Here is a 230686-nt window from a genome sequence, read left to right on the forward strand (position 1 = left end):
TTTTCAAAAACATCCGGGCGATGGACAGACGCTGCTTTTGCCCGCCCGACAGCTTGACGCCACGTTCTCCGATCAGCGTGTCCAACCCTTCCGGCTGGGACAAAATAATGCTTTCCAGTTGAGCCCGCCGGGCTGCGTCCCATATCTCCTCTTCCGTCGCGCCAAGCTTGCCGTAAGCGATATTTTCCCGGATCGTCCCGTCGAACAGGAAGACGTCCTGCTGGACGATGCCGATCTGGCTGCGCAGCGACTCGAGCGTCATCTTGCGAATATCGATGCCGTCTATCGTTATCGAGCCTTCGTCGGAGTCGTAAAATCTCGGCAGCATGCTGCACACCGTCGTCTTCCCCGCGCCAGACGGGCCGACGAGCGCTACGGTTTCCCCCGCGCGAATTGACAAATCGATATTGCGGAGCACCTTTTCCTTGTTCTCGTAGCCGAACGACACGTTGTTGAAGCGAATATCTCCGCGAAGCTGCTTGACCGGAACCGCATTCGGCGCGTCGGCCACATCGGGAGCCGTCTCCAGCAAATCGAGGTAACGGCGGAAGCCGGCAATTCCTTTCGGATACGTCTCAATGACCGAATTGATTTGCTTGATCGGCCCGAGGAAGACGTTGGACAGCATAACGAAGGCGATAAATTCGCCGTAGGTCATCCGGTTCTGGATGACGAACCACGTTCCGCACATCAGCACGAATAGCGAAATCAGGCGCATCAGAATAAAGCTGATCGAGGAGTTCCAGGCCATGATCCGGTAGGCGATCAGCTTTGTTTGGCGGAAGCGTCCGTTATTGACGGCAAATTGGGCGATTTCATGATTTTCGTTGGAGAACGCCTGAACGACGCGGATGCCGCTTACGTTGTTTTCCACGCGGGCGTTGAAATCGGCGATGTCAGCGAACATCCGCTTGAACGCCTTCGACATTTTGCGGCTGAAATAAAGCGACAAATAGATCATCACCGGGATGATGATAAATGTCAGAACGGCCAGATGCCAGTTGATGCCAAGCATAATCGCAAACGCCCCGACCAGCGTCATGATCGCAATAAACAAATCTTCCGGACCGTGGTGGGCAATTTCCCCGATGTCCATCAAATCGTTTGTCATGCGGGAGACGAGATGTCCTGTTTTGGTATTGTCGAAAAAACGGAATGACAGCTTCTGCACATGATCGAACAGCTTCTTGCGCATATCCGTCTCGATATTGATCCCGAGCTTGTGACCCCAATACGTAACGACATAGTTCAGCCCGGCGCTGATCAGATATATGCCGAGCAAGCCAAGACACGCCCAGACGATCCAGATCCAGTTGCCGCTCGGCAGCAAATCGTCCACCACCCGATTGACGGCGAGCGGGAAGGCCAGCTCGAGCAGAGCGGCAATGACCGCACAGGAGAAGTCCAGTACGAACAGCCTCTTGTACGGCTTATAATAAGAAAAAAAACGACGAAGCATTCGAAACCTCCCCAATGATGTTCATTCAGGGCCATACCATGAATGATGATAGTGATTCTCATTTTCATATTAGGCCAGTCGCCGCTTTTTTTCAATGGACAAAAACGATTGTTTTTTTGCACAAATGCCACTATCGTCCATTATCCTGCAAAAGCGCACAAGAAACAACTCCGGCTTGGATACCAAACCGGAGAACGTCCGCAGCGGATTCCTATAAAGTTCCGTACCTTTTCCGGACAAGGAAACTATCCATTCCTTTCTTCAGGACGGCATTCCGCTCTTGCGGTCGGTCGCAGGCAAAGGCGATGTCGAACCGTCCTGCTCCAGCGTTTTTTTCGCCCGATGCTCGAAATAAGGCACGGCTAGCAGACAGGCCAGCGAAATACCTATCAGCGCGTTAAACAAGCCTCCCCGAATATCGTCGAGAGACAGTACGATCAGGAGCATGCCGATCCGCGTGACGCAGATCAGCGTCTCCCTCCAGATCAGCAGCTTTGCCTGGTCGGGTATCGCATAAGGCTTCACCCATTTGATCTGCATCGTGTTCCATGCCGCCGCAAAGCAAAACAAACCTACGGCGGTCAGCACGTTGGAGACGATCAGCAGCGGTTTGGCGGGAACGAGCACGATCAAAAAGCCGGCGGCCACCAGCGTGCAGCCGATCATCAAGAGCGTACTGTCCTTCCAGCTGTATTTGCGATACAGGAACAGCCCGGCCAGCGTCGCGATCGTGTACAAGGCGTTAAGTCCGGCTATCCAAAATTTATTTTCGGTTACGCTAAACGTAAAGACGAGCAGAAACAGCTGCTGAAATTGCAAAAATACGCCCGCGGCCAAGTTGGACGCGCTGAACCAGCGCAGCCCCGGCTTGCGCCGCAACTGTGTCCACAGCCAGGCGAACAGGGGCGTCCTGTCTCCGGCCGCGTGCTGATCCCGGCTGGATATTTTCGGCATGGCGAACGAGTATACGAGCATACAGACGAGAAAGACGAACATCAGCGCGAACGAGCCGAGATAACCGGTATAAAAAATCAAAACAGCGGACAGCAGCGGTATGGCGAGGTTGAGGATTTGCTGAATGCTTCCCGTCACCGAGAAAAAACGGCCGAGCTCGGCGTTCGTGCCGCTCATCGAGACGCTCAGATTTTGCGCTGCGGCATAAAATCCGTACATGATGCCTACCGGTACCGCGATCATGGCGATCCACAGCAGCCGGTTGTCCACTTCGACGAACGACAACACGATAAAGGCGCTCGCTCCCGCGAAAGCGGATACGGCCAGCAGCGGCCGGACCGTCGTCCGGGCAAGCCAGCGCGCCGCGGCGGCGAAAGCGAACGCCCAAGTCAGGTAGACGAGCAGGTTGTACCAAGCCACTTCCGGAATGAGCCGGTTTTTCTCCCAAATAAACAGGTTAATAAAAATGCCGACATACACAAAAATCGTATTGCTCATCAAGTTCATCATCAGCCATCTTCTCAGCGCTTCCGACATGCCGCTTCCTCTTTCCGCCTGTTCTACAGCTTGCCCCGGTAACCCTTCCGCCGGAGCCCCAACTAAGTATACTACCGTTTCGGCGGATTGACTCGGCGCGGCATCGAAAAAAAGCAAGTAAGCGCAAAAAAGATCAACTCGAAACGAAGCCCCGTGCCCATGCCAAAAAAGGGCTGTCCGGCGGCCGTATTTTCGGCCAGCGGAACAACCCTTCGTCGCAGCGTCTATTGGCTTGCCGCCGACATGGGCGGCGTCACCGCGCAGGCGACGTATTCTCGATCACAACCGCCACGCCCTGCCCGCCTCCGACGCATAAGGCGGCCAGTCCGTAGCGCTTGCTCCGCCTGCGCAGCTCGTAAGCCAAGGTCAGCAAAATACGCGCCCCGCTTGCGCCGACGGGGTGGCCGATGGCAATAGCTCCGCCATTGACGTTCATTCGTTCTCTATCCAGCCCCAGCTCCCGCTCGACGGCCAAAACCTGCACCGCGAACGCCTCATTGATCTCCGTCAGGTCCATATCCGCCACGGACAAGCCGCTGCGCGCAAGCGCGATGCGGGCGGCGGGAACCGGACCGAGCCCCATCACGTCCGGCTCCACGCCCGCAATTCCCCACGAGACGATGCGCGCAAGCGGCGTTCGTCCGTCCAGCTGGCTTTCGCCGGCCAGAACGAGAGAAGCGGCGCCGTCGTTAATGCCGCTTGCGTTGCCCGCGGTCACCGTGCCGCCTTCGCGGAGGAAAGCCGGACGCAGCTTGGCCAACTGGTCCGTCGACGTATCGCGCCGGATCAGCTCATCGTGCCGCACCTCGGTCGTCGACCCTCCGCGTCCGGCAACGTTCACGGCGACGATCTCCTCCGGCAGAGCCCCCGAATCAGTCGCTTCCACGGCACGCCGGTGACTGATGACAGTGTATTCGTCCTGAACTTCGCGGCCGATCGCGTAACGGGAAGCGATATTCTCCGCCGTCATCCCCATGCCGCAGCCGATGTAGGAATCGGTCAGCGTATTCAGCAGCATATCCTCGAGCTGCACATGGCCCAGCTTCATGCCGAACCGGCTGGCAAAGTCGGCATGTGGCGCCTGCGACATATTCTCTGCACCGCCGGCCAGACAAAGGCCCGCCTCCCCGAGCATGATGCTCTGGGCTGCGGAGATGACCGCCTGCATGCCGGAGCCGCACAGCCGGTTGACCGTCATTGCCGGCGTCTGCACCGGAATGCCGGCTCGCAAAGCGATATGCCGCGCCAAATACGAGGCGTCCTTGCTGGAATGAATGACATTGCCGTAGAAGACCTGCTCGATCCGCTCCGGCTCGACCGCCGCGCGACGCAACGCTTCCTTGGCGCTGATCAGCCCTAGTTCGGCGGCTCCCGTCTGCTTGAACGACTGGCCGAATGCCCCGAACGGGGTCCGCGCCCCTTCCAATATATAAACTTGCTCCGTCATGGACGACTCATCTCCTTTTTGTTGGCGATCAACGTCCGCAGCGTCCGCTCGCGTCCCGCAGCAGCCTGCTCCCGTGCCTCCGTATCGCCATAGTTGTAAAATCCGGCGCCGCTCTTCGTCCCGACACGTCCTTCGCGCACCCGGCCGCTCAGCTCCTGCGGGACGTCCGGCGCCGCGGAAAGCTGCGGGAACAAATTGTCCGCCACGCGCTCCCATATGTCGAGACCGCCCAGATCGGATATGGCGAACGGCCCGTTCAAAGCCCAGCGCAAGCCGGGTCCTTCCGTCATGGCCCGGTCGATCTGTTCCGCGTCCGCTATTCCTTCTGCGAGCAGATGGCACGCTTCGCGCAGCACGGCGGCCTGCAGCCGGTTGGCGATAAAGCCGGGGCAATCTTTGCGCAGCACGACCGGCGACTTGCCGCATTGCGCCAGCCATTCCGCGACTTGCCCGACAACGCCCGGGCGGGTATCCGGCAGTCCGACGATCTCGACCAGCGGGATAATGGCCGCGGGATGAAAAAAATGCGCGATAACGAACCGGTCGGCATACGGCAGTCCGTCCGCAAGCGACCGGAGCGGCAGCGATGACGTATTGGAAGCGACAATAGCGTCCGCTCCCAATGCCGGAATTAAAGCAGCGTACAGCTCTCGTTTGATCGGCAAAAGCTCCGGTCCTGCCTCCAGCACAAAATCCGCCGGACGCACCGCCGCCTCCAAATGGCCGGTCGTTCGCAGGGTCCCCCGGTGCCTGGGGGACGGATCGGAGACGTTTCGCTCTTCCGCATGGCAAACTGCGCTATTCGAATCGCCGCTTCCGTCGGGCTCCGCGAAATGCCCAGTCGTTCGCAGCGTGTCCGAGCTGCGGGGCGAGGTCCGATTCATCTCGCCGCCTTCGTCAGGCTCCGCTTGATCGCCGGACACGCTTTGTCCGAGTAGGGCGCTGGGACCGCTCCTCTCACCGCAATTCAAGTCTGCCGCAGACAGCCTCGTCCGCACCTTGGCCAGCGCGGCCGGATCGGGGTCGTACAGCGAGACGTCGAAGCCGTGCTTCACGAACAGCTCCGCCAAGCCGCCGCCCATCGTACCCGCGCCGAGAACGGCAATATACGGTTTCCTTGCAGCGCCAATACGCGTTTTCATGGTAACACTCCTTTCGCGGGGCGCCAGTCGCGGACACCGCCGCGTCATTGGGCCGTGTAGCCGCCGTCGATCACGATCGCCTGCCCGGTCACGCCTCCGGCCTTGCCGCTCGCCAAGTACACCGCATAGTCGGCGACTTCGTCCACGGAGAGCAGTCTGCGCTGCGGCACGAGCGGGTAAATGATCTCCTGGAGCACGCTATCCGGATCGGTTCCCCGGCTGCGAGCCAAGTCGGCAAGCTGGTTGCGCACCAGCGGCGTATCCACATAACCTGGACATAGCGCATTGACCGTAATGCCATGCTGCGCCCCCTCCAGGGCGGCCACCTTCGTCAGGCCGATCAAGCCGTGTTTCGCGCTGTTGTAGGCCGCCTTGCCGGCAAAGCCGACCAGTCCGTTTATGGAAGCGATATTGATGATCCGCCCGTACCCGCGCCGTTTCATCTCCGGGAAGACGTGCCGGATCGCAATAAACGGCGCAGTCAGCATAATCCGCAGCATCCGCTCGAACTTGTCGACCGGAAACTGCTCCAGCATGGCGACATGCTGCATCCCGGCGTTGTTGATCAGCACGTCCACCCGGCCATAAAGAGCGGCAGCTTCATCCAAAGCCTCGGTTAGCTGCCGCTCGTCGGCTACGTCGCAGCGGATGCCGGCACAACGGTAGCCGGCCTCGCTCAAGCGTGCAGCCGCAGCCAGCGCCTGCTCCCCATCCAGGTCGCTCAGCACGACCGACGCGCCTTGCTCCGCGCACGCTTCGCCGATCCGGTAGCCGATTCCCCCGGCAGCGCCGGTAATAAACACCACTTTCTCGTTCAGCATGTGCGCCGCCCCTCCTTGTTCTCGGTATCCGCCTGTTCAGTAAGCATCTCTTATCAGTACCGCCTCGTCCACAAGCAGCTCCGGCTCGACCGTATCGCGCACCTGGTCGACCGTGCAGCCGACCGCCAGCTCGCGCAGCAGGAGCCCGTTTGCCGTCACGTCCAGCACCGCTTTTTCGGTAATGATCCGATGAACGACACCTTTGCCCGTGAGCGGCAAGCCGCAGCGGCTGACGATTTTGGGCGAGCCGTTTTTGGCCGTATGCTCCATGATCACGACAACCCGCTTCGCGCCATGCACCAGATCCATCGCGCCGCCCATCCCTTTCACCATCTTGCCGGGCACCATCCAATTCGCCAGATCCCCTTCGCCCGATACCTCCATCGCCCCCAAAATAGCCAGGTCGATATGACCGCCGCGAATCATCGCGAACGACTCGCTGCTGTCGAAGAAAGCCGCCCCGGTCTGCGCGGTCACCGTTTCCTTGCCGGCATTGATCAGGTCGGGATCGACCTCTGCTTCGCCCGGGTAAGGCCCGATGCCGAGCAGTCCGTTCTCGGACTGGAGCATCACCTGCACGCCGCCCGGTATATAATTGGCGACAAGCGTAGGCATGCCGATGCCCAAATTGACATAATCACCGTCGCTCAGCTCGCGGGAAGCCCGTCTGGCGATCTTCTCCCGCAGCGCTTGCATCGCGTCCGCGCCGTTTGCCGTCATTGCGCCGTCGCCTCCCTTGTCGTCCGTTTCTCGATCCGCTTCTGCTGCTCGCCGACGACGAGCCTCTGGACGTAGACGCCGGGCGTATGGATCGAATCCGGCTCCAGCGCCCCGACCGGCACCAAGTGCTCGACTTCGGCGATAGTAACGGCGGCAGCGGCAGCCATGACCGGGTTAAAATTGCGAGCCGTTTTGCGGTAAACGATATTCCCCGCGCCGTCGCCCTTCCAGCCGCGGATCAGACTGAAATCCGCCTTCAGCGCCGTTTCCAGCAAATAATCGCGCTCCCCGAATCGCCGCACCTCGCGTCCTTCGCCAACCGGCGTGCCGACTCCGGCCGGGGTATAAAAAGCCGGGATGCCGGCGCCCCCGGCGCGAATCCGCTCCGCCAGCGTTCCTTGCGGCACCAACTCGACTTCCAGTTCGCCGGACAGCATCTGCCGCTCGAACTCTTTGTTCTCCCCGACATACGAGCCGACGATTTTCCGAATCTGCTTTCGTCTCAGCAGCAGTCCCAGTCCCCAGTCGTCAACGCCGCAATTGTTGGAAATGACCGTCAGCTCCTTAACCTCCGACTCCGCCAACGCGACAATCAGGTTTTCCGGAATGCCGACCAGCCCGAAGCCTCCCACCATCACCGTCGCCCCGTCGCGGATGTCCGATACCGCGTCGCGAAAGACGGTATATACCGGCTTGCCCATACGAATCGCTCCTTTTCCTGTACATTTTCGCCAAATCGTTCCCTTTGCTTCATCCGCTTGGATGCAGCCTGAAGCGGAGCGCCGGGTCCATCGGACCGGCTTTGATTACGCACCACTCTTATATGTAGCAATAATCGTGCCAATCAAGCTCGGCTAACCTTGATATATTGATTTTCAGCCAGGAGCTTTACGGGCCGGTTAGCGGAAGACAGCGTAGTTGAGCATTGAGGGCAGATCCAGCCAGCGGCCCGGGCAGCGGACTTGGCGAAGGGCGGCATCCAGTAAGCGGGTTAAGCAGCGCAATTGGGCAATGAAGCCAGATCCAGTCAGCGGGTCAAGCGGCGCAATTGGGCAATGGGCCAGATCCGTTCAGCGGGTGGACATCGCTTTGGCACCGGTTTGGCATGCACCACGCATCGAGGAAATTCCTGAATTCCGGAAAATGACCAAGACCATTCCGTTATATCGGAAACAAAAAAAGCAAGCTCTCATGACCGCGTTTCCCGTCATGGCTTGCCCTTCCTGGCTTGCCCTTCCTTGCATCCTTCGCTTACTCCAGAAGCGACTTCACAGTTTCCGGCGTTAGCCCCTCGCCGTCACCGGAGACGAGCGGCGGTATTTCGATATCGCGCTCCGCCAGAAGCTGCGGGTCCGCGCCCGCTCTCAGCAACCAGGCGCGATGCTGGTCGAGCAATAGTCGGCGGGCCGTGGCCGGACTGTCCGTCCCCTCCTTGTTTTTGACCGGAGCGAACTCCTCCTCCCGGCGTATGCTCCATACGGTCATCCGTTCCGCCAACGGAAACAAATCGAAAATAAACCGTTCGAATTTGTAACCGTTCGGTTGTTCCGGCACAATTGCGTTTCCCCGCTCGTCGACCGTGCGGATTTTTTTGTGTGCGGCATGGTAAGCGAGCCCGGCATCCGCATGCGCTTCGATAAAATCCAGCCGGAACAGGTGGATCGACAAATTGCCCAGACCGTACTTCAGCCGCCCGCTGTCGTCGGTCTCGTACTGAAGAGACTGCGGCACCTCCGTGTATTCGACCACGGCCGGACGCCCGTCCCGCAGGCATAATATGCCTACCTTCTCTTCCGGGTACGCCTTCTGCGCCACCTTCGTCGCAATCGGGTTGCCGAAATGAGCGGCAGCCCCGACGAACAGCGGTTCGGCGATCCGGATCAGCGCGTTATCGACGTTGTAATAAAAGACCCACTCGATGCCTCTTCGCCGCATGTCGGCCAAACCGCCGGACTGCTTCAGCGAGGCGAAGGCGTCGCCGTTACCGCTGGCCGCGAGTCCGATCTCGCCGGGGGCCGACAGCATGATGCGGCCCGCTTCGTCCAGCGAGGGCATCGAATGCTGGCGGAAAAAGAACAGTTGGTCCGGCTCATAGCCGAAATTGCCGTTGACCGCAAAAAAACGTACCGTTTCGTCGTGGTTATCCCCGCTCGTCATGATATACCACGGTATGGTCTTTCCCACCGATTGCGACAAGCGCAGAAGCCGCTCGGCCTGCAATTGAAACAAGGTTTTGCCCGACGGCAGCCCGATGTCGTACGTGCCCTTCGGTCCCTCGTGCCCAAGCCGGCTGCCCTGCCCTCCCGCCACGACGAATGCCGCCACCTTGCCGGCGCCAAGCAGTTCCAGCCCTCTTTGCGTCAGCCGTTCGCGTTCCCGTTCCTCCAACGCCTCCGCCTCGCAAGACTCGATCGGGGTAATCGTGCCAGCATCGCTTGCTCCGGCATGCGCTTGTTGCGCCAGTCCGGCAATAGCCGGCAAATCCAGCCGCTCGATCTGCTCGAGCAGCCTGCTCCGGTCCGGAGCGGACAACGTATCGTAAAATTGCAGCAAATGCTCCTGCCCGCAGGCGGATAGTTTATGTGCCAATTGCTCGTACCGGTGATTCACGCAAGCCTCCCTCCGGCGCAGCCAAAATGTCCTGGCACCTGGTTGCCCAATGACCCGCTGCGCCTCATTTTACGGTTTATGCGTCATTCCATAGATTTGTCTCATGACTCGGTTTCGTCTCGCCGCCTCAGGGTCCGGCTTCCGACCGTTAATCGGAAATGCCGTACTGCTCCACCTTCTGATAAAGGCTGGACTTGCTCATACCGAGCAGAGCCGCCGCCTTCTGCTTGTCGCCTGCCGTCTGCGCAATCGCTTCGCGAAGCAAGCGCTCCTCATAGTCAGCCATACGCGCTTTCCATGTTCGGCCGAGACTGCCGGCCTGCTCCCGTTTCCCATCGTCTTCGTCCAGAACCGTGCCGCCGGCCTCCTCTACCCGTTCCCTATCCGGGTCCTCTTGGACAAACAGACCGGCCAAAAACTCCTCCGGCAAAGCCGCGCGGTCGAGCCAATCGCCTTCCATCCGGTATAGCGCATGCTCCGCCACGTTGCGCAGCTCCCGCACATTGCCCGGCCAATCGTAACGGATGAGCAGCCGCTCGCATTCGGAATCAACTCCCTTGACGGCAATTCCCGTTTCTTCGGCCAACTGCTCCAGAAGCGACTTCACGATAACGGGGATATCTTCCCTGCGTTCGCGCAGCGGCGGCATATGCAGCGGCACGACGTGCAGCCGGTAATACAGGTCAGAGCGGAAGCGGCCTTCGCGCACGAGCTGTCGCAAATCCCGGTTCGTGGCCGCGATGACGCGGGCGTCGATCGGCTCCGGCTTGTCCGAGCCGACCGGCTCGATCTCCTTCTCCTGCAGCACGCGCAGCAGCTTCACCTGGCCGGACAGCGACAGCTCGCCGATCTCGTCGAGAAAAATCGTGCCTCTGTTCGCCTGCGCGAACTTGCCGTTCCTTCCCGTGCGTCTCGCTCCGGTGAACGATCCTTCCTTGTAGCCGAACAGCTCGGATTCGAGCAGCGTCTCCGGTATGGCCGCGCAGTTGACCGCGACGAACGGACCGTAACGGCGCCGGCTTTCGCGGTGAATGCCGTGGGCGAGCAGCTCCTTGCCCGTGCCGCTTTCTCCGGTAATGAGCACGGCGCTGTCGGCTTTGGCCACCTTGACGGCCATCGTCTTCACCTTTCTCATCGGCTCGCTGCCGCCGAGAAGATGCTCCAGCCCGTATTTCGCTCCGGTCGCATCTCTGGCCTTCGCTTCGCCGTAATGCAGATGCGCCTTGATTTCGCGGTATTTGGCATTCATTTCGAACAATCGGTCGATATCCTTGAACATGATTTTGCCGACGACCGCGATCAGCTCGCCGCGGCTTTTGATCGGAATCCGGCTGGCGATCATCCAATGACCGCGGATTTGCTGCAGATCGGCGATTTCCGCCTTGCCGGTTTCCGCTACGATATGCAGCCGCGTATTCGGAATGACCTCCGTCACGTGCTTGCCGATCATATCCGCAAGCTCCACCTGTATAAATGACGCATACGTCTGGCTCGCCGTCAGCACGATGCCCTTCGCATCGGCGATCACGATGCCTTCGTACGCGTTTTCCAAGGCAAATTTGTAAAGCGCCAAATCCTGTCCGACTTGTCTCTCCCGGGCCGCGCCCTCCCGGATCAGCCGGTGCACCCAGCCGTTGCTGCCAAATCGCATCGCCGCTCCCCCCACTCAGACGGTTCGTGCTTTATGGATTCGCCAACCGCTGCGCAATACCCTCTTCGCCGCAAGCGGCGGCTGCCCTGAAAGCTTCTCCTGTCGGCTGCGGAACTGCGCGGGCACACAAAGAAGCCCGGGACCGTATGTCGGTCCCGGACTTTTTGCATCGGCAGTGGCCAGTCTTAATGAAGCTTCCCGCCGCTTTCCGTTACGATTTTGTCGGCAAAGCTCTTAATCGTCGAGCAGCCGAGCAGCGGCGGCTTGGATACGCAGTTCAACACGAGCAGTCCGGTTTTGCCGTCCCACGCGTATTGAAAGCCGACCTGCCAGCCGACCACTTGAATCGAGAAGCCCCCCGACGGAGTTCCCGGTATGTCGATCCCTTTCTTCTTAGCCAACGTCTGCAGCGCGCGAAAGACGTTGGGCGTTACGTTCTTGTACTTCAACGCCGGACATACGGCCATCCTGCATCGTCCCTTCTTCATGGTGTCTTCTTGTATGTATATGAGGGGCCGCTTGGCCAACGTGCCGGAATTCGTTTGCGGACCGGACCGCATGCCGATTGCAGACCAAAAGGCGGCACGGCTTGCCGCCGTCCGCTCTTTCGGTACTTGCTCTTTCGGTACTTGTTGTTCGTTCTGTCGCTTATGCGTCCGGTTCGGCAGGCGCCAAAGGCTCGTAACCGGCGGCGTTGTAGATCATCTCCGTCAGCCGAACGACTTTCAGCGCATAGTCGCCGGGGACGAGCACTTCATGCCGGCCGCGGATGGCGTCGATGAAGCTTTTGTCCTGATTGGTCGCGCGGGCCGGAAGCTCGGGGACGAACGGCTCCTGACGGTGGCGGCGGACGGTGACGCGACCGTTGTCGAAGCGGATGGCGCCGTGTTCCCCGCAAAACATATACGACTCCTGCCAGCCCTGGGCAAAGCCGACGATGCTCAAACTGGCGATCGGTCCCTCGGCGAAACGGATGGCCGTGAACGAGTCGATCTCGACGGGAGAGCCGTGCCGGTGCAGCAGCGGCTTCACCTCGACGGGGGTAAGCCCTGTCGTCCAGAGCAGGGCGTCGACCACATGACTCCCTGAATCCATCAGCATTCCGCCCCCGGACAGCTCGGGCTGCACCCGCCACGTCCCCTCCGTCAGCTGCTTCCAATCCTGATACAGAGCGGCCGTCACCGAAGTGAGCGGACCGATCACTCCGTCCTGAATCGCCTGCCGTATGTACTGGAAATCCGGCTGGCAATGACGCTGGTACGACACCTGGAGCAGCTTGCCCGTCTCCGACGCCGTATCGAGCAGCCGCTCGGCCTCTGCGGAGGAACAAGTCATCGGCTTCTCCACCAGCACATGACAGCCTGCCTGCAGCGAATCGGTCACATGCTGGAAATGCAGCGTATGCGGGGAACAGACGACGACGGCGTCAAGCCGATCGGTATCAAGCATGGTTCGGTGATCGTCGTGGACGGCAATCCCGTCCAGACCGAACTTGTTGATAAACCGTTCCCGGCTATCCGCACTCGGATCGGCAAGAGCCGCCAATTCGGCCTCATCGGCCAGCTCCAGCAGTTGGGATGCGTGCCAATGCGAGATGCCGCCGGTGCCGATTATCCCGAAACGCAACTTTTTCATCATCGCTCACTCCTTCGACCTGTCTTGTCCGGCAAGTCAAGCCATCGTCTCTCTACTATCCATATTGCGGACAGGACAAGGATATGCGCACGGGAACATACGACTGCGGCTGGCCTGACCTCTACATCGCACTGTAGCGGGGCTGGAAATGCAGCTCGCCGTTCATATGCCCGTCACCCGTCCCCGCAACCCGGATCGAGTTGAAGCCGACTACCGTGAAAGCGATCGTATCTCCAGGATGTAACGAAAGCGACTGAACGACGGATTGGTTGAATAAAAATCGCAGCTCTGCCTTCCCCGAGGAGCCGGGATTCGACGTCACGCTCCCCGACCCGTATACGATCTCGCTGGAAACGTACAGCAGCCCCCCTTCCTCTCCGTTCTTCCCTTCTACAAACCACGAGCAATCCACGCAATCGACGTTCGGCGGGTCCGTCGGAAATAGGCACGATTCTTGCGGGCCACTTGGCATGGCGTCAGACTCCTTCCCGTTCGTAAGCCGGCTCGGGCTGCATGTGCGGCCGGTTGATGTCGTACAGCAGTGTATTGAAAAAAAGGGCGATGCTCCACCCGGCAAATACCCATTTTGCCTAAAAATGAGCAAATGTCTAGGGCGTTTATCCCCTACCGCCATATGCTTTCTACAAGACATTCCGCACAGGAACGGGGGGAGTTCAGGTGAAGTCAAACAGCGTGTGCCGCAAGCGTAAAACGACGCGTTCGAATTACGTGCCGGCGAAGCGCGCGCTTAAGCCCGTACGCAAAGCTCGCGGTTGCGCGATCCGGGCCCGCCGCGCGCCAAAACGCGCCTTTGCGCGCCGATGCTGCCGCGCGCGGCGCCGTTTCCGCTGCGGCAAGCATCGGCGGTCGGCCCGGCTGCGGCGCTTGCTCCGGCTGCGGCGCCGACAATGTCGGCTTTCCCGGCATTGCCCGAGACGCCGCAAGCGGAGCGGCTGCCGCCCGCGTAAACGGGGCGGATGGCGGCTTCATGCGGGGCCGCTGACGATGCCGTTTCCGCCTGCCTGGACTCCTCCCCCGTCAGCGCCCACACCTCCGGCCGTACTTCCTGTCGAGCCGGGGCGGTGCTGCAAGGAAGATCCTTCTCCGCCTTCGGCATGGTCAAGCGTGTGCGACCAAGTAACCGGACGGATTTTCCAGACGGCCGACGGCGGGCCGAAAACGTATTTCACCACATCGGTCGACTACGCGTCGGCAATCGTTCGCGTAGATAACGATACGGCGACGCCGATGAGCGTCACGATCGGTCTTCGCGACGGCCAGATGGCCGGGGGCCTGGTGGAGCAAGGGCAGCAAGTCTCGTTCGACGTCCCGGGCATCCGTACGCTATCCGTCGGTGGCACAGGCGGGAACGGCATTTGCAAAGGGTTTTATCATATTCGCCTGCGGACCAATATCGCAGAATAGAGGGGATCGCATGAATACGCAACAGACGCGCGAAGCCCGGGAACGGCTGATCGTCCAGTTGGAGCGATGGTATGCGTGGCTATGCGCAAGCCCGGCGATACTCGCCGGCGCCTCCGACCGCGATCGGATGATCGATCCTGTCGTCAGGCTGCGGCGGACGCACGAATGGCTGAGCTCCAGCTCCATCGCCAAGACGGAGTGGTTTCTGGACGAAGGCTTTCAGCTATGTATGGCCCGCCTAGAGAAAGGGGACTACGACGCATATGAATGAGCCGCTTCGCGACTTCGTGGCCTGCATCGGGCAAGGCTGCGACGCCTGGAGACGGGGGGATGACGACAAGGGGCTGGAGCTTTTTCAGCAAGCCTGCCTGATCTGGCTCGACGAGCTCACTTACGAAACGGATGACGAGACGGAACGCCGGGCCATTCTGTACGGGCGGCTGGCCGGCTGGCTGCCGCGCATGCTCGAGCTGCTCGAAGGCGGAGATATTATCGCGGCGACGGATGCGCTGGAATACGGGCTGCTGCCCGAGCTGGCCGAGCTGCGGGCCGCGATGACGGCGGAGAGGGGCTGAGACCAGATGGCCGAGTCGATCTACGCAAACAACTGGGCCTCCTTGCCCGATCATTTGAAGGAGCTCGTCCCTCCGCCGGAGGACGGCGCCGCGTTCGCTCATCCGGGTGTAAGGATCGTTTCCGGGCCGAACGGCCATTCCGTCGCCGTTATCGGGGACGGGGCGGAACAGCGGCATACGAATAGTCCCGTCGATCCTTGGAGCGAAGCGGCGCGGTGGGCCGATTCCCTCGCTTATAAGGATATGCGGGTCGCTTTCCTATACGGCTGCGGGTTCGGCTACCCTTTGTTGGAATACGCCAAACGCAAAAAAACTTACACGGAAACAGTCGTATTCGAGCAAAGCATTCCGCTCTTTACCGCCATGTTGGCCGGCATAGACGTCCGAACTCTGCTGAACGATCCGACCGTCCGCTTTGTCGTCGGCGACCGGGCGCAGATGACGGCCCAGTTGAGCTTGTTCCTCAGCGGGGAATTTTTGCTGCGCTGCACGATGCTGTCGTTCGCCTTTACGTGGATGGCCCACCGGCACGACAAGCAGATTTATTTGGAGCTGCACGAATGGATCTGGGGTTTGCTCGATCTATGCGCCATGAGCATCGGCAACACGGTGCACGATTCGTTGACCGGCCTGTACAATACGCTGGACAACGCCGAACGAATCGCGAACGGCGCCCCTCTCAGCGCTTTGCGCAACCTATACGCCGGCAAGCCGGCATTTATAATCGCCAACGGGCCGTCGCTCGATAAAAATGCCGATTGTTTGCGCGACGCGGTCGGCAAATCGCTGATCCTGGCCGCGGAGTCCGCGCTCCGTCCATGCCTGGAGCGGAACATCGTGCCGGATGCGATCTGCGTGACCGAGCGCAATCCGATCGTCTACCACGTCCATTTTGCCGGACAGGCGCTGCCGGAGCATCTGGTGATGGCCGGTCTCACGGTCGTCGACCCGCGTATTCCCGCCGAGTTCGCCGGCCCTTGGTTGCCGATCTTCCGCAAGCACGAGCACTCCGCCCATTGGGTACGGGACGCGATCGCCGATGACGACGCCGCTTTGCTCGGCGGTACGTCTTCGGCGCATCTGGCCTTCGAGCTCGCTCTGTGGGCAGGAGCCGATCCGATCGTATTCGTCGGCCAGGATCTTGCCTTCGGCCCGGACAAAATGACCCACAGCCGGCTGTCGGCATATTCCGGCGAACGCCTTGCGGGACATGTCCGAACGCTGCAGGAGCAGGAAGCGTTCGCCGTTCCGGGCGTCGACGGGAAGCCGGTGCTGACGACGAAAAGCTGGAATGACTTCCGGCTGTGGTTCGAGCATCAGATCGGCCTGTTTCCGGACCGCACGTTCGTGGATGCGACCGAAGGCGGCGCCGCCATACGCGGAACCGCGATCATGAAGCTGCGGGACGTGATAAACGCCTATTGCCGCGCCCCGGTCGGACGCCACCTGTACGACCATGTACGAACCGTCGAGCGCGCCAGAGAAGGCCGAAGCCAGCCGGGCGAAAAGCTCGCGGCCGTCCTCGTCCGGTGCGAAGAGCTGCGTGATCGGCTGCGGCAGTGGGAGGCTTCGGCAGCCGAGGATTTGCTCGACTGTCGGCTCGTGGACACGATGTGCAGGCTGCACGCCCGGCAGCCGGACGCGCCTCTGCCCGCTTTTGCCGAATCGCTGCTCGACCGCACCAGCCGCGCTTACTGGAAATATACGAGGGATGCCGACCTGTCGGTCTATATCCAGCACATCGTCTTCGCTTTTCATCAACAAATCAACGAGTTGGGCGAAATCGACACGCTTGCTCGGATCAGCGAGCTGAACGGGCTGAACGGAAGGCTGCTGCATACGCTCCGGCGGCTGTTCGCGACGATTGGGGAGCAGTTTGAAGCCGCAGCGAATCGGTTGCGGCCACGGGCAGCTGTCCCGCAATCGGAGGACGATGGATAAGCGCCGACAGGCGCGCGAAAGAAAGCGGTGACGCCTATTTGTGCCGACAGGGGGCAGTCGTACCGCGCATCATTACTCCCGACTCATACTCTGTACTATCCCGCTTAAGGAGGAATCCGCTTCATGAGTTGTTCCGACTCGACAGCATCATGCTGTCAAAAACCGATATTGAGCGTTTGCCTGCCGCAACAAAATTTTACCGTCACGACAGGCGCGACGCTGTTCGGTCCGAACCCTAGCCCGGTAGCCGCGTCCGGCGTTATCAGCAACGATTCCGCGGCAACCGCGTCCCTCACGGTCACGTTCCGCCGCGGCAACTCGGTAGTCGCCACATTCGGTCCGATTGCGGCCGGGCAAGCGAGAGCTTTTGCCGTCGGCAGCTTTACGAGCATCAGCGCCACCAGCACCTCGGCAGGCGTGGCCACACTGTGCATGACCGAATTTTTCCGCCCGAATTTCTGAGACGAGGACGCCCTTGCCCGGATTTCCGATCCGGGCAAGAATCGTCTGCGGGCGGGATGCGGACGGACTTTCGACAAGGAGCGTGCCGCTTGAAACTTTATTCGGACGTAAATGCGCTTGTCGTCGGATACGGCTCGGCGGGCAGACGACACTGTCGGCTTCTGCGCGAGCTCGGCTGCCGGGTATCGGCGGTAACCCGTCAGCACGTTCCGGACGCGGACATCCGCCCGTTCCGGACGATAGCCGAAGCCTGCCTTACCGACACATTCGATTACGCTGTCATTGCCAACCGGACCGACGAGCACCATGCCACGCTGCTTGCATTGCGCGAAGCGGGCTACACCGGAGACATTCTCGTGGAGAAGCCGCTGTTCGCCGATGCCGATGCCTCCCTTCCGTCGTCCGAATATGCTGACCGGGTTTATACCGCCTACAACCTCAGGTACCATCCTGTGCTGCAACGGCTAAAGGAGATCGTGCGCGGCGAGCAGACATTTTCCGTGATGGTGTATACCGGACAGTATCTTCCCTCCTGGCGCAACCGGGATTACCGCCAGTGCTATTCCGCCAGACGACACGAAGGCGGCGGCGTGCTGCGGGACTTGAGCCATGAGCTGGACTACGTCCAGTGGCTGTTCGGGCCCTGGAGGCGCGCGGCGGCAATCGGCGGGCGGTTCAGCCCGCTCGAGATCGATAGCGACGATACGTTCGCGCTGCTGCTCGCGACCGAGCGCTGCCCGGTTGTGACGATCCAGATTAACTATGTCGACCGGATCGGTCAGCGGAAGCTGATCGTCAACGGCACCAACCATACTTATTCGGCCGAGCTGTTCGGCCGGACGCTGCAAACCGACGGACGGACGGAAGCGTTCGAGTGCGACGCCGATTACACGTACCACAAGCAGCACCTCGATATGCTGAGCGGAACCAAGGATACCGTCTGCACGCTCGGGCAAGCACTCGATACGATGCGGCTGATCGGTGAAGCCGAGCGGGCCGCCCTACTGGAAAGGTGGATGCATCATGAGAAGGCTGTGCACGATTTGCGCGCGCGGGGGCTCGACGGGGGTGGTCAATAAAAATATCCGGCTGCTGCACGGTTTGCCGCTGATCGCCCATTCGATTAGGCAAGCGCAGCAATCCGGGCTGTTCGACCATATTGCGGTAAGCAGCGATTCCAGCGATATTTTGGCTGCCGCCAAAGCCTACGGCGTCCGCTATCTGGTCGAACGACCGGCGCCTATGGCGACGAACGAAGCCCCCAAGCTTCCGGCCATTCGGCATTGCGCGCTGGAAGCGGAGCGGATGACCGGAATCGAGTTCGATACGGTGGTCGACCTGGACGCCACAGCGCCGCTGCGCACGTCCGGCGATATTGCCGGAGCGGTTGCACTGCTGGAGCAGTCCGGCGCCCCCAACGTCATTACCGGCACTCCTTCTCGCCGGTCGCCCTACTTCAACATGGTCGAGCTGACCGCGCGTGGAACGGCGGTTCTCGCCAAGCCTCCCTCCTCCCCGATCGCTAGGCGACAGGATGCTCCGGCCACCTACGATCTGAACGCCGCGGTATACGTCTGGCAGCGGGATTGGCTCGTTACGTGCACGGAGCTTTTCAACGAGCGGACGCGGTTGTTTGTCATGGCCGAGGACCGGGCGACGGATATCGATACGGAAGCCGATTTCGCTTACGTCGATTACTTGCTCGCCCGCAAAAAGGAGCACCTATGACCAACGCACTCACCTATGGACGGCAATTTCGTCTCGACGGAAAAAACGCGCTCGTCACCGGCGCGCTCGGCATTCTCGGACGGCGGTTTTGCTCCGGTCTGGCGGAGTTCGGAGCCAATGTGGCGGTTATCGATCTGGACGAAGCGGAAGCCGGACGCTTCGCCGAGCAGTTGTCCGCACAGTACGGGACCCGTTGTATCGGGATCGCCTGCGACGTCTCCGACCCGGATTCCGTCATGCATATGACGGACGTTTTCGCGGAACAGCTCGGGGATATCCACATCTCCCTGAACAACGCTGCGAGCAAATCGGGCGACCTGAGCGCGTTTTTTGCCCCGTTCGAACAGTATTCGCTAGCCGAGTGGAGAAGCGTCATGTCGGTCAACATCGACGGCATGTTTCTGGTCGCTCAAGCCGTCGGACGCCGTATGATCGAGCAGAAGACCGGCGGAGCCATCGTACAGACTTCTTCGATTTACGGGCTGCTGGGTCCCGACGAGCGTATTTATGAAGGGTCACGTTACCTCGATATGGCGATCAATACTCCTGCGGTATACGCAGCCTCCAAAGCGGCCGTCATCGGCTTGACCCAATACCTCGCCACCCGTTGGGCCAAGCACGGAATTCGCGTGAACACGCTGACGCCGGGCGGTGTTCAGAGCGGGCAGAACGAAACGTTTATCGGCAAGTATGCGAACCGGGTCCCTATGGGACGGATGGGAGAGCCGGATGAATTGGTCGGCGCGGTGCTTTATTTGGTCTCCGACGCCTCGCGATACGTTACCGGACATAATCTGGTGGTGGACGGAGGGCTGCACGCCTGGTAACTGGGGCGCGGGCCTCCGGCTTGCGCCTTTTGTATGTCCAAGCAGGCGAAAGTACGGTCCAAAGCGGCTACCGTTTCATTACATAATCATAACGGCTGCCAAAACGGCGGAATGCAGCGTACGGGGCGCGGCGGTCCGCGACACCAGCCGTGTGAGCGTTTTGCCGATCTCGTTCAAAAAGACCGTTTGCCCGCCTTGCCGGTCTTTTGGAACGTTCGTTTTTTGCGCCCGCGCGGTTTGGCGATAGTCAGCCTGCATACCAGCGGTCAGGCAGGTGAGCGACAATGACCATCATCTATGGAAACTGCAATTGCGGCGTTAACCAGGGCGTGATCCACGGTTGCTGCCCCTGTCCGAAAGGAGCCACCGGGCCAACAGGACCGACTGGGGAGACAGGCGCTACCGGAGAAACGGGGGCTACAGGAGCAACAGGACCGACAGGACCAACCGGGGCTACGGGGACCACCGGTGCTACAGGCGCTACAGGGCCGACGGGACCAACTGGGGCTACAGGCTTTACCGGAGCTACGGGGCTGACGGGGCCGACTGGTGCTACGGGCACCACCGGAGTCACTGGCACCACGGGTGCAACAGGTACTACGGGGAGCACCGGACCCACAGGACCGACCGGACCAACTGGCGCTACAGGCACCACTGGCACTACGGGGACCACCGGATTTACGGGAAGCACCGGACCCACAGGGCCGACTGGAGCTACAGGCACTACAGGCACTACAGGCACTACAGGCACTACAGGCACTACAGGCACTACAGGCACTACAGGCACTACAGGCACCACAGGTACTACGGGGACCACCGGATTTACGGGGAGCACCGGACCCACAGGGCCGACCGGACCGACTGGTGCTACGGGCACCAACGGAGTCACTGGCACCACGGGTACAACAGGTGCAACAGGTACTACAGGCATCACAGGCATCACAGGCATCACAGGCATCACAGGCACAACCGGCACCACGGGTACTACTGGTACCACCGGAACTACGGGGAATATCGGACCCACAGGGCCGACCGGACCGACTGGCGCTACGGGTACCAGCGGAGTCACTGGCACCACGGGGGAAACAGGCAGAACAGGCACCACAGGCACCACTGGCACCACAGGCACCACTGGCGCAACGGGCGCTACAGGTGCAACGGGCACGGTCATCACGTCGGGATCAGCCGCTAACACGGGGGGAGCGACCCTGCTGTTGACCCTTTTGAATCCAACAGCCAATATTCCTTTTCCTAATGCCCAAAACTTGTCGGCCGATATTACGGTAAACAATCCGACCGCAGACACGTTTACGTTGAATACGGCAGGTAGGTATTTGATTACTTACTCCGTCTATCCGACGCTGACGCTGCTGACCACTTTTCAATTAACCCGCAACGGAACCGGGGTACCCGGCACCAACATCAATGCGGCGATCGGCATAGGGATTGTCTATAACCAGGTCATTATCAATATTAACGCGGGCGATCTGATTCGCGTGCAAATCAGCGCCACCCTCGCCGCTACCATCACGCTCGCGTCCGGCACCACCGCCGCCACCATTTCCCTCGTGCGGGTCGGATAATGAATAACCGCCCCTTCTTTTCCTTGTCTGCCATCCGGGGGCAACCGAAGGCCGTCTGACAGTCAACGGATACAAACTCTTCTCCACAGTAGCGGAATAGGAAAAACGGCAGTCCGAGCCCCATGCAGGGTTCGGACTGCCGTCGCGTTGTCGGGCTCCACTCAAGAGACACCCGTCTCCTCGAACAACCGGCTATGCATTTTGATGACCATCCGACGCACGGCTGCATCCTCGGCGACGCTGCAGCAAGGTCGGTGAATGTCGGTCGGGAAAAATACGGCATACATGCCAGGCTTTTGATGAAGCTCGATTTCACCGTGAACGGGCTCATAAAAAGCGACGTCCCTGGCATCTAGGTCATCTCGGACTACAGTTTGGACAGGAGACCACGGAGCGACGCCGATCTTCTCTTCGCCCCTGATCACGTATTGAATATCCACATAGGTCCGATGCGTCTCCGCTTTCTGCAGCCACCTCTCGCGGGTCGTCGTTTCTTTGATGGAGACGGTTACGAGACCGCCCTCCAGTTCGTACTTCCCGTCCGGAATCCGGTCGAAATCGAGCGACCGTATATGATCCATCGCGTTTTGAATCGCTATCGGGTAATAGCACTTCTCCTGTTCCCAATTATCGATATGTCCCCAAAACAAAGTCTTCCCCTCCTCGCCGCTGCCGATGGACCGGTACAACACCATCGCTTGTGCCTGTATGGTTGAAGGTCCGGTCCGGGAATGCGTTATTGCCGACTTACGAATCCAACCGCACTTCCTTGCCTTGCTTGGCGGACTCGTAAATGGCGCTCAAAATGCGGATCATATCGACGCCCTGGTCCGGTTTGAAGATCGGCTCCGCCCGTCCGAGCACGACGTCGACGAAATGGTGAATGTTGTCTCCATGCCCGTTGCCTTTTTTGGCGATCTGCGGCTGCACATTGCACAGCATCCCTTCAATTTCCGTAAACAGCTTCAAGTCCTCGTTGGTCAAGCTAAAGCCCGACTTCGTACCGCGCAGCTCGACGAACCGGGTCTCTTGCTCGATGTTGGATGCCCAACTGCACTCGATTTGCAGCGTGGCCCCATTATCAAAGCGGATAAAGCCTGCGGCCAAATCTTCCACGTCGAACACGCCCGCTGCGCTCTTCGATCCGAATGCGCTGTGCTCGGAATCGCTCAATTCCGTTTCGGCAAACTTCGTATACGTCGAGCCGCTTACAGCGACAGGCTTGGGATTGCCCATGATCCACAGCGCCAGATCGATCATATGGACGCCGAGATCGATGAGCGGGCCGCCGCCGGAAAGCTCCTTGGTCGTGAACCAGCCGCCCTTGCCCGGGATACCCCGCCGGCGAATCCAGCCGCAACGTCCCGTATAGATGTCGCCCATATGGCCGTTTTGCGCATACGCCTTCAAAAATTGCGATACCGAACGAAACCGGTTGTTGCGCATTACCATAAGCACTTTGCCGCTCTCCTTGGCCGCTTCGGCCATACGGAACGCTTCCTGCGGGCTGACGGCGTCCGGCTTCTCGCAGAAGACGTGCTTGCCGGCCTTTAAAGCAGCCACCGATACTTCCGAGTGGAACACATTCGGCGTGCACACGTTCACGATATCCAAATCCTCGCGGGCCAGCATCTCTTTGTAATCCGAATAGACGGACGCGATGCCGTGCTCGTCGGCGATCGCTTGCGCCGCCTCTTTATTCGAGTCGCACAAGGCGACCAATTCCGTATCCGGATTTGCCAGCCACGCGGTCAAATGCGCTCCGCGGAACATGCCGCCCGTTCCAACCGCTCCTACTTTCAATGCCGCCATTTGGGTTCACTGTCCTCTCGTTAATGGAGTTACGCCTACTTACGCCTTCTTCTCGTTCGGCACCGGCTCCAGCGCGGGGGCGGGACTCGGCCATTCGCCGAAAGACCGGAGCTCCGGCTCGGGAGCCGCCCACCGAACTCCGTTTGCAATAACGCGCAGCACATTGGCGTCGTGAAAAGTCGGATACGTCTCGTGGCCGGGTCGGAAATAAAAGATTTTGCCGCGTCCCCGCCGGAACGTACAGCCGCTGCGGAACACTTCGCCGCCCTGAAACCAGCTCAGAAAGATCAGCTCCTCCGGCTCCGGAATATCGAAAAACTCGCCGTACATTTCTTCCTGCTCCAGCTCGAAGAAGCGGCCGACTCCCTGAACGATAGGATGGGACGGATTGACGACCCATAGCCTTTCCTTCTCGTCCGCTACCCGCCAGATCAGCGAGCATGACGTGCCCATCAACTTGCGGAACACTTTGGAATAGTGACTGGAATGAAGCGCGATGAAGCCCATGCCGTCCAGTACTCGGGTGCAAACTTTATCCACGATCGCATCGTCCACTTCCTCGTGCGCCCGATGCCCCCACCAGATCAGCACGTCGGTATCGTTCAGCACTTCGTCCGACAGCCCATGCTCCGGCTCGTTCAAGGTTGCCGTGCGGATGTAGAAAGCTCCGTTCGCAATGCCTTCGGCGATAGCGCCGTGTATCCCGTTCGGGTAAATGGCCGCTACCTTTTCCTTGCGCCGCTCGTGGCTGTATTCGTTCCAGATCGTTACGCGTATCATCGAAATCGCACATCCTTTCTTCGCGGCTTCTTCCGTTACTGGACAGTCAGCTTCCAGTACGCGATCCGCTCTCTTCGCCATGTGTACGTAAGATGAAGATCTTTGCCGTCGTTAATGATCGCCGGATACGAGTATTCGCCCGGCCCGTCTTCGAGCACGAATTTGTCGCCCCAGCTATGGCCGTTATCCGTCGAAAACAAGACGACAAGCGGCGTTCGTTCTGTCGGGACCGGATTGCACACGAGCGCCAGCCGTCCGTCCGGCAGTTTCGTTAAATCGATGCCACTGTTGTTGTTCCACAGTTCCGTGGCGTACGCTTCGCACCAGGTCCGGCCTCCGTCCACGGAATCGCTGCGAAATATATACCGTTCGGTGCTGCGCAGCAGCATGTGCACGTGCCCGGGTGCGGACTCCCATAAAGTCGGCTGGATGACGCCTTTCCCTGCGACGGTGCCGGGATCGGGCACCGAACCGTCCGCCGGCGCTTCAATACGGCGCAGCGGCACGAGATCGGTCCGGCTCCAGCTAGCTCCCTTATCGGACGACAAGTCGACAAAAGCGTCCCAGCGCGTTTTAGTTTCGACCGACGCCGGTGCCGCCAGGATGCCGTCAACGAGGCGGATCGGCTTGTTTTTGACGGGGCCTCTCCCGCCCTCGTCTCCCTCCACCAGCTCTTTGGCCTGCGACCAGACCATACCATCGGGGGAGGAAGCGACGAGCGTCCGCCAGCTCCGGATTTTATGGCCGGCTTTGTAGTACAGATCGATGAGGTCGTCTTCGCGCCGGTAGAGCACCGGATTCCAGAGCGGCTCCTCCGCATGGGAAGCGGCGTGCCGTGGCGCGCTCCAGACGCCGCGGACGCGGGTGGACGTCCATATATCGACATCCCGCTCGCCTTCGGCCGTCCCGCCGAACCAAGCGGCGAGCACATCCCCGTTGTCCAGCCCGATCAATGTGGAAGCATGACAAGAAAGAAAAGGGCGGTCTTCCTCAAAAACAAACTCCTTGCAAGCCGATACGACGGTCACGGCGATCCCATCCTTTGCTTCTGATTGGTAAGGCTCTCCGACTCCGGAATGAGCCAGATTTCCGCGACGTTCAACCGTTTGAAGCCGCGAAGCCGGACGATTGTCAATGTCAGCTTGCCGTCCCGGACGGCCTCGGACGGAACCTCGCATTCCCGGATCGTTACCGTCCCGGCCCGGATCGGCACTTCCTCGTCCAGCGTCAGACCTTCGTTCGCCGTCAGACGGGCCCAGCAATCTCTCGGCGTATTGCCCTTCGTCTCTCCGATGTATACCGCTTTAAAGGTGTAGCGGGCGTCCGGGTCCAGATTGTCGTAACGAATGACGATCGGCGTGTCCAACATCGCGTTCGCATGCGCGATCCACGCGAGCGGAATGCCGCCCAGTTCGATCTGACGCTCTTCCGGCAGCGATAGCACATGCATCGCATGCCCGATCCGGGGCGATGCCAAGTAGCCCGGGTCGGCTTCCCACCCTGCCCCCGGATCGACGCGGCGAAAACCGGAGGACGAGCCGAGATGATCGTAAAATCCTCCCGGTCCGGGGTTCGTGCGGTCCAGCACTTGCTCGATCCGGGCGAGCCGCACGCTCTCTTCCTCCGCTTGCCGGATTCGGGCGAACTGCACCCGCAACCAGCGCACGTCGTTAAGCGGCGCGTCGATCGCGTCGATGAAGGCGCCCCTTCCTTGCGATCGGGCGAAATGCCGGGCAACCGTAAGCTGGTAACCGATACGAGCGAACAGCTCGTCGGCGAGCTCGTTGCAGCGCTGCCGGAAGTCGGCCGAGACCGGTACCGTCCGCGCTTGCTCCAGCATACGCTCGGCCGCATCGACTGCCGCGAGGCTGCCGGTTTGCGGAGCCGCCCGCAGCGCCTCTTTGGCCGCATATTCGAGCTCCTTCTCGTAATGCAGTCTCCTTTTCGTATAGGCATCGAAATAAGCCCGCAGCACGTGCATCTGAAATCGGTAGTTGTTCAGCACGCCGAGGGGCGCTTCCTGCTCCATCCGCTGCCATTGGCGCAAAGTTACTTCGACGTCCGCATTGGCGGCCAGCGGGCCGACCCAGTTCCGTTCCAGGGCGAGCAGTCCTTGGGCAAAAGCATCCGCACGCTCCGGGTCGACGAACAGGCGGGCATAGTCGCGGAGCGTATCGATAACCGGCGTGCGGGGGTCCCAATCCTGATCGGACCATATAAACTTGTTTACATCGTCGTTGATGCCTTCCGAGTAACAAATCGTGCCGACCGCGTGTTGTGCCAGCACGTTGTGAATATGCTTCTGCGCAAGGGGGCGCGGATTGCAGCTTTCCCGTCCCAAGGTAAGCGCATAGGCGACATCCCAGTCGACCACCGGATATTGACAGTGGAAGTTGTGGGTAATGTCCTCGTAGCGGCGGATCGGATACCGTTCCGGAATGAGCCGTCTCAGCTCCGGCAGCGGCACATCGACGTGCGGGCCGAACACGACGCCGCCCAGCCAGTCCGGCTCCCGTCTCACCTGCCGGCAGAAAGCTTCCGTCCATTCGGCCGAATGGTAGGTCATGATTTGCGGCGACAGCCATATTTTCGCTTGCGGGTGATATCGCTCGAGCAGCTGCGCGATTTGCTCCGTCCAGGCGAACAGCGGATCGGGCTCCATTTTGCCCGGATCGCTGCCTGGAATGAACAGAGCGGTGATGCGCGGCAGCTTGCTGAAAATCTCTTCGCGTTCTGCAAGCTCCGCTTGGATCGTGTCCGGATCGGAATAATCTTCACCCATATTCGGATACCAAATCCATGTGTCGAGGCCATAGCTTTCGATAACCTCCGCCAGACGGACCATCATGGCCAATGGCTCCATCTTCATCAGCGGCCCGCTCGGCCGGTCATCGGTCCGTGGAGGCAACAGCTCGATGCTGTTCGCGCCGAACAAAGCAAGCTCGCGAATATATTGATCGAACTGCTCTACGGTCCAAGCGTCGAAGGCGTTGTTCTTCGGCCGGTAGCCGAGCTGGTGTCCGCGCAGCTTCGAATAAGGAGACGTCGTTATCCGGAGCGGCTTGGTCAGCTCTACGAATCCTTCGCCCCAGCGCAAGGCGCGCAGCAGCTTGCCGACTCCGTACAACACGCCGCGCGCATCGGCTCCCGCTACCCAGACGACGGGCCGCTCCCGCTCGCCGTCCGACCGCAGCATATAGCCCTCGGACTGCAGCTCCGGCATATCCTCCGGCCATTCCGATCCGAATCCTTCGGGCAGCCGCTCCACTATTCCCACGACGATGATTGGGGCGGTGCCCGCACCGGCAGTCTCGTGAAACCGTTTCCAGACAATGCCCGTCCTTTTGGCGATTTCTTCGATCAGCACGTCTACAGCTTTCGCTTCCACCCCGGACGCCGTCGAAGAATGAACGATGACGGCCTGCGTCAAATCGATGCTGACCTTCAATTTTGGTCCAATCCCAGCCATTCCCGCCACTCCTCCCGGTTCGAGAAGTCTCCCGCAATATGCTGCGCCCCCGCCGCAAGCAGCCGGTCGCGCTTCACCGGATTGACTCCCTCGCGCCGGTTCTCGTCGCTTGCGATGCCGAGCGCGAGCGCGCCCCTTTCGCGCGCCAGCCGGATTTCCACCTTGCCGTCGCCGATAACCGCCAGTTCCTCGCCGCGAAACCCTCTTTGCTCCAGCAGATCGCCGATCACCTTCTCCTTCGAGCAGTCGGCTCGCCCGACCGGCGCTCCGGCGATCTCTTCGAAATAGCGGTGCACGCCAAGCACCTCCGCCTCGTTCACCACATCGGGATGATCGGTGCCGCTTGCGACAAACATCTCGATGCCGTTCTCGCGAAGAAGTTCGAGGAAAGATATCGATCCTTTCATCAGAAAGTCCGACGGATCTAGACGTCCCCCGCGCAAATCGGCGATGCGGGCGTTCACGCTTTGCAGCAGACGCCGATTGTATTCCGCCTTGTACTCCCATTCTCCGAGTACGCGGGGGTTCCAGCCTTTCCCAGCCACTTGTTCGGCCAGCCACTTCATTTGAAATATCGTTTGGATTCCGGTGGACTGGTCGATATAAGCGGCAATTTCCCGATCGAGCTCCGCCGCTTGCTCTGCCGACAACTCGCGGCTCCCGGCTATCGCTTCTTTCATCATCGGTGTCATCGTTTCTTCCCATCCCGCTCGGAGCGTCGACAGCGTACCGTCAAAGTCGAACAGCACCGCCTTGATCTTCGTGTTTGTCTGCGATTTGCTGGATGTCATCCCCATGAAGCCTCCTTGGCCATTATGCGTTACGGTTATTGTACAGACAGCGGGATGCCGAGCTTCTCTCCGATCGCCCGCCATCGCTCCACCTGGTTTTCATGGACCAGATACGGTTTGTAGCCCAGCTTCCAATACGATTTGATCGCCGGTATGCGGAAGTCGTCGGTGCGCAGCACCGCCCGGGTCCGCCCTTCCCGCTTCATCTGGTGCATAGCGGCCAGGCTGACGATCGAGCCTATCCCTTTGCCCGCGTGGGACGATAAGATTCCTACCATATGGAGGCAGCCCGTATCGGCGCCCCACTCCCCGCTATACCAGGCGGAGGCGGTTGCGACCGGTTCCCCGTGGCAGCAAATGAACCGGACTCGCTCCGGACGATACTCCGGGTCCCGCCTCATATGGCTGTCGAACTTGCGCTCGCCGCCAAACGAATCTTGAATGATGCGCTCCCAAGCGGCCTCGTCCCCGTCCTGAAAACCGCGGACCGAGTAGCCTTCCGGAAGGTTCAGCTCCGGCAATGATTCGAGCTCCTCTCGCAGCATCGCGAGCTGCGGTTTGAACGTGTCCATTCGGTCAACACCTCTCCTCTGACGAAATGAGTGATACGGCGTTTCAAGGCTCTGTAGGGCTGCTCTGTTTGGTGCTCTGTTGGGTTGCTCTGCTGGATTGCTTTGTTGGGTTGCTTTGTTGGGTTGCTTTGTTGGGTTGCTCTGTTGGTTTTTTCTGTCTGAGCTTGCAAGGGCTCTGTCCGAGCTTTGTCCGGTCATACCCATTATACAAGTCCTCTGTGCCCTCGGAAGCGTATCCACAGAAAGTCGCTAAAACCAGTAGAGCGCTCCACCTATCGTTAACAACGCTCGGCCGTTCCTCACATCCACATAACTGTCAGGCTCTACTTAACCCTTGCCCGGGAGAACCCTCAGAGCAGCATTTTTCTGCAGGGTGAGAGGTGGAGACGCTTAGGTCGTTTTCCCGCGGGATGGTTCGTGCTTATGCTCGAAAGAGCACTATTTCCAAAAACAGGGCCATTCAGCCGAGGGTAAGTGCTCGAAAGAGCATTTCCCCGGGCAGAAGGCGCTGAGCAGCCGTTTTTCCCACACGATAGCCCACGCTTATGCCCAAAAGAACACTATTTCCGCGGCCGGGCCCCTTCTGGCGAGGGTTAGTGCTCGAAAGAGCATTATCCTCGGGCAAAAGGTGCTGAGCAGCCGTTTTTTCTGAAGGATAGCCCGCGCTTATGCTCAAAAGAGCACTATTTCCGCAGCCGAGGCCCTTCTGGCGAGGTTTAGTGCTCGTAAGAGCACTATCCCCGGGCGAAGTCGCTCTGAGCGGCCGTTGTTCCGCAGGCTGGCTCGCGTTTATGCTCGAAAGAGCACTATTTCCGCAGCCGAGGCCCTTCTGGCGAGGTTTAGTGCTCGTAAGAGCACTATCCCCGGGCACAGTCGCTCTGAGCGGCCGTTTTCCCGCAGGCTGGCTCGCGCTAATGCTCTAAAGAGCACTACTTCCGCGGCGGGAGCCTTTCTGGGGAGGCTTAGTGTTCGAAAGAGCACTATCCCCGGGCGAAGTCGAGCGCCGAGCAGCCTTTGACTCGGCATCGGCGCTACAGCCGCAGCCGCGCCATATCCTTTCCACACAAGCTGGGTCTACGACATGCCGGACTTGGCGTTTCCGAGCAAAGCCTGCCAGATGGCCGGTATCGTTTCCTCATGAAGACCTTCGAAATGATATCCTTTCCCTCCGAGACTCGTCGGTCGGTGCACGATGTTTTTGCGCGGACGGTAGTAATAGTCCCAGTCTTCATAGCCGACTTTTTTATGATAGTCGCCCAGTCGTACGATATCGAAATTGGCAGTCGTAATATGGTGCACCGGATACTGGAGATTGCGCGAAATCGACAATGCCTTCAAGAACACCTCCGGCCCGGTAACGGTAGAGCCGAAGTTTAGAAACATTCCGCCTTCCAAATTCGCTACCGTATGGCAATACGATTGAAAATCCAAGCCGCTCGCGCCGCCCTGAATGCCGAAATCCGCTTGCGGATGCAGCTGAATATCGTCCGTGCCGATCGTAATATGGCACGTGTACGGGATACTCGCGCGCATGCAAGCGCCGAGCAGGCTATCCGCGAGATGCGGAAATCGCTTGGGATGTCTGCGGGCGTAATCCGCCAAACTTTCGCCGTACCCGAAGTCGTTCACGCAGCCGTCCGCCAGAGCCTGATGCACGATATCACCGGTTTCCTGCCACATCGCCAATGTCCCCGACGCTAACGTTCCTTCCTCCAGCGCTTCCGTGTAGCCAAACGCCGCCAGCTCGATGTCTTGAAAAGCCGTGGCACCGGTCATCGCAAGATGGGAAACATAACCTTCGCGAATCCATTCGATCAAGTAGCGGTGCGCCCCGGAACCGATCACGTGGCTCCCCAGCGATACGAGTATCCGGCTACCGTTTTGTTTCGCCTCGCGCATTCTCTTGATGAAATCATCGAACTGCGGCGCGCTCCACCCGGCCGGACTTTCCCCCGAGCCCGGAACGGCTGCCACACGGAAGGCGTCGGCGGCCACAGTAACGACGTTCCCCAAACTAACAGCATCCTCCAAAACAGAGCTGTCCCCCGGAACGGCAGTGTTCCCCAAACCAGCGGCCTCTTCCAAACCAGAGCTGTCCTCTGGAACGGCGGTGTTCCCTAAACCAGCGGCCTCTTCCAAACCAGAGTAGTCCCCCGGAACAGAAGTGTTCTCCAAACCGGCCGCATCCTCCAAGCCAAGGGTGTTCCCCGGAGCGGAGCTGCTCTGCGAACCAACGGCTCTTTTTGGAGCGGAAGCGCTAGTTAATCCAATGGGATTAATCGAACCGGAGAAGGTTCCGGTGCTCAACGTGCCCCCCGACCCGGATAGAGCCGGCTGCGTCAAATAAAGCCCGTTCCGCCTCGAGCCAACCGGATACAGCTTCGCCGGATAAAGAGGGAAAGACGCGGCTCCGGTCATGCCGGGTACCTGATCGTTGGCGACTGCCCCGGTCATGCCGGGCTCCCGATCGTTCGCAACTGCCCCGGTCATGCCGGGCTCCCGATCGTTCGCGACTGCCCCGGTCATGCCGAGCTCTCGATCGTTCGCAACTGCCCCGGTCATGCCGGGCTCTCGATCGTTCGCGACTGCCCCACCCATGCCGGGCTCTCGATCGTTCGCAACTGCCCCGGTCATGCCGGGCTCTCGATCGTTCGCGACTGCCCCACCCATGCCGGGCTCCCGATCGTTCGCAACTGCCCCGGTCATGCCGGGCTCCCGATCATTCCTGCCAGCCCCAACCATGCCGGGCTCCCGATCATTCCTGCCAGCCCCGGCCATGCCGGGTTCCGTATTATTCGCGGCGGCTGCGCCCTGAAACTGCGCGCCGAGCTCTTCTTTCCGCTGCAGCAGACGGTGGAAGAGAGCGGGAATCGTCTGCTGGTGCAGACCGTGGAACAAATGCGCCTCGCCCCCAATCTCGCTCAGCCGGTCCACGAGCACCCGGCGCGGCCGGTAATGGTAGTCGGGATCGGTTGCCGGCGGCTTGAAGGCGGCTTGCGTAGGCACGATGTCGAAGTTGGCGGCGACGATGCCTTCCATCGGCAATCCCCGGTTGCGCGAGAGAGCCAGCGACCGCAGAAACAGCTCGGGCCCCGATATCGCGGAACCAAAATTCAGAAACACGCCTCCGTCCCGCATGGCGGCCACGGACCGGCACATCGTCCGGAAATCTTCGCCGGACGCCGCCCCTAGCGCTTCGAAATCGACGATCGGATGCTGATGGATAATATCGGTGCCGATCGAGATATGGCACGTGTAAGGCACCCCGTAGCGCTGACATTGCACGAACACGCAGTCGTCGTAATGCGGAAACTTCTCCGGATGCGCCGACAAATACCGGTACAAGCTCGGTCCGTAGCCCAAGCCGAGCGCCGCCCCCTGCTGAATGGCCTCGTTCATGTAGCGTCCCGTCTCTTCCCACATGCCAAACGAGCCGTCCTCGATCGACCGGGCCACATCCTCCGACGTTTCGCCGAGAAAAGCGAGCTCGAAATCGTGGATGCTGGTCGCCCCGTTGCCGGACACGTGGGTAAGAAAGCCGTGTCTCACCATCTCGATGACATAGCGGGACATCCCGTTTTTGATGACATGCGCCCCCATCGACCAAATCACCGGCTTGCCTTCTAGCCGCGCCGCGACGATCGAATCGATCAGCCGGCCGAACGGCTCGCTGTCCGCCCCGCACCACGCTTCGGCTCCCGCTTCATACGGACGGGCCATATTGCGGATAGTGACCAGATTCGTCCGTTCGTAGACGGTATTCGTTTTGATTCCGGCAAAAGACAACCGTTCCCCGTTCACCACAGCATTAGCCCTCCTCCAGTAAAATGCCTGCTCTGCATGACCCGTCGCCGGCTCTCCGCCCGCCCCGGCGACTCAATCCGCCTGCGGCCGGCACGCTTCGAATTCCAGCCAGGACGAAACGGTTCCGTTCGGCGGAACGACGAGAGCGAGCCCCCGCTCCGCCGCTTCCCCTAGCGTCAGCTTGGGAGGAACATTGAACATTTCCAGCCCGATGTTGTAATCGCAGCCGAAGAACGGAGCGTTCATCTCGGCCCGGAAGTTTTGCCAATACCACAAGTAAGGCCACACGGAGCCGTCCCAGCGGACTTCCAGCGACACGTCCCGGGCCGGACTCGTTAGTCGGTACTTGCAGTCGGTCGTGGCGATATACAATAAATCGCGCTCCGTCCCGTCCGCCGGCATGACGGACAAATCCGTCTCCGTCCCGCCCTTTCGCATGACGGGCCAATCCCAGCTCTCTCCCGTGACCGGATGGCAAATCTTCGCCCCTTCCGTAAACGAAATGTACGAATCCTCGCCGAGGAAAGGCGGCCCGTAAGCCAGATGATGACCCCAGTTGGCCTCAAGCGCCGTGGACGGCGACAGGTTGCGCACCGTCTCCTCGATTCGCACCGTTTCGCTGCCGGAGGTTAGAATAAACAGCTTCTCGATCCGGAATGGCAGCGAGCGAATCTGGTTGATGAGCAAAACGCGGATTTCTTCGGGATCGTCGCGAATAATGCGGTAATCCCACGGCGTAATCGCCGCCTCCCCGCGGTGTACCGCCCCCCCTCGGTATTCGGACGTATAGCTGACCTCCGGAAACATCTCCTGCCAGCCGCCGATATAGCTGACCTGATAATCGTCGTATAATGAATGCGGAACCCCCAGACCGTTATGCCAAATCCAGATAAAATCGGTATCCGTCGGCTTGTGCAGCCAGCGAATCGGCTCGCTCCCTTTGTCGAGCAGCAGATGGATCAGCAGCTTTTCGTTTTCCAGCACCAGCGAACGGTAGCCTTTGAACGTCAGATCGTCCCAGATGCGGCAGCCCGAATGGCGCAGCGGACGATACATTTCCCCCATAATCCGGCTCTCCTTCCATTTTGCAAACTCGACCATTTACTTAATCTTTAAGTTTATTTGACGCAAAAAGGCAGCACTTGCACCGCCTCGCAATGACTCCTCGGTTCGGCCCGGCGAACCGAACCGGACCAGTCTTCTCTTTATTTCCGTCGCACTCTACGCTTCGGTCAACGCCAGTAGCCTTACCGGCTCCGACAACAAAAATCCGAGCACCAAAGCGGCTGCCCCGACGGCGCTCTGGGATGTGCCGAACGTCGACGGCTCGATGCGCAATCGATCCTTCGCAAAGGCATACAGCCGCGAACGCAGATGGTTTTGCACCGGGAGCAAGTAATCCGCCAAATACGGATACAACCGCCCGCCGAGCACGACCAGCTCCGGATCGTACATGTTATAGACGTTGATCAGCGCCGTTTCCAAATAGTTGAGCGTATCCTCCATGCATTGCAGCGCCTCGGAATCTCCGGTCCGGATCGCCTCGGTCAACTGCTCCATCGTATTCCCGCCGGACCACCGGCTCAAAATCCCCGGAATCGATCCTACGGTTTCCCAGCAGCCCCGGTTGCCGCAATCGCATATTTTGCCGTCGAGCACGATCGTCATATGTCCGACCTGGCCGCATAAGCCGTTCGTGCCGCGCACGATTTTGCCTTCGTTGACCACACCGCCGCCGATACCGATCCCCATCGTAATGAACACGAGATCCTGAATGCTGCGGCCCAGCCCGTACCAGCGCTCGGCCATGGCGGATGTGCGGGCGTCGTCCTCGATCAGGGTCGTCAGGCCGAACTTTTGCTCCAATACGCTTTGCAGCGGATAGTTTCTCCATCCCGGGAAATTGGGGGGATCAAGCAGCGTTCCCGCTCCGTAATCCATCGGCCCCGGCACGCCTACGCCCAAGCCTAGAATCGTAAGCCCGGAAGCTTCTATTTCTTGTTTAACTTCGGTCAGAAGCGGGTCGATGACGCCAAAATATTCGTCGGGTCCCTTGCGGTCGCTCATATCGCGCTCGATCGTCCGGATGATTTTACCGTTCAAATCGACGACGACGATTTCCGCCGTGGCCCGTCCGATGTCGAGTCCGATAATCCGGTATTGGCTCGTGTCGAAGCCGAGCATGACTCGTCTGCGGCCGACGTTTCCGGAAACGGCCTCGAACTCGCGTATTACTTTCAGCTCGATAAGCTCGTGAGTCAAATTGGTAATCGTTCCGGAGGTCAGCCCCGTATGCTCGACCAGCTCTACCCGGGATATTTGCTGATGCTGCCAAATTTTCTCCAGCACTTCCGACATGTTGCTTTGCTTCACCTGCTTCAGGTAGGCAATCTTGTTCGGTTGGATGACGTTTTCCCTCCTCCGCTCCTTTTTCTGCTGAATGTCATTTCCCATTCCCGAAAAACGCATCCTCGAGCATGATGCAAAGCGCGTGATAGATCGGCAAATGCCGTTCCTGAATGTCCGGCGTCACGTCGTACGGAACCCGGATCGTCACGTCGCACAGCTCCTTCATCGCCCCGCCGCCGCGGCCGGTCAAGCCGATCGTGCGCAAGTCCTGCGCCCGCGCCACCTGCAGCGCACGCACGACGTTGGCGGAGTTGCCCGATGTGGAGAGGCCGATCAGCACGTCCCCGGGCTTGCCGTAGCCAAACACCTGCTGGGCGAATACCATATCCGCCGCCACGTCGTTGGCGTACGCGGTCGCGAGCGCCGTATGGCTCACAAGAGAGATCGCCGGCAGCGCCCCCTGCAGCCGGTCGGCCAAATAGTCGCCTTCGGCGTCGCCGAATTGGCGCAGCTTCCGTCTCATCGAGTCGTGCACCGGTCTTCTGGACATAAAGCCCTTCATCAGCTCGCCGACGATATGCTCGCAATCCGAGGCGCTTCCTCCGTTGCCGGCGAGCAGCACCTTGCCGCCTGCGCTGTAGCTGTCCCTCATCGTTTCAAAAGCGCGTTCGATATCCGGTACGCATTCGGATAGCTCCGGGTATTTCGCGATACAAGTTTCCAAAGCCGCATGCATAGTTATAATCCTCCGTCTGCCTAAGCGTTCGTTTGGTAAAAAGAAGGCTAATCGCAGCTGCCCGACGTCATGTCTCCATCGACGCCAAATCGACTACCGCCTTCACGGCAATGCCGGTAAAATCGAGACCGGGCACCTGCTCCATCGTCAGCCGATCGGTAAGCAGGGCGGTTAGCATGCCGGGGAACTGCGCCTCGATCGTTTGCAGCCGGCCGATGCCGGTTTCGAAATCGGCTCGTGAAGCGTTTACCGAGCCGACGATGCATTTATTGTTCAATACGATCTCCTGATTGAGCGCATCGCTGGGAATGTTCAGCCGGGTATCGCCCGAGGCGACCCCGAGAATGGCCAGCACGCCGTTCGGAGCGAGCAGCTTCATCGATTCGAAAGCGAGCGGCGTATGCCCGCTGCATTCCCAGATCATATCGGGGCGAATCCCCTGTTCCACGGCAAAGGCGTTCAGCCCGCCGGCAAACGGTTCAACCTCTCCGGGCTGCGCGCTCTCCCTCGCTTCATGATAAAATGCGCCGCATCGACGAATCAACCTGGCATTCGCGCTGTCCCGTCCAGATTTGGACCAAACGTGCGTCTCGAGCCCCATGCTTCGGCACGTCAGCGCGGTCAATATACCGAGCGGGCCCGAGCCGGTGATGAGCACCGTCCCCGGCTCCCAGGCGACCCGGCGCTGGATGCAGGCGATCTGGCTCCACGCCTTCTCGACGATGCTTTGCGGTTCGACGAGAACGCCGTAGGACGCGCACGCTTGCGGGATCGGCACGACGTATTGGGCGAGTTCGGAGACGTATTCGCATAAAAAGCCGTCAGCGGCCCGGATTCCCCGCTCGGTGTACAGCCCTGTCCGGCAATAATCCTGCTGTCCGTGCCTGCACGGAAGACAAGCAGAGCTGCCGCACGGCCTTCGGACCAGTACCGTGACAAACTGTCCGGCCTCAAAGCCCGAAGCCGCCCCTGCCTGCTCAACTGTGCCGAGCAGCTCGTGTCCGATGACCATCTGCTCCGCCTTTTCCGGCAAAACGCCGTAACGGTCCATCACGATTTCCCGGTCCGTACCGTCCAGCCCGACGCTAAGCACGCGGATCATCACCTCTTCGGGGCCAATCGGACCGGGCTTCGGGATATCGGTTACCGTCACGTATTGCCGGTCTGTGCCATTTCTTATAACGACCGCTTTCATGAAAGTCTCCTTTCCCGACACGTCCCTTTCGGCCCCGATGCGGGTCGCGCTTCGTGTCCGGAAGACGTCTTTCCCAATCGAATGACGTCGATAATCGGTTTTCTTAATTTGTTCCGGGTAATTTACTTAATCATTAATTAAAGCTATTATAAGGGGAGAACGGGACGATTGTAAACAACCCGGAGCGCATTTTTTTCATCCGTAAACGAAGCTTTCGCGCATGCGGCCGTCGGTACAAGCCCCGGTCCACGGATGCCTGACAAGCTTTCTAGGAGGATCATCCGAATGAACTCGAACCATGCAAGCAAACGAGAGCGTTTCGTCCCGGTGCCGCTTACGACGGCTTATAACCGGACCATTGCCGAGCTGAAGCCGGAAGACTGCTCGGACGCCGTCATCGCTGGCAAGCGATTTCTGCTTACCGGACCGCAGGAGCTGTGGGGCGTGCCGTTCGAGCTTGGCCCGGACGGTGCGGACAACGTCATTCTGCTCAAGGACCGCGAAGTCGAGCTGGCTTTTGCACAGCCGCTTCACGACCGGCAGCTGCTTTTTTTGCATGCCGCCGATTTTAAAGAAAGCGATACGGCACCCGACGGCATCGTCAGCCCGATGATGGGCAGTCCCCGGCTCGGCGAAACCGTGTGCGAATACGTGCTGCATTACGCGGACGGCACCCGGTGCGCGTTCCCGATGCGGCGACGTTACCAAATCAGCGAATTTCAAGTCAAGTGGGGCGAAAACAGCTTCGAGGCGGTCAAGCACGTGAAGCCCCGAACGATGGCGACGAATACCGATCTGCTGCACAAGGAAGCGCCAACCATCCCGTGGGGCCAAAGCCAGCTGCGCACGACGTTCCCGGGCTTCGGCAGCGCGATGCACCACTGGCTGTACGCCTTGCCCAACCCGCATCCGGACAAGGAGCTGATCCGGCTGACGATGATTCCGGCGGACGGAACCTCCTTTGTGTTCGGCATAACCCGCACCGATGCGGAAACGAATCCGTTTCGCTGGGAAGCCCGCCGCAGCGTGCGTTATGTCAGCGCGCCCGGCTTCGTGCCGCAGCCGTTCGGGGATCGTGCCAACATCCGCATCGATCTGGGCGAAGTGATCGCCGTCCGGCCGGTGCTGGAATACGACCATGCCTCTTGGCTGGATAACGCCAATCCGCGTCTGCCGTCTCCGAAGCCGGACGAATGGATCGTGGAATATACCGCCCATCCCGACGCCCATTTGACGATTGACGGCCAGCCCGGGCTGACGATCCCGCTGCGCGAGCTGGAGGAGCACACCGCCTGGACGCTGACGGAGAACGTCCTTCGCAAAGTGAAGGTCCGGATAACCGAAGGGACGAGCGGACGCCGAATCGCCGCCAAAATCCACGTGCACGGCAAGCTCGGCGACTACATCGCCCCCGTCAACGGACACCGGTTTCCGAATGCGCATTGGTTCGAGGACTACGGAGCGGAGTATGTGCAGGACTTTCATTACAGCGCTTACATCGACGGCGAAGCGGAATACAAGCTGCCTCTCGGCGACGTGTACATCGAGGTGACGAAAGGGTTCGAAATCCGTCCTGTGCGCAAGCGGTTTCTCGTCACAGAGCAAACCGATGCGATCGCGATCGAGCTGGATCACGTTCTTCCGTGGAGGCAGAAAGGCTGGGTTACGGCCGATACGCACGTTCATTTCCTCTCTCCGCAAACCGCCCTTCTCGAAGGGGACGCCGAAGGGGTGAACGTCGTCAACCTGCTGACCAGCCAATGGGGCGAAATGTTCAGCAACCTGGGCGATTTCGACGGCAAAACGACGATCGGCAGCAAAGAAAACGGCGGTTCCGGCGAATATTTGGTCCGGGTCGGGACGGAGAACCGTCAGCACATTCTCGGTCATATCTCGTTGCTCGGCTACGAAGGGAGCATGATTTTGCCGTTGTGCACAGGGGGGCCGGACGAGTCCGGGCTCGGCGATCCACTGGAAGCGACGATCACCGAATGGGCCAAGCGGTGCAGGGAGCAGAACGGCATCGTCGTTATGCCCCATCTGCCCAACCCGCGCGCGGAGGGCGCCGCGGCGCTCGTGCTCGGCGAAGTCGACGCGGTGGAAATGTGCTCTTTCGAAAATGTCGGCATCAATCCGTATTCGCTGTCCGATTGGTACCGCTACTTGAATTGCGGCTACAAGGCTCCCGCCGTCGGCGGCACCGATAAAATGTCGCAATCGACTGCCGTCGGCACCATACGCACGTATTCGCTCATACGCGGCGAGCCGTTCACGTACGACGCCTGGATGAACGCCGTGCGCCGGGGGCATACGTTCGCCACGCTCGGACCGCTGCTCGACCTGCGCGTCGGCGACTGCGAGATGGGACAGTCAATGCAGCTTCCGTCTTCCGGCGGAACGCTCGATATCGACTGGCAGGTCAGCTCGGTTACGGTTCCGGTCACCCAAATCGAGCTGGTCGTAAACGGCGAGCTGCGCGAGATGAAAGCCGTCGATCCCGAGATCGGGCACTATGCGGGACATTGGTCGGTTTCGGTCAAGGAGAGCGGCTGGATCGCCCTGCGCGTCCGCGGCAAGTATCATGACCAGTCGGAAATGATCGCGGCCCATTCCAGCGCGGTATCCGTCGTCGTGGACGGCAAGCCGTGCTTCCGCGCCGAGGACGCGGTCACGATTCTCGAGCAGATCGAAGGCTCGACCGCCTACATCAAATCGCTAGCCACCAAAAGCGACGAGCAGACGTTCAAACGACTGCTCATGACGCTTACGAGTGCGCACCGGGCGCTGCATAACCGGATGCATCAGAACGGCGTCATGCACCAGCATGCGGCTCCGGATCGGCACGACCATCGTCATCACGACCATGAACACGGTTCTTCCACGCACCGCCATGACGGCCACCACGGTCATAATGGCGGTTCGCACGGCCATCATCATTAACGGTATGCTCGGCAAGGACGAGAACGGGAGGCAGCTCCCCTTCTCGTCCTTTCTTTTCCATAACGCGGCCGCTTGACACGAAACCTTAAGGTGTCGTAACATAATAATGCGAAACCAAATGGTTTCATAAAAGCTTGCACGGAGGTACACGGATGGACCACGAGGCGCTATTGAAAAAGTTGCGTTACAAATCCGGGCCGGCGTCCGTTCTGAACGCGCCCGTTGGGTATTCGCTCGGCATCGGCACCGAAGCGGATAGCCCGCTTGTTTTTTTGCTTCTGTACGTTCATAACGCGGAGGAAGCGAACGAATGGCTGCCTCGCACGGTTCCGGCGCTCGCCGAGGATGCGGTGTTCTGGATCGCCTATCCGAAGCAAAGCTCGAAGGTGAAGACGGACTTGAACCGGGATAGTTTGTGGCTTTTGGTACAAAATAGAACATCATACCGGGCTGTCAGCAACGTAGCGATCGACGAGACATGGTCGGCCGTCCGCTTCCGCCACGCGGATAAAGTTCAGTCCAAGTAGGCTGCGGCCGCACCGACCCGACAATTCGCCATTATAGGAGGACTATGTATGAATCATTCGAATGAAGCATTGCCCGATATTCGCCAAACGCTGGTCTTGAACGCCCCGATCCGCAAAGTATGGGACGCCGTCGCCACCGCGGAAGGCATCGCCGCCTGGTTTATGCCCAATACGTTCGAGCCCCGGCTCGGCTATGAATTTATTTTGAAGGCCGGACCGTTCGGCGACTCGCCTTGCCAAGTAACCGAGCTCGACCCGCCGCGACGGCTTTCGTTCACTTGGGGCAAAGACTGGACGCTTACGTTCGAGCTGGCCGAACTGGACGGCAAAACGGAATTTACGCTCATCCACGGCGGTTGGGACCCGGACAAAGTAACGGAGTTCGGCGAAACGCACGCGCTTGTGCGCGACCGCATGGCTCAAGGCTGGGGCGGGCTGCAAAAATCGCTCGCCGCTTATGTCGAGGGCTGACATGGCTGACGGCGGCGCTTTGCCGAAGCATGACGTCTTCCAGGCTATCGCAGATCCTACCCGCCGCAAGCTGCTGCTTCTGCTCGACGAGCGGGAGATGCCGGTCACTGCGATCAGCAGCCATTTTCCGATGAGTCGAACGGCCGTGTCCAAACATTTGCGCATTCTGTCCGACGCCGGGCTCGTGAAAGAACGGAAGGTCGGCCGCGAAACGCGCTACCGGATGGAACCCGAACCGCTCCTCGAGCTAAAGCGGTGGCTCGCTTACTTCGAGAGGTATTGGGAGAACAAGATGGCCGCGCTCAAACGGTTCGTCGAAGCTGACGATGCGGACGGGAGCGACGGAGCTCCAGACTTGACGGTCATCAACCAAGACCGGGACAAGCCTCGCTCGGAGCCATAGCGCCCAAGCTTGCCTAATCGTATATCTCCGGAACTTGCGCAAAAAGGACCGGCGGACGAAAATCGTCTGCCCGGTCCTTTCCGTTTGGCCGCTGGAAGTCGCCGCTTGTTAAGGCACGATATGATCGAACATCCGCGGAACGGCCGGCCCTACATAGCGGATCGATACGCGGCTTGCGTTGAATCCGAGCCACCAAATGCTGCAATTGTCGCCGTACGGACGCAGGCTGCTGGAATAATCCAGCCCAAGCGCGTTCAGCATCAGCCTGCGGTTTAAAGCGCCATGGGCGACGAGCGCCACGCGCTCGTCCCCGGGAAACTCGCCGCGCAGCCTCTCAAGCAAGCGCCGGGCCCGCAAGTAGCCGGTCTCGGACGTTTCCCCTCCGGGACAATGCCAGCCGAGCGGATCGCATGCGGTGTCTTCGGCGAACCGAACCTCCGGATACATCTCGGCAAGCTTCTCCGTCGTCGGTCCCCGGTATCCTTCCCCCGTCCACACTTCATGCGCATCCAGCCATACTTCGATCGGAAGCCCTGCGAGGCGCGCGAGCGGCTGAGCCGTCTCCACGGCCCGCATGAGCGGGCTGGAAAACAGACGGGTCACCCCGGCCGCCGCCATGCATGCCGCCATCGCGGCCGCTTGCGCTTGACCGCGCTCCGTCAGCCCCCCATCGGCCAGCAGCGTCTTGGACGTATTCGTGACCGATTCGCCGTGGCGGATAATAAACAATTCCATGCATATCATCTCCTGCTGCGCTCTTGTATAGCAAGGCAAGGCGTAATCTTCTTTATTTGTTCGCGAATAAGGCCGGTTTCAAAGTCCAGGTTTGCAGCTTGGACATGCGAACGACGTTCGGCGCCCGAAAATCTTCGGGAAATATTCGCCATCTACGTCCCCACAAGTCGTCGTCGCCCGCACACTGCCGAGTGACAAGCACGCCCCGGACAAGCTCGACGCTATCTTCGCCCCGCAATCCGAGGGTAATCACGCGGGCCAGCGTGCACGTCAAATCGAGCGCACTTATTTTCCGCCCGGCGACCTCGTAGAAATCCGGCAGTTGGCGGAAGCCGAGCACTTCAGGCTCGACGGCCGCGCCAAGGACTTCCATTAGATCCGCCACGCGCAGCGGTCCGCCGTCGTCGCTCCGGAACTCCCGCTCCGGACCGTAGGCGAAGTCCGCCTTCAGCTCGCGCCCGAGCAGCAAACTGCCGAACAAAGCATGGAGCTCCGATGCCGAATAGGCTTTACCGTCCAGCACCCGGAAGCCGAGCTCTTCCCCGACCGTTGCCGCCAGCGCGCGCACATCGCCCTCCGTCACCGCCTCCGCACGCGAGCATTCCAGCTCCAGCGCTTGCCCGGCCGTGATATATTCGATCGACTTTGATAGCGTATGGTCGAGGAACTCGCCGAACTTGCCGAGCCAGTGCTCCATTTCCCCGGCAGGCTTGAGCGGCGCCGGCCGCCATTCCGCGCGCGGCGTCTCCTTGCCTCGGGCGAAATTGCCCACATCCCAGTAGCCGTCGCATACAAAATCGCATTCGTGGCAGTACATGCTGATAAAACCGACTTCGTCTCCGCTCAGCCGTTCGGAAAATTCCTCGTACAGCCGGTCGAATTCGAGCCGCGCCTGCTCCAGCCGGTCTCCCTTGAACGACAGTTTCAGTATCCCGGCCATATTCGTGAAGTTCAGCAAGCCTCCGTACCAGAAAGGCTGCCCGTTTAGCGAAATTTGGTCGTGGTCGTCCAGATAGACGGGAATTCCCCATTTATGCAAAGCGGCGAACGTCTGAGGAGCCCACGAATAGCCGGCTTGGCCGTAGGAAACGACCGGGGAGCCGGTAATCCGGAGCAAGTCCTCGAATCCCTTTCGCTCCTTCGCTACGAACAGGTCCGCGCCTTCCCGGAAGCCGAGATGCTCCAAATATTCGGTGCTGACCGGATGCTGACTGTGCAGATCGCTATGGTAGCCGATTTCGTGGCGCGCCAGCCCCGATAAAATGTCTGTCCGGTTTTGCTCCTGCGTCAGCCGGGCCTTTTCCCCGACGATCTTGAAAATGCCGGTTACGTTCCGCTTGTTCAGCTCTTGCAGCAACCCGGCCCACGCATCCTGGCTCTCCGGGGTTATATAATCCTCCACATCGAACCACAACAGCACTTTGACGTTGGCCATAACTATCTCCTTCCCGACCCGGCCCGGTGCGGAACGCGGGTCATTCACTGACGGATTACAACACCGCCTGCGCGAGTACCGGGTAATGGTCGGAAGGGTACAGTCCGTTCACCCGGTCGCGGATGATCCTAACGCCGGTCCACGCCACATCCGGACTCGCAAACACGTAATCGATCGGCCGCCCTTCCTCGCCGCCCCGGAAGCAATGGAACGAAAGCCCGGGCTCGCCGGGGAGGGTCAAGTAAGCGTCCGTCAGCGTACTGCGCGCCCCGTCGGCCTCCAACTGCCCGCGCAAAAACGCGATCGCCGGATTGTCCGGCTCGGCGTTCATATCCCCGGTCAGCAGCACCGGCAGCCGCACACGGCTGCGATGCGCCTCAAGTCTTTCCCATAGCAGCCGGCTCCCCTTCTCCCGGGCCAACTGGCTGCTGTGGTCGAGGTGCGTATTATAATGAAGAAACTGCCGTTCCGGGTCCGCCTTAAACCGAAACTGCGCCCATGTGCTGATGCGGTAATGCGTCGCGCCCCAGCTTTTCTCGAGCGGTCCGGCCGGCTGCTCGGACAGCCAGAATTGTCCCCAGTCGACAAGCTGGACCTCGTCCTTGCGGTAAAAGATCGCGTTATGCTCGCATTCGCTGCCGCCTTTGCGCCCTTCGCCGACCCAGGCGTACTCGGGCAGACGCTGCTGCAAATCGTCCAGCATGCCGGACAAACCTTCCTGAGTGCCTGCGACGGTCGGCCGGTAGCGGGCGAAAATGTCCGCGACGCCGTCCTTGCGGTACGTCCAGCAATTTCCTTCGTCCGTCTCCGTATGGAACCGGAGGTTGAACGTCATGATGCTGACTTCCATCGATGTGCTCCTTTCTGCCTTCATGTTTCGCCAACCGGCAGGTCGTCCGGCCTCTCTTGTCGTCTGACGCTGAACGGCGGGTCCGGTACGACGACCTTGAACGGCGGAGGAACTCGACCGGTCGGCTCGTGCTCGGGCTGATCGATGACGGCGGAGCCATCCGCCAAACGCAGCCACGTTTCGAATCCCCGCTCGCCTTCCTTCAGCCGGATGACCCGGGCCCCGCGCTCGAACGGCTCTTCCCCGACCGTGTTGGGGCCGCCGGTCCGGCCGTAGCATAGCCAGATGCCGTACAGATCGCCGCAATAATCGTTCGTATGGTCATGACCGGCGAACGTCCCCATCACATCGCCCCGCTGCTTCATCGCCGCGAACATGCCGGTATTCAGCCGGGAACAGCCTACGGTTTCGTTTTTCACGCCATAGCTGACGTGCATATCCCACACGTCGTTGTATTCCGGCAGCGGGATATGGAAAAAGGCGAGCGCCGGGAGCGGTGCGCCTCCGTTATTCGCCTGGAAAGCCTCCGATTGCCGGATATACCAGTCGATCTGATCCCGTTCCAGCCAAGCATACGTTTTAATAATCGATTTCGGCGCGCTGCAGCCGGTGTCGAAAAAATACAGGACCGCTTTCGGCCCTTCGCCTCCGTCAGCGCCGGCTACCGTCAAGACGTAGTTGCCGACGCCCGTCACGTCCGCAGGCCCGGCCTCGGCAAGGCATCGCTCTCGCCGCTCCATCGCCGCCATCATCTCTTCCCGAGTGCAGCAGTCGTGCTCGGAATCGTGATTGCCAAAGACGAACGCGTACGGAATGCCGAGCCTTTCCGGGATATTCAGCACCTCCATCAGCCGCTCCAGCTGATGGTCGCAGCTGTTGCCTTTCACCGCATCTCCGGTAAACACGACCAGATCCGGCCGTTCTTCAACCAGTACCGCTTCCATAACGGCCAATGTCGTTTCGTCTTCCGGGGCTCCTCCCGCATAGTGCAGATCGGCGATCTGGACGATCGTGAAGGTGCCGTCGCTCCGGAAGCTAAGATTGATGTTGGATGCCATTGCGGCTTTCCCTCCTATGTCACCTTTTCGCAAATCGTTGCGCAAGTCCGTATAAGTTCCACGGTTGTCCATGTCCGCGTCCGATTATAAGGTTACCGCTGCGAAGCATGCTCCGGCAGACTTGCCGCGACCGATCCGTCGGCTTGGCGAATCCACGTATCGAAACCGCGCCGTCCTTCGCGCAGCCGGATAATCCGGACGCCTCTTTGCATGTCTCCGCCAACATCTCCGTTGAACCCGGTCACCCTCCCGTAGCATAGGCGGATGCCGCCCAGCTCGCCGCAATAATCGTTGGAATGGTCATGCCCGACGAACGTCCCCATCACGTCGCCCCTCTCGATCATCGCGGCGAACAGGCCGACGTTCAGCTCCGGGCAGCGTACTTTGGCGAAGCGGTTGCCGCTGCAAGCGCCGGTGCGCCATACATCCTCATACTCCGGCAGCGGGATGTGGAAGAAGGCGAGCGACGGCAGCGGGCTGCCGTTCCTAAGCGTAAAGGCGGCAGACTCGCCGACGTACCAGACCACTTTATCCCGGTCGATCCATTCGCCTTTTCCGCCGCTGTCCGGGGAGACGGCCCACTGCGGGGCATTGCACTCGCTGTCGAACAAATAAAGCATGGCCGCCGTTCGCCCGTCGTGCGACCCGCCTATCTCGAGCGTGTAATTGCCGACGCCGCTGACATCCCCGGGTCCGGCCCGCGACAAGCAGTACGGCTTGCCCGCCTCCAGCTCCATCAGCTCGCTCCGGGTTGCGTCCCGGCGCGAATCGTGGTTGCCGAAGACGAAAGCATACGGAATCCCCGCCTCCGCCGCCGTGGAGGTCACCCGGGCGAACTGGGCCCGGGCGTCGGGCCCTCTGCGGATCAAGTCTCCCGTAAATACGGCCAGATCGGGCCGGTCGGCGGCAAACGCCGATTCGATCAGAGTGAGGGACAGCTCATCTTCGCGAATGCCGCCGCCGTAATGGACGTCGGTCAATTGCGCGATCGTAAACGTGCCGTCCCCGCGGAATTTCAAGCATCCGGCGGCGTTCGCCGGTTCAAGGTTTTGTCCGTTCGATCCGGCTGCCACCGGCGTATCCTCCTTTGCTTAGACCCCGAAGGCAATCAATTTGCCCTCCCCCGGGTCCAAATGCAGCGCAAACTCGCCTTGGTCCAGGCGGAGAGCGGTTTTTTGCCCATCCTCCCAGACGGCTGCCGCCTGCGCGGAATCGTCCAGGCCGATGCGCACCGAGCCGGGCTGCGTGAAGCTTTCGTTCACGACAAGCGCATAAGGCTGGCCTTCGCGGTCGCGGAAGCAGCCGATTACGGCCGCATCCCCTTCGATTCGCCCGATCGGGGCAAAGGACTTCAATGCGCCCTCGAGCGGCGGGGAAATGCTTCCGTGGGCCAGCACTCCGAACGGCTCCAACTGGGCGAGAACGCCGCCGATAAGAGAAATGTCCCGGTTGATTCGCTGTACCTCACCGTAATGCCGCGTCTTGCCGCCGGCCCGGTCGATCATCGCGTCGCCGAACGTTTCCCCTCCGTCGTCCGGCGTCCAATACGTGAAATATTGAATGCCCTTCGCGCCGTAAGCCAGGCTCGTATACACTTGCCAGCGGATCTCCGCTTCGAGCGGATCGCGGTTCGACCGGTTGAACGCCAGCGTCTGGATAAACAGCCAGAAGGGGATGTTCCGCGCCCTGGCGGCTTCACTGACAATCCGCAGATTCGTATAGTAATCTTGCGTAATCGTATGCGTACGGCCGGGCTTCGGCGTGAGAAACGGATAATGGTCGTACGATAAAACGGCGGGCTCGAACTGCTCGAGAAACCCGGATACGTACTGCTCGTGATCACCGCCCCGCTGCCGGTCGGACGCGTAAGTCGGAAATAAATTGACGTAGGCTAGCCCGTGCGGGGCCGCTTTGCCGTAAGCCGCTTTAAGCGCCCGGAGCTTGGGAAATAGGGACATATCCGGCTCGTCGATAAACAGGTGACCGGCATAAGCGGGATGACCGGCAAATTCCGCGACATAAGGCTCGACAAGGCTTAATTCGTCATCGGCCAGCTCGGTCAACCGGGGATCGCGGACCAGGTACAGCAGCCCGTTGGCATGAGCCGCATCCAACGCTTTGCGAATAAAAGCGGTAGTGCCGTCGTATTCGCTCAGGCCGAGAACGAACGTAAACCCGGCCTCTTTGACTTCCTTGTACCTGTCCTCCGTCAGCTCCCGATTCGGTGGGGGAACCCACAGTCCGATCGGAATACCGCTCCCTTGTTCCCGTAACAGCTTGTTTGCCGGATCGATCATAACCAGCACCTCCGTGTGCTCTTCGTCGCCCATGCGGGCGTTTTGCCAAACCAAACCGATGACCGCATTCGGAAACGCCCCGTCAATCGCCCTACGTCCGGCTTTTTCCGGTAGATGCGGTGCGGCGCAAAGCCGCTTCTCGTCTTTACGGCCACGGGTCCTGGCCGAGCAGCTTCCGTCCCAGCTCGGTAAGCCGGGCCGGCTCCGTTCCCGGACCGCGCTCCCAGCCGCGCGGATCTTCCGGCGCGAACGATGGTCCGGTGCGGTTCCGCCAGCCTTCCACCATATCGTCGCGGCAAACGCCCGGCACCGCAGGGAACATGGAAATATATTGGGCGAACCGCGGCTTCGACGTATAATTTTGTCCATTGCCGTGCGCCAGCAAAACGTCCCAAATGAGCAAATCCCCGGCCTCGCCCGGAATCGGGACGATGTCGTGGCCGGTAATGTCGGGCAGCGTCGGATGGCGGTCGTCCGGCTGCGCGGCGATCCAGCTTTCGAAGTCGCGGTACAGGCTCGGCACGCATTGAAACCCGCCTTGGTCGGCTGCCGTATCGGCCAAATACAAAACCCCCTGCACGCGGGGCGGCCGCGGCAGCGGAAAGGTCAGCTTCGAGGTGTCCGTATCCCAATGAATGAAGCCCGTGTTAAACTGGGTGAAGTCTTCGCGGCGGGGAGGCTTCATATTGACCCGGTCGATGCTGACCCACAGCCTCTCCTCCTCCAGCAGTTCGGCGAACGCCCGATACAGCCGCGGATGCTGCCGATTGTCCCACATCGTCTGATGGTGGAACAGAGGCAGCATCCCTTCCCGCTGATGCTTCCAGAACGTATCCATCCCGGAAGCGGGCTGATACCAGCTCTCCGGGTCGTCCGGACGCTGGCCGGTAAAAGCCCATATCGTCTCGATCACGCTGTCGCAATTTTGCTTGGGCACAACGCCTTTCACCAGTATGTAACCGTTCGCATGGAAAAAATCGCGCATCTCCGCGCTGATCACCTGTTCCATCGTCCCACATCCTTTACCGGATTCGGCAAACCTCTCCGTGCTTATTGCGCGCCGACCGATCGTCCCGTTTGCGGTGAGACGGCCGGTCCGCCGTCACCTGTCGACGTTTATGTCCCGCTTGCCCGCTCGTCGATCAACCGCCAATACCGGGCGAGCCAATACGGGTGCAAATAAACGGTTCCGTCCTCCAGCAGATGCCCGTCTCCGCTGTCGCATAAATACGGCGTTTTGTCCCAGCGGTGCATCGGTCTTTCCTCGTAGGGCAGCGGCTCGGCGAGCAGCCGGTACCCGTGCTTCGCCAGCTCGGGATGAAAGCGGATATCCGCGCGGTGGCTGTTCTCGACTTTCCAATGGATCATGTCGAGCGGCATCTCGGCCAGCGTCTGAATGGCGGCCTCCACGTCGCACGCTCTTCCTGTCAGCGCCCCGTAGACGGCGTTCCATAACGGCGAGCGTTCCCGCCGCTCGAATTGCCAGTGATGCTCCAGGCTCATCATGTACAACGCGCGCAAATCCGGGTCCGTTTCGTACAGCAGCAGCGGAACGTACGCATGGAATGCAAGGTTGTCGTCGATGCTGCTGGCCTCTCCGAGAAACGTCCTTTTCTGCTCCAGCGTATTCATGGCGTAATGAAACTGCGTGACGAGCTCCCGGTACGCGCGCTCGTACTTCTCCTCGCCGGTAAGTTGCGCCGCGGTTTTCAGAAACGATAGCAGCTGCAGCGAATTGATGCCGCGCTGATCGAGCCATTTGGCCTCCCCGTTCAGCTTCGCGGGCGTCCATACCGCCCAAGTGGTCGGCAAGCCATCCACGTCCGTAAGGCAATAATCGTGACGGAGGATGTGATCCATAATGGCACGTACGCATTCCTGCATCAGCGTCTTGTCTTCCTCGTCGGCAGCCAGATCGTAGTAGACGGAATAGGCATAAAAATGACCAGTCAGCTCATCGCTGGACGTATCGCCCTTCCATTCCCATTCCCCGTCCGGAGATAGCCGCCATTCGGGATTGACTTCGTTTTTGCCAAACTGCGGCTCGCTGTTATGACAGATCGAGCGGGCGAAAAATCCCGGCCGGCCGGTCACCTCGAGCAGCCGCATGACCGCATGCATCGAGCGCTTCGCCTTCTCCTTCGCCCGCTCGTCGCCGGTCACCGCGTACCGGTAGCTTTGCGCGGCCACATAATCGGACGTCCACAGCCCGTCGTTGTCGGAGATGCGCACGCTTCCGCTGTCGATATTGCCTTCCTCGGTCAAGCCGCGCCGCGTGACGTAATGGAAGCGGGTTTCGTACTGTTCTACCCTATGATCGATACGGTCCGCTTTTTCCTCCAGCGTCATCGGCACCGCGCAGATCCGGCTGACGCCGCCGTCCGTGCCGATCCATACGCTGCCGTCCGGCGCGACCGCAATCGCCCTGACGCTGTCGTGCGGCAGCCAGCGCTTGGAGGCGAAATATCTCGTCTGGCCGTCCCGCAGACGAATCGCCCCGCGCGAGGTGCCGAACCAGCGGCTGCCGTCCGCTCCGAAAGCGACGGTCCGCACGTCCTCGCAGGCGATGCCGCGCTCCCCGTTCAGCAGGAAAGAGCTGTTCGTATGGTCATGAAGAAACACGCCTTTATCGGTGCCGATCCATAGATGCCCCCAGCGGTCCGCCGCCATGCCGCGCAGGTCGTCGCTCGGAAGGCCGTGCCCGTTCGAGCGCATCTGGAACCAGTGCGGACGTTTGCCCGACAAGGCGAGCAGCCCCGAATTCGTCGATGCATACACTTGGCCCGAGCCAAAGGCGGCGATATCGCGCACCTCGGCTTTCCCGAACGAAGCGACGCGCTCCCAGCTCTCGCCGCCCGCCTTGCGGCGATGCAGCGCGTCGGCGGAGGCGGCCCAGAGCGTTCCGTCGCCGTCCTCCGCAAGCGCGATGGCCGCGGCTCCGAACGGGTCCTTGCGCCATTCGCCGCGCTCGCGGACGTATAGCCCGCCGCCTGCGGACACCCACAGGCAGCCGCGCCGGTCCGCGTACAGCAGCTCGATTGCGGCAGCCGGAGGCGGAGAATTCGGGGCTTCCCCATCCGGGTCGGCTTCCCAGCGTTCCCTGTTCATTCGCGCCAGCCCTGCCGCCGTGCCCGCCCATACCGTGCCGTCCGCTACGGCCAGCTTGACCGCTTCGTCCGACGGCAATCCGTGCGCCTTCGTATAGAAGGTTCTTTCCAGCTGCGGGAAGGTCCCCAGCAGCAGCGTCGATCCGGTCGTTTTCAAAACCGCTTTCGCCTCCCTCTGGCCACGATCGATGTCCGCTTTAGAAAATGGGCCGAAAATCGCCGATGTAGCGCACATCGACGCCCTCTTCGCCGAAACGGAGCCAAAACATCGTGCCGTTGCTCTGCAAAAACCGCACGCCGCTCCGGTGATCCAGACCGAGCGCCGCCAGCAGCAGCCGGCGGTTAAAGCCGCTGTGCGAGAACAGCGCCACGCGCTCGTCGCCCGGGAATTCCCGGCGCAGCCGTTCGATCGTGCGCTGCGCGCGGCCGTGCGCCTTCTCCTCATCCTCGTCCCCCGAGCAGTACCAGCCTTCCGCCTCCACCTCGTCCTCGAAGCGGATCTCCGGATACGTAAGCGTCATCGCTTCGACGGAAGGACCGCGATAAGCGCCTTTATTGCGCACCTCGAACGTTTCGACCCAGACGCGGATCGGCAGGCCGGTCGCGCGTGCGAGCGGCTGTGCCGTCTCGATCGCCCGCATAAGCGGACTGGAGACGATATGCGTCACGTTCGCTCCCTTCATCCCTTCCAGCACTTGCTCCGCCTGACTGCGCCCGAGCTCGGTCAATTCTCCGTCGGCCATATCGTACGATACCGTATTGCCGATCGATTGCCCATGGCGAATGATGAATAAATCCATGACAGCCTCCTTCATAAGATGGAAATACCGCAGCTTCCCGTAACGGGAAAGCATAGGGAAGCCGCGGTTCAACGGGACGATGCGGCTTCTACCCGAACAGCGGGCGCGGAGCTCCGGCATACTCCACGACGGTCTTCTCTTCCCCGAACTTGACCCAATAGATGCTGCCGTTTACTTCCGAGAAACGGACCGGGCTGCGGTGATCCAGACCGATCGCGGCGCGCAGCAGGCACGTGTTGAAGCCGCCGTGGGCGAACAGCGCCACGCGCTCGCCGCCGGGAAATTCGCGGCGCAGCCGCTCCAGCACGCGCAGCGCCCGGGCATGCCCGGTCTCCGGCGTTTCGTCGCCTGCGTACAGCCAGCCCTCCGGCTCCATGTCGTCCTCGAGCCGGATGCCGGCGAAGTTCCGCTCCAAAGCTTCGCGGGTCAGTCCGCGGTGCGGCCCGCGATCGCGCACCTCGTGCGCCTCCATCCAGACGCGGACCGGCAATCCGGTCTGCCGCGCCAACGGCCGGGCCGTCTCGATCGCCCGGATAAGCGGGCTGGACACGATATGCGTCAACCCGGCTCCCTCCATGCATCGGGCGACGTATTCGGCCTGGCTGCGGCCCAGCGCGGTCAGCTCGCAATCCGGCATATCCTCCTTGACGGTGTTGCCGACCGACTGCCCGTGGCGGATGATGAACAGCTCCATTACCGCTTCACCGCTTCCTCGCGTCGGCGATCGATGAGCTCCAAGCGATCCGCCCGCTCTTGGTAATGGTGAATCCGTTTGGCCAAGTAGACCCGCTCCTCTCCCGTTCTATTTGCCGATCGCCTTCTTCAGCTTTTCCTTGTCCGGGGCTACCGCCTTCTCCGTCTCGTCCGCCATGTCCTTGAGCACGGCGCGGGAGTCCTGATTTTTGGTGAGCGCTTCGGCAAGCTTCTTGCTCCAGATTTCCTTCGCCTTCGCATCCAGCGGGATATTCGACTGATACGGAATCCGGTCTTGAATCGAAAAGCCGAGCTGCAGCAGCTTCTGCCCGCCGATTGCCGGCTCCCCGTAGTCTTTGACCGCAGGCAGGTTCCGGTGCGGAAGGTAAGGCGACAGCTCCGCATAGTTCATATACACTTTCTGCGCTTCCGGAGACATCGTCGCAAACTTGATATACTCCCAGGCGATGTCCTTGTTCTTGCTCTGCGACGGGATGATGAACGTGCCGTACACCAGACCCGGCGCTTGGCCGAACGGCAGCGTCGTCACGCGCCACTTGCCCTGATTTTGCGACAGCGTTCCTCCCGGCAGGAAGCTGCTGATCCGGGAAGTGCCTCCGAAATAGGTGACGAGTCCGCCGTTATTGACGGCTCGGTCCGTCTCTTCCTTGCTCTTCTCGTAGATCAGATCGAGCTGGGCGGCGCGCTTGGCGTAATCGATCGCCTTGGCGAAAGCGTCCGTATTCCGCGAGAAGTTCAGTTCCTTGTCGAAATAACCGAGATTCGGCGAGGCGATATCGGTCACCTCGGCCGTTTTGCGGAAGAAGTAATGCCCGCGGCTGCGCAGCTTCTGGGCCATTTCAAAAAATCGGTCGGGATCGGCGACCAACTTGCCAACCTCGGCGGGGTCGGTCGGAAACCCGTTCTCCTCGAAAATATCCGCCCGGTAAAACATCACGTAGGGCGTCAGCTGAAACGGCAAGCCATACAGCCGCTTGCCGTCCAGCGACAAAGACATGTCCCAGGCCGCCTTCAGAAAATCGTTTTGCAGCAGTCCGGCGTTGTAGGGGGCGTCCAGCAGATTTTCCAGACCGTCAGTCGCCTTCACTTTCCAGTAATGCGCCTCGTGAAGATGCACGACGTCGGGAGCTCCGGTTCCGGCCGCCAGGGCGGTAACGAATTTGTCTTCGGCGTCCGAAGGGGTCGTGTTGTTCACTTTCACGTTCGGGTATTTTTTCATGAACAGCTCGTCGACTTCCTTGTAGCCTCTCCAGACCGTAATCTCGCCTTTGAAATCTTCCGGATTTTTCGTTGCCGTCACGGCAGCGGCCCCCGGTTTGGCCGGTTCTTTCCCATCGGCTTCGGGCTTGACGCCCGATTCGCCGCAGCCGCTTAGGACGGAGGCGAGCAAGCCCGTCGCGGTTATCCAGGAGAGTGAATGCATTTTGATCATGATCAAGCTCCTTCACTTTTCTTGGTTAGCCGAAAATCTGCAGTCCCGTTTTCCTCTGCACCGGCGCAAGCCCCCGAAAGGGCGGCCTTTGCTTCTTACTTGCCCAACGTTTTCTTCAGCGCTTCTTTTTCCACCGATACCGCCTTTTCCGTCTCGTCCATAATCGTCTTGAGCACGGCTCGGGAATCCTGGTTTTTCGTCAGACCTTCCGACAGCTTCGTTTTCCAGATGCCCGACGCTTTCTCGTCGAGCGGATTGCCGCTCTGGTACAACATTTTGTCCATCAGGCTGAAGCCGAATTGCAGCACCTTCTGACCGCCCATCGCCGGCTCCGCTTTTTCCTTGACCGTCTTCAAATCCCGGACCGGTTTGTAAGGGCTCAAGTCGGCGGTTTTCAGGAAAATTTCTTGGGCTTCCGGATTCGTGATCGCAAACTTGATATATTCCCACGCCAGCTCTTTGTTCTTGCTTTGCGACGGAATGACGTACATGCCGTAGCCGAGCCCCGGCGTCTGGCCGAACGGCAGAGAAGCGACGCGCCATTTGCCCTGATTTTCCGAGAGGGAGCCTTTGTTGCCTTTCTCGTCGATCTGGAACGTGCTCAGACGGTAAATGCCACCGTAATACGTGATGAGCTTGCCGCTGTTGAGCGCGCGGTCCTGCTCCTCCTTGGAGCCGGGGAAGACAAGATCGAGCTGGGTGGCGCGCTTCGCGTAGTCGATCGCATTCGCGAACACGTCCGTATTGCGCAAGTAGTTGAGATTGTTATCGTAGTAGCCCACGCCGGGTGAAGCCATATCGGTCACTTCCTCGATCATGCGGAAGAAATAATGGCCTTTGGCCCGCAGCTTCTGAGCCATATCGAAAAACTTGTTCGGATCGGCGATGAGCTTGCTTACTTCGGCCGGGTCGGATGGAAAGCCGTTTTCTTCAAATATGTCGGCGCGGTAAAACATGACCTCCGGGGTTATACGCCAAGGCAGGCCGTACAGCCTTTTGCCGTCCAGCGTCGTCGACATTTCCCAGGCGAGCGGAAGGAAGTCTTTCTTTAAATCTCCCGCATTGTAAGGGGCGGCGAGCAAGTTTTCGAGACCTTCCATCGCTTTGAATTTGTGAAAATGCGCCTGGGACAAGTCGATAACATCCGGCGCTCCGGTGCCGGTAGCGAGAGCGGTCGTGAATTTGTCCTCCGGCTTTTCCGGCGTATCCATGTTGACCTTGACGTTCGGGTATTTTTTCATAAATAGCTGGGATACGTCGTTGTAGCCTTTCCAGACGGTAATCTCGCCTTTGAAGTCTTCCGGTTTTTTGGCGGCGGCCGAGCCCGGAGTCGAAGGCGCATCCTTGCCTCCGTTTTCCGAGCCGGCGCTTCCGCCGCTGCCGCTACATCCGCCGAGCGCGAGACCGAGTACGACGGTCATGGCTGCCAACGAGAATGACATTTTCTTCATGTTTCTTCTCTCCCCGCAATGGTTTATCGTTTTGCTTGCCTGTTCAGACCCTTTTTGCCGATTGGTCGGATTGACACGAGATTGGCCCCATCGTCCGCGCCAGACGGTCCGGCGGACAGCGGCATCCCCCCTTTCCATGATCCGGTTACTCTCCGGCGATCCCCGTTCGCTCGACGCTCTCGACGAAATAACGCTGGGTAAACAAGTACAGCAGTAAAATCGGCAAGATCGCGAGGAACGATCCGGCCATCAGCTTCTCGAAGTTGGTCGGTAGCTGCCCGATCGCATCCCCGGGCGCGGTAATGCCGGTATTGTCGTTTTCTTTCGTAACGACCATCATCCCGAGCTTTTGATTCAGCGTGTAGCTGTCGCCCTTGTTCAGATACAAGTTGGGGAAGAAAGAATCGTTCCAATTCCACACGATCGAGAACAGGAACACGACCAGAATCGCCGGTTTGGCCATCGGCACCATAATTGAAACGAAAGTCCGCACCGGCCCCGCTCCGTCTATCTTCGCCGCTTCTTCCATCTGGTGCGGCAATCCGCGGAAAAACTGCATGTAGACGAGCACGAACAGCGATCCGCGCAGCCCGTGGCCGAACAAGTTCGGCAGCAGCATCGGCAAGTACGTATTCGTCATCTTCAAATCGCTGAACAGCAGAAACAGCGGCACCACGATCGATTGCGGCGGCACCAGAAAGGTGAACAGCAGCATGACCATCAGCAGCGTATAGCCGGGAAAGCGGAACCGGGCGAAGCCGTAGCCGGCGATGGCGCATCCGACCAGTTGGAGCATAGCGCCGCCCAGCGAAATGATGACGCTGTTCGTGAAATGTCTCATGTAATTCAGATTCGTGAAAGCATACGCGAAGTTCTCGAAGCTTAGCGATTTCGGAATCCATTGCACGAGTGCGTCGGCCACGTCCTGTCCGGTCATGAACGAACGGCTGACCATGTACAGCATCGGATACAGGAAGACGAACGACAGGCTTAAGATCGTGACGTAGTGAAGCAGTTCCCCTGCGGCGACCTTCAGTTTCCGGACAAAAGTCGACCTCATGAAACCCGAAGCGGACTGCGGAAGGCGGGACGGGCTGCGTTTGTAACGAAGCGTCAGATGATGTTCCTTCATGAAACGTTACCTCCTGTCCCGGGCCATGGCGGTCGTATTGCGAAACAAGAAGAAGACGACGCCGATGACGAGAAAGATGAAGACGAAATAGATCCAGCCGATGGCCGAAGCGTAACCGTAATTGAATTTGTTGAAGACTAGCGTATAAATAAATTTCATCATCTTGTTCATGACGGATGTGAACGAGTCGACGATGCAGAACAGCGTGCTGACGAGCAGCATCGGCATAATCATCGGAAACGTGATTTTCCAGAAGTTTTCCCATGGCGTCGCCCCGTCGCACTTCGCCGCCTCGTAGAGCGAAGGCGATATCGTCTGCAAGCCGGCGAGCAGAATCAGGATCGGCACCCCCGCGCCCCACATGACGAGCGTGAGCGAATCCATCATGGCGAGCAGCGGGGCGAGCAACTCCAGCGGAATGTAGTCCTGAAGCACGCTTTTCAGATCGTACTGCTGGAAGATCGGCAGCGTGGCCGCCCCTTGCGCCGTCAGCTTCTGCAGCGTTTCCCCCGCCGCGATAATAACGGGGAGGAAGAAGACGCCGCGGAAGAAAATCCGGCCTTTCATCGGCCTGTTCAGCAATATCGCGCTAAACATCGCGAAGATCAAAATGAGCGGCACGGTGAACACCGTCTGCAGCATCGTGCTCGTCAGGATCGGCATGAATTCCACATCGACGGTGAACGCCTGACGGTAATTTTGCAAGCCGATCCAGGTTGCCTGCAGGCGTCCGGAATTCACCTTGAGATCCTGGAACGAGTACAGCAGCGAGCGGACGAGCGGAACGGCCATGAAGACGAGAAAGCCGAACGTCCAGAGCGCGACGAACGAATAACCTTCCATGATATGGCGGCCGCGCAGCGTCAGGCGGAGCTTTCTTTTCATTTGGCGTTCCCTCCCTTCCGGACTGCGAAGCTGCCCGGTTCGATTCTTACTTGGTCCGCCGTTTTGGCTGCGCTGCCGTAATTGACGTAGATGTCGGTGCCGCCGGCGTATCGCGTCCGGTACAACTCTTTGTCGATCCGCTCGTGCGCCACGATCGGCTGGCCCGCCACCTGCTTCAGCGCTTCGGCCGCGCGGCGGTATTCGTCTGCCGCCGGCCCGATCCAGTCGCGGTAATCGGAGCTGACCAGATCGTCCAGCGGAGTGCGCTTCAGCTCGGAGGAATTCGCATACGACAACCGGTATTTCGGCATCGCTCCGTATTCGATCATCCGCAGAAACTCGCTGCGTCCGTCGTCGCGGACGTTGCTCGCCGCTCCGGAATACGGGATAAGCCCGTGTACGACCGCTTGGTAAAACGGCACCGTTTCATCCTCGAAGATGAAATGGCTCGAATCGAGCGGAGCGTCGTCGATCCGGTCGATATGCCCGATCGTGTAGGCGAAGCCGTAGCCGACGGCCGCGGCGCCGACCTGCCGACGCACCGAATCGAGCGCGGAGGTCCAGCTTTCCATCGTCTGCTTGCGGCTGAACGGAGCCGACACGTTCTGATCCGAATAAAGCATGTCGCCCATATGATCCAAGCGCAGCCCGCTGATGGAAAGACCGGCGTACCGGTCCAGCTCGCCGTTCAATTTGGCCAGCGCGGTGAGCGGCTTGAGCAAGTAATGCTTCATCCCTTTTTGCTGCTGCAGCGTGGCCAGGTTGGGCTCCCGAACGAGCATGGGCTCGCGGTTCAAGTTGCGGATGACGTCCTTCGATTCCTTGAAAGCGCCGCTGTTCGCGTAAGGCTTCACATAATTCGCATCGAGATATAGCCGAATTCCTTTGGACTCGGCGTATTTCGCCAACTCCTCGAGGCCTGTCGTCCCGCCGAGCTTGCCGGCTACCGGAAAATGCTGCGGCTGCCTGCCGAACGCCCCGCCGTCGGACCACCCCTCGAGTGTAAGCTCAATCGAATCGACGCCTTTGGCCGATAAGCTCTCCAGAATCTCCTTGGCCTGCTCGAACGTCGTCATCGCCATATAGGTGCTGCCGATAATTTCGTCTCTCACGACGCCCCCGATCAGCTGCAGCTGCAGCGATGGGCCGTTCGAAGCGACCGGCTTCACGCCGCGCTCGCCGGTCAAGTAGTTCCGGTAAGCTTGGGCCATCCCGACATACCCGCTGTTCTCGCCTTGCAGCGGCACGTAGCGGACCGCCCGGTCCCCTGCGATCATGCCGCCCTGGTACATCGGGATTTCCCCGGAATCGCCGATGAAGATGATGTCGTCGTTGCGGTACGTAAATTCGACCGAGGAGCGGTACAGATTCACGTTCTGGTAGCCCGACGGCGAGGCGATAATCTTCGCGTCGTGGTCGCCCTGCGTGACGATGGCGGCGAAGCCCTGTGCGCCGCGATGGATGCCGAATACCGGCATCGCGATCGTTTCCCGGGGAGAAGGGAAAATATCTTCCTTCGCATTTTTCAGGACGGTTTCTTTCGTCTTCGTGTTGAAGGCGTAATCTCCGCCGTAGACGCTCTGGTAATACCGGTCGAAATATTCCAGATGCTTCTCCTTGAAGCGGATAATCGCTCCCGACCCGTCCGGCACGAAGACGTAGCCGTTCTCGACGGCATTGCCCGCTTCAAAGTACGGGACCGGCTCCAGGCTCACCAGACGGCAGCCGGGCGCTTCGCGGATCGAGTCGTACGGCACTTTCACGTCCAGCCCGTCGTCCGCCAGCCGGTATTCCATCGTAAAGTGCAGACCGATCGACGTCAGCGCGTAATCGACCTTAACGCCTCCGTCGATCAAAACCGGTGTCGCGGTGCCCGCTTCCTTGCCGGGAAACGTCTGCGTCGGCTTGGCTCCTTGGGTATAGCGAATCACCATCGGGTTTTGCACCGTCGCCGACTGACTGTCCGAGATACCGGTGCGGTTTTGCGGAAAGCTGTACCATTTGGCGCCGGTCGCCATGTCCTCGAGATGCACGAGCCCTTTCGAGCTGTCGTACAGGAGACGAAGCTTGCCGTTCTGCGCCACCTGCTGGACGTTGTCCGCGGGAGAGCCGGCGAGCGCGGCGATCTTCAGAGGCGCCTTGTCATCATTCTCGGCGCAGCTTGCTCCCGTCCCGGCGGTCTTCGCCTCACCGCCTCCCGTTCCGTTCAGAAGGAGGGCCGCTGCGATAGCCGCCGTACCGATGACTGCGATGGATAATTTGATAATGCCGCGTTTGTTCATGCGTTCCCTCCTTCTACAAGCGGAAGCGGATTTCCGTAACAAGGCCGATCACGAAATGGAAAGCTTGGTTGACGAGTCCGTAAAACAGAATAAGAACGAACCAGATGATCAGCATGCCGATGATCGTCAGCAGCAAAATGAACAGTAATTTGTACAAATTGAAATCGTGCAAAATTTTCACCTTCATGATGAGCAGAAACCCCACCCACAGAAAGACGAAGGAGGTAAGGAACGCGTAAACGGACCATTCCTTCATGGAGAGCACGTTCGACAGCAGCGAAATCGGCAAGGTCAACAGCACATAAGGGGTGAGCGCAAACGCGCTGCCGACCAAAATTTCCTTGAACTTTCCTTCGCCCTCCTGAATCGTGCTGATCCCCCAGTTGGCGACCGACCAGGTTATCCATAAAATGAGGATCGTGACCGCTTCCGTCACGAACGAAATCTCGAACGCCTCCCGGCGCTGGAACAGGAAGCCGGACAACGACAGCGACAAGATCCGCACCGCCATCGCCAGCACGATCAGGATGGCCGCATCGCGGTACCGGGCTTTGCCGGGCTCCTGCAGATCGTTAAAAAAATCGATCGGATGCGCCAATACCTGGCCCGCCAATTTCCATGTGATCATGCGGCACCTCCCCCTTCCGCCGCCAGCGATCTTCGCAGCGCTTCCTTCCGTTTGCGGCGCCTCCATCCGAGCAGAACCCTCAGCAGGACGAACGCCGCGATCAGGATGCCCGCCGATTCGGCGAAATGCTCGCGCAGAAACAGCTTCCGCTGCTCCAGAAATGCGTTCGAATATTCGGTATACGCCCGCGCTTGCTTGAAATACACAAGCGCCTCCTTGTATTTCTCCTGCTTATAGAGCGCTTTGCCGATAGCCACGTACGCCAGGTTGTAATTGCTGTTGAGCTTCGCCACTTCCGCCCAGGGCTGCTGGGCTTCCTCGTACCGGCCGTCGGAATACAGCACGGACGCCTTGTGCACCAGTTCCCCGAAGGCGGTAATCTTGAACCGGTCGATCCGATTCCTCGATTCGTCGGCGATGTAGATCGTGCCGTCCGACGTTTGCGCGATGCTCGACGGAGTAATAAACAGCCCGTTCTGTACGCCGATGCCGCCGAACTGAAACAGCAGGTTGCCGAGGCTGTCGTATTGAAACGCCCTTCCCGAAATCAGGTCGAGCGCCGTAATAAACCCTTGGCCGCTTACCGACACGTCAACGAACGAATTCACCTTGCGCTTCTCGTTCACTACCCTCATCCGGTAATCGCCGTACCGGCCGAGCGCCGATTGCTGCCCGTTCAGCGTATCGACCCCGACCGCGCTCAACCGCTTGATCTGCAGCGACTCGATGCCGAGCGTCGTCGTATAGATGAAGCCTTCCTGATCCTGGAACAGGTTGGAAAACTCCGGCGGCTTCTGGCCGGCGATCTGCGCCTTCTGCTCCTTGGTGGCAATCAGGTTGGTCAGGATGCGGGTGACGCTGAACGGCACATGATTGGCGCCGAAAAACCCGGCAAATTGCCCGTCCGGATCGAGCTGCAGCAGCCCTTGGTACAAACCGTCGCAGACGATAAACAAGTAGCCGCGCTTGTCGACGATGACCTTCGAGGGCAAATACAGAAAATCTTTGCCGAGCAGCGGGCTTTCCGGATTGCGGAATTCTTTGCGATACGTTCCGTCTTTCTCGAACACCGCGATGCGGCTGTTTTTCGTATCGGCGACATACACGGTTCCGTCCGCGTCGGCGAAGACGCCCTTGGGTCCGTTCAACTTGCCGCTGCCTTCGGCGGCCCCGTACGTGCCCAGCAGCCGCTTATCCGCATCGAGGCGCACGATCCGGTTGTTGCCCGTATCGGCGATATATAGCGTATCGTCGCCCGCCACGAACATATCCTGCGGCTTGTTCAGCGGCCCTCCCGCATTGTCGAACCCGTCGATCGAATCCGCGTACGCATAGCCGTTCAGCGAGGAGACCGCTTCGAATTTATGATTGTACGCATACCCGCTGTATGGCGTGCCGGCCAGAGCGGAGGGCGCTCCCGCCGGCAGCGTCGCCAGCACGACGGCGAGCGCCAGCGCGAGGCGTTTGTAAGCTCTCAAGTGGACTCCCCCTAAGCCTTGATTCCCGAATGGGCCATCGTTTCGAGCACCCGGCGCTGCGTGATGATAAACATGATCAACGTAGGCACGATCATCAGAAAGCTGGCGGCCGCAAGCGCGCCGGTACGGGCGACGACGCCGTAGCCCCCGCTGATCGTATTGATGGCGAACGGCAATGTCTTCATCTGATCGGTCGTCGTGTACACGGTAGACGCCCAAGGATCGTTCCAGGCGGCGATAAAGTTCAGCAGCATCAGCGTGGCGATCGCCGGCTGCAGCATGGGCAGGACGATTGTCGTATAGGTGCGCCATTCGCTTGCGCCGTCCATCCGGGCCGCCTCCAGCAGCGCGTCGGGGATCTGGTCGAGAAACTGCTTCATCAGGAACAGCCCCATCGGCGAAGCGAGCATCGGCAGGACGAGGGCAAAGTACGAATCCATGAGCCCCAGCTTCGACATGACGATATATTGCGGGATTTGCGTTACTTGCGGCGCAAACATGAGCGCGAGCACGATCAGGCTGAACAATCCTTTGCGGAACGGAAGCTCCTTGTGCTTGCTGAGCGGATAAGCCGCCATCGTGCTGATGACGATCCCGACCGTGACGACCAGGAACGAAACGACGACGCTGTTGAAAATATACCGGGAAAACGGCACGACCGAGCTCGTCGCCGCGAACAGCAGTTCCTTGAAATTTTGCAGCGTCGGGTTGATAACGAAAAATCTCGGCGGGAACAGAAACAGCTCCGATACCGGCTTGAAGGCGGTCGCCGCCAAATAGATTAGCGGGGCGAGCATGAGCAGACCGAAGACGGTCAGCAGGAAATACAGGACCATCCCGCTCCAATCGAACCGGCCCCCGTTGATGAGCGAAGATCGACTAACCACTGCCTCAATCCCTTTCCCCGAGTATATTGAAGATGAGCCGGTTCAGCCCGACCATGAGCAGGAACAGCACGACGGCGATCGCAGCCGCATATCCCATTTCGAAGCGGACGAAGGCGTAATCGTACAGATGGGTCATAATCGTATGGCCCGCGTACAGCGTGCTCGGAAAACCGGCCAGCGTCATGCTGATGTCGTACACCTGCAGCGACGATACGATCGTCAGCACCGCGCCGAACAGCAGCTGCGGTTTGACCGAGGGCAGCGTGATGTACCACAGCTCCTGCCAGCGGTAGCGGACGCCGTCGATGACGCCTGCCTCGTACAATTCCGGCGAAACGTTGGTCAGGCCCGCCAAGAAAGCGAGAAAGCCGGTTCCCATGCTGGTCCACAGGGCGACGAGAATAATGACCGGCATAATCGTGCTGACGTCTTGCAGCCACAGCCACGGCTCGTCAAGCGCGCCGATTTTCATCAGCCAATGGTTGACGAGGCCATACCGGTCGCCGGAGAACAAATACAGCCAGACGACGGACATCGCGACCGAGCTTGTAATGGCCGGGGTGTAGAAGCAAAGCGTAAAGAAAAAACGGTATTTTTGCGGAATGTTGCTGATCAGCCAAGCCAGGATGAACGACATGCAGTAGCCGAGCGGACCGGTAAATACGGCGAACGTCAGCGTATTGCCGATCGCTTTCAGGAAAATATCGTCGTCCAGAAACAGCTGCTTGTAATTTTCCAGCCCGACCCACCGGGGGGGCTCAAGGATGTTGTAATACGTAAGGCTCATGCCCGCCGCCGTAAAGACCGGAATGACCGTAAAGATCAGGAACAGCAGGAAGAACGGCGCGAGAAACAGAATGGAGGTGCGGTGCTTCAGCAGACGGGCCCACAAGCCCGGCTGCTTATCCGCCTTGATTGCTTTCGCCGGACGCGGGTTTAAAGTCGCATCGTTCATCGTCTGTCGCCTCCCCCATTCGCCGCCGACGCTTCCAGCGGTTCGTCCAGCTGGAATTCCTTGCGTTTTTTGCGGATTTCTTTGTTGATTTCCTTCACGCCGTCCTCCAGCGCTTCGCGGGTGTTTTTCCCGTTCAGCACGATTTCGTTCCAGATGTTGTTGATGTACCGGGTCGTGTAATAGTCCCCGGGAACGATCTCCCGTTCCTTGAACCAATCCCACTGCCGCAAAATGGCGCTAATATCGGCTTGCGGCCAAGGCAGGTTGCGCAGCGCCTCGACATTGGCCGTGTTCCACCGCGCCTCGGTGCCCATAATGGCCTCCAGCTCGCTGCCGAACCGCTCCTGCACGGCGGCGCTGGTCCACCATTTCAGAAACTCCCAGGACTCCTGCTCCTTCTTCGTCGTGCTGAACATGACCCCGGTCTGCGAGGCGCCGCCCATGGAACGGTCGATTACGCCGTCAGCGCGGCGAATGCCCGGAATCGGCCTCATTTCCCACCAGCCGGTCAGCTCGGGCGCCGCTGTCGAAAGCTGCATGTACGTCTGGTAATCGGCCACGCCGATCGGCATTTCTCCCGTGCGGAACCGGTTGTAGAAGCTGGCTTCCTTGCTGATCTTGTAATTCGTATAAAACCCGCTCCACATCTTCATCGCCGCCAGCGCCTGCGGCGTGTCGAGCGCGGAAGCTTTGCCGCCTGTGCCGTAGAAGTCGCCCCCGAGCTGGAACAGGAACGGAGCGAACTGGGCCGCCGCGCCCGTTGTATCGTGCGGGTAGTAGAAATCCATGCCGTTCTGCTGGAGCTTGGGGATGATGTCCATGACTTCCTGCCACGTTTCCGGAATCTTCGTGATGCCGAGCTCCTCCATAATGTCTTTGCGATAAAACATCATGTAAAAGTTTTGATTTTCCGGCAGCGCATAGTTGCCGTTCTGGAACCGGTACGGCACGAGAGCGCCCGGCCGGTACCGCGCGGCGACGTCCTTGTAATCGGCGAACTTGCCCAGATCGACCAGCCCGTCGCGCAGAGCGAAATCGATCGGAATGCCGGCGTCCACGCCGAGCGCGACGTCGGGCGCTTTGCCCGATGTCATGGCCAGCATGAACAGGTTCATCGAGCCGGTCGGAATGATGTTGACTTCCACGTTAATGCCGGTTTTGGCCGTAAAATCGTCGTCGGCCATCTGCTTGATCAGCTGCACCCAATCGCGTCCGCGCGCGACCCATACTTTGAGCGTATTGCCGTTGTCGTCGCGCGTCGATCCGATTTTCCGGTAATCTTTCGTAAAGGAGGTGAAGAAGTCGTACACGCCGAGGGCGAACTGCTTGATTGCGCCTGCGCCGGCTTCCGGCCACTGGCGGTCCGGCGATTTCAGCACCACATAATCGAGCTGCAGCTTCTGCTTGTTCATCGAGGTGATCCAGGAGCTGAGCGACGTCTGGGTCGTGGAGAAGCTGTCGATCCGCTTCGGGATCGTATCCGGCTTCGCAGCCAGATCGATCATCAGGTCGCGCGCCATCAGGATGGAGGCAAGCTCCGTGCTGCCCTTCTCGACGCCGAGCCCGTACATGGTCTGGATCGCCCGGTCGAGGTCCCGCGCCATCAGATGCAGCCGGGGCACCAGGTTCGGGACGCTTTTCTCCAACTCCCATTCGCGGTTCGGATCGGGATTGGTGCCGGTGATCAGGATGACTTCCCGGTTCAAATAGGACATTTTGGTCGACACGTCCTGCATGATCTCGAACACCGGTCCGAGCTGGCCGACTTGCACTTCCAGGCGCAGCCGGTGCTTGCCCTTCTCCAAGTAAAACAAGTAAGGGGTTTCCTTGTCCCCGAAGCCCTGCACCTGCCAGGAGCTTCCGTAAGGAAAGTCGACGCTGTTCATTTCCCGGAACGGAACCGCCCCGTCGATATACAGCGTCCGCTGGACCGGCACCTGATTCAGCCACTTTGCCGCAAAGCGGGAGCCGAGGTTGTACAGCGCCGACTCGGGCGCTTCGACCTCCCATTCCAGCCATTGGCTGCCGTCCCGCCAGGAACCGCCGCCGATCGTATTGAGCCGGATGACGCTTCGCTCGAACGGCTCGGTGGCCGGCTCGCGGTCGTCCACGCGGCGCAAGGTCGGATCGGATTTGAGGGCGGCCGCTTCTGCCTGCACCTTGATCAGCGTATCGGACGCCGTCTGGTAGCCCTTCTGCTTGTAGACTGCGGATACTTCCTCGTAAGTCGGCAGGACGACGGGCGAGAATACCCGCAACTCGCCGATCGCCGCCGGCTCGCGAATGTAGCCGATGCGCACCGTATGCGCGCCTTTCGTCAAATAGTAACGGAACGGCTCGGCTACACGCGCTTCCGGATCGCGGAAATCGCGGTACTGCCAGCCGGACACCTCCGCCTGCTTCGGATTGAATTCATTGCCCATCTTATCAAACCAAGGCTCGGCGGCTTCCTTCCACATTCTCGGGAAGACGATCCGTTTCGTCTGGGAGAACGGGAAGCTTCCGTCGATTTGCACGCTCCTCTGGACCGAGGAGCCTTTGCCTTCGAGTGCATAGTAGGTGATCCCCATCTGGTAAAATCCGGCCTCGGCGATCTGCACCTCGTACTCCACCCAGCCTCCTTCGTCCGCCAAGGCGAGCACGTCGCCGATCCGTCCTTCGGGATCGCTGCGCTTGGCCGCTCCGGCCGGGCTGATCGCCTTGTAATCCGCTCCGCGGATGACGGTGCGGATGCCCTTGGTATCCGCAGCCCCGTTCTTGCCCGCTTGACTGGCGTAAGCCGTGTAGGAGGGCTCCAGCTTGGAACCGGCTCCGGTCCCGCCCAAGATCGAGCTTTGATCCACATCGCTGTACTCGGGGATACCGGCCATCGCCGTATCGCTGAATCCCCTGGACTTGCTCCACCCGATGAACGCCGCCAGAAGCACGACGGCGACCAGGATGGAAACCGTATATTTGCGCAACACCTTAAGCAAAAAACATTCCCCCTAAGCAGACCGGTAAAATGGACCCGAGTCGTCGGCCACTGCAAAATCGCGAACGTCCATCGGCGAAAACGTCAAGCAGCACGTTTCCTTAATGATTAAAATTATAGTTCAACGGATGCGGAGATGCATGTTAAACCCTTGTAAATTTTTGCGCGCGCTTCGTTCAGCCGCGCTTCAGCATACGCTCGGCAGCTCTCCACCAGACTTCCACGCCTTTTGCCGCCGACTCGTTCATGCCTTTGCTTTTGCGCGTGACCGTCTCCATCCGAACGCCGCGGAGGTCGACCAAATGTTTCGCCGTTGCCGGGTAGCCCCTGCCGAATACGCCGTCCAAAAAGACGAGCAGCTCGTGCCACATTTCGGCGGCAAGCGCGTCCCCCTCTTGCTCCGCACGCCAGTATTCGAGCAGCGCATCGACCGCGGCCGAGCCCGTCGTCGCCATAATGCCTTGGGCTCCGTCGCGTACCGATTCCCGCAAATACGACATATTCGCCTGGAATACCAGGCTTTGGGGAGCGCTTACAATTTTGGCGTGAATGGTTTCCGGCGTACAGGTCGTATCTTTGATGCCGGCAATGCCGTGATTGGCAACCAGCCTTCCGTATACGGAAGGCTCGATATGCCTTGGCGCGGCTAGAGGGCATTCGTACAGAAACACCGGCAGCGGCGAAAGTCCGGCCAGTCGGGCGAAGTAGTCCTCCAGACGGCTCTGGTCTTCGCCCATGCTGCCCGGCGGAATCAGCACAATCCCGGATACGCCCGTCTCCGCCATCCGCCGCAGCTCCTCCTCGTGCTCCGCCGGATCTCCCTGCACGTTTCCGGTCGCGAGCACGGGCGTACCGCCCGCTCTCGCCGCGGCGCGCTTGGCCAGCTCGAGCCGCTCCTGCAGCGTGAGCAAATCCATTTCGCTGCTGCCGCATACCGCGAACAGGCCGTTCGGCCGTTTGGACAGCTGCCAATCGACATAACGGTCGTAGGCGTCCCAATCGATTTCTTTATTGTGCAAAAACGGGGTCAACAGCAGCGCATGCACGCCCCGAAATGTCGATTCTCTGCCCGTCACAATTTCATCTCCCGTTCCTGGTGGTTTGGTTGCAGCTTCGCGGTTTCGTCGAACCGCTGTAAAATTTCTTGCGGCGACGCCGACCCGACGCCCCCCAATTTGCGTACGGAAACCGCGGCGGCCAAATGGGCGAAAGCGGTCGCTTCCGGTCCTTGGCATCCGGCTCCGAGCGCGGAAAGCAGCGCTGCGGTGAACGTATCGCCCGCTCCGACGATATCGATGGGCGGTTTGACGGCCGCCGTCGGCACGTACGTCACCTGATCGTCCTCGATCCAGAGCGCCCCTTTGTCGCCCATCGTCACGCAGCAGGGCGCGTCGGCCACGCGGGCCAGCCGCTTGCCGGCTTTGATGATCTCGCTCTCCGACGACGGATGCACCTTCAAGCTTCCGTAACACCAGCGAAGCGCTTCGATTTCGTTCGGCTTGACGGTAACGCCCTTGTATTTGCCGATATTTTCCCGGCTGTCGATGATGATCCGCTTGCCCCGGGAAGCCCAATATTTGAGCCGTTCACGCAGCAGGCCGCCGATTACTCCGGATTTCAGCTGATCCGTCACGCCGATAACGTCCACTTTCTCCGCCATCCGGTCCAGCTCTACCACCAGCTTGCGCTGCATCGCCTCGAACGGCGCGTCGAGATTGATGAAGTCGATGCGCGGCGCCTCCTGCTCCGCCTCCTGCAAGCCGCGCAATATCGTTTTGCAGTAAGCCGGCGTAACCCGGCCTTTCTCGGCCAGCATATACGAATCGTTAATGCCGAGCTTGCGGAACGAATCCTTCAGCAGCGTTCCTCTCCAATCGTCCCCGGCGATGGAGCAGATGCTTACTTCCGAGCAGCCCAGCTCGCGAAAATTGTTCGCCACGTTTCCCGCAGCCCCCGGCCCGAACGTCTCCCGTATAACCGGCAAATTGTAATGCGGAGTCTCGCGGGACAGCTCGCTGATCGTCATGTCCACGTGCCAGTAAACGTCGAGGCACGCGTCCCCGATGACGCCCGCTTTCAGCGTGGATATGCGCTTCAAGATGTCAACGACTCTTTCCCGCGTCAATCCGCTATATGGTGGAACGGAAGATAAACCGAGAATTTCCTCTTCCATCACTTGAAGTCTCCCTTCCCACTCTTGCATGCGTACCTCTGTATATGAAAGTTCCGGTTAAACCCGGGACTCTCCGTCGCCGGAAGAGCCCCGCGGAGCCGGTTTGTTTGCCGCAGCCGAGCAATGCCTTCGTTTAAGTGAGCGTAATGCGGAACGTCTTCAATTCGAAAGGCTTGAAGAACGCCCGGAAGCCGTGGTCCTCATGCGGCATCGCGACCGGCTCGCGCTCGACCAGGTTCACTTCCTCCACCCCGGTCACGCCGTAGTGGAGCCGGAAGGCCGCTTCTCCGCGCTTACCGGCGTATTCGTAGCAGCGCACGATCCAGGCGTCCGAATCTTCCGCTTTCTTCACCGTATCGATCATGACGTGATCGCTGTCGATGCCGATCAGGCTGAGCCGGGCCGGAAGGTCCCCGCCGGCCGGAGCGGCAGCTCCCCCGACTCCTGCCTCCGGCAAGGACGCCGGCATGACCGGCGAATTGAGCCGGTGCGCCTGTTGGACCGTTCCGGCCGCGAACCAGTCACCGTCATGCGGCAGCAGCGCATAGGTGAACACATGCTCGCCCTTGTCGCACTCCGGGTCTGGCTTGTTCGACGATTTCAGCAGCGTCATACGCATGACGTTATCGCGGATGTCGTGCCCGTACTTGCAGTCGTTCATCAAGCTGACGCCGAAGCCCCGCTCGGACAAGTCGACCCACTTATGCGCACACGTCTCGAAGCGGGCGAAGTCCCAGCTCGTGTTCCAGTGAGTCGGCCGCTGCACGTGGCCGAACTGGATCTCGTACGTGGCGGCCGTTGCCCGCACGCCTACCGGGAACGCGACCTTGAGCAGCGTCTCCCGCTCCTGCCAGTCGACCCACGTGGAGAAATCGATGCGCGGGTCGTTCACGTACAGGATCATATCCTGACGGATCGTCGTCTTGCCGTACTGCCAAGCAAAATGGACGACGGCGCGCAGCGGGCCGTTCTCCACCACTTCGATCGAGCGTATATCGGTAACGTGCCGCACTTTATCATAATAGAAAATATCGATTTCCCAGTTATCGTGGTTGACCGGTTTGTCCTCGTGCACATCGAAGCGGTTGGCGGTTTCGCCTTCGGCGATGACCTCGCGCTTCGTGCGCTTGTCGTAAATCCGCGTCAGCTGACCGGCTTCGTTCCATTCGATCTCGTAGAACGGCGTGGAGGCGCTCCGCCCCCCGAAGGCGATGACGGCGCCGGCAGCGGCTGCCGGTTCGTGCGCTTCCTCCATGAAGACCGTCGTATAGCCCATCGGCGGAATATCCGCCACGTACAGCTGGAGCCGGTCGTCGCCGCCCTCCAGGCCGCTGATCCGCTCCGCCGTCAGTTCGTTCCCCGCCGCATCCGCGAACCGCTTGCCCGCGAACCGGTCTTCCCACGGCAGCTGAACGAGCTCGCTGCGCGCCCACGGCAGCGTGTTGAAGACGATCCAACCCGGACGTCCGTCCGTTTCGACGTACGAGACGAAGCGGGCGGCGCTGCCTGCAAGCGCCGTTTGCGCGAGCTGCTCCGCCTCCGCATATTCGACGCGGCAATCCTCATACACGGCCGTAATCGAGGAGCCGGGCAAAATGTCATGGAACTGGTTGCGAAGCACGATTTTCCAGCTGTCGTATAGCTTCTCCGCCGGATAGGAGGAGTAGCCTGCCAGCGGGCTGCCGAAGATCGAGACGATCTCCGCGTCCCGCAGCAAAAATTCCATCCGCCGGTTCATCCGCTTCACGTAGCCTTGCGACGTGTAGGTGCCCCGGTGAAGCTCCAGGTACAGCTCGCCGTCCCAACGGTGCACGTAGCGGTCCGTATTCGATACCGTCTGCTCCAGCTTGCGGAAAAACTCGTCGGCGCGGCCGGTCGTCGCCTTGGGCAGTCCCGGCATATGCTCGAGTCGTCTGCGCAGCTCCAGCATCGTCCGGGTCGGGCCGCCGCCGCCGTCGCCCCAGCCGTAGGAAAGCAGCAGCTCGGAATCGTTGATTTCTTTATCCCGGTAATTGTTCCAGATGCCCGCAAGCGTCGCCGGCACCACTTGGCCGTTGTACGTATAGAACCGGGTGAACGGACTGTCCGCCAGGTCCGGATCGGGCGTCGTGATGTAATGGGTCATAATCTCGGTGCCGTCGATGCCGCGCCAGTAAAACGTATCGTGCGGGAACCGGTTGTATACGTTCCAGCTGATTTTCGTCGTCATGAAATACCGCAAGCCGCTCTTCTGCAAAATTTGCGGCAGCGCCCAACTGTAGCCGAACACGTCAGGCAGCCACAAATATTCGCACGGGGCGCCGAACTTGCTCTCGAAATAGCGCATGCCGTACAGCAGCTGGCGGACGAGCGATTCGCCCGACGGAATGTTGCAATCGGATTCGAGCCACATCGCGCCGCCGGCCTCCCAGCGCCCTTCTTGGACGCGCTCCTTGATGCCGGCGAAGATGTCCGGGTAATCGTGCTCGATATATTCATACAATTGCGGCATCGTCTGCAGGAAGACGTAATCCGGGAACTGCTCCATCAGACGAAGGACGGTCGAGAACGAGCGGGCCGCCTTTTCCCGCGTATGCTTGAGCCTCCACAGCCAGGCCACGTCGATATGCGTATGGCCGATGCACCGCACCGTGAGCGGCTGGAACTTCGGCAATGCTTCCAGCTCCGCCTTCAGCTTCGCGTTCGCCTCGCGCACGCTCGCATAAAACGCTTCGTCTCCCGGCACCCGCCAGTCGAGCAGCATAATCGCCCGATCAAGCGCTTTCAGAAGAGCTTGCTTCTCCCAGGCGTTGTCGCCGAGCACCTTGATCGTGTGCCATACCGCGAATGCCGTATAGTACAAGTCGTCCGTTTCGATTTCCAGCAGAGCCAGCCCCGACATGGAGATTTGATGCTCCAGCTCGGTTGTCGCGCCGCTTTCCCCATTCAGTCCCGTCCATATTTTAAAGAGCAGCTCCACAGGCTGGCCGACGAACGATTCGGGAAAAAATACTTCCTTGTGATTGCTGCCGACGCCTTGATAAGGCGATCCGTTTACGTAAAGCAGCGATTCGAAGCCGGAATTGTGACCTGCTCCGGTTTTGCCGAAGTCGAACAAGCCGACGACTTTGCGGCCCGACCACTCCGGCGGAATAACCGCGTATGCGCTTAGCCAGGCGATCAGGTCGTAGCCCTTCCACCGGTCGCCGACGGAGATCGTCCCCCACTCGGCTCCTTCGGGAGGCATCGCTCCGATCTCGGCATCCCGGTCGATCCAGAACCGGTAGGAAGGCAGCTCGCGATAATCGATATAACGGTATTGTTCCAGTTGTACGATTCGTTTCCACAGCTTTTCGAATGTTAAGAGCATAAGACCCTCCTGCTTGTGCGCATTTGGCGGCATGGCGCGCTTGTCGCTTGCGGAAGCGAGAACAGTGCCGCTTCGGACTTCCATTCAATTAATTTAATCATAAAGATAACTAAGGTTTTTGTAAAGAATTATTTTGCCGGCCAGCCAAAAATCCTCAGGCGGACCGCCGTCTTTTCGTATTCCGCACGTTCTTAGCGCCGCCGTTTGACCATATCGGGACGTAAAAAGGCTGCCGACGCTTTGTCGACAGCCCGAGCGGAATCTTCTCCGCTTATTTTGCTTGGATTGCCCGGTCCGCTGGCCGGCTTTCGGAACAACCGCGCCGGAACCAGCCGACTACCGCCAAGCTACCCTTTCACCGCGCCGAGCGTGGCCCCTTCCATGATGCTCCGCTGAAACAAAATGTACAGCAAGATCGAAGGCACCATCGCGATCGTCACTCCGGCGAACATCGTCACCCAATCCGCCGAATATTGCATCATCTGGTTCGCCGCGTACATCGTTACGCCGATCGTATATTTCGACTGATCGCTCAAATAAATGAACGGCCCGAGGAAGTTGTTGTACAAGCCGAGAAACTTGAAGATCGCCACCGTGACGATGCCGGGTACGGAAAGCGGCAGCATGATGCGCGCGAACACTTGAAACAGCGACGCGCCGTCCATAAACGCGCTTTCCTCCAGTTCCTTCGGCAAAGACCTCATAAAGCCGCCCAGCAGCATCAGGAAAAACACGTTTTCGCCCAAGCTGTCCAGCAGGACGAGACCGGTCAGACTGTTCGTCAGATGCAGCTCGCGCATCAGCACATATTGGGGAATAAGCGCGTTGATGCCCGGCAAAAACAGCGAAAGCATAATCGTCCCCCACAGCAGCTTCCGGCCCTTGAATTCCATTCTCGTCAAGGCATAGGCGTTCAACGTTGTCAGAAACGTGCCGATAAGCAGGCTCGCGCCGACATAGTACAGTGTGTTCAGCATCGCGTCGCCGATACCGTATTTCAGCCAGGCGTTTTTGTAATTGACCCATTTCAGCGTGTCGGGAAACGACCAGACGTTCTGAAAAAACTCCTGGTTCGTTTTCAAAGACTCGTACAAAATCCAGACGATCGGAAACAGGATGGCGAGCGACCAGGCGATCAGCACGATCCACCACGCCAGATCGGCCGCCGTACGTTTTTCACTCAATGCGCGTCATCCTCTCAATATTCGACGGACCGGTCGGGTAAAAACTTGTCCATCAGTAATTTCGCGGTTACCAAAATAACGAACAGGAACATGCCGATCGCCGAAGCGTACCCGTAATTGTGATATTCCGCCCCGAACGCCAGATTGAATATGTACAGACCGATGACGTCGGTGCTACCCGCCGGACCGCCGTTGGTCAGAATCATCTGCTTCTCGAAGCCCTTCAGCGAGCCGAGAACGAGGAACAGCGCGCTGACGCGGATAAGCGGCATAATAAGCGGCATCGTAATCCGGAACAGCCGCGTCATATGCCCCGCTCCCTCCAGAACCGCCGATTCGTACAACGACTTCGGGATCGTCGTCATCGCGTTCATGAAGATGATGACATACAGCCCGACGCCCCCCCACACGTAAGGCGGGACGATTGCGGCCAGGGCGGTCTTTTTCTCGCCCAGCCAGTAGTACGTACCGATCGGAATGCCGACAAGCCGCAGCAAGCCGTTCAACAGGCCGAACGAGCCGTCATAAATGAACGCCCACAGCAAAGCGATGACCACGGTGGACAATACGTTCGGAAAGAAAAACAACACCTTGAAAAACGGCGTGCCCCGGTATCTTTTGTTGGCGAGCACATAACCGAGCAGCAGCGAAACAAAGATGACCGAGATGGGGACAATGGCCATGAAAAATAAATTGTGCAGCAAAGCCCGCCAAACGTATTTATCCTGAAACAAAGCGATGTAATTATCGAGACCGACGAATTTCGGCGCGGAAATACCGTCCCAGCTCAACAGGGAATAATAGACCGACAGCAGGTTCGGGTACAGCGTGAACAGCAAATATCCTCCGTACGAAGGCGCTATGGCGATCAGCAAAAACAATATTTTCTGCTTCGCTGCCCGCCCTTGCCGCGCCTTCGGCTTGACGGAGCGGACCGCCGCGTCCGCAGGCAAAGATGAATTCAAAAAGGCCGCTCCTTTCCGTTGCAAAATGAGGGGGGAAGATGCGACCCGAAAACCGGCTCATCCGCCCCCGCCCTCGACGCCGTCAGCCGACGCAAGCTCCAATTGCTTGATTTTCGTTATTTTTTCGCTTCGATCGCCTTTCCGACGAGCTTCTCCGCTTCCTGCAAAATCGGCAGCGGTTCTTTATTGCCGGATGTAATCTCGATCGTGCCCTCATTAATGACCTTCATGGCCTGCGTAAAGCTCGGGTCGGTCAGCGTCTGGTCGCGGTTGGCGCTCTCCATCCGCGTTTTGTTCGCGTTCATGAACTCGTACATCGCCTTCGGCGCTTTTTGGAGCTTGTCGGCGCGCGCCTTGTTATCGGAAAAATCTTTGCGCACCGGCAGTTGGCCGCCTTTCTCCGCGATGACCTCCTGAACGTCGAGATTCCACATCCAAACGTTGAATTCCTTAACCCACTTCTTGTTCAGATCCGACTTGCCGGCCCAAATGTAATGACCGTTCGCGGCCGTCGAACGAATCCAGCGCGTGCTGTCCGGCTTGTCGCTCATCGGCACGGACATATAGCCCCATTCGAAGTCCGGCGGTATAGCCGCCTTCATCTCGTTCTCCACGTACACGCCTGTGGACACCATCGCCGCCTGCCCTTGAATCATCTGCATTTGCGATTGAGTATGCGTCAAGGCCGCCACGCCGCTCGGGAAAAATCCTCTCTTGCCCAGATCGTAAATGCGGTTCCACAGCTCTACGCTCTCCGGAGCGAGGTGCATCGGCAGCCGGCTGTTGCGGAAATTGTCCATGAAGGAGGACAGGTTCCCGCGCATCTCGGCCAGCTCGAACATTTTGACCGGACCGAAGGCGTGCTCGATATAGTTCGGATAAATGCCGGGATACGTAATCGGAATGACGCCCTTCGCCTTGATATCCTCCAGCAGCTTGACGAACTCGTTCCACGTCTTCGGATTTTGGTTCCAGCCGTTTTTCTCGAACACCTTCTTGTTGAAAAACAGCCCGGAGCCGCTGCCGGAAACGGGAAGCGCATACAGCTTGCCCGCCACGCGGGCCGTCGACGCTTCGATCGTGCCGGCAAGCGCCATTTCCTTTAACGTTTTCCCGTTGTTGTCGTACAGCTTGCGGTCCCACAGATCATCCTGCGGCTCCAGCTTGCCGGCCGTTACAAGCGGAGCGATCCCGCCGGGAATCGAACCGTTGAACAAATCGAACATGTCGTCATTGTTGTTGGCCGATATTTTCGCGTTAATGATGTCGCCGATCTTCGGCGAATAGACGACCTCGAAGCTGACGTTCGGAAATTTTTTCTTGAACGTATCCATCGCGTAGTCGATATATTCCCGGCCCATGCCGCCCTCGAAGAAGCCGAATTTCAAGGTCACCTTCTGGTCGGTCGGAAGACCGTTTTCCGGATAGACGCTCGACTTAGCGGCAGTGCCCGCAGGCGCGCCCGTATCACTGCTAGTACCGCCTGAGGCGCCGCTTCCGCTTTCGCTGCTGCCCCCGCATGCGGCCGCCGACAAAGCCAGCGCCGAACAGGCCAGCAGGGCGACCAGCGGTTTTATTGCGTTCGTTGTACCCATTCTCACGGAAAGTCCCCCTTGTCTGTAGGTAAGCGTTAAAGAACCGCGTTGTAAAATTCCACGTCGTCGATATAAACTTCAACCGGAGCCACGCTGTCTACAAGCAGCAGAAGCCGCACCTTTTTCACTTGCACGCCGCGCACCGTTTGCGGAATTTCCCCGGACAGTTCCGCTGTCAGCCACACTCCTTCAGCGTCGGCGAGCCGGGTAACCGGTGAACGGACCGTGCTGTTGCCGATCCAATTGCCCTGGGCGTCCAGCAGGTCGAATCCCCATTGCATCGAAACCGCCGTATTGCCGCCTGTCGGAATATGGTAACGGAATTTCATATTGGCGAACCCGGGCTGCACGTCGACGACTTGCGTCGGTCCTCCCCAGCCTTTCCCGTACACCTGCATGCTTACGGTGCCGCTGTAGGCGGCTGCCGACGAGCGAGCGATAGCCCGGGTCGAGGTCGAACGGTCCAGCAGTTCCCACGGAGGAGCCGTGCCGCCGCCTTGCTCGAAAGACGGATTTTGCGTCAGCGTCGTTCCCTCCACCGTATGCAGCAGCAGTGCTGCGTAGCCGCGGGCTTCCGCCGACGGCGCGCTTTGCGACAGCGACTCTTCATGCCCGTATGCCTTCCGCGCCTTGCTTATATCGTTCAAGTCGACTGTCTGTCCCACCCACCCTCCCTCCGATGCGTTGTCGCCTTGCGGATTCACCATATCACCGCCCGTTTCGGCTGGTAAATATATCGTTTTTGACCGAAGCGACGAAAATTAAAAACGGCCCCGCACAAGGGGCCTTCGCTTATTGCTTGTTTGGCGTTCTTGCAGGGATAAGGGAAGCGGTCCCTTTCCGCCGGCATCCCGTCCCGATTCGGGAAATCGGCTCGTTCCCCGCCGCAATGCCGCATGCGACGTTTTTCGTCCGCGTCGACTTTTATTGAAAACGGTCGCTTTTTGTCCGTCAGTTCAAATTTTTGCGGAAAATGCCCGGCGTGCTGCCGGTGCTTTTCTTGAATGCCCGAATGAAGGTGATGCCGTGCATATAGCCCACCTGCTCGGCGATCGCCTGAATCGTCTTGTCCGGATGCTGCTTGAGGAGGACCGTCGCCTGCTCCATGCGGGTTTGCGTCAAATAGTCGATAAACTTAACCCCGAACTCCTCCTTGAACAGCCGGCTCAAGTAGCTGGCGCTTAGGCCGAATTCGCTTTCCAGATGGGCATGGGACAAGTCCGGGTTGGCGTAATGCTCGCTGATATATTGCTTCACTTTGCGGATGAGCTGATGATTGGGCTTGCTTTCCCTCAAGCGGCGCATCCGGTCCGACGCTTCACGAAGCACGCGGGCGCCCGACTCCCGGATCGTCTCCAACGACTCTTGCCTGCCGACGATATCGCTTAGTCCGGTATGCGCCCCGCCGTTCCAGACCGCCTGGAATTCTTCGGGCAGCTCGGACATTTCCTTATGGAGCTGGTACAGGAAGTAATGGAGCAGCCCGGTCAGGTCGTCCCGGGAAAACAATTGCTGGCGCAGTTCTCCGAACATCTCGTCCCAGTGCCGCTCCCACTCGCCGTCCCCGGTCCGGAACGATTGGCCGATCGCGCGCACCCGGACTACCTGGCGAAGCATCTCGAACGGGGGCTTGGCGGCAAAATCGGCGGAGCGGATCGCGCGATTCGCTCCAAGCGACGTTTTGAAGTCCAACGCCTCCCGCGCCCCTTCGTACGACTCCGGAATATCGGCAGCCGCACGTCCGCTCGGGCCGATGCCGATCGTAACGGTATAGGGGAGATGTTTCCGAACCCAGTCGATCAGCTTGTCCAGCATGACATAGGCATCGCTATCCGCACCTGTTTCCTCGTCCAGCAGCAGCAGCAGGCCGAACCGATCGCGGTCCACCCATTCCGGCCATATGCGAAGATTCTCCGCTTCCGCTATTTCCTGAACGGCTTTGTCGAGCGCGAGCTTGAGCAAATATTGATCCCGCTTGGTATACTTTCCGGCAAAATCGCCATAGCCATCGATCTCCGCCACGGCGACGAGCAGGCGGCAGCGCTCCAACGATCCGCTGAATCGCTCGATCTCCTCTTTCCAGCCGTCGGCCGACCCTGCAACGGCCCCTTCGAGCAGCTGCTTGAACATATAGCGCTTGCGGTATGCCAGGTTCTCCTTGTTCTGCTCCAGCAGCACGCTGGATTGATCGAACAGCTCTTCGATCGCCGTTTCGATATATTTGAGATCGTCTTCCTGCGGTTTCTGGCGGAAATGCTCGGCGATGCGCCGCGAGATCGACTGAATCGGCCGGTAATTGCGCCGGGTCACCACGATCAGCCAGACGAGGCCCGCCGCAATGACCAGAAAACCCAAGGCGATCCACACATAGAACAGGGAAGTGATCCATTGCACGAGACTGCCCTGGTACACGCCGCTGCGGACCGTCCAGCCCGTATACGCCAGACGGACATTGGACCATTCCTTGCCGCCCTCGGGCCCGGCCGGCAGCAAGGCCGGCTTGTCCGTTCCGTCCCGGGAGGCGATAAGCTTGCCGTTTGAATCGAGTAGTTCGATATAATTCAGCCCGGACTGCGTCATATCGCGGATCAGCCGGTTGAGCCGATCGATACTGACATTGACCACGACGAGACTGCGGTTGGACAGATTGGCGTATTTCGCCAGACTGATCACGCCTGTCGCGCGATCGTCGGGCCGTTCGCGAAACAGCCTTCCCTCTGTCCAGCGAAACGGCTTCAGCGAAGACAGCTGCTTGCCCACGAATTCCTTGTCGCCGAAATCGTCCAGAACGGCAAACATCGACGTGCCGAGCACTTTATTGTCGCTCGTGCGGTACAAATAAACCGAATCGATCAGCTCATGAGCGGCGAGCATTTCATTCAAAGCAGCGACCGTCCGGTAATCCCAATACGATCTGTCCGGCAGAGGATCGGGCTGGAAAAAACGTTTCACCATTTCATGATCCAATAGCTGCCGATTGATGGCGTCATCGATCGCTTTTAACGAATCGTCCACGCTCAGGGCGATATTACGGGACAAAATCTCGTTCGCCTTGTAAGCCGACTGTTTGGTCACCTCGGTCAACGTCAAATAAGCGATAAACAGCAGACTGATCCCAATCACGAAAAAGACCGGCAAATAGGAAAGCTGAATCCGGTTTAGCCGATTGATATGCATCGTTGCCTCCGTACGATCGTTGTAAATAATATTATGTAATCGTTTGCATCGTAGTGTGCGAAACCGCAAAAAGCATGCCGCCTCCCGACCGTCGTCATGCAGCGCAACCCCGCCCGCCTGTAGCTGCACACGGCGAAGAGCCGCGGGGGGCGAAGGCGGACGGGGGCGCAGAGGCGCTACCCGTTCGAGGTTTCCTCGATTGTCTTCGCTTCGCGATCGCGTCCCCTCTCGATCATGGCAAGCCCCCACTCCTCCAAATGCGATAACAGCGGAATCAGGCTTTGGCCCATATCCGATATCGTATACTCCACCTTGGGCGGAATCTCCGAATAGATTTTGCGCGTAATCAGTCCGTCCTGCTCCAGCTCCCGCAGCTGCCGCGTCAAGGTGCGCTGGGTCGCATCGGGAAAGATGCGGCGCAGCTCGTTGAAGCGCTTCGTCCCGTTCACGGCCAAATGATGCAGGATGACGATCTTCCACTTTCCTCCGATCAGCTGAACGGCCAGTTCGACCGGACACGTCCCAGCTTGCTTCTGGGCCGGCCGCTGCTCATGCTGTTCCACTTTGCGCGCTCCTTTCCCAGTATCCAAATGGATACTATATGCCATAAATGTGCGTACTTACGCAAAATAACGACGAGATTTATTATGTATACAGTATCACAAAGTTGAACCGCATAAAACCCATACGGAGAGGAAGTTGGACATGAGCGCAGAGCATACTACGCACGTTCTCGTTTTCGGCGCAGGCGGCCTTCAGGGCGGAGCCGTGGCCGCCAAATTGCTGGAGGCCGGTAATACGGTAAAGACGGTCGTTCGAAGCGAAGAGAAGGCCGAGCGATTGAGAAAGGCAGGGCTCGAGGCCATCGCCGCCGATCTCGCCGACCTGGATGGAATCCGCAAAGCCTACGAAGGCGTCGACCGCGTATTCGTCACGCTGCCCGTCGAATTCAATGCCGCCAAGCTCGCTGACTATACCCGCAATATTGTCGAAGCGGCGAAGGAAGCGAAGGTGAAGCTGCTGGTGGCGAATACCAGCGTGAGGGTTCCGGATGACGCCGGAGGCGTGACTGCCCTGCAGGTCAAGCGGGAGTTGATCGATACGATCCGGGCGAGCGGCATTCCTTCCATCATTCTCGAGCCTACGCTGTATTACGAAAATTTCCACCTGCCCGGCGTGCTGAGCGGCAACGTGTTGGCTTATCCGGTTCCGGCCGACTCGCCCATTGCCTGGATCGGCATCGACGAAGCGGCGGCCTATGCCGTCGAAGCGCTGGGGCGGCCGGAGCTGGCGGGACGTACGATCCCGATCGGAGGACCCGAGGCGTTGACGGGACAAGAGCTGGCCGAGCGCTTTACCGCCGCTTTGGGGAGGGATATTCAATTTTATTCGCTGCCCGTACCGGTCTTCGAGCAGGCGGTGGGCTCATTGCTCGGCGCCGAGAGCGGAGCGGGTCTGGCCGGGCTGTACGCCTGGATCGGCGATAACGCGTCCCGGCTTGCCGAGCCGGGGGCAGGCAGCGAGCTGTCTTCCGGCGGCCTGACGCTATCGTCCTGGATCAAGACGCAAGCCGATAACGGCGCATTCGCCCAAGCGAATGATTCGGCTTCGGAGTAAAGTCCTATAATGCACCCGAACCCCCGACGCGCAACAACGCGCAGCCGGGGGTTCGGGGTATTGGAGCCTCTTACGACAACCGCTTCACTTCTTGAGTCGTACCGCTGTCCGCCGGCTCGGCATCGTCGACGATGCCGCGGGTGGAATTGCGGAACTCGCGCAGCGTATCGCCGAAGGCGCGGCCAAGCTGCGGCAGCTTCGCCGGTCCGAATACGACGAGCGCGATGGCCAGAATAATGATCAGGCCGGAAACGCCGATATTGTTGAACATGGACTTCACTCTCCTTTCTGCAACGATTGCTTAGCGGTTTTAAGCCTGCAAGCGACGTGCCGCCTTCCCGGCAGCCCAAGCTGCGTTACTCCTGCGGAACGAGACGCTCCATCGTCCGCCATTGGCGGGAAGAAACAATAACGCTGATTTCAAACAGCACGATCAGCGGGATCGTCACCGACAGATGGGAGACGAAATCGGGAGGCGAGATGCAGGAGCCGACAATCGCCAGGCCGAGGTAAGCGAATTTGCGCGATTTTCTCAGCCGCTCCGGCGTCAGCAGACCGAGGCGGGTCAGAAACAGCATCACGACCGGCAGCTCGAAGGCGACCGCCATCGGGAACACGACGCTGAACAGAAACGAGAAGTACCGGTCGATTCCGTACGTCTCGACGGCGCCGATCGTCCGGTTCATTTTCTCCATAAACCGCACCATCATCGGGAAGACGACGAAATAGCTGAACGATGCCCCGGCCAGAAACAGTGCGAACGATACCGGCACGTAAACGAGCGTGCCCTTCGCCTCCGCCTCGGTCAAGCCCGGCCTTACGAACGCCCACACCTGATACAGCAGCACGGGCAATGTGAACAGAACGGCAACCAGCAAGGCGCATTTCATGTAAATGAACAGCCCGTCAGTGAACGAGAACACGTTCCATTCGATGCTTGCCGCCGCGGGCTGCGACTTCAATGCCAGCAGCAGACGGGGGGATACGTAGAGACCGGCGCACAGCGTGGCAAAAAACCAGCCGAACACGACCAGCAGCCGCTTGCGCACCTCGGTCAGATGATAGATCAGCTCTTCCTGCTCCATGCTTGCCTCCCACTCGCTTTCCTCGAAGGAGCTAGACGGCGGGGACGGTTCAGACGACCATCCCGCTGCCTTGCTTCAAATATTTGGCGATCCCTTCCGCCGCCCTGTAAGACAGAGCGCCGACTGTCGCCGTCGGATTATAGCCGCTGTTGTGGGCAAAGGCCGAGGCTCCAACGACAAACACGTTTTCGGCATCCCACATCTGCAAGTACGAATTGACGGCGGACGTCGAAGGATCGGCACCCATAACGGCCCCGCCGGTGTTGTGGGTCGACTGGTAAGGCACAATGTTGTAAGGGTTAAGCTGGTCGCTCGATCCCACTTTGGTCGGGTTCATCTCTTTCATGATTTCGGAGGTTTTGCCCGACATGAATTTGACCAGCTGCCGATCCTGCTCCTCGAAGTCGAACGTAATGCGGACCAGCGGGAGCCCGTAAGCGTCTTTATACGTTGGATCCAGATCGACATAATGATGCCTCCAGGGCATGTTGGAGCCTTGCGAGCCCACGGTCAGCGTTCGGTATGCATATTGGAGCGACGCCTGTTTGAATTCTTTGCCCCATGCCGGCGTCCCTGCCGGCACCGTATTGCTGGCAATCGGCCGCTGGCCCGTCTGGAACAGACGAATCCCCGCGCCGTGTATGAACTGGAAATTGCTGTGGTCGAAGTTGTCTCCGTTAAAATCCGGTATCTCCATGCCGAGCGACCCCGCTCCGGCATATGTATTGAATTGCTTCTCGTCGAAAAACCCGGTCGTCCCGCCGCCCCCTACCTGGTAGGCGTAATTGCGGCCGACGACCCCTTTGCCCGTTGCCGGATTATAAGGAGTCCCCAGCTTGGACGTCAGCATCAGGCGCACGTTGCTGAACAGATAGCCGGCCAGAACGACGAGATCGGCCGGCTGCTCGAACTCCTCGCCGGTGACGGTATTGATGTACACGACGCCGTTCGCCTTCTTGCCGTCGTTGAGCACCTGAGTAACGTTCGAATAGCTGCGGAGCTCGAATTTGCCCGTCTTCTGGGCAACGGGAAGCACCGTTACGACCGCATCGGCCTTGGCTCCGTATTCGCAGCCGAACCGTTCGCAGTACCCGCAATATTGGCAAGCAGCCCGCTCGATGCCGTCCGGGTTTGTGTACGGCTCCGACAAATTGGCCGAAGGAGTCATGTACGGATGGTAGCCTAGCTTCTTCGTCGCCGCTTCAAACATCTTGATAGCCGGCGTCTTCAGCATCTCCTTGGTCGGGAAAGGGCTCGAGCGTTTGCCTACCAGGCCTTCGGGCGCTTCCCCGCCGGAAATGCCGGCCATCTTTTCAAACTTGTCAAAATAAGGCTCTAGCTCGTCGTAGGTAATTCCCCAGTCCTGAATCGACATGCCCTCGGGAATTTTGTCCTTCCCGTAACGCTCTACGGTCTTGCTGTAAATCTCGAAATCGTACGGCAGGAAGCGAAGCGTCTGTCCGTTCCAATGGATGCTTGCCCCTCCGAGCCCTTCGCCGAGCAGAAACGAGCCGTGCTCACGCATCGGAAGCGCGGTCATCTTTTCCGTATTGCGGAACGTGATCGTTTCCTTGGATAAATCCTGCATCAGATCGAGCCGCTGAGCGTACCGCAGCTCGTCATGCACCATGTAGTAATCTTTCGTGCTGCGCGGCTTTCCCCGCTCCAGCCCTACGACCTGAATGCCCTGCTTCGTAAGCTCAGCGGCGATGATGCCGCCAACCCACCCCATCCCGACGATGACTACCGGTACCTTCGGCAATTTCGTGGCCATTCTCTACCCCTGCTTCCTGTGTCGATATAGTAAGTCGGTGCGGTTTAATGCGCGAAATGGTCGTGTAGGCTCCGCGGCTCCATGACGATGAACTCGTCCTTCTCGATCATATTCGTATAGCTCATCTGGTTGCCCGGATATTTCTTCATTTTCCACCCGGCCATATTTTTGTTGCCGCCGTAGACGGGGTCGCAGTAGACGCCCTCCATCGTCATGCTGCGCAGCAGGTTGAAAAATGTCCGGCCCGTTACGCCGGTGACGACCTGAATCTCGCCCTTCTGCATGGCGGTCAGAATCGCGTCCTTCTCGGTATCGCCGACGTCGATAAAGCCTTTGTTGTACTTCTTGTTCGCCTCGTCGTCCAGCGCCTGCAGCCCCATCGTGAACAGCTCGTGCCGCTGGATGCTCGCGTAGTCCCCTTGCGTCGCTTCGGCGTGCCCGAATGGTCCGATTCGGTATTCGCGGACGTTGCTGCCGAACTGGCCGGCCAGTTGATGGTCAATGTAGAACGCCACTGCCAGCTCCGCCGCCCCCGGACCGTTGTCGTCCTTCGGAAAAATGCGTTCGACCGCCGCTTCCGTAATCTGCAGCTGGGACTGGTTGAAAAACATCGGCGCTTCGTTGTAATCGGCGGCAGGCTTCGTCTCGGCGGGGGCGGGCGTCGTTCCTTTGTTGCTGTCCTTCGTGCACCCCGCGATCACGCCGGTGACGACCGCTCCGCCGATGGCGGCTCCGGAATATTTCAGGAACCGGCGTCTGGAGTTTCTTTGCCGCTGCTCGTCATGCTGCTGTTCTGTCATAATCGCTGCTCCTCGGTTTCTTTTTTGATCGCCTTGCTTGGTTCGGTGCGCGGACTTGGCGCGGTTCCATATAGGAGAATAATAGGGTCTGGCTTCCATTAGGTTGAACGCAACCGTTTTAAATTATGCATTCGCGGAAAAGGCTGCCATACGGCCGGGCGAGAGTGATGCGGCGGGCGTTTCAAAGCCGTCCAGACAGAAAGAGAAAGCGATCTTTATGGCCTCCCGGCACACGTTGCCCAACAGCGGAAAGCACAGGAGCTGCGGCAACAGAGCGCGTTGTTGCGTGAATGCCGCATGCATGCATGAAGGCGCGAACGCCAGGAAATGCTATGTTCCATCCGCAAGGATCGCTTGACGTTCAGAAGCTATTCTCACAAGGGAGTGTAGATCATGCGTAAAATAGGAATCGCATGCTGCCTGCTGCTTGCCCTGACGCTTACCGCCTGCGGCAAGAAGGAAACGCCGGAAGCGAATAACGGCGGAGGCACGACTGGGGGCGGGACGACGACCGCGAATGCGGAGGCGATCGTCAAGCAGAACTGTACGAGCTGCCACGGGGTGAACCTGGAAGGCGGCGGCGGTCCGAAGCTGACGGCCGTCGGGGCGAAATATTCGAAGGATCAGATCGCCGGCATCATTACAAACGGCAAAGGCGCCATGCCGAGCTTTAAAGGCAAGCTGTCGGATACGGATGTCAACACGGTAGCCGACTGGTTGGCCGCCAAAAAATAAGCTTGCCGGAGGAATCTGTTTCCGGCTTGCGGGGAGAAGGGCTCTCCGTTCCCCAACATGCAAAGACGCTTCCGAACCCACGGTAGTTTTGGGGATGGAAGCGTCTTTTTTTATGCATGTTTTTACACTTGCGCAGGCTCAAGATTGGGGAATCGCCCATCCGTATCGAAGCGTATTGGAAATCATATACATTCGCTTTCATAAAAAGAAAAACAGCGTGCAAGTTTACCTTAATTTTCATCAAATGGAATATGTTAAATTAAAAGAGCAAGTACGACTAATGCAAAAATAGACAGGGGGAAGCGCAATGACCCGAAAGTGGACCACGGCCCTGCTGCTTGGCACAATAGCCGCAGTGGCCGCAGGATGCGGATCGAACAGTAACGTTCCGGCAGCCGGCAGCGACAAGCCTGCCGAACAGAAGAAGGAGCCGGTGGAGCTTACCGTTTTTTTCCCGTATGCGGCAGATTGGCCGGAAAAAGACTTTATGGAGACGTTCGGACAGCCAATCATGAACAAATTCTCCAACGTGACCATCCGTTTTCTCGCAGGGGGTAAAGTCGAGGAGCTGATCGCCGCGGGGCAAACGATCGATATCATCTACGCCTCGACCGGAGCGACGCCTCCGTTCCTGATCGAGCCGAAGCTGCAATACGATATCACGCCGCAAATTCAAAAATTTAAATACGATTTGACCCGCATCGAGCCGACCATGCTCGACACGGCCCGCCAAATGGCAGGAGGACAAGGCCTGTACGGCTTGCCGGTGTACACCCCTCCCTCGGCCATCTACTACAACAAGGACATCTTCAACAAGTTCGGCGTCGCTTACCCGAAGGACGGCATCACTTGGGATGAGCTGTTCGAGCTGACCAAAAGCTTGACCCGCAGTGAGGGCGGGGTAAATTATACCGGTCTTGGGTCTTCCTATGCGCATTTGGGGCTGCTGAACCAGTTCTCGGTTCCTTTCGTGAAAACCGATACGAAAACGTCCGCCTTTGATACCGATCCGAGGTGGAAGTCGATCACAGAGAACCTGCTCCGTTTTTATACGCTTCCGGGCTACGCCCATATTAAGTCGACTCAGATTTCCGAGCCCCATGAACGAAACCGGTTTTTCAAAGATCGCACTGAAGGTATGTTCCTGGCCTTGACAGCTCTGCATTCGTCCCAGGAAGTCGGCGATATGAACTGGGATTTGGCGTCATTCCCCGTGTTTAAGGAGCTGCCGGACACAGGCCCGCAAGCGTATCCGACGTACTTCTATGTAACATCCATGAGCAAGCACAAGGACCAGGCGTTCGAAGCCATCGCCTACCTCACCTCCGACGAATATCAGCTCAAGAAAGCGAAGGAGGGCAAGTTCCTGCCTACGCTGAGCGACAAATCGATTCGGGCGAAGTTCGGGCAGGACAACCCAATGTATGCGGGAAAAAACGTGAAAGCTCTGCAGCCGGACAAATATGCGAAGGCCGGTTCGGTCAACAAGTACAACGGCTCCAACCTGGGCGAGTATAACACGGTGATGCGCGATATTTTATTCAACAACAAGGACGTGAACACGTCATTGCGCGAATCCGCTGAACGGATCAATAAGAAAATCATTGAGGCCGATACCGCCGCAGGAGCCAAATAATCGCCTAACCATCCGGGGATGCCCTCATCCCCGGGCATCCGGAATCGCTCTAAAGGCCGTAACAGCAAAAGCAAGCAAGGCGCTCGTCCTTGCTTGCTTTCGTGCGTAAAGGCCCGGGTGCAGACTTCCCTCAGCGGGATTCCGGAAACCGCTCGAGACTTTGCCGGTATTGGGTCGGGGTATACCCGGTCTGCCTCAAGAACAGCCGACCGAAAAAGGTAGGGTCCTCATAGCCGACAAGCGCGGCTACGGACGCTACCTTCTCGTCGGATTCCGCAAGCCGCCGCTTGGCACGCTCAATCCGAATGTCGTGCAGCACGTCGACCATACTTTTGCCGAACTCCTGCCGCATCAGACGGTTCAATTGGCGGACGCCCACATGGAACAAGGCTGCCAGCGACTCCTGCGTGATTTTGCGATCGCAGTTCCGCTCCAGATAACCGTAGATGCGCCCTGCCGTCAAGTCGCGAACGGCAGAGCGGGGCGAGCAGTCCGTTCCGCTTCCGTCCGCGATCGTATGACTTCGGGAAAGGAGAACGAGCAGTTGGAGCATTTGCAGCCGAATGATCGTCAAGTGGCCGGGAGCCCGCTTGCCGGCCTCGCGACTCATATTGTTCAGAAGCCCCAGGACGTGGACGGCCTCCTGCCCGTTCAGGCTCAGGTGCCGGTTGAAGCCCGCTTCCACGTCCAGAAGCGGTCGGACGTAGCTGTAATCCATAGGGGACATCAAGGGAAACTCCTTCAGAAGGGCATCAGGGATCAGAGAGGGCATAAACAGACAATTTACGATTTCGACCTGCATCCCTTCGGGTACCGCATAGGCATGGGTTTCGCCTGGATTGATGACATAGACGTCTCCGGCGCTGATGCGATATTCCGCTTCCTCCAAAATGTGAACCCCTTCGCCGTGAACGACATAGACCAGCTCCACAAACTCGTGGCCGTGTTTGTGAAACGCGCCTTGATTTTGACGCTTAACCGAGAACGGGCATTCGTCGCTCATCACTCCGCTGCATCGGTACAAACGCTCCATCGGGCTCCCTCCCGTAACGCGCTATTTTTACATCAGCTTCCGCTGCACGGGGGAGCCTACAACCGCTCGATCATCGGGTCGTCGAGAGTGACACGTCGCCCCTGCCGTGCAGAAGCATAGCAGGCAAGCACCATGCGCAGCGACGTTCGCCCTTCCTCCGCTGTTGCGATCGGCTCCCGCTCGCCGCGGATAAAGGCGGCAAGAGGCGCGGCCAAGTCCCGAATACGCTGCCCGTGATTCGCCGGGCTCTCGAACCCGCTCTCCGTCCAGATGCCGGTCTCCGCGTCGTACCGCTTCAGTCCGCGTCCCGCTCCGGGCGGACGCGGGACGTTGCAGCTGGGCGCGTCGCCGTAATTTTGCACGACCGTTCCCCGCTCTGCCACGATTTCCGTCGTATTCTCGGCCGCGTGGCACGTGAACGAGCAATTCACCTCAGCAAGCGTGCCTCCCGGGTAGCGGAATACCGCGATCCCGTTGTTCATCGGGATGCGCGGATTGTGCAGCGTCTCGATTTCGGCGGTTACGCTCTCCGGGACGCCGAGCCAATCGTGCAGCAAATCGATCGGATGGGCGGCGTCGTCGGCCCAAATGTCGCGGTTGTAAGCCGGATTCACATGCCACGTATCCGCAAACGATGGCTGCAGCCCCATAGCCAGTCCGTGTCTGCGGCGCACCGAGAAGATTCCGCCGAGCTCGCCGCTTTTGATCCATTGTTTCATTTGCAGATTTTGCGGATCGACGCGCATTTGCCAAGCAAGCGTGAACCGAATCCCGCTTCTGCCAACCGCCTCCACGATCCGGTCCGCCTCCTCTATCGTCAGTGCCAGCGGCTTTTGCAAGACAACCGTCTTTCCGGCCCTCGCCGCCTGTTCCACTAGCTCAGCATGAAAAGACGTTTCGGCGCCGATGACGACCGCCTGAATATCGTCGCGCTCCAGAAGCTCGGCGGCGGTGCCGTACGGCTGCAAGCCGTAGGATTGCCGAGCTTTCTCCAATCTGTCGGCATCGTGATCCCAACCTGCCGCCACTCGAAGACCGTGCTCGCCGCCGCTCCATTCGGAACAATACGTATGTATATGCCCATGGGCAAATCCGAGCACGCCAACGTTGATGCGTTCCTTCATCTTCCTACCCCTTCCTGGTTCTGCGATTACCTTCATCATATCCTTCCGGCCGGACAAATTCATGGCCGATCCGGACCATCCTCCTACCGTTTGCGACTTTCGGTTTGCCAGAAGCCTTCACCCAGCTTCGACGAGCGGAGGCCGTTCCTTTTGGCAACGCTTGCAAACTAGCCATTGACAGGAACTTCCCCGATTCGTACAATGAGGCCATCAACATATGGAAAGAGGTCAACAGCATGGAACTCGCCCGCCTCGTTCATTTCCCTTCCGAGGTGTACTTAAATATGAATTTTGTGCAGCGGTTCGAGAATTGGCAGATGGAAGCCCACACCCATTCGTTTCATCAGCTGATCTGGGTAACCGAGGGTACCCTGCTGATCGAGTGTCAGCATCAACACTATACGCTCGGCAAAGGCAAGCTGTGCGTCATCCCCCCCGGCCATGTCCATTCCCTAGCAACGGTTTCGGGTTATTCCCAATTCGGTCTGAACATGAACAGCGACGATCCGACGGGGATGAAGGAGCTGATGCATGCCCATATTACAGAATTCGTGCTGGTCGATTACAGTCATATGTTGGGGCAGCTCGCCGAAGTTGAAGACGACATGGTGAAGGGAACCCGCTTGTCCCGCCTGAAGCTGGTCAACCAATTGGACGCGATTCTGCTCTCCGCCGTCGAGAGCGCTATCCGCAAGAGCGATGCCGATTTCCGCGACCGGCTGCTGCGCCATTTGAAGCAGCATCTGTCCAGTAAACTGACCTTGAAACAGCTGTGCGACCTGTTTAACCTCAGCCAATCGCATCTCGAGCGGCTTGTGTTCAAAGAGTTTGGCTGCGGCGCGATCGAATTGCACAATCAGCTGCGGCTCGACCGGGCTTGCTCGCTGCTGATGAACACCGAACGAAGCATCGACGCCATCGCAAACGAGCTCGGCTTTTATGATTCGGCCCATTTCTCCCGCTTGTTCAAGCGCAAAATGTACCAAACCCCTTCCCAATATCGCAAATCGTCCGATTTACTGTAAAACGCCCGACGGTCTGCCGTCGTTCCTCCGCCCCGCCGGACGGCTATGCCCGCCCGCTTTTTGTCATGCCCATTTAACGCCCTATACCTTGGCGTCTCCCTTTTAACTATAGCAGACCCATAACCCCTCACCAAGTGACAATCGCATCGCAAAATTGTACATTCTTCCCTTCTTTTTCCCCTTCCTTCAGGATGATAGGATTATACAAAATTGTTGAGCAGCTTATCTATGGAGGCGCTTTTCATCCAGGGCTATACTTGACTACATTGGTTCCGGAGCCAACATGATTGTATCGAGAAAGCGATACTGCGGGAATGCGTCGCGCAAAAGTGTAAGCGTTTTATAAAAGATCATTTGTGCATTCCGTTCCCGTCGAAAAATGGGTATCAGAAAGCGAGGATATGCTATGACAAAGGCTCGAAAAGGCAAAAAAGCGATTGTCGTTCTCACCACCTTGGCCGTGCTTGCGGGAGGTGCGGGCGCGATCGGCGCCGTCGCTCCCGCTTCCGCTGCATCGGTGCAAACGATCTCCGGACTGCTTCAGGGTCAGCTCCTGTCCAATCTGGGAGACATTCGTCTGCCGCTTCGTTCGCTGTTCGAGGCAATGGGGGCAGACGTATCATGGAATTCCGATACGAAAAAGGTTACCATCCAGAAAGGGGCGTTCTCCATCATCATGACCGCCGGAGAATCTGTAGTAATGATCAATGGGATACCGAGAACGCTGGACCGTCCAGTACTGATTACCGACGACAAAACCCCGGTTCCCTTGCGGTTCGTGGGCGATCTGCTTAGCGCCCTGTTTCAGCCGAATCCGGGGCAGCCAGCGAGCTGCGTCAATGAACCGACCTTCGAGCAAGCTATGGCGGAGTTGAAATCGAACTTTGACGAACGGGTTGCTGACTATTTGGCCAGCTTGTGGGATCCGGTGGTCGGGGGCTTCTACTTCTCAAAAAGCGCACGCGATCATACGGGCTTCCTGCCAGATTTGGAGAGCACAGGACAAATCATCAACTTTATGAGAGAATCGGGCATGCTGCAATCGGATGCGGAGTTTCTCACGAAGCTGTCCGCTCCCGTCCGTCAGAAGCTGGTGACGTTCACCCAGACGATGCAGGACCCGGGCGACGGCTACTTTTACCACCCCCAATGGGGGAAAAACATCCCGGATGCCCGTCGCGGCCGTGACTTGACCTGGGCGTCAGATGTCATCCTTCGCAAGATGAATGTAAGCCCGCTGTACCTCCTTCCGTCACAGCGCTCCCAGACAGCCGCCAAGCCCGTGCAAATTGCGGCAGCTGGGCCCGTGCAAATTGCGGCAGCTGGGCCCGCCTATTTACAGAGCGAGCAGGCGCTCAAGGACTGGATGGCCGCGCTGCCTTGGCAAGCGAATCCGTACAGCGCCGGTAACTCGGTGAACGCGGTGGCTCGCCAAATTCAAGCCGCCGGGCTCGGCCCTGCCGCCGTTGCGTACTTAAGCTCCATCCAGAACGTTGAAACCGGCTTATGGGGGAATGGGGAAACCTACGAAACCGTCAGTGCTGCAATGAAAGTCGCTCTCATGTATCAGTTGGCCAATCATCCGTATCCGTACGCCATGAAGGCGCTGGAAAGCACCATCCGGGTAGCCCAGATTGATATACCGGTGTCGCAAATCACGTTCATCTATAACCCTTGGTCCGCCATCGCTGCGATTCGTAAAACGTACGCCTCTGTGGGGCTCCCGGTAGGTTTTGTGGAAACGTTAGCCGCCGCCGCTCCCAAGATGATTCTGAAAAGCAGCCAGAAGCTGCAGCCGCTTCGTCTGCCGGACGGCAGCTTCAAGTACAGCCCGGGCAACTCCAATAACTACTCCGCCGGCGTCCTTGTCTCGCTGGGCGGTAACGAAGGGGATGTCAACGCCACGACGATCGCGTTCGGCAGCATGTTGTCTTCGATCTATGCGGCAATGGGCCTGAACAACGTGCCTATATACGACAGCTCTGTAATGACCCGGTTTGCGAATACCGTCAGCAACGCTGCGCCTATTGTGAAGGTACAGCCATAGGACGTCTCGCATTCTTCTGACCGGCGGCTCCAGCGGGCGGACGCAGCCCGAGCCCGCCCCGGCGCATGCCGGGCCGCCGGCACAATCGGGCAACGGGGAGATGAGAGGATGATCCGGAAGGTGACGCAGGCGCAGCCGCAGTTCGATGACGACCTCTATTCGCTCCTGTACAAACAGTGGGAGCAAAAAAGCCCGGACGAACTGTATCACGCCCATGATGGGATTGAATTTTTGTACGTGCACGAAGGGCGGGGGCGCCTGATCTTGAACGACCGGCTGTATATGCTTCAGCCGCGGACGCTGGTCTACTTCAAGCCCTACCAGGTTCATCTGGTCTGGTACGAGACCCCCAGGCTGCGCTCGCTTATTCAAGTGAATACGTCTGTACATAAACCGTTTCTGCACGTGTTTCCGCATCTCGCGGCATTTGTGGCGGACCTGGAGGGATCGGAAGGCGAGCCGCAGATGGTCCGGTTGAATGCGAGACAGGACGAGGACCTGACCCTGCTGCTCGGTCAGCTGCGGCAAACGCTGGACCATGTGGCGGATGTCGAGCGCAAGGAGCAGTTTCTGTTGTTCTGGATGCAATTTCTGTCGTACTTGAAGGTCCATGTGTTCACGGAGAAGAAACCCGGGTCTTCCCTTCCTTCCCGGTGCCGCTCGCCGCATGTCGAGGCTGTCATTGCCTGGATTGACCGCCATTTCCGCGAACCATTTTGTCTGGAAGCCCTCGCTGCCGAAGTCCATCTGTCCGCCACGTATTTGTCCGGGTTGTTTCGGAGCGCCACCGGCACGACGATCACCGGGTTTTTGATGAACCGCAGGCTCGAACAAGCGCGTTTCCTGCTCACGACAACCGTTCTGCCGATCGACCGGGTGGGCAAGCAGTCCGGCTTCCCGAATTCGGCGCACTTCAGCCGCTGCTTCAAGAAGCGGTTCTCGGTCACGCCCCAGCGGTACCGGGCGGAAGCGGCCCTGCTCGCCTCGTCGATTGACGCGCATGCGCCGACGAAGCCTTAAGGCGCCGGCAGCAGGGACGAGCTTTTACATCCGCAGCCCAATCGTTCATGATTGTGCAACCCTTCCCTTCGTTGAGCTCAAAAGTTTGCAAACCAAAAAAAGACCCTTGAGCGGAAGATGCAACCATTCTTCCGTTCAAAGGCTGTCGGGCGAAGCCCACATCAGTTAAGCGCTTACCAAAGTGCTTATTTCTTTTTAGCTAGCTCTTCTTCGATCTTTTTGTTCGTATCTTGCTCGAAATCTCGCAGAGCGGTATTTAAATCTTTGTTGCCGGCCACGAAATCTTTAAATGCGGCGCCAGCGGCATTATTGGCTATTGTGCCGTATGGCGAGAACGGCGGCTTCGCGGCGAGTTTTTCCGGGAAAAAGGCGGCGACGTTTTTACCGGCGTAATTTTTATTGTTTTTGCCGAACGCTTCTTGAACCGCCTTATCTCGAATAACCGGAGTAAATCCTTCCTTGGCAATCTCGATTTGCGCTTCGACTGTCGTTAGGAAAGCGCTCACATCAAACGCTTGCTTCTTGTACTTGCTGTTTGCGAGCACATAAAGGAAGTAAGGATCGGCCGCCGGAGCCGTGCCCTTCATATCCGAATAGTAAGGCAGCGATACCGCGTCCCAGTTGATATGATCCGGTATTCTTCGCGTCACATTCGTGAAATGCAACCACATTGCCAAATTTTGATCTTTGATAAACGCATTTTCGGCATTGGGGAACTGGCTCGCTTCGTACCCGGGAATCATGCTGAATCTGGCAAAGTTGTTCATCATCCGCTTCAAATTATCGTCGGTCCGGGCTTTATTCGTAGACGAATCGACCAAGTTGATCGGCACCTGGCTCGTTTGAATATGGAAGTCGAAATTGACGCCAAGTCCAAAGTACTTCTTCCCGGAGTCTGTCCGGCTCATCTTCACAGCCAAATCGTATGCTTCATCCCAGGTCAAGCCCATCTTCGGATAAGCGACGCCGAACTTGTCGAATAGATCGCGGTTATACAGCATAAAAGGAATTTGCACGAACACAGGCAGCGCATAGATGCCTCCTTTGGCAATATCCCGCTGGATGTTGACAATTGATGGATCGAATTTGTTCAAATCGAACTTGCTTTCTTTGATAAGGCCGGATATGTCGTACTGCAATCCATTATTCATGATCCAATCCATGGTGCCGTTTTGCGTAATCAGCATAAGGTCGATTTGTTCGCCGGCTGCAATCAGGTCGGCCGGTGTAACTTTAGAGCCGATCTGCTGAATAAATTTCGGCGTAATATGCGGAAACTTCTTCTTGATCAAATTTCCGTACAAGGCCCAGAACATTTCTTCCGTCCAGTTGCTCTGCCCGCCATGAAAGACGAGCTCGATCGGCTTCTCCGCTTCTTTCGAATCTGCGGCACTGTCGTTTTGATTGCCGCAGGCAGCCAATACCGAACCGGACATTGCAAGCAATGAAAGTAAAGCTCCATATTTTAAAACTTTCATATTTGTTCCCCCATTAGGTCGTATTATGATGTTTTGAATGCGCTTACGGGTTTATCGGCATCTATTCGTTCGGTATTAAACGATATCGGGTCAATCAAATGGTCATTTCATTGCAGTCTCCGCATACAGCTGCGCCATTAAGCCCATCCCCATCTGCGACAAGACGCGGTATCCGCACGTTTGAAGCTCCATGCCGCCGGCATTGTGCTGGGATACTCCCGATAGAATGCCGTCAGGGGTCAAGTAAGCTTCCAGCGCTTGCAGGCTTACGCTAGCAGCAACCGCGCAGCTCGAGGGCAGCAAACGGTGCCTCGCTCCAAGAGCCAAGGCGGCTGCGATGCCGGCGGAGCCCGACGTATCGATTCCGGTTGCCGAGTCATCGAGGAAATTCGACCACAATCCTCCTTGCTGCCGCCACGAAAGGGCCGATTCCGCGACTCGAACAAGCTCCCGCTCCATCTCGGGCACACCCGGCAATCCGGCATAGGCGGACTGCTTCAGCTCGATCCACGTTCGCGTCATGCCGAGCATATACCAGGCGTAAGCGCGCGCCCAGTTGCGGAATGTACGGGAATTCGTATTTTTGTGGTACCTTAAGTATACATTGCGGTTATCCGCCAGCCAATCGCGGCGGAGCAATACTTGACGGACCGCCTGCTCGGCCAAATCTTTCCGCCCTAACCGCGATGCAATGACCGCAAGCGGGTACGCTACCGTATACATCCCTTCGGCCGTAATCATTTCCCCGTCGATGACAATTCCTTCGCCGTTTGTCTCGCGGGAATCCCAAAATGCGAGAGCTTGCTTCACGACCGGATGATCCGACCGGTGCTTGACGATGACGGCGAGCGGGAGCGTCGCTTCGATCGTCGTAAACGTTCCGTCCGCCGCGCGGCCATACAAGTCTTCATAAAGCAATCGGCCGTCCGCGTCAAAATATTGTCCGAGATGAGCGTCGATGACCGGGTCGATCCGCTGCTCGCCGAATACCGGCTTGAGCGCATAAAGCCCGTCGAGCACACAGCCTTCGAGCCAGCCGAAAGGCTGAAGCGACGAAAGCGAAATGAAGCTTTCCAGATAACGATCCATTCGCGATTCGCCTTCGCCGATTAGCAGGTGCGGCGCAAAGAACCGACGCGCTTCGTCTCCGCCCGAATCGTCGAAAATCCATAACGGCTCCTTTCCATCGCACACCTGCAAGCGGATCCCTTCGCGGAGCACCGCTTCCGTCTGTTCAGCCGTCAGCGCAAGCTCGAACGGCTGGAACACGTAGGCGAATCGGATGTCGAAGCGGCCGAGCACAGCGCCTGTCCCCGCCAAAACGGCTTCTACGAACTTCGTCTCATGGACACCCAAAGCTACCGTCATGCGCAGCCGGCCGTGGGACCGCACCGGACGTTCGATCGAATGCTCGGCATGAGGTGGCGCTAGACGCAAAGCGTCTTCGGCCCGGGCGCCTATAGGAACGGCCGTCCACCCGTGGGCGGTACGTTGTCCTTCTGGCAACGATTTTACCGGCACATTCGCGATCGGTAAAGAATAATAGGTTGGTGAAGCGATAATAGTCTCCTCCGTTCAATGAAAGTATCCATCCGTTGGTTTACGGCGCTATAGGAGTTCAAAACAAGATGTTTGAAACGGCGAGGCCATCCTTTTCGGCATGCAACGGGCTTCAATCATTCGTTCAACTTCTATAGTTTCATTGTAAAAAATTTCGTGCAAAGCGCCATGAATGATAGTGATAGACCTTAACGATATTTGACTCATATTTGTTTGAGATTTTGGCGTGTCTGGTGTATCCTCGAGGTGTGGGAAGGGGAACGGAGGAATCGGGATGATTCGCATGGAGAATTTTTATTTTGACGATTTTATACCGAATTGGCGCAAACCGATCACGAAGACAACCCAGTATGTCGTAATATGGGTTGTTCAAGGAAAGTTTGCGTTTGTGCTCGATAGAGACGAGCACGAGCTGTCCAGAGGAGACGTCCTGATCGTGCGGCCGGGGACGGTACGTTCCGGATCGAACGGCGTTCATCCGCCGCATCAGAAATATATCGCTCATTTCCAAATGGAGCCGTCGACCCTCGATAAAGTGCCGCTGCTTGCCGCCTCCAAAGGATACGAGCTGTTTAAAACGAATAAGCCGGAATATTTACGGCAGCGATTCAGTATGCTTTTTCAGTCGTGGATGGATAAAAGAGACCATTATGAGTTTATATGCCACGGCATCATGACCGAAATTTTCGGAGCGATGTTGCAGGAGCTTAGCCAGCAGCGCATACCCTCCCATAAGCTGCGGGTTGCGAAACAAATCGAAACCTACATGTTGGAACATTACCGAGAAGAAATTACGATCGGTCGGCTATGCGAACTCGTCCAATTATCGCCTTCGTATGTGATTGGAATTTTTAAAGAGGTGTATCTCCAAACTCCAATTGAATTTATCCATCAAATTCGGATATCGATCGCCAGCGACCTGCTGCTGCAATCGGCGATGAATATATCGGAAGTTTCCGATTATCTCGGCTTTTGCGATCCGACCTACTTCAACCGTGTATTCAAAAAAGTGACCGGACGTCCGCCGTCGTCGCTGCTGAAGGAACGAAAAGCGTATGCTTTGCGAGCAGATATACAAGTCGGAAAAGGGGACGTTTTGAAATGAGGCTCCCTTCTAAATGTTGACGCTTGCATAGGGAATGGAAATCAAACTGCCGGATCGCCAAAAAGTCTTGGCCCGCTCTCTGCCTCCCTTCATTCAAAGGAGACAAGAGCAAGCCAAGACTTTAAGACTTCAAACGTTCAAACCTCTTCGCCGCTTTACCGCAAGGCGGCCAGATCCACCGCCGGTACAAGCCCTTCCCTGGCGGCCCTGCCCAGCAGCGCCTCCACGGCGGCGTAACCGGCTTCGCCTAAATCGGCGGTAAATTCGTTGACGTACAAGTCGATATGCGCCTGCGCGACGGTCGGGTCCAGCTCCTGCGCATGATGCAGCACATAATCGCGCGACGCCTCCGGATGCGCCCAGGCGTATTCCACCGAATCGCGAATCCAGCGGGCGATCGCTTCCCCGTCCAACGTCCGCCGGGCGATAATCGCTCCGAGCGGGATCGGCAGCCCCGTGTCGCTCTCCCACCAGCTGCCCATGTCGGCCAGCAACGTCAGCCCGTAGTTCTGATACGTAAAACGCGCTTCATGAATGACAAGCCCGGCGTCGATAACTCCGTCTCGCACCGCAGGCATGATTTCGTGGAACGGCATGACGACGATTTCTCCCACGCCTCCCGGCACCTGCTGGGCCGCCCATAGCCGGAACAGCAGATAAGCCGTCGAGCGCTCGCTCGGCACGGCTACGCGTTTGCCGGACAGAGACGAAGCCCCTTGCAGCGCCGCTTCCGGGCGATTCGTCAGCACGAGCGGGCCGCAGCCTCTGCCGAGCGCCCCCCCACACGGGATGAGCGCATACTCGGACAGCAGCCAAGGCAAAGCAGCGTACGAAACCTTCAAAATATCCGGCCCGTTGCCGCTAGCCGCCCAATTGTTCGTAATGTCGATATCCGCATAGGTCACTTCCAGCTCCGGCGCATCGGGGATCAGCCCGTGCACGCAGGCATGGAAGACGAACGTGTCGTTCGGACACGGAGAGAACGCGATTTTCATCCAAGCACCTCCACTAAAATAGGTCCGGCCGCCTCCAGCAGCTCCAGCGCCTCGCGAATTTTCCACGAGGACCGGTCGCGGGGGCCGACTGCATTGGAAACGGCGCGAATTTCCAGCGCCGGCAAGCCGTGCAGCGCAGCGGCGGTCGCCACTCCGAACCCTTCCATCGCTTCCGCCGCTGCGTTCGGCACCCGTGCGGCAAGCCGGGCCGCGGATTCGGCCGTGCCCGTGACCGTAGACACGGTCAGTACCGACCCGCTGCGCACGGGCAGCCCCGCTTGGGACAGCGCGTCGGCTAACCGCCGGGCAAGCGGCCCGTCGACCGTCACGCGCGCCGAGCCGAAGCCAAGCTCGTCCACGCTGCTGAACCCCTCCGCCGTCTCGGCGCCCAGATCGGCGGCGACGATATCGCTCGCCACTACCAGCTCCCCTACGGCGGCTTGTCCAGCGAAGCCGCCGGCAATCCCTGCGCTGACGACGAGGTCGTATGGCGCCGCGGCAAGCAAAGCCGCCGTGTTGGCCGCAGCCGCAGCCGGCCCAACGCCGGCCAGCGCCACCTCGAAGCGGCTGTCGCCGCGCAAGCCGCGCAGCAGCGCGTCCCTTTCGGCCGCGACGGCCGTCATGACCAGCACGCGTTTGATCGCATTCATGCCGGATCGTCCCCTTCGCTTGTGAATTTTCTCACTTGAATCGTGCTACTTTTCATTGTAAACGATTCTTTTCTCCAGCGAAAGCTTCCTTCGCTCCCTTTCAGGGCAATCGCATGAGACGCAGTCCGGCTAAGCAGAGAAGGCGGAGGAGAGCCTTTGGGTCCGCAAAAGCGAAGCAGTCGCCTTTGAAAGCGGATTCCGCCTGCTATGACCCAAACAGGGAATCCGATTTCAAGTGCGATTGGAGGAGCAAAGGGTCGCCGCAGCCTCGCTTTGCCGCCGATTTTTCTTATGCGATTCCCCTCCCCTTTTGACTGCAAAAGAACTTCTCGGCCCCTCTACCAAACCGGTGCGAATACAATTGCATTGCCTTAACACTACGCTAACAATCGTCTAGTATGCTGGGTGCAGCGGACGAAAGTCCGGATCGGTGCGGTATAGCCGACAGAAGGAGGACAAGCAGTGGCTCAAGGACTTTACGATTATTGGGGACCGGACAGGAGAGTGGCCGCCGTGCGCAAATCGGAAGATTTGCCGGCAGCGCTGCGGAATAGCTGGCCTGTCGTGTTTTTGCTGATCGGAGATTTGTTTACCGCCGAGCGTTATGTGGCCGAAACGCTGCGGGCCGGCAAAAAAGTGTTTTTGCACGTCGATTTCATTGCCGGGCTCGGAGGCGATCCGATCGTTATCAAATATATCGCGGAGAGGATCAAGCCGACCGGAATCATTTCCACGAAAAGCCATTTCGTCAAAAATGCCAAAAAGCACGGGCTGCTCGCCATCCAGCGCTTATTTATTATCGATACCTCCGCCCTTGAGCAGGGCATTCACAATATCCGGCAAAGCGAGCCGGACGCCATAGAGATTATGCCCGGCCTGCTGACGCGCGTCATCTCCGAACTGCGCGACAATGTGCCGATACCGGTCATCGCGGGCGGGCTGATCAAAGAGCAGGCGGAGATCGACATCGCTCTGGAAGCGGGAGCATCGGCCGTATCCATGGGCAACCGGCTGCTGTGGACCTGACGGTCACTACATACGGCTCGCGACCTCTGTCCATGCAGCTTTCAGCTTTTCGCCGCACTCCGTAACCCGACATCGGCTCGTCCCTTTACAAAATGTCCACATCCCGTTGATATTCGCCTAACAAAAGGCTGATAAAGTGGAGCTAGTGATGGACAATCGAATAGTCGAGGGTACGAGACGAGGAGAATACCCTTTTATGTGTCGCGGACGGAACAGCTCTGTTAGAGAAGCCGTTTCCTTTGCCGATGCGTAAAAGGGTTTTTTGTCGTCCTTTTCCGCTTGACCGACCCATCCACCAAAAGGAAGGGTGTATCCATGAAAAAGCCATCGAAGCTGCTGTCCATCGTATTGAGCGCCACGATGCTCGTCGGACTGCTTCCGGTTGATCCCTTTACCCAGAAGGCGAGCGCGGCGGAAGGCCGGAAAACGCTGGAGGTGCGGAAAACGCTGCATGCGCCGATTATTGACGGCACACTGGACGACTCCGTATGGAGCATCGATCAGTCGCTGGACGTCTTGGTCGGGGAAGGTCCGGCTCGGGCGTCCAAATTCGGTCTGCTCTGGGACAATCAGTATTTGTACGTCGGCGTGAAAGCCGAAGACCCGGCACCCATGCAGGATAAGTCGGGAAATTGGTTCGATCAGGACAACATCAATCTGTTTTTCGATCCGACGCTCCACCGGTCGACGCCTTACGCCAAGGACGATATGCAGGCCGGCTTCGTTTTCCGGCAAGACTCGGCCACGCCGGAGTTCCATTTCGGAGCGGCTCTGAACACTCATGCGGGCAAGGACGAGAAGGACATTTTACGCTCGATTCGCAAAACGGACACGGGCTGGAATCTGGAAGTCGCGATTCCATGGGACATGCTGAACTTTAACCCGGTGCTGACCAAGCAGCTCGGCTTCGAGATCGGGGTAACGGACCGTTTCGGCGATCAAGAGGCCAATCAACGGACCAGCTTCTGGAGCGCCTTCCAGACGAAGTCGTTCTGGAACGATACAAGCGGCTTTGGAACTCTCGTGCTGAACGACGACAATCCGGTAACTAACCAGACGAACAACGTGCTGCTGTTAGAAAACTTCGACGGCATTCCTAACGGCGCGCTGCCGCAGAACTGGATCTCCGACGTCAACGCGGGAAGCAATCCGTTCACCGTGCAGCGAGATACATACGGCAACGCCCGGCTCGTCTTCGACGGCAAAGCGTCGGGCAAGCAAGCCCGGGTTGCGGCTCCGGTCCAGTGGGACAACTATACGGTCGAAGCGGACGTCCGTTTCGAGAGCGTACTGGATGACGGCAGATGGGCATCCTTGATGTTCCGTGGATCCTCGAACGGCAAAGCGCCGTACAACCAGATGGCTCTCCGCCAGAATGGCAAATATGAAGTGGCCATGCGCAAGCCGGACAACAGCTGGTCGGTTATCGCAAGCGGCGCATCCAACCCGCTCGCCCTGAACGCCGACTATACGATGAAGGTACGCGTCTTCGACAACAATGTGAAGGAATACATCAAAGCAAAGGACGACCCCAATTATACGCTTCTGCTTGACCAAAGCTTTACGAAAGACTTGCTCCAACGCGGCAAAATCGGCTTCCAGGTCGACCAAAGCAAAGTTTCCTTCGACAATCTGAAGGTGACGCGGATTACGGCGGACCGGTTCGACCTGACGCTGCCCGCAACCGTCGAAGCGTTGAGCGGACCGCTTAGCGTCACCGGCAGCGTCTACTTCTCGGACGGCTTGACCGAGACGGTCGCCTCCGATCGTCTCAAGCTGTACTCGACCGACGAAAGCGTCTTGAAGGTAATCAACAACCAGGTGTATCCGCTCCGCGCAGGCAGCGCGACGATCAAGAGCGTGTTCGGCAATGCGGAAGCATCCCGCACGATTACGGTTACTCCTTCGGCCACTGGAGCGAAGGTCGTCAAGCTTAACCATACACAAGGCTACGAACTGGCCACGACAGGCGTGCCGGTCGCGCTCGACACTTGGACGTTCCAGACGGAACTTAGCGACTTTACATCCGGCACGATCCGCGGCAACCAACTGACGTGGAGCACGGACAGCAGCGCCGTCACCATCGCGGGCAACGGCATCACCGTCCGGCAGAAGGGCGTTCACCAATTGTCCGCCCAGATTGACGGTGTTACCGTTCCACTGCTCGTCGTAGCGAAAGACGCCGGCGACGCCGAATACGTCCTGTACGAAGAAAATTTCGATAATGTCAGCGACGGAACTATGCCACAGGGCTGGACGCGCAAGGAAGGTACGACTGTGGCGGCAGCGGCCGTACGCTCGGGAGCGTTCGAGATCAATGCCTCCGCTTCGCCGGACAATCCGTCCCGCGTGCTGCTGCCCGACTATTTGGGCGCCTTCGGAGACTACAAGATCGAAGCCGACGTTACCCATTTGGCTGCCAACGACAATGCCAGGTGGCACTCGATCATGTTCCGGATCCAGAACAACGACTTCCCTTATTACCAGATGGCCGTCCGCAAAGACGCAACCGTCACGAACGGCGTCGAATTCGCGGAAAGAACGCCGGCCAACGGCTGGAGCGTAATGGACACCGGCTCTTACAGCGAGGCGATCGACCCTGCCAAGATGTACCGCTATACGGTAAAAGCCCGCGGCAACCGCGTGCAGGAATGGATCGGCGACAAACTGCTCGTCGATACGGACAATGCGTCCGCTTACGCGAAGGGCCGCATCGGTCTGCAAGCCAACGGCAGCAAAATGAAAGTGGACAACATCCGCGTCACGCTGCAGCAAGAAGCGCTGCCGCCGATGCCGGTAGACCGGTTCGTAAAAGTGTATGAACCGGAGACGAAAATCGCCATGGCGCCGACGGTCGTGGCCGAGCTTGCCAACGCCGACCAAGCTGCGGCATGGAATAACTCGCCTTCCCCGGCAACCGTTATGCTTCATCTGAACGACGACTTGAGCATTTCCGACGCTTCGGGAAGCAAAACGATCGGCGATGTGGAGACGATCTTGAATTCGCTCGGCTCCCGGGTCATTCCCGCTTTCCATATCCGGACCGAGCAAGCGGCGGACAAACTGATTCAGCTTATCGAGGCCAAAAGGATCGAAGACGCGTTCGTCGTCTCCGACAACGGCAGCCTGATCAAACGCGTCCGTACCGCCGCCCCTCTGATCCGCGGCATTCTGGATTTAAGCGGCAAAAGCGGCAAAGCGTTAACAAAGGATAATCTGCTCGACATTCTCCGGGAAACGACATTGAGCGGCTCCAAAATCGCTATTCTTCCGCAGGAAGCGGCGACGTTGGACAACATGGCTTATTTGCAGCAGCGGACGATCGTCGTCTGGGCCAAGGAAACGGCCGATTCCAAAGGGAAAAACGTCGCCCTGCACACGCTGATCACGGCTGGCGCAAACGGCATCGTAACCGATTCGCCGGATGCGGCCATTCAAGCTCTTGCCGTGTACAACAACGCAACGACGCTTGTACGCAAGCCTTACATTATCGGACACCGGGGCATGCCCTCGACATCGCCGGAGAACACGATCGAGAGCAACCGACTCGCCCTCGAAGCCGGTGCGGACTTTATCGAGAACGACATGTTCGTAACGAAGGACGATCATCTGGTCATTATCCACGATACCGTGCTTCAGAACACGACGAACGGCACCGGCAACGTCGAGGACTTCACGCTGGAGGAGCTCAAGCGGCTCAACGCCAACAAGCCTTATCCGAAAGGCTTCCCGGATGTGAAAATTCCGACTCTCGACGAACAAATCGACCTCGCCCGCGAAAAGGGCGGGATGGTGTATGCCGAAATCAAGACGAGCACCCCGCGTGCGGTTGATGTGCTGGTCAAACTGATCAAGGAAAAGAAAGCCGAAGATATCGTGAATATTATGTCGTTCGATTCGAACCAGTTGAAGCGGTTCGCCCAGCAGATGCCGGAAGTTCCGCTCGGACTGTTGGTCGGCAGCCCCGGCTCGGATACGGACGCCAATATCAACAAGACGCTGCGCGATACGCTCCGGACAGTGCAAAACCAGAACGTGACGTTCAACGCCGGTTACTACAATTTGGGTCAAAAGTTTATGGAAGCGGCCAAACACCGCGGCGTCATCATCTCGCCGTGGACGATCAACGACAAGGTCGACTTTACTTCCTTCTTCCTGCGCGGTCCGTTCGGGATCACGACCGACTACGCCTACTACGCGTCGGACTGGAACGCTTCGCTTCGCGCGGACAAGGAAATTTACGTTCTCTCTGTTGGCGAGAACGCCACGCTGACAGCCAACGCGGAATCGTTCAAACGGGTTAAAGAACCGGTCAAGCCGGAGCTCGTCTGGCTCGATGGCAAGGAGCTGTTTGAAACAGACGGCAGTACGGTCAAGGCCAAAAAGCCAGGTACGGCTCATGTGCTGCTGCGCTATACGACCGTTATCGGCGAAACCAACAAATACGACCTGTATACCCAGCCCGTTACGCTCGAAATCAAGAGCCCGGATGGCGGTAATACCGGCGGCGACAATGGCAGCGACAACGGTAGTGAAAACGGCGGCAACAACAGCGGTAACAATGGCAGCACCGGAAGTGGTGCTCCAGGCGGAAGCACGCCAAGCAAACCGGACGATAAAGCCGGCGTCGTGAGCGCCGCCGACGGCAAAGTCGGCAGCGAGGCGCTGAAGAAAGCGTTCGAGGTTTCGTCCAACGTGGAAGTACACTTTACCGGCAGCACGCTCGCCGTTCCAGCCGACGCCTGGACGGACGAAGCGCGCGCCAAAGGCGGAACGCTTATCGTTGCAAGCGACAGCGCGGCCTACCATTTCCCGGCCTCCGCTTGGCAGCCCGAGCAGTGGGCGGCTCAACTCGGCAGTCCGGCAAGCCCTGTAACGCTTCGCTTCACGATGAAGGTGCTGGACGGCAGCGAAGCCGCATCGGCTGCCTCGGCCGTTAAAGCGGCGGGCGGTCAGCAAATCGCCGACGCCGTGCATTTCGAAGTAGAAGCGGTAAACGCCGACGGCAAATCGGTGCCGGTCACATTCGGCTCGGCTTACATTACACGCGATATGACAGTGAAGGGCGCTGTCGATCCGGCCAAAGCGACCGGAGTCCAGCTGTTCCCGGAAACGCAGCAGGTCCGGTTCGTCCCTACCGTCTTCACAACGGCAAACGGCAATACGACGGCAGCCATGAAACGGAACGGCAACAGCGTCTACACGATCGTCCAGAACGACAAGAGCTTCTCCGACATGTCCGGCCACTGGGCCAAAGCGGATGTGGAGCTGCTCGCCAACAAGTTTGTAGTCGACGGCGTTAGCGATAGCCGTTTCGATCCGGAACGCGGCATTACCCGCGCCGAATTCGCCGCGCTGCTCGTGCGCGCCCTGGCACTGAACCCGGCATCCGGCTCTTCCGAATTCCGCGATGTGAATGCCGGCTCCTGGTATGCGAAAGACGTCGCAGCAGCATCCGCTGCCGGCTTGATCGGCGGTTTCGAGGACGGCACGTTCCGTCCGGACCAGCCTGTCAAGCGCGAGGAACAAGCGGCCATGCTCGTACGCGCGCTGTCTTATGCGGGCATCGACATTAGCGTAACGAAATCCAAGCAGGACGACATCCTCGGCCGCTACCGCGACCGTGACGGTATCGCCTGGGCGCAAGCGGAGCTGTCCGCCGCCGTAAACGCCGGACTGATGAACGGCATGACTGCGGACACGCTCGACGCGCAGAGCCACGCTACCCGCGCCCAGTCGGCCACAATGCTGAAACGGTTTCTGAGCAAGGCAGCTTTTATCAACTGACCGGTTACGCATCAATTTTTCGAGAAGGGAGCTGCTCGCAACTTGCCGGATGTGGTCGATTATGAAGGTTATTTCTTTGACTTGGACGGAACCGTATTTATCGGGGAGCGGCTGCTGCCTGGGGTACTGGACACGATCGCTTTATTGCGGGAGAAAGGTAAAAAAGTGCTGTTTCTGAGCAATACGACGATTCGCACCCGTCGGGAATGCCAGGAACGTTTGAAGAAGCTCGGCCTAGATGCCGAGCTGGACGAGATCGTGACGGCCGCCTTCGCGGCGGCCGTCTATATGCGGGAGCAGTCGCCGCAGCCCTCGGTGCTCGTCGTCGGGGAACCGGCGCTTGCAAGCGAGCTGAACGAGCAGGGCGTGCGTATGACGAGCCGCCCGGAGGAAGCGACGCATGTGCTCGTCGGGATGGACATGCAGTTCGACTACGGCACTCTGCATACGGCCATGAAGGCCGTACGCGGCGGGGCCGAGCTGATTGCGGCCAATCCGGACCCTAATTGTCCGGTCGTCGGGGATGTCATCCCCGACACGTGGTCGATGGTGAAAGCGATCGAGGCGGCCAGCTGCGTCGAGCCGACAGCCATCGTCGGCAAGCCGTCCGGCTACTATGCCGCCAAGGTGCTGGAATGGAGCGGACTGCGGGGCGACCGGTGTCTGATGATCGGCGACCGGCTGGAGACGGATATTTTGTTCGGCTCCGACAACGGGCTGTATACCGCCCTGGTGCTTACCGGCGTCACGTCGGCCCGCGACGCCGAGCTTTCGCCGATTCGGCCCGATTACGTGTGGCATACGCTGGAGCAATTCATGGAACTGGCGCAAAGCCGGAGCTAGTGCAGTAAGCGAAACGAGTCAAGTGAGTCTTATGAGTCTAGTGATTCAAACCGCTCGAGCCGATCCGAGCCAGTCCGGTCCATCCAAGCCGGACTGCGCCGGACGAGCCGGGAAGCAATCCAATCCACGATCCGAAAGGGAGAATCCGAATGCGTTCCTTAAAGACCACCCTAATCTGTCTCGCGTTGAGTTCCGCCATGCTGACAGCCTGCGCCAAACCCGCGGCCAACGGTACCGCAAACGCGCCGACGCCCGCGCCAGCCGGCTCGGCCACGACAGAACCGGCCAAAAAAGACGAGAAGGTCGAGCTGACCTTCTACTATCCGATCGCCGTAGGCGGACCTCTTACCGCGACGATCGAAGGCATGGCCCAAGAATTTACGAAGCTCCATCCGAACATTACCGTCAAGCCCGTCTACACCGGCAGCTATGCCGATACGACCGTCAAGACGCAGGCCGGAGTGCAGAGCAAAACGCCGCCGGATGTCGCCGTGCTGCTCTCCACGGAGCTGTTCAGCCTGCTCGATATGAACGCGATTGTCCCGCTTGACGATTTTATCGCCAAAGAGGGCAACAATTATTTGTCCGACTTCTACCCGTCCTTCATGGCCAACTCTCAAACCGGCGGCAAAACGTACAGCATCCCGTTCCAACGCAGCACGATCGTCCTGTACTACAACAAAGCTATGTTTAAAGCGGCCGGACTGGATCCGGAGAAGGCGCCGCAAACGTGGACCGAGATGCGCGACTACGCCAAGAAGCTGACCAAAGACGGCGTATGGGGACTGGAAATACCGGTGTCCGGCTTCGCCTACTGGATGCTGCAGACGTTCGCCCTGCAAAACGGCAAAAACCTGATGACCGAGGACGGCAAAAAGGTCATGTTCAACACCCCGGAAAATATCGAAGGCCTGCAATACTGGTCCGATCTGGCAATGAAGGACAAAGTCATGCCTCAAGGCGTAACCGAGTGGGGTACGGTCCCTTCCGACTTCCTCGAAGGCAAGACGGCGATGATGTATCACACGACCGGCAATTTGTCCAACGTCAAGAAAAATGCCAAGTTCGATTTCGGCGTCGGCTACCTGCCCAAAAACAAAAGCTTCGGCAGCCCGACAGGCGGCGGCAACTTCTATATTTTCAAGGATATCGACAAGAAAAAGCAGGAAGCGGCTTGGGAATTCGTCAAGTTCATGACCGAAACGGAGCGCGCCGCGCAATGGAGCATCGACACCGGCTACGTCGCCGTCAAGAAGTCGGCCTACGAGACCGAGCGGATGAAAAAGTACGTCGCCGAATTCCCGCAAGCGCTCGTCGCCCGCGACCAGCTCCAGTACGCTTCGGCCGAGCTGTCGACGCATAACAACGGCAAAGTAACCAAAGCGATCAGCGATCAGGTGCAAGCGGTGCTGACGGACGGCGCAACGCCGGCGGAAGCGCTCAAGAAAGCGCAGGAAGAAGCGGATAAGGCGCTCGCGCCTTTCAACAAGTAACACTACGCGGAAAGCCGGGGGCCGGGGCAGCCGCTGCGATCGTTTGCAGCCTGGCGCGCCTCCGCCCCCTCCTGCTTCCGCATCACGATAGCCAAGGGGGTTTCCCAGTGAACGTCAGAACGTTCGGGCGCTGGAAGTCGGGCTTGTTTGCCTGGCTGCTGCTGCTGCCCTCCCTGATCTTCCTGTTTCTGTTCACCTTTTATCCGATCTTCAAAACGGTCCGGCTCAGCTTCTATCAGGCGGATCTGGCTTCGCCCGAGCCTTTCTTTATCGGTCTCGACAATTATAGGGCGCTGCTCGCGGACGAAGTGTTCGCCAAAGTGATGATCAACAACCTGCTCTTTGCGCTCGGCACGGTGCCGACCTCGCTTGCTCTCGCCCTGCTGATGGCCGTCTTTGCCAACAAGGCGCTGCGCGGCACGGGCTTCATGCGTACGGCGTTTTTCTACCCGTCCATGGTGCCGATGATCGCGGTCGCCAACATCTGGCTGTTCATGTACACGCCCAAATACGGCCTGCTGAGCCGGGCGATGACCGCGCTCGGTATGAACGAGATCAACTGGCTGGGCTCCCCGACTTACGTCATGTGGGCCATGATCGCCATGATGATCTGGAAGGAAGCCGGTTATTTTATGATTTTTTATTTGGCCGGGCTGCAAAATATTTCGCCCGATCTGTACGAATCCGCTCAGGTCGACGGGGTTGGCCGGTGGACGGTGTTCCGCAAAATTACTTTCCCGCTATTGATGCCGACGACGCTGTTTGTCTCGATCGTGGCGCTGACGAATTCGTTCAAGCTGGTCGATCATCTGCTCGTCATGACGAAGGGCGGACCGAACAATGCCAGCAACCTGCTCTTGTATTATATCTACGAATCGGCCTTCAGCTTCTGGGACCAAGGGATGGCGTCCACGCTCACCGTCGTGATGATCGCGGTGCTGCTGCTGTTCGCGGCGCTCAATTTCTTCGGGCTCGACAAGAAGATTCATTACAATTAACTCTCCCTACGGGAAGAAAGGCGTGCTTATGCGGTTGAAATCGTGGAATATCGGCCGATGGCTGCTGCTTGCGCTTGCCGCGCTCTGGTTCGTCCCGCTGCTGTGGGTGGTGTTGACCGCCTTCCGGCCGAAGCAGCTTGCGCTGTCCCCTTCGTTCTCGCTTGATTTTACGTTCGACAACTTCGCGGTAGTGTGGGCGGCGGCTCCGTTCGCGCAATATTACGTCAACACCGTGCTGATCGTCGCGTGCGTGTTCGCCGTGCAGATGGTCACGGCCACGATGGCGGCGTTCGCGTTCGCCCGGGTCGAGTTCCGCTGGAAAAACATCGTGTTCCTGCTGTTTCTCGTACAGATCATGATCCCGGCAGACGTGCTCATCTTTCCCAACTACAACGTGCTCAAGGAGCTGTCGCTGCTGGATACGAAGCTCGGCATCATGATGCCCTACTTCGCTTCGGCTTTCGGCATATTCCTCCTGCGTCAAATGTTCAAGACGATTCCGCCGGAGCTTGACGAAGCGGCCCGCGTAGAAGGTTTTTCGAAATGGCAGATTATGTGGAAAATATATTTCCCCCTCGCCCGTCCGTCCTACATCGCCTTCGGACTCGTCTCCGTCAGCTACCACTGGAACAACTTCCTGTGGCCGCTTATCGTGACCAACTCCGTACAGAACCGTCCTCTGACCGTCGGACTCGCCATCTTCGCGCAGTCGTTCGAGATCGGGGCGCAGTGGACCGAGGTCAGCGCGGCGACGCTGCTCGTCATTACGCCGCTACTGGTCACCTTCCTGCTTTTCCAAAGGCAGTTTATGAACAGCTTCATCCATTCCGGCATCAAATAAACGTACGTACGGCCCCTCCCGCTTGCGCCCTCCCGGACGAAGCGCGGAGGAAACCGCGCGGCGGACCAACGGCTGGCGATCCCGTTTTTTTACATTTCCCCTTGACTTCCGTACCGTCGTTATATACAATTTCAGTACGCTTAATTTCCGATTATCGTAATCGGAAAGCGGGGGAACCACTCTTCAGGGGCGAATCAACGGTTTGCGTCAGGCAGACCGTCGTAGGGAACCATCTTTCCCGAGTCCGACAGCTAACCTCGTCAGCAGCAGATGGGTCAATGCATATATCGCGATTTTGACCCGCTACCAGGGTCTTTTTCTGTCTTTAAAAGGCCCTAGCCTACAGGGGATATGCGCCCCTGGATGCTTGCGGGCTTTTTTTCGTCTTCATTAAATCCTTAAAATTCAAAATCATCCATTATTTATATTTTTAAATAGAGCGCTTTACCCTTCGAGTCGTCTGTCCGGTCCGCTTGAAACCGGAGACGGAACGGCGATTCGGCGGATCACATAGATCAAACCAGAGGAAATGGGAGGTATGCGCATTGGCACAGCCGAAGTACATGACCGATATCGACAAATTGACGGAGATTCCGGAGACGGAACGGAAAAGGCTCAAGGCAATTACGGAGAAATTCGTATTTCGCGTCAACGACTATTACCTGAATTTGATCGACTGGACCGACCCGAACGATCCGATCCGCAAGCTGGTCATTCCGAACGAAGGGGAGTTGCAGGAGTACGGCCGCTGGGACGCTTCCGACGAGGATACGAACTACGTCGTGCCCGGGTGCCAGCACAAATACCGCACGACCGCTCTCTTGATCGTCTCCGAAGTGTGCGGCGCCTATTGCCGGTACTGCTTCCGCAAGCGTCTGTTTCGCAACGACGTCAAAGAGGCGCTGTCCGACGTGGAGCCCGGGCTGGAGTACATCTCCCGACATCCGGAGATCAACAACGTGCTGCTTACCGGCGGCGACAGTCTCATTCTGGCTACTCCGAAGCTGCGTTCGATCTTCGAAAGACTGCGGGCGATGGAGCATGTGAAAATTATCCGGCTCGGCTCGAAGCTCCCGGTATTCAATCCGATGCGCATTTATGAGGATAAGGAGCTGCTTGCTACGATACGTGAATTTTCCAGCGCGGAAAGGCGCATCTATGTCATGGCGCATATTAACCATCCGCGGGAAATTACGCCGGAGGCGAAGCGGGGCTTCGAGGCGCTGCACGAGGCCGGCGCCATCGTCGTCAATCAGACGCCGGTGCTGCGCGGCATCAACGACGATCCGGCCGTGCTGGGCGAGCTGCTGGACCAGCTGTCGTGGGCCGGCGTCACCCCGTATTATTTTTTCATCAACCGCCCGGTGGCCGGCAACCGCGATTTCGTCCTCACGCTGGAGGAAGCTTACCGGATCGTCGAGGAAGCGAAGGCCCGCACGTCCGGTCTCGGCAAGCGCGTCCGGCTGTCGATGAGCCACACCTCGGGCAAGATCGAGATATTGGCGATCGAGGACGGCAAAGCTTACTTGAAATATCATCAGTCGCGCGATAACCGGTATGGCACCTTCATGGCGCTCGACTGCCCGAAGGATGCTTCCTGGTTCGACGACCTGCCCGGCAACGAGCGGTACTGGGCGAAGCCGAAGAAAAAAACGGCCGACGTCGTTTCGGTCAACGAGCTGCCGGATATGCCCCAGCAGAGGGCACGCCGTCTTACCGCCCGCGGTTGAAGCCTCGCTCCGCAGAGTCTCCTCGCCCTGTCGCTCCGTGGCCTGTCGCATCGGCCCGAAACCGGGATATTGCACTACGCACCAAACGAAGCAGGCCATCGGACACCGCCGACGGCCTGCTTTTCTTTGATTCGTATTCTTCCCGTCACTCCGCGGCGTCCGTTTGCGGCGGAGCAGCCGACTTCGGGCGGCGCACGAACACATTTTCCGCCACGACAGCCACTAGCACCCCCATCAACAGCCCGTTGCCGATCAGCGGCCGGATGAACGGCGGCAGCTCCAGGAACGCCTCCGCCGGCACGTTCATCAAGGATACGCCGAGCACGACCGGACCGGCCAGACGGGTTACCACCCCATTCGTCAGCGTCAGCTTCGACGCTGCTCGCAGAGCGGAGCCGAACAGCGGCCAATAGGCGACGAACAACACCGCCTGCGCCACGGTCATCGGCATCGCCGACAAATGCTCCCCGAGCGGGGGCACGAGTCCGATTACGATAAACATTGCCGCTCCGAGCAGGAACGGACCCCGTTTGAGCAGGCCCGTCGTTTGCAAGAAGCCGAGCGTCGAGGAGTATGGGGCATACGGCACAAGACCGAGCGCCCCGCCTGCGATCGTAAAGCCGCCGGTTACCATAAATCCGCTGCGGTACCGCTTCGCCTCCGAACGCCGTCCGTACAGCTCGTCGGCACCGCTCAAAGCGGCCAGATGATTCGAGCAATTCAGCAGGCCAGTCACGAGGGCAGTCAGGAAAATGCCCCATTCCATATGCGGCATGCCCCACGGGAACCAGCTTACAAATGACGCTCCCGCCCCTCCTGCCGCGGCATTACTTCCACCCGGCTCGCCAAGCCATGCCGCGTACGCGATCCAGCCTGCGGCTATGCCGACGAGGACGGCATAGTTGCGCAGCGACCCTTTGCCCGCCTGCACGAGCAGTACGACCAACGCCGCCAGCATGGACAGGAGGAGCACCGGAACGGAGACGGGATGGCCGGGCGTATAGCCGAGCATGCCCTTGAAGAAGATGAGCGTCAACTGCAGCGCCAGCAAAAACAAATACACGCATGTCACGACCGGGCCAAACAAGCGGGCAAGCTTATGACCGAATCCGGCCGCCCCGATGACAAACGTAAGCACGCCGGAGGCGATGAGGCCCAGCGCCAACGCCCCGCCCATCTCGCCAAGCGACAGTCCAAGCGACGGCGCGGAGCCGGCCATGCCGAGCAGCATCCCCCACCACATGCCCGAATGCCCTTCCATCAGCGGATAGCGATGGCCGATTAGTGCCTGCAGGGCGCTGGCCGCTCCCGTCAGCACGAACGCCCTCTGCATCGCCGCTGCCACCTCCGCATCCGGCAATTGGAATGCCGCTCCGATCGACAATGGAATAACAACGGTGTTGGCAAACATAAAAAACAACCACTGCAAGCCTCCAAGAAAGGTTGCAAGCGAAGCTGCGCGTTCCATAATGTCAAACCCTTCCTTTGCGCTGCGATTCGGGCCGATTTCCCTTTGCCCTTGAGAGTCTTACGCCATTATCGCACGAATCCGGTTGTTGTCCAAGCGGAACCGCGGTTGTCCAAGTGGAGCACGGTCCTCCAAGCGGAGCCGCGGTTGTCCACGCGGAGCCCGGTTGTCCACGCGGAGCCCGGTTGTCCACGCGGAGCCCGGTTGTCCACGCGGAGCCCGGTTGTCCACGCGGAGCCCGGTTGTCCACGCGGAGCCGTCTAGACCGTCTCCAGCGACCCGCCGTTCCGGCAGGAGTGCAGTTGTGTCACCCGAGCGCCCTGGTTCACCCCGCCTCTGCCGGACTTGCAGCTACCGGCTTCTCGCCAAATAGTGGAAGAGCACGAACGCCGGAACGGGCCGCAAACCTCTCATAAGCCCGCTTCGCTCGCTCTGGACTGCCCGTTAATGCCAGAAGGAGCACTATTCCTGCAAAACGAGACTCTCTCGGAACAATTAAGGTTCTTTCGAACACTACCACACCACTCAAGCCCCCAAAAACCCGCCTCGCTCGCTCTGGACCGCTCGGTAATGCCAGAAGGAACACTATTCCTTTTAAACGAGACTCTCTCGGAACAATTAAGGTTCTTTCGAACACTACCAACCGCCGCAAGCCCCCAAAAACCTGCCTCGCTGGCTCTGGACCGCTCGGTAATGCCAGAAGGAACACTATTCCTGCTAAACGAGACTCTCTCGGAACAATTAAGGTTCTTTCGAACACTACCAACCGCCGCAAGCCCCCAAAAACCCGCCTCGCTGGCTCTGGACCGCTCGGTAATGCCAGAAGGAACACTATTCCTGCTAAACGAGACTCTTTCGGAACAGATAAGGTTCTTTCGAACACTACCAACTGCCGCAGACCCCCAAAAACCCGCCTCGCTGGCTCTGGACCGCTCGGTAATGCCAGAAGGAACACTATTCCTGTAAAACGAGACTCTTTCGAAACAAATAAGGTTCTTTCGAACACTACCAACCGCCGCAAGCCACTAAAAACCCGCCTCGCTGGCTCTGAACCGCTCGGTAATACCAGAAGGAACACTATTCCTGCAAAACGAGACTCTTTCGGAACAAATAACGTTCTTTCGAACACTACCAACCGCCGCAAACCTCTCAAAAACCCGCCTCGCCGGCTTCGAGCAGCTCTTTATGCCAAAAAGAAAACTTCTCTGTAGCGTAAAAAAAATGACACTCAAACCAGAACGGTTTGAATGTCATCTTCGAGTTGAAAGACCCGTCTCAAGCCCCAAGGAAGTCTACACGTTGATTTCATCCTGAGGAAGCGCGAAGCAAAGCCCGATTCGCTCAAATCGCCTTATCGCCCAGCCAGCGTTCCATCTCCTCGGCATCGAAAGGAGGATAGACGTCCGGATGGAGCATATGACCCAGCTTGCTCAAGCCCGCTACAAGCAGCGGCGAAGGCCGGCAATACAGCGACTCCTCCATAACGCGAATCCTACCATCCGCGACGGCCCTCATCTTGTCTGCCCCGGGACGGCTGCGGACGTTCTCCGGCTTCACCTGCTGCTCCCGCACGCCGACCCAGGCGAGCAAGATGTAGTCCGGATCGCGGCGAAGCACGTCGTCCCAATCCGTCTTGACCTTCGCAGCCGGTTCATCGGCGAATACGTTGACGGCGCCGGCCAGCTCGCTGATGCCGGTCAGCCAGTTGCCGCCGGCCGGCGTGAACACCGGCTTGGGCCACCATTCCCAGTACAGGGAGGGCTTGTCTGCGCACCGCCGGCTTAACTCGGCGTAATAAGCGAGTCTGTCCTCATACTTGCTGCGGGCCGCCCGGGCCCGCTCCGATTCGTCGAGCGCCTCGCCGAGGGTGGTCAGGCAGTTCGCGATATCGGTGAGCGTTTTCGGATTGAGCGTGATATACGGCAAGCCACGTTCCTCCAGGGCGGCAATGTTCTTCTCCATGCCGGGAACCGTCAGGGACGCCAGTACCAGATCCGGTCGCAGCGCCTCCAAGGCGTCCATATCAATGTTCAAATCCGAGCCGAGCTTCGGCAGCTTGTTCGTCCTGGACGGCCAGTCGGTATATTTATCGACCCCGACGATGTGGTGGTCGAGCCCCATAAAGCCGAGCAGTTCCGTATTGCTCGGGCTGATCGAAACGATTCTCATGGCAAGACACTCCCTTCGGCTTCCCCTTACTCGAATGACGGTCTCTTACTTAATCAGATCTGGATAAATGCCTTTGGCAATCGTCCGCAAGCCATCCACAATACGCGGTCCCGGACGGTTCAGCGTATCCTGATCGACGCCGACGAGCTGGTTGTTTTTGATCGCATCGATTTTGTCCCAGCCGTTGCGTCCTTTAATGATTTGGTCGAGCGTTTGGCCCGCTTTGTCTTTGGCGCCGGTGGTGAAGAAAATGACGGCCGGGTTGTCCTGAATAATTTTCTCTTCGTTGATCTTGTTGTAGCCCTTCGTATCCGAAGCGATGTTAATGCCGCCGGCCAGCGTCAGCACTTCGTCCATAAACTCGCCCTTGCCGACCGTCCAGCCCGGCGAAAACTCGATGTAGACTTTCTTCTTCTGGTCCGGCTTGACTGTACCGACGGCGGTTTTGATGCTGTCAATGTCCTTCTTCATCTTGTCGGCCAGCTCTTTGGCTTCCTTCTGCTTGTCGGTCAATTGTCCGATGATCAAGACGTTGGCGATAATGTCGTCAATCGACTTGGGCTCGAACTTGTACAACGGCAGGTTCAGCGAGCGCAGCTTGCCGAGCGCATCGTCCTTGATGGAAATGCCGGTAATGACCAAATCGGCGTTGGCGGCCAGCACCGCTTCCACGTTCGGAGCGGAGACGCCGCCCAGCTTCGTCTTCGACTTCGCGGCTTCCGGGTAGTTGTCGAAATCCGATACGCCGACGATCCGGTCGCCCAGTCCGAGCGCGAACAAAATCTCCGTCTCGGCCGTAGAGGTGGAAGCGATCCGTTGAGGCGCTTTTTGCAGCGTAATTTCGGCGCCGGTCGTATCTTTTAAGGTAAGCGGGTATTTGGTGGCGGTGGCAGCGGCTTCTGTTTGTTTTCCAGCGGTCTGCTCTCCCGTCGGGGACGCCCCGTTTTTCGCGGTAGGTTCTTCCTTGTTCTTCGCTCCGCAAGCGGCGAGAGAGAAGCTAAGAAGGATAACTAGCAGTAGTGCGGCAATCTTGTTCATGAAGCGGTTCGTTCCTCTCCGGTTTGGAATAATGGAGAACGGCTTGCCGGTATTGAAAGCCCGTGTGTCTTCGCCCGGCGCAACGTCAAAAGCCCCGTTCCGTAGGAAGGGGCAGCGCATCAAGGATTTGCCAAGCACGGCACAATGGCGACGTAAGGCCATGACGCCAAAAAAACGGCGCTGCAGCGCGAAGCGCCCGTCTCCGGTCCGCTTTCGCGCATGGCCGCAACCATGCTGGGAATGATCAAATCGCTGAATAGCCGATCCTTTTCCGCGAAGGATGTCGTTGGCTGAAGCACAGTAGGCAGGTTTCCTGGCTTTCGGGCTTGCGAGTTCCCCGCCTTCCCATCCCGCATGCGGAACAGTGGCCTATGGAGTTCTCCCCGGTACACAGTGGCGGGACCGCGCCGGATTCGCACCGGCTTCCCTTTTAACCCGGCATTCGGTCTTCTTGCACCGAACGCGAGGCACCTACTGGCTGTTACAGTTCTTTCAATAGAGTCAAGCTCGTTTCACTCTGGCGATTATACCACAGCCTCGGTTCGGACGCTACGCTTGTTTCATTAACTGACAACCTGATAAGCGAACTGCACCTCCAGCCCTTCGGCCGAGGAGGCTCCGAGCACCCGGACCTGCAGCCTGCGCGGGCCGGCGGTTCCGTCTACGGTATACGGACTGACCAACGTCGTCGATTGCAGCGCCGAAGCGGCCGCCACCGCACTGCCGCCCGCGCTCGCCCCGTCGGCGTCCAGCCGCACGCTGCACGAACCGGCCGACAGCTTGCGGGTCACCTTGACGATCCGGATGCGCTGCCCGTCTACGTAGAACATATTGCTCAGGTCGTATACGCCGTCGGCAACCGGTCCGGCTATGCGCGCGAGCAGCAGTCCGTCGATCTGATCGACCCCTTTGTTGCCGGTGAACCGCGTCTGCGACGTTTGCGTCCCGCTCAGCAGGTAAGGTCCGGCCGCATTCCCCTTCAGATCGTTGTCGCTGACGAGCACGTCGGCCGCCTCGCTGACGATTCCGTAATCTTGCCTCGACACGCCGTCAGGCAGCGAGCCGATCGCATTGCCGACGATGACGACCCGCGATGCGGACGAGCGGAGGTTGATGCCCGCCCCGTTGCGCCAGGCGGATCCCCCGCCCAAGTACCCGTTGACGTAAGCGACGCCCTGCAGGTCGAACTCGGTCGGGCTGACGACGGTTATTTTCCATTTGCCGTTAGCCTCGGTCGTTCCCGCCACATTCTGGACCGTAATCCGGTCGTCCGTCTCCCAGCCATGCTCCCCGGCGGTCGTTACCCGGACCCCGCCCGCCCCGTTGCCGCCAATGCCTGCGATGACGCGCGAGAAGGCGGTATGCGCCGTTCTGCCGTTATTGCCGATCAGACAGCCGGTGACGGTGACGCGGGAAGAGGCGATATCGATGCCGTTGCGGCCGCAGCCGCGGATGACGCAGCCCGTGAACGTAACAATGCCGATGAAGCCGGCCGCGATGCGCACATTGTCCTGTTCGCCGTCGCACGAGATATATGTATTGGAAAACTGCGCCTGCGCTCCGGCCTCCAGCAATACCGGCACGCCATGGGAATTCTCAAAGCCCCCGCCCTCGAAATACAGAAACTTCGGCCCCGACTGTCCCGTCGTATTGCGCAGCCACAAACCGTGCCGCCCGAACAGGATCGCAACGGCGATGAATTTGATCGAGCCCCCCAAACCGTCGATGACAAGATTGTCGGTATTCGGATTGCCGGTCCCCGCCGCTATGGCGCATTGGACGAATTCCACCGGATCTGCCCTGCCGGTATTGTTCACGCCGTTGAGCAGTATTGCCTGTTCACCGGTAAAACCGGACCAGATGCAGTTCTGGAAACGAACCGTGTTGCAAGCCCGGAGCGTAATGCCGTTATACCCGTTCTTAAATCTGGCGTTATAAAAGGAAAGCATATAATTGCCGGCGTCGCCGAGCCGTTCGGTGCGAATGAAGCTGCCTCCGGTCAAGCCTTCCCCGCGCATTTGCAAATGCCGGAACCCGCCGCCGCGTACGCCAGAAAGCAGGAAGCCGTCGGCAGCGCCGGTGGCGACGATCAATTGGGTAGCCATCTCGTCGTTATCGGTGCTGCCCGTCCCTTCGAATACAATTGGAACCGTTTGCACATTGACGGTGGATTCGATCCGGTATTTGCCCGGACCGATGGAAAGAACGCCCCCGGCCGTCATCGCGTCGACCGCCGCCTGAATCCGCGGCGAGTCGTTGTCCGTTCCGGTCCCCCGGCAGCCGAACCAAGCGAGGCTAATTCCGTTGTCTCGCGGCCGCTTCCACCGTCCGACGGCCGTACCGGCCACAGCAAACACCATTCCCCCGTCGTCCGTCTCCGTGCTGTCCGCGTCCCAGTATAAGGCGCCTCCGCCTTGACCGGGAGCGTCCGCATAGTAGCCGAGCAGGCTGATCTGCGCACCGTCCGCCAAGCCGGGCGTGCTCCGCAGGTCATTCACGCTCGCCGAAGTGCAGCCGCACGCCGGAGACGCTTCCACGCCCTGGCCATACGTCGCCGTCAGCACGCTCCCCTGCACGGCACCCGCGCCAAGCAGACTGCTCCCGGCCAATGCGGCGCCCGCTATGCCCAAAGACGATAACAGCTTGCGCCGGCTGATCGCCCCGCTCGCCCCTTCGGCCGGCAGGCCGCTCTGTCCCGTACCTGCGCCTCGTTCGTTCACCATGCGTTCCGTCATCGTGTCCGTTCCCTCGTCTTTGTACATAACCAAAACCTCCTATGATTGAGTTGCGCGAATTGTTGCGCTCGCCCCGGATACGGAGCGGCCCGCCGCCGCTGTTGCGGGGCGGCTCCTTTGCTAGCGGGATCGCATACATGCTGCTTTTCATTTCTTTTTAACGGCGCAGTTCCTGCTCGATCTGCTTGTTGACCGTCTCCTCCAGCTCGCGCAGAGCCGTATTGGTATCCTTTCCGCCGCCGAGCATCGAGACGATCATCGCATTAAACGCCGACTTGGCCGCGCCGTCGAATTTCGTTTGCGGTGCCGGTTTAGCGATGGTGTCCTTGAAGAAGGCAGCCAGGTTTTTATGCTCCAGCCCGGCGATGCCCTTCCCGAACTCCTTGCGCACCGCTTCGCTCTTGACGATCGGGATGCGTCCTTGACGGGCCAGCTCGGTCGCCACCTCGTCGGACATCAGGTAGGAGATGACCTGGAACGCGGCATCCTTGTTTTTGCTTGCCGGCGGAATCGCGTAATAAGGCGCGTTCATCTGCGTGCCGGTAAGCGACGAGCCGGAGAAGGACGGGAACGAAACGAGATCCCAGTTCAAATTCGACGCCGCCAGCTCTGTAATATAGTTCGGGCCGGTGCGCATGGCCAGCGTCTGGTTTTTCAGAAACGCCGTTTTCTCGTCCACCGGCGGCTGATTGCCCGGGATCGTGTAAAAGGCGGTCATCACTTTGACCCATTGCGCCCAAGCGTCGTTGTTCACCGCGGCTTTATTCGTCTTCGCATCGACGAACGGCAGAGCAAGCTGGTTTTTGTAAATGACGTTCAGGAAATTGTAGTGAAAGCCGTTCACCTGCACGTTGCCGTCCATGCGGACCAGCTTCTTGGCCAGATCGTACACCTGGTCCCACGTCATGCCGTCCTGCGGGTAGCCGACGCCGGCTTTATCGAAGATGTCCTTGTTGTAGAAAAGCGCATTGTTGTTCAACTCGAATGGCATCACGAGAAACGCCCCGTTGTCCGAATACGATCTGACCGTATCGACGACCCCGTCCACAAACCGGTTCAGGTCGAACTTGTGCGTTTGAATGAGCGGCGTCAGGTCGGACAGCAGCTGCAAATCCTTCAGCTTCCACAGACCGCCGAGCGAATAGGAAATGATATCCGGCGTTTCCCCGCTGGCCACGACCTCGTCGATCATCGTGCCTTTGCCGCTCTTGATCACCTTCAGCGTCACCTGCGGAAACTTGTTGCGAATCAGCTGCTCGACCGTCTCGGCAGACACGCCGTTGTCTTCTTTAAATAAGGTCAAGGAGACCGGCGCCAGCTGCTCCGGCTGACTCGGCTTGCCGGTTTCGGGCGGAGCCTCGGAAGATTTGGTACCGCAGCCAGCCCCAACAAGCAGCAGCGCCGCCATGCCGAGCGATGCCCAGCCTCTTTTTCTCATCATAGTCATGTTTGCTTCAACCCCCGCTAAGCTCATAGTCGTAAAAAGTCTTTGCCATCATGCAGTCAATCTGCTTTCTCGCCCAGGTAATCGCTTTCCTCCGCAACGTTAACGTGCGGCCGCCGAAATAAGCGCTTTCACAAAACCCTTTTCATCCCGGAACGTCACGTTCCTTCGGAACTGAACGGCGCCAAACTCGGACTGATCAACAAATCATTTAACAGCTTCAAGCCTATAATAGCAGTTTTTTGACGACTTGCAATCACCACCTCTCCCGCATAAAACGAGATTTATGTTTACCTTTTGTTCATCTTCTTTTTCAAAATTATATCCACATAGTTTAACTTTTTCAATACCACAAACAAAAAAACCTTCATTATTTTTTATTCGAGCTCATTTCCATCCTTATTGGATTACCATCGCCCATTGGTCGAAAAACGGTAAAAAACGCTCTAAAACGCAGATAAAAGCATGTTAATCATCCTGTTTTAACCAAATTCCATTTGAAAACACCGAATATTGATGATAGTCAATCCGATCATCTTCATGTATACTTCTGTTTATCATGTTGGTAAACAAAATGTTAACATGAATTCAAAACAAACCAGCGTACGAGAGGAGCAGTTCGATGCTAGTTCAACAAGCTGATGTAGTCGTTCTCGGAGGAACACCCGGCGGAATCGGGGCGGCGCTCGCCGCGGCAAGACGCGGCCGAACAACCGTCATGATCGAGCATTCCCCTTATATCGGAGGGCTGATGACAAGCGGCCTCGGCATGACCGACATCCATTCGCTCGATGCGGCCGGATCCATATTCCGGGAGTACGCCTCCCATGTGCTGAAGCATTACCGCGACACGTTCGGCGAGGAGTCCGAACAGGCAGCCCAATGTCGTCAGGGTTTGCGCTTCGAGCCATCGGTCGGCAAAACCATATTCGCCCGCCTGCTGCAAGCGGAGCCCAAGCTTACGACCCTTGTCTCCCATGATCTCGTATCCGTGGAGAAAGAAGGCAGCGCTATCGCTTCCATTACGGTGCGGCCTTCGGGCGGCGGCGAGGAAACGGTGTACCGGGCGGACGTCTTTATCGACGCAACGTACGAAGGCGATCTGGCCGCGATGGCCGGTGTCCCCTATTCGCTCGGACGGGAATCGCGCGACGACTGGAACGAGGAATACGCCGGCACGCTGTACCAGAACTTCCGGACGAAGGAAGTGCTGCCCGGCAGCACCGGCGAAGGCGACGACCGCATCCAGGCTTACAACTTCCGTCTCTGCCTGACCAAAAATCGCGATAACCAGGCGCCTTTCCGCCAGCCCGCAAGCTACGAACGGAACGATTACGCCAGCCTGGTCGAAGACGTGCGCGCAGGACGGGTAAAAGGCTTTAGCGAAGTGTGCAATACCGTCATGATCCCGAACGGCAAGACGGACACGAACAACTACCATTACTGCCTCTGCTCGACCGATCTGCCGGAGGAAAACCAGGACTACCCCGAAGGCGACTGGACGGTGCGGGACCACATCGTGAAACGTCACCGCGAATACATCCAGGGACTGCTCTGGTTTTTGCAAAACGACGCCGAGCTGCCGGACTGGTTCCGCGAAGACGCCGGGCAATGGGGCCACGCGGCCGACGAGTTTGCGGATACGGACCATTTCCCACCGCAAATCTACGTACGGGAGGCAAGACGCATGCACGGCGAATACGTGTTTACCGAGAACGATGCACGCCGCGCGCCGGGTCTTGGACGATCGGCGGTTCATTACGACAGCATCGCCTGCGGCGACTACGGCATCGACTCCCACGCCACGCGCAAACGCGAGCCGCTCGGCCAAAACATCGCCCTGGAAGGCTTTATGGCCATCGGCTTCCTGACGGAAATTTATCAAATTCCTTACGGCTGTATCGTGCCGCAGCAGGTCGATCGGCTGCTTGTTCCGGTCGCCGTCTCGGCCACCCATATGGGCCTCGGCACGATCCGCATGGAGCCGTGCTGGATGCAGATCGGTTATGCCGCCGGCGTGGCCGCCGACGTGAGCCTCGCTTCCCGGCTGGACGTACGGAATATCTCCGTCGACCGGCTTCAGGACGAGCTGCTGGCCGACAAGCAGGTCATTACGTACATCCAGGATGAGCCATGGGGCACCCCGACGAGCCGAGCGGTGCAATATTTCGGCGCGCGCTCGTTCTTCCCCGGGTACGAGGCGAAGCCAGACGAAGCGGTCACCGTGGAGCTGGCGTCGCAGTGGATCGCCATATGCCGCTCATATCCCGGCGGCAACAGGCTGCCTTGCCTGCCCGCTTCGGCGGATATTTTGCCGGCCGGCGTCGATATGGGGCCGAAGGCTCCCAAGGAAGAGCCTACGCCAGAGCAATATTGGACGTCGCATCCGTATTTGACAGCGGACATGGCCCGCAAATGGAGCCGGACCGCAGCCAAGGCGATGCATGCGGACGAAGGCGACTGGTTCGCCGGCGATCGGAACACGGTTACGCGCGGCCAACTGCTGAGTGCGCTCTATGCGTTTTTGCGCGCAGCTCGGCAAGCGTGATCGCAACAACAACATCGAATCCAAGGAGCGATACCTATGAGCAAAACGACCCGGATCGGCATTATCGGCAGCGGCAGCAACGCGACGAGACATGCCGCCGCCTATATGAAAATGAGCGACGTGGAGCTGGTCGCCGTCGCCGATCTCGTGCCCGGCAAAGCCGCGGAGTTTATCGAGAAGAACGGCTTGACGCAGGCAGCGCCGTATGAGAGCCACGAGAAGCTGCTGGAGCTCGACCTGGACGGCGTCAGCATCTGCACGCCCAACATCGCCCATCACCGCACGAGCGTGGACGCCCTGAACGCGGGCAAGCACGTGCTGACCGAGAAGCCGATGGCCGTTACGCTGGAGCAGTCGATCGAGATGGTCGAAGCGGCCCGGCGCTCCGGCAAAATACTGACCGTCGGCTTCCAGCCGCGCTACGACCCGAACCATAAAGAAATCAAGCGGATCGTGCAGTCCGGTACGCTCGGCAAAGTGTACCACGTGCAAACCGGCGGCGGCCGAAGACGCGGCATGCCCGGGCGCGGCTTTATCCGCAAGGACATTTCCGGTTCCGGGGCGATCGCCGACATCGGCTGCTACTCACTCGATCTGGCGATGGACGCCATCGGCTATCCGAAGCCTTTGACCGTATCGGCCTATTGCTCCAACTATTTCGGCACGAATCCGAAGTACCACAAAGATTACGACAAATTCGACGTAGAGGATTTCGGGGAAGCGCTGATCCGCTTCGAAGGAGACGTCGTGCTCAATTTCAAAATCTCCTGGGCGATGCATATGGACACGCTGGGGCCGACTTTGTTTCTCGGCACGGAAGGCGGCTTGAAGATCGAGCCGGAGCAAGGCTTGAGCAAGCTGTCTTCGGGCGCGTGGGACAAAGGCCCGGGCTCGATAACGCTGTACCACGACGTGCTCGGTCATCCGACGGAAAGCCCGATTCAGGTCAAGCCCCACACACTGGACATTTTCTTCGAAAAGGTGCGCGACTTCGTCGTCGCGATTCAGGAAGGCAGGCCCGCCCCGATACCGGGCGAGCAAATTTTGTTGAACCAAGCCGTCATCGACGGCATGCTCCGTTCGGCCGAGCTGAAGCGCGAGGTCGTCATCGAGCTGCCGACATTTTCCTAATACCGGAGGGATTCGCTTTGCCGCATGCAATTGGCGTTAGACTGACCAGAGGCATTTCGCTTGGAAACGAACGGGAAACGTGGCAGGACTGGTTTGCCTGGATGGCTCAAACCGGCTTCCGGGTCGTGGACGTGCCGGAGCTGACGGCCGAGATGAAGCAGGATGCGGACGCAGCCGGTCTGTCCGTAGGCACGTTCGACGTCGGCCACCTGCAGGTCGCGCGGCTGTTCAGCCGGGACGAGCAGAAACGGCGGGACGCGCTCGCCACGGTTCGCGACGGAATCGGCCAAGCCGCCGCCAACGGAGGCAAGCTGTGCTTCATGTGCCTGAAGCCGGAAGACCCGGCGACGACCCGGCAGGAATCGTTCGAGCTGTTCAAGGAGGTATTTCCCGGCCTGCTCGCCTTCGCGGAGCAAGCGGGCGTCGCCATCGTGCTGGAAGGCTGGCCGGGCAACGCGCCATATTATCCGACGATCGGCTGCACGCCGGAGATGCTGCGCGCCATGTTCGAGGCGGTCCCGTCGCCGGCGCTGCAATTGAACTACGATCCGTCGCACCTGGTCCGGCTCGGCATCGACCCGATCCGGTTTTTGCGGGAATTCGCCGGACGCATCGGCCATGTCCACGCGAAGGATTGCGCCATTTTGCCGGAGCAGGTGTATATGTACGGCCGTCATCAGCCTCCCGCATTCGGGCATGGCATCAAATCGAGCGAAGGCCCGTGGCGGTACACCATCCCCGGCGAAGGCGAAGCCGATTGGGGCCGCATCGCTTTCGAGCTGGAGCTGTCCGGCTACGAAGGCGCGGTCACGATCGAGCTGGAGGATCACCGCTACAAGGGCAGCGTCTCCGAGCACCGGCGCGGCCTGGTCAAATCGCTGGACCATCTGTCCCGCTTCTTTTCCTGACAATGGCTTGAGGCTGTTCGAGGCGTATCAAGGCACCCAAGGCATCGAAGGCATCCAAGGCGTCCCATCCGTTCCTGCGGTCGGGGCGTCTTTGCTTTCTATGGGGCAATTTCCCGTTCACAGGCGCGCGCTCCGGCACTTAACGCTTCTTGTTGACTTTTCCAGGAACCTGCCTTATTCTAAAATAGTTAAACATTTAACTATATCCAACAGGAGGCCGCTACTATGACCGACGATCTACAGCGAATGCTCCTGCATCCTCCCGTTCAAACGCAAGCTTTTTTCGCTCTGGTCGAGACGACCGCCGGTCTGGTCGGCATTTCCGAGAAATATTGGCATTCCAAAGGCTTGAACGGTGCCCGAATCCGGCTGCTGGCGGAAATCGCCAAAGCGGGAGGAACGCTGCTCCCTTCCGTGCTGGCGAGAAGAATCGGCGTAACGAAACCGAATATTACTGTTTTGCTCGCTCCTTTGGAGAAGGACGGACTGGTTGCACGCGCCGCTCATCCGCAGGATGGGCGCAAGACGGTCGTATCGATTACGGAAGCGGGCGAAGCCTTGCTGCTGGACCATTTGCCCGGCAACCGCCAGACGATAGCCGACGCCATGCAAGGACTTGAGGAGGACGAGCAGCGCCAATTGATTCGCCTGCTGGACAAGCTGAACCGCACCAAATCGCATAGCCTATAAGCAAAGAAAATTCGGTAATCCGCTCTCCGGAATACCGTTTTGACCATCCATATGGTTAAACATTTAACTATTTGTCCAAAGAGAGGTCGAGATACGATGTCCATTTGTATAACCGGAGCTGCGGGAAAGCTGGGCAGCCTCGTCTGCTCCTATTTGCTGGAGCGGGTCCACCCTTCGAACATCATTGCCTGCGCCCGCGAACCGGAGCAGGCGGTTGCCCTTGCCGGGCAAGGAATCGAGGTGCGGCACGCCGACTACGATCAACCGGAAACGTTAAACGCCGCTTTTGCCGGCGTTTCCAAGCTTATCTTCATCTCCAGCTCCCATCGCGACGATACGGTCCGGCTGCGTCAGCATGCCCATGTAGTCGAAGCCGCCAAGCAGGCCGGGGTAAAGCACATTCTGTATACGGGCTTTGCTTTCCCGGGAGACGGCACGACCCCTCCGCATCCTCTCCATCTGGCTACGGAACGGGCGATTGCCGCGACCGGGCTCCCATACACCTTTTTGCGCAATGCGCTGTATCTCGATTTCCTCGCCTCATTTGATCTTGAGGGCGCCGTGGTTTCCGGGGAATGGACTACCGCGCCAGGGGAGTGGACGTTCAACGCCGTGTCCCGCAACGATCTTGCGCAAGCGATCGCAGCCGTGGCAGCCGAGCCCGGTCCGCGGCATCTTCACCGGACGTACGAGCTGACGGCGAACCGGGCATGGACTTTCCAAGACGCCGCCGACGCTTTGTCCCGCTTGGCAGGCAAGCCTGTCCTTCATCGCGAAAGCGCCGAGGCTAGGCATTGGCTGTACGGCTATTTGCAGAAAATCGACGTTCGCTCCACCTCTCCCGATCTGGCCGCGATCCTCGGTCGGCCGTTGTCCTCCCTTGAGGATGGCATGGCGCCCCTGTTAGAGCATGTCCGTTTCATCCAAGAGCGCAGCCGTCCGAGCCGGAAAACATAGATTGACGATCTCGGCTATCTTTGCGTTTTGTTCATGGAGCGAAGCCGCGACCATCAAACCGACTCGATTGAATGGACAAAGCCAAACAGTCCTTCATGGATTGCTTGCAAGCAATCTAATGAAGGACTGTTGTTTTTTTAGAAAAGCTGGATGCCGTACTACTTCCGCTTTTCGGCAAGATGATCGAGCTCCGCCTCTGACAAGCCGGTCATTTTCCGAATGACCTTCCGATCCATACCTTCCTCCAGCATCATGAGCGCCACTTCAGCTTTTCCCTCGGCTTTTCCCTCGGCTTTTCCTTCTGCTCTTCCTTCTGCTCTTCCTTCGGACAACAAACTGTTCAACTCAATCAAGGCATGCTCCCGAGCCTCGTATAGCCGGATTGTCTCTTCGTCGCCGCTCAACCACTCCAGCCGTTCTTCCGTCTTCCGGATTTCCGGGTCCATCTGCATCAACTCCTTCAGTTGAGGTTCCGGCAGCTTTTCATCCAAAAACAAAAGCCAGCGATGCAACGGATCTTCCAAGTTTTTGGAGACGGAGGCGAACTTCGGATATTCAATAAAATGCAGTTCCATTGCATCCGTCAACAAGTAGTCTGGTTCCTGATCTTCATAGAGACGAAACGAGCTGTGAAAACGCTCAAAATCGAAAAGCCTGAAATCCACGATATTAATGGTAACCGTTTTTTTAAGCTCCTCGTATTTGCCGCCCGCTTTAATCGAGCTGGTATAGAGCTTGCTGGCGTAAAACAAGGTGCGTCGAGGCATGTTTTTCTGATTCGTAAGCTGCACTTCAATATCGATCTGAATCCCGTTAGAAGTTTCCGCCCTGACATCAAGACGTCCGGTCTTATCGTCTATCCATAGTTTGTCGAGCTGTTTGTTCTCGATTACCGCCAAATCGACGATAGGGTCCGAGCCCTCTCCCCCAAGAATAGCGTTTAGCAGCGCAATCAGACTGCTTTTGGTTTCCTGCTCTCCAAACAATCTTTGAAAAATAAAATCGTTTTTAGGCTTCAGCCTTCTGATTGCCGCCACTCTCCCTTAACCAACGTTTTTCTTCTAGTATACCATATCGGGTAATACGCTACATAAAGCTCGCCGATCCGCATTCCGCAAGGGGCGCAGCGCCTCGTCACTCCGCAGCCGCGGCTGCCTCGGATGCAGCGGCGGAAGAGCCGTATTTGACCCATACGGAGCCTTTGTCCGAGCTTTCCAGACATTTGTCGACGAAACGGACTCCGTCGGCGCCCTCGCGGATGCGCGGATAGTCGGCCGGCTCCGCCCCGTCCAGCGTCCTGTCCCGCAGCAGCCTGGACAATTCGCCGCCAAACGCGGCGTAGATGTTGGCGAACGCCTCGTACAGCCCTTCTGGATGACCGCCGGGCAGCCGGTTGAACGCCGCAGCGGCGGGATGCATCGGGTCTCTGCCGCGGGAAAGCAATTGAAAAGGCTTACCTTTTACACAAAGCTGCAGCTCCTCGGAACGCTCATGCTGCCACTCCAGCGATCCTTTGGTGCCGAACAGCCGGATGCGCAAGCCGTTTTTGCTGCCGACCGCCACCTGCGAGCACCAGTACATGCCGGTCGCGCCTCCCGTATATTTGAGCAAAATATTCGCGTGGTTGTCGAGCTCCGTCAATGTGCCGTGGGTTTGCAGATCCGCGCACAGCGAATCGATCTCGAGCCCAGTGATGTACGATACCGTATGCGCGACATGAACGCCGATATCGGCCACGCAGCACGATTTGCCCTGCCGCGCATCCATTCTCCACGACGGCTCGGTCGCATGCAGCACCCACTCCTGGGGATACTCCGCAATAACGGAAATAATCTCGCCGATCTCCCCTTGCCGGATCAGCTCCCTCGCCTGCTTGACCATCGGATAACCGGAATACGTGTAGGTGACGCCGAACAGCAAACCGCGTTCTTCGGCCAGCCGCTCCAGCTCTCTCGCTTCGCTCTCCTCGATCGTGACCGGCTTGTCGCAGACAACGTGAAAGCCTTGGAGCAGAAAAGCTTTGGCAATCTCATAATGCGAACGATTGGGCGTGACGATGACGACATAATGAATGCGGTCCTCACGAGCGGCCTCCTTCTCGGCCATTTCCTGGTAAGTCGCATAAATCCGGTCCGGCGCGATGCCGAGCCTTTCGCCGGTAATCGCCGATTTGGCGGCATCCCGGGAGAAGCATCCCGCCGCAATGACGCTGAGACGATCGAACATCGCTCCCCGGCAATGAATATCGCCGATCAAAGAGCCTTCCCCTCCGCCGACCATGCCGAACTTCAGAATGGATTGTTGCATCCCATCTTCTCCCCCTCTTTTCATTTATGGTTGCGCAGCCGCGCAAGAATTCCGTTCGATCAGCTCCGTGGAGATGAGCATCTGTCTCGGAGGAATTTTCGATTTGTCCAGCAAATCGATCAGCAGCTTGACCGCCAAGCTTCCGAGCGCCTCCTTGTTTTGTTTGATCACGGTGATCGGCGGATTCTCGTAAGGAAACGAGGCAAAATCGTCGAATACGATAACGGATACGTCTTCTGGGATGCGTTTGCCGACGGATCGCAAATAATGGAGCACGGACATGCCGATGCTCGCATTGAGAGCGAATATGGCGGTCGGACCGATCTCGCCCAGTTTTCCCCAGCCTTCGTCCTCAGGCTTGTAGCGTTCGGAAATCAGCACCTTGCCGTTCTCGATATCCGCCAAACCCGAATTGCGCAGGTGCGAGAAAAAGCCGTTGGCCCGGTCCAGCTCCCAATGCGGCATTTGAACCCGACCCACCAGCGAGATGCGCGTATGGCCGAGATCGTCCAGCAAATATTCGGCCGCCATCTTGCCGCCGTTGTAATGGTCCGAGCATACGTTGAAAATATGCCGCCCGGAGCCGTCCACCTTGCGGTTGCCGATGAACACCATCGGGAAATGCATATCCTGCAGCTTCCCGAACCCTTTCAGATTCGGAATCGACGAGATGACGACGACGCCCTCGACGCCGGATTGAACGACCTTGTCGGCCAGATCGTCAGGCTTGTCCTCGGCGCTTTTCGGCATATGGCTGCCGAGAAACACCACATCGTAGCCGGTGTTGGCCGCATCCTCGGTAACGCCGATTAGCGTATCCCGGAAAAAATCCTTCTCGAAATCCGGAACGTGGCTCACATACAAAATACCGATCGATTTGTTGCGCAGCCACTTGCCTCCTTCCATCCCGCTTAAATTATAACCGATGCTCTTGGCAATATTGCGAATTTTTATTTTCGTTTCCAGAGAAATTTTCGTACTGTCCGAGAGCGCAAGGGAAACGGTCGCCTTGGACACGTTCGCGATCTTGGCTATATCTTCGAAAGTCGGCATACGTCCGGATAGCTCCTCTTCGTGATAAGTGTCCCCATTATTTTACATGATCGTTGTTTACTTATCAACTAAACAAAACGCTCCTGTATAAGCCGATTGAAAAAGGATAATTTCCGTTATCCGTGCGAATTCAGTGAAAAGTCAACAAAAAAATAACGAACCGAGTTCACTTGATTCATTAACAAAAAGTGAACGAAATCACTTGTGCCGGCAGCCGACAGTAACCATTTACGCTATGGCCGGCTTCTCCCGCCAAAGCGGGTCCTCCGCTCTATGATGCTTCCCCTTATGCTATAATGAAGCCTATTGGCAAGGCAACGCAAAGGAGAGGATGCGCATGGACGGGGTTAGTCTGTTGGAAACGATCGATCCGCTGTTTCGTCAAGCGGTGGAGGCTATCGACGCCGGGGATGAGGAGGCGCTGAAGCGGCTGTTGACCGTGTACCCCCGGCTCGTGCGGGAGCGGGCGGACTGCGGCGAAGGGTACTTCCGGCAGCCATACCTGCTATGGTTCGTGGCCGAAAACCCGATCCGCAACGGTAAGCTGCCGGGGAATATCGCAAGCGTTGCGCAACTCCTCATTGGCATGGCGCAGAGCGAGAGTCCAGACAGTCTGCAAAGTCAGCTGGACTATACGCTGATGCTCGTCAGCTCCGGGCGGGTCGCGCGGGAATGCGGCGTGCAACTTCGGCTGATCGACCTGCTCGTCGAAGCGGGCGCCGTTCCCGACGGCGCTGTAATTCCCGCACTCGCCCATCGCGAGACGGCGGCAGTAGGGCGGCTGCTGAAGCGGGGAGCGACTCTGACGCTTCCGGTCGCCGTAGGCTTGGACCGGACGGAGGACGTCGCGAGGCTAGCGCCGACGGCGGGTCCGGAGGAGCGCAGGCTGGCGTTGGCCGCAGCGGCCTTTTACGGTCATGCGCGCATCCTCGGGCTGCTGCTCGGTTTCGGCGGCGTCGACCTGGACGCCTACTGCCCGGCCGGCTTTCATGCGCATTCCACGCCGCTGCATCAGGCGGTCCAGTCCGGCTCCTTCGATGCGGTCCGGACGCTCGTCGAGGCGGGGGCCCGACTCGATGTGACGGATCTGGTGTTCCAGGGTACTCCGCTCGGCTGGGCCAAGCATATGGAGCAGACTGCTATAGCCGCCTACCTGAACAAGCAAAATGGGCAATCTCAACAGGAAGTCTATTAACCGTTCCAATAGGGAAACCTCCAAGACCGCTATCGATCGCGGTTTTGGAGGTTTTCATTGCTTCCCGGTTGTTCGGTGACCTGACCTTGTTAAAGAAGACAGACGATACGGAGCAAGCGGATTTACGCTTCTTCCAAGTAGCCGGACCCTTCGACAATGTCCTGCCAGGGCAAATAAGTCGCTTCTGCCGCGGTTTTGCCGCTCCGCCGCAAATAAGACGTAACGATCCGGTAGCCGACGGCGTAACCCGCGTAAGGCGGCAGACCCTTTTTGGCAAAACCGTAAGCATCCCCTTCCAGATCGCCGAACATGTATCCGCGAATGTCATTGAAGCCGGATACGTGCAGCGCTTCCCGGTAGCGCGGCTTGACTTCCTCGTGCCCCGCCTCGTCCAGGACGGATACCCACGGTCCTAGCCGTTCCTCGCCGTACAGCTCGGCGGCGAACGCTTCGGCCAGCCCCTCCATGACCAGGTATTGACCTACGGTCGTATCCCGGGTCCACGGCTCGTACGACAGCCGCACGTTATGGTGAAGCTCGTGCGCCACGATGGCCGGCAGGCGCGGTATGTTGTACGCGCTCGGCCATACAATCACGATCGCCTGTCCCGGCGTACCGCCGGAACCGGTATAGCCGGGCGGCTCGGCGAATTTGTGCGAATCCGCCAGCGCCAACGTGAACAGCACGTCTTGCGGTACGATCCCGTGCGCCTCCGGCCGCAGCCTGTCAATCGTCTGCCTGGCCGCTTCCACACAGCCTTCCCAGGTCCCGGCCCGCTCCAGCAGCGTCAGCGCGCGCAGCCCCTCCTCTTCGGACGGCGCTCCGGTCGGGTCGTACAATCCCATCAGCCTGACAGGGTCCGGTCTATCCCCGCCGGCGGCGGGGATTCTAGCCAGTATCGTTTCCCAGATCGGCTGCAGCGGTTCCACGACCAGCTCCCGGTACAGCTCCGCGCGCCGCTCCGGCTCCGCCTCCAGTACCGTACGTTGGCTGCGGAGCGTGTCAATTGCGTTAATGTTCATGGTTGTGCCCTCCTCTTTCGGGCTTCAATGGCCCGTTGGAGAGAATACTACCGGTTGACGCAGCGTAAATGTCAATCTTTTTTATCGTCCGAGCCTCAGCCGATACGTCTGGATTTTCCAGGGACCGAGCCGGATATCGAACGCATCGGCTTCATGGGGGACGGCGGCGCCGGACCGTTCATCCAACGCCGCCTCGTTCACCTCCGCCAGCGTGCGGAAGCAAGTAAACCTGGCGGAGGATTCCCGATCCGAGACGTTGTAGCAGCGCACGATCAATTCGTCGTCGTCCCCGATGTCCGGCCGCTTGATGACGCTTATGCAAATATCGGAACGCGACAGTTCGAAATAACAGACCGGCGCGGCTGGAGCGCTATCGTCTCCGACCTTGCCGGTTGCGGCATACAGATCGGTCTGCAAACATTCCTGCAGCCGGATCAGCTCCGCCGGCGTGACGGCATCGTCCAGTACGGCGAGCGCATACTTAAACCTCAATACCCCTTCCAGCTGACCGTCTTCCTCTCCGTCCGTCTGACGGGTTTTGGCAAACGAGCGGAACAGCGTCACATCAATCGTCCCTTGATCGTCGTCGCGCCCGGCGCATTCGTGCAGGCCGAAAGCCGATACGAACGCCAGCCCCGTTCCGTCTTGTCTGCGCTTGCCGACAATGCCGCCCATTTGCTTTTCGGGAACATCGCATTCCTTCCAGTCCTGCGTTTCCGCACGGATACCGGTCTTCCGCTCGACGAAGGCAAACGGCTGGTTGACAAAATAATGCGAGTCCGGCACGCCCGTAGGAACGGCCAGCCGCAGCCGGTGGTTCCGCGCCCGATTGTCGATCTCGGTCTCCACGTCTACGTGCGCCGCTCCTTTGGACAATCCGATCCGGGAACGAACGGTCAGGACGACCGTGTCGTCAGAGCGCCGCAGCCCGTGCGTCCCCTGCTCCATGAATCGCGGCACCCGCAGCTCGTGAGTGATGCGGAAGACGGTGCGCACCGGACCGTTCTCCACCGTTTCAATCGTGCAAGGCGCGCCATAGCTTGCGACCAGACGGTCTTCGACCGGATTGACGTGATACCAGCCATCGCCGATTTCCCCGTCGTCCTGGTAGCTCAGCAGATGGTCGTATCCGATCCCGGCTTGCTTGTCGTACAGGGCGATTGTGCCGTTGTCGCGGACCGTCAGCCGGACCCGCTCGTTCTCCGCCGCCCGCTCCTGTCCCGACATCCGCTCCAAGTAACGCGAAGGCTTCGCACCGGGAACGATCTTATATTGGGCTTTCCCCATCGCGGGGACGTCCACCTCCAGGGAGACGGTATGACGGTCCGCAATCTTCGCCTCGCCCCCGACTCCCTTCACCGTCGTTCGCTTCCTCATCCGGCACAAGCCGTACGGAATTTCTTCGCCGCGATGATCGTACACCGTAAAGCTGTTTTTCTCCTCATAGCCGAAAGGCTCCTGATAGCGGGCAGGGTAGTCCGGCTCGAAATCGATGTCCACTGTCGCGACGCCCCGTCGGGGAAACGGCAGCGGGTTCCACAGCGTGACCATCCTCGCAGCCCCGGGATGACTCGTTGCCGGGACAGCCGTCTCCCGGCTCATAACGGTCCGGATGACTTGCCGGGACAGCTCCCGCGTCTGATCGAACCGGTACAGCATATCCCGGTGCACCTGATCGATCGAACAGCCGCAAATCGAATCGTGCGGATGGTTTTGCAGCAAGTAGCGGTAAGCGAGATCGACAAAAGCTCGCTGCACGGGAAACCCGCGCAGCGCGGACAAGGCGGCCAGCGGCTCGACCCATTTTTCCAGCAGCGTCTGGCATTCGTCGTTCGCCTGCTTCAACGGATACCGGCTGGACAGCGTATGGGTGATCAAATAATTGGACCCCGGCGCTTTTCCGGGCTCGTTCAGCTCTCCCGACCGGACAGGAAGCTCCTGCCGGTATGCTTCCAACTGCTCGCCCATCCGTTCCAGATTGACATGGAGCACGTCGGCTTCCGGGTACAGCTCGCGAATCATGTTCAAATAATCCGGCGTATTCGGACGAATCCGGGCGTGGTCCTGACTATCCATGAGTAGACATACGGGAACCGGACTCCGTCCCAGCTCCCGGTCCACGGCGGTCCGGATGAGCTGCTTCGTATCGTCAGGGCTCAAGCCCCGGCGCTCCGCTTCCATCAGGACGACCAGAAACGCTCCGTAGGAGCTCGCATCCTGCAGCTTGAAGGTGATGCACTCGCTCCCGTCCGGGGAGCGCCAACGAAAGTGAGCCGGCACATCGTGCTCGTTGACCCCTCTGCCAAGGATTGCGTACGGGATGCCGAAGCCGTTAAAAATTTGCGGCATTTGGGCGATATGGCCGAAAATATCGCAAACGTACCCGTATTTCCACGGCTCGGTTCCCCATTCTTGGCATATGCGCCGTCCTGTCAGCAAATTGCGGATCAGGCTTTCGCCGGACAATACATATTCATCGGGCATGACGTACCACGGGCCGATGACGATCCGGCCGTCTTGAATAAGCCGGGCCAACCGTTCCCGTTGAGCAGGCTCGATCGCCAGGTAATCGTCCAGCACGATCGTCTGGCCATCCAGATGAAAAGTCGTAAACTCCGGACGCCGCTCCAGCTCTTCGATCATTTCGTTCATGACCGCCACAAGCCGGAAGCGAAAACCCTGGAACGATTCGTACCACTCCCGGTCCCAATGGGTGCTGGAAAAGTAATAGATGGATGGCTGCTTCATGCTGTTCCCCTCCCTTCTTTGGATTATAATAGAAGTACCCGTATGAAGGAGACGATCCTCCCATGGCGTATAAGCGCGTACCGCTCCATCAGGAAATTGTCATCGATGCGATCATTACGTTCCATTATTACGAGCTGTCAGGTTCGTACTACACGCGAGGCGAACGCCACGATTTCTGGGAGTTCGTCTATGTCGATAAGGGTGAGCTGCTCGTTCGCACGGACAGCGGCAAGTTCACGCTTCGGCAAGGCGAGATTGTCTTCTACAAGCCGAACGAGTTTCACGGAGGCGGGTCCGCGGAGCATGCGCCGCCGAATCTGATCATCGTCACCTTCGACTGCTCCTCCGCGGCCATGCAGCTTTTCGAGAACAAGCGGTTCCGGATCGACGAACAAGAACGTCTGCTGCTGACGATGCTTGTGGAGGAAGGCTACAATGCGCTCACTCCGCGTCTTGACAAGCCGTTCAAACGGGTACTGCGCAAAAACAAACATGCGCCGTTCGGCAGCGAGCAGATGATCAAAACGTATCTGGAGCAGCTGCTGATCCGTTTCGCCCGCCGTCTGACGCAAACGGAAAACCCGCCGAAGCTGGCGTCGACGACGAATGAAAATATGGAGAACGAGTTGACCCGGCAAATTATCGGGTACATGTCGGAGCATGTGGAAAGCCATATGACGCTTCAGCACATTTGCCGCCAGTTCTCCGTCGGCCGCTCCCAATTGTCGCGCGCCTTCAAACTGAAAACCGGCTCCGGCGTCATCGAATATTTCCACCGTCTCAAGATCGAAAAAGCCAAGACGCTCATTCGCCAGGAAGCTTTCAATTACACGGAAATCGCCGAACGGCTCGGGTACAGCAGCATTCATTACTTCTCCCGCCAGTTCAAGCGGACCACGAATATGACGCCGACCGAATATGCCCGATCCGTCCGGGCCAGAATCGCCCGCGGCAAGCAGCCTTGATGCGCGATGATCAGGTGATGGTCGAGTAGATGGGAATAAATCCGATGGAGTTCCCGTCTTTATCGAAAATTGGAAATTTGCGCGCGACCACCCCAAGAGTGGAAGCGGTTACAGTCCCGTTCGTGCTGATGCCCGCATTCAAAGTGGAGAATACGTTCGGCGTCGTTCCCGGGTCGTAGCCGATTTTGCGGAGCGCGACGTTCTCGATCGTATTCATGATGCAGTTGATGTTCGTTTCGGTCCCGAAGCAATAAATGCCGTAATTGGTCTGGCCCGTCACGCCGATCATCACATTGCCGACGATATGACAGCCCGAGATGCCGGTATTCAGCGCGATGCCGAACGAACCGCCGTATATGTAGCAGCCTTCGATGACCACCCGCTCGCATACCCCCTGCGACTGAATGCCGGCATTCGTCGTATTGTAAATGTGACAGTTGGCGATCATGATATCGCTTGCGTTGAACAAAATGCCTTGCGTTCCGGCTCCGTTGATCCGGATATTTTCCAGCGTCAGCCCGATAATTTTGCCGCCCTGCTGTCTCGCATATACCGAGGGTCCGGAACCGGCCACCCGTTCCATCGTCACATTGGACACTCTGGTGTTCAGCAAAGCGCCCGGCGACGCGTTCGGGGTGCCGATCTGGATGCCTCCCGTATTCGAGGCGCTCCAGTCGTAAATCGTCAGCCCGTCGATGAAGTTTCCGGTAACGTCTTGCGTCGAAGCATTCGTAATCGCCGCCCCCGCGCCGCATTGCTTGGCCGTGCAGCCGATAATCCCCGACAGGCTGGACTTCTCGATAACAAACCCAGTATCCGTGCAGTTCAGGGCGATGCAGTTCATAATCAAATTTTGCAAGCCGCTCGTGTACACGCCGTCCGACGCTTTCCCGGCGACGCCGCAATCCTTCAGGATACAGCCGGTCACCTTGCAGCGCGTCGAATTGCCGCCAAGCGCGATCCCGACTCCCGGTATGCCTCCTCCGCCCACCGTATTTTGCACGACGCAACGGTCTACGGACGAATCGGTGCAGCTTGCAAGCAGAATGGCCACCGTCCGCACCGTCAATCCGGGCCGGTTCGCCTGATTGGCATCCACGACCATATCGGCAATCTCGATCCCGCCGAGCCCGCTGGCCGCAATCATCGTCTCGTAGTTGGAGCTGTCAGCCGCCTTGACAATCGTCGAGCTTCCGCTCCCCATCAGCTTGACCTTCGAATAGGGGATGCTGAGCGCCGAGCTGACGATGTAGGTCCCCGACGGCAAATGTACCGCCCCCCCGCCCGCGAGGCTGTTGAGGGCGGCCTGGATCGCCGCCGTATCGTCGGTGCTCCCGTCCCCTTTCGCCCCGAACCATCCCGCATGGACCGGACCGTCATAGAGGCGTTTAAATCGGCTCCCGGCTGTGCCGACCAGCACTAAGCCCGTATTGTCCGGAGAGACGGTATCGCCGGGATCGTACGCATAATGCCCCTCCTGACCGGGATTGGTTACGTAAAAGACCGATCCGGCCGCCGGGGCGGTCATGGCCCTCAGCTCCGCTACCGTCGCCGGGACGACGCAGCTGTCGCAGCCCGCCGCCAAGCCGTATACCGTTCCCGTCACCGAGCCCGCGGGAGCGGCCAAGCCGACGGCCCCATTCATGAGCGCTCCGGCGGTCATGCCTGCGCCGGCCATCCCGATAGCGGCAAGGAGCTTCCTTCTGCTGAGCGGGGCAGTCGCTCCTTCCCTGTTACGCTCTCCCCGATCCTGCCTATCCGCAGCTGATTCCTCTGGTGTATGCATAGCAGCGTTCCTCCCATTCGTTTCTGATACTGGAAGCGTTCGCAAGATGCGGCAACCGGTGCGCGATCCAACCTGCCGGTCTTCCCTTGCACCTTGGTTATTATGATAGGCGGAATCGGGGCATCCATCTTTATCCATCCATCCGGTTTATTTGCACATTCGTCTCAAATTGATTTCTTCAAACGTCCACTTTCGTCCAATCGAATAGCACGCCCATGGCCGAGCTCCGGTTGTTGGCCAATAATTCGTACGCCTCGACAGCCTTTACCGGGGAATAGCGATGGGTGATCAGAGAGGATACGTCCATCCGGCCTTGGGCGATGTAACGCAAGAATAGTGCGGTCATAGCCGGGTGGTCCCACGATTTGTAATCCATCGTCCCGTGAATGCCGAGAATCGATACGGAATTCGACACGACATTGCGGCCCATTTCTTGCCGGGAAGGGGTAGCCGTATCGCCCAGCAGCACGACGCGCCCCAGCGGCTTGACCAGTCTGGTTGCCTGAGAGAGGGCCGCCGGATGGCCGGTCACATCGAACACGACGTCGAGCAGGCTGCCGCCCGTGCCGCTTCGGATCGTTTCCTGCGCGGCGTCCGCCCCCATCGCCAGCCGGCGAATGCCCGGACGTTCCCGGAGCTGCTGCAGACGGCTTTCCGCCGGATCGATGGCATAAATCTCTTTGACCCCGGACAGGTAGGCATATTGCGCAACCAGCTGCCCCAGAATGCCGAGTCCGACCACGCCGACCGTTTCCCCGAGCTGCAGCTCCGCCCGTCTTACGCCAAGCTGCGTCGTTTTCGCCAAATTGACCCACACGCCCTGCTCAGCTTCGATTCCTGCGGGAAGCAAACTTACCCGCTTCGAGTCCGTTTTGAAATATTGCGAATGCGAATGCTCGACGAACACGAGGTCGCCTTTGCGCAAGCCTTGAACGTCCGATCCGGCGTCGAGCACTTCGGCTACCATTGAATAGCCGGGGCGAAACGGGTACTTTACCCAAGCGGACCAGTTCGTATCCGGATCGAATACCCCCTTCAAACATTGCAGCTCCGTTCCCGTGCTGATCAGGGAGCAGCGTGCGGCACACAGCACTTCGGCCGGACCGAGCGCGGGGTCGAATGTTTCCTTGCGAACCTCCACCTTTTCTTTTTCCGTGAACACAACCGTAATAGCCTCCACCGTAAAACCTCCTCCAAGGAATGATTTATGCGTCCTTATGAGCATTGTAGCGGTTTCGGCCAGCGAACAAGTAGAGCATGGCTTTGTTGATATTTAACACTTTTACAGGTCGAACAAGCTCCTGTACTGGCCCGGGGAAATGCCCGTATAGGTCTTGAACAGGCGAGTAAACGTCTGGATATCGTTAAACCCGAGCATGCGGCTGATTTCGGTAATATTCCATTCCCGCATTTCCAATAGCGATTTCGCCTTGGCTATTTTGATTTCCCGATGCAGCATAATCGGCGATTTGCCGAACAGCTCCTTGAAATGGTTGCTGACATAGGTCGGATTCATGTGCAGCTCTGCGGCCATTTCCTTTAACGTAAGCGGCATTTCCGGATGCGTAACCATCCTCAGCAGGATGGACAAAAAGCTGTGCGGCGGCTGCGTGCTCCGTTCGGCGTCGGTGTGCTCGAAAGCGTTGTCCAGCAGCAAATAAAGCAGCTCGAGCGACTTCGCCTTTTGCAAAATGACGTTCGGCAAAGGGCTGCCTTCCCGTGAGGTGGAGCGCATGAATTCGTCGAACACCGCCTCGAATTTTTCGTGATTTTTCAACGGATAAATGTAAGGGATTTGCAGCAACGGCAGCACGTCGACCAGATTATGAATCTTGTACGTAAAATGCCACCAGAGAAACTCGGTTTCCTCGTCGCTGTCTTTATACTGGTCATGCTCCAGGAAAGTCGGAATAAAAATGACGCTTCCCGGATGAATGTCGTAGATGCGGTCACGAATTTTCAGCTTGGCCGAGCCGTTTTTCACATAGGTCATCATATAAAAGAGCGGAAACACGCGGTTCCGGTAGTTCATCTCGCGGCGTCGATGCACGTTGAATTGAAGCACTTTCAGCTCCGCGGCTTCCAGCAAGGCGGAAATAACGTCATCTTTCATGGAGCTCCGTCCTTCCGGGGTATGGCTTCTTGTGCCATCTTACACCCGAACCCGGTACGGCTGCTACATGCAATTCCGGATATTCTCCCTGCTCGCCGCGCTTTGTCCGGACAGCGCAAAAATAACCATGCCCGGAAGGCATGGTTGGCAAGGTTCCCGCTTCGCTCAAGAGGAGCCGCGGGCTTTGCGGGCGATCAAGGCGACCAGCTCTACGGTCAGCACCGGCAGCGGCACGGTGGCCGGATAGGCAAGGAACCGGGGCTCCCAATGCGGATCGAACTTGTCCTTGTAGCGGCGCAGCCCCTCGAAGCCGTACCAATGTCCGCCGTAATGGTAAACGAACCGGGCCGCCTTCTCTTCGCGCAGGGCGCTTTCGCTTTGGCCGACGCTGGACAGCGGCGCCATTCCCATATTAAACCGCCCGTAGCCGTGCTCCTTCGACCATTCGAGCAGGGAGACGAATAGGAAATCCATCGTGCCGTTCGGCGTGTCGGGCAGATGGCGCATCAGGTCGATCGAGTTCGTGTTTCCGCCGTCATAGCAAGGCATCAGCGAGACGAAGGCGATCGTATCGCCTTGCGGATCGATCAGCAGGGCGATCGGAGCCAGCTGCAAATACCGCGGCTCGAACCAGCCGAGCGAGAAGCCTTTCTCCTTGCGACCGTCCAGCCATCGGTCGGAGATCTCCTTGAGTTGGGCCATTAGAGCCTCGCCGTGCGGGGGCTCGACCACCTCGAACCGGAAGCCGTCGCGCACGAAGCGGTTTTTGACGCTGCGCAGCGCCGCGTTGCTTTTGCCCGTCAGCGTGAATGTGTTCAGCGGGACCAACGCTTCCTCGCCGAGCTTGAAAAAACGGTAACCGTGCTCGTGGTATACCGACAGCAGCTTCGGCGAAGCCTGGTAAAACACCACATGAAGCGCGTACCGGTCGGCAAACTGCTTGAATTCGCGGATCGCCTCCCCTGCGCGCTCCGGCGGTCCGATCGGATCGCCGAGCACGACCAGCTTGTTGCGGGCCCGCGCATAAGGGATCAGCAGCTCACCGCCGGCCGCCCAATACAAGCTTTTATCGCCCAGAAACAACGTATGCGTCAGCAAATTGCCCTGTGCGCCTGCTCTTTGCAGGAACCGCTTCAGCCGCTCCAGCTCCTCTGCGTCAGGCAGCGGAGCGACACCGCGGTCTTTGCGCAGCGCGGCCAGCGCCAGTAGGACAACCCACGATCCGAGCAGGCCGGCCGCTGCCGTAACGGCAAATTCGTGCGGCTCGGCGAACAGCCGCTGCCGGATCGGCTCGGGGAGATGCCGCAGCCCTCCGCTATGCGCGTGAACGCCAAGCGCGTAATAGCCGGCTGCTGCCGCCGCAGTAATCGCCATCACGTACAGCGCGGTTCGCAGGGAGAACGGAGCGCTGATCCGGTAAAACCGAGCGCTGGATATCCAAAGCAGAAGCGTGACGACAATGACGAAGATTGCCTCTTCGACGTCGAAGCCTTTGGCGAACGTAAACGCAGCACCGGCCGGCAATAGCACGAGCGCCAGTCGGTACGCCCTGCGGATGCGCAGCGAGATACCGCGCGAGAGCACGAGCAGCATAATGCCGACGATGGCCGAAAGCTCGTGCGACAGTCTCATCACCGGCAGCGACAGCACGTGCTCCATAAAGCGCATCCGGTGCAGAAGCCCAGGCGTCGCCGCAGAAAGCAGCAGCAGCAGGCCGCTCAGCATCACGAGCTTGCCGAGCGCCCACGCGCCGATGTCCCCCAGAAAGCCGAGCTGGCCGGGATACCGCCATATTTTTTGCCATCCGGTCCATACGTTGTCCCAGGCCGGGACCGCCCACTGCTGCACGCGCTTGCGGTTCAGCCCGATCTCAAAGGCAGCCAGGGCAAGACCGACGGCCCACGGCAGCAAATAATAAAACAGCCTGTACAGCACGAGTACGGCCAGCGCCTCGTCCGGCTGGACGCCAAGCAGTTGCAGCCCTAGCAGCGCGGTCAGGTCGAAAGCGCCGATCCCGCCGGGCGCCATGCTGATCAAGCCGGCTATTGCCGCGACGGTAAAAATACCGAGCGCTTCCGCAAAGGGAACGTTATGGACCAGCCGGCCGCAGATCAGCCAGAATGTGACGCCGGCCAGAAACCATTCGAGGAAGGAGGCGCCGATCAGGGCGCCGGCCGTCGTCCAAGGCGTTCTTTCCCCGTTGCGGTTGAATCGCTTCGCCACCCAGGAGGAGCGCTGCAGAGCGACAAAGAAGGGCAGGTACAACGCCAGCCCCCATACGGCCAGCAGCAGCGTGCGATGTCCCTCCTCGAACGCCGACACCGGGAGGAGCCCGAAAATGCCAGACCAAGCGAGCAGCGACAGCCCGGTAATCATCGCCGGGGACAAAAACACGATGGCCGCTGCCGCCGTAGATGCCGAAACCTCGCCGCTGCGGTACAGAAATACGCGCAGCCCCGCGCCGGTCACCCCGGCAAAACCCATGACATTGTTAAACGTATTGGCGATCCAGCCGAACCGGAACGCCTGCGACGCCGTAAGTCCGAGACGGAAATGACGGCGAAGCACGAAATCGTAAGCGCTCATCGCCGCCACCGATAACAAGGCGAACCCGGCCAGCTCCGTGATGACGCCGCCGTGCAAATGCCGCAAATAGCGGAATGTTTCTCCGAGATTCATATTCTTCAGCTCGTGCTTGGCTTCCCAATATACAATTCCCAGCACCGCGACGGGAATAAGCAGCTTCAGGGCGCGTTTGCGGTAAAATGACATGACGAGTTTCATCAAAACTGCCCGGGACATTGACTCCCTCGCCTCCTGTTATTGGAAATTCGTGTATGGATTCCATCATAACACAAATGCCCGTCAGGCTTAAAACCGTCCGCGGCAAGGCACCCGGCCCCGCACCCCCGTCCGAGCCGACGAACAAGCGGTTTCACGCATTCATGGAACCCGTGTCGCGCTTTTATGCCGCCATCTGTCGGCAACGAAGATCGGGGCTCCTGTTTCCTATAACCAAATTGTATCTGTGCGGCAAACACGAGCGAATATACAATGGGAATATGTAAGCACAGTCGGCACTTTGCGGAAAAGAGGAGATGTATGGGGTTGGAGATGACGGGTGCAGCCAGAAACGGCATCATCGTCACCAAGCTGCGGAACGCCGGGTGCGTATTCGCCGAGGAGGAAGCAGAACTGCTCATCGCCGCGGCGGAGACGCCCGAGGAGCTTTATGCGATGGCAGATCGCCGGGCGTCCGGACTGCCGTTGGAGCATGTCATCGGCTGGACGGTATTTTGCGGTCTGCGGATAGCGGTGGACCCGGGCGTCTTCGTCCCCCGCCGACGCACCGAGTTTCTCGCCCGGCAGGCAGCCGCCTTCGCCCGGCCGAGCGCCGTAGTGGTGGACCTGTGCTGCGGCTCAGGCGCGTTGGGCGCCGTAGTCGCCGCCGCGCTGAAACCGGTCGAGCTGTACGGCGTAGACATCGATCCAGCGGCGGTTCGGTGCGCCAGCCGCAACGTCGCGGCGGCGGACGGGCGCGTGTACGAAGGCGATCTATACGAGCCGCTTCCCGCAGCGCTGCGGGGGCGCATCGATATCCTGATCGCCAATACCCCCTACGTGCCTACGGGAGCGATCTCCCTGCTCCCCCCTGAGGCCCGCCTCCATGAAGCGCAGGTGGCGCTCGACGGAGGCGCGGACGGTTTGGACGTCCAGCGCCGGGTAGCGGAGGAAGCTCCGTTCTGGCTAGCTCCGGGCGGCCGCCTGCTCGTCGAAACAAGCGAGCGGCAGGCTTCGCGAACCGCCGACATTTTCGCCCGCAGTGGGCTTATTCCGCATGAAGTCCGCTGCGACGAGTTGGACGCTGTCGTCGTCATCGGCACGCTCACAGGCTGACGGGAACCGTTAAAGCGGAAACCGGGCAGATTTACTTCAGATCGAATCCCCACGGACCTTTCAGGAGCACATGCGCTCTGCCTGGAGACAGAAGAATTTCTTGATCTCCTGGATATACCGGGATGTCCAAGTATTCCATGGCTCCCGTCAACGAGTTATGCCCGAACGCCCAGGCTCCGCCATTTCCATTCATGTTCAGGTCAAAATCCAATATCGATTGCGAAGCTCCCGCCTCATCGCGCGGTTGGAGATAAATGCGCAGCGCATCCCCTTCGCCCCCGAAACCGGGAAAATGGTTCATGCGTTCCACCTTGACCAAATCGACCGCGAAGCCCGATATGGAAATCGGTTTGTTCAGTTCCTGAACGCCTTCCGCCGGCACCGGAATGCGATACGGGTCTGAGGATTGTGCCGGATCCCTGGCAACCACTAGGGACGGAATAATGACCTTATACCCTTTCTCCTCCTGCGCTCCTTGAATCGTCATTTCATTTGAATTGGCAAAGGCGGCATCCGTCGAGACGGCCACTTCCTTCCCGGAGTGCGTCGTCGCCTTCGGCTTGTCCAGACTGTACCTCTCGCGATAAAACGGAACCGCACCGTTCCCCTCGTATTGCACCCCGGGCGGAAGCTGAGGAATCAAGGTCAGCTTCATGCCGCCGATTCCGTCAACTGGAGAGACAACCGCCGTCAAGGGGACTCCGCCGCTTACGATCGTCTGTCCAAGATCCTCGACCTTCTCCGCCTGAGCGGCTTCTGCAAGACGGACCGGTATGCGCTTGCCGGAGCCGTTGAACAGCACCTCCATTCCATCGGTTATCGTCACCCGGCCGTCGTAAGAAAAGGTCGCCGTCCAATGATGGTCGGTTTGCGCCATGCTGTCGATTTCGAACGGATAACGACCTTTAGCGTTATTAATCAGCTCAACGGACGACCAGTCGATACCCCCGATCCCGGCTGCTACGAGGCTCGATCGCTTGTCGCCGATCGAAATTCCCCTAACTTCTATGCTTAGCCCGTCTGCCGATTGCACGACCGATCCGGGAAGAACGTAGCGCACGGGATCGTCGCCCGTCTCTTGCACGACTGCGAAGCCGGGCACGAATTGCAGCGCCTTCCGAAGCTGGGCCCGCACTTCGGGCGAAGCGGCGGCAGACAGCGTCAGCAGTACGGCGGACAGCAGGGGAATCGCCAGTGCAGCTACCCGTTTGGCGGAAGCTCTGTTTCTAACGGGGAGCCCAAGCAAGGATCGCCACCGTTTACGAACCGGACCCGCTGCGCTGTCGGTCTGCGGCGCCACGAGGCCGAGACGGGAAAACGTATTTGCTTTTATGCGAGCAATCGCTTCAGGCTCCGCGGAAGCCGCTGCGGAAAAATCCACCTGCAGCGCCGCTTGCTCGGCCTGCCGCCAATCCAGCTGGTCGAGCCGGGCGTACATGCTCATTTCTTCTTCTCGCTTTTTCAAGATAGCCCCTCCCGAATGTCGCAATACAACCGCTGTTTTAGTAATTTTCTTGCCCGGCTCAGTCTGCATTCCACCGCCTTAGGGGTTAACCCGACACTGTTCGCAATGGTTTGGAACGACTCGTAATAAAAATACCTTTTGTAGAAAATAACTCTGTCCAGCGGGGAAAACGCATTGACGATCCGCATCATTTCTTCCCGTTCTTCTTTCGCCAGCACCGTTCGTTCCGTCAATTCCGCGCCGGGAGAATCGTCCGGGAACGCATCAAACTCCGTTTTGCCGGACATTTTCCGCCGGTAATCGAGCGCCTTGAATTTGGCTATAAGAAGCAGCCATGTTCTTAACGTTCCTCGGCCGGGATCATAGTCGCCGATTTTGTTCCAGCAGGCCATAAACACGTCGCTGACGCATTCTTCTATGTCTTCCTTCAGCCAAACCGAACGCAATATTCTGGAAACAAGCCCGTATACGGCATCGGCATGAAGGTCCATGACCGACTCCAGGGCAGCTGCCTCATGTTTCCGCAACCGTTTAACCAATTCCAATTCAGCTTCTTCCGTGTCCATAAGCGCCTCCCGCACTTCGCATGCCGTCTTTTCACCCTATACTACGCGGCTATTTCATTCTTCCCCTCAAAGCTTTCGAAAGGATCGAAATCGGCTTCCCAGCCTGAACCGCTTTAACAAGCGAATGCGAACTGCAAGCGATCAAAAAACGGCGCACAATGTCAAAAGGACAGCTCATTTGCTGTCCTTGCGTCCATATCTATTTAAATTCACCGGCGCCGTCCCAGAAAAGCCGCCGTCCATGCCGCTAGAGCCGTCATTTCAAGCTGAACCCGCCACCCGCTTGCATCCACTCATTCCGGGACGGTGCGGCCTGCTATCCGCTCATCGAGCTTGGCGAGCAAATGAGCCAGCAAGGCGCTGCGTACGGGCATCTGAGAGAGGATCAGGTGCTCGTGCTTCGCATGCGCCCCATCGCCGACCGCCCCAAGCCCGTCCAGCGTCGGAGCCAGCGGAGCCGTAAAGTTCCCGTCGCTGCCGCCTCCCGTCCCGGCTTCGGACAAATCCAGGCCAAGCTCTTCCTTTGCGATGCTGCGAGCGATTTCGAACATTTCCGCCACGCGGGCGGTTCGTTCCAGCGGATAACGGTTAATGCCGCCCTCAACCTTCACCGTAGTCCCTTCGGTCTGCGGCACGAGCGCCTTGATCAGCGGAACGACCTGATCCGCCTCGCTCCGGGAGGCAATGCGCAGATCGATCTCCGCCTCCGCCTTGTCAGCCACGACATTGGACGCCGTCCCGCCGGAGATGATGCCGACGTTCACGGTCGTGCCCTGTTCGTAATCCGTCATGCTGTGCAGGGCGATAATCTGGTGGGCAAGCTCCTCGATGGCGCTTCTCCCGTTCCGATGATCGACGCCGGCATGGGAAGAGACGCCCTGCACTTCCAGATGGAAGAGCCCCATCCCTTTGCGCGAGGTTTTCAGCGCGCCCTGCGGTCCCATAGCGGGCTCCAAAACCAGGACATACCGGCTTTTCCTCGCTTCCTCTTCAATCAGCGGCCTCGACGACAAGCTCCCGATCTCCTCATCGGACGTGCACAGGAAGACGACTTTAGCTGCAAGCGGCTTGTCCAGCTCCCGCAGAGCGCGGAGCGCGTAAAGCCCTTGTACGATTCCGCCTTTCATATCGAACACGCCCGGACCGTATACGCGATCCTCCTCGATCCGGAATGGCATATCGGCCAGGTCTCCTTCCTGCCATATCGTATCCAGATGAGCGAGCAGGAGAATTTGCTCCGGCCCCTCTCCCCATTCGCCTCGTATATGGTTGCCGAACGGCTCATTATCGATCACCAATGCGGTGCCGCCCGTCAGCTTCTCGAAAAGCTCCGCCAGATGCGCCCCCAGCCGATCGGTCAGCCGCTTGTCTCGGCTCGGCGATTCCAGCTCGACCAGCTCGCGCAGCGTGTTCAGCATTTCCTGCAATTGACCGTCGAGATAACGTCTTATGTCGCTCATGAATGTACCGCCTCCTAAAGCTTTCGAACTCTTACAGCGTAACATTCAACAAATCGTTATAAAATTCCTTTGTATATAATATCGAATACGAAAAGACCTCCCATTCCGTGGTGAACGGAAAAGGAGGTCCTGTCATGCGAAATTGAATTCCAAGCGAAGCCCACGCGTCGCCAATGGACGGATAAGCCCCGCCGCGACTATCGCCCGTTACGGAACAAAGCGAACCAGCTTGAACAGAGCCGGATTTTTGCCGGAGCCGATGCCCGAGCCCCACTCCAGCCATCCGCGGCGGCCGCCTCCGTCGTTATCGTTCACGAGCACGGATAAGCCGTACAGCCCTTGGTCGGGCCGGATGTCCGGAATATTGCTCCATGGAAGCGCCAATTCGTATATCGTCGTTTTTTTCGTCTCATCGCGGACGATTTGCAGCTGAGCATTGTCGATCCGGGTCGGCGGCGAGCCCAGCGGATTACTCATGCGATACGTCTGCTTGCCAGAGGGGGTAAGGGAAATCATCAGCTCGTAGAATTTGATGGCTTCACCGGGAGCTCCGCCGACAAGACCGAACTGCAGACTGTCCCCCTTCCAAGCGTTGACCCCCTCCTCGTTCTGGAAAAACACATCGTCCGTCATTTGTGCGGATACGTACAGATTTTGCGAATCCCAAGCGATCTTGACATCGCCGCTCAGGTCCTCGGGACCGCCATACCCGGTAATCTTGATCGTGCCGTCCTGAGGCAGCCGGATCGGCGCTACACCCGCCCAGTCGGTCAGATCGCCGTCGATCGCCGGACTAAGGAAAGGAATAGCTCGCGCCGCATTGCCGTCTACCATCATGACCTTACCGTTATACTGCAGCGGGGGCAGCTGCTGCACAGAAGCGGTTAAGTTTACGGGCAGCTCCGCCAAGCCTTGAGGGTTTGAGAGCGGAATGTCCGCCGTGTAGCGGCCTCCCCCCGCGATCGGAGAGGACGGGACGATCGTCTGGCCTTGATCGCCGACCTTCCACTGAAGACCGGATACGGTTACGGCCCTGCTCGACAAATTGGAGGCGGTCACGCCCAATGTATGAATACCGTCCGCCCACTTGTGCTGCACCCCCAGCGTAAGCGGATAACGAATGTTCAGAAGCGCCGACAACTGGCCGGCCAGCTGACCGTTGACCCGTACCCGGATATCCAGCGTCTTCTTGCCCGCCTCGTTGAGGGCCGGCAGCAGAACCTGCCGGGTCGCCGCCTGGCCGGCAGGCGCGTTTAGCGTAAACGTCTGCCCCATGATCTCGAATTCGGTGGAAACGGCTTCGGTTTGGGTCGTATTGTCGTGGCGAAGTGTAACCTCAATCGGGTCCCCCGCAAATACGGAGCCGACTTCCGCCGAATACGCCGAGCCGTACGTAATAGCCGTGACAGTCCCGTCTACATATTGCGGAGATTCCGTCGCGGTCAGAACGACCCGGCCCTGAACCGGAGAGTAGGTTTGGGCGTTGCCCATCAAATCGTGCACGACAAGCGGCTCATACGTCTGGATCGTCACCGTGGTTTCACCGCTGGACCAGAGTACGCGGCGATCTTGCTGCCCTTTGGAAAATTTCACGCTGTACACCGACGAGCTGACCGTATCGGTATCCGCATACGTATACCCGTTCAGCAGGCGGGTCATGGCGCCGTAAGCCGCATAGATCGGTTTCGGGGTGTAGGCGCCGAGCGGATCGTTCACGTTGCGGATCAAACCGAACCGGTGCTCGTGATACGTTTCATCCATGCCGTCGTCCATCAGATCGTACCACCAGAACTTCTCGACACCGTTAGCGAGGCTGAGCGCAATCAGTCGTACCAAATATTCGGCCTGCCTGTCCTCAGGAGTCCCTTTATCTCCGACATGGGTCGGCCAGCCCGCCTCGGTCGTCCAGATCGGCTTCGTCTGCCCGTTGTTGTACTGGCGAATCAGGTTGTGGAGAGCAAATAGCTGCTGATTGGTAACCTCGGGCGAATCCGGGTACCGGTAAGGATGGATCGAGAATTTATCCATGTAGGGGAGCCCGCCCAACTGAAACACTTGCTCCAGCCATCGGAGGTTCACCTCGGACGGGGTCGGCCCCATCACCGTCACAGTCGGATCGACCGACTTGACGGTCTCGTACACTTTCTTCAGAAGCGGATAATAATACTCCGGCTTGGATTGGGCAGGCCCATTGCCCCGGTTGCCGAAGCCGATATTGAATTCATTGTAGACTTCCACCCAACGGATGATGTGCGGATACCGTTCCATATACGCTTTCACGTAGTTGGCAAATCCTTGCCGGCCCTCATCGGAGTAGGGCGTCGCATTGTTATCGTAAAACGGATTGTTGTAACCGGTTACAAGAAGCATGTTGATATGGGCGTCATGAATCACGTTGATCAGTCGATCGTAGTTGGAGGAGAAGCTGTACACACCCTTCTGCTTCTCGACCGAAGCCCACTCGAGGCCGTCCCGGATATATTTGGTGCCCAGAAGAGTGAGCGTGTCCATCAGATGGGTACCCCAACCTTCGTGCGATCTGGTCATATGCGTCACGATGCCGAAGGGCGACTCGTCTCCGACCTGAGACAGATCGAAGGGCTCCAATACCGCGAACGGCGTTAAGAGTGGAACGGGTGTCTTACCCGGCTGCTCGGCCTGGGCTTTCAGCGTAAAGTAACCGTAGCCGGTATAGGGTACAGTTATCGTAGCTTGCCCTCCGGAGATCGGCTCGCTGCCCTGGGACACCGCATTGCCCCGGTAGTCGTACACGGCCCAGGAGACGCTGCTTTTCGGCGTCGTTACCCCGAAGGAGATCGGCTCGCCCGCGACGAAAATATTGCCCAGCTTCGTCTGACGGAGCGCCGTCCCGACGAAACCGAACGTCCGGAACGGACCGTCCGTGCTCCACTGGCCGTTAGAGCCGGCCACCTCCACGCGGAACGTATACGTTTTCCCAGGCTGGAGCGAAGTCGCCACATACGTAGGCCCGGCGCTGGCATCGATGTCGGCGATCGCCGTACCGTCGCGGTAAATGCGGTATTTCGCTACGTCCTGGTTCGGCTGAGCGGAAGGCCAACTCAGCCGCATGGTGCTTTCATCCGGCTCGGACACGGTAATGTCCGCTCCGGCCGGCCAAAAGGGAGAAGCCGGTACCGAGCGGGTGCCGGACAAGACGAGGACAGGCTTGTTGATTGCGTTTTCCTTGCTGTTGAATTCGAGCGTCGTTCCTTTCGCCCCCGGCTGGATCAGGGCGATGCCGGCCTTGCCGTCGGCGGCGGCGCGAGCCTTGACGAAGCTCGTAATATCGATCTCATGCCACCGCCACGCGCTATCCACCTGAATGTCCGCCAGGACGTGCACCGCAGCCGGCTTAGTAGCCCATGTCACCGCGCTTTCATTCCAGCTGTTGTCCTCCAAGCCGTAAATCCACAACGCTTCGGCTCCGGTGCCGACGAGGTGTCCGAAAATCCTCAGCTTGGCCGAGGCGATGTCCCCCGAATACGAGCCGAGGTCAAACTTCAGGAACGACTGGCGCGTCAGTTCGGGCTCGTTGTTTTTGACGACAAGCTGGGTGCTGGAGCCGTAATTTTGAGTCGAAAACGAGCCGTAGCGGACGAAAGCATCGTCCGTAGGCAGCAGCTGCGCCGGAGCGGAGCCGTTCGCTGAGGCGCGGCCCGGTCCGAGCGGTACGGCCAGCAGCAGAGCGGCTGTCAGCAAGTGCACTGCCGAAATCCATGATTTCCTCTTCCTTATCATGCTTATTCTCCCTTCGTCATTGAGCTATTGCTTGCGACGAGCACTAGCCCTGCGACGGCTGCCTTCCTCGAGGGAGAGGCGCAACCTCCGTCAAGGCCGAGGACCTTTCTGCGCGATAAAGCCGGCATCCCCCCTTTCAAGCGGACCGCTCGATGCTTATCCGAAAGCAAGCCGGTACACGCCTTGCTGCGGAAACCTGAGGATGAGTCCTTCCGGAATGGGCCGGACCCGCTCGTTCGGACAAGGGGATCCGTCCATATACAGACGGCGCGTACAAAATATGGAAGGATCCGACGGCGGGAAGCGAAGCTCGAGCTCCCGGGCGCCGTCGGTGCGGCAAACCGCCTGCCAAGCGCCGTCCGCCTCCAAGGTAAGCTCTACGGCGCTGTCCCCTCCCTCCGGCCAGCGAAGCTGCAGCTCGCCGCAGCGAATCTCGCTGCCGCGGATCAAGGCTACCCTGATCCGCTCCTCTTCCTTGCGAATCCAGCCTGCCGTCCCCGCAAACCCGGCTCCCTCGCCCTCCCAGCGAAACGGATGCTGTCTGCGGAACACCAAATCGGTCCAGCCCGGAGCGGACAGCCGGCAGCCATAATCCGTCGGCTCGGGCGCCAGTGCCTCCCTTGGCGCGACCAGCACGATGAAATCGCCCGCCCCATCGAGCCAGATGCCGCGCGTCGCCTCCGTGACAAGCTCCGTCCGCTTCGCCACGCCGCCAAGGATGCGGTGAATGTGAGGGAACGGTTCGTCCCGGTGAACAAACCAGGAGAACCGGCGATAGACCGACTCGTTGAATACGAAGTCGCTCAGCACGATGTAATCCGTGCCGACCATCATCACGCTGCGGCTGACATAGTCCGGCCAAGGGCTCACCGCAGCTCCTCCTGCCGTCGTCCCAGTATGCGGCTCCGGGGTCAGCTCGCCGAATTGAACCGTGCCCAAAGCGAGCAGCGGCCGATGAAGGGCATGGGGACCGATGGACCGGTACGCCCCCTGCTTAAACACGCCGAAGCTGGTGCACAGGTCGGTATCGGCCAGCCGGTCGTCGCCGACATCTTCATGCCCGTTATGGCTGTAGGCACGGCCTGCGGCATAGTAGTAAAGCACGCCGCAGCCGCCTTGTCCGCTGACGCCCCAGCGGTAATTGTGGCCGCGATCCAATTGCTGCAGCATAACGAAAGCCTCCTCCGGAAGGCCGACGCCGCTTCTCAACGCCAGCCCGTATCCCGTATGCTTGACGCTGTGCAAGCTCGGCGGCTTGCCCCGGCTGTCGGGATAACGTCCGCGCATGATGTCCCAAGCGGAGAAGGAGACGGCTTCGAAATCGGGATCGTCCGGCTCCGTTACCGACAGGATCGCCTCGGAGGTCTCGCGATCGTAATCGATCAGTTCGTGGGCCAATTGCCGGAAGCTCCATGGCGGCAGCTTGCGTCTGGCATGAGCGCCTTGGGGAAGCAGCATCCGGCGTCTGCGCGTCGGCGAGACCGCTTGCCCGCTCCCATCGGGAGACCAGGGGCTCGTCAGGCTATTCAGAATCCAGCGTGCGAGGCGAGCCAGCTCCGGACGATGAAGGCGGGCACCTCCGTCATAATGGTACCGGAGCAGATAGGCGGTTCTAAGCACCGGCTTTAGAAAGGCCCACAAGTAACAGCCGATGTTTTCGGTCCATCGCCCGCCGACCGCCTCTACTTCCGGCCGATCCGCTCTCACGTGATAGCGCAAGTTCAGCTCCAGCGACCGTTCGAACAGCTCCGTCCAGGCCGAAGCGCACGGATGCTCGGGGAACAGCACCGCCATGAGCGCCGGTACCCCTTTGACATCCGCGAGAAAGTTCGGATGTCCGGCAAGCATATGGCGCATGGGCATGTAATCCTCGGAAGCGTGCAAATAGCCCATCAACAAGTACATGCCGGTAATTCGCCGCCGCTGCTTCGGGGAAAAGGTCGCGCGAAGGCGATCGTAGGCGTCTATCCATTCCCCGTAAATCGCCCGGCTGGGCACCGGGGAGAAGCCCGCATCCTGACAAGGGCCGTACAAGGCCAGCCCGTTGACCAGTTCGCTAGCGGCCAGCATCTTCTCCAACGCCTCAACATTGGCCAGCTTGCCCGCAGTAAAGACGGGACCGGGATGTCCGGCGTTCTCCGGATAGTCGAGCGTCCAGTCCTTGACCTTGTCCAGGCTGAGCAGATCGTACCACTGCTGCAGCCATAGCGTATAAGAGGCCGGTCCTCGCGGGCAGCTGCGTCCCTGACTGGCAGCCTCCCGCCAGAGCCGCTCGAGCCGCTCGACTTCCCCGATGTCCAGACGATGATCATAGCAGCAGACGGCGATGCTTCTCGTTCCTTGGCGAAGCGGATGCTTCCACGTCAATCGTCCGTCCTGCCAATGGTAGCTTACGGCAAGGCGGCGGCTTGAGCTCCAAATGCTGTAGGCGCCATCATCCCAGTTTTCCGGCCTGCGAATGAAAATGCCGATGCTGTCCATGCCTTGCTCGTCCCAGAATGAAGCCATGTTCTGCCGCTGGAATGCCGGCCACGGCTCGTAAGGCAGCAGGCAGAACGGCAGCTCGGTCCCCCCTTCCGGCTGTACCTTCAGCTCCATATGCGTATCCGTTACCCTTCTGCCGATCTCCTCGAAGGGATAGCGGCCGAAGCCGGCTTCTTCTTCCCGCGCGTGAAATGGACGGTTGGGCGCATAGCGATGGGTAGGATGAAAGCCGCTCCATACCGTCTCCAGCCAAGCATCCGTCGCCTCATCGAAGCCGCTCATCCGCTCGTCCAGCTCCAGGAAAACCATGCCTTGAATGAGACGGAGACGAACCTGGTAGCATCCCTCTTCCCCTCGGCAAGTCATATGCAGCTCGACGGCCAGAGGACCTTCCTCTATTACCTCCGCACACACCCGCGGGGCGCGGAAGCCATGAGGGCGCACCTCCCCCAGCCAGCCTCCGCTGCGTCCCAGCCGGTATAAGTACCCTGGACCTTCCTCCGCCTCCGCGCCGCCCGGCGCGAACCAGCGCTCCGGAATCCCCACCTGCATACAGCCGTTGTCGAATATCCGCTCTCCTTGCTGACGTTTGACCCGAATCCGTCCTTCTCCGGTTTCTCCCGCTGCCCGAGCGTCGCCGGGAGGCTCCGCGGAGGCGGACAGCGTATACACACGGCAGCCGCCAGAAGGGAGATCGGTGAAGAAGCGCAGCCAATAGTCTGGGACGCTCTCCCTTTCTCCCGCCGGGACAAGCTGGAAGTCTACCTTCACGACTCCTGCTTCAGTAGCTTCCAATAGCGTCATACTGCCGGGGGCAAGCTCGACATCGCTGCTCAAGCGATAGCTGATCAGCGTGCGGGGCCATAGGAAGAAGGGATGCTCCAGTACATCCTCCAGTATGATCGTCAACGGTTCTCCCCGATAATGAAGCGCTTTCTCCATCTTGCGCCACTCCTTTCCCGAAGCCGAAGGCGTCTCACCTACTGCAAGCAGCGCCCTCGGCCGGTTTCTCGCTGTTACTTCATGGAATACCAGTCCGTCACCTTGACCAGCAGCTTCTTGTTATCCTTGAACCAATCCGCATAATACTGGTCCACTTTGTCTCCGCCGGATTTCTTCCACATGCTTTGCGTATCGGCCAACGCCTGGTCCGGCGAATAGCCCGGAGTTACGATCGACTTGACCCAAATATCCTTCATGCTCGTCTCCGTATTTTGCTTGATGACGAACAGATCCTGCGGCAGCGTCGGCACCACGTTTTTGTCCACGGTATAAGGTGCGGGCGATTTCGGGTCCAAGTACAGCTTGCGCGCCTCCTCGGTGATCCGGTCGAACTCCTTCTCGATGTCGGTCATGTTTGCTTTTTTCTGCTTCTGGCATTTGTCGAAATATTTGGAGGTCAGCATGAAGTAGTCGCGGTTCCACGTCACCTCCTGCTTGTATTTGGCCTCGTCGATAATTTGCGGGCAGCCGTTCTCCCCGTTCTTCCAGTGCACCCCTTCGATGCCGTAGTACATCGTCTTGCCGGTTTCCGGCGAACCGATAAAATCGATAAACTTCATCACTGCGTCGGGATGCTTGGCCGAACGGTTGATCAGGCCGATCGGGGACATCGGACTGCCAAGCTCCGGCGCATATTGACCGAACTTCGTCTTGGGCAGCGCCATCGGAACAAGCTCCGCTCCCGGGGAGGATGTTTTCAGGCTTTCCAGCTTCTTGGCGTCGAAGTTGCCGCCCCACATCCCCAGCTTGCCGGAGAGGAAGTCCTGCTCCGCCTTCTTGCCTGTCGTATCGGTAAGGAAATCTTTGTCGACCGCACCCGCTTCGTAGAGCTTCTTTTTCAGCTCGTAGGAGGCTTTAGTCTGCTCCCACGGGTTGACATAATCGAGATTGGAGTCCAATACGGGATAGATCGTCTGGAACATATAGGTCAAAATATTGTCGCTGGTGCCGGAGAGAGCGATCCCGTACGTGTCCTTCTTTCCGTTGCCGTCCGGGTCCTGCTCGGCGAACGCCTTGGCTACGTTCAGCAGCTCCTCCGGCGTCGTCGGCACCTGCAGATTCAGCTTCTTGAGCCAGTCCTGGCGGATCAGTACGTAATGATTGATATCGAGTCCGTCGATCCTCCCGATCATATAGTTTTTGCCGTCTTCCTTCATGCTGAGCTTGGCCAAAGCCGGCTGCTTCCGCAGCAGTTCCTTGTAGTAAACGCTATGCTTCTCGATCAGCTCGTCGAGAGGCATCACCAGCTTCTGGATCACCAGGTCGTTGCGCAGCGCGGCGTCGTAATCCAGAATCAAGTCCGGCGCGCTGCCCGAAGCGAACATCGTATTCAGCTTGTCGCGCACGGCACCCCGGGGAACGGGAACGAAGGTCACCTCGACATCTTTCGGCCCGTTCTGATTGATCCATTCGGTCCAGCGGTTTTTCTCGTACGTGCCTTCTCCCTGGGGAAGACTGTTGCGGTCGTAGACCATGACGGAAATTTTCTTTTTCTCTCCTTGCCTGGCTTGATCTCCGCCCGAATCCCCGACGCCCGTCTTCCCGCCCGTCTGGTTGCAAGCAGCGAGCGAGCCGGCCAGAGCCAACAGCATAGCGGCATATTTGATTTTGATCATCGTACAGCCTCCCTTTTCATGTTTCATCCACTTGCAAGTTCGATCATGCGTATTCTTTTGTTGCTTTGGTGCGCCCTCATCCTTTGATGGAGCCGATCATGACCCCCTTCACGAAATACTTCTGAATAAACGGATACACCGCCAGCATCGGCAAGATTAAGATCATGATAGCTGCGGCCTTGAGCCCCTCCGGCGTCGTCAGCCGCTCCACCTCATCCTTGCGCAGCGCGGCCGCATCTTCCAGCATCTGGCTGCTGATCATCTGCTGCACCATCACCGTCAGATTCGTCTTATGACTGTCATGGATATAGATCAAGACGTTCATGAAGGAATTCCAGAAGCCGACGGCATAAAATAACGTCAACGTCGCCAGAACCGGACCGGACAGCGGCAGCACGATCCGAGTCAGCAGCCTCCATTCGCTGCAGCCGTCGATCCGCGAAGACTCGATCAGCTCCTCCGGCAGACCCTCGAAGAAGGTTTTGAGGATCAGCATATTGTAGGCGCTGACGAGGGCCGGCAGCCAGAGCGCGCCATAGCCGTTCACAAGGCCAAGCGACTTGACGATCAGATACGTCGGAATGAGACCGCCGCTGAAGATCATCGTGAACACGATGGCCAGCGTCAGCGTTCGGCGTCCGACGAAATAGCTTCGGGACAGCGGATACGCGGCCAATATCGTAAAGAGCATGCATAGCAGCGTCCCGACCGTCGTGATCGTCAAGCTGTTCCCGAACGACCTCATGACGCTCGTCCCCTCGATTAACTGCACGTATGCGTCCCAGCGAGGACGAATGGGAACGATGTTCACCTTGCCCGCCAGCACGGCGGTCGGGTCGCTCAGACTGAGCGCCAGCACATGCAGCAGCGGGAAGAGGCAGGTTAAAGCCGCCAGCGTCAACAGCGTGTAGTTGGCTGCGTAGAACAGCCGATCTCCGTAAGATTCTCGCATTTGCTTCCATCCCCCGTCGTTGCTCCCGTATTTACCAGAGAGACTGATTAAACCTCTTGGCAATCTGGTTCGATATCGTGATCATCACAAGCCCGACCAGCGAGGAGAATAGCCCCATCGCCGTCGTCAAGCTGAACTGTCCGCCCTGAATTCCCATCCGGTACATATAGGTAGGGATGACGTCGGCGATATTGTTGACTACGCGGTTTTGCAGCATGTAGATCTGATCGAAGCCCAGATCCATGACACCCTCCGTCGAGAGAATCAGCAGGATGACGATCGTCGGACGGATGCCGGGCAGCGTAATATGCCACATCTGCTTCCACTTGTTCGCGCCGTCCAAGCTGGCCGATTCGTAAAGCCCGGGGTCGATCGCCGTGATGGCCGCCAAATATATGATGGCGCTGAAGCCCGCCTCCTTCCAGATGCCCGAGCCGAGATAGACGGCGATCCAAGACAGCTCGTTGTACAGAAAGGCGTATCGGTATCCGAGCAGCAGCTCCAGCCCCTTATTGACCAGCCCGGATTCCAGCGAGAACAAAGTGATGACCATGCCGCCGACAATGACCCAGTTCAGAAAATGCGGCAGGTAGACAAGCGTCTGGGCCACCTTCTTGAACCATGCCCGACGTACTTCATTCAGCAATATCGCCAGCACGATCGGAAACGGGAAGCCGACAATCAGCTTCAGCAGAGACAGCACCAGCGTGTTGCGGATAATGTTCAGCATCTGGGGGTTGGAAAACAGCAGCTCGAAATTTTGCAGTCCGACCCAGGGACTCGCCCAAATGCCGTCCGCCAGGCTGTACTGCTTAAAGGCCATCACCAGGCCGACCATCGGCGCGTATTTGAATATCGCAAAATACAAAGCGACCGGAATGAACATCATCATAAGCGGTACATTCATCAGCAGCAGCCTCTTGTGCCGGTATCTCCTCCTTTCGGCTCCTGCAGCCGCACCGTTCCAACGTGTGTCCATGCCTTCTTTAACCGTCTGCCTCATCCTTCTTTCACTCCCTGACAGCTTGCTTTATCCAAGAGGCCTGACGATCCCGAGCAGGGATTCGACCGTCTGTGCTCCTAATCATACAAACCTGATCCCAACGCTGTAAATAAACACTATATCGGCCATGCACATTCTGAAAAACAATGAAGAAACCCTTGCTGCGCAAGGGTTTTGGGGAAAGCGATGCACCGATTAAAGAAAGCGTATACCCTTCAGAACCGGGCCGCGGATTGCTCCTTCCGGTAATCGCCGGGAGTGGTGCCCACGATCCGCTTGAACATGCGAATGAAGGAGAACGAATGGGCGTAACCGACCCGGGCCGCCACCTGCTGGACGGAGTCCTGCGTTTCCTGCAGCAGAGCCTGCGCCTTCTCGATCCGTACGCGGGTCAAATAATCGGAAAACTTCTCCCCGATCTCGTCCTTGAAAAACTGGCTGACGTATTTAATGCCGAAGCGGTCCGCGATATGGACCAGCGAAATATCCGGATCGTGGTAATGCTGCTCGATATAAGCTTTCACCTGACGGATCAATTCCTTGTTCGGCTGATGCTCCCGATGTTGCGCCACCTGCTCCGCCAGCATCTCCAGAAGGTACAGCGCCCCGCGCTGCAAATCGTCCAATACGTCGCACGTATCCAGAAGCCGCACCAGCCTCCCGTTCCAGTCCTCGTACGATTCGCGCCAAATGTCGCCCGGCAAATGTGCAAGCTCCCGGCTCAGCTGGTAGGACAGGTAGGCAAGCAAGCTGGAGATGTCGTCGCGGTTCAGCCGGCAGCGTCTCATCTCGTCAAACAGCAGAATCAGCTCTTCCCTCCACTCCTCTTGGCTGTTCTTGATGGCCAAGACGACGTTGCGGATCAGGCGGGTATTCTGAAACAAGTCCGACACGGGCTGCCGCTCCAGCTCTTCCGCCTGAATGACGCGGTTGCTGCCGAGCGTCGTTTTGTATTTCAGCGCTTCCGCTGCCGCTTCGTACGCCTCCGGCAGCCGCTCGTATCCTTCAACCGGGAAGCTGATCGCCAGCGTTACCGTCATCTGCATATGCTTATCTACCCATCGGCGGATTTCTTCGCCGAAATCCAGCACTCCGCCTCCCTCTTTCGGGTTCTCGGCCGCCGGCGCTTGGATGAGAATGGCGAGCTGCTCGGGAGACATCCATTCCTTCAGGACGCAGAACCGGTACTGCGCCGCCATTTCCTTGACCATGCTGGTCAAGACGAACTTCAGCAAATTTTGATCCCCGCGGGAATAGCGAGTATCGAATTCATGATAGCGGTCGATCTCCATCGCCGCTACGAGCAGCGGACGGTAAGGAGGAGAGAGCTCCATCGCTTCGGCCAGTTGCACCCACTCGTCGGGTCCGACCGCTGCGCTCCCGTACATCAGATCGAAAAACCGCTGGCGATGCTGATACACCAATCCTTCGGCATACTGCTGGCGGAAATCGTTGGACTGCTTGACCAAGTCGTCGAGCGCGGACTGAATAAACCGGAATTCGTCCTGCCGCCCCGCCACGAGCTGCTGGGTTCTGCTCAGCGAGTAGGCGCCGATGCTATCCACGATTTTCTCGAGCGGCCGATAATGCCTCCTGCTCAATACGATGATCCAGACGATTCCGGGCACAACCACGACGAGCAGCGTCAACCAGCCGACATAGGAGAAGACCGATGCCGCGGCCAGCGCCGTTCCTCCCTTTATCCCACTCTCGAAATGCCAGCCCGTCAACGTCGAGTCCGGCTGGGCGAGCGGAACGCGCACCCAGTCTCCAAAGCCGTCTCCGCCGGCTGGCTCGTTGTCGGCGATGCGAACGTTGTAACGGTCGGCAATCGTGAAGTAGCTTCGATTGTCCCCAAACAGCCGGGTTACAAACGTCCGGACGGACTCGGTATTCACATTGACGACCAGCAAACCGTGAGTTCCGGTCAATAACGGCACTTGGCGGACGAGCGAAACGACCTCGACCTCCTCTCTTCTGCCGGAGAGCGGGCGGTAAGAGCGGACATCCGACCAATAGTAGTTCGTAAACGGGGTTTGGCGCATTACATCTATAAATTCGCGATCGCCGAATTCAGACCGCGGTTTCAGCATATCGTAGCTAAGCACGACATCGTCTTCTCCCCGATACAAATACATCGAGTCGATCAAGTCGGAGCGCAACACCATCCGGTACATCTCGGTCGAGAGCTGGTAGGCAAGCATCTGCTCGTTTTGCTTGTCCGGATTGTAGTAAAAGTCGGAGACATGGGCTTTGGTCACAAAGTCGACGGCCAGCTCGTCCATGTTCATTAAGGAAACGTCCAGACTTTGCTTCATGAACATCATGAACGCTTCGTTCGCTTTGACTGTTTCCTGCTTGGAGTACCGGCTGAGCTGAGCGAAGGCAATCAGCAGTACCGCCGCGATCATCACCAGAAACACGGGCAAATAAGACAGCAGCAGCCGGTAAAACCAATTTTTCTTCATCGCTTGGGCCCCTTTCCCGACTTTCACGACTGCTCTATGTACATCGGCGTTCATGTCTAGCCGTTTGGTCGCCGCTTCCGCTGGAAATCAACCTAAATTATACCATGCCAGCTTTTCCCTACAATCTTCAATTTTTAAAACGTACACCTTTCTTCAAAGTAGCTCCTAATTGCATTCTCCCCCGCCTGTATCCAAGCGGACTATGCTGTTTTTAACCCGATTCATGCGAAAACGGAGCCCGCAAACCTGCGTGGCTCCGTTTTTGCCGCTTCCCCGAATGTGTATACTCCTTCACCATAATCGCAGCTCTTTCGCCTTGGTCACCGCTTGCACCCGGTTTTTGACCTGCAGCTTTTGATATAAATTGTGGGTGTATCGTTTCACTGTTCCATGCGAAATATGCAAGCTTCGAGCGATCTCTTCAATCGATTCCCCGTCCGCAATATGCTGCAATATTTCTCTCTCTCGTTTGGTCAAAATAATGTGCGTTTCGTTCGTCTCTTCGACCATGTCGGTCTGAACAGAACCAGCGTCAATATGATGGAATAATGGCAGTAGCTGTTTGATATAGGTCATAGCCGTCGATCGTTGCGACCGGCTTTCCCTGAGCGATCGGGAGATCAGATCGGCGAGCGGCTTCCCTTCATCCAGAAAAATCCTTACATACCGTTCCGGCTCTGCCAGCTTGCACGCTTCTTCCAAGGACACCGCGGCGCTGACCCGCTTTCCTTGAGTGTCATAAGCAAGCGCCAGCAGGAGAAGGGCTTCTATTTGGCTGCCTAATCGGCCCACCCGCTTGGCATCCTGTACCAATTGTCTCAGCAGCCAGACGGCCTGCTCCGTATGCCCCTGATGGATTAGGAATCGCGCCAGCGTCACATTCACATATTCCCTGTCGATACTCGTTTTCTCCGCACGAATGTGTCGCTCCGCGATCCAACGCTCTCCCGCATCCGAACGGCCTTGAGACAGTTGAATGCGAACAAGCCTGGCCTCCAGGAGCAGCTGCCAGTGCGGTGAAGGAAGAGCTTGTACATCGCTAATTGCTTTTTGGAGCAGCCATTCCGCATAGGCCGGCTCCCCGCGGGCTTCGTAAATTTTGGATAACAAAATAATACCGGGCGTGGTGACTCCGAGATGTAGTGTCGCATTTTGATCGGCAAGCGCCTGCTCCACGACGTTTTGAGCTTGGTCCAGCTGGTCCCATTCGTAATACAAGTCGGCGAGCAATACGTATCCGTGCCCTTGCAGCGTTTGATGAAGGGCTTGCTTCCTGACCGGCGATTCCGATGCCTTCGCCGATAAATACGCCATCTTCTGCAATCTGCCGCCAAATCCGATCGGACCGCGATACAGCAGCGCTTCCCCCAAGTTAACAACCCTGGCAATTGTACCGAAATTCACAATCGATTCTCTATTCTCGTCAAACCGTTCGATAAATGCATCGATATCCCCTTGATAATACGCGATGGTTGCGCGGTAAATCTCGATACGCATTTCGATTTCCTTGCGCACATCGACCGGAAACCACTCTTTTTCCGTCGTTATCAGATGAATCGCGCGATCCAGCAGCTCCCGAGCTTCTTCGCTGCGACCCGATGCCGCCCATATTCCCGCTTGGTAATAAAATAAATCCGGACGGCGCACGACGCTCCGGAGCGGCAATACTTGAAGCCATCTCAGCAGCGTTGCCTCTTCTCCATTTTTAATGAGGTCCGACAAATGGCTGTCCATAGCTGTTGCCGCCTCATCATAACGGTGAGCCGTCAGTGCATGGCTGATCGCTTCCATGAGAAGTCCCTGTTCATTGAACCAATGATAGGCCCGATGGTGCAGTTCGGCAATCTCCTTGCTGCTCATGCTATGGTCCAGCCGTTTCCTGAGCATCTCCCCAAACAGATGATGGAACCGGAACCATGACCGCGTATCGTCAAGCGGTACGAAAAACAACCGGGAACGCTCCAAAAAAGCGAGTACATGGGACGAATCGCTTCGACCCGTTACCGCTTCCGCCAGCGATGAAGTGATCCGGTTCAGGATCGAGGTTTGCAATAAAAAAGCTTGAAGCTCTTCGGACTGGCACAACAGCACCTCATCCAGCAAATAGTCGGTAACGTAGCGATGGTTTCCGGAAAAAGATTCGATGAAATCCGAAACATCGCTGCGTCCTTCTATAGAAAGGAGCGCAAGGATCAAACCGGCCGCCCATCCTTCTGTTTTTTGTTCCAACAAAGTCAGATCACTGGAAGAAAGCGGCTGCTCCTGCGCCAAAATCCGCAGCTCATTGATTTCAATTTGCGTGAACCGAAGTTCTTCCACTCCCATATGCTTGATCTGCTTCGACGCCCGGAGACGCGGCAGCGGCAGCGGCGGAACCGATCGGCTAATCATGAAGAGACGAAACCGCGCCGGCATATGATCAATGAAAAAAGCAACGCTATCGTGGACGTCGGCGTTCGTAATCAGATGGTAGTCATCCAATACAAGCACGCATTCCTCCGGATATCGGCTGATTTCTTGGATGAAAAACGACATCGCGGTTTCCACGGAATAACCGCGGCTAGATCGCCATATCGTTTCTGTTTGCCGAACAAAGCCGGGATACCGCTGTTCGAGCGCTGCTGACACATAACTCCAGAAACGAATAAGATCGCTATCTGCCGAATCGAGAGAAACCCAGGCTGCCTGAATCGAGCATTGGTGAATCCAACTGCTCGCCAACGTCGTTTTCCCGAATCCCGCCGGAGCGGTTACAAGCAATAGCTTATATGGATCGCAAACGCTTTCATTCACTTGGTCTATTAATCTCGGGCGAACGACATGGCTTGCCGACAAGGGCGGTATATGTACTTTTGATGAAAGTATGATGGTTTGCTTATGGACTGACAATCGTTCATCCGGTTGAATCCCCATGTTCTCGATATTCCTCATTTCACCTTGGTATGAAACGCGGATGGCTGCGAATGGACTTCTTCATTTTCATTGCTGACTGTTAACTATATTACCATAGTTGGCAGAGCATGGGGAGCGGCCGCCCGAATATTGCCAATCCCGTTAAGGGTGTCCGGGAACGCCAAGTTCAGGTCAAATCAACCATCCGGCACGCAGCCCTCCATCCAACCGAACGTTGCTTCAATTATTGCACGGTCACGGTTGCCCTGCGCTCCAAGCGGACGATCCGATCGCAGATCGCATCCGCATCTGCCTGGTCGTGGGTGACGAGAATCGAGGTGATACGGGCTGCGCGCAGCAGTTGCTTCAATTCGTCGCGGATTTTGCCTTTCAGCTCGCTATCCAGGTTGCTGAATGGCTCGTCCATCAGCAGGATCGACGGTCTTGGAGCGAGCGCCCGGGCGAACGCGACGCGCTGCTGCTGTCCCCCGCTAAGCTCGTGGGGATACCGTTTGGCATATTCGCGCAGCTGCACGAGCTCAAGCATCTCGTCCAGTCTGGCCGCCCGCTCTTTCTTCGATAACCGGTGCAGTCCGAACAGGATGTTGTTCTCGACGGTCAGATGCGGGAATAACGCGTAATCCTGAAACACCATCCCGACGCCGCGCGACTCGGGATCGACGAATACGTTCGCATCGACCATCGTCGATCCGCCGATAACGATACGACCCGAATGCGGCGCCTCTAGCCCGGCGATTAGACGCAGCAGCGTACTTTTCCCGCAACCGCTTTGTCCGAGCACGCCTACCACGTCGCCCTGCTCCAGCTGCATCGCGAACCCGCTCAGCACGCTTTCGTTTCCTTTATCGTATTGAAAAGTAATGCCGGACATCTCGAAAAAGGTCATAGGGACCGCCTCTCTCCTAACCAGTGATAGAAAAATACGGACAGCATGCCGACGGCAATAATGAGCAGCGAAGGCACCGAAGCTTGGTGGATCTGCTCGTCGCTCGCGTACTGGTACGCTTTTGTCGCCAGCGTATCGAAGTTAAACGGCCGCAGCAGCAAAGTCAGCGGCAGCTCTTTGACAATTTCCATAAACGTCAGGATACACCCGGTCCATACGGCGCCTTTGACCATCGGCAGATCGACCTTGAAAAACGTCCGGGTCATTCCCAAGCCGAGCAGGCGCGACGCTTCCGAATACCGATTGCCGATCTTCTCGAACCCGGCCTCTACCGAGTTAAACCCGACCGCCAAAAAACGGATCATATAAGCGAATACGAGCATCGCCAGCGACATGCTGAGCACGAGCTTGCCGGTCCCCCAGCCGAGACCGGCATACAGGCCGCTAAGCTTGTTGTCTAGCGAAATGAACACGGCCAGCACCCCGATAGAGAGGACGGCTCCGGGAATCGAATACCCCGTCGAGATCAGTTTGGACAACGCCAGCGTAAACCCGTTCCGGTGCAGGCGGCAGACGTTGGCGACAATGACGGCGACCAGCATCAGCAGCACGATCGATACGACGGAGACGAACAGGGTGTTCCATAGCAGTCCGGCAAATTTGGCGTTCAGCACGTCCCGGTACGTCCATGTCGCCCACACGATCAGTTGTGCGACCGGAATCACAAAGGAAAGCGAAACGATAACCGCGCTGAACAACAATGCCGCCACTGCCTTAATCCCTCTCAGCCTTCTTCTCGCCAGCGGCCTCGTCTTGCCGGTCGAGGAGCTGTATCTTCTGCGCCTGCGCAGCAGTCGTTCGATCAGGAACACGCCGATGATGAAGCACATGAGCAGTGCGGCGAGCCGGAGAGCCGAGTCGACGTCGGACATCCCGAACCATGTCTTGAATATCGCGGTCGTAAACGACTGAATGCCGTAATGCTTCGTAACCCCGTAGTCGTTTAACACTTCGAAGGCGACCAGGCTGGCGCCCCCGACGATCGCCGCCTGCGACAACGGCAGCACGATCCGGAAAAAAATATGAACCGGATTTTTGCCGAGCAGTCTCGCATTTTCGATAAAGGCGGCGCTCTGCTTCTCCAGAAACGTCTTCGTAATCAAATATACGTACGGAAATAAAAACAAAGTAAAAATAAAAATAGCGCCCTTCATGGACATGATGTCGAAATAGCTCTGGTTCGGCGACCGGCCCAGCACGTTTCGGAAAAAGATTTGCACGCTCCCGGTATAGCTGAGCATGTCCCCGTACGTGTAAGCGGCGATATAAGGCGGTATCGCCAAAGGCAGCACGAAAGCCCAGGCAAAAAAACGCCTGAGCGGGAATTCGTATGCGGCCACGAGCCATGCCAGCGTAACGCCGATCAGCACGGTGAAGCCGACCGTTCCGAGCACGAGCAGTAGCGACTCGAACGCGTAATCTAGCAGCAAGTATTGCTGGATATGCTGCCAGTTTTCATTCGGCTTCCGGAAGAGGCCGATCAGAATATAAAGAGACGGAAGAAGGGCCGCGAGGGCCCCCGCAACGCTTATGAGAACCCAAGCGTTGCCGTTCCGTTTTATCGTGCGCCATGCCGTGTTGACTTTCATGTAAGTTCCAACCTACTTCCAGCCTACCTTGTTCAACAGTTCGGTAGCTTTTTTGTTATGGTCGCCGAGCTTGCCGAAGTCGATCTGCTGGGTTTTGAACGTTCCCCACGTTTTCAGCAGCTCCGGCCGATCGGCCGTCTCGTTTACCGGGAACTCGAAGCTGCCTTGAGTGAGCATCGATTGCCCTTCCTTGCCAGTAAAAAACTCGACCAGCTTGATTGCATTATCTTTGTTTTTGGCATGCTTGGTCAATCCGATGCCGCTGATGTTCAGATGCGTTCCGGTCGTGCTTTGGTTCGGGAAAAACACCCCGATGTTTTGCGCAACCTTGACTTCCTCTGCGTCCTTCGAATTCAGCATTTGGCCGACGTAATACGTATTCATAATCGCGACGTCGCCGACTTTGGCCGCAATCGCCTTCGCCTGGTCGCGGTCTCCGCCCTCCGGCTTGCGGGCCAGGTTTGTTACGATGCCCTTCGCCCATTCTTCCGCCTTCGCTTCGCCGTTCAACTCGATAAAGGAAGCGAGCAACGACTGGTTGTACAAACTCGACGAGGAGCGGACGAGCACCTTGCCCTTCCATTTGTCGCTAGCCAAGTCTTCATAAGTGGACAACTGCTCCGGCTTGACGCGGTCTTTCGCATATACAATAACGCGGGCGCGCGTAGCGACTCCGACCCATTGATTGTCTTTGTCGCGGAACTGCTTGGGAACATTTTTGTCGATCGCTTGCGATGTTATCGGCTGCAGGACGTCGTTTTGCTTCGCGTAGTTGAGCACGCCGCCGTCCACGGTGACGAACAGGTCCGCCTCCGTGCTGGTGCCTTCCCGCTTCAGCCGCTCGACAAGCTCCTCTGCCGTACCTTTGACTTCATTGACCTTAATACCCGTCTGTTTCGTAAAAGCATCGTAAAGCGTACTGTCCACATCATAGTGCCGGGCGGTAAATACGTTGACGACCTGCTCCTTCCCTTTGGCGGCATTATCCGCCTGTTTGCTTGCATTCGAATTGGCCGCCCCGCCCGTCTGGGCTCCGCCGCAGCCGGCTATCGCGATCATCGCCATTGTCGTCAGCAGCGCAAGGCCGCCGGTAAGTTTTTTGTTTCTCATCGCTATTACCCCTATTCCGAGATTTGTTTTTGAATAAATGTTTAAGACTGCTCCGATGAAACGATCCATCGATAGTATTTGTGTTGACGATAATACTCATTCTCAATAGGTGCCCAAAAAAAAGACTCATCCTGCATTATCTTTTAGCAGCCGCCGCTTTCTTCACCTTGATCGGAGCGACCCTCGCCTATCGGCGCTATATGTACCATGACTCCCCTCCAGCCATATTTCATCCTCACTGATAATGAATATCATTTCCACTGAAACGAACAATTTACATTGTAATCGATGAAAATGAGAAAACGATGTGAAAATGAAAAAAAAGTAGATAAGCTTCCGCATAGAAACTTACCTACTCTTGCCTACCCGCGTTACGTGCCGTTTCATTCAAGTACAGCCGGCAGCACTACAGTTACTGTCGTGCCTTCATGCTCCACGCTCTCGATCTTGATGGCGCCGTCGTACCGCTCGACCAGCCGTTTGGCGATTGCCAGGCCAAGGCCGTAGCCGCCCTGCTCCCCGCTTCTTGCCTTGTCCACCCTATAAAACCGGTCAAGGACGCGATGCAGTTCGCTTGCAGGAATACCTGCGCCCTGGTCGGACACTTGAATGATCACTTGATCGCCTCGGACCGTCCCCGTCACTCGAACCGTTTTGCGATCCGGCGAATATTTGACCGAGTTGTCAATCAGAATATGCAAAATCTGCTCGAGCTGCTGCTGCGGAATGCCCGCCGCCACGTCCGCAAGCGCCTCCGTATCGGCTTCGAAACGGAACGCAGGATGAACGATGGCGCTATTGCGAACGATTTGCCGAATCGTCTCGGCCGCTACGGACACCCGCCGCTCGTCCTCGTGAGGCGACGCTTCCGCACGCGACAAAGCCAGCAGCTCCTGAACGAGCCCCTTGAGCCGGGCCAGCTCATGAATGGAAGTGTCCAGCGATTCTTCGAGAATGGAAGGATCGTTCTTTCCCCATCGCCTTAACATGGCCAGATGGCCTTCAATAATCGCTACCGGCGTCCTCAGCTCGTGCGAAGCGTCCTCGACAAACTGCTTCTGCTGAAGAAACGATCTCTCCACCTGATCCATCATATTATTAAACAAGCTCATCAGCGTATAAATCTCGTCTTGATTGCCGCTGAGCGGCACCCGTTCGTGCAGCCCTTTCCGCTTAATGTTGCGGATGGTATCAGTCATCGATTGCAGCGGTTTAAGCAGTTGACGGGCCAGCATCCAGCCGCCGAGCCCGCTTAAAACGAGTGCGCCGAGCCCGCACAGCAGCATGACGCGGGAGAAAGCCGCAATTAATTCGGCGAAGTCCTCCGTATTTCTTACAATCTCGATCGTACCGTTAAATTCAAAAATCGTTAGCGGACTTCTCATCATGAGCTGATGATTGCTGTGCCGCCACGTCCCTGCGATCTCGTCGTCCTTTCTCCGTTCCGGCGTCTCGCCCCAGCCGTCTCTTAATCCGTTCGAGATCGAAACGATCACGTTGCCGTTCCCGTCGAGTACGCGAATCCCTTGATTTTGACCGTTGATGCGTTCGAGAAAGCTGCGAATGGGAGCCAGATCTCCCCCCTTGAAGGCAACTTCATTTTCCAGGAAATAATTAAGCGCCGCTCTCATCGCCTGCTGAACGCCGGTCTTCTCCCGCTTAATCATCCATTGCTCCACGTATGTATACTGAACCGCGTTATAAGCCGCGAAGAGCATAAACAACAACAGGGACGACCATAAGGTCAGCTTCCACTTGATCGGAAGCTGAAGCCAGGAAAACGCCAATCTGCTCATCGTCGCATCACATAGCCGGTCCCGCGCAGCGTCTGAATGTAGCTCGTCTCTCCCGGAGCATCGATTTTATTGCGCAAATAACGGACATAGACGTCCACGACATTCGTGTCGACGGCCGCTTCAAATCCCCACACGATATCGAGCAGCGTTTCGCGCGTCAGCACTCGGCCCGCGTTTCTCAGAAACGCAACGAGCAAGTCGTATTCTCTCTTCGTCAGCTCGACCTGCTCGGAGCCCTTGCGTACCTCGCGGGAATCGAGATTGACGCTCAGCTCCTGAAACGACAGCATCGTCTTATTGTCCTCGGAGCTTTCCTCCTGCCTGCGGAAAACGACCCGGATGCGCGCCAGCAGCTCCTCGATCGCAAAGGGCTTCGGAATATAGTCGTCCGCCCCATTGTCGAGTCCCGATACCCGGTCCATGACGCTGTCTCTGGCCGTCAATATAAGGATCGGCGTTTTCTTGACCGCGCGGATTTGCCGGCATATTTCCAGACCGTCAATTCCGGGCAGCATCAGGTCGAGCAGGATGACGTTCCAGTCTTCTCTCAGGGCGAGGCTCAATCCCGACGGTCCGTCGGAAGCTGTTGTTACCGCGAACGAAGCGTGACGCAGCTCCAGCTCGATAAACCTCGATAAATGTTTCTCGTCCTCGATCAGCAAAATGGTTTTCATTCCTCAGCTCCGCCTTTGGTTCATCATCAAGTGAAATGAGAATAATTATCATCCATCTGCTGTTATTGTATAAGAAAACCGCAGAAGCGGCAACCTTTGGCGGAAGCTCTCACGCTCTCCGGCTCGATCATTCGCCGAACCGACAGCTACTACCCTTCCTCGCTCCGGAGTGTCTCCCGGATCTCAAGCCTAGTTGTTCCCTAGCCATAATTCATTTCTTATCCTCGACCAAATTACTTGTTCGTGTTGCCATATTGAATAGATATAGGAATTGATTTTTGTTAAAAAACCTGCCCCCAAATTTTGTCTTGATGTCTGAGCAACCCGATATCCCTTGAAGTACTGTCGCCAATTATTGTACATATACAACTTCAGACTCAGCGGATTCGTAAGCTCCCCTTCTTAACCCCCTTTAATCTTTGGCCGCAGATAACGAATCACTGTTTTTACAAGGGTTTAACGGAAATAAAAAAGAACCACAACGCGAGGATTATCCGCATTGTGATTGGTAATACCATTATAGATGGTGATGATATCTATCAGGTTCTTGGATATAATCGTCTAGAGGAATTATCTTTACTTCTCCAATTTCTAGTTCAAATTTATTCGTTCCCTCTAACATGATCTCACAAAATCCAAATGGCCATTTCATAATACAAGAGATGTAATACTTTGTGTAATCTAATTTATTTTCTGAATTTTTATAACGTATGTTTTTCTCTAATTTTAAGTCTTTCTTGTCCTGCTTTAGAAAACGTGCTCCTTTCTCGTCCTCGTATAAAGTTACCCGAAGCTCAAGAGTTGATAACTCATAAAATTTGAAAGTAGTCCATCCCTGTAGATAATATTCGTAGTTTGGGTCGACAATAAGCCCCAGTTCTTTCAGCACTTTGCCAGAAGTGTCAACGCCCCAAACCGAAATAGTAAACGTATTTTCGTTCGGATGAGGGAACTGAGGCCATGCCTCAGCCTCAGCGAAACCAAATTTTTTAAATTCAATAGCACTAAGCTCTTGATGCACCATTAATTCCCACCAGCCCTTCTTAATAATATTTCTTTTAAAGTACATGGTTCTATTTCTTTGCCACTTGTCGTAAAGCTAGTTTTAAATGCATCCGATGCATCGCCCCGACGAATTAGAGCGTGTCTTCAAACCTAATTTAACCATAGCAAAATAGAGACCAGTGATAAAAAGGATGCAAATGTACACGTAAGCTTATCGTAACGAAGTGTCAATGTTTTCGCTGACGGCAACAAAGCGTACCTGATGCTCCGGGAAAAACACTTGAATGCACAGGCTCGTTTCGATCTGATTGCGGCCCAAACGGCTCAAATCCTTCACCAGCACAATATCAATGCCGCCGCTTTCAAGGTCTCGCTTCATTCGTTGGAAGTCGGGGCGATCAAAGTTGGTGCCGCTCCAGCCATCGTCCGTATACACCTCAACCACTTCAAAGCTATGCTCCTTCGCGTAGCGCCGGAGTAAAATTCGTTGATTTTCAATGCTCATGCTTTCGCCACTCTGCTCATCATCCCGGCTCAAACGACAGTAAATCGCGGTTCGGGTTTGCTGTGTTTCTTCATTCTCCGCCATTTCCCAGCAACAAATCGGCTGATTTCAGTATACCGGATTTCTAAAGCGGCAAGTAGTGTGCCAAGGTCTATGAGAAAAGGGAATCGCGAGGATTCCCTTTCAGGTTCATCGGTTCCTGAACTTTTCATCCTCCCACGTTCGCAAAACAAGCCGTTCGATTTTATCACCTAGCGTTGCATTGCCGATATAGTGATATTGCACGATATACAAGCTTTTCCCCTTCTGCATCTCGCGTATGGGGCGATCTTCTGTTGGGTTAATGCTGCTATCCCGTTTCTGTTCGATCCCCTCCACCGGAACAGACGGCAGAGGCTGCTGTTCTTCCTCCATAATCCGCTCCCCCCAATCATGGCAATCCATTTCTTTCATATATCCCGCTGATTTCAATTACCGGATACGCTCGGTATGTGGCTTGATGACTAGAGCATGATGGCGAGTATATTCCGGATAGCGCAAACATATCGCTTCAAAAAAGTAAGGAGCAGCATCGCAATCAAAAAGTTCATACGGGTTGAAAAGCGTTCCTCTCCGGTCTGGCTCCAACCATTCCAGAGATTGAACGCCAATCGACATATGCAGGTGGAACCTCCAGTTTGCCAGGGAGCAGACAGCCCTTCCGGCTTGATGCCGCCATCGGAAAAGTCAAACAATTCCTGATTATGGGCGCGGGTCTCTTTCGACAAGCCCAGTGTGTAAAACAATGCGCGATGGTAGCTGTCGGTACAGCGACGCTCCGCTAACATTCGGTAGTGGAAGGCTTCATGCTCGGAGTCGTGAAAAACGGGCGGCTCCATGTTATCGCTCTCCTCTCAAAATAAAACGGTTAGTCGAGGGCATCCTGATTGGAGCCTTCTACTAACCGTTTCATTTTTGAACCCGAATCGGGCACCTCTGAAACAACCACTCTAATATTTATAGCAATCTCTGGCTTGAATCCATGTTCGCCCCCGATTCTGTGGATTGATAAGCATTCAGTAGCTGATCCAATTCTCTTGATTTTTCAAGCACCGCATGACTTTGAAGACCAAAACACAGCGCTTGCTCATTCAGTTCTCTACGGACGCGTTCAATATGTTTTAGAAGTTCGTTTGCTCCTTTCATGATGCTATGAGTGTCCTCCTTCGGATTACAGGTCATGCCGCCTCGTTCCGTAGCCTCTTTTTCAGATCCATAGCTGGTCGAGCGAACAAGGAGCCGCACTTGGCTATTTACAGGCTTACCTGCTATTTGCCCTGTTCTTGCGTTAGCTTGCGTCGCAGCTCCTTGTATAGCTCATCCACAAAAGGCTCGTCTACGCTCGCATGCTGAGCGGCCTCCATAATGTCCAGCAATTGCTGCAGCGATAATTGGCCGAGCGCTCTGTGTCCGCTCTTGTTCCATAGTGTTGTATTGGCTTCCAGAATGACCTCCGCTTCGATTCGCCGAAAATTCGAAATGTACCGCGCAATTTCGTCCGCCAAGTCAAGCGTATCTTCATAGCTCAGCCCTAACCGTTCCCGCTTCAGATAAAAGACAGTCAGGACTGCCATTTTCGTAGAATGCGTTGCAATCATCTCCTTTGTCCTTTTCCGAAAAACCGTCGCTTTGGAAGATCCCTTAAACCCACCGAACGGAGCAGCAGATGCCCTCAGATTCTCGCAAGCGGGCGTTTCGCCCCAGTTTACTCTTACTCCAAAAGGATTTTCCTGTATAAAAAGGGCGCATACAAGAAATTCTAGTGTATAACACACTGAAAGTAAATAGTGGATTATCCACTGAACTATACTCATCTTGAGGTGAGTACCTGTGGTCTATGAACGAATACGGAACATGCGTGAAGACAAAGATTTATCACAAGAGAAACTGTGCGAATATCTGAACATCAAGCAGCGAACCTACAGCGATTACGAACGAGGGAAGTTGGATATTCCAACAGCGCTCTTAATTGCATTGGCCGATTTCCATCAAACGAGCATCGATTATTTGCTTGGCCGCACGGATCAAAAAATGCCTTATCCTCCCCGCGCCAAAAAACGCTCTTGAACACCACCAGCCAACTTCCTTTGAATGGCTCCAATGCTTGACATTACTACACCTGTAAAATCTATTGACAAAAATTCAGGAAGGGCAAGACCGGGATGTCTCGCTCCTTCCGTTTAACGACGCTCGGCAGAGCGGTCTACTGCTCAATCCTTCGCTCCGTTCTGTTACGGCCTTCTGAATCTGCAACACAGCGCGGCGCAATTGATCCGCCTCTTGTTGAAAGACTTCTCTCTCCAGATGCCCGGTTGTATGAGCCTTCGCCGCCAACTGGTTCAGGTTATTTCCGATGGCATGAAGCTCGCGGATCAGCGCGTGATAGTCAAGGGGAGGTAATGGTTTCGGAATATAGCCGTTAATTAGGGCGCGGATAAGAGCCTCTTGAGAAAGGCCAGATTTATTCACCTGTCGAACCAAGTGATTTCGTTCCTTTTCATTATACCGGACACGCAAGTAGTAGAAGCCCGTTTCCGGATCGTACGGCTTCCCCGCATACTTGAAGACATTCGGCACGCCTTCTGCCTGCTGGAGAAGGTTCCCCCACTCGTCGTACCGGTAGCTGTTCACCACAGCACCCGCCGTGTTAATCAGTTGGACGACATCCCCGTGGCCGTTATGCACGTAGTAGTAAGAAGTAAGACTGCCCGCTCGCCATACCTTCTTCAAAACGTTGTCGCGCAATATGTATGGGGACCGGATCGGCTGCTGGTCCTCATTTTTGCTTTCCAACTTGTTGTAGACGATCCAATCTGTGTTTTTAGCATTCAGCGGCAGAAAAAGACCCTTGCGAGGATTGGTCGCAAGGGGGAGCGAAATTCATACATTATTTGTGTTCTTCAACGAGGAGTAGATTAAACAGCTTCTACGATCACTATTTCTCGAAACACAACAGCAAGCAACGGAGTAAAATGGTCATAGGTGAAAATTTGAATACTTTTAAAATCAAGCAAGTTTTCTTCTTTAATAAATACATTATTGGTTTCTTCAGATAAGCGAACAATTGTATACCAGCTATCGGGATGTATCTCGCTTTTAGGTAAATTAGCTAACATCTTATTTGTTTGAAAATCTGCCTTCATTACGTCCTTAAAAAGTAACTTTAGCAACCTAGTAGTCTCTTTCCCCTCTTGAATATCCCAATAATAATCCATTGTTATAGCCAAATCAAAAAAGTTATTTTCCCATTTAATTTCTGAAATGATGCTATCCGTAAAATCAAATTCATTAAAAATAGCTGATAATCCTTCAGCTAAAATCATTGTTGTTCACCTCTTATTGTCCAAAATAAAAGTGCGTCAAATCTCTTAATTCTTGTTTGGTAGCGTTGCTTGGAAATATCCCAGATGCATCAAGATAGCCACCACCACTGTTTTGAACTCTAAAATAAGGGCTTCCTTCACCAGGTGAAGCATGGATTCTTACTTTTGTTCCTGAACTAGGATCAAGGAAAATAGTTGCATCTCCACTCTTTCTCCCACCCGATTCAATTGTCTTAGTCCAGCCTGAATCCTCTAATCCCTTAATAAAATCATCAGGTGTGAGTCCCTTAGCTAGATTATCGAAGCCTTTGCCAGTCCATGTAAAACAACTGTTGTGTGTCCATATTCCTAGATTTGAAACAAAATATGTGTGGAAATCTTCTACCTTAAAATTATAAACAGTGACATGTTCTTTCTTTACTTCTATTTTATCTATTGTTATTGTTTTACCGTTGCTGGTTGTCAGAATATCCCCCACCAGCAAATATTTGGATTTTACCCATCCAACCCCAACAATCCAGAATGGATGCTCCGATGTTGTAGTTATCAGTTCATTTCCCACAGTGATGTTATATGTTTCCTCTTCTTCACGTTGGAAGAGCTGCTGGACATCCTTATAAGCAACCTCGCCAGTAATATCATCTTTGGCAAGTACTTGATCACCGACTTTGACATCTTCAATCGGCTTCTCTCCATCTTTCGTCTGAACCTTTGTTCCAGCTATAAAGCAATTGCAAGCTATATTTTTGACGGCGCGAAAAGCATCCTCCGAAGCTTTAACCTCTCGTGAAATGGTTTTATACTTATTAGCTAGGCTAACGAGAATTTTCCCACCTTTATACACTTTACCGACAGGTATAAAGCCTAAGCCAGCAAGGCCCTTATCAGTTAAAGAAGCGTTTGAATCCAGTAATGTATTTACATCATCAAGTACCGCAAAATCTGCAATAGCTTGTGTCCCCTTAAAAACCGTAGAGTCGGTAATGCTGTAATAAATACTCTGCATTTTATTCTGTATACCACTAAAGTAGTTGTAACACCAAGCTGCTCCTTCTCCTCCTATCCCACACATGCTGTGACCTGAGGGGTCAACATTGATCAAAGGATTATTCTGAACATACGTATACAGGTTGAGACTCAGCGGATTTGAAATATCCCCTTCATACGTATCCTCATTTATAAACCTGCCCATGCTCGGATCATACCAGCGAGCCCGCAGATACTGCAGTTGGGTGCTCTTATCCCAAAACTCCCCGCTATACCGGAACGGATTCGGGACACTCTCTTGCTCCGTTAACGGATTGCCCCACATATCATACGTATATTGGTTCAGCACGTTGCCCGTACCGTCGGTCAGCGCAACGACATCCCCATGTCCGTTATGTACATAGTACGCTTTACCACCGTTCCCGTCCACACGGGCCACCAGACCGTTGCCGCGTATGTAGCTCGCCTTGTGCGTGACCGCTCCGCCGGACACCGTTCCTTCCGCGATCATGTCGGCTCCATCGTAGTAGTAGCGCGTGGTTACTCCGTTTTCGCTGCGCTCCACCAGCAGGCCATCGCCGTTGTACCGGTACCCTACAACCGCCCCGGTACCGGTGTTGACACCCGTCAACCGGTTCCGGTTGTCATACTGGTAGCTCGCCCCGAACAGGTTCAGCGGTTTGTCGCTTTGCAGCGATGCCCGATTCCCCCGCTTGTCGTACTGGTACTGCTCGTTGAACTGGCTTGATGTGGCGATCCGGTTCAACGCATCATACCCGAAGTTATGCCCCGCTCCGTTCTCCGTCCGACTCGTCTGGTTGCGGTGCAAGTCGTAGCCATAGCTGTAGGTGCGGAACGTCCCCCCCGCATTCGTATGCGTCAGCCCGTTCAAGTTGTACTCGGTATAGGTAGAAGTCGACTTCACGCCGTTCCGGTACTCCTGCTCTTTCGGTAAGTTGTTTCCTTGGTAGCTGTACCTAGCGTACCAATCGTTTTCAGCAGGACCTACCTCTTTCAGACGGCTGCGTGTATCGTACTTATACTGGGTCGCCACCCCGAACGGATCGATCATGCGGATTCGCTTGCCTTCGTCATTGTACTGATACTGGACCTTGTACTGATCCGGAGACTGTACAGTCGTTAGCCATCCCGTCGCGGAATCGTACGTGTAGTTCGTTCTGCCCGTGTTATCCTGCATCCACTGCCGACGGCCCGCCGCGTCGTATTGGAACGCGATGACTTCGTCCGACATGGCACTGGACAACTGCCGGTTCCGGCTATCGTAGCCGAACGTTCGCGTCTGCCCTTTGCGGTCGATGCTCGTCAGAAGGTTGCTATTCGCGTCGTAGGCGTACGTTTCAATCTGGTTCGACGCGTCGATGCTGCGGATCAGACGACCCACCTGGTCGTACTGCTTCTGCACCTGATTGTGGTCCGGGTACTCGACCCGGGTCAAGTTGTTGGCCATGCTGTACGTATACCGCGTCGTGTTGGCTAACGCATCGGTGACGGCTACCAGACGGTTCAGAATATCGTAGCCGTATTGGGTCGTTTGCACGCCTCCCGCCCCGTCCGCCCGGCCATCCTGCAACGTGGTCAGGTTCCCGGCGTAATCGTAGGCGTATTCGTTCCAGCCCATCCGTTCGTTGGACCCGCTGTTCCGTTCCTTCCGAATCATCCGGCCCAACACATCGGATGCCGTGACCGTTTTATTTCCTTCCGCATCCGTCTCCGTCACGATCCGGTTCACGTCATCGTACGCGACCGTAGCGGTGGCCCCTCCCGGGTACACGGTTGTTTTCAACCGGTTACGGTTGTCGTAAGTATAGTCGGTTTGGTTGCCTGCTCCGTCCTTGCTCCAGCTTACCCGACCATATGCATCGTACCCAAACGTTTGCTGCGCTTTCCCTACGATCCCCGCGGCTACTTTCCAGCCCAGCGGATTCCATTGCGTCCGCGTCTCGATCTGGGTTTCGTCCTTCACCACCAGTTCGTTGGCGGCATCGTCATACGTCAGCTTCATCTCGCTCGCATCCGGGTGCTTCACCTTGGTCAGACGCCCCAGCTTGTCGAACTCGTAGTCGGTAGCATATCCTTTGCCGTCTACCGCTCTCGTCCGCTCGCCCGTCGATTTTGTATACGCAAACGACTGACTGATCGTGGTCGTTTGGTTGTTGGCATCGGTCACCTGGATCGACTGGCTGGTCGGGAAACCCGCACTGTACAGGCCATCGTAGGCGGTCGAGACGACGATATCCCGGTTATCGTCCTTCAGCGTTACCGCCGTCGCATTGCCGTATCCGTCGTACCCATAGCTGATCTGGGACTTGAGCGGGCCTCCGGCGCCGCCTTCCTTCACGCGAACCTGCTGCACGGCGTTCGTTCCTGGATACCGGTCGATCTCGGTATAGGCGGTTAATCCGCTGTTGTTGATCGGTTGGGTTACCGAACGTAGCAAATGGGTCGCGTTATCGTACCCGTACGAGGTAACCACGTTGTTCGGATCCGTCTCACTCGTCACATTGCCGTAAGGATCGTAGGAGGTCTGGGTGATGACTTCGACCGATTGCTCGGTCCCCCGGATCGTCTTCGACGTTCTCTTGATCGGCGTCGGCCAACGGTTCGTTCGGTTGTATTCCATCGCCGAGGTTGTCGTTTGAACCCCGTCGTGCTGCGTGATGCCGGTGTTGTAATACACATATGGCAGATCGTCGTTAATACGGATTTTGTCGTACGTATAGGTCGATTGCACCCGGCCGTCATTCACGGTTGTCATGAAGACATCCGAAGGACCCGGCATCACGCCCGCCCCATCGCCGTTGTAGCTGTAGGTGACCCGGTTCGCGGTCATAGACGGGACGCCGATCGGCGTCATGACCTCTTCCCGTGCCGTAACCCGATACGCCTGTTCGATGGCGAAGGTGCCGATTCTCCGCTCGTACGGCGTGTAGGTGTACTCTGTCCGGGCTTGCGTCGGGTGATGCACTTTGGTCAGCAGTGCTGCAAAGTTGTCTTCGCGTGTGCCCGAAGCGACCAAATCGAACGCCGTGGATGCGACGCTGTACTCGTACAGCGTTTGTCTGCCTTTCGGGTCGGTCACCCGCGAAAGCAATTCTTTGTTGCCTTGCGGATCTAACATCTTATCGTATTCGACGGTGCGGTCCCCCGAGGTGAGCGTCACCTTGGTCGTCGAATAGGTAATATTGATTTCGTTATCGAGCGCATCTCTGACTTTGGTTAAGACCGACCCGTAGGGGCTGATATAGCTGTATTCGAACTGAACCGTGTTCCCAAACAAGTCCGCCATTTGAATCAATTGACCGTAGGACGTAAAATACTGTTTTTGACCTTGGATGGAGGTCAATACGTAATACGAGGTCTTGTCATTCACCGTCACCGACGAATCGTACGTGATGGATAGGTCGTTCCAAGGATAACCTACCAACGAATTCCCGCTGATTTGATAGGCCGAGCCCCCGGGCAGATGCAAGTAATTCTTGTTGTCTTTAAGCTCAATATACGGAATATCCCAGCTCCAGCCTTTCCCGATCGGAAACCGGTTTTCATTCGGGAAAGCTTTCGTTTTATTGCTGTAGCCGATTCCGAGAAACTCCGGCTGGTAGTACGGCACTCGGTACACCCCGCCTGTCGTGTACGCTTTGGCTTCCAAATACGTGCCGTTGATCAGGTACATTTTACTGAACAGAGAAGGACTATTGATATTGTTCGGATCGACGTACGGGTAGCTGGCTTGCAGTTGCTTGCGGACTGTCTCGTCAAACTCTTGCGTTTCGACGTAGTAATTAAACGGATATGGCCATTTATCGTACCACCCCATATACTGCACAAAGGAGAAGTGCCCGAACACCGGATCGATGGAGAACGCCGAGGCGCTTCCGTATGGAGTCAATTGATACGGGTTGGTCGTATACAATCGGGCACTTAGGTCCAGATAGTACTTCTCCCGTGTAATGGAGCCCTGATACACGTATTTATCGTAATACGTCGCATCAGCACTATTGAATTGGCGGGTGAGCGCAAAGGAAAGGCCGTTACGCCCAGGCAAAACCAGGTCGGTCACCCTCAAGTTCAAAGCCCCGTTGATCGGGGAAATGTTTTCGCTGCCGGCCGATAACGCAAACGGGGCCACATCCGTTTGGACCTGAAGCCGCCTCACGGCGAGCTCGTCATAGCTTCTCGGGAACGATGTCGAGGATAGCGCGTTCATCGTTCTCTGGTAGGTGCTATTCGACACCGACGGGCCATTCGGATTCGGATCAGTAATGATTGTATCCGTGACGGCTGGCAGTTGCTTATATGTACTCCAATCCACACTGTTGAAATCTATAAAAGGCCCGGGGTAAACCTGAGCTGAGACTGTATTTTGTTCCGGTTTGACTGGCGAGTAGTTTAACTGCCTTAAACGAGTCTTGACTTCCGGATGGACCTGATCCAGAAGAACCTCAAGCGTTTGTTCCCTTGTAGAGTTCTGGATTAACACACGCTCTAGATCCTCCAACGTATACCCTTGATTCAAGTACTGTAGGAGAGTCAACTCTGGTATATTGGACCGACGACTCAGCGATGGGAGAGATAATAATTCTTCGCTTTCGACGGATCTTGGCTCGAACGTCTCTGCTCTAACATCAACAGCTAGTAATGGGAAGATTATTTGTAGAAATATGCTTAATAAGATCAGGAGCTTTCCAATTTTTCTCATAATAGCTCTCCTAAATTAGGTTTTTAAAGGAAATACCCACTTATGCAAAAAGAAGTAGAATTCGTGAGAAGTAGAATTCGTGAGAACTGGTTCGTACTATTCGATTCATAGCTAAACGAAGGCCTTCCGAAAGATTGCAATAAATTTTCTGGTCGACTCCCATTTCACCCTTGAACCTATTCCGAACTCGGTTGATTCAAAAAAATATCAGATTGTCTATTATCGAGCTGGCATAGGGATTCCCGTTTTTATCATAATGATAGTAGATTCGTATTGAGTTTGAGATATCGACATAGGAGAGCCGGCCATTTGTTTCATAACCGTACTCATAACTTTTTCTATATGTAGATGATTCAGCTTTTTTGAATTCGACTTCATTAGTAAAGTCAGAGTAAGCTCCATCTATTGTTCTTACAGATCTGATCTTAAATTTATAGTTTCTTCCAGGAAAAAAATTTCTCACAAAAATTCTATCGGACTGTGTATGTTTCATTTCCACTCCGTTTACAAATACTTGATAAGATGAGACCAAGCTAGGCTCGTCGGCCGGAGTCCAATAAAGACCAATAGATCCATCAGGAATAGGATACCAATCTAAATTACTAGGTGCAGATGCATCATTAAGCTCAATATGGACTTCATTCGAAGTAGGAGATGTAGTCCCATCTACTAATCGTGATTGCACACTAAATCTATAATTATTCTTATTCTTCGGTAATCCATATATATATACTTGCGTTGAGGAGGTATTTTGTATTACCGAGTTATTCATTAGAACCTCATATTTATTTACCAAACTAGGGTTTGGTGCAGGATCCCATGTAAGTTTAACACTGAATTCGGGGGTAATTTCAGCACGTAAATTACTTGGTGATGTTTGGTCGACTGTATACGTTATTTCGACTGCCAAATAACTATAATAAGAAACAAAAAAATAGTTGTAGAACACTACTCCATAAAATTTACCAGTACCACCATACAATCTAATTACATCATTTTTATCAAGTATGGAATAATTTCCAAAGCCATCAAATGATGAAGTTTCAGAAATCCAAGTAACATTTCTTCCATCACTTCCAGGATAATCGTAACCATTCAGATCTCCATACTCTTCGCGAGTTAGAAAAATCTGTGCAGGCATATTCTGTGGAATATAGTTCCCACTATGAGTTGAATTCGAAATTTTTAATTCTATTATTTTACTAACATCGATATCTGATGTATCTACATAGAATGTATTCCCGCTGTCATAAGATATGTCAATCGTTCTTGTAGTAGTTGGATCAATTAATAACGGATATTGTAATCCCTGGCTATCTACTATAATTTCTAATATTTGCTCATTATCAATACTATTAGTAATAAGATTTGTTGTAACATTATCATACCTCTTATCATTATTAGAAGAATCCATGACCCACATTTCTGGAATGATATAAACAACCTTACCGTCTTCATTACTATAGGAGAGTGAACCATCAGTATTCTTTTGTAACAAAAGACCTTTAGTTTCTACTTTAAAACGCATGTTCTTGGGAGCCAAACTTGTCTTCAATACCATCTCCATTTTCAATGAGTCATTCATTGTACGATATCTAATATCAACATCTTGCCAGACATCTGGATAGATTAAAACATCGTCTTGAACACTAGCGCTTGCAGTTCTCTCAGTAATGGCTTCATATTTTATAAAGTAGTCTTCGTAAACTACTTTCGTGACGGCTCTTTCTTTCTCAAAAAAAAACGAATTTCCATTTTCTTTAGTATTACCAAAATGACTTTCAGATAGATCCTTTATGTTGTTGTCTATGTCCAACCACTTTCCTTCTGATTGGTAGTGTTGTGAATGCGTTGTCTTAACAACAGTAACTGTGTTGTCATTATTAATAAATGTTTTACTATACTCGGTTCTCTTACTTTCCAATTCTTGTGTTTTTTCTCTTTTTTTCTTTTTGCCGTCCTCTTTCGATTTATTTAAGAACTCTACTTGTTTGTTAAATTGTTCCCCCACTACCTCCAAACCAATCTCGGGGGATGCGTGAATTATACTTTTTGTGCTCAAACACAATTCCAATAGAACTGTGAACAATGTAAACAACCAGATAAACTTCCTTAACATCAAAACTCCTCCAGTTCATTTTGGAATACTTATAAAAAAATTGAATAACATAAGGGTATTGTAATATTTTTCATGTTTCATATCTAATGAAGAATTTGTAATAGCCTTTTTACTTATTTTGTAAAAATGCAACCATATCAGAGCCGCCGATTTACTATAAGAGTTAGAGCTTGGTATACCCAAAAAGACGCAAGATACATGTTCGAAACGCCTAGATTTTAAAACGCGTAACGGTTGATGAATATGTGCACCAGCTTTTTCATTGTTTTCATATGCACTTGTCAAGAAAGACTACAGCTACGTCTTCCCCAAACAATTCTCTATTGGCGCAGTACAACCAAACCAAACAACCCGGATGACAATGATGCTTCGTTATATATCTGTCAAACTAAATAAGAGGTCAGGCACATTGATATATGCCTGACCTCTCTACATTCACCGAAATGCATAATCATCATTTTCCAACGAATTCTGCAACGCCCCATCTAACGAATTATGAAATTGATTCCGAAACAGATTTTGTGATTTTTGATATCGTTTCAATTTTTTTGAGAAAAGCTAAATAGTGCTCCTTGTTCTTCAATCGGCTTCAAAATGTGGGGTTTGTATTATTGTGACACGGTTTTGTCTTAAGAAAGAGAACTCCTTCGGAGAAAGCGCTACGCTTGTACCTGCCGGATATGCTGAAAGATGGATTCAATCGTCTGGATAACGAAGAAGAACTACCGAAATACACTTCATCATCCCCCACAGGGATGTAAAATAGTTTGTGTACCAAGAATTGGGCCTAGCCAGGCACCAAAAAAGTAGGGTATCCTCGGGACTGCGACACCACCAAGGAGGAACCCTACTCGATGACTACTATACCCGAAAACCTGCTTTCAGATCTATTTGAAAATCTTGTCACTCGGTTCGTGAAAGAAAACCTGGAGTCGATCATGAAGGCGGAAATGAAGCACTTCATGGAAGACGAGCAGGAAGGGCAGCGTAACAGCCGTAACGGCTACTACAAACGCAGCCTACATACCAAGTACGGACACATTGAAGACCTCGAAGTGCCGCGGGATCGCAATGGCCAGTTCCAGACTCATGTGTTCGAGCCGTACCAGCGACGAGACGGATGGCTGGAAGAAGCCGTCATTCAGATGTACAAAGGCGGCATGGGGACCCGGGACGTTGCACGCTTTATCGAGGGAATGTTCGGCAGTCACTATTCACCTACGACCGTCAGCAACATCACCGCCACCGTACTCGAAGACATTCAAATGTGGCAGCAACGCCCTCTGCAAAAGCGGTACGCTGTCATTTACTTGGACGGTCTCTACGTCAAACTCAAACGCAGCACCGTGAGCGGTGAGGTCATTCTACTTCGCCATGGGCGTTGATGAAGAAGGACGGCGTCAGATCCTCGGGTTCTACGTCGGCGGCCAAGAGAGCGCAAACGGCTGGCGCGAGGTACTCAAGGATCTGTACAACCGAGGCGCCACCGAGGTCCTGCTCGGCGTATTTGACGGCTTGTCGGGGCTCGAGGAAGCTTTCCGCGAGACCTATCCCAAATCCGACGTGCAGCACTGCGTCGTGCATAAGGTTCGCGCAACGTTCCCCAAAATCCGTGTCCAACACCGAGCGGATGTGATTGCGGATCTGAAAAAGGTCTACATGGCGGAGGATTACGATTTGGCGCTCGCCGCCTTCGACACCGCCTCTGCCAAGTGGGGAAAGCTGTACCCGAAAGAAATGAAGACATGGAAGGATCAGTTGCCGACACTGCTTACCTTCTACAAGTATCCTCCCTTGATCAAGGATGCCATCTATACCTCCAATCCGATCGAGCGGATGAACAAAGAAATTCGAAAGCGGCTTAAACCGATGAACAGTTTAACTAACATGGACGCTGCCGAAAAGATTGTCTATCTCGAGGCCATAGACTACAACGAACGCTTCGAAAGTCGCGTCATCCGTGGCTTTGGCGATCCTGCCGTAAAGAAAAAACTCGCTGAGATGTTTGAGCAAAGGTACCCTACTGGAACGAAGGTGACAGCGCAATAGGACTCCCGCGCCTTCGCTTGGGCTAAGCACCCAAGCTTCACGACGTCTACACGCACATAACGATGAGATACCTTACTTACACAAACTTCTTGACGCTACCCCCACAGGCCTTCGGCCAGGATAAATTAAATCAGTAATACCGAAAGAGTATTCTTTATTCCGAGAATGTCCCTTTTTTAGTGGCTATTCCGAGGAAACCGACTGTAAAAGGAGTCGCCCCTTTAAAGTTTTAAGAGGGGGCTTTTTTTGTGATAGTATCATTCGCATACAAACATGCATGAAAGTTTTTTTGCCAGGCAGCCGCCCATCCATCTAGAACTGATTGTAATGACGAAAAGCGGAGGGCGACACGCCGAGCTTGGAGCGGAACACGCGGCTCAAATAAGTGCCGCTTTCGTAACCGCAACGGCAGGCGATCGCATCAAGCGTTTCGTTTGTCTCTCGAAGTAAGCGCTTTACTTCCTCAAGCCGCAAACGGGTCGCGTATTCGACGGGAGTAACCCCGTAAGACAGGCGGAACCGGCGGGACAACTCGGACGGCTTGATGCCGAGCTCCGCCGCGATCGCCCGCATATTCAACTCGCCGAACAGCTGCCGATGGATGCGGCCGGCGGCCCGCTGCATCAGCGGATCGGTTCCTTTTTGGGTACGGGTCGAGACGTATTCCCTTTCCAATTCGCACATGTACAGCAAATCCATCAGCAGATGGCCTGTCAAATCCGAATGCCGGATGCTTGCGCCGAACGCGCGCCATGCCTTGCGCAAGCTGGCGTATGTCGAGGATAGGCGGCTCACGTCCGCGACGGATACTTTCCCGACCGGAAGCTTATCAAGCAAGCTCGTTTCCGGCGGAGGAGAGAAGTAAAATACGTGAAAGGCGATCTCCCCATGCGACTTGCGTCTAAAGAGCGCTTCGGGAGGGGCCAAGACGAGATCGCCGAAGGAAGCCCGGCCCGTTTGCTGTCCGATGCCGAAGTCGAACGAACCGGATTCCACTCCGATCAGAACAAACAGCGGCAGCGTTTCCTCCGCTTTCATGAATCCGGGCTGCGGTCCGGCACACGTATACGTCTGCAATTTCATCGCGCAATTGCACATGCGGTTCACCTCGTCGTCCATCTTCTTGCGTTACCTCGACAAACGCTTGCAGGCACAATGCCTCGGTCTGCCTCTGCTTTGAGCGTATCATATTCGATACGGTTGTAAAGCAGAACCCGACCAAAAAAAGTGTCAATATTATCTGAATTTCGTGCATTACGTTCCTTGGCGCACGCGTGTATGCTAAACCTGAAAGCGATTGCGGCAAGCTAAAACTAGCTTTTTTCCGCTAGATCGGGATCGTGTCGGTGTTACCCGATAAACTGCTGCCTGACTCTCGCGCAACAAAAAAAGGGGGAATGAGTTTGCCGCCAATACAAAGATACCGGCTCGCCAGTCTGGGCTTCGCAGTTGTTCTGCTGGCATCGTGCGGCAACAGCCGCGATTCGGCAGGGGAAGGAAACGGCAGCGCACAGGCGCAGACACAGACGGATATAACCGCAATTCCGGCGGAGCTGACGTTTTACAACTCGACGGCGCCCAGCGAATCGGAAGAGCTGTTCATGGCCAAGTATGGGAGCGTGATTGCCAAAAAATTTCCGAACTACAAAATCAAATACCATCAAAATACGGGCAAAGGAGCGTCGCTCGCCGATCTGATTGCATCCGGACAGCTGAATATCGACATCGACATTTCGGCCGCCGACATTACGTATAACAGTCTCCTCCAATTCGGGTTGCAGGACGACATCAGCGATCTGATCAAGACGTACAAGTTTGACCTGAACCGGTTGGAGCCGAATGCGGTAGAGGTGCAGCGGAAATTCGCCAACGGCGGCATTTACGGCATTCCGTTCTCGGTCTCGACGCCGATCTTGTTTTACAACAAGCAAATATTCGATCTATTCGCCCAGCCGTACCCGAAGGACGGGATGACGTGGGACGACGTGTATACGCTCGCGAAGGGACTGACCCGGACGCAAGGCGGCATCCAGTATCGGGGGCTTGCTTCCTCGTTCATCCATGTGCTGCGCTTCAACCAATCGTCGGCGCCGCTTGTCGACCTGAAGACGAACAAATCGCTGATTACGGCCGACAAGTTCAAACGGGAATTTGACAATATGCTTCGGATGTACCAGATCGCCGGCAATGAACTGCCCGACATCTCCTTGTCGACGCAAGTCGGCCTGTTCGAGAAAGAACGGACCGCGGCGATGCTGCTGCATATTACGCGCTACGCACCCGCGTTGTGGACCAAGGTGCAGGACTTTAAGGACTGGGACATGGCGCAAATGCCGCAGTGGAAAGATATGCCGGGAGTCGGCTCGCAAGTGTCCCCGTACTACTTTTACCAGTTTAAGACGAGCAAATCTCGCGACGCCGCGTTCCAGGTGCTTATGTTCGTTGCTTCCGACGAGTTCCAGCAGCATATGATGCGGCAAGGCTACATGTCGTCGCTGAAGGACCCGAGCCATTTGATGAGCTATTTGGCGGAGGGCGAGCCGCTGGCCAAAACGCAAAATCTGAAGGCGCTGCTGCCGGCGAAATATGCTCCGTCCGCCGACATGTATCGGTATGCGAACCTCGTGGAAAAAGAAGTGTCCAGCGCGGCGACCGATGTATTGAAAAATGGCACAGACACCAATACGGCGCTAAGGGCCGCATCCGAGCGGGCGGATAAAGCGATCGCCGACGAACTGGCCAAGCAAGGAAAATGAGCGATTCAACGTAACGGTATAGATGAATAGAAAGATCATTCGGATAGGAGTGAAACCAATGAGTATTATGCAGCAGGATCAGCAACAGACGACGGAAGCGGCTACGAGCAGAAAACGTTCGATTATCGATTGCGATCTTCACCTCGTTCCGCTACGGGGCGGATTTCAAGCGCTCAAGCCGTATTTGCCGCGATTTTACCGGGAGCAGGTGGAAACGTGGGGCCCGCGCGTGCCGGGACAAAACGCGATGTACAACAACGGCGGCATCAACGGCTCGATACAGGGGCGCAAAGTGCCGCAGGGCGACGAAACGGTCATGCTCGATTTTTTGCGGGCCGACCTTCTCGACAAGTACAATATCGAGCACGGGATTATTACCGGGATGGATTACGGGATCAATACGTCCCCGGATACGGATTACGCCGCGGCGATCTGCTCGGCCTGCAACGACTATACGATCGAGCATGTGCTCGACAAAGAGCCGCGCTTCAAGGCGTCGATCATGATTCCGAAGCAGGACCCGGTCAAATCGGCGCGGGAAATCGACCGCGTCGGCTCGCATCCCGGCTTCGTGCAGGTGATCGTCTCGAACGGAGCGGAGAAGCCTTACGGGCACCGACACTATTATCCCATTTACGAAGCGTGCGTAAGGCATAATTTGCCCTTCGGCATTCACGTCAGCATGGAGGGAATCGGCATCAACCCGCCGCCGACCGGGGCCGGCTACGTATCGCACTATGCGGAGTATCGGCTCGCCCGCGCGGGCATTATGATGACGCATCTGGCCAGCTTTATTTTCGAAGGGGTATTCGAGCTTTTCCCGACGTTAAAGGTCGTTATGATCGAAGCCGGCACGCTGTGGATCGCCCCTGCGATCTGGCGAATGGACGAGGACTGGAAGGCGCTGCGCCACCATACGCCATGGGTGAAGAAGCGCCCGAGCGAATACTACCGCGAGCATGTACGCGTCACATCGCAGCCGATCGAAATGCCGCATAACAAGGACATGTTTTTGCCGATGCTTGAAGCGATCCATGCCGACGAGTGCCTGATGTTTTCCAGCGATTACCCGCATTGGGACTTTGATTCCCCTGTTCAAGCTTTCCCGAAGATGCCCGATGAGCTGCGCGAGCGCATCTTTTACCAAAACGCAGCGGAGCTGTACGGACTGCCGCAGAGGGCGGGCACGGACGGAGGGCAAGGCTGATGGCTCGTTATGCGGTTGGTCACGTTACGGAAATACCGCCGGGCTCGATGAAGGTCATCGAGGCGAACAGACGGAGCATCGGCGTATTTAACATCGGGGGCCAGTATTACGCGCTGCGCAATCTGTGTCCGCATCAAGGCGCCGCTTTATGCGACGGGATCGTGTCGTCGTACGTCACCTCCGACCGGCCGGGGGAATTCGCCTATGAGAAGGAAGGCGAAATTATTCGTTGCCCGTGGCATTTCTGGGAATTTGATATCAAGACTGGCTGCATGATCGTCGATCCGAAGACGAGAACGAAGACATACGATGTAACCGTGGAGCGATACGATGTGACGGTCGACGAGGAGACCGTGATCGTTCACGTCTAGCCGGACGGGCTGCACTTGATGGATGCAGCGATACCGGCAGGACTTGTCTTCAATGCCCGGCAACAACTTGTGATACCCCGAATGAATTGGAAAACGGAGCCCGCAAACTTGCGCGACTCCGTTTTTGCTGTTCCCGGATCGATTAAAATAAAATGTATCCAAGAGAACCGAACCTAATTTGGATAAAGAGACAATATAGGGTGTAAGCCGCTTACACGGGAGGGCCCTCTGCATGCAAAGTGAATATATGTTCCAATTACTCGCAAAAATGAAAGATGGTGATGAGCAGGCGTTTCATACGATGTATGACGCCACCTATCAGGACGTTTACCGAACAGTCTCCTTTCTGGTGGATCATCGGCAGGATCGGGAAGATGTCATGAATGAGATCTATACGCAAATGTGGACCTCGCTTGCCAACTACGATTCGAACCGGCCTTTCCGTTTTTGGCTGCACGGCTTGGTAATCCGTCAAGTGCAGAGATATCGGGTCAAGAGCTGGCGGAGATTTCGTATTTTTGAACGCATCCTTGCCTTCTCCCGGGAAGAGTCTCATTGGGATCAGCCTGCCGTGTTGATGGATGGGACGAACCAAATGATTTCGCAGGCGATCCAAAAACTGACCGACAAACAGCGAACGGTGATCATCCTGCGTTTTTTTCACGACTATGCTCTTGAAGAAATCGCGACATTGCTCGAAATTCCGCTCGGCACGGTCAAGTCCAGATATCATGCGGGGCTCCAGGCGCTTCGAAAACACATATGGAATCTCCCCCCAGAAAGGTTGGAAAAAATCAATGAGTTTAACACGCAAAATCCGTGAACATCTGCACCATGAAGCAGAAACGATGGAGTGCCCTCCGGCCCTTTCAAAACGAATAGAGCAATCCTATTATCACGATATGCATCGAAAAAGGAGCGGAAAATCGATGAAAAAACGATTGATCGGCGGAATAGTTGCTGCCGCGATTTTGATTCCCACCGCAGCATTTGCGGCACCTACCCTGTTTGAAATGCTGGCCAGAACACCGATGACCGCTGAACAAGTCAAGGTGGATGAGATTGGCAAAGCTGCGCTTGAAACGTTGTATAGCGCACTTCCTGAAACTAAATCGTTTGAGATTATTGAGGCAAGCAGCGTTCAAGGCGTACAAACAAGCATCGTCCTTCAGGAAAAAGGAGGAGTCGGCAAAACGATTACCCTTCATACAAACGGTACTACGGGTGTGATCGAACACGTCATTCAAGAGAATTGGGAGTCCAAGGAGAAGCCGCTCACGGCGTTAACCGAACAGGAAATCAAGTCGAAGGCAGATTTTCTAATTGATAAAGTATATGGCGATGCCGGAGAGTACGAGTTTGCCATGGAGCAAATGGAGAATCCGGATCAAAAAACGTTTATGCTGAATTACATGAAAAAGGGATCAACGACGCCGTTCTACCAAGGTTTTATTCACGGCCATACCATCAGCGTTTCTCTGATCGGAGGCAAGACTTCTCCTTCAAACCTTAAAGTAGAAGGTTTTTTCTCGACAAATGGAAAACCCGATTATTTTGCCGACGCCTATTTAAATAACGTAAACCTGTTTTCTTTATTAAACATGAGCCCAACAGAATTAAAGGAAGCATTGGCAGAAGGCAAATCTGTTGTGGAAATTGCAGCATCTAAAAATATCTCTAAACAACAAGTGGTCGATATCCTTGCAAAAGCGCAGGTTGATTTACAAATTCAAGGCGAAAATAGAGGCGATGTTCCAAAAAGCACGCTTTCCAATGAACAGCTGCTAAAAGCTGTTGAACCAAAAGTATTGCAAATTATTGAACACAAAACGGAATCGAAGAAATAACAAGTCACGGGGAATAGGTTACCTGGAAAGAAAAAAAGGGCTGAGCACGTATATCACGCTGCTCAGCCCTTTGGTTCATCAGTCCGCATGCTCTTCTCTGGCTGCATTCCGATTATGGTTCCCCGACGATCTCACTCCGGAGACATTGTTTCCGGTACTGCCCCGGAGACAGTCCGGTCTTCTTCTTAAACTGCTTGTTGAAAAAGCTTAAATCGTCAAATCCGGCATCTTGAGCGATAGCCGCGATCAAATCATTCGTGTCCGCCAATGCGCGTTCGGCGGCCTCGATACGCAGCTCGTTGCGGTATTCGATCAGCGACTTGCCGGTATGCTGCCTGAATTTGACCGAGAAAGCGGAAGCGCTCATCCCGCATATGCGGCTGATCTGCTCCAAGCTCAACGGCTGCGCATAATGACGTCCGACAAATTCGACGGCACTGTGCATCGATGTCTCGTCCCGGGCAGTGCGCTTGACGGGGACGACCGACTGCTGGTAGCAGCGGCTCAAGAACACGAACAATTGAATCATCGTCGTCTTGATGATGATTTCGTAGCCGGGGCTTCGCTCCGCATGCTCCTCCGCCAGCGAGTCGAGCAGCTTCTTCATCGCCAACTGCTTAGCCGGGGGCAGCGTCAGCCGGCTCTGGAAATGAACGTCGTTACGCAGCAGCGGCTCCACATAGAAGAAGTCGACGAACGAGCTGACCGAAGACATCGTATCGAGCTCCGCCTTCAGCAAAGCCGGCAGAAACAACACGTTGCAGATGACGAGACGTTGCCGCTCGCTTACCCGGTAGGCATGCTCGATGTCCGGTTCGATGACGAATACGTCGCCGGGCCTGATTTCATAGTAAGCGCCTCCATTGTACCGATGCTCGCCCGCCCCTTCGACGACATAGGCCAATTCGATAAAGTCGTGGGAATGATCCCCGATGCTCGAACCCGGCTCAATGGGGTATACGTGAGTAAAGAACGGGAAGCGGCTTTGCTTGAAATAGCGCTCATTGTTCAACCTGGACATCTGCACACCTCGTATGCCGGATCATTCGTGTCACCGTGTTCACACGGTATTCAACTACTATTATTTCGCCAGCAAAGGGAAGGTTCCTCCCCGAATCGGCTCGTTTACCGTCAGACCGGCATTTTCGGTTACAATATGCTTCTTCCCGGTATACGTCGTTCCGTCCGGCATGTAGATGACGGCCAATACTCTGCGCGGCTTGTCGGTTAGATTCGCATGCGCATAATGAAACGTCAGGCCGTGATGGAACGTGCAGCTTCCTTTCTTCAGCGGCACGACGACCGGCTGACGCTCCTCGATACCTGTGCCCTGCGCGAATTCGAACAAGTTTTGCGGATTCGTCAGGCTGATTCCGGTCAGCTTGCCTACCTTATGGGAGCCCGGCACGAACATCATACAGCCGTTGCGTTCGTCTACATCGTCGACCGGTATCCATACGGACAACGCTCCGGGCTCGTTCATCGGCCAATAAGGCATATCCTGGTGCCAAGGCGTCGGCTTCGAATCGTTCGGCATTTTCCAAAGCGCATGGTCATGGAACAGCCGAATGCCGCTTGCTCCGCTTAATTGTCTCGCGATGTCCGCCGTCCTCGCATGAAGCGAATATTTGGACATGATGCCGTGATCGCGCCATACGTTCACTTTCTGGTTCAGCACCTTGGAATAGCTGCTGTTATTGGCGCCGTTAGCAATGGAGTTGACGCCCTCGGACACCATCGCTTCCTCCATCGCTCCCGCCAGCTCGTCGATTTCCTCGGCCGTGAATACGTCGTCTACCTGCACGAATCCGTTTTCCCGGTAAAATTCAAGTTGTTCCTCGGTCATCATCCGTTGCATAACAGATCATCCTCCCGCACTTGTGATAGCAACAATGTATCATGGCGAGCGAGTTCCCTTCTTGGGTAATTCGTTTGAAAACATGGACGATTCGTTGCGCCGTTGACGAAAAAAACTCCGGCTCCGACAGCACTTGAGCTGCGGAATCGGAGGTTGTTCGTTACTCATTCGACTATCCGATTGGACGGAACCGGCTGATCGGTCAGCGTACCCTGGTCTGAGCATACCTGGATCGATGACTTCCCCGGCAAGTTGGCTTTGCCTTAATTTTTTACAGGGCCGCCGAATATGTTCTTGATTTGCTCCAATGGCGCCTTCGGCACCCGATCGTAGGTCAGCAAGCCGTTAATCTCTTGCTCCACATCCGTCAACTGCGTATAACAAATGCCTTGAACATGCGGAGATTGCAGGAAAGGCTCCACAACATCCGCCAGTTTCTTAAGGAAATCTTCTTCGTTCTCAGCGCCGGAATACCCCCAGCCTTCCCACTCGCTTTTCTTAAAGGCGATACCGCCAAACTCGGTCACCAGAATCGGCTGTCCTTCGTATACCGTCCCCCCTACGAGAACCTCGCGCCGGTGAGACTTCGGCCCCAAGACTTTCTCCAGAGTGGCATAACGTTCCTCCAGCTCGCCCCGTTTCCACGCATAATCGTGAATGGTTACGAGATCGGTGCTCATACTCTCCCATCCGTCGTTGGAGACGACGAGACGGGTATCGTCAATCGACTTCGTCATATGGTACATCGCCAAGGCGTGCTGCTGCTGCCGCTTGTCGACGAGGATATTCGGCACGCCCCAGCTTTCATTGATCGGTACCCAAACCACGATGCTCGGATGATTGTAATCCCTTTCGATCGCTTCCTGCCATTCCTGCGTTACCTTGCGGACATAGTCTTCCGAATAGTTGTAAGCGTTGGCCATTTCTCCCCAGACAAGATACCCCAGCTTATCAGCCCAATACAGAAAGCGGGGATCCTCGATTTTCTGATGTTTGCGGGCACCGTTAAAGCCCATGGATTTGGCCAGCTCGATGTCTTGCTTCAACGCTTCGTCGCTCGGAGCCGTCAGGATTCCGTCCGGGAAGTAACCTTGATCGAGAACCAAGCGCATGAAATAGACCCGATTGTTAAGCATCACTTTACCCGCTTCGACGGAAATTTTGCGCATGCCGAAGTAGCTGTCCAACGTGTCCGCCGCCTGTCCGTCGACGAGCAGAGTTATGGTCACGTCGTAGAGGTTCGGCTTGTGCGGCGTCCACCAGCGACCGAGTCCGTGGTCATTAAAATCGTGAAGCTTGATGGCTATCGCTTCCTCAGCGTGTCGAGCACTGATGGTCGTACTGGTGAAATATTCGTCCTTGAAGCGAATATCGATCCGAACCTCTGCCTTGCAGCCTGCGGGCGCTTGGTTCAGGAACGTGCGAATATGAATCTCATTCCTGTCGATATCCGGCTTGAATTTCAACTTCCGAATGTGCAGCTTATGGACCGGCTCGATCCATACCGTCTGCCAAATGCCGGTAGTCCGCGTATAGAAAATCGAAGCCGAATCTTCCTTCCAATACTGCTTCCCGCGAGGGAGCGTCACATCGCGGCTGAAATCCTCCGCGCGAACGACCAGTACGTTGTCCCCTTGCTTGAGAGCCGATGTAATGTCCGCTTGGAACGGCGTGTGTCCGCCCTCGTGGAACGCGACCTGCCGCCCATTCACCCATACGGTTGCCGCATAGTCTACCGCCCCGAAGTGCAGTAGAATGTTGGGATTCGACCAATCCGCCAGGATGGTGAAGCTGCGTCTATACCATACCAGATCGTGAAAACCGGTCTCGCCAATTCCGCTTAATTTGCTTTGGTACGCGAACGGGACTTGAATTTGTTTGGAAAAGGCTTTGTCGCCAACCCACCACTGTTCTTTATCCCCAATGAGTTCATCGTCGAATTCAAACTCCCATGTTCCGTTTAAATTGAGCCAATGCTCCCTTACTAGCTGCGGACGCGGATATTCCGGCCGCAATATTTCTTGAGGCATGTCAGCACTTCCCTTTCATTAATTAACTTATAAATTAACATAATGACTATATAGTTAAATGATAAATTACCGCTCTTTTCCTGTCAACTATAATGTTTAATAGATAATCTGAATGGAGCACTAGCCATTAAAAGAAGCTAACGCATAATTCAATTCCACGTCCTGCCCTTCGATAACCTTCATCCTAAACGTTTGTTCGTTCATGGGGACCGTAATGTCGGGAGTCGCTCCGCCCTTTTGGCGTTCATCGCTATCGCCCTGAATCGTTTTGTCTCGATTGAGGGATCTGCCATCCGGGAACCGCACGACATATCCTCCCGGCATTTTCATTTCTATAGGAGCGGAGACGACGCCGAACGAACCGTTCGTGGACGTAAAGCCGATCATTTTGACATTGGGCATTCCTTTTAAGAACAAAGGCAAGCCTTCCCCCGAGCTTGCGGTGTTATGATTAATGAGCACAGCGATTTTCCCTGGAAAGTAAACCTGCGAAGGATAAACTATTCTGGTTTCGGCACGGTTGATTTCGAAACGTCCCGTATTCCGATTGTAGTAACTGACATATTCCAAGAGCTTTTTTTCGTTCACGAAATGCCCTGCCATTTGGGCAACAAGGTCATCTTCTCCCCCCGGATTATCCCGTAGATCGATGATGATTCCCTTTACATGCTTCTCTTGAAACTCTTTTATTTTATCTTCCAGCGCTTGCGCGGGATCGGATTGCGTTGTTCCGGGAAGGAAATATCTGATTTTAACGTATCCGTATTCCTTCTGAAGGATCTCGCCTTCCACGGGAGGATCTTCTTTCTTCAGCTTTACCTTCGTTTTCTTCAAGGTCTCGTATTGATCGTCGTAGGCTGTAAGCATCGCAGTCATAATCGCTTGATCGCCCCGATTCCGATATTCGACTTGAATTTCTTTGCCGATCGGAGCTCTTGCCAAGAACCGTCCTTGATTTTGGATCCGATCACCTTCGGTTGCCGACGGGTTCTCGCTCCAGAAAGTTTGGTCCAATGCTTTCTGAACGTCTTTCCCATCCCATGAAATGATTTCCGCTCCGAGTTTGATTCCGCTTTTGTCGGCCGGACTGCCCGCTAACAGCAAGCTAACCAAAACTTTGCCGTTATCCAATCGAACTGCGCTAATACCGACTCCGCCACCGACCTCTTTCTTAAACGTGTTATTATCATCGTACAGATGTTCGTTCGTTATTTTGATATGACCGTCACGGAAAGAAAAGAGATACTCCCTTAAAGTTTTATAGTAAAGGTTCGGATCTTGGTTGATTTCCGCTTGGAGGAATAGAGGCTCGTATTTATTTCTCTGTCCTTCCCAATCGATTTGTTTCCAGTCTCCGAAAGGATATTCGTTGGACAACCTTTCGTTCATCGCGATGAAAGCTTTGGAATAGCTCTGATGGCTTAAATCGCTCACCGGATTGTATCGAATTTCACCCGCAATGGATAATGCAAATAGCGTAGGCAGGGAACCAAGGACGCAAACGATAACCATGACGATCCGAATCTTCAGGGACATCGGCTTAATGGCCGGTTTGAAGATTCTTCCAACGGTGCATACGAAAAGGATGGCCGTAGAGGAGTAAATCAGCAGAGCCAATATAGAGGTATCGCCGTTGAAGAGGCTTATAACCGCAATGATTACACCGACGCTTGGTATAAAATCAAACCACCGGTTATTTTTGAGGAGGGGCAAAACATACCGTAACAAGACGAACAAGTTTAGCGCACATAAAATCACTTCCCAGACAGTCAACCATTTCAATGAATCGAAAACATCTTGAATAAAGCTCATCGTTCCTATTCCTCCGATCGGTTCAATGTGTTTCGCATAGAACTTAACGGAGAAATATGAACGGAGCGTGAACTCATTTTTTAAAGAACGGAATTGGTGGGAGGGACAGCGGGAAGCGTCACGGTGAACGTTGTGCCGAGGCCGACCGTACTATTCACCTCTATGCTTCCGCGATGGAGAGCAACGATTTTTTGGGAGATGGCAAGACCAAGTCCATTGCCGCTCCGGTCTTCGGCCCGCGATTTGTCCGCTTTGTAAAAGCGCTCGAAAATAGGGCTTAAATGCTCCGGCGCGATGCCGATCCCGGAATCGCTTATCGCCACGGCAATCTCATGAGGATGGGGTCGTTTGATCGCGATGAGGATTTGTCCGTCGCGGGATGTAAACTTGATGGCATTCCCGAGCAAATTCATCCAAACTTGATTGAGTTGATCCCGGTCTGCCGTTATTCTGACGCCGTTACCCGAAGCGGACTCTATGTCAACGTGAATACTTTTGGCCGACCACTGCGGCTCACACGCGACGATAACTCGCCGAATTTGCTCATCGAGGTTAAACGATTCCGTCTCGAACGGATGATGATCCGATTCGAGGGAAGTAAGCTTCAGCAGATTATCGCTGAGTCTGGACAACCTGTCACTTTCGGTAACGATAATATCCAAGTATTGGACGCGATCCTCCTCCGCAATAACCAGATTGCCATCTTTCAACGCCTTCGCGAATCCAGAGATGGAAGTTAACGGCGATTGGATTTCATGAGACACGTTCGATACGAAGTCCTGTCGCATCCGCTCCATCTGCTTGATTTCCCGAGCCATGTCGTTAATGCTCCGCGAGAGCGTTCCCAACTCGTCTCGGCGATTGATTTTCAACTGAACCTCGAAGTCGCCTTTGGCCAGCCGCTTGGTCGCGTCCGTCATCGCTTGAAGAGGCTTCACCAGGTATCGGGCAGCAACGAGAATGCACAAGCTTCCGATTGCGAGCATGAGGAACAGAATGGTGAAAAACAAACGGATGAGCGTGATTTCGTTCTTGGAAGAGCTCTGCAAAAATAAGGCATAACGTTTTCCTTCGGATGAAAACGGTAGGCCGACAAACGTTCCTTTATCTTCTCCTTGCGAACGGTACAGCTCACCGCTCAGCACCTTGCGAACGGCTTCCGGGCTTATCCCTTCAGTCTTCTTGCCATTGGTCGGTACATAGGAGCTCACCCCGCCATTGCCGTCGTAAAGCTGCAAAGTATAGGAGACCATTTCGGCCATATTATCCATGAAAGCAACCAAATCCGGAGGATTCGTTTGCTCGTACACGCGTTTTATACGATCGCCGACCGCAATCATATCGTTTTTCCCCGTATCGTTTAGATCATTCTGGAATAGAGCAAGGGCGAGGAGAAGGGATGAGATCAAGCTGATGACGATAACGGCCAGAAAAGTCAGCACGTAGCGAACGTATAACGTTTTCATCAAGGATTCACCGCCAGACGATAGCCGACGCTTCGTGCCGTTTCAATTCGAAAATGGCGGTCATCCCCAGCAAAGCGTTCCCGCAGCCTCTTGATATGTACGTCGACGGTCCTGTCGTCGCCTTCATAATCCATGCCCCAAATCTGCGTGATCAGCTGTTCTCTCGTAAAAATCTGCCCCGGGTGGCTGGCAAGCATGAACAGCAGTTCGAATTCTTTCAGAGGCAAAGCCAATTCCTCTTCTCCCCGCATGACCTTATACGTTTTCCGGTTCAGCACGATGTTGCCCAACGGGATGACCTGGGACGAGGCAATACGGTATCGCCTCAGTAACGCTTTCACCCTCATCACAAGCTCGACCGGATCGAACGGCTTCGTCATATAATCGTCGGTTCCGAGCTGGAAGCCTTTTATCTTTTGACCTGATTCGCCCTTGGCCGTTACCATCAGGAGCGGAATGTCGGGGTCGCTTTTCCGAATCTCATTGCACAAATCCCATCCGTCCATCTGCGGCATCATAATGTCAAGGATAACCAGATCGATTCCCGAACCTTTGACGATGGCATGCGCATCGATGCCGTTGTCCGCCTCGGTCAGATCGAACCCTTCCTTCTTCAAGTAAAGGCGCATCAGGGCGCGAATGTGCGGATCGTCGTCCACGATAAGAATTTTGACCATATTCATAATCCTCCAATAGGAAGCTATATAAGCTGAACGAAAGAACTTCATGGAAAGGCGGAGTGAAATGGAGAAAAGGGATGAGCCTTGCAAGCGAGTTTTGGCTTTGAACTCCTGCCGCTACAAGGTTTATTCCATAAAAAGGAGTTCAAAACAACATGTTTGAAGCGGCAAGGCAATTCTTTTCGGAATGCAACGGACTTCAATCATTCGTTCAACTTATATATAACCTAACTGGGTCATCTCGCGAAACGGAAAATCAAAGAATATTAACAGACATTACTATGATATCAATAATTGTGTCAAGGCTTGCTTCGAAACCCCATTTTGAAACCAGCGACAACGATATCTATCTTCCGAGCCAAATCTGATAATCGATGCCCATCATCCGCCGGATACCCAGTATGAAACGGCAAAGCCGCTTCTCCTCCCCGTCTAGGGAAGAGAAGCGGCTCTGTGCTGCCAACGCCAGTGGTACAATTGAACCGGCTTACCACTTATAAGACTTGCAGCCCTTGGCCTTCAAGGCCAGCTCGGTGGTACTCGGCTTGAAGAGATCGAGGATATTCTTGCCAAGATTCTCCTCTTTTCCTTTCACCGACGCCTTCTCCAGCGGGCTGAACAGATCTGTCTTGAACGGCCCCATCTCCAATTTACCGATAGGGTCAACGTCCAGGCAACCGCCTTCCCATTGATCCTTCAGCTTGACTCCGAGCGTTAGGGCCAGCGCTCCTTTTGTAATTTTGGCGGTTGCTTCGACCGACAAACCATCCGCGGTCAAGCCCTCGAACGGTGCGATATCCAGGCCGCCCCCTACACCAAAGCCCGCCTCCAGGCAGGAGGAAAAGCCTTCTTTGTTAATGCAGACGCGCCCGCCTCCGCCTATTCCGTCATAAGCGGTTGCCCCGATACACATCGTCCCGCACGGATCGCGGTACTGCACCGGATTATTGTTGACATAGGCATACAGATTCGCCTGACCGCTCTCGAACAGAATCGGATCGCGCGCCGTCCACCTGCCCGACAGTGTATCCAGATCGCGCGCGCCGAACCTCACCAGTCCCGTTCCCCGGTCCTCCAGTCCGCCCGCATACCCGATCGGCAGCGCAAATCCCGGATTCGAATCCGACAGCACGCCTCCGTAGCTGTCATACTTTAGCTGCTTGATGACCTTCCCCTGACCGTCCAGCACCTGCTGCGGCGTCCCCACGCCGTCTGTGATCACATAATAACGGACATTGTTTCGCTCCAGCCCGATCAGCAGACCGTCATAGTCGTACAAGTAATTCGTCAGCTCCCCGTTTTCGTTCACCGTGCTCGTCACCAGCTGCAGCGATGTCGGGTCTCCGTACAAATACTGGATAAAACGCCCGGCTCCGTCCTCGCGGTACGTTTGTCTTCCCAGCGCGTCGTACGCATACCTGTAAGTGGCTCCGGACACGGTAGCCGTCAGCAGCTCCCCTCGCACTCCATACTTGAACGTATCCGCGCCGCGCTGACGAAGATAGCCGTCTTCATCGAAGCTGTACGCCGTTCCGCCTACAGCCGTCAGTACATCATGCGGTCCGTAGCTGCTCGTCATCCGCTCCGACCCCGTTACCTCCCGGGCAATCCGGTTTTTGTTCGCATCGTATTCATACGCTTCCGTCGTCACGCCTCCCGGACCGCTGCGCTGCGCATTCGTCAGCTGCCCGTCAAGATCGAAGGTATACACGGTCGTCTCCGTTCCTTCCGGCGTCGTCACCGTCAAGCTCGCGACGCTGCCGCTCAGGTCGTATTCAGGCCGGGTGCGGTATACTTCACGCCCGCCCAGCGTATAGACCCGCTCCTTCTGACGGCCCAGCTCGTCGTAGGTCTGCGTCACCTGCAGCTTGCCGTCATTCATCCCCGCTACGCTTCCGTTCGGGCCGCTGCGGTCGAACGTGAACGGTCCGTACTTGACTAGCCGGTTGGCGGCATCCCTGCCCAGATCGGTCGTCACGTAAGCGGTCTGCGACACGCCATAGACCATTCTTGTGACAGAAGTCTGGATTCTTGTCAGATTGGCCAATATGTCGTATGAATAATCATAAACACCTTTGGCCTTGCCCGTGATCGTCTGCTTGCTCACCTGATCGCCGACATAGGAATATTCGTTGATTTGCGGCAGCGATCCGGGGGTCAGACCGACGCTTTCCAGCTTCTTCGCCCGGTCCGTATGATCGGCATATTCGAACGTGCGGCGGATATCCGCATCGTTCATGCCGGTGATCCGCTTGCCGCCCGCCGCATCGTAAACATAGTCGATCTGACGGCCGCTGCGCAGCGTCGACCGCTCCAATATGCCTCCGGCTCCATGCTCCAGACTGATCCAGTCGGGCACCTCTGCGGACGCAAATCCCGCAAACTGGCCCAGCTCATTGTAGCTTTGCCGGTAAGACGTTCCGTCCGGCATAGTCAGACCGGTCAGTTGCCCCAGCTCGTCAAACGAACTGCCGTACACTTTGCCGCCCGACGTTGTGGAGGAGATCAACCGGTCGGCTTCGTCATAAGCGAACGACCTTGTCCGGCCGGCTGCATCCGTCAAAGCCGTGAGCCGATTCCGCTCGTCATACGTGTACTTGGCCAGCTGCTCTCCGCGCGTTGCCTGGGAGAGCCGTCCCTTCCCGTCGTACGAATACACAAGTGGAACAAGCTGCTGTCCCGGCCATTCCACCTGGACAACCCGGCCGGCTTCGTCGTAAGAGAACACCTGCTTCAACCCGTCAGGCCCCGTCTCGGTCAATCGCCGAGTCGCCGCTTCGTACTTCACCTCGGTTACGGACGTCCCCGTTTTGTAAATATGAGTCAACGATTTCAAGCTCCCGTCTTCATGCATCTCCACAGCGCGCGTTTCGTTAAAGGTCGCCTTCTTTCCGTCAGGCTGTGTCAGCGTCGACTCCTTCATGACCGGCACATCCATATCCCAGCGCGGATCGCCTGTCATCGTCTTCGTCATGACGCTTCCGTCCGGAAGCTCGATCCGCTCGCTGCCCGGCCGCACCGTGGCCACCAGACGCACACCGTCCGGGTCGGTGGTCGTGCGCTGCACGCCGCCTTCGATTCGTTTCGTCTCATATACAGTCGAGCGGCCCGCCGCATCGGTGAAGGTGACTGTCGTCCCATCGGCCGTATCTGTGTGGCTCAGCGTCTGCACGCCTCCGGCCCCGTTCTCGGCACGGATCAGCAATCCGTCCTCGTCGTAAGCGTAGCGGCTGGTCTGCTCCAGCGGATTGACGAAGGTTTGCAGCAGTCCCCCGGCATCATATGTCATCCGGTACGTTTCGCCAGCCGGACTTGTGACCGCAACCAGACGGCCCTGTTCATCCGTCGTCAGTTGAGTCCGCTGGCCGCCGGCCCCGACAATCGCCACCGGCTTGCCGGCACCATCCCGCTCGATCTTTATAAAGTTTTCGCTCCGGTCAGTAATCCGCACCAGACGGCCTTCCTCGTCATAATCCAGCTTGGTCAATACAGCCTCTGTCAAGGCGTCCGTTGTCTGGAGATGCGTTCCGTCCTCACCTTTGAACCGGTAAACAACCTGGCCGCCTTCGTCGGGAGTCGCAATCAGGCTCTGAGATTCGCTCACCAGAAAATAGCGGACTTGATAACGATCATTCATTGTTGCAACAATATGTCCGCCGTCAGCGGTAACGGCTGTCAAGTCAAAATTCTGCGTCGCCTGTTCCAAGACCCACGACGGACTCTCCAGCTTCTCCAATAGTCCGTCCTGTTCAACACGGTAAACATTCCCGCCTCCGGTTCTGAAATAGACCCGGTCCCGCGCGTCCAGAAAAAATTTGCTAAATCCGCTTGACATCGTATTGTTAACGAAATAAAACTCGGCTTCCGTCGCTTTCATACCGTGAGCGGCTGGCCTGCTGCCAGGCTCATCGAGCAGCACACCCACCACCCGTGACAAGGTGCCGTCGGGACTTAGCTTGCGCACCCTTGTGAATGTGCGGTAGTCGTACCACAGCGTACCACCAGTCGTATCGGACATATACAGAGAGCCGTCGCTTCCCATCCGGATCTGCTCCACTGCGCCGACTCCCGCCTTGTCGCCGGGACCGCTATCCTTGCCTTTGGCCATATGATCTCCAAGCGTTTGGAGGATGCCGTCCGGACCGATTTTGTACAGGGTGGTCCGATACGGAACCAGATTGCGGTCACCCGGACGAATCGGGTAAGACGTGAAGTAGACAGAGCCGTCCGTACTTGCCGCCAGCTCGAAGATGTTTGCCAGTGCTACGTTTTTGGCCTCCGCTCCATCCGGCAGAGGGGTCGTAGGGCCCCCTCTGCCCGTGCCTGCAATAACCTCCCAGTTGGTCTGCCCCTTCGTTTTGCGAAGCAGCTGGTATTTGCCGGAATCGTAGCTATAGATCGTCCCCTGGGCGTCAACCGCGATTACGCTCCCGTTGGATACCGGAACATCCGCCACCTTGACTACTCTTCCTCTCGGATCGAGTCCCGCAATCACTCTGCTCTGCTTGGTGAAGTTGACGGCAGAATAGTAGATCCACCCGTCCATGCCTGTTGTCATCGTACCGTAGTCGATGGTATACCCTTCAAGCGAGAAGCCTCCGCCCATCTTGCCGGTGAAGTCCACTTCGCCCCGCAACGACATGGTTTTAGTCTGCGTCGTGCCGTCTCCCAGCAGCAGTCTCTTCGTGCCGTCATAGTAAACATGATGCGGGTCAAGGCTCCACCCTGCAACGCCGGCGGCTGCGTATGGGTTTCGGGGGCTCTCCAAAGCTCCGCTCCAAACTTGGCCCAAACTAATCTCAGATGTGTTTCGACTCGCTGTGAGAACGGAGGATGGAGCCGCCGAAATACGGCCGAAGCTGCGCTCGAATTCAGCGGTTGACGGATAATACTGGATCTTATACACATAATCGACTTGGACCGTGTATGGATAGGAGCCCGTCAGCTCGCGGTCATAAGCATCCTTCCCGTCCCACTCGAACGTGTACGTCTTGTTCGGGGCCGGGGCGAAGCTTGCCCGGTGCAGCTTGCCTCCGATCTGGATGCTCACGTTCATCCTCAGCAGCGAAGCCGGCAGCGGTCTGCCGTCGCTCACCGGAATCTCCAGCGTCGACTTCGCCTTGTAGCCTTCCTCCCGCTCGCTCATGTAATTCAGCATATACGGCGTTCCTGCGATCGGGATCTGCTGCCCCAGCGTCTGGTTCTGGCAGCCGATGATCGAGCCCTTCTTCTTGCACGGATCGTTTTCCTTCTTCCGCTTCTCCCTCGGCTCCCGATCCGGCGGCGATTCGGCGTCTCCCGGAGGTCCGTACGGCCAGTTGTGGTCATACGGCGTGAAGTGCGTGATTGGCACCCGCCACAGCGTCTTCCCCGGCTCATACAGCTCCGCCAGCTTCCGCTGCTCCTCCTCCGTAACACCCAGCTTCGCCAGCTGCTCCGCGCTGTCCGCCGCTCCGTCTCCGTCCGCATCGATCCCGGCCAGGCCGTTCGTCTCCGAGACGATCCCGATCACCTTGCCGTTCGGCGACGCGATCCATCGCCCTTTCTCCCGGTCATAGTACGCATTCGGTACCGTTTCCCCAACCGGGAAGCCGATGAAGTTATCCAGGTAATGGTACACCTCCCGGTCGAAGATTACCTCCGTCGCTCCCGCCTGCACTGCTTCGTCCGCCGATAGCTCCACCGCATACGTATACGCCACATACGGCGGCAGCTCGCCCGGCATCGCCTTCGGTCCCTTCGGCCCTGCCGTATACTCCGTCGAGCGGAAGCTGATGCTCGGCAGCGGCTGCTCCGTCCCGTCCGGCAGCTTCATCGTCGCCGTCGTCCCCGCCGGGAACAGCACTGTCGACTGGCGGCTTCCGTCCTCATCCGTTACCGGCGTACCCCGCGCTGCCTGGATTTCCGTGCTGTTCTCCAGCTGCACCTGCGTCACCTTGCTGTCGTACGCCGTCAGCACCACATCCTCCAGATGCTCGTAATCCCCCGGCGTCGCCTGCTTTTTCCGCTGCACGGTCATATACCCGTCCTTCTCATATTGCAGCGTCCAAATCCCGTCTCCGTTCACCGCAAGGTCGAACATCCCGTCCGCCCGGCTCAGCGTCTGACCCCACTCCGGATGATCCAGCACCGTGATGCGCGCGCCGCCTATCGGCGCCTGGGCAGTGTCCAGCACGCGCCCTCTCAGCACGCCTGCACGCTCCGCTTCGATCGCGCCCGGCTGCACGCCCGTCTGGATCGGATTCGCTCCCGTGTACAGGAAGTCCGTCATCGCCTGGAAGCTCGCTTGGCCCGAGGCCGGCAGCTCCGTCGCTACGCTGCCCGGATCGGGCGGCAGATTGCCTCCGCCACCGCCGGTCGGCGTCGCTTGCACCGCGCCGGACTTCGTTGACTCGTTGCCGCTCTCGTCATAGGCCGCTACGGCCAGCTCATAGGCTATGCCATTGGACAGGCCGGTCGCGGTGTAAGAGGCGGTCTTTCCGGCCTCTTGCGCCGCTCCCCACGAACTTGCCCCTGCCGCCCGGACATAAACCCGGTAGCCGGCCAGATCGGCCTCTGCGTTCGCCGTCCAGTTCAGTGCGACCCGGCCGTCTCCCGCGACGGCAGCCAGCCCGGCGGGCACGGCCGGCGGCGTCGTGTCCGGCTGTTCTTCGCTCAGCGGCGTCGCACTGACGGTCGCCGACTTCGCGGAAATATTGCCGCTCGTGTCGCACGCTGCAATGGCAAACTCATACGTCCGGTCATGCCAGACGTCGAGCACCGTATACGTCGTCTCACGGCCAACGTCAACGCCCCCGCTCCAGATCGGACTTCCCATCACGCGGCTGTAGATCCGGTAACTGTCCAGATCCGCTTCCGTGTTCGCCGTCCAGCTCAGTTGAATTTTCCGCACGCCCGGCTCTGCCCTCAGCCCGCTTGGCACGGCCGGGGGCTCCCGGTCAGGAGTCTGGCCGTTCCGCGGCGTCTCACGCCTCATCTCGGATTTGGCTGACTCGTTGCCGCTCGTATCGTAAGCGCTCACGGCAAATTCATACGTGGTTCCGTTCGTCAGTCCGGTAACCGTATACCCGTTCTCGCGTCCGGGCTTGTCGGATTCGCTCCAGGCCGTTCCTTCAGACACGCGCCAGTAGATCCGGTAACCGGCCAGATCGTCCTCTCTGCTCGGCTCCCAGGTGAGGATTACCTTCCCGTCCCCCGAATCTGCTCTCAATTCGCTCGGCACAGCCGGAGGCGTTACATCCGGCGGCGGATTGCCTGCTTTCGGCGTTGCCCGTACGAGCTCCGACTTCGCGGACTCATTGCCGCTCTTGTCGTAAGCCGCTACCGCGAACTCGTAAGCCCGGCCGTTCGTCAGCTCGCTCGCCGTATGCGATACGGACAAGCCAGCATCGGTTCGGATGCTCCACTCCTGAGCGCCTTCCTCGCGCCCATAGATCCGGTAGCCGGCCAAGTCGCTCTCGGCGTTCGCCGTCCAGGCCAGCGCGATCAGCCCGTCTCCGGACTCCGCTCTCAGTCCGTCCGGTACCGCCGGCGGCGTCCGATCCGGCGTATGCGAGCCGCCGTCCTCTGAGCCTCCGCCCACCGAGCCACCGCCGTCCCCACTTCCACTTCCGCCGCCGGAGCTTGTTGGCGCCACTCCGTCCAGGCGAAGCACGCCCAGATCCAGCTTGGCTCCTGCTTTGGGGGCCGTGTATGTCCCTGGCGCGTCCGTACGGACGCATTCGCAGCTCTCCGACTTCGCCTCCTCGCTGTCCAGCAAAGCCAGCGCCTTCTTCGCCTGCTCCGTCTGCAGCAGCTCCGGCTCAGCCTTCCCTGCCTTCGCAGCAGCCGCACGAATGCTTTCATCCGCGATATACGACAGCCGGTATGTACGCTCCGGCTCGACAAACGCGGTGAAAGAACCATCGGCTTTCGTTATCGCATAATAAGTCGGATTCGTCGTAAACGCCAGAACTACTCCGCCCGCCGACTTGCCGTCGTCTCCCGTCAGCTTGCCCTCCAGCACGGCTGCCTTGCTTGCAATCATGTCATAGGCCGACGTACCAGGGGCCCAATCCACGCTCCGGAAGCCCACGACGCCGTCGCCTGTCGCATAAATATCGTACGCCCCGCCTTTCCACTCTCCGGGCAAGGTATAGCTGCCTCGATCGTCTGTCCGCCCCGCAGCGAGTTGGGCCCGCTTGCCCTTCAAGTGAACACGAACGAGCGTATTGGCCAGCGGCTGCCCATCTGCAGACTTGACCGCAACGGTCAGCGAAGCCGCCTTCTCCGGACCTATCAGCAGCTTCCATGTGCGATGGATCGCCACCGCCGCTTCCGCGCGGGTCAGACTCTTCTCGCCGCGGAACGCTCCATCCTCATAGCCTTGGAGAATGCCAGCCTCATGAAGAGCCGAGATAGACGGAGCCGCCCAGAACGGAATCCGGCCGCTGTCGGTGAATGCAGCCTCTCGGTCAGCCTTCCGGCCTGTCAGCCGGCCCAGCATGACAGCCGTTTCCTGGCGGTTCAAGAGAGCCTGCGGCCGGAATGCTCCAGCCGCATCCCCTTCCACCAGCCCCAGCCGAGCCGCCTTCTTCACTTCCTCCGCATACCACTCATCCTTGACATCCGTGAAGACCGCTTCCCGCGTTTGACCGTTTCCGAACTGCGGCAGCTTGGCCGCCAGCCGGTTCAGCATCGCAGTGAACTCCGCCCGGGTTACAGCCCGGTCCGGCTGGAACGTTCCGTCTTCATAGCCGCTCAGGACGCCCGCGTCCGCCAGCTCCGTAACTTCGCCCAAAGCCCATGAGGGCAATCTGTCGTTCCATCCCGCAGCGCCGCTGCCTTCGCTTTCCCTGTTCCCCGGCCAAGCCGCAGGGTCCGCAGCACCCGCCACAGCCAGCGGCTGCACGGCAAGCAATGCTGCCAGCAGCAGCGGCATATTCCGTTTGATCAGCTTTCTATACATATTGTGCCTCCTCATCCCAACTACATATTTTTGCGGCCGCCCCGACCCGCGCGTAACCATCTATCCGACTAGACGCGTCACTCAATTCTCGGCTCATGCAGGTAGTTCAGATCGTTATAACACGTGACGAACGGCATTGACTGAAAACAAAATCGTGCCTACTACCACGAACACGCCTCCGACCGAAACGGCGGCTAGGAAAGCGGCGCTTCCCGTCAGCAGCATACACGCGAGCCCTGCCATCATGAGCGGAATACCGAGCATATGAAGCCAAAAATGCCATTTGCCGAGTTTGGAATTGGCGGCATCGGGAAACAGATGATACAGCAAGCCCCCGAGCGCCAGCGACACCCACCCAAGCAAATTAATGTGAGCGTGAACCGGGGACAGCGCGTAGTTTTCCGTCATGGACATCGCCATGCCCATGACAACCCCTATGACAAAATAGAAAGTGGAACCGACGATCATTTTCTTGGCCAAAGTAAGTCTCCTCCTCCATACGATTACATCGTTCATCTCCTTGTATTTCCTTGCGCCGAGCACGAAAGCATGCACTGGCGAGGAACCCAAGCGCTCCGTTCGATATCCGGTCAATCTTGCGAATTTACCTGCACCTCCCAATTCCGCAACGTTCCGAGGACTGAGGCAGCCTCGACCCGTGCATGCTCCATCGTTGAAGATACGCTCCCGTTCGAACATGCACACCCTTCCCGGCGACCGCCCTCCGGATACAATCGGCGGCTCACATGCCATTCAATGTATCACGGCCGGCTTCATCCCGGTATTATACGATCGTATAATCATGGTTGCGGATGGAACCTTGTACACTGTGCGCTTCCGCCTTTCACCAGACGGCATCTCCTCGCTGTTGCGCTGCCAAACGCACAAAAAGCCCGCATCCCGAATGGGACGCGAGCGTATAGCGGCACCGCCTTGTCAGCCGATGCGCGGCTTTCCGGAAAACAGCTTGATCAATTGGCCGCGTCCTTTCACCGACAGCTTGCCGTAGATCGAGCTGACATGCTTCTTTACCGTAATTTCGCTGACAAACAGCGCTTTGGCGATCTCCCCGTTCGTCAAGCCGTCCAGAACGAGGGCAACGACTTCCCGCTCCCGTTCCGTAAGCTGGCTGCCCGGGCCATCGAACAAATCCGGCTCGTCCGGAAGGCCGCCGCGTCTCAGCAAAAAGCGGAGAAACGTCTCCAGTTTGTCTCCCCGCGTATCGAGCACGAACGACGGGGTCGGCGTTTTGCCATCGTAATGCCGGTGAACGACTCCCGCCGCCGGCTGAAAGCCGAGATTCAGGTGCGACATGCGGAAAAACTCCATCGGCGGCGGAGAGGCGAAGAAAAGCCCGCCTGAACACATGTACGAAAACATCAAATACATCGTCTCGAGCACCATGTCCTGGTTTTGCCAGTCGGCATAGTCGATCGTCCGGATAAACCATCCCGCTCGCCCGGGAGGCTCGGCCTCGAGAAGCCGGCGCTCCGACGGCGTCAGCGAGCTCAAATACGGACTTGCGAACGGATCCCGGCTTAAGGAAGGCAAGGTACCCCTGTGGATCGGAACGATAACGGCCAGTCCGATCGCTTCTCCGTTCGCGGAACGAAGCAGCATGGCCGACTGCTGGTCAAGCTCGACCCAAGTACGCAAATCCAGATGTTTGATCGTCATCGTCATGTCTTCTTTGCCCACGAATTCTTCGTAGCGCTCTTCCGTTTCCGGGTCCATGCCGGATAACATCAAAGGCGTCGCCGCTTCGAGCCGTCTGCGCAAATACGTTTCCCCTTCGCCCAAATTCGCAGGCGTCACCAGCTCCCATGTATACCGGCCGCGGGAGTAGGATTGAAGCAGGGAGCGTATGAGCGGAATCCCCGTGTAATAAAACAGCTCGCCGACTTCCCACTCCGTGTTCCGGTAGGAAGCGGCTTCGCGGATTCGCGCTGCGTAATAAAGCGCCGCTCTGGCGCGCATCCGCTCGAAATAAGCCGGCATCCGCTCCTCGAGCTGCTTGCGCGTAGCCATTCGCATCAAATCGTGGAGCATCCAGCCACGCTCCGTCTTCCGGACGAAGGACAGGGAGGCGAGCTGCCCGAACGTTTCGTCGTCGATGTCCCGGTCCATGACCGCCTGAAGCACTTCCCTGTTGACGTGCAGCAATACGGCCGCCGTCTCCACTACTTTCCTCAGCAAATCGTCAGGCACTTCCCTCAGCCATGCCTTGGCCAAATGCTCAAACCATTCCGTCCAGTCCCCCGAGCGGCCGGCCCAATCCTCATCCGGCCGGACGACGGACGCCAGCGACAGCGCGAGCGGATGGCCGCCAGTCTTGTGCCAGACGGCTTCGATCCGCTCCTCGTCGGCCAAGCCGCATTGCCGCAAATAGGCCGCGCTTTCCGGCCCGGTCAATTGCTCCAGCGGCATGAACAGGATGCGTTCGCGCAGCGCCGGGGAAAGAATCCATTTATCTTTCAGCCGATAGCGGCCCGCCGCGATCAACAGGATCCCGTCCGGCAGCCACTTCATAAACCGCTCCCGTATCCAGCTGTCGAGGTCGCCCATTTCCTCGTACGTGTCCAGCGCGATAATGACCTTCGTTTGCGTGGCCAATTGATCCAAACGGGCGAAGCAAGCATCCGTCGGATCGGAAAGCGGTGGATATCCGCCCGGCATTTGCCGCAGCAGCTGCCGGCACAGCAAATCTCCTTTATGGTTGAAATCGCGGCTGTCCACCTGCAGCATAATCGCGCCTGCTCGTGCGGCCTGACGGCGGAATGCGTCCAACAGGAAGCTTTTGCCGATGCCGGCCGTTCCGTACAGGCTCCATATCGTTTTGCCATCTACCTCGCCGGACAAATAACGGCTAAAGACCGCAAGCTGCTCGCCGCGGCCCGCGATATACTGATCCTCTCGCAGATCGATCCTATTCATTGATTCCCGCCCGTCCCATGCGGCGGATTTGTCCATGTCGTTCGGCACCTTTACCATTCCCCTTGATCGTTTCAAAGCTTAGTCCCGGACACCGGACTGATCCGGACGTGAAACGGGCCGCTCCAACTTATCTACTACGGAATTCAGGGGGAACATGGTCTAATGTTCTTGCCTTTGCACGGATGCAGTCCAAGGTTGTTTCAGCTTGTATGAAATCGGTTCTCCCTGAATAAGCGATTCGCCGCACCCTCTCCAAAATCCTTTTTCTAACAGAACGAACCCTTAACATGGAAAAAGCCGCACGGGCTGCGACTTTGAACGGGCATAGAACATTTCTGCCCCGTGCGGGGGATCGACAAACCAAAAAATGGAATCGCCCTTGCCTGGCTGCCTTAGCCAGATGAAGGGCGATTCTGAGCCTGGAGACGCGCGCCTTGCCCGTCGCTTATTCGGCAGCGCAGATTCTAATCCATATTGATGCCACCGTTCACTTTCATACAGGTTCCGGTGACGAACCTGCTTTCCTCGCTGGCGAAAAAGGCAATCGCACCCGAAATATCATCCGGCACGGCTACTCGCTGCATCGGAGTCATAGCAGCGACCTGCCGCTTGATCACTTCCGGCGTTTCGCTTGATGCTTCCGTCTCGACCAGTCCGGGTGAAACGATGTTGGCTGTCACTCCATAAGGGGCGTTCTCCAGCGCCACATATTTGACAAATGCATCGAGCGCTGCTTTGGCCGAGCCGTGTGCAGCCATATAAGGCAATGGAGCTTCGGCCGCATTGCTGGAGATGTAAATCAATCTTCCGTATTTCCGTTCGATCATGGCGGGTAACACGATTTTCGTCAAAGTAAAAGCGGCTTTCATCTCATCATTCAACTTCTGAGCAAGCTCCTCCCACTGCATCTCCATTACCGGCTTCATGACGAAGGACATATGCGCATTGTTCACCAGGATGTCGATGTCGCCCCATGTCGCCCGAATGGGGGCCAGCGCTTCCCTCACTTGTTCGGGATCGCGCACGTCCGCTTTGGCAAGCGCAGCTTCCCCTCCGGCTTGTCGAATCCGGTCCACGACAGCCTGCGCCGATTCCGACTGGCGAACATAATTCACAACAACTTTGGCCCCTTGCAGAGCCAGCGTTAGTGCGGCAGCCGCCCCGATTCCACGGCCCCCTCCCGATACGAAAGCGACTTTTCCATTTAAATGTTTCATCCCGTTCTCCTCCAATTTTTATTAGGTTCTTCCTTGACCATGTCAAAACTCACATCGGTTTTACAATCATGATAATGATCAGTGCAGTACCCAGAATGGAAGCCGTATTGTATAGCCGGTTTGATTTTGCGAGAAGAGCTTGGCTGCTATCTGGCGCGATTGGATTGTTTTCCCTATCGTCCGCAGTGTTCAGCACCTGAACGAGTTGATTCAATACCGGGCTAAGCATGCCTACCGCAACTACCTGAATGAGCACATACAAGACCAAGGAAATGAGAATCCATAAATCTGAAAAGTTCCACCCTGAAAAGGCAACGAGCAGGATACCCGAGACTACGGCAATCGAACCGCCGATTTTCGGAAAATAGTTCAGCAGCTTGAACAGGGACAACGATTGAAGAAGCTGCTCGCGGCGTTGTTTCTTCCGCAGTAAAATATGACCGAAATACGTCGGTCCGATTCCAAGCACTGCTGACAGTACATGAATCGTTACAAGCCAATTCATAGTTCCATTCCTCCACTTTTTCCTTTCTTTCAAAGACGGTTTTGTTACCCGACAAAACTCCATCAAGAGAACATCGGATACCTGCGATTCAATTTACCACGGAGACTTCAATTCCGGTATTATACGATGGTATAGTTTTGGGAACTGTTAAGCACGGACTATAAAAAAACAACGGCAGTCCAGGGCACAAAAGAATGTCCTAAACTGCCGCTGCTTTATTGAATAACGTTCTCCCTAGATTAGTAGAAACTTCCTTTCGTATAAGGCTGGGTGGTACCCCCATTGTCAAAAGACGGTTTCACTAGAGTTCTATCCGTATCGCCTTTGAAAATCAACCAGAAATGCGCCTAGCTCCACGCACGCCTGGACCGGAACTGCATTATACGCCGATGCGCGCAGCCCCCCGACGCTGCGATGGCCAGCCAATCCCTCAAATCCGTTACGTTCGGATGCCTGGACAAATAACTTCTCCAGTCCGTCATCCAGCATACGCCAAGTCACATTCATCTTTGAACGGTCCGACTCCGCAATCATCCCTTTGTAGAATCCTCCGCTGCGATCTATGGCGTCGTAGAGCAGACTGGCTTTTTCAGAATTGCGCTCTTCCATTTCCTTGATTCCCCCCTGACGCTTCGTCCATTCAAGCATCAACTTCATCATGAAAACGCTATGGACGGGCGGCGTATTGTAGAGCGAACCGTGTTGCGCGTACGTGCTGTATTTAAAAATCGCTGGGATCTGTTCTGCGCATCGCTCCAACAAATCCTCCCGAATCACCGCAACGGTCACGCCGGCGGGACCGAGATTTTTTTGCGCCGCTGCGTAGAACATCGAAAACTTCGTAAAGTCAATAGAGCGACCAAGCAGGTCGCTTGTCATATCGCCAATGAGTGGTATGTGACCGGCATCTGGAAGGACATGAAATTGTGAGCCTTCGATTGTATTGTTGGTCGTAATATGGAGGTAGGCACTGTTCGCCCCCGGCCGAATTTCGTCGATGCCGGGAAGACTGCTCCAGTTTTTCTCTTTTGTGCTTGCCGCAACATTTGCATCACCAATCGTTCGTGCCTCAAGAAAAGCTTTCTCGGCGAAGCTTCCCGACAAAATATAGTGTCCCGCCTTGTCATGCGTCATGAAATTCATTGGGATCAACGCGAATTGCATACTCGCGCCGCCACCCATAAACAAGACTTTATACCCCGAACGAAGGCCCAGAAGCTCTAACAGCAATTGACTTGTTTCCACAAACAGTCGCTCCACTTCGCCGCTACGATGGGACATCTCCATGACAGACATACCGGAACTCCCGTATTCGATGAACGTCTCTTGCGCTTGCTGCAATACTTCCAGCGGCAGCGCCGCCGGCCCCGGACTAAAATTGTGAATACGATACATGTTCCTCAACCTCCCCGAATAAATAAACAACAAAAAACGCCCTCCGTCCAATTGGGACGAGGAGCGTTCGCTCGCGGTGCCACCCAACTTGACCGAACATGACGCGCATCATTCGATCCTCTTGGTTCCGCGATAACGGGCGAGCCCGGCTGACTTAGGAAACATCCCAAGCAGGATGCTCTTGACGAAAACGCCTCCGAGTTGGATACTCTTCATAGGCATGATCCGATTTGCTGATTGTACTTAAGATAAACCCGCTAACCAGATTTGTCAATATCAGATCTACCGGCACTTTCGCACGAAGATATTCGAGTCATCTGGAACCAGCAGACCGTTCCCCGCGAACAAGGTCGGCCACTTTATTCCATATGTTTGCGTGTGGTGTCGGCTGCGCTGGTACTCCCCCCATCAGGAGTGTCAATAAGATGCCCGGGGCTCATTGGCATATTTCTTCCGATTTGCCCGTGTCGGGAGTCGGGGCCTTCGTACAGCTTTATCATCAACTGCGCCCGGTTTTTAACACCGTATTTGCCGAACATATGGGCCAAGTTTTTCTTGACTGTAATTTCGCTCAAATGCAAGTGAGAGGCGATTTCCATGTTGGTTTTACCCCCCAGCAGCAGCACAGCGATTTCTTTCTCTCGGACGGTTAATCCGGCCAGCCGTTCGGAATCTGTTTTGATTCCGATGCTCGAAGCCATGCGATCCAGATAAGCTTGCAGCCTAACGCCGCGAAGGTCGATCAGGAAGGTCGGCGATGGCGTGTCCTTGCCATAATCATGGTGCAGCGCTTTCGGCACCTCTTCGAATCCGAGCCGCCGGAGCAGCGTCTGATAAAAGGGCAGCGGTGTCGAAGCCAGCAATATGCCTCCGGTCAAAATGTGAGAGAAAACGAAGCTCAACAAGTCTCTTCTGGCCGAAGCGTCTTCCGGGTCGAGCGCGTCGACCATACGTATGTACCAGCCGCTCTGCGTTTGCCGAGGTACGGCAAACTCTCTTTTCCGGCTTGGCGTCAACCCTTTGAAGTAGGCGCGGCTTACCGGTTGTGTCGTCAAATAATCGAGCGTGTGCTCGTTAATGGGAATCATGACGACAAGCCCGATTAGCCGGCCTGCCTCGTTTCTGAGGAGACGCACGGCGTCAGGGCACAGTGCAAGCAGGCTGCGCGGGTCGAGCAAATCCGATTCTTTACGATCCTGGCTGGCAGGTACGATCAAGTCGTACTGCCGGTCCGTTTCGTGGTCGACGAAGGAAACTTTTTTGTCCCGGGATTCCGCTGTCCTTTGCTGAAAATAATGGACAACCTCGTTCACATTGTGCCCGTCCATCGTCTCCAAGTGATGGGAGGATACAGAGAGTGGCGGAAAAAATACGGCTCGAATCAACGAGTCACCCAGATGAAAGAAAAACTCGCCACGTTCCCACGAAATATCTTGGTTGGTTGAGTTTTGCCGCAATTTCCGATCGTAATAATGGACACAGCGCCGGGATAAACGTTGGTAAGTCTCGGGCATTCGGGCACGAAGATCTTGGCGGATGGATTCCCGCATCAAATCGTGCAGCACCCATCCCCGTTCAGTGAACCGGACAAACGAAAGTTGGGTCAACCGTCGGAAATCGACAGCCTGGACTTCTTGTTCGATGACGTGGCCGAGCAAATCCTGATGGAAATGCCGAAGCATCGATGCGGCCTCCAGAAGCTTCTGCAAGTTCTCATCCGTCACCTCTCTCAACCAAAGGTGGACGAGTCCGTTCAGCACCTCCGTTCGATCCGCTCCCTCCATGCGTTTTGTAGAACCGGCGTGGATTGTAGAGGCTGCCAAAGAAAGTGTGAAAGGGTGTCCTCGAGTGAACCTCCACAGCTCCTGCATCATTCCCTCTTCCAGAATGCCAATCTTCCCCAAGTATTCGCACAGCGTCTCATAAGGGAACTCCGACAGCGGCAAGGGGCGGATCATCCGGCGCCATCCTGGCGAGACCGCCCATTCACCTCGTAAGGGAAATCTGCCGGCTATTATGACCAGTACGTTGCCGGGTAGCCGTGCGATGAACTCCTGCCTCAACCACAAGTCCAACCCGCTCAATTCCTCATAAGTATCGATCGCAAGCACAATTCGGTTGTCCGCCGCGAGCGCATTCAGTTTCTTTAGACAAGCGTCCGTCCAGTTGGCGATCGGCATCTGTTCGAGTTCGTCTGCGACATCGAAATCGGAACGGATAGAGCCTAGAACAGACAGGAACCGCCTTGCAAACGCTTCAGGGGAATGGATAAAATCCCGGCTGCCCAACAGAATGAACGAGGAGCCGTTCTTCTCCAAAACGCGGTGAAGCGCGTCGAGAAGAAAGCTTTTGCCGATGCCTCCCGGACCATAAATATTCACAATGCGCTCCGTTTGCCCACTACGGTCAGCAAACTGACGCAGCAGTTCAAGCTCGGCTTCTCTGCCGATAAAAAAATGATCTTTCCATTGCCGCAATGATTGCACAGTACCCCAACCTCACTTCAAGCCGAATTCCATCACATACTATCCCAATATACCTTGATTATACCAAAGTTTAGTATCCAATTCATATCCGCATGGTAGCATTTACCTGATTAGGGAGAGAACTCGCTGTCGCCTCCGAAGGCGGCTTTCCCGGATTAGCCGAGCTTCAATTTCCGCGCACGGACACAAACCGTTTTTTTAGGTATTTGGGGCTCAATAACTAAAAAAAATAGGCAGACGAAATCTACTCTTGTCTGCCTAGGTGTATTTTTATGCATACTTACATATTCTTCTATGATTGATGCTATTGAACCTTACCGTATTGGTTGAGTATGTGGATGGATGGTCGGGAGTTTCAGAAAATCGTGAAGGAGACGCCATTGTCTTACAAAAAAAGGTTATCCAGTTCCAAACTCGATTCCGTTCCTCTATGATCATTCCATAGTCTCATCACTTCCGCTACCTGTCGTCCTTGAGGATATAGATCATCGTTTTGGGTTCGCTCTATGAAAACGTGAAAAGGGCCCCAAATCTTTGGTTGAATGGTGTTTGTCCGAACAACATCACCCAAAGAGAGGGGCACCTTATTTGATGAAAATCTACCACATCCGTCCACAAGCAGCAAACAATTCGCCCGTCCCTTAACCAAAGAGAAGAAGCGTGTGTTGACCAGTCTCGGCTTGGATGAATCGGTAGGCTTAAAATATTACTTGCTCTTTTTATTCAGTTCATCCTGAATTGCTTTATCTGAGGCTTCCTGTACTTCTCTGAGAATCGTATTGATATCCTTTGTACGAAGCGCCAAGTCCTTCGCTACTCCGTTGAATTTGCTAACAACAATTGCTGTGTAAGGGTTCGACGGTGCCATTTTGGCCTGTTTCACTTTGAGCGCTGCTTGAACGTTTTTTCCTTTCAGGATAGGCAGATCAGATGCGAAATCTTTACGGATATTTTCATCCGCAAGAGCAGTCAAGCGGCCTTTCCGGTTGATCACAGACTGTACTTCCGGCGACACAAGAAGCTGAAGCACTTTGAATGCGTCATCCTTATGCTTGCTTGTTTTGGAAATACCTATCATTTTCGGGCCGCCGTCAATTGTTGTGTTCGGCAAGTCCTTAAACGCTGGGGCGCCGACAAGATCGAAATTCATATTGGGATTATTTTTCCCGATGCTCGTCGCCAAGTCCGTAATCCAATTTAACGTCATGGCGACCGTTCCATCTTTTACAAAATCGGCTGTCTTCATCGGGAATTCGTTGTTCACAATCATCCCCGGTACTTGATAAAACCCTTGAATAAGTTCTAAGACGGCCTTGTTCGCAGGATTATCTATCAACGCCTTGTTTGTTTGCGGGTCGACGAAAGCGATGGATCGTATCCGGGCGAGTTGTTCCGGAGTGTTTACGACTAATCCCCGGTATTGTACGCTGCCATCTTGGTACGTCAACTTTTTGGATAGCTCAAGCAACTCATCCCACGTCAATCCGTCCTTCGGGTAAGGAACTCCACGCTTGTCAAAAAGATCCTTATTGTAAAACAAAGCGTATTGGTTAATATCGAACGGAAGGCCATACACCTCCCCCTTCGAACCTAATTCCTTGACCCAGTCGATATTCGGCTTTGCGAATTTATTCATATCCAGTTTACTCGCCTTGATCTCTTCCTTCATATCATAAGGGATATCCATATCCACGAATGTGGAGTAACGAGAATTCGCCGTATAGAACAAATCCGGAACGATATTCGCGGCAGCCAGTTTCTCTGGTTCGGTCCGATCCAGCTTCATCGTGATGTGCGGATATTTTGCTCGTACGGGTTTTACGATGAATTCATCGAAGTCTTCATCGCTCAAGGAGAGATAGTACGGAACCATCGTAAGCTCGACGGGCGCCTTCGCTTTTTCAGGCTCTTGTGAAGCAGATGTGGGTTTTGTCTTTTCCCCAGAATTACAACCTGTGGCCATTAGTAAGCCAGCAATAAAAAGTACTGGCAATGTTAAACGATTTTTCATGAAAGCGCCTCCTAAATAATGTGATCGCCGTTAAGCCTCCATAGCGAATACGGACAGCAGCTATCGTACGCTTCTGCCAGGCTTATCTTTTTAATGGAACGATTGCCTGATGCTTCGCCAAAACCGACCTCAGCTCGTCTAAATCAATTTGGCGAACGGAACTATTATTTTGTACGGCGATAGCCGCTGCGGCTCCAGCTGCCTGACCGGTCGCCATGCAGCTTGCTTGAACGCGATAAGCAGAGTTGGCCTCGCGATCGCCAGAGATGCAACGTCCAGAAACGAGTAAGTGCTCGCTCCCTTGGGGTACTAACGCGCCATAAGGAATTGTAGGCACGATGCCTTCCGCAAGCGGACGAATGTCGATCGTATTCCCCGAATCGCTGTGTACATCAATCGGATAGAAGCTGTAACATACGGCATCTGGCCAAACGTACCCGCTGGTATACGCTTCACAGGTCACTCTAGCTTCTCCAACAATTCTTGAAGTTTCGCGGATTCCACATTCGTTAGCAAAATAGTTAACCTGAAGCTGCTCACATCCCGGCACCTTTCGTAGTAACCTATAAATCCGCGATAAAGATTGACGTGCTTTTAATTCTGCTTCACTGCGCAGCTGGGAAGTAGAACCGTCAATCCCTGGGATGTGCATATTATTTCCACCAGCCGTTATTAATTCCCTCCAAAAAGGGACCCCGCCTGGAACATGATCCGTCTCGAAGATCTCTCCAGCAGCAAGCGATTGCTTATAGATTCCGTGCAATTGAACCTGATCGACCTGCTCCAAAGAATAGCCGCTGAGATTGTAGATCAACGTTCCTGGCTGCAAGCTTTTGCTTTTTTCACGCTCATACCCCATAAGACCCGCTACGTTAGCATCCCCAGTGGCATCGATAATTTTTTTCGCACGCAGACAGCTTAAGCCTGATTTTCCGGCGACCAGTACATATCGCCAATGCTCATCGGAGTCAATGTGAACCGGCATTTCGTGAAATCTCAGAACAACCTTTGCATCCAAACATAAATCGTCCAGCACACTACTATATACAAACCGATTTACACTGATCTGATGTCGCGGATGCTGGTTGTTCTTGTATGGAACTGTAAAATCGGGGAGCACTGCGCCTCCGCGGCGCTCCGTTTCCCTAATGACTTCCCAACCGATGCCTGCGATAACCTGGTTCCCCCAAGCATGGAATAGTCCAGGAAAATTAACCGACGCAACAACAGCTGTCCCTCCGAGAACCCCATTTTTCTCCACCAGCGCCGTTTTTATGCCTATTCTCCCAGCCTGTATTGCCGCTATACAGCCGGCGGAGCCTCCTCCGAACACGATTAGATCATATTCATCTGTAATCGGTACTTTGGAATTAAATAAATATTGTTCCATTTACGAACACCTTCACTCTTTAATTTGCATAATATACCATCTCGAGTGGTTATCCATATCTTAGTACAATCAAGTTACTTTAAACACTCACTTTTTTGAGTTATACTATATACTAATTTTCCAGTGAAAAGGAGCTATCGTGAACCCGACACCTTTAAGCGGACAAGTCCCATATTTACTATATTTCATGCATTGGAAACGGTTAGATAAGTTTGTTAATTACGAGGACAGTCATCCTAGCTGGCTTATATTTGCCGTGGAAAACGGTTCATTCTATTATAAGATTGGAACGCATGAAGGCAACGCTTCCTTCGGCGATATCATTGTCTGTCCGCCTGGAGAAACTTTTCGCCGGGTTGTGAACAGTCCTGTTTCATTGTTTGTGATGTTCGTTGAATGGAGAGATTGTGCGGGAAATCCAATTAAGCTAACAGAAGCAGAATCGCCGCCGACGGGCAAAATCAATATTCGCGACGTCTCACGTCTAGCTTCCAATTTTCGATCGATGAGCCTGATGGGTAACCGTCATGACCCGTGGACGAGATGGCAGTTGAATCATTATGCGGCTAACATTTGGCTTTTATTATGTGAAGAACTGCAAGAGAACCCCTTGCATGCTGCCGATTTGACCAATTCGCCATTAGACCCCATAGCGGAGGAGGCCTCCATGTTAATTCAAAAACAGGCATTCCAGGACCTTAGACTTCTGGATATCGCGGAAGCGTTACAAACCAGCCTTTCTCAGCTAAGTAAGCGATTCAAGAAAACATTCCGAATAACACCTATTCAATATCTCACGCAACTCCGCCTAGAGAAAGCCAAATCCTTACTGCTGGAAACCGACCTAACCTTAGATCAAATTTCCGAATGCTGCGGTTATCAAAATGGATTTTATCTCAACCGTGTTTTCAAAAAACACGAACACGTCACACCGATGCAGTTTCGAAGAAACCGGGTGTAATGTATTCCGATCTATTACAGACAAGTTGGGGATCAGCGTGGGGGCATTTCGGATCTGAAACCATGTTTCCCCGATTATGCTTTGCTGCTACGTTTTTCGAGCGATTGATGAAATTCAAGAGCAGAAGCAGATCAATTTGATAATTGAACGGAAGTGACTAATGAACATTCGTCTGTTGAATGACTCTGATGCCCCAGTGTACAAGGAAGTAAGGTTGCGTGCATTGAAAAATGATCCTGATGCATTTGGATCAACGTATGAGCAAGAAGAAACTTAACCTCTGGGGCACTTTATAGAAAGGATACACCATCACAAGCGTTGCATAAACGTCGAATGAATAATTGGTAGAAGATTCAGAATACATTTTTCGGCCCAGTTATCCAAAAGGTTGAGCATCCGTTAAAGGTAGCCCTGCCCACTGTAATGCTCCCCATTGTCAAGACACGATTTTCTGAGGAATAAGTTATGTCCTTCTTCTCGTGGGCCTAGTGTTTTAGGATGCGATTTTTTCAATAGGGTGGGCGTAAAATTGGTCGGGCTTCGCTTCATTAAGAGATTGGTGAGGGCGTTCCTGATTATAAAATTGGACATAACGAGCTATCCCTTTGCGCAGCGCGCGAGGGTCTTCGAATTCATTCAAATAGATGCACTCGTATTTGAGCGAGCGGAAATAGCGTTCTGTGCGGCTGTTATCCGTCGCTCGGCCCTTACCATCCATCGATACCTTGACGCCTTCCTTCTCCAGCAGCTCGAGGTAATCCCCATTGGTGAAGTGAGATCCCTGATCACTGTTCATCATCTCCGGCTTACGGTGGCCAAATGCGCGCCTCAGACACCTGAGAACAAAGCCCTTCTCAAGCGTACTGGAAAGCTCATAGTCAATCACTTTACGGCTGTACCAATCGATGATGTTGAACAAATACATCCGCCTTGTGGTTTTCGCTCCGGTGGCAATATATATTTAATGATTTCCCATTGGTCGTCTCGTATCTCGTATCGTCTTTTCATAGGTTAAGTTTACCAGTTCTTAAGCTATTTCGATAGTTTGCATACACGCCCTAGGAGAATGCTTAAACTTTGGAATTTCCAAAAGTAGGTATGAGACTATCGCAAAATGTGACGATGACGACTACTATGCTCCCAACTATCTTGCACAGCAAGTTAATACTCTGGAGCGTAAAAACGCCGATCTGGTCTGTAAGAGAACGGTTTTCATGTACTTCGAAAAAAGCAAAACACTCGCTAATTCAAAAGCGAAGCGGAGTAAAAGGCGCAACATTAGTATTTCGAAAAAAACTGTGGGAACATATAAAGTTTCATCCAATTAGTATCGGCGGAGACTCTACGTTTTTGCAACAATGTGTATCTTCAAAATAAGGAGTAAGGGTTCGAAGCTATGGCGGAAAACTCCATGAGGGACGTCTCATCGCTTTGAGTGAGCAGTTCCACGGCTAGCCCATGATAGGCCGTGGCATCCGCTTCCCTGTTCATAAGCAGTAGAAGCGCGACCATCTTGGCATGAAGCCGCTCATTTAGCGGCATGAGCTGCGACCATTTTTTCATCGGGTTCAGGGCAATATCATAGCGATGCTGCCGGGCATAGGTATTCGCTACAGCTTCCAGCAGCTCCACATAGCTCAGTTCGAGTTCAGCCTGACGCGAAGCTGCCCACACATAGCCGCTGCCTGTCAAATACCCGTCCCCGTATAGTCGGATTGCTCGCAAAGCGTGTGCAAGCGATAACGTTTGCTTGTAAAGGCAATACTCCTCCTCATAAGCGCTAACATCATGATAAGCAACGGCCCATTCAAGCCGGTAGCTGCCGCCCGCCGTTTTCGTCTGATTGATGATATTATGTAGGCCACAAATTTCGAGGTCTTTCCGAAGCTGGTAAATCGTCGAATAAAGCGTAGCTTGCGCTTGCTCCACATCGCGGCCGTTCCAGATATCATCCAGAATTTGTGCTTTGCTGACCGGCTTCCCGTCATGATGATGCAAATAAGCCAGCAGCTCTCTCCCCTTTGAATTGCGGAATTGGACTTGCTCGCCCTTCTCCGTCGTCACAACAAAAATGCCGAAGCTTTGGACGGATTTCCCCGGCTCTATATCTCCTACATCGGCTTTATAGGGTACGATCCGTTTCATACAGCGTTTCAGGGTCCTGACCAGATCTTCCTTAGTAATCGGTTTGAGCAAGTAATCCACCGCTTCTACATCAAAGGCTTCGCGGGCGAATTCCTCATAGGCGGTCAGAAAAGCAATCTGGATATCCGGTCGGAACGTTCTCAGTCGTCGCGCCAACTCCAACCCATGAATGCCCGGAATTTCCATATCGAGCAGCACCAGATCAATTCGCTCTTCCGCCACCAGCACATATTCCAAAAAACTTTTGGCACTAACAAACAGTCCGTGAACCTGGACTTCGTTCGCCTCTTGCAGCAGCTTGCCAATTCGATTAAGGGCAGGCTGCTCATCGTCAACGGCAACGACTCCGATCATGCTAACTTTTCACCACCTTCGGATCTAATGGCACGCGGAACGCACAGGGTGACCTTGGTGCCGTATCCGTCCCGGCTTTCGATTGCGAGTCCTTGACCATACAGCCGGAGCAAGCGCTGATGAATATTTTTCAGTCCGACCCCACCGCTTCCTTCTCCTTCTTTCGTGAGGATGGACTGTGCCGCAGCCGGCATTCCTTCGCCGTCGTCTTCGACGGAAATGACGATTTCTTCCCCCTGCATGCGAACCGTGACCGTCACGGTCCCGCCATTTTCCTTTTTGGTGACACCGTGTCTTACGGCATTTTCCACTAACGGCTGCAGAGTTAATGGAGGCAGCCAACAACCGGCCTCTTCATCTACCACATAGCGAACGCGCAGTCGCTTTCCGAATCGGGCACGCTCAATATACAAGTAAGCCTCCGCCAGCTCCAGCTCTTTCCGAAGCGAAACCTCTCTCTCTTTGTTTTTGAAATCAAAGCTGCCTCGCAAATACCGGCTTAAGTGCAGCAGCAAATCATGCGCGTTTTGCGGTTCGTCCAATGACAGAGAGAGAATTGTATTCAGCGTGTTATACAGAAAATGAGGCTTGATCTGCGCCTGAAGGAATGCCGTCTCCGAACGGACGACCTCTTCCGCCGAGCGCTTCGTCTCCAGCAAAGAACGTGTTCTCGCTCTAAGCTCATGAGGATGAAAAGGCTTCGTCAGGAAATCGTTCGCCCCCGCCTCGAAGCCGCAAATCAAATCCTCCATCTCGCTTCGCACCGTCGTCAGCAGAACGGGAAGCTCGGAGAGTGCATACTTTTGACGGATAAGGCGGCACGTTTCATAGCCCGAAAGCCCGGGCATCATCACATCCAAGATGACCAATCCGATCCGCCAGCCGTCGCTGTCCAGAAGACGCAAGGCTTCCTGACCGCTTGCCGCCGTCAAGATCCGGTAAGATTCGCCTGCCAATGCCGCCGTTAACACCTTCAAATTAACGGGATCATCATCGACGGCCAAAATGGCTTGTCCGTGCTTGTCTTGGCCGTCCAAATCAAAGATTTCATCTGTTACCGGCTGAGCGGAAGGGAGATGAGACACCGACCATCTGTCTTCAGCCAGCTGGAATTCGGAAGTCTTGATGTCCCTCCCCTCGCAGACGGGAAGGGTAAAGGAAAACACGGAGCCTTTGCCGGCCTCGGAAGTGACCGAGATTCGACCTCCATGCAGCTCGATCAATTGTTTCGCGATGCCGAGTCCGAGCCCTACTCCCCCGTATGGCTGGGCAACAGAAGTTTTGGCTTGCTCGTACGCTTGAAAGATTATCTCCAGCCGGTCAGCCGGAATCCCGATGCCCGTATCGGCAACGCTAATTTGCAGCATGCTTCCGACCGTATTGGCGCGGACTGTGACTTCCCCCTCAGACGTAAATTTGATGGCATTGCCGATCAGATTGTACATGATCTGGAGCAGCCGGCTTTCATCGGCAAACGCTAAAGGTAACTCGCCCGGCCACTCCATACGAAGCGTGACATCCTTTTCCCCAATATAGTGTCGGAACACTTCCTGTTGTGCCGACACGATGGCACGGATATCGATCGGACGTTGCTGCAATCGAATGCCGCCATTCTTCAATAAGGATAAGTCTAGAATATCGTTGATCAAATTGGACAGCCTGCGGCTCACCGAGATGATGAGCGCAAGCTTCTCCCGCTCAGATTCGCCCAGAGAACCGGCCTTTCCGTCGAACAAAGCCATTGATAAATTCATGATTCCGTGAACCGGCGTCTTCAGTTCATGTGAGGTGTTGGCCAGAAACTCGTCCTTCATACGGTCCATCGCCATCAATTCATCCGTCATGCTTTCAATCGTACGATAGGCGTTTGTGAACCGCCTGGCCAGTTCCAGCGCTTCAATAATAACCAGAAGAAGAAAACCATAGGTTCCTAGCTGTACATCGGTTCCAATCATCATGTCATTGCTGTATAAAATATCATGAACGGCCGTGGCGACGAAAAGGAGCCACCCGGACAGCTGTAGCAACGCTCCTTTGCGGCCGCGCCACAAAGCGAGTGTGAAGCCACAGAGGATGTAAGCAAAGCCGAATAGCGAGACTAACTGAAAATAACCGATCGTACTCGTGAACCATTCGGTAGGAAGCAGCACGACCGTCCCGACAAAACCGCATCCGATCCATGCGAGCACTTTGATCGCGGTACCGTTAAATTCCTTCGGATACAATTCGCGAACGAACAGCATGGCGATTGCGACTCCGCCGTAAAAAGTCAAATACTCCATAGCGATAACAAGGCGGATGTCCACATACGGAATGATATGGACCAAATAAATGTCGCCTACCACCAATTGACGGACAGCTCCAAGCAAACAACAGATGGCGAAGTATAAAGACGATCTTTCCGCCCTGCGCAGCAAAAATATAGCAATTTGGTACAAACCGAGCATCGCGCATCCGCCGAATACCGCCATGTCGACAATCGTGCTGCGTTCCTTCATAGCCATCATCTGACGTTCATCACCCAGCGTCAGGCTAAACCAGATGCCTCCCTGTGGGTAAAGATGATTAGCCACCTGAATGAGCAGAACAAACTCGCCTGCCGGCGGATCAAAAGCGACCGTTTGCGGTAAATAGGCAAACTGCATGTCTGAGAGATCCGCTGCAACCGTTCCAGCTTCCGCAAGAACCCGATCGTTGATCATCATCTTGTACGCAGGAGCAATTGCCGGAATTTGGAGACCGAGCGAGCCCGTATGTCCGTTCGTCAGCACCTTCAAGCGGTACGTTGCATAGCCGTGACCCGGCAATCCGTTTTTCGTCCAAACACCTGGGACTTTCGCGAACCTATCGCGAGTAACGGCTTGTTCGTTCCCATCGAAACGGTCGTCATTCGTCAACAACCGCTCCCACTGGAAAGACCAACTTCCGTTCAGTCGTATGGGGCCATCTTGTTCCAAACTCCATTGCCGCAAGTCCAGCACGCCGTCCTGAACACGAGGCTGGACTTTAGAGGAAGTCAGCCCATTCGGCGGCCATCCCAAAGCGGTCAGCAAAACGAGCACAACTATCCCAAGCGCCGCAAATCGGCTTCTCCTGCTATGAGCCTTTTTCACCCTAATCACCTTAGTCTCTGTTTCGACAATCTCTCTTTAAAAAACAATCCCTTTGCATTCGATTCGACAACGTACGGCAATATCCTCCCTCCGGACAGCATCAAACCGGCCCCAGCCTAAAGGAAAATGTAGATCATAGTTTAATCCAGTACAGTTTATTCGACAAAATACTTAATAGACGTTCAAACCTTACATGAAACGCTTTCTTTTCAGTTTACACAGTAGTTCTTTGCGCTAGAATGATGTTACGGTTATGCAGAATCCCTTGCAGGAATCGCTACAATGGCTAAGGAGACTTGATTGGGATGTTATGGAAGAGTATTTTCACTTTGGTTAGGTCGTCCCCGTTTCTCATATTTCTTATTTTGATTGGTGCCGTCATCGACCTTATCTTCCGTTACCTCTCCTCCCTCAGCTATAAATACTTGATTGACCTTGCCATTCTCCCACGTGACGGTAAGGCTTTGGCAATCATTATCGTCGCTTTGCTGATCCTTGGATTTACTAATGTGCTGACCGGTATATCCTCCGATTATGCCAAAGCCCGGTTAGGTTCGAATTTATTATTCGAATATCGGATACGGCTATACCAGCACATGCAGATGCAATCGCAGCGCTTCTACAAGAGATTCGGGGTAGGAGACCTGCTTGCCCGATATACCGATGACATTCCTGCCATTCAATCAGCCTTAATCTATATCATGACCGGAGGCCTCCTTTCCATCACCAGCGTTATCGTTGGGCTTGCGATTCTCTTTTCGCTGGAATGGAAGCTGACGCTGGTAACCCTAGCCGGTTCCGCTCTCTTGTTTGCACCCTATCGCATGCTCAAGTCACGTTCTCTAGCATTGGGTGAAGCTTATTACAAGCAACTGGATCATTTTAATGGTTCGGTTGACGAACATATTAAGGCATATCGCGTCATTCGGGCGTTCGATTTGCGCAGCGCCATGTTGAACAAGGTCGAAGCAAATCTTCGTACCATGCTCTCGATCGGCGTTCAGCGGAATTTCGTCAGCTCAAATCTAAACCGGCTGCCAATGCTCGTCATCTCGATTCTGACCGCAGTGATACTCGCTTACGGCGGTTACTTGACCTTCAACGGAAGTCTTACCATCGGCGAGTTCATCGCCTACAACTCTATCTTTTTCACAGTTGGCACGTCCTTGTTCGGTGTTACATCTATTCTGCCTTTTATATTATCGGCTCGTACGAGCCTAGATCGCTTGCAGCAAGTGTTGGACTGGGAACCTGACGTTATCGAGCAAGGCGGGCAGGAACTCTCTCCCCTCCGTTCGGACATAGTGTTCCGTGACGTCAACTTCGCCTATGTTTCTGGTGAACCGGTGCTGCGGAACCTGAATCTGACCATACCGGACTGGGGCTTTACTTCTATAGTCGGTCCCAGCGGGGCCGGGAAAAGCACGGTGCTGCAACTGATGCTAAGGTTTTCCGATCCCCAAACCGGAGTCGTGCTCTACGACGGTCAAGATATTAAGAATGTTCAATATGCCTCCCTACTTAGGCAGGTAGGGGTTGTTTTCCAAGATTCTGTCTTGTTCCATACTTCTATTCGGGATAACATTCGCATCGGCAGCCCCGAAGCGACCCAAGAACAAATCGAGGAGGCGGCGCGAGCGGCCGAAATTCATGATACGATCATTGGATTTAGAGAGGGTTATGACACTCTCGTCAGTCATTACGGGGACAGTCTGTCCGGAGGACAACGGCAACGGATCGCCCTGGCTCGGGCACTCGTGCGAAAACCGCGCATTCTATTCCTGGACGAGGCCACTTCAGCCCTGGATCCCGATACCGAGCGATCCGTAAATGAGACGATCCGTACATTAGGGCGGCGCATGTCAATAGTATCGGTCACACACCGATTGGCTTATGCCGCCTTATCCGACCGAATCGTCGTGCTTCGCCAAGGGAGCGTGGCCGAAACCGGGACCCATGAGGAACTGCTGGAACGCAATGGCGAATACCGTCAAATGTGGGATAAGCAGCAAGGGTTCATGCTTGCCCACGGCAGCGGTAACGCCTGTGTCCGGTCAGATCGTTTACGCAAGCTCCCTTTCTTTAGCAGTCTCGATTCCGAAGCCTTGGATGAGATCTCCCAACTATTCGTCATGGAGAAGTTTGAAGCTGGCGCAACGGTCGTCGAGCAAGGAGATCAGGGGGACAAATTTTACTTGATTGCAAGAGGCAAAGTCGAAGTTCTTATCTCCGCAGGCTTAGGCGAACGACGAAAAGTAGCATCGTTGGAAGACGGGGATCATTTCGGTGAAATCGCGCTCATGCAGCATATTCCAAGGACGGCTACCATCGTTACCGTTACGGCTTGTTGGTTCTTATCCTTGTCCTACGACCACTTTCATCCGCTTGTGATGCGTTATCCCGCCATCCGGGAAGGACTGGAAGCAACGTTAAGATCGCGAATGCAAAGGAGAGATGATTGATGCTTCAATGGATATCCGCTAGCTCGGAGCAAATGAAGGAAGATGGGCTCCTATTCATTTGCCGACATGCAGAGTCGCTGGGGCTCCCGTATCAGTGGAGTACGACTGTGAACTTGCTGTATACCTCCCTCTACGACTCCGGTTTCATGCTTGCTCTGGATGAGCAAAGGCTGGTCAGAGGGGTAATAGCATATACGTATGGGACCGCAAAAGACAAAAGTGCGGATCAGACCCGGATTGAAGTCGTCCTACTCTATCTTGAGGCTCCATACGGCACAGGAATAAGATTTGTAGAAGCAATGAAAGCCCTAATTGAACGGGAGCTAGAATTCCCCCATCCGATTCGCGAGATCGATTTTTTTTGCACGCCGACGGATATACGTCGAAGGCTTTTTGGCAAAATCGCTTCACTCCGTAATACGAAATTGCATTCCTGTGGAATGCTCGACTCTTACTTCACGACTATCGAGCGAATTCGGCAATATGTCGATCGGATCAATAGACCCAAACCTTTGAAGTTGTGAGCGGGCGTCTACGCAAATTATTTCTTATCAGCGCATAAAGAAGGACCAGCATTGCTGCTGGCCTCCCTTCTATCCGCTTATTAGCAACCAATTTTACGACCGGTCGATGGATCCGTCGTCGCGTCTAGGAAGTACTTCCCACAAAGCTGGCACATTGCACCCGGATTGGCCCATTTCCGATCACCTCCTTCGATTGAAATTGTTTTTAATATATAATCTTTTTAAGTAAAAAACAAGTATTATATGAAAATTTTTCTATAAATAATATTAAAGAGGTGTCTAGGTTGATTCGATTCGAAGTTTGCACGACTACTTTTCACTGGAGCCAATTCACGGAATTTTATATCCGGCATCGAACACACATTATCCCCTACTACCGGGTTAGCCTAACGTTGAAGGATGTGAGGGACTACATGCAACAGGGCCGGGCCGCCCTTATACGGAATGAAGCCGATTTGGTTGTCGGGATTGGCTGTTTCGTTCTTGGTCTGCAGGAGGACGATTTCAAGGACAAAGCTATTGCGGTACTGGGCAATAGCTGCTTCATCGAGAAATATCGAAACAACAGAACGTTCCTTCGCGGCTTGCAGAAATTAGCCATGGAAATCGAAGATGCCAATCCTCATGTGAGGGAAGTCAGAATCCCGACATCCGCGGATAATGACTATACGAACCGCCTCTACCGAAAGCTCACCAATAGAATGCATACGTATGATTCCAATTACGGAAAGGTGAATGTATACTCGATGCCCTTCGAGGAATATAAAGACTTCTGCTCTCGGTTTCGCTGAGTATCCATTTTAACAGATAGTAACAGGTTCGTACGGACAAAATAGATTTAGGCATCGTATTCTTATAATCTAAAAAAGCTGCCGGGCTGCTCCAGTAGCTTTCAAAATGAACTCCAGCATGCGCGTCATCTTATACGATGGAAGGGCGAAAAGGGGGCCGGCCAGCGCCGCTCATTAGTCAAATAGAGGCACCTTTGGGGACTTGTATTCAAAGGTTTCACTGCTTCTTCTAAAGGAATTTCCATCCCTAAGGACGTCCTGAAGGCTGGAGAGGCTAAGCTTGCCGAACGGATAGCATGCCTCTGCCCTAGCCGCTCTGAGAGCTGGGCTCGTGAGCGAGCTAAGCGTATAGGAAAGGCAGAAAAATGTTGACAAACTATTAGCTGGTTTTAGTTCAACAAACGAAAGGAAGTACCATTTACAATCTCCATCAGTCAAAGCTTTCTTTCATAAAAGAGACAATAAAAAAAGACAATCGATTTCACTCTAATTGTCCCTTTTTATTAACTCTTCCATATGGGTGATGAAATTGAAATCCTTATCAATACTCGATAGCCAATCATCAGTTATAAAATTGACGCTATTCATCTCAGTATCTAACAGCGCAATACTACCAGGTCGGACTCTCCTGAGTTCACCATCATCTCTAAGATCGACCAATACATTAAGTCCTAGATATGTCGTGCTCCCGAAAGTTCTAGGACCATTCATATGATGGTAGTGACCCGCAATAACATATTTGGGCTGTATTGCTCCAATTAAATCTGAAATTAAAGTCGAGCCTTGTGTTTGACCATGATAGTTTGTACCGATTCCAAATGGTGCATCGTGTGTAATCAAAATATCAATTTCACGAGGAGGCATTTGAATAAGTTTTCCGTAAGCAACAGGATCAATTGATTTTGGTTGTTGCGTTAATGTTTGTATCCCACCTAGAAAAGCAATTTTTAAATTATCTTCATTCATAATGGTGCCGTCGGTTACGTAATAGTACAAATCAAACGGATCAATGTTAACAATGCCCTGCTCTGCTTGTAGACTTTTGGAATTAAGCCAGTCGAAGTCTTCATGATTGCCACGGATAAAATAAATACGATTAAGATACTTCTCCCGTATGTAACGAATGTTCTTTTCCAATCTTCCTTCTGCTGTTAAAAAACGACTAAAATCTAATTCAGCTGGATCCTGTCGTACATACTTCTCGCTCCTAACTTCTTCACTCGGTTCAGGATATGCCCCTAAGTCGCCAACCTGGATAATCAAATCAAGCTTCTTTTTTGTACGAATTTGCCATTCACTTAGAACTGCTAAGGTATGTAACACTCTACCATGAGTATCACCGACAAACGCAATTAACAAGTGTATTCCTCCTTCATAAGTAATAGATTA

General features: G+C 56.4%; 169 protein-coding genes, 1 pseudogene and 2 riboswitches (1 of these 172 only partly in view). Of the genes and pseudogenes, 47 read left to right on the forward strand and 123 right to left on the reverse strand.

What is annotated here, in order from left to right:
* The 13 genes from ABD796_RS00855 to ABD796_RS00915 form a co-directional block, all read right to left on the reverse strand.
* Positions 1-1459, reverse strand: the 5' portion of a protein-coding gene (locus ABD796_RS00855) for an ABC transporter ATP-binding protein (RefSeq protein WP_344901402.1). It extends 257 nt beyond the left edge of the window; only the first 1459 of its 1716 coding nucleotides appear in the window; its start codon is at positions 1457-1459; the stop codon falls past the left edge of the window.
* A gap of 261 nt (positions 1460-1720) precedes the next feature.
* Positions 1721-2950: an MFS transporter gene (locus ABD796_RS00860; RefSeq protein ID WP_344901405.1), complete on the reverse strand. Its 1230-nt coding sequence runs from the start codon at positions 2948-2950 to the stop codon at positions 1721-1723.
* Positions 2951-3203: 253 nt separating this feature from the next.
* The gene (locus ABD796_RS00865) at positions 3204-4397 is read right to left on the reverse strand and encodes a thiolase family protein (protein ID WP_344901408.1); all 1194 of its coding nucleotides are present in this window, start codon (positions 4395-4397) and stop codon (positions 3204-3206) included.
* Positions 4394-5539, reverse strand: a complete 1146-nt coding sequence (locus tag ABD796_RS00870; protein ID WP_344901411.1) for a 3-hydroxyacyl-CoA dehydrogenase family protein — start codon at positions 5537-5539, stop codon at positions 4394-4396. Before ABD796_RS00870 ends, ABD796_RS00865 begins: the two co-directional genes overlap by 4 nt.
* Before the next feature lie 44 nt (positions 5540-5583).
* On the reverse strand, positions 5584-6360 hold the full coding sequence (locus ABD796_RS00875) for a 3-hydroxybutyrate dehydrogenase (protein WP_344901414.1): 777 nt from the start codon (positions 6358-6360) through the stop codon (positions 5584-5586).
* A gap of 36 nt (positions 6361-6396) precedes the next feature.
* Positions 6397-7080 carry a 3-oxoacid CoA-transferase subunit B gene (locus ABD796_RS00880; RefSeq protein ID WP_344901417.1) on the reverse strand — a complete coding sequence of 228 codons (684 nt, stop codon included), beginning with the start codon at positions 7078-7080 and terminating at the stop codon, positions 6397-6399.
* Positions 7077-7781, reverse strand: a complete 705-nt coding sequence (locus ABD796_RS00885) for a CoA transferase subunit A (protein WP_344901420.1) — start codon at positions 7779-7781, stop codon at positions 7077-7079. Before ABD796_RS00885 ends, ABD796_RS00880 begins: the two co-directional genes overlap by 4 nt.
* Before the next feature lie 550 nt (positions 7782-8331).
* Complete coding sequence (locus ABD796_RS00890; protein WP_344901423.1) at positions 8332-9690, reverse strand: UTP--glucose-1-phosphate uridylyltransferase; 1359 nt, start codon at positions 9688-9690, stop codon at positions 8332-8334.
* Between the two features lie 148 nt (positions 9691-9838).
* A complete protein-coding gene (locus ABD796_RS00895; RefSeq protein WP_344901425.1) occupies positions 9839-11341 on the reverse strand; it encodes a sigma-54 interaction domain-containing protein in 1503 nt (500 codons plus the stop codon).
* A 185-nt stretch (positions 11342-11526) separates the two neighbouring features.
* Positions 11527-11808: a hypothetical protein gene (locus ABD796_RS00900; RefSeq protein ID WP_344901428.1), complete on the reverse strand. Its 282-nt coding sequence runs from the start codon at positions 11806-11808 to the stop codon at positions 11527-11529.
* 181 nt (positions 11809-11989) lie between these two features.
* On the reverse strand, positions 11990-12979 hold the full coding sequence (locus ABD796_RS00905) for a Gfo/Idh/MocA family protein (RefSeq protein ID WP_344901430.1): 990 nt from the start codon (positions 12977-12979) through the stop codon (positions 11990-11992).
* A 118-nt stretch (positions 12980-13097) separates the two neighbouring features.
* Positions 13098-13448 (reverse strand): S-Ena type endospore appendage, encoded by a 351-nt coding sequence (locus ABD796_RS00910; RefSeq protein ID WP_344901433.1) that lies wholly within the window; start codon positions 13446-13448, stop codon positions 13098-13100.
* 276 nt (positions 13449-13724) lie between these two features.
* A complete protein-coding gene (locus ABD796_RS00915; protein WP_344901435.1) occupies positions 13725-14099 on the reverse strand; it encodes a hypothetical protein in 375 nt (124 codons plus the stop codon).
* A 2-nt stretch (positions 14100-14101) separates the two neighbouring features.
* Here ABD796_RS00915 and ABD796_RS00920 point away from each other — a divergent pair, with 2 nt between their 5' ends.
* The 9 genes from ABD796_RS00920 (at position 14102) to ABD796_RS00960 (ending at position 21517) form a co-directional block, all read left to right on the forward strand.
* Positions 14102-14401: an S-Ena type endospore appendage gene (locus ABD796_RS00920; protein WP_344901438.1), complete on the forward strand. Its 300-nt coding sequence runs from the start codon at positions 14102-14104 to the stop codon at positions 14399-14401.
* A 10-nt stretch (positions 14402-14411) separates the two neighbouring features.
* Positions 14412-14672 (forward strand): hypothetical protein, encoded by a 261-nt coding sequence (locus ABD796_RS00925; RefSeq protein WP_344901440.1) that lies wholly within the window; start codon positions 14412-14414, stop codon positions 14670-14672.
* Positions 14665-14976 carry a hypothetical protein gene (locus ABD796_RS00930; RefSeq protein ID WP_344901442.1) on the forward strand — a complete coding sequence of 104 codons (312 nt, stop codon included), beginning with the start codon at positions 14665-14667 and terminating at the stop codon, positions 14974-14976. The genes ABD796_RS00925 and ABD796_RS00930 overlap by 8 nt, the downstream gene beginning before the upstream one ends.
* Before the next feature lie 6 nt (positions 14977-14982).
* Positions 14983-16917, forward strand: coding sequence for a motility associated factor glycosyltransferase family protein (locus ABD796_RS00935; protein WP_344901445.1), 1935 nt, complete (start codon positions 14983-14985; stop codon positions 16915-16917).
* Between the two features lie 123 nt (positions 16918-17040).
* Entirely contained in the window at positions 17041-17379 is a 339-nt protein-coding gene (locus tag ABD796_RS00940; RefSeq protein ID WP_344901447.1) for an S-Ena type endospore appendage, read from the forward strand.
* A gap of 89 nt (positions 17380-17468) precedes the next feature.
* Positions 17469-18458, forward strand: a complete 990-nt coding sequence (locus tag ABD796_RS00945) for a Gfo/Idh/MocA family protein (protein ID WP_344901450.1) — start codon at positions 17469-17471, stop codon at positions 18456-18458.
* Positions 18403-19107, forward strand: coding sequence for an acylneuraminate cytidylyltransferase family protein (locus ABD796_RS00950; protein WP_344901452.1), 705 nt, complete (start codon positions 18403-18405; stop codon positions 19105-19107). The genes ABD796_RS00945 and ABD796_RS00950 overlap by 56 nt, the downstream gene beginning before the upstream one ends.
* Complete coding sequence (locus tag ABD796_RS00955; protein ID WP_344901455.1) at positions 19104-19934, forward strand: SDR family oxidoreductase; 831 nt, start codon at positions 19104-19106, stop codon at positions 19932-19934. The genes ABD796_RS00950 and ABD796_RS00955 overlap by 4 nt, the downstream gene beginning before the upstream one ends.
* Positions 19935-20218: 284 nt before the next feature.
* Positions 20219-21517 (forward strand): BclA C-terminal domain-containing protein, encoded by a 1299-nt coding sequence (locus ABD796_RS00960; protein WP_344901457.1) that lies wholly within the window; start codon positions 20219-20221, stop codon positions 21515-21517.
* Positions 21518-21678: 161 nt separating this feature from the next.
* On the opposite strand, the gene ABD796_RS00965 is transcribed toward ABD796_RS00960, so the two are convergent.
* From ABD796_RS00965 to ABD796_RS01020, 12 genes are all read right to left on the reverse strand, one after another.
* Positions 21679-22167, reverse strand: a complete 489-nt coding sequence (locus tag ABD796_RS00965; protein WP_344901459.1) for a NanQ anomerase/TabA/YiaL family protein — start codon at positions 22165-22167, stop codon at positions 21679-21681.
* A gap of 97 nt (positions 22168-22264) precedes the next feature.
* Positions 22265-23329 carry a Gfo/Idh/MocA family protein gene (locus ABD796_RS00970; protein WP_344901462.1) on the reverse strand — a complete coding sequence of 355 codons (1065 nt, stop codon included), beginning with the start codon at positions 23327-23329 and terminating at the stop codon, positions 22265-22267.
* 39 nt (positions 23330-23368) lie between these two features.
* A complete protein-coding gene (locus ABD796_RS00975; protein ID WP_344901464.1) occupies positions 23369-24109 on the reverse strand; it encodes a ThuA domain-containing protein in 741 nt (246 codons plus the stop codon).
* Between the two features lie 35 nt (positions 24110-24144).
* Positions 24145-25137, reverse strand: a complete 993-nt coding sequence (locus tag ABD796_RS00980; RefSeq protein WP_344901467.1) for a sialidase family protein — start codon at positions 25135-25137, stop codon at positions 24145-24147.
* Complete coding sequence (locus ABD796_RS00985) at positions 25134-27578, reverse strand: alpha-glucuronidase family glycosyl hydrolase (RefSeq protein WP_344901470.1); 2445 nt, start codon at positions 27576-27578, stop codon at positions 25134-25136. Before ABD796_RS00985 ends, ABD796_RS00980 begins: the two co-directional genes overlap by 4 nt.
* A complete protein-coding gene (locus tag ABD796_RS00990; RefSeq protein ID WP_344901473.1) occupies positions 27554-28369 on the reverse strand; it encodes an HAD family hydrolase in 816 nt (271 codons plus the stop codon). The genes ABD796_RS00985 and ABD796_RS00990 overlap by 25 nt, the downstream gene beginning before the upstream one ends.
* 35 nt (positions 28370-28404) lie before the next feature.
* Positions 28405-28941, reverse strand: coding sequence for a GNAT family N-acetyltransferase (locus ABD796_RS00995; RefSeq protein ID WP_344901476.1), 537 nt, complete (start codon positions 28939-28941; stop codon positions 28405-28407).
* Positions 28942-30015: 1074 nt separating this feature from the next.
* Positions 30016-32745: a GSU2086 family protein gene (locus ABD796_RS01000; RefSeq protein ID WP_344901479.1), complete on the reverse strand. Its 2730-nt coding sequence runs from the start codon at positions 32743-32745 to the stop codon at positions 30016-30018.
* Positions 32746-32817: 72 nt separating this feature from the next.
* Positions 32818-33810, reverse strand: a complete 993-nt coding sequence (locus ABD796_RS01005) for an aldose epimerase family protein (protein ID WP_344901482.1) — start codon at positions 33808-33810, stop codon at positions 32818-32820.
* A gap of 156 nt (positions 33811-33966) precedes the next feature.
* Positions 33967-35199 (reverse strand): ROK family protein, encoded by a 1233-nt coding sequence (locus tag ABD796_RS01010; RefSeq protein ID WP_344901485.1) that lies wholly within the window; start codon positions 35197-35199, stop codon positions 33967-33969.
* Entirely contained in the window at positions 35189-35830 is a 642-nt protein-coding gene (locus ABD796_RS01015) for a D-sedoheptulose-7-phosphate isomerase (RefSeq protein WP_344901488.1), read from the reverse strand. Before ABD796_RS01015 ends, ABD796_RS01010 begins: the two co-directional genes overlap by 11 nt.
* A 67-nt stretch (positions 35831-35897) precedes the next feature.
* Complete coding sequence (locus ABD796_RS01020) at positions 35898-37025, reverse strand: glucose 1-dehydrogenase (protein ID WP_344901491.1); 1128 nt, start codon at positions 37023-37025, stop codon at positions 35898-35900.
* A 285-nt stretch (positions 37026-37310) separates the two neighbouring features.
* Here ABD796_RS01020 and ABD796_RS01025 point away from each other — a divergent pair, with 285 nt between their 5' ends.
* The 4 genes from ABD796_RS01025 (at position 37311) to ABD796_RS01040 (ending at position 41366) form a co-directional block, all read left to right on the forward strand.
* Positions 37311-39965 carry a CehA/McbA family metallohydrolase gene (locus tag ABD796_RS01025; protein ID WP_344901494.1) on the forward strand — a complete coding sequence of 885 codons (2655 nt, stop codon included), beginning with the start codon at positions 37311-37313 and terminating at the stop codon, positions 39963-39965.
* 152 nt (positions 39966-40117) lie between these two features.
* On the forward strand, positions 40118-40492 hold the full coding sequence (locus tag ABD796_RS01030) for a hypothetical protein (RefSeq protein ID WP_344901497.1): 375 nt from the start codon (positions 40118-40120) through the stop codon (positions 40490-40492).
* Between the two features lie 48 nt (positions 40493-40540).
* Positions 40541-40963 (forward strand): SRPBCC family protein, encoded by a 423-nt coding sequence (locus ABD796_RS01035; RefSeq protein WP_344901500.1) that lies wholly within the window; start codon positions 40541-40543, stop codon positions 40961-40963.
* A 1-nt stretch (position 40964) separates the two neighbouring features.
* Positions 40965-41366, forward strand: a complete 402-nt coding sequence (locus tag ABD796_RS01040; protein WP_344901503.1) for an ArsR/SmtB family transcription factor — start codon at positions 40965-40967, stop codon at positions 41364-41366.
* A 108-nt stretch (positions 41367-41474) separates the two neighbouring features.
* Here ABD796_RS01040 and ABD796_RS01045 read toward each other — a convergent pair whose 3' ends face one another.
* From ABD796_RS01045 to ABD796_RS01185, 29 genes are all read right to left on the reverse strand, one after another.
* Positions 41475-42101, reverse strand: a complete 627-nt coding sequence (locus tag ABD796_RS01045; protein WP_344901506.1) for a histidine phosphatase family protein — start codon at positions 42099-42101, stop codon at positions 41475-41477.
* A gap of 52 nt (positions 42102-42153) precedes the next feature.
* Positions 42154-43536 (reverse strand): polysaccharide deacetylase family protein, encoded by a 1383-nt coding sequence (locus ABD796_RS01050; RefSeq protein WP_344901509.1) that lies wholly within the window; start codon positions 43534-43536, stop codon positions 42154-42156.
* 55 nt (positions 43537-43591) lie between these two features.
* Positions 43592-44386 (reverse strand): endonuclease/exonuclease/phosphatase family protein, encoded by a 795-nt coding sequence (locus tag ABD796_RS01055; protein ID WP_344901511.1) that lies wholly within the window; start codon positions 44384-44386, stop codon positions 43592-43594.
* A gap of 20 nt (positions 44387-44406) precedes the next feature.
* The gene (locus ABD796_RS01060; RefSeq protein ID WP_344901515.1) at positions 44407-45444 is read right to left on the reverse strand and encodes a metallophosphoesterase family protein; all 1038 of its coding nucleotides are present in this window, start codon (positions 45442-45444) and stop codon (positions 44407-44409) included.
* A 92-nt stretch (positions 45445-45536) separates the two neighbouring features.
* Positions 45537-46517 carry a metallophosphoesterase family protein gene (locus tag ABD796_RS01065; RefSeq protein ID WP_344901518.1) on the reverse strand — a complete coding sequence of 327 codons (981 nt, stop codon included), beginning with the start codon at positions 46515-46517 and terminating at the stop codon, positions 45537-45539.
* 18 nt (positions 46518-46535) lie between these two features.
* The gene (locus ABD796_RS01070) at positions 46536-47741 is read right to left on the reverse strand and encodes a beta-galactosidase (protein WP_344901521.1); all 1206 of its coding nucleotides are present in this window, start codon (positions 47739-47741) and stop codon (positions 46536-46538) included.
* 145 nt (positions 47742-47886) lie between these two features.
* Positions 47887-48750, reverse strand: coding sequence for a phytanoyl-CoA dioxygenase family protein (locus ABD796_RS01075; RefSeq protein WP_344901524.1), 864 nt, complete (start codon positions 48748-48750; stop codon positions 47887-47889).
* A 107-nt stretch (positions 48751-48857) separates the two neighbouring features.
* On the reverse strand, positions 48858-51005 hold the full coding sequence (locus ABD796_RS01080; protein ID WP_344901527.1) for a ligand-binding sensor domain-containing protein: 2148 nt from the start codon (positions 51003-51005) through the stop codon (positions 48858-48860).
* 40 nt (positions 51006-51045) lie between these two features.
* Complete coding sequence (locus tag ABD796_RS01085) at positions 51046-51648, reverse strand: histidine phosphatase family protein (RefSeq protein WP_344901530.1); 603 nt, start codon at positions 51646-51648, stop codon at positions 51046-51048.
* Positions 51649-51736: 88 nt separating this feature from the next.
* A complete protein-coding gene (locus tag ABD796_RS01090; protein WP_344901533.1) occupies positions 51737-52342 on the reverse strand; it encodes a histidine phosphatase family protein in 606 nt (201 codons plus the stop codon).
* Positions 52343-52450: 108 nt separating this feature from the next.
* Positions 52451-53794 (reverse strand): ABC transporter substrate-binding protein, encoded by a 1344-nt coding sequence (locus ABD796_RS01095; protein ID WP_344901536.1) that lies wholly within the window; start codon positions 53792-53794, stop codon positions 52451-52453.
* A gap of 95 nt (positions 53795-53889) precedes the next feature.
* A complete protein-coding gene (locus tag ABD796_RS01100) occupies positions 53890-55245 on the reverse strand; it encodes an ABC transporter substrate-binding protein (protein WP_344901539.1) in 1356 nt (451 codons plus the stop codon).
* Positions 55246-55390: 145 nt separating this feature from the next.
* Entirely contained in the window at positions 55391-56377 is a 987-nt protein-coding gene (locus ABD796_RS01105) for a carbohydrate ABC transporter permease (protein ID WP_344901542.1), read from the reverse strand.
* Between the two features lie 6 nt (positions 56378-56383).
* Positions 56384-57262, reverse strand: a complete 879-nt coding sequence (locus ABD796_RS01110) for a carbohydrate ABC transporter permease (RefSeq protein ID WP_344901545.1) — start codon at positions 57260-57262, stop codon at positions 56384-56386.
* The gene (locus ABD796_RS01115; protein ID WP_344901548.1) at positions 57259-59544 is read right to left on the reverse strand and encodes a DUF5696 domain-containing protein; all 2286 of its coding nucleotides are present in this window, start codon (positions 59542-59544) and stop codon (positions 57259-57261) included. The genes ABD796_RS01110 and ABD796_RS01115 overlap by 4 nt, the downstream gene beginning before the upstream one ends.
* Positions 59545-59557: 13 nt before the next feature.
* Positions 59558-60172: a YIP1 family protein gene (locus tag ABD796_RS01120; RefSeq protein WP_344901551.1), complete on the reverse strand. Its 615-nt coding sequence runs from the start codon at positions 60170-60172 to the stop codon at positions 59558-59560.
* Complete coding sequence (locus ABD796_RS01125) at positions 60169-61650, reverse strand: hypothetical protein (protein ID WP_344901554.1); 1482 nt, start codon at positions 61648-61650, stop codon at positions 60169-60171. The genes ABD796_RS01120 and ABD796_RS01125 overlap by 4 nt, the downstream gene beginning before the upstream one ends.
* An 11-nt stretch (positions 61651-61661) precedes the next feature.
* Positions 61662-62537 (reverse strand): carbohydrate ABC transporter permease, encoded by an 876-nt coding sequence (locus ABD796_RS01130; protein WP_344901558.1) that lies wholly within the window; start codon positions 62535-62537, stop codon positions 61662-61664.
* A gap of 4 nt (positions 62538-62541) precedes the next feature.
* Entirely contained in the window at positions 62542-63492 is a 951-nt protein-coding gene (locus ABD796_RS01135; RefSeq protein WP_344901561.1) for a carbohydrate ABC transporter permease, read from the reverse strand.
* Positions 63489-66458 carry an extracellular solute-binding protein gene (locus ABD796_RS01140; RefSeq protein ID WP_344904124.1) on the reverse strand — a complete coding sequence of 990 codons (2970 nt, stop codon included), beginning with the start codon at positions 66456-66458 and terminating at the stop codon, positions 63489-63491. Before ABD796_RS01140 ends, ABD796_RS01135 begins: the two co-directional genes overlap by 4 nt.
* 184 nt (positions 66459-66642) lie before the next feature.
* Positions 66643-67542 carry a dihydrodipicolinate synthase family protein gene (locus ABD796_RS01145; protein WP_344901564.1) on the reverse strand — a complete coding sequence of 300 codons (900 nt, stop codon included), beginning with the start codon at positions 67540-67542 and terminating at the stop codon, positions 66643-66645.
* On the reverse strand, positions 67539-68639 hold the full coding sequence (locus tag ABD796_RS01150) for a bifunctional heptose 7-phosphate kinase/heptose 1-phosphate adenyltransferase (RefSeq protein ID WP_344901567.1): 1101 nt from the start codon (positions 68637-68639) through the stop codon (positions 67539-67541). Before ABD796_RS01150 ends, ABD796_RS01145 begins: the two co-directional genes overlap by 4 nt.
* 133 nt (positions 68640-68772) lie before the next feature.
* On the reverse strand, positions 68773-71988 hold the full coding sequence (locus ABD796_RS01155) for an alpha-mannosidase (protein ID WP_344901570.1): 3216 nt from the start codon (positions 71986-71988) through the stop codon (positions 68773-68775).
* Between the two features lie 347 nt (positions 71989-72335).
* Positions 72336-73172, reverse strand: coding sequence for a carbohydrate ABC transporter permease (locus ABD796_RS01160; protein WP_344901573.1), 837 nt, complete (start codon positions 73170-73172; stop codon positions 72336-72338).
* 14 nt (positions 73173-73186) lie between these two features.
* Positions 73187-74137, reverse strand: coding sequence for a carbohydrate ABC transporter permease (locus ABD796_RS01165; protein ID WP_344901576.1), 951 nt, complete (start codon positions 74135-74137; stop codon positions 73187-73189).
* Positions 74138-74253: 116 nt separating this feature from the next.
* Entirely contained in the window at positions 74254-75732 is a 1479-nt protein-coding gene (locus ABD796_RS01170) for an extracellular solute-binding protein (protein WP_344904127.1), read from the reverse strand.
* Between the two features lie 35 nt (positions 75733-75767).
* Positions 75768-76397, reverse strand: coding sequence for a hypothetical protein (locus ABD796_RS01175; RefSeq protein ID WP_344901579.1), 630 nt, complete (start codon positions 76395-76397; stop codon positions 75768-75770).
* 286 nt (positions 76398-76683) lie between these two features.
* Positions 76684-78909 (reverse strand): helix-turn-helix domain-containing protein, encoded by a 2226-nt coding sequence (locus tag ABD796_RS01180; protein WP_344901582.1) that lies wholly within the window; start codon positions 78907-78909, stop codon positions 76684-76686.
* Positions 78910-79085: 176 nt separating this feature from the next.
* Entirely contained in the window at positions 79086-79472 is a 387-nt protein-coding gene (locus ABD796_RS01185) for a winged helix-turn-helix transcriptional regulator (protein WP_344901585.1), read from the reverse strand.
* A 142-nt stretch (positions 79473-79614) separates the two neighbouring features.
* On the opposite strand from ABD796_RS01185, the gene ABD796_RS01190 reads away from it, so the two are divergent.
* Positions 79615-80526 carry an SDR family oxidoreductase gene (locus ABD796_RS01190; RefSeq protein WP_344901588.1) on the forward strand — a complete coding sequence of 304 codons (912 nt, stop codon included), beginning with the start codon at positions 79615-79617 and terminating at the stop codon, positions 80524-80526.
* A 70-nt stretch (positions 80527-80596) separates the two neighbouring features.
* Here the strand turns inward: ABD796_RS01190 and ABD796_RS01195 are convergent, their stop codons facing one another.
* The 4 genes from ABD796_RS01195 to ABD796_RS01210 form a co-directional block, all read right to left on the reverse strand.
* Complete coding sequence (locus tag ABD796_RS01195) at positions 80597-80797, reverse strand: twin-arginine translocase TatA/TatE family subunit (protein WP_344901590.1); 201 nt, start codon at positions 80795-80797, stop codon at positions 80597-80599.
* An 85-nt stretch (positions 80798-80882) separates the two neighbouring features.
* Positions 80883-81611, reverse strand: a complete 729-nt coding sequence (gene tatC, locus ABD796_RS01200; protein ID WP_344901593.1) for a twin-arginine translocase subunit TatC — start codon at positions 81609-81611, stop codon at positions 80883-80885.
* Positions 81612-81660: 49 nt separating this feature from the next.
* On the reverse strand, positions 81661-83385 hold the full coding sequence (locus ABD796_RS01205; protein ID WP_344901598.1) for a GMC family oxidoreductase: 1725 nt from the start codon (positions 83383-83385) through the stop codon (positions 81661-81663).
* A 44-nt stretch (positions 83386-83429) separates the two neighbouring features.
* Positions 83430-84185 (reverse strand): gluconate 2-dehydrogenase subunit 3 family protein, encoded by a 756-nt coding sequence (locus ABD796_RS01210; protein ID WP_344901601.1) that lies wholly within the window; start codon positions 84183-84185, stop codon positions 83430-83432.
* Between the two features lie 393 nt (positions 84186-84578).
* On the opposite strand from ABD796_RS01210, the gene cccB reads away from it, so the two are divergent.
* Both cccB and ABD796_RS01220 read left to right on the forward strand, forming a co-directional pair.
* Complete coding sequence (gene cccB / locus ABD796_RS01215) at positions 84579-84920, forward strand: cytochrome c551 (protein ID WP_344901604.1); 342 nt, start codon at positions 84579-84581, stop codon at positions 84918-84920.
* A gap of 307 nt (positions 84921-85227) precedes the next feature.
* The gene (locus tag ABD796_RS01220; protein WP_344901607.1) at positions 85228-86556 is read left to right on the forward strand and encodes an ABC transporter substrate-binding protein; all 1329 of its coding nucleotides are present in this window, start codon (positions 85228-85230) and stop codon (positions 86554-86556) included.
* A 130-nt stretch (positions 86557-86686) separates the two neighbouring features.
* Here the strand turns inward: ABD796_RS01220 and ABD796_RS01225 are convergent, their stop codons facing one another.
* A complete protein-coding gene (locus ABD796_RS01225) occupies positions 86687-87589 on the reverse strand; it encodes a helix-turn-helix domain-containing protein (protein ID WP_344901610.1) in 903 nt (300 codons plus the stop codon).
* Between the two features lie 56 nt (positions 87590-87645).
* A complete protein-coding gene (locus ABD796_RS01230) occupies positions 87646-88713 on the reverse strand; it encodes a Gfo/Idh/MocA family protein (RefSeq protein ID WP_344901613.1) in 1068 nt (355 codons plus the stop codon).
* A 236-nt stretch (positions 88714-88949) separates the two neighbouring features.
* On the opposite strand from ABD796_RS01230, the gene ABD796_RS01235 reads away from it, so the two are divergent.
* From ABD796_RS01235 to ABD796_RS01245, 3 genes are all read left to right on the forward strand, one after another.
* Positions 88950-89738: a helix-turn-helix domain-containing protein gene (locus tag ABD796_RS01235; RefSeq protein WP_344901616.1), complete on the forward strand. Its 789-nt coding sequence runs from the start codon at positions 88950-88952 to the stop codon at positions 89736-89738.
* A 406-nt stretch (positions 89739-90144) separates the two neighbouring features.
* The gene (locus ABD796_RS01240) at positions 90145-91785 is read left to right on the forward strand and encodes a copper amine oxidase N-terminal domain-containing protein (RefSeq protein WP_344901619.1); all 1641 of its coding nucleotides are present in this window, start codon (positions 90145-90147) and stop codon (positions 91783-91785) included.
* Positions 91786-91893: 108 nt separating this feature from the next.
* Positions 91894-92805 (forward strand): AraC family transcriptional regulator, encoded by a 912-nt coding sequence (locus ABD796_RS01245; protein ID WP_344901622.1) that lies wholly within the window; start codon positions 91894-91896, stop codon positions 92803-92805.
* A gap of 185 nt (positions 92806-92990) precedes the next feature.
* On the opposite strand, the gene ABD796_RS01250 is transcribed toward ABD796_RS01245, so the two are convergent.
* Together ABD796_RS01250 and ABD796_RS01255 are read right to left on the reverse strand one after the other, a co-directional pair.
* Entirely contained in the window at positions 92991-94283 is a 1293-nt protein-coding gene (locus ABD796_RS01250; protein ID WP_344901625.1) for an ABC transporter substrate-binding protein, read from the reverse strand.
* Positions 94284-94385: 102 nt separating this feature from the next.
* Complete coding sequence (locus tag ABD796_RS01255; RefSeq protein ID WP_344901628.1) at positions 94386-95789, reverse strand: glycoside hydrolase family 88 protein; 1404 nt, start codon at positions 95787-95789, stop codon at positions 94386-94388.
* A 328-nt stretch (positions 95790-96117) separates the two neighbouring features.
* Here ABD796_RS01255 and ABD796_RS01260 point away from each other — a divergent pair, with 328 nt between their 5' ends.
* Complete coding sequence (locus ABD796_RS01260) at positions 96118-96948, forward strand: helix-turn-helix domain-containing protein (protein WP_344901630.1); 831 nt, start codon at positions 96118-96120, stop codon at positions 96946-96948.
* A gap of 155 nt (positions 96949-97103) precedes the next feature.
* Here ABD796_RS01260 and ABD796_RS01265 read toward each other — a convergent pair whose 3' ends face one another.
* Both ABD796_RS01265 and ABD796_RS01270 read right to left on the reverse strand, forming a co-directional pair.
* Positions 97104-97943 (reverse strand): 1,4-dihydroxy-6-naphtoate synthase, encoded by an 840-nt coding sequence (locus tag ABD796_RS01265; protein WP_344901632.1) that lies wholly within the window; start codon positions 97941-97943, stop codon positions 97104-97106.
* Complete coding sequence (locus tag ABD796_RS01270; protein WP_344901634.1) at positions 97940-98593, reverse strand: futalosine hydrolase; 654 nt, start codon at positions 98591-98593, stop codon at positions 97940-97942. Before ABD796_RS01270 ends, ABD796_RS01265 begins: the two co-directional genes overlap by 4 nt.
* Before the next feature lie 462 nt (positions 98594-99055).
* Between ABD796_RS01270 and ABD796_RS01275 the strand changes: the two genes are divergently transcribed.
* The 7 genes from ABD796_RS01275 (at position 99056) to ABD796_RS01305 (ending at position 111311) form a co-directional block, all read left to right on the forward strand.
* The gene (locus ABD796_RS01275; RefSeq protein WP_344901637.1) at positions 99056-99619 is read left to right on the forward strand and encodes a glycerol-3-phosphate responsive antiterminator; all 564 of its coding nucleotides are present in this window, start codon (positions 99056-99058) and stop codon (positions 99617-99619) included.
* 315 nt (positions 99620-99934) lie between these two features.
* Positions 99935-105406: a glycerophosphodiester phosphodiesterase family protein gene (locus ABD796_RS01280; RefSeq protein ID WP_344901640.1), complete on the forward strand. Its 5472-nt coding sequence runs from the start codon at positions 99935-99937 to the stop codon at positions 105404-105406.
* A 51-nt stretch (positions 105407-105457) separates the two neighbouring features.
* Positions 105458-106249, forward strand: coding sequence for an HAD-IIA family hydrolase (locus ABD796_RS01285; RefSeq protein WP_344904130.1), 792 nt, complete (start codon positions 105458-105460; stop codon positions 106247-106249).
* A 149-nt stretch (positions 106250-106398) separates the two neighbouring features.
* Positions 106399-107742 carry an ABC transporter substrate-binding protein gene (locus tag ABD796_RS01290; RefSeq protein WP_344901644.1) on the forward strand — a complete coding sequence of 448 codons (1344 nt, stop codon included), beginning with the start codon at positions 106399-106401 and terminating at the stop codon, positions 107740-107742.
* A gap of 107 nt (positions 107743-107849) precedes the next feature.
* Complete coding sequence (locus ABD796_RS01295; RefSeq protein WP_344901647.1) at positions 107850-108740, forward strand: carbohydrate ABC transporter permease; 891 nt, start codon at positions 107850-107852, stop codon at positions 108738-108740.
* Between the two features lie 28 nt (positions 108741-108768).
* Positions 108769-109581: a carbohydrate ABC transporter permease gene (locus ABD796_RS01300; protein ID WP_344904133.1), complete on the forward strand. Its 813-nt coding sequence runs from the start codon at positions 108769-108771 to the stop codon at positions 109579-109581.
* Positions 109582-109708: 127 nt separating this feature from the next.
* Positions 109709-109862: riboswitch (cyclic di-AMP (ydaO/yuaA leader) on the forward strand.
* Between the two features lie 264 nt (positions 109863-110126).
* Positions 110127-111311, forward strand: coding sequence for a KamA family radical SAM protein (locus tag ABD796_RS01305; protein WP_344901651.1), 1185 nt, complete (start codon positions 110127-110129; stop codon positions 111309-111311).
* Between the two features lie 145 nt (positions 111312-111456).
* Here ABD796_RS01305 and ABD796_RS01310 read toward each other — a convergent pair whose 3' ends face one another.
* From ABD796_RS01310 to ABD796_RS01330, 5 genes are all read right to left on the reverse strand, one after another.
* Complete coding sequence (locus ABD796_RS01310; RefSeq protein ID WP_344901654.1) at positions 111457-112779, reverse strand: uracil/xanthine transporter; 1323 nt, start codon at positions 112777-112779, stop codon at positions 111457-111459.
* A 1341-nt stretch (positions 112780-114120) separates the two neighbouring features.
* Positions 114121-114948 (reverse strand): cobalamin-binding protein, encoded by an 828-nt coding sequence (locus ABD796_RS01315; RefSeq protein ID WP_344901657.1) that lies wholly within the window; start codon positions 114946-114948, stop codon positions 114121-114123.
* Between the two features lie 45 nt (positions 114949-114993).
* Complete coding sequence (locus ABD796_RS01320; protein WP_344901660.1) at positions 114994-115986, reverse strand: ABC transporter substrate-binding protein; 993 nt, start codon at positions 115984-115986, stop codon at positions 114994-114996.
* A 286-nt stretch (positions 115987-116272) separates the two neighbouring features.
* A riboswitch (cobalamin riboswitch) is annotated at positions 116273-116476 on the reverse strand.
* A 73-nt stretch (positions 116477-116549) separates the two neighbouring features.
* Positions 116550-118748: a right-handed parallel beta-helix repeat-containing protein gene (locus ABD796_RS01325; protein ID WP_344901663.1), complete on the reverse strand. Its 2199-nt coding sequence runs from the start codon at positions 118746-118748 to the stop codon at positions 116550-116552.
* Between the two features lie 130 nt (positions 118749-118878).
* On the reverse strand, positions 118879-120168 hold the full coding sequence (locus ABD796_RS01330; protein WP_344901666.1) for an ABC transporter substrate-binding protein: 1290 nt from the start codon (positions 120166-120168) through the stop codon (positions 118879-118881).
* A 619-nt stretch (positions 120169-120787) separates the two neighbouring features.
* Between ABD796_RS01330 and ABD796_RS01335 the strand changes: the two genes are divergently transcribed.
* From ABD796_RS01335 to ABD796_RS01355, 5 genes are all read left to right on the forward strand, one after another.
* A complete protein-coding gene (locus ABD796_RS01335) occupies positions 120788-122713 on the forward strand; it encodes an FAD-dependent oxidoreductase (protein WP_344901669.1) in 1926 nt (641 codons plus the stop codon).
* Between the two features lie 36 nt (positions 122714-122749).
* Complete coding sequence (locus tag ABD796_RS01340) at positions 122750-123844, forward strand: Gfo/Idh/MocA family protein (RefSeq protein WP_344901672.1); 1095 nt, start codon at positions 122750-122752, stop codon at positions 123842-123844.
* A gap of 17 nt (positions 123845-123861) precedes the next feature.
* Positions 123862-124752: a sugar phosphate isomerase/epimerase family protein gene (locus ABD796_RS01345; RefSeq protein ID WP_344901675.1), complete on the forward strand. Its 891-nt coding sequence runs from the start codon at positions 123862-123864 to the stop codon at positions 124750-124752.
* A gap of 225 nt (positions 124753-124977) precedes the next feature.
* Positions 124978-125442, forward strand: coding sequence for a MarR family winged helix-turn-helix transcriptional regulator (locus ABD796_RS01350; protein WP_344901678.1), 465 nt, complete (start codon positions 124978-124980; stop codon positions 125440-125442).
* A 96-nt stretch (positions 125443-125538) separates the two neighbouring features.
* A complete protein-coding gene (locus tag ABD796_RS01355; RefSeq protein ID WP_344901681.1) occupies positions 125539-126399 on the forward strand; it encodes an NmrA family NAD(P)-binding protein in 861 nt (286 codons plus the stop codon).
* A gap of 158 nt (positions 126400-126557) precedes the next feature.
* Here the strand turns inward: ABD796_RS01355 and ABD796_RS01360 are convergent, their stop codons facing one another.
* From ABD796_RS01360 to ABD796_RS01370, 3 genes are all read right to left on the reverse strand, one after another.
* Positions 126558-127436: an Rpn family recombination-promoting nuclease/putative transposase gene (locus ABD796_RS01360; RefSeq protein WP_344901684.1), complete on the reverse strand. Its 879-nt coding sequence runs from the start codon at positions 127434-127436 to the stop codon at positions 126558-126560.
* Positions 127437-127533: 97 nt separating this feature from the next.
* A complete protein-coding gene (locus tag ABD796_RS01365; protein ID WP_344901687.1) occupies positions 127534-128706 on the reverse strand; it encodes a Gfo/Idh/MocA family protein in 1173 nt (390 codons plus the stop codon).
* Positions 128707-128730: 24 nt separating this feature from the next.
* Positions 128731-129759, reverse strand: a complete 1029-nt coding sequence (locus ABD796_RS01370) for a LacI family DNA-binding transcriptional regulator (RefSeq protein WP_344901690.1) — start codon at positions 129757-129759, stop codon at positions 128731-128733.
* A 337-nt stretch (positions 129760-130096) separates the two neighbouring features.
* On the opposite strand from ABD796_RS01370, the gene ABD796_RS01375 reads away from it, so the two are divergent.
* Positions 130097-130954 (forward strand): ankyrin repeat domain-containing protein, encoded by an 858-nt coding sequence (locus tag ABD796_RS01375; protein ID WP_344901693.1) that lies wholly within the window; start codon positions 130097-130099, stop codon positions 130952-130954.
* 122 nt (positions 130955-131076) lie between these two features.
* Here the strand turns inward: ABD796_RS01375 and ABD796_RS01380 are convergent, their stop codons facing one another.
* Together ABD796_RS01380 and ABD796_RS01385 are read right to left on the reverse strand one after the other, a co-directional pair.
* Positions 131077-131976, reverse strand: a complete 900-nt coding sequence (locus ABD796_RS01380) for a DUF2268 domain-containing putative Zn-dependent protease (RefSeq protein WP_344901696.1) — start codon at positions 131974-131976, stop codon at positions 131077-131079.
* Positions 131977-132057: 81 nt separating this feature from the next.
* Entirely contained in the window at positions 132058-134724 is a 2667-nt protein-coding gene (locus tag ABD796_RS01385; protein ID WP_344901699.1) for an alpha-mannosidase, read from the reverse strand.
* A 62-nt stretch (positions 134725-134786) separates the two neighbouring features.
* Here ABD796_RS01385 and ABD796_RS01390 point away from each other — a divergent pair, with 62 nt between their 5' ends.
* A complete protein-coding gene (locus tag ABD796_RS01390) occupies positions 134787-135689 on the forward strand; it encodes a helix-turn-helix domain-containing protein (protein WP_344901702.1) in 903 nt (300 codons plus the stop codon).
* Positions 135690-135699: 10 nt separating this feature from the next.
* On the opposite strand, the gene ABD796_RS01395 is transcribed toward ABD796_RS01390, so the two are convergent.
* From ABD796_RS01395 to mprF, 4 genes are all read right to left on the reverse strand, one after another.
* Positions 135700-137475: a glycosyl hydrolase family 28-related protein gene (locus tag ABD796_RS01395; protein ID WP_344901705.1), complete on the reverse strand. Its 1776-nt coding sequence runs from the start codon at positions 137473-137475 to the stop codon at positions 135700-135702.
* Between the two features lie 178 nt (positions 137476-137653).
* Positions 137654-138655, reverse strand: a complete 1002-nt coding sequence (locus ABD796_RS01400) for a zinc-binding dehydrogenase (protein WP_344901708.1) — start codon at positions 138653-138655, stop codon at positions 137654-137656.
* Positions 138656-138757: 102 nt separating this feature from the next.
* Positions 138758-139588, reverse strand: a complete 831-nt coding sequence (locus ABD796_RS01405; protein ID WP_344901711.1) for a helix-turn-helix transcriptional regulator — start codon at positions 139586-139588, stop codon at positions 138758-138760.
* A 165-nt stretch (positions 139589-139753) separates the two neighbouring features.
* Positions 139754-142390 carry a bifunctional lysylphosphatidylglycerol flippase/synthetase MprF gene (gene mprF / locus ABD796_RS01410; protein ID WP_344901714.1) on the reverse strand — a complete coding sequence of 879 codons (2637 nt, stop codon included), beginning with the start codon at positions 142388-142390 and terminating at the stop codon, positions 139754-139756.
* A 300-nt stretch (positions 142391-142690) separates the two neighbouring features.
* On the opposite strand from mprF, the gene ABD796_RS01415 reads away from it, so the two are divergent.
* Positions 142691-143485, forward strand: a complete 795-nt coding sequence (locus tag ABD796_RS01415; RefSeq protein WP_344901718.1) for a putative protein N(5)-glutamine methyltransferase — start codon at positions 142691-142693, stop codon at positions 143483-143485.
* 31 nt (positions 143486-143516) lie between these two features.
* On the opposite strand, the gene ABD796_RS01420 is transcribed toward ABD796_RS01415, so the two are convergent.
* From ABD796_RS01420 to ABD796_RS01525, 21 genes are all read right to left on the reverse strand, one after another.
* Complete coding sequence (locus tag ABD796_RS01420; RefSeq protein WP_344901721.1) at positions 143517-144950, reverse strand: hypothetical protein; 1434 nt, start codon at positions 144948-144950, stop codon at positions 143517-143519.
* Positions 144947-145516 carry a sigma-70 family RNA polymerase sigma factor gene (locus tag ABD796_RS01425; protein ID WP_344901724.1) on the reverse strand — a complete coding sequence of 190 codons (570 nt, stop codon included), beginning with the start codon at positions 145514-145516 and terminating at the stop codon, positions 144947-144949. The genes ABD796_RS01420 and ABD796_RS01425 overlap by 4 nt, the downstream gene beginning before the upstream one ends.
* Before the next feature lie 293 nt (positions 145517-145809).
* Complete coding sequence (locus ABD796_RS01430; protein WP_344901727.1) at positions 145810-146976, reverse strand: M20 family metallopeptidase; 1167 nt, start codon at positions 146974-146976, stop codon at positions 145810-145812.
* A gap of 207 nt (positions 146977-147183) precedes the next feature.
* Positions 147184-150735 (reverse strand): CBM96 family carbohydrate-binding protein, encoded by a 3552-nt coding sequence (locus ABD796_RS01435; RefSeq protein WP_344901730.1) that lies wholly within the window; start codon positions 150733-150735, stop codon positions 147184-147186.
* A 156-nt stretch (positions 150736-150891) separates the two neighbouring features.
* Positions 150892-154161 carry a hypothetical protein gene (locus ABD796_RS01440; RefSeq protein WP_344901733.1) on the reverse strand — a complete coding sequence of 1090 codons (3270 nt, stop codon included), beginning with the start codon at positions 154159-154161 and terminating at the stop codon, positions 150892-150894.
* 74 nt (positions 154162-154235) lie between these two features.
* Positions 154236-155837, reverse strand: a complete 1602-nt coding sequence (locus ABD796_RS01445; protein WP_344901736.1) for an extracellular solute-binding protein — start codon at positions 155835-155837, stop codon at positions 154236-154238.
* Between the two features lie 76 nt (positions 155838-155913).
* Entirely contained in the window at positions 155914-156789 is an 876-nt protein-coding gene (locus tag ABD796_RS01450) for a carbohydrate ABC transporter permease (RefSeq protein ID WP_344901739.1), read from the reverse strand.
* A gap of 31 nt (positions 156790-156820) precedes the next feature.
* The gene (locus tag ABD796_RS01455) at positions 156821-157792 is read right to left on the reverse strand and encodes an ABC transporter permease (RefSeq protein WP_379118320.1); all 972 of its coding nucleotides are present in this window, start codon (positions 157790-157792) and stop codon (positions 156821-156823) included.
* Positions 157793-158007: 215 nt separating this feature from the next.
* Entirely contained in the window at positions 158008-160260 is a 2253-nt protein-coding gene (locus tag ABD796_RS01460; protein WP_344901742.1) for a helix-turn-helix domain-containing protein, read from the reverse strand.
* A gap of 291 nt (positions 160261-160551) precedes the next feature.
* On the reverse strand, positions 160552-162750 hold the full coding sequence (locus ABD796_RS01465; protein WP_344901745.1) for a winged helix-turn-helix domain-containing protein: 2199 nt from the start codon (positions 162748-162750) through the stop codon (positions 160552-160554).
* A 646-nt stretch (positions 162751-163396) separates the two neighbouring features.
* Positions 163397-164059, reverse strand: coding sequence for an ABC transporter ATP-binding protein (locus ABD796_RS01470; protein WP_344901748.1), 663 nt, complete (start codon positions 164057-164059; stop codon positions 163397-163399).
* Entirely contained in the window at positions 164056-165708 is a 1653-nt protein-coding gene (locus tag ABD796_RS01475) for an ABC transporter permease (RefSeq protein ID WP_344901750.1), read from the reverse strand. Before ABD796_RS01475 ends, ABD796_RS01470 begins: the two co-directional genes overlap by 4 nt.
* 12 nt (positions 165709-165720) lie before the next feature.
* Positions 165721-166818, reverse strand: coding sequence for a Fe(3+) ABC transporter substrate-binding protein (locus tag ABD796_RS01480; RefSeq protein WP_344901752.1), 1098 nt, complete (start codon positions 166816-166818; stop codon positions 165721-165723).
* 383 nt (positions 166819-167201) lie between these two features.
* Complete coding sequence (locus ABD796_RS01485) at positions 167202-168614, reverse strand: HAMP domain-containing sensor histidine kinase (protein ID WP_344901755.1); 1413 nt, start codon at positions 168612-168614, stop codon at positions 167202-167204.
* Positions 168611-169288, reverse strand: a complete 678-nt coding sequence (locus tag ABD796_RS01490; RefSeq protein ID WP_344901758.1) for a response regulator transcription factor — start codon at positions 169286-169288, stop codon at positions 168611-168613. The genes ABD796_RS01485 and ABD796_RS01490 overlap by 4 nt, the downstream gene beginning before the upstream one ends.
* A gap of 517 nt (positions 169289-169805) precedes the next feature.
* Positions 169806-170357 carry a hypothetical protein gene (locus ABD796_RS01495; protein WP_344901761.1) on the reverse strand — a complete coding sequence of 184 codons (552 nt, stop codon included), beginning with the start codon at positions 170355-170357 and terminating at the stop codon, positions 169806-169808.
* Positions 170358-170504: 147 nt separating this feature from the next.
* Entirely contained in the window at positions 170505-170882 is a 378-nt protein-coding gene (locus tag ABD796_RS01500) for a recombinase family protein (RefSeq protein WP_344901764.1), read from the reverse strand.
* Positions 170883-170987: 105 nt separating this feature from the next.
* On the reverse strand, positions 170988-171212 hold the full coding sequence (locus ABD796_RS01505) for a hypothetical protein (RefSeq protein WP_344901767.1): 225 nt from the start codon (positions 171210-171212) through the stop codon (positions 170988-170990).
* Between the two features lie 89 nt (positions 171213-171301).
* Positions 171302-171676 carry a DUF6075 family protein gene (locus tag ABD796_RS01515; RefSeq protein WP_425566822.1) on the reverse strand — a complete coding sequence of 125 codons (375 nt, stop codon included), beginning with the start codon at positions 171674-171676 and terminating at the stop codon, positions 171302-171304.
* A gap of 118 nt (positions 171677-171794) precedes the next feature.
* A complete protein-coding gene (locus ABD796_RS01520) occupies positions 171795-171983 on the reverse strand; it encodes a Spo0E family sporulation regulatory protein-aspartic acid phosphatase (protein WP_344901773.1) in 189 nt (62 codons plus the stop codon).
* 122 nt (positions 171984-172105) lie between these two features.
* Positions 172106-172435 carry a hypothetical protein gene (locus ABD796_RS01525; protein ID WP_344901775.1) on the reverse strand — a complete coding sequence of 110 codons (330 nt, stop codon included), beginning with the start codon at positions 172433-172435 and terminating at the stop codon, positions 172106-172108.
* Positions 172436-172691: 256 nt separating this feature from the next.
* Between ABD796_RS01525 and ABD796_RS01530 the strand changes: the two genes are divergently transcribed.
* Positions 172692-172904 (forward strand): helix-turn-helix domain-containing protein, encoded by a 213-nt coding sequence (locus tag ABD796_RS01530; protein WP_379118309.1) that lies wholly within the window; start codon positions 172692-172694, stop codon positions 172902-172904.
* Positions 172905-172979: 75 nt separating this feature from the next.
* On the opposite strand, the gene ABD796_RS01535 is transcribed toward ABD796_RS01530, so the two are convergent.
* The 4 genes from ABD796_RS01535 to ABD796_RS01550 form a co-directional block, all read right to left on the reverse strand.
* Positions 172980-173630, reverse strand: a complete 651-nt coding sequence (locus ABD796_RS01535; RefSeq protein WP_344901781.1) for a plasmid mobilization protein — start codon at positions 173628-173630, stop codon at positions 172980-172982.
* A 122-nt stretch (positions 173631-173752) separates the two neighbouring features.
* The gene (locus ABD796_RS01540; RefSeq protein ID WP_344901784.1) at positions 173753-174160 is read right to left on the reverse strand and encodes a hypothetical protein; all 408 of its coding nucleotides are present in this window, start codon (positions 174158-174160) and stop codon (positions 173753-173755) included.
* 13 nt (positions 174161-174173) lie between these two features.
* A complete protein-coding gene (locus ABD796_RS01545; protein WP_344901786.1) occupies positions 174174-179402 on the reverse strand; it encodes a polymorphic toxin-type HINT domain-containing protein in 5229 nt (1742 codons plus the stop codon).
* Positions 179403-180063: 661 nt separating this feature from the next.
* Positions 180064-181986, reverse strand: a complete 1923-nt coding sequence (locus tag ABD796_RS01550) for a DUF7948 domain-containing protein (RefSeq protein WP_344901789.1) — start codon at positions 181984-181986, stop codon at positions 180064-180066.
* Between the two features lie 854 nt (positions 181987-182840).
* Between ABD796_RS01550 and ABD796_RS01555 the strand changes: the two are divergent.
* A pseudogene (locus ABD796_RS01555) lies at positions 182841-184035 on the forward strand (IS256 family transposase).
* 312 nt (positions 184036-184347) lie between these two features.
* Here the strand turns inward: ABD796_RS01555 and ABD796_RS01560 are convergent.
* Positions 184348-185154, reverse strand: a complete 807-nt coding sequence (locus ABD796_RS01560) for an AraC family transcriptional regulator (protein ID WP_344901792.1) — start codon at positions 185152-185154, stop codon at positions 184348-184350.
* Between the two features lie 284 nt (positions 185155-185438).
* Here ABD796_RS01560 and ABD796_RS01565 point away from each other — a divergent pair, with 284 nt between their 5' ends.
* The 5 genes from ABD796_RS01565 (at position 185439) to ABD796_RS01585 (ending at position 190216) form a co-directional block, all read left to right on the forward strand.
* Positions 185439-186791, forward strand: a complete 1353-nt coding sequence (locus tag ABD796_RS01565; RefSeq protein ID WP_344901795.1) for an ABC transporter substrate-binding protein — start codon at positions 185439-185441, stop codon at positions 186789-186791.
* Between the two features lie 58 nt (positions 186792-186849).
* Entirely contained in the window at positions 186850-187998 is a 1149-nt protein-coding gene (locus ABD796_RS01570; protein WP_344901798.1) for an amidohydrolase family protein, read from the forward strand.
* On the forward strand, positions 187998-188369 hold the full coding sequence (locus ABD796_RS01575) for a Rieske (2Fe-2S) protein (RefSeq protein ID WP_344901800.1): 372 nt from the start codon (positions 187998-188000) through the stop codon (positions 188367-188369). The genes ABD796_RS01570 and ABD796_RS01575 overlap by 1 nt, the downstream gene beginning before the upstream one ends.
* A 232-nt stretch (positions 188370-188601) precedes the next feature.
* The gene (locus ABD796_RS01580; protein ID WP_344901803.1) at positions 188602-189192 is read left to right on the forward strand and encodes a sigma-70 family RNA polymerase sigma factor; all 591 of its coding nucleotides are present in this window, start codon (positions 188602-188604) and stop codon (positions 189190-189192) included.
* Between the two features lie 106 nt (positions 189193-189298).
* Entirely contained in the window at positions 189299-190216 is a 918-nt protein-coding gene (locus ABD796_RS01585) for a hypothetical protein (RefSeq protein ID WP_344901806.1), read from the forward strand.
* Positions 190217-190328: 112 nt separating this feature from the next.
* Here the strand turns inward: ABD796_RS01585 and ABD796_RS01590 are convergent, their stop codons facing one another.
* From ABD796_RS01590 to ABD796_RS01660, 15 genes are all read right to left on the reverse strand, one after another.
* A complete protein-coding gene (locus ABD796_RS01590; protein WP_344901809.1) occupies positions 190329-191237 on the reverse strand; it encodes a helix-turn-helix domain-containing protein in 909 nt (302 codons plus the stop codon).
* A 60-nt stretch (positions 191238-191297) separates the two neighbouring features.
* The gene (locus ABD796_RS01595) at positions 191298-192074 is read right to left on the reverse strand and encodes a phytanoyl-CoA dioxygenase family protein (protein WP_344901812.1); all 777 of its coding nucleotides are present in this window, start codon (positions 192072-192074) and stop codon (positions 191298-191300) included.
* A 263-nt stretch (positions 192075-192337) separates the two neighbouring features.
* On the reverse strand, positions 192338-194104 hold the full coding sequence (locus tag ABD796_RS01600) for a glycoside hydrolase family 2 protein (protein ID WP_344901815.1): 1767 nt from the start codon (positions 194102-194104) through the stop codon (positions 192338-192340).
* 120 nt (positions 194105-194224) lie between these two features.
* Positions 194225-195916 (reverse strand): S41 family peptidase, encoded by a 1692-nt coding sequence (locus ABD796_RS01605; RefSeq protein ID WP_344901818.1) that lies wholly within the window; start codon positions 195914-195916, stop codon positions 194225-194227.
* 80 nt (positions 195917-195996) lie between these two features.
* A complete protein-coding gene (locus ABD796_RS01610) occupies positions 195997-197382 on the reverse strand; it encodes a sensor histidine kinase (protein WP_344901819.1) in 1386 nt (461 codons plus the stop codon).
* Positions 197382-198059, reverse strand: coding sequence for a response regulator transcription factor (locus ABD796_RS01615; RefSeq protein ID WP_344901821.1), 678 nt, complete (start codon positions 198057-198059; stop codon positions 197382-197384). Before ABD796_RS01615 ends, ABD796_RS01610 begins: the two co-directional genes overlap by 1 nt.
* Before the next feature lie 490 nt (positions 198060-198549).
* On the reverse strand, positions 198550-207009 hold the full coding sequence (locus ABD796_RS01620) for an S-layer homology domain-containing protein (protein ID WP_344901823.1): 8460 nt from the start codon (positions 207007-207009) through the stop codon (positions 198550-198552).
* Between the two features lie 114 nt (positions 207010-207123).
* Positions 207124-207489: a cytochrome-c oxidase gene (locus ABD796_RS01625; protein WP_344901825.1), complete on the reverse strand. Its 366-nt coding sequence runs from the start codon at positions 207487-207489 to the stop codon at positions 207124-207126.
* Positions 207490-207945: 456 nt separating this feature from the next.
* Positions 207946-209991, reverse strand: coding sequence for a LuxR C-terminal-related transcriptional regulator (locus ABD796_RS01630; RefSeq protein WP_344901827.1), 2046 nt, complete (start codon positions 209989-209991; stop codon positions 207946-207948).
* A 416-nt stretch (positions 209992-210407) separates the two neighbouring features.
* Entirely contained in the window at positions 210408-211160 is a 753-nt protein-coding gene (locus ABD796_RS01635) for an SDR family oxidoreductase (protein ID WP_344901829.1), read from the reverse strand.
* 49 nt (positions 211161-211209) lie between these two features.
* The gene (locus ABD796_RS01640) at positions 211210-211665 is read right to left on the reverse strand and encodes a DUF2269 family protein (RefSeq protein WP_344901831.1); all 456 of its coding nucleotides are present in this window, start codon (positions 211663-211665) and stop codon (positions 211210-211212) included.
* Positions 211666-211974: 309 nt separating this feature from the next.
* Entirely contained in the window at positions 211975-213060 is a 1086-nt protein-coding gene (serC, locus tag ABD796_RS01645) for a 3-phosphoserine/phosphohydroxythreonine transaminase (protein WP_344901833.1), read from the reverse strand.
* A 359-nt stretch (positions 213061-213419) separates the two neighbouring features.
* Positions 213420-215546 carry a LuxR C-terminal-related transcriptional regulator gene (locus tag ABD796_RS01650; RefSeq protein WP_344901836.1) on the reverse strand — a complete coding sequence of 709 codons (2127 nt, stop codon included), beginning with the start codon at positions 215544-215546 and terminating at the stop codon, positions 213420-213422.
* 706 nt (positions 215547-216252) lie between these two features.
* Positions 216253-217557, reverse strand: coding sequence for an ABC transporter substrate-binding protein (locus ABD796_RS01655; protein ID WP_344901839.1), 1305 nt, complete (start codon positions 217555-217557; stop codon positions 216253-216255).
* 82 nt (positions 217558-217639) lie between these two features.
* Positions 217640-218947, reverse strand: a complete 1308-nt coding sequence (locus ABD796_RS01660) for an FAD-dependent oxidoreductase (protein WP_344901842.1) — start codon at positions 218945-218947, stop codon at positions 217640-217642.
* Between the two features lie 139 nt (positions 218948-219086).
* On the opposite strand from ABD796_RS01660, the gene ABD796_RS01665 reads away from it, so the two are divergent.
* Positions 219087-219908: a helix-turn-helix transcriptional regulator gene (locus ABD796_RS01665; protein WP_344901845.1), complete on the forward strand. Its 822-nt coding sequence runs from the start codon at positions 219087-219089 to the stop codon at positions 219906-219908.
* Between the two features lie 493 nt (positions 219909-220401).
* Here ABD796_RS01665 and ABD796_RS01670 read toward each other — a convergent pair whose 3' ends face one another.
* The gene (locus ABD796_RS01670) at positions 220402-220833 is read right to left on the reverse strand and encodes an integrase core domain-containing protein (RefSeq protein ID WP_344901848.1); all 432 of its coding nucleotides are present in this window, start codon (positions 220831-220833) and stop codon (positions 220402-220404) included.
* A 124-nt stretch (positions 220834-220957) separates the two neighbouring features.
* On the opposite strand from ABD796_RS01670, the gene ABD796_RS35580 reads away from it, so the two are divergent.
* Positions 220958-221236 (forward strand): glycosyltransferase, encoded by a 279-nt coding sequence (locus tag ABD796_RS35580; protein WP_425566839.1) that lies wholly within the window; start codon positions 220958-220960, stop codon positions 221234-221236.
* 40 nt (positions 221237-221276) lie between these two features.
* On the opposite strand, the gene ABD796_RS01675 is transcribed toward ABD796_RS35580, so the two are convergent.
* Both ABD796_RS01675 and ABD796_RS01680 read right to left on the reverse strand, forming a co-directional pair.
* Positions 221277-222407 carry a response regulator gene (locus tag ABD796_RS01675; protein ID WP_344901851.1) on the reverse strand — a complete coding sequence of 377 codons (1131 nt, stop codon included), beginning with the start codon at positions 222405-222407 and terminating at the stop codon, positions 221277-221279.
* Positions 222404-225520, reverse strand: coding sequence for a hybrid sensor histidine kinase/response regulator (locus ABD796_RS01680; protein WP_344901854.1), 3117 nt, complete (start codon positions 225518-225520; stop codon positions 222404-222406). Before ABD796_RS01680 ends, ABD796_RS01675 begins: the two co-directional genes overlap by 4 nt.
* A 305-nt stretch (positions 225521-225825) precedes the next feature.
* Between ABD796_RS01680 and ABD796_RS01685 the strand changes: the two genes are divergently transcribed.
* From ABD796_RS01685 to ABD796_RS01695, 3 genes are all read left to right on the forward strand, one after another.
* On the forward strand, positions 225826-227982 hold the full coding sequence (locus ABD796_RS01685) for an ABC transporter transmembrane domain-containing protein (RefSeq protein WP_344901857.1): 2157 nt from the start codon (positions 225826-225828) through the stop codon (positions 227980-227982).
* Positions 227982-228506 carry a hypothetical protein gene (locus ABD796_RS01690; RefSeq protein ID WP_344901860.1) on the forward strand — a complete coding sequence of 175 codons (525 nt, stop codon included), beginning with the start codon at positions 227982-227984 and terminating at the stop codon, positions 228504-228506. The genes ABD796_RS01685 and ABD796_RS01690 overlap by 1 nt, the downstream gene beginning before the upstream one ends.
* Before the next feature lie 413 nt (positions 228507-228919).
* Positions 228920-229297 carry a hypothetical protein gene (locus ABD796_RS01695; RefSeq protein ID WP_344901863.1) on the forward strand — a complete coding sequence of 126 codons (378 nt, stop codon included), beginning with the start codon at positions 228920-228922 and terminating at the stop codon, positions 229295-229297.
* A 486-nt stretch (positions 229298-229783) separates the two neighbouring features.
* Here ABD796_RS01695 and ABD796_RS01700 read toward each other — a convergent pair whose 3' ends face one another.
* On the reverse strand, positions 229784-230656 hold the full coding sequence (locus ABD796_RS01700) for a metallophosphoesterase family protein (RefSeq protein WP_344901866.1): 873 nt from the start codon (positions 230654-230656) through the stop codon (positions 229784-229786).
* Positions 230657-230686: the final 30 nt, after the last annotated feature.

It is taken from the genome of Paenibacillus hodogayensis, from assembly GCF_039536325.1.
Taxonomy (GTDB): domain Bacteria; phylum Bacillota; class Bacilli; order Paenibacillales; family NBRC-103111; genus Paenibacillus_AB; species Paenibacillus_AB hodogayensis.

Coding starts and splice junctions, on each gene's coding strand:
- ABD796_RS00860 (WP_344901405.1), bottom strand. CDS start 2,950: ATGTCGGAAGCGCTGAGAAGATGGCTGATGATGAACTTGATGAGCAAT.
- ABD796_RS00865 (WP_344901408.1), bottom strand. CDS start 4,397: ATGACGGAGCAAGTTTATATATTGGAAGGGGCGCGGACCCCGTTCGGG.
- ABD796_RS00870 (WP_344901411.1), bottom strand. CDS start 5,539: ATGAAAACGCGTATTGGCGCTGCAAGGAAACCGTATATTGCCGTTCTC.
- ABD796_RS00875 (WP_344901414.1), bottom strand. CDS start 6,360: ATGCTGAACGAGAAAGTGGTGTTTATTACCGGCGCTGCCGGGGGAATC.
- ABD796_RS00880 (WP_344901417.1), bottom strand. CDS start 7,080: ATGACGGCAAACGGCGCGGACGCGATGCAAGCGCTGCGGGAGAAGATC.
- ABD796_RS00885 (WP_344901420.1), bottom strand. CDS start 7,781: ATGGGCAAGCCGGTATATACCGTCTTTCGCGACGCGGTATCGGACATC.
- ABD796_RS00895 (WP_344901425.1), bottom strand. CDS start 11,341: ATGCGATTTGGCAGCAACGGCTGGGTGCACCGGCTGATCCGGGAGGGC.
- ABD796_RS00900 (WP_344901428.1), bottom strand. CDS start 11,808: ATGGCCGTATGTCCGGCGTTGAAGTACAAGAACGTAACGCCCAACGTC.
- ABD796_RS00905 (WP_344901430.1), bottom strand. CDS start 12,979: ATGATGAAAAAGTTGCGTTTCGGGATAATCGGCACCGGCGGCATCTCG.
- ABD796_RS00910 (WP_344901433.1), bottom strand. CDS start 13,448: ATGCCAAGTGGCCCGCAAGAATCGTGCCTATTTCCGACGGACCCGCCG.
- ABD796_RS00925 (WP_344901440.1), top strand. CDS start 14,412: ATGAATACGCAACAGACGCGCGAAGCCCGGGAACGGCTGATCGTCCAG.
- ABD796_RS00930 (WP_344901442.1), top strand. CDS start 14,665: ATGAATGAGCCGCTTCGCGACTTCGTGGCCTGCATCGGGCAAGGCTGC.
- ABD796_RS00935 (WP_344901445.1), top strand. CDS start 14,983: ATGGCCGAGTCGATCTACGCAAACAACTGGGCCTCCTTGCCCGATCAT.
- ABD796_RS00940 (WP_344901447.1), top strand. CDS start 17,041: ATGAGTTGTTCCGACTCGACAGCATCATGCTGTCAAAAACCGATATTG.
- ABD796_RS00950 (WP_344901452.1), top strand. CDS start 18,403: ATGAGAAGGCTGTGCACGATTTGCGCGCGCGGGGGCTCGACGGGGGTG.
- ABD796_RS00955 (WP_344901455.1), top strand. CDS start 19,104: ATGACCAACGCACTCACCTATGGACGGCAATTTCGTCTCGACGGAAAA.
- ABD796_RS00960 (WP_344901457.1), top strand. CDS start 20,219: ATGACCATCATCTATGGAAACTGCAATTGCGGCGTTAACCAGGGCGTG.
- ABD796_RS00970 (WP_344901462.1), bottom strand. CDS start 23,329: ATGGCGGCATTGAAAGTAGGAGCGGTTGGAACGGGCGGCATGTTCCGC.
- ABD796_RS00975 (WP_344901464.1), bottom strand. CDS start 24,109: ATGATACGCGTAACGATCTGGAACGAATACAGCCACGAGCGGCGCAAG.
- ABD796_RS00985 (WP_344901470.1), bottom strand. CDS start 27,578: ATGGCTGGGATTGGACCAAAATTGAAGGTCAGCATCGATTTGACGCAG.
- ABD796_RS00990 (WP_344901473.1), bottom strand. CDS start 28,369: ATGACATCCAGCAAATCGCAGACAAACACGAAGATCAAGGCGGTGCTG.
- ABD796_RS00995 (WP_344901476.1), bottom strand. CDS start 28,941: ATGGACACGTTCAAACCGCAGCTCGCGATGCTGCGAGAGGAGCTCGAA.
- ABD796_RS01005 (WP_344901482.1), bottom strand. CDS start 33,810: ATGGGGGAAATGTATCGTCCGCTGCGCCATTCGGGCTGCCGCATCTGG.
- ABD796_RS01010 (WP_344901485.1), bottom strand. CDS start 35,199: ATGGGAAATGACATTCAGCAGAAAAAGGAGCGGAGGAGGGAAAACGTC.
- ABD796_RS01015 (WP_344901488.1), bottom strand. CDS start 35,830: ATGCATGCGGCTTTGGAAACTTGTATCGCGAAATACCCGGAGCTATCC.
- ABD796_RS01020 (WP_344901491.1), bottom strand. CDS start 37,025: ATGAAAGCGGTCGTTATAAGAAATGGCACAGACCGGCAATACGTGACG.
- ABD796_RS01025 (WP_344901494.1), top strand. CDS start 37,311: ATGAACTCGAACCATGCAAGCAAACGAGAGCGTTTCGTCCCGGTGCCG.
- ABD796_RS01030 (WP_344901497.1), top strand. CDS start 40,118: ATGGACCACGAGGCGCTATTGAAAAAGTTGCGTTACAAATCCGGGCCG.
- ABD796_RS01035 (WP_344901500.1), top strand. CDS start 40,541: ATGAATCATTCGAATGAAGCATTGCCCGATATTCGCCAAACGCTGGTC.
- ABD796_RS01040 (WP_344901503.1), top strand. CDS start 40,965: ATGGCTGACGGCGGCGCTTTGCCGAAGCATGACGTCTTCCAGGCTATC.
- ABD796_RS01045 (WP_344901506.1), bottom strand. CDS start 42,101: ATGGAATTGTTTATTATCCGCCACGGCGAATCGGTCACGAATACGTCC.
- ABD796_RS01050 (WP_344901509.1), bottom strand. CDS start 43,536: ATGGCCAACGTCAAAGTGCTGTTGTGGTTCGATGTGGAGGATTATATA.
- ABD796_RS01055 (WP_344901511.1), bottom strand. CDS start 44,386: ATGGAAGTCAGCATCATGACGTTCAACCTCCGGTTCCATACGGAGACG.
- ABD796_RS01060 (WP_344901515.1), bottom strand. CDS start 45,444: ATGGCATCCAACATCAATCTTAGCTTCCGGAGCGACGGCACCTTCACG.
- ABD796_RS01070 (WP_344901521.1), bottom strand. CDS start 47,741: ATGATCGATCCGGCAAACAAGCTGTTACGGGAACAAGGGAGCGGTATT.
- ABD796_RS01075 (WP_344901524.1), bottom strand. CDS start 48,750: ATGGAACAGGTGATCAGCGCGGAGATGCGCGATTTTTTCCATGCGAAC.
- ABD796_RS01085 (WP_344901530.1), bottom strand. CDS start 51,648: ATGGATTTATTCATCATTCGCCATGGGCAATCGATCGGCAATACGGTA.
- ABD796_RS01090 (WP_344901533.1), bottom strand. CDS start 52,342: ATGGAGCTGTTCATCATCCGCCACGGGCAGTCGGTCGGCAACACCGTC.
- ABD796_RS01095 (WP_344901536.1), bottom strand. CDS start 53,794: ATGATCAAAATGCATTCACTCTCCTGGATAACCGCGACGGGCTTGCTC.
- ABD796_RS01100 (WP_344901539.1), bottom strand. CDS start 55,245: ATGAAGAAAATGTCATTCTCGTTGGCAGCCATGACCGTCGTACTCGGT.
- ABD796_RS01105 (WP_344901542.1), bottom strand. CDS start 56,377: ATGAAGGAACATCATCTGACGCTTCGTTACAAACGCAGCCCGTCCCGC.
- ABD796_RS01110 (WP_344901545.1), bottom strand. CDS start 57,262: ATGAAAAGAAAGCTCCGCCTGACGCTGCGCGGCCGCCATATCATGGAA.
- ABD796_RS01115 (WP_344901548.1), bottom strand. CDS start 59,544: ATGAACAAACGCGGCATTATCAAATTATCCATCGCAGTCATCGGTACG.
- ABD796_RS01120 (WP_344901551.1), bottom strand. CDS start 60,172: ATGATCACATGGAAATTGGCGGGCCAGGTATTGGCGCATCCGATCGAT.
- ABD796_RS01135 (WP_344901561.1), bottom strand. CDS start 63,492: ATGAACGATGCGACTTTAAACCCGCGTCCGGCGAAAGCAATCAAGGCG.
- ABD796_RS01150 (WP_344901567.1), bottom strand. CDS start 68,639: ATGGAAGAGGAAATTCTCGGTTTATCTTCCGTTCCACCATATAGCGGA.
- ABD796_RS01155 (WP_344901570.1), bottom strand. CDS start 71,988: ATGCTCTTAACATTCGAAAAGCTGTGGAAACGAATCGTACAACTGGAA.
- ABD796_RS01170 (WP_344904127.1), bottom strand. CDS start 75,732: ATGGGTACAACGAACGCAATAAAACCGCTGGTCGCCCTGCTGGCCTGT.
- ABD796_RS01180 (WP_344901582.1), bottom strand. CDS start 78,909: ATGCATATCAATCGGCTAAACCGGATTCAGCTTTCCTATTTGCCGGTC.
- ABD796_RS01190 (WP_344901588.1), top strand. CDS start 79,615: ATGAGCGCAGAGCATACTACGCACGTTCTCGTTTTCGGCGCAGGCGGC.
- ABD796_RS01195 (WP_344901590.1), bottom strand. CDS start 80,797: ATGTTCAACAATATCGGCGTTTCCGGCCTGATCATTATTCTGGCCATC.
- tatC (WP_344901593.1), bottom strand. CDS start 81,611: ATGGAGCAGGAAGAGCTGATCTATCATCTGACCGAGGTGCGCAAGCGG.
- ABD796_RS01205 (WP_344901598.1), bottom strand. CDS start 83,385: ATGGCCACGAAATTGCCGAAGGTACCGGTAGTCATCGTCGGGATGGGG.
- ABD796_RS01210 (WP_344901601.1), bottom strand. CDS start 84,185: ATGACAGAACAGCAGCATGACGAGCAGCGGCAAAGAAACTCCAGACGC.
- cccB (WP_344901604.1), top strand. CDS start 84,579: ATGCGTAAAATAGGAATCGCATGCTGCCTGCTGCTTGCCCTGACGCTT.
- ABD796_RS01220 (WP_344901607.1), top strand. CDS start 85,228: ATGACCCGAAAGTGGACCACGGCCCTGCTGCTTGGCACAATAGCCGCA.
- ABD796_RS01225 (WP_344901610.1), bottom strand. CDS start 87,589: ATGGAGCGTTTGTACCGATGCAGCGGAGTGATGAGCGACGAATGCCCG.
- ABD796_RS01230 (WP_344901613.1), bottom strand. CDS start 88,713: ATGAAGGAACGCATCAACGTTGGCGTGCTCGGATTTGCCCATGGGCAT.
- ABD796_RS01235 (WP_344901616.1), top strand. CDS start 88,950: ATGGAACTCGCCCGCCTCGTTCATTTCCCTTCCGAGGTGTACTTAAAT.
- ABD796_RS01240 (WP_344901619.1), top strand. CDS start 90,145: ATGACAAAGGCTCGAAAAGGCAAAAAAGCGATTGTCGTTCTCACCACC.
- ABD796_RS01245 (WP_344901622.1), top strand. CDS start 91,894: ATGATCCGGAAGGTGACGCAGGCGCAGCCGCAGTTCGATGACGACCTC.
- ABD796_RS01250 (WP_344901625.1), bottom strand. CDS start 94,283: ATGAAAGTTTTAAAATATGGAGCTTTACTTTCATTGCTTGCAATGTCC.
- ABD796_RS01260 (WP_344901630.1), top strand. CDS start 96,118: ATGATTCGCATGGAGAATTTTTATTTTGACGATTTTATACCGAATTGG.
- ABD796_RS01265 (WP_344901632.1), bottom strand. CDS start 97,943: ATGAAAATCGCGTTCTCTCCGTGTCCGAACGACACGTTCGTCTTCCAT.
- ABD796_RS01270 (WP_344901634.1), bottom strand. CDS start 98,593: ATGAATGCGATCAAACGCGTGCTGGTCATGACGGCCGTCGCGGCCGAA.
- ABD796_RS01280 (WP_344901640.1), top strand. CDS start 99,935: ATGAAAAAGCCATCGAAGCTGCTGTCCATCGTATTGAGCGCCACGATG.
- ABD796_RS01290 (WP_344901644.1), top strand. CDS start 106,399: ATGCGTTCCTTAAAGACCACCCTAATCTGTCTCGCGTTGAGTTCCGCC.
- ABD796_RS01300 (WP_344904133.1), top strand. CDS start 108,769: ATGCGGTTGAAATCGTGGAATATCGGCCGATGGCTGCTGCTTGCGCTT.
- ABD796_RS01310 (WP_344901654.1), bottom strand. CDS start 112,779: ATGGAACGCGCAGCTTCGCTTGCAACCTTTCTTGGAGGCTTGCAGTGG.
- ABD796_RS01315 (WP_344901657.1), bottom strand. CDS start 114,948: ATGAGAATCGTTTCGATCAGCCCGAGCAATACGGAACTGCTCGGCTTT.
- ABD796_RS01320 (WP_344901660.1), bottom strand. CDS start 115,986: ATGAACAAGATTGCCGCACTACTGCTAGTTATCCTTCTTAGCTTCTCT.
- ABD796_RS01325 (WP_344901663.1), bottom strand. CDS start 118,748: ATGTACAAAGACGAGGGAACGGACACGATGACGGAACGCATGGTGAAC.
- ABD796_RS01330 (WP_344901666.1), bottom strand. CDS start 120,168: ATGACTATGATGAGAAAAAGAGGCTGGGCATCGCTCGGCATGGCGGCG.
- ABD796_RS01335 (WP_344901669.1), top strand. CDS start 120,788: ATGCTAGTTCAACAAGCTGATGTAGTCGTTCTCGGAGGAACACCCGGC.
- ABD796_RS01340 (WP_344901672.1), top strand. CDS start 122,750: ATGAGCAAAACGACCCGGATCGGCATTATCGGCAGCGGCAGCAACGCG.
- ABD796_RS01350 (WP_344901678.1), top strand. CDS start 124,978: ATGACCGACGATCTACAGCGAATGCTCCTGCATCCTCCCGTTCAAACG.
- ABD796_RS01355 (WP_344901681.1), top strand. CDS start 125,539: ATGTCCATTTGTATAACCGGAGCTGCGGGAAAGCTGGGCAGCCTCGTC.
- ABD796_RS01365 (WP_344901687.1), bottom strand. CDS start 128,706: ATGCAACAATCCATTCTGAAGTTCGGCATGGTCGGCGGAGGGGAAGGC.
- ABD796_RS01370 (WP_344901690.1), bottom strand. CDS start 129,759: ATGCCGACTTTCGAAGATATAGCCAAGATCGCGAACGTGTCCAAGGCG.
- ABD796_RS01375 (WP_344901693.1), top strand. CDS start 130,097: ATGGACGGGGTTAGTCTGTTGGAAACGATCGATCCGCTGTTTCGTCAA.
- ABD796_RS01380 (WP_344901696.1), bottom strand. CDS start 131,976: ATGAACATTAACGCAATTGACACGCTCCGCAGCCAACGTACGGTACTG.
- ABD796_RS01385 (WP_344901699.1), bottom strand. CDS start 134,724: ATGAAGCAGCCATCCATCTATTACTTTTCCAGCACCCATTGGGACCGG.
- ABD796_RS01390 (WP_344901702.1), top strand. CDS start 134,787: ATGGCGTATAAGCGCGTACCGCTCCATCAGGAAATTGTCATCGATGCG.
- ABD796_RS01395 (WP_344901705.1), bottom strand. CDS start 137,475: ATGCATACACCAGAGGAATCAGCTGCGGATAGGCAGGATCGGGGAGAG.
- ABD796_RS01405 (WP_344901711.1), bottom strand. CDS start 139,588: ATGAAAGATGACGTTATTTCCGCCTTGCTGGAAGCCGCGGAGCTGAAA.
- mprF (WP_344901714.1), bottom strand. CDS start 142,390: ATGTCCCGGGCAGTTTTGATGAAACTCGTCATGTCATTTTACCGCAAA.
- ABD796_RS01415 (WP_344901718.1), top strand. CDS start 142,691: ATGGGGTTGGAGATGACGGGTGCAGCCAGAAACGGCATCATCGTCACC.
- ABD796_RS01425 (WP_344901724.1), bottom strand. CDS start 145,516: ATGGACACGGAAGAAGCTGAATTGGAATTGGTTAAACGGTTGCGGAAA.
- ABD796_RS01430 (WP_344901727.1), bottom strand. CDS start 146,976: ATGAGCGACATAAGACGTTATCTCGACGGTCAATTGCAGGAAATGCTG.
- ABD796_RS01435 (WP_344901730.1), bottom strand. CDS start 150,735: ATGATAAGGAAGAGGAAATCATGGATTTCGGCAGTGCACTTGCTGACA.
- ABD796_RS01440 (WP_344901733.1), bottom strand. CDS start 154,161: ATGGAGAAAGCGCTTCATTATCGGGGAGAACCGTTGACGATCATACTG.
- ABD796_RS01445 (WP_344901736.1), bottom strand. CDS start 155,837: ATGATCAAAATCAAATATGCCGCTATGCTGTTGGCTCTGGCCGGCTCG.
- ABD796_RS01450 (WP_344901739.1), bottom strand. CDS start 156,789: ATGCGAGAATCTTACGGAGATCGGCTGTTCTACGCAGCCAACTACACG.
- ABD796_RS01455 (WP_379118320.1), bottom strand. CDS start 157,792: ATGAGGCAGACGGTTAAAGAAGGCATGGACACACGTTGGAACGGTGCG.
- ABD796_RS01460 (WP_344901742.1), bottom strand. CDS start 160,260: ATGAAGAAAAATTGGTTTTACCGGCTGCTGCTGTCTTATTTGCCCGTG.
- ABD796_RS01470 (WP_344901748.1), bottom strand. CDS start 164,059: ATGACCTTTTTCGAGATGTCCGGCATTACTTTTCAATACGATAAAGGA.
- ABD796_RS01475 (WP_344901750.1), bottom strand. CDS start 165,708: ATGAAAGTCAACACGGCATGGCGCACGATAAAACGGAACGGCAACGCT.
- ABD796_RS01480 (WP_344901752.1), bottom strand. CDS start 166,818: ATGAGAAACAAAAAACTTACCGGCGGCCTTGCGCTGCTGACGACAATG.
- ABD796_RS01485 (WP_344901755.1), bottom strand. CDS start 168,614: ATGAGCAGATTGGCGTTTTCCTGGCTTCAGCTTCCGATCAAGTGGAAG.
- ABD796_RS01490 (WP_344901758.1), bottom strand. CDS start 169,288: ATGAAAACCATTTTGCTGATCGAGGACGAGAAACATTTATCGAGGTTT.
- ABD796_RS01495 (WP_344901761.1), bottom strand. CDS start 170,357: ATGTACTTTAAAAGAAATATTATTAAGAAGGGCTGGTGGGAATTAATG.
- ABD796_RS01500 (WP_344901764.1), bottom strand. CDS start 170,882: ATGGCGGAGAATGAAGAAACACAGCAAACCCGAACCGCGATTTACTGT.
- ABD796_RS01505 (WP_344901767.1), bottom strand. CDS start 171,212: ATGGAGGAAGAACAGCAGCCTCTGCCGTCTGTTCCGGTGGAGGGGATC.
- ABD796_RS01515 (WP_425566822.1), bottom strand. CDS start 171,676: ATGGAGCCGCCCGTTTTTCACGACTCCGAGCATGAAGCCTTCCACTAC.
- ABD796_RS01520 (WP_344901773.1), bottom strand. CDS start 171,983: ATGAAAGGAGCAAACGAACTTCTAAAACATATTGAACGCGTCCGTAGA.
- ABD796_RS01525 (WP_344901775.1), bottom strand. CDS start 172,435: ATGATTGCAACGCATTCTACGAAAATGGCAGTCCTGACTGTCTTTTAT.
- ABD796_RS01530 (WP_379118309.1), top strand. CDS start 172,692: ATGCGTGAAGACAAAGATTTATCACAAGAGAAACTGTGCGAATATCTG.
- ABD796_RS01540 (WP_344901784.1), bottom strand. CDS start 174,160: ATGATTTTAGCTGAAGGATTATCAGCTATTTTTAATGAATTTGATTTT.
- ABD796_RS01550 (WP_344901789.1), bottom strand. CDS start 181,986: ATGTTAAGGAAGTTTATCTGGTTGTTTACATTGTTCACAGTTCTATTG.
- ABD796_RS01560 (WP_344901792.1), bottom strand. CDS start 185,154: ATGGACGACGAGGTGAACCGCATGTGCAATTGCGCGATGAAATTGCAG.
- ABD796_RS01570 (WP_344901798.1), top strand. CDS start 186,850: ATGAGTATTATGCAGCAGGATCAGCAACAGACGACGGAAGCGGCTACG.
- ABD796_RS01575 (WP_344901800.1), top strand. CDS start 187,998: ATGGCTCGTTATGCGGTTGGTCACGTTACGGAAATACCGCCGGGCTCG.
- ABD796_RS01580 (WP_344901803.1), top strand. CDS start 188,602: ATGCAAAGTGAATATATGTTCCAATTACTCGCAAAAATGAAAGATGGT.
- ABD796_RS01585 (WP_344901806.1), top strand. CDS start 189,299: ATGAAAAAACGATTGATCGGCGGAATAGTTGCTGCCGCGATTTTGATT.
- ABD796_RS01590 (WP_344901809.1), bottom strand. CDS start 191,237: ATGTCCAGGTTGAACAATGAGCGCTATTTCAAGCAAAGCCGCTTCCCG.
- ABD796_RS01595 (WP_344901812.1), bottom strand. CDS start 192,074: ATGCAACGGATGATGACCGAGGAACAACTTGAATTTTACCGGGAAAAC.
- ABD796_RS01600 (WP_344901815.1), bottom strand. CDS start 194,104: ATGCCTCAAGAAATATTGCGGCCGGAATATCCGCGTCCGCAGCTAGTA.
- ABD796_RS01605 (WP_344901818.1), bottom strand. CDS start 195,916: ATGAGCTTTATTCAAGATGTTTTCGATTCATTGAAATGGTTGACTGTC.
- ABD796_RS01610 (WP_344901819.1), bottom strand. CDS start 197,382: ATGAAAACGTTATACGTTCGCTACGTGCTGACTTTTCTGGCCGTTATC.
- ABD796_RS01615 (WP_344901821.1), bottom strand. CDS start 198,059: ATGGTCAAAATTCTTATCGTGGACGACGATCCGCACATTCGCGCCCTG.
- ABD796_RS01620 (WP_344901823.1), bottom strand. CDS start 207,009: ATGTATAGAAAGCTGATCAAACGGAATATGCCGCTGCTGCTGGCAGCA.
- ABD796_RS01635 (WP_344901829.1), bottom strand. CDS start 211,160: ATGAAACATTTAAATGGAAAAGTCGCTTTCGTATCGGGAGGGGGCCGT.
- ABD796_RS01640 (WP_344901831.1), bottom strand. CDS start 211,665: ATGAATTGGCTTGTAACGATTCATGTACTGTCAGCAGTGCTTGGAATC.
- serC (WP_344901833.1), bottom strand. CDS start 213,060: ATGTATCGTATTCACAATTTTAGTCCGGGGCCGGCGGCGCTGCCGCTG.
- ABD796_RS01655 (WP_344901839.1), bottom strand. CDS start 217,557: ATGAAAAATCGTTTAACATTGCCAGTACTTTTTATTGCTGGCTTACTA.
- ABD796_RS01660 (WP_344901842.1), bottom strand. CDS start 218,947: ATGGAACAATATTTATTTAATTCCAAAGTACCGATTACAGATGAATAT.
- ABD796_RS01670 (WP_344901848.1), bottom strand. CDS start 220,833: ATGTATTTGTTCAACATCATCGATTGGTACAGCCGTAAAGTGATTGAC.
- ABD796_RS01675 (WP_344901851.1), bottom strand. CDS start 222,407: ATGATCGGAGTCGTTGCCGTTGACGATGAGCAGCCTGCCCTTAATCGA.
- ABD796_RS01685 (WP_344901857.1), top strand. CDS start 225,826: ATGTTATGGAAGAGTATTTTCACTTTGGTTAGGTCGTCCCCGTTTCTC.
- ABD796_RS01690 (WP_344901860.1), top strand. CDS start 227,982: ATGCTTCAATGGATATCCGCTAGCTCGGAGCAAATGAAGGAAGATGGG.
- ABD796_RS01695 (WP_344901863.1), top strand. CDS start 228,920: ATGCAACAGGGCCGGGCCGCCCTTATACGGAATGAAGCCGATTTGGTT.